The sequence below is a fragment of the Streptomyces sp. NBC_00448 genome (assembly GCF_036014115.1).
Lineage (GTDB): Bacteria > Actinomycetota > Actinomycetes > Streptomycetales > Streptomycetaceae > Actinacidiphila.
In genome coordinates this window covers 4223441-4454126 of the sequence record NZ_CP107913.1, presented here as the reverse complement: position 1 = coordinate 4454126, position 230686 = coordinate 4223441, and the positions used below count along the sequence as shown (strand labels likewise).

Here is a 230686-nt window from a genome sequence, read left to right as displayed (position 1 = left end):
CCATGTACTGGCAGGTGGACCTGGCGCCGGCCGCCGACGGCGGCCCCGACCGGCTGCTGACCTGCCGCAAGCGCCGGGCCGAGGGCGGCCAGGGCGAGGCGGCGAAGGGCCGCACCGCGCTGTGGCGCGACCAGGGCGAGCCGGAGCAGCAGTTGATCGGCGTGCAGTACGCGGGGCGGGTGCCGCAGCCCGCGCCGCTGGTGGTGCGCAACGCCGACCACTGGCTGTGGGAGGCCACCGGCGCGACCGAGGGCACCGAGATCCCCGGACTGGTCGCGGGGGAGGCCGACCGCTACTTCCCGCGCACCCCGCTGCCGGACTCCACCGAGCGCATCCTGCTCGCCCACTCCCCGTACGAGGCGACCGACGGCCGGATGTGCCACCAGGAGACGTCGCTGTACCGCGCGCCCAGCGGGGCGTACGTCTTCGCCTCGGGCACCTTCGCGTGGTCGCCGGCACTCGACCGGCCCGGCCACGTGGACCCGCGCGTGCAGCGGGCGACGGCGAACCTGCTGGACCGGATCTGCAAGCGGGACTGAGCAAGCGGGACCGAGCGAACCGGAACGCGCGGGGCCGGGAGCGGGCCCTTGCGCGCCGCCACCTCCCGGGTAGGCGAGAATCGGAGCCGAGCCACCGACTGGGGAGGACCCACCCATGCCCGGATTCGTCGACAAGCCCGAGCCCGTCCAGGTGCCCGGCCTGACCCACCTGCACACCGGGAAGGTGCGGGATCTGTACCGGAACGACGCCGGCGAGCTGGTGATGGTGGCCAGCGACCGCATCTCCGCGTACGACTGGGTGCTGCCCACCCTCATCCCGGACAAGGGCAGGGTGCTGACCCGGCTGTCGCAGTGGTGGTTCGACCAGCTCGCGGACCTGGTGCCGAACCATGTGGTCTCCACCGAGGTGCCGGCCGGCGCGCCCGCCGACTGGGAGGGGCGCACCATGGTCTGCCGTGCGCTGCGGATGATCCCGGTCGAGGCGGTGGCCCGCGGCTACCTGGCCGGCTCCGGCCTGGTCGAGTACGAGCGCAGCCGTACCGTGTGCGGCGTCGCGCTGCCCGAGGGCCTGGTCGACGGCTCGGAGCTGCCCGCGCCGATCTTCACCCCGGCGACCAAGGCCGCGGTCGGCGACCACGACGAGAACGTGTCGTACGAGGAGGTGGCCCGCCAGGTCGGCGCGGAGACCGCCGCGCTGCTGCGGCAGAACACGCTCGCGGTGTACACCCGGGCCCGTGACGTCGCCGCCGAGCGCGGGCTGATCCTGGCCGACACGAAGTTCGAGTTCGGCTACGACGACGCGGCCGCGGACCAGGAGGGCGGTGCGCCCCTGGTGCTCGCCGACGAGGTGCTCACCCCGGACTCCTCCCGCTTCTGGCCCGCCGACGGGTGGGAGCCCGGGCACGCACAGCCCTCGTATGACAAGCAGTTCATCCGCGACTGGCTCACCTCGTCCGCCTCCGGCTGGGACCGGCACAGCGAGCAGCCCCCGCCCGAGCTGCCCCCGGCCATCGTCGACCACTCCCGCGCCCGCTACATCGAGGTGTACGAACGGCTGACCGGCCTGTCCTGGGCGTAGCCGCGGCGACCCGCGCCGCCAGGGGTCCGCTTCGCCTCCGACCGCGCCACCGGCACCAGTTGCCGGCCCCGGCACCTGCACCGGCGGCGCGGCGGTCCCCCTGGCGTTCGGCTTCTCGTGGGTCCCTGTTTCACCCCGCGGCGGGCAAAGCCGTGGAGAATCAGGCGGCGTAAGGACTCCTGCCACCCAACGTGGAGTGTCACTGTGCGCGCAAAGGTTCTTCTCGCCGGCCCGACCGTCCTGCTGACCGCCATGGCCTGCCTCGCCGGCGGGGGCACCGCCCAGGCCCATGGCGGACCGGCGGACCGGCCCGGAAGACCGGCGGCGGGCAACTGCTCCGCGGACGTCCGGATCAGCGGCTTCTCCGACGCCCTGGACAAGACGACCTTCGACGGCACCTTCGTCGGCAACCTCTCCGCGCTCGCGCCGGACGCGCACGGCACCCTGGACGCGCTCTCCGACCGGTCGTCGCTGTTCACGCTGAGCGGCCGCACGTTGGGCGACCTCGCCCCGGAGAAGGTCGTCCCGCTCGCCGACGAGAAGGGTCAGCCGCTCGACTCCGAGGCCCTGGCCGTCGACCGGGACGGCACCCGGCTGATCACCTCCGAGGTCGAGCCGACGATCCGGCGCTACAGCCGGGACGGATCACAGATCCTCGGCAGCCTGCCGGTGCCCGACGCGCTGAAGGTCGCCCCCGCCGGGCGGGCCACCTCCAACCTCACCTTCGAGGGGCTGGCGTTCCAGCCCGGCGGCCGCACGCTGGTCGCGTCCATGGAGGGCGCGCTGTCCGGCGACAACCACGATCTCGTACGGTTCCAGACCTGGCAGCGCGGCGGAAACGGCCGGGACTTCACGCTCGGGCGGCAGTACGCCTACCACGTGGACACCGACGCCAACGGCACCCTTCTGGGGGTGTCCGACATCGCGGCCACCGGCGACGGCCGGCTGCTGGTGCTGGAGCGCGGGTTCACCGCGGGAGTCGGCAACACCATACGGCTCTACCTGGCCGACCCGGGCCGCGCCGGCGATGTCAGCCGCGTCACCGACCTGACCGGGCAGCGGAACGTCAAGGTCATGCCGAAGACCCTGCTCGCCGACATCGGCGACTGCCCCTCCCTCGGCGCCACCGCCAAGCAGCCCCAGCCGAACCCGCTGCTGGACAACATCGAGGGCATGGCCGTCACCGGGCACGCGCCCGGCGGCGGGCTGCGCCTGATGCTCGTCAGCGACGACAACCAGGGCGCCACGCAGACCACCCGGTTCTACGCGCTGACCGCACGGCTGCCCCGGCGCTGAGGGACACGGCGCGCGCCGCGGACACGGCGAAGGCCCCGGTCGAAGTGACCGGGGCCTTCCTCCTGCTGGAGCGGACGACGAGATTCGAACTCGCGACCCTCACCTTGGCAAGGTGATGCTCTACCAACTGAGCCACGTCCGCAGGGCGTGCCGATACTGTACCCGATACCCGGCGGTGCCGAGGAAAACGGGGTGGGGCGGCGGCGGGAGGGCAACGAAAAGCCCCAGACCGTCGGTCTGGGGCTTCTCTTCTGAGCGGACGACGAGATTCGAACTCGCGACCCTCACCTTGGCAAGGTGATGCTCTACCAACTGAGCCACGTCCGCATGCGCTGCGACCACTGTACCCGATCGGCCGCCAAGGGCCGAACGAGTTGGTGATCAGAGCGGGTGACAGGAATCGCACACTGCGCCTCCCCCCTGGAAGGGGGGCGCTCTACTACTGAGCTACACCCGCGTGACCTCCGCTGACCTGGGCTTTTCGGCCCCGTCCTGCGGTGTGCCCTCAGACTAGCGGACGACCGGGGGTGGCTGTCCAATCGACACCGGCCGGGCAGGGAGCGGGTGTTGGGAGAGCGGCGGCCGGAGCCGCCACCCCGCCCCGGTCCGCCGACGGATCGTGCCCGGCCTGCCGAAGGATCGCGCCCGGATCGCGGCCCACCGGACCGCCGCCCCGAACACCGACCGCCCGCCAACTCCCTGCTCAGTCCGCCTTGTTGAACGCCTCGTAGACCTTCTTCGGGATGCGGCCGCGGGCCGGCACCTCGAAGCCGTTGGACTGCGCCCAGGCGCGGACGGTCGCCGGGGTGGGCGCGATCGGGGTCCGCTTGTAGGCGTGCCCGGAAAGGGTGCGGCGGCGGCCGGCCTCCACGTAGGGAGCGAGTTCCTTGCGCAGCCTGTCCGCGTTCCTCGACGAGAGGTCGATCTCGTACCACTGGCCGTCGACGCCGAATGCGATCGTCTCCTCGGCGTCGCCGCCGTCGAGATCGTCGGCGAGGGTGACCAGTACGCGCTGCGCCATAGGGATCGGTCCTTTCTTGTGCCGGCTGCCTGCGTCGCGACCGGGGCCGGGCCCACGCGGGGTCCGCGACCGGGGCGCCCGAGGGTGAATGAGGCGGTGGAGATACCCGTTGCTGCTGTTAATTCCCGCTGCATCCGCGCCGCAAGCCTCTTCGCTTCGGGGACCTTATGTTTTCCGCCGCGGCTTTACCCAGATATTCTGCCAGCTGATATCCAAACGTGATCGGCGATCTGCGGCGGATGTGGTGGTGCGGTATATCTACTCGCGTAGATTTCCTCACCCGGTAGGCTGAGAGAACCTCACGCACCACACCATCGGGAGTGCCAGTGGCACGCGTCGTAGTCGACGTCATGCTCAAGCCGGAGATCCTCGACCCCCAGGGCCAGGCCGTACAGCGTGCGCTGCCCCGGCTCGGCTTCGACGGGATCTCCGACGTCCGCCAGGGAAAGCGCTTTGAGCTGGAGGTCGACGGCCCCGTCGACGACGCAGCGCTCGCCCGTATTCGGGAGTTGGCGGAAACCTTTCTCGCCAACACCGTGATCGAGGACTTCAATGTAAAGGTGGAGTCGTGACTGCGCGCATCGGCGTCGTCACATTCCCGGGGACTCTTGACGACCGCGACACGCAGCGTGCCGTCCGGGTGGCCGGCGGGGAAGCGGTCCCGCTGTGGCACCGCGACAAGGACCTGAAGCAGGTCGACGCGGTGGTTCTGCCCGGCGGGTTCAGTTACGGCGACTATCTGCGGGCCGGGGCGATCTCCCGTTTCTCGCCGGTGATGGAGTCGATCATCGAGCAGGCGCGGGCCGGAATGCCGGTGCTGGGGATCTGCAACGGTTTCCAGGTGCTCACCGAGGCACATCTGCTGCCCGGGGCGATGCTGCGCAACACCGAGCTGCACTTCGTCTGCCGCGACCAGAAGCTGCGGGTCGAGACCGGCGGCACCGCCTGGACCGCGGACTACGCGGCGGGCCAGGAGATCTCCATCCCGCTGAAGAACATCGACGGCCGCTACACCGCCGACGCGCGCGTGCTGGACGAGCTGGAGGCGGAGGGCCGGGTGGTCTTCCGCTACGCCACCGACGGCCCGGCCGCGGACGGCTACGGCAATCCGAACGGCTCGCTGCGCGACATCGCCGGGATCACCAACGCGGCGGGCAACGTGGTGGGCCTCATGCCGCACCCGGAGCACGCGGTCGAGTCGCTGATCGGCACCGGCCGTACCGACGGGCTCGGCTTCTTCACGTCGGTACTCAAGAAGTTGGTAAGCGCGTGACCCTCGATACGGTGAAGCACGCCGAGCAGACCCCTGACGTGGAGCTGCCGTGGAAGGCGCTCGGCCTCAAGGAGGACGAGTACCAGCGGGTCCGGGAGATCCTGGGCCGCCGCCCGACCGGTGCCGAGCTGGCGATGTACTCGGTGATGTGGTCGGAGCACTGCTCGTACAAGTCGAGCAAGGTGCACCTGAAGCAGTTCGGCGTGAAGGCCCCGAAGACCGACGCGCTGCTCGTCGGCATCGGGGAGAACGCCGGCGTGGTCGACGTCGGCGAGGGCTACGCGGTCACCTTCAAGGTCGAGTCGCACAACCACCCCTCGTACGTGGAGCCCTACCAGGGCGCGGCCACCGGGGTCGGCGGCATCGTGCGCGACATCATCGCGATGGGCGCGCGGCCGGTCGCCGTGGTGGACCCGCTGCGGATGGGCGCGGCCGACCACCCCGACACCAAGCGGGTGCTGCCCGGCGTGGTCGCCGGCATCGGCGGCTACGGCAACTGCCTCGGCCTGCCGAACATCGGCGGCGAGCTGGTCTTCGACGCCTGCTACCAGGGCAACCCGCTGGTCAACGCGGGCGCGATCGGCGTGATGCGGCACGAGGACATCCACCTCGCCAAGGCGTCCGGCGCCGGCAACAAGGTCATCCTCTACGGGGCCAGGACCGGCGGCGACGGCATCGGCGGCGCCTCGATCCTCGCCTCGGAGACGTTCGACGCCACCAAGCCGAGCAAGCGGCCCGCGGTGCAGGTCGGCGACCCGTTCCAGGAGAAGCTGCTGATCGAGTGCACGCTCGAGGCGTTCGCCGAGAAGCTGGTGGTCGGCATCCAGGACCTGGGGGCGGCGGGCCTGTCCTGCGCCACCAGCGAGCTGGCCTCCAACGGCTCCGGCGGCATGCGCGTCGAGCTGGACGACGTACCGCTGCGCGACTCCACGCTCTCGCCCGAGGAGATCCTCATGAGCGAGTCGCAGGAGCGGATGTGCGCGGTGGTGGAGCCCGCGAAGGTGGAGCGGTTCCTGGCCATCTGCGAGAAGTGGGACGTCATCGCCACCGTCGTCGGCGAGGTCACCGACGGGGACCGGCTGGAGATCTTCTGGCACGGCGAGAAGATCGTCGACGTGGACCCGCGCACCGTCGCGCACGAGGGCCCGACGTACGAGCGCCCCTACGCGCGGCCGGCCTGGCAGGACGCCCTGCAGGCCGACGACGCGGGCGCGCTGGCCCGCCCGGCCGGTGGCGACGAGCTGCGCGCGCAGGCGCTGCGGGTGCTCTCCTCGCCGAACGTGGCGTCGAAGGCGTGGGTCACCGACCAGTACGACCGGTTCGTGCAGGGCAACACCGTGCTGGCCCAGCCCGAGGACGCGGGCATGATCCGGGTCAACGAGGAGACCGGGCTCGGTGTCGCCATCGCCACCGACGGCAACGGCCGCTACACGAAGCTCGACCCGTACACCGGCGCGCAGCTCGCGCTCGCGGAGGCGTACCGGAACGTGGCGGCGACCGGCGCGAAGCCGCTGGCGATCTCGGACTGCCTGAACTTCGGGTCGCCCGAGGACCCGGACGTGATGTGGCAGTTCGTGGAGGCGATCCGCGGGCTGGCCGACGGCTGCCTCCAGCTCGGTACGCCGGTGACCGGCGGCAACGTCTCGCTCTACAACCAGACCGGTGAGGCGGCCATCCACCCCACCCCGGTCGTCGCCGTGCTCGGCGTGATCGACGACGTGGCGCGCCGCACCCCGATGGCCTTCACCGACGAGGGCCACCTGCTCTACCTGCTCGGGGAGACCCGGGAGGAGTTCGGTGGGTCGGTCTGGTCGCAGGTCGTGCACGACCACCTCGGCGGGCTGCCGCCGGCGGTGGACCTGGAGCGGGAGCGGCTGCTCGGCGAGATCCTGATCTCCGCGTCGCGCGACGGCATGGTCGACGCCGCGCACGACCTGTCCGACGGCGGGCTGCTCGCCGCGGTCACCGAGTCCTGCCTGCGCGGCGGGCACGGCGCCCGGCTGGTGGTTCCGGACGGGCTGTCCGCGTTCACCTTCCTGCTCTCGGAGTCGGCCGGGCGCGCGCTCGTCGCCGTTCCCCGCTCGGAGGAGCTGCGCTTCACCGACATGTGCGGTGCGCGGGGTCTGCCCGCGACCCGGGTCGGTGTGGTCGACGGTGAATCCCTGGAGGTCCAGGGCGAGTTCACGATCCCGCTGACGGAACTGTCGCAGGCTCACCACTCGGCGATCCCGGGGCTGCTGGCCTGACCGACCGTCACTTGCGGTGCAGGGGCGCCCACGCCGGTACTTCGGCGGGGGCGCCCTTGTCGTGTCGGCGGCTGCCGGCCGGTGGCGGTGGCGCGGTGGCGGCAGTGGTGGTGGCGGCAGTGGTGGCGGTGGTGGGTTCCGCGCGAACCGGAATCAACCGGCGTTCGCCTGAGGGCAGTTCGTCGCGGAGCGTGCGCGCGTACCGACCTTCCGCTGTCACAGAACCGGTACAAGAACGGCGTTGCGGCTTCAACTCCGCCCGGCTTACGGTGAGTAAGGCTCTTGTGGCGTGCGGGTGCACCGTGATGAGGGGGGACACATGAAGTTCGACATGGGTGCCACGACCCTGGCAGACCTGACCAAGAAGACCACCGGTTCCAGTGAGGACCTCGGCGTGCTGATCAAGCAGCTGGTGGCTGCCGCCGATCCGCTGGAGGGCAAGTTCAACGGCGCGGGCAAGGCGGCCTTCGACTCGTTCAAGTCCCGCGCCGACAGCATCACCAGTGACCTGAACGGTTCGCTGCGCGCCATTCTCGGCGGACAGACCGGCATGGACCGTTCGTTCGGAACCGGCGACGAGGAGCAGGCGTCCAACGCGCATCAGAACATGGGCTCCGCGAACTTCGACGCCGCCCGTTTCGGGGCGCGCTGACCGGACCCGCGCGCGAACGCGGGCACGTCGAGGAGGGGGAACACGACGATGGGAAGTTCCAGCGACCGCAGGTCGTACGACACGGACGCGTCCAGCGAGGTGCAGGGCGGCCTTCAGGGGATCATCAGCCGCCTGGAGCAGGTGCTGACCGAGCGCGACCAGGCGGTCAAGGCGGCGATGGCGGACTTCACGGCTGATGGCGTGTCAGCCGAGTACCACGGCAAGGAAGTTCGCTGGAACCGGGCGGCGGGCGAGGTGCGGGACATCATCCGGCTCGTGCGGACCACCCTTGAACAGAACGACGGTACGGCGCAGTCGACGGCCGCGCGGGCGAAGGCAGCGGTGGACGGGATCGGTTGACGGGTTCGGTTGCCGGCGGCGGTAGGCGGGATCGGTTGACGGTGTTCGCTTGTCGGCGGCGGTAGGCGACGCAGGCCGGCCAGGGCAGTTGATCGGGTCGGCGGACGGGGCCGGGAGGCGGGAGCGCCGGCTCGGGCCGGTAGCTGGGGCCGGTCGGCGGGCCGGGCGTGCCGTGCGGCGGCGTCCGGAGGCACAGGGGGGAACTGATGGCGAAGTGGGACATCACGCCTTCGGGCGTCCAGAGCGTGCTGAACAAGGTGATCAAAGCCGCGGACGGGCTGAACGACGCCTCGACCGGCCTGGAGAGCGGTGTCACCGGCGCCGCCGCGGCTGCCGGGACGATCAAAGCGGGTGACTACGAGAACGGGCACGCCGTTCTCAAGCCGGGCCGGTACGGGCCGCCCATGCCGGGCGCGGAGGGGCTGGTGGCCGCGGCGCTCGGCCAGTTCATCCAGGCCCACGAGAAGCAGCTCGCCTACATCGCCCAGCGCACCACCAACTCCCTCACCGGCGCGCGCGACGCGACCAACGAGTACGTCAAGGGCGACCTGGCGATGGCCGCGAAGGCGCAGCAGGAGGCGCTCAAGGAACCGGTGATCCACATGCCGGGAGACGGCGGAGGCAACGGGGGCGCGAAGTGACAGCGGCGCCCATCAACCCTGCGGAGATACCGCAGTTCACCGGCAGCCTCGTCCAACTCGAAGTGGAGATCGAGGACCTCAAGACCAACGCCGGGTTATGGCGCTCCTCGGGCTCCGACGTGGACACCCAGTTCCAGGGTCTGTCCGCGTTCTACAAGGCGCCCGAGGCGGACCAGTTGTTCGCCACCACCGCGCCGGTGGCCGCGAAGTCCGACGACTTCGCCACCCAGTTGGAGTCGGTGACCTCGGCGCTGGACGCGTATTCCACGGAAGTCGGCCCGCTCACGGTCAAGCTGGCGCAGCTGAAGCACCAGGCGACGGAGTTCGCGGCGAGCGTCGCCGGCGACCACCACTGGACCAACGACAGCAAGAAGGTCTCCCACAACAACGACCTGCGGCACGACGTGGACGTGACCGTGGCCGCGTTCTGGGCGGCCGAACGGGCCTGCGCCAACAAGATCACCGCGCTGTTCGGCGGCACCCACTACGTCCAGGACGACGGCAGCCACGCGCAGAACATGTACGGCATCGGGGCCAACGACCTGGACCACGCCTCAGAACTGCCGTGGGGCGACCACGTGGACCGCACGTACCGCTGGTACAACCCCAAGAAGTACGGCCACTGGGTGAAGTCGTTCGTCTGGGACGGCTTCATGGTCGACGGTGTGTGGGGCACGATCAAGGGCCTCGGCACGCTGGTGGGCACCGGCGGCTGGCACTCGATGGCCGAGGCGTGGACGAACCTGGCGAAGCTGGCCACCGGGCTGACCATCATGTCCTTCTCGCCCGTGCTCGCCCCTATCTTCCTCGCCACCCCCGGCAAGTACATGCCCAAGTGGGTGCGCGAGTCGCGCGACGCGGTGAAGAACACCGGCAAGGCGCTGGTCGCGTGGGACGAGTGGAAGAAGAACCCGGCCCGCGCGGCCGGTGCGGTCACCTTCAACGTGCTCACCGTCATCGCCTCCGACGGCGCGGGCAGCGCGGCGAAGACCGGCGCAGCGGCCAAGACACTGTCGGTGGCGGCGAAGGCCGGGCGGATCGTCGACCCGATGACGTACATCGGCAAGGCGGGCACCTACGCGGTGGTCAAGGTCAGCGACCTGTTCAAGGGCGTCGGCGACGTGGACAAGATCACGCTGCCGCCGGACGTGGTCGAACTGCCGGACGGGACCGTGGCGATCCCGGTCAGCCCGGACGGCCTCGCTGACGGGGTGCACGTGCCGGACGGGGTGCATGTTCCCGAGGGGGCGCACGCGCCGGTTGCGGGTGCGCCCGAGCACGCGATAGCCGATCCGACGAACCCGGCCGTGCACCTCCACCCGGACGGTGAACTCACCCGGCCCGACGGGAGTCAGGTTCCTCCGCCGCATGAGCCCAGTGCCGCCGAACGGGCGGCGGGGCACTCCGTGGAGCCGCCGGACGAGCCCCTCGCGTCCGGGGTGCCGCACGGCGCGAGTGGCCCGGACCGGCCGCCCGTCCTCGTGGGCGCCGGCGCCCACCCCGCGGCCGAGGCCGCCGCGCACGCCCCCGAGCCGCCCCCGGTCCGCCTCACCAGCGACGCCCCCGCCCCCCACCTCCCGGGCGGCGGCTCCCTCCCACACTCCGGGGAGCCCCACCTCCCGGGCGACGGGTCGCTCCCACGCGATCCGGCAGCGCCTCATGCCGCACACGACCCGAGCGTGAGCCACGAACCTCCGGGCGGCGCACAGCCCGCCAACCACGAGTCGGGCATGCGGCCACTCGGGCAGGAGCCTGCGGCCGGCCACGGCGGTGGACATGATGCCGGACAGGCTCCGCACCACCCGGGAGGCGGCAGCGATCCGTCAGCCGGAACGCATGACCCGTCCAACGAGCCGGCCGCGGTCAACCATGAGGCCTCGGGGACGGCCCATGGTGACAGCCTGGCAGCGAAGGCGAATGACACGCTCAGCGGGGTAGGTTCGGCAGTTCATCCCCATGTTCCAGAATATGTAAAGGATGGACCAACTCGAGGGATCTTCAACGCCGGGGGTGCCGACGTTCCGCTTCGAAGCGGCGTCAAGGGTCCTGGGCAATGGTTCCACGAAGGGGATAACTTCCCCGGCGGTCCGAAATCCGGCAGGACGTACGCAACGACTCATGTCGAAGGTCATGCGGCTGGAATAATGCGCGACCTCGAAATCGATGACGCCGATCTGTATATAAATCGTGATACCGGACCTTGTTCCGTTGCGGGAGCTTGTCGATTCGTTTTGTACAAGCTCCTGCCCAAGGACGCTACACTGAGAGTCCACTTCCCAGATGGCGCTGGTGGAATAACGACATGGATCTTCAAGGGAGGGCAGCCTCGATGGACGGTGGGGTAATGCGAACTTTCTACCTGAGGTACTGGAATCCGAGTTCTGGGCAGGAAGTGGCCCTCGATGTACAGCAGATCGGCGAAGTCGTGGCGTCGACTGAGAGGGCTGCAGAAATCTACGGCACAGAAGAATCAAATTCTCTGCCTGGTGTTGCGCTATGGCGCGAGGCGGACACTCCTGAGAACAGTCTGAATATTGGCGTCGCATCGGACGGATGGGCCATTGTTCACACCGACGAAGAATTTTTTCAGGTGGTATCCCATCGCCCCATCGGGTCGATGGAGACTCTTCGACGAGTCCGCTTCGATGATTTCATCGAAATTCCGGAGATGTGCTTCATTGATAAAACTGTAGCGCAAGAAGTGATCCATCATTGGATGCTCTCGGGGGAACTCCTTGATGCCGCAGGATTCTCGGGTGAACTCTACTGACGGTGTCTTTTGGAGTTGCTCAACGCACGATGATCCGTCCCATTTTTCATGGGTTGTGACGTGTGGAAGCTTGTTATCGGCAATGGCGAGTGGAGGAGTGGGGAGCGGGGTGAATATTCCAAGGCATCGCAGTCGTGGTTCGCGAAGTGGGAGTTACGCGCGGCTCATGGTGGATTCCGTGCGGGATGAAATCGAATACATGGAGCACTCGCCGATTAATTTTGGTGGGGCGATGAACACCGTTGAGCTGAATTTCAACGCCCAGTGTCTGCTGGACCCGCCTGGAGGCGGCATCGATACGTGGGAGGCTGCCGTTTGGGCGATGCAGGTCCACTCGGCTGTTTTTGAGTCTGCGACCGCTTCGGGTGAGAGCGTGGAGTGCCGGATCGGTGAGAAGGTCCGCCGCCTTCCGGTTTCTGGTCCGAGTTCCGCCGCCAGTGCCGCAGGTTGGGTGAGTGCGTTCTGGTACGCGGTCATCTGCCGTGAGCAGGAGCGGATGACCCGCCTGTGCGAGGTTCCCATCGAACTGCTGCGGGAGTCGGAACGGCTGGGCGGCTTCGAGATCGACGAGTACGCCTACCACTGGGTGGACGCGCTCCAGCGCTACTGGCTGCGTCGGCCTGGCTTCGTGGAAACCCTGACCGAGGCGATCGATTTGTCGCATCCGGACGTCGCGACCGTCGCGGACCCTGAGGCGCTCAACAAGCTTCTCTACCAGCCGATCAACCTGTTCTACCGGTTCGTCACGCACAATGTGGACGGCTTCAACGACGCGTTGGTGGACGCGCTGGAAGCACACAAGTCGTACTGGACCGCCGATGAGGACCGTGCGAAGAGTGCGTCGGGGAACGTGCCGATCGGCGTCCTCGCCGTCGCGTGCCTCGCCTACGACGGCGAGATCCCGATCCGCGTGAGGTCCGACTACCTCCCCATCAAGCTCCTCGACCGCGCCTGGGTGGGGGAGTTCCCGACCGTGTAGGCGAGACGGACGCGGGCGGGACCGATCCCGCGGATGCCCTCGACGGGTGGGTCGGCCATCGATCAGACTTGCTGTAATCGGGTGACTTCGAGGCGTTGGACGGAAGAGGATGGCCGCGCAGGACTATGACAGTCAGTTGCTCGAATCGGTCTCCGTGCGGCGGAGGCGGATGCGGGACGCGCTGCTGTTCGGGGTGCTGCGGGCACGGCGGACGGCGGACGAGCGGGTGGGGAAGGCGGTCGCGGGGCTGGTGATCGCCGCCGTGCTGTGCGCGGGCTGCGTCGGCTGGTCGTTCGTCTCGCACCGTCTGATCGGCCACCTCGGGACCACCACGCCGACACCGACCTCGACGGCGCCGGCGGTGCCGGGCGCGTCCGTCACCCCGTCCGTCGCCCCGTCCGCCACGGTGCCGTCGCCGTGACGGATGTCCGTCCGAGCCACAACTGCCCCCCGAGCCAGGAGAGTTGCGAGCAGACCGATGTCGACGGGACACGCAATGACCGCTGACGGTGCCGACGGCGCCGGGATATCCGTGCGGAAGGCCGCCGGCCCGGGTCCGCGGGGCGGCAGGCTGAGCCGGGTCAGCCTGGTGGGAGCCCGGCGCCGGATGGATCTGGTGCTGCCGTCCGACGAACCGGTGGGCCGGCTGCTGCCGGACATCATCGAGATGTTGGACGACCGGGTCGCCACGCAACCGATGCTCCGTCAACTCGTCACTTCCGACGGCTCGGTGGTGCCCCACGACGGCACCCTGCGCGACGCCGGGGTGCTGGACGGCACGGTGCTGCGGCTGGTCCGGGTGCAGGACGTGCCCTCGGCGCCGGTGGTGCACGACGTGACGGACGAGGTCGCCGAGGACCTCGACGTACGCGCCTGGCGGTGGAGCCCGCAGGCGCGCAGGATCACGGCCGGGGCTGCCCTCGTCGGCTGGCTGCTGGTCGGCGGTCTGCTGGCCCGGGTGTCCTACGCGCCGTCCGCCGTGGCCGCCACGCTGCTGGCCCTCGGCGCCGTACTGGCCGTGGCGGGCGCGGTGGCCGGGCGCACGGGGCGGCGCGGGGCGGCCACGGCGTTGATCACCGCGGCCGGACCGCTGGCGGCGCTCGGCGCATGGACGTTGGGCGACGCGGAGGGCTGGAGCGCGGCCGGCAGCTTCGCCGGGGTCGCGGTCATGGTCTTCGCCGCGCTGCTGCTGCTCGGCGCGTTCACACCGCTCGGCCGCGCGGGAGTGCTCGGCGCGGTGATGGTCGGGGTGGTCGCCGCCGTGGCGGAGGCCGCCGCTGCCGCACAGCACGGCGCGGGCACCGCACCGCGGCAGGCGCACACCGGCGCCGTGCTCGCGGTGGTCTGCGTGGTGCTGCTCGGCGTGCTGCCGCGGCTGGCGCTGACCTCGGCCGGCCTGACCGCGCTGGACGACGAGCGGGCCGACGGTGCCTCGGTCAGCCGGCACCGGGTGGCGTCGGCGCTCGACGCCGCCCATCGCGGGCTGGTGCTGGCCACGGCGGTGGTCGGTGGCGGCGCGGCGGTCGCGGCCGTACTCGCGCTGCGGACGCCCACGGTCTGGACGGTGCCGCTGGCGGTGATCACCGCGCTGGTACTGGCACTGCGCTCGCGGGCCTATCCCCTGGTGATCGAGGTGGTCCTGCTGCTGCTGGCCGCCGCGGCCGTCGCCGTGCGCGGCGCGGTGCTGTGGTCGGACCGGTCCGGCGCCGCGGGCGCGCTCGCGGGGTGCGCGGTACTCGGGGCCTTCCCGCTGGTGCTGCTGGCGGTGGAGCCGCCCGAGCACGTCCGGGTCCGCTTCAGACGGCTGGCGGACACCGCGGAGGCGGCCGGCGTCATCGCGCTGTTCCCCCTGCTGGTCGGGGTGTTCGGGGTGTACGGGCACCTGCTGGACACGTTCGCGTAGGTCTTCGCGCGGTTCACGGAGGAGGTAGTTCGGTGGCGTCGCAGGACGACTGGCAGGCAGGCGTGCTCAACGACCTGGTCGCACAGGGGGTGCCCGACGGGCGGGGCGGTCCCCCCGGCTCCGCCGCGCCCAGCTCACCCGCGCCCGCCTCATCCGCGCCACCGGCAGGACCCGCAGGAGCCGCGCCACCGGCAGGACCCGCAACCCCGTCCGCGCCGCCCTCCGCACCGCCCGCCCCGCGCGCCCCCGTCCCCGGCCCGTCGTCCGCCCGGGCACCCGCGCCGGCCGCCTCGCGCTCGCCCGGCCCCAGCGCACCCATCCCCGCTCCCGAGCCCACACCGGTCCCCGGCGCCGCCACCCGCCCGGCCCGCCGGCCCCTGCACGGCGACCCGCCGCTGCGCAGGGTCCTGCGCACCCTTCGGACCGTGCTCGGCTCGTCGGCGGCCCGCGGGGTCGCCGACGCCACCGCGACCGCCGAGCAGGTCCAGCAGCCGGTGACCACCGGCCGCCAGATCGTCGTCACCAGCATCCGCGGCGGCGCCGGCAAGACCACCGTGGCCGCGCTGCTCAGCCGTACCTTCGTGCACTACCGGCACGACCCGGTGCTCGCCATGGAGGCCGACTCGGCCCTCGGCACCCTCCCGACCCGGCTCGGCGCCACCTCGGTGCGCTGGACCTGCGCCGACGTGGCGGGTCTGGTCACCCCTTCCATGCGGCTGACCGACATCACCGGCTACCTGGTCGCCCTGGACGACCGCGGCTGGCTGCTGCCCGGCAGCCGCGGCGACATCGGCGCCCCCGTGGACATCCCCACCTACCGCACCGTGGTGATGGCGCTGCGCCGCTTCTTCGCGGTGACGGTGGTGGACTGCGAGACGCTGCCCGGCGAGGTGGCGCGTACGGCCCTGGTCACCGCGCACGCGTGCGTACTGGTCGCGCCGGCCACGGTGGAGGGCGTCGCGTCGACCGCCACGGTGCTGGCCTGGATGTCGTCGCTGCCGAAGCAGGTGCTGCGCGGCACCATGGTCGCGCTGACCTGCTCGGCGCCCGACCAGGTGCTCGATGTCCGGCGCGCGGAGCGGGAGTTGCGCGAGGCGGGCGTGGAGGTGGTGGTGATCCCGTACGACCGGCACCTCGCCGCGGGGGGCGTGATTTCCGCGCCCCTGCTCGGCGCGGAGACCCGGGTCGCCGCCACCCGGCTGGCCGGGATCGCGCTCGACCGCGCGGTGGGCCGGGGCGCCGACGGCGAAACGGCGGGCCGCCGGACACCGGTGGACCAGCGCGGGCAGGCCCGGACCGAGGACCGCCGGCCGTGACGCAGCGGATCGTGCACCGGCCCGCACGCACGTCGAGCCCGCTCCTGCGTGACGTCCCCCGGGTCGTGGAGGCGCCGCCGAACCTGCCGGAGGGCAAGGCAGGCAGCCCCGCCACCGCGCTGCTGCCGCTGGCAGGCGTGGTCAGCTCGGTGGTGATGATGACCGTCATCCGAAACAGCCAGTTCGCGGCGATCGGTGCCATCGTCCTGGTGCTCGCCGTGTGTGGCGCGCTGGCGCTGTTCCTGTCCCAGCGCGGCAAGGCACAGCGCACCCGGCGCACCCAGCGCGAGCGGTACCTGGAGTATCTGGAGGAACTGCGCGAGGAGTTGGGCGCGGCGGAACGCCGGGTACGGGACCGGGCGCGGGTGCTCGACCCGCCGCCGGACGCGCTCTACGACATCGTGCGCGACCCGGGGCGCGCCTGGGAACGCCGCCGACTGGACCGCGACTTCCTCCAGGTGCGGATCGGCACCGGCAACGTGCCGGTACGGGAGCTGGTGCTCGGCAAGGGCGGCTCGGGCGTGCTGACGCCGCCCGACCGGTTCATGCTCAACGAGGCCGGGGCGCTGCTCGCCCGGTTCTCCCGGGTGGCCGACTTCCCGCTGACGGTGCCGCTGGACCGGGCCGGGAACGTCAGCATCGTCGGGGGCCGCGAGGACGTGCTGCGGGTGGCGCGGGCCCTGCTCGTCCAGACGGCGGCGCTGCACGCGCCCGACGACGTGGGGATCGCGCTGTCGGTGCCCGGCGGCCGGCTGCCGGAGTGGGAGTGGGCGAAATGGCTGCCGCACGTCCTGGAACCGGACGAGGAGGACGGCCCGGTGCCCGCCCGCCGGATCGCGCCCTCGCCCGAACAGCTCGCCAAGGTGCTCCGGCGCGACCTGGTCCGGCGCGCCTCCTACACCGCCGAGCTGCGCCGCGGCCTGTCCGACCAGGACGCGCTGCGGCGTACCGCCAGGCTGCTGGTGTTCAGCGACGAGTACGGCGGGCCGGCGGTCGAACTGCCGCGCCCCGACATGGCGGTGGCGCTGCGGGACATGGGCGTCACCGTGGTGCACCTGCTGGCGGAGCACCTGCACGAGCCGGACGAGGTGACCGTACGGATCACCGTGGACGGTGACCACCTGTCCGTACGGGACCTGCGCGCGCCGGGCGGCGACGGGCCGGGGGCGGAGAGCGGGGCCGCGGCGGCGCCCTCGGCGGCCGTGCCGGGCGCGGGGAACACGGGCGGTACGAGCGGCGCGGGCGGCTCGGCCGGCGGGCGCGCGGAGGAGGCCGGCGGCGCGGTCGTAGGGACGGCCGACCCGGTGACCGTCGCCGGCGCCGAAGGCATCGCCAGGCTGCTCGCACCGCTGCGGCTGTCGGAGGAGTCCGTCGACGACGGCACGCCGATCTCCGGAGCGGTGGACTTCCCCGCACTGCTCGGCGTGGCCGACCCGGCCGCCCTCGACCTGGCGCGGATGTGGGCGCCACGCGGTGAACGGGACTTCCTGCGGGTGCCGATCGGCCTGGACGACCGGCATCGTCCGGTGCTGCTCGACCTGAAGGAGTCCTCCCAACTCGGCATGGGACCCCACGGGTTGTGCGTGGGCGCCACCGGCTCTGGCAAGAGCGAGCTGCTGCGCACCCTGGTCCTGGCGCTCGCCGCCAACCATCCGCCGCAGGACCTGGCCCTGGTCCTGGTGGACTACAAGGGAGGCGCCACCTTCGCGCCGTTCGCCGAACTCCCGCACGTCGCAGGGGTGATCACCAACCTGGAGAACCAGGCCGGCCTGGTCGAGCGGGTCCACACCAGCCTGGCCGGCGAGGTCAAGCGCCGCCAGCAGGTGCTGAAGGACGCCGGGAACGTGGCGGACATCGGCCGCTACGCCGCGCTGCGCGCCGAACGCCCCGAGCTGGAACTCGAACCGCTGCCCCACCTGTTCGTGGTCATCGACGAGTTCGGCGAACTCCTCACCGAGAAGCCCGACTTCATCGACCTGTTCCTGTCGATAGGCCGGATCGGCCGGTCCATCGGCGTGCACCTGCTGCTGTCCAGCCAGCGCATCGAGGGCGGCAAGCTGCGCGGGCTGGAGACCTACCTGTCCTACCGGCTGGGGCTGCGGACGTTCTCCGCGGACGAGTCGCGCACCGTGCTGGACACCCCGGACGCCTTCCTGCTGCCGTCGCTGCCCGGCTTCGGCTACCTCAAGGTGGACACCTCCACCTACCGCCGGTTCAAGGCGGGTTACGTCTCCGGCGCGCACCGCCGTACGGCCGTCGCCGACGCGGCCGAGGAGCAGCCGGTGGCGTACCGCTACCCGACGTACAACGTCTCCGCGGCACTGGGCGGCCCGCTGCGCGGCGACGACGCGGAAGGGGCACCGGACGAGGAGCAGGACCGTGCGACCGCGACCGCGCTGGACAGCGGCCCGACCGTACTGTCGGTGATGGTGGACCAGTTGCGGGGCGCCGGCACCCCCGGGCGGCGCATATGGCTGCCGCCGCTGCCCGCGGCGGTCGCCCTGGACGCCGTCGCCGGCCCGGTGGAGGTGACCGGGGACGGGATGCGGCTGACCCGGCCGGCCGGAGCGATGCGGGTGCCACTGGGCCTGCTGGACGACCCGGCCCGGCAGCGGCGCGGGCCCTGGGTGCACGACCTGACCGTCGCCGGTGGGCACACCGCGGTGGTGGGCGGCCCGCAGTCCGGCAAGACCACGCTGCTGCGCACCCTGGTGCTCTCCCTTGCGCTCACCCACACCCCCCGCGACGTGGCCGTCTACTGCCTCGACCTGGCCGGCGGCGGCCTGTCGGCGCTGACCGGCCTGCCGCACGTCGGCGGGGTGGCCGGCCGGTCGGACCCCGAGCGCTGCGCCCGCACGGTCGCCGAGGTCCGCGGCATGCTCGCCGCCCGCGAGCAGCTCTTCCGCCGGCAGGGCATCGACTCCGTGGACCAGCTGCGCCACCTGCGCTCGTCCGGCGGGCTGTCCGAACTCCCCAGCACCGAGGTGGTGTTGGTGATCGACGGATACGGCACCCTGCGCGAGGAGTTCGACGCCCTGGACGACGGGGTGGCCGACCTGCTGAAGCGCGGCGGCGGTTACGGCATCCACGTGGTGGCCGGCATGCTCCGCTGGAACGACGTGCGGATCGCCAACCAGTCGCTCTTCGGCAGCCGGGTGGAGCTGCGGCTGGGCGACGCCACGGATTCCGCGATCGACCGCAGGCTCGCGCAGACCCTCGGCGCCGGTGACGCCGGCCGGGCCCTGACCGACGGCCGGCTGTTCGCACAGGTGGCGCTCCCGCGCATCGACGGGCGCGCCACCGCGGAGACCCTGGCAGCCGCCCTCGGTGACGCCACCGCCACCATCCGCGCTACCTGGCACGGCGAACCGGCGCCCGCCGTAAGGGTGTTGCCCGCCAGGTTGCCTGCCGCGAAGCTGCCCTCGGCCGCCTCCGAACCCACGGCGATCCCCCTCGGCGTCGACCAGGACGCCCTCGCCCCGGTGCTGCTCGGCCTGTTCGGGCGCGACCAGCACCTGGTCGTCCTCGGCGACGACGAATGCGGCAAGACCAACCTGCTGGCCCTGGTCGCCGCCCAGTTGATCGAGCGGTACTCCGACGACGAGCTGGTCTTCGCGGTGTTCGACCCGCGCCGCGGCCTGCGCACCGCGGTTCCCGAGCCGTACCGCGGCGGCTACGCGTACAACGTCCGCCTCTCGACGGGCCTGGCGGCCGGCATCGCGACCGAACTCGACAAGCGGCTGCCCGACGAGGCCGCTCAGGACGCGCTGCACCCGCTCGGCGACGGGCCCGGTTTCGACGGTCCGCGCATCGTGTTGCTCGTCGACGACTACGACATCCTCACCGCCGCCGGCCAGCAGCCGCTGGCGCCGTTCCTGCCGTATCTGCCGATCGCGCAGGACATCGGCCTGCACGTGGTGCTCACCCGTCGGGTCGCCGGCGCCTCCCGCGCGCTGTACGACCCGTTCCTGACCGCGCTGCGGGAGACCGGCGCGACCGCGCTGGTGATGGCCGGCGACCGCGCGGAGGGCCAGCTCTTCCCGGGCGTGTACGCCTCCGCGCAGCCGCCCGGCCGCGGTCTGCTGGTGCGCCGCGGACGCGCCCCGCAGCTCGTCCAGACCGCCCTGGCCGAGCAGGAGGCACCGTGACCAAGGACATCGTCGTCCTGACCCCGAAGATGCCGGACGCCTGGCGGCTGCTGGCGAGCCTGTACGCGGGCGGCCCCGACCAGTACATGACCGGTGACGCCGAGGGAGCCGTGATCCAGCTGACCGGGCCGGACGGCCGGCCGCTGGTCTCCGTGGAGGCGCCGGTACTGGTGCAGGTGGCCGGAGAGGTCGAGCGGCTGCTCGGGGCGAAGGCGGCTCGCCGGGCCGGGCTGACCGGTGCGCACCGGGGCCGGCCGGTGTGGTGGACCGAAGTGCGTGCGTCCACCGCCGTGCCGGACGCGGCGGCCCTGGCCGGCTCCGTCGCGGGTCGGCTGGCGCTGCTGCTGGACGGGGTGTGCCATCCGGCCGGGGCCGTAAGGTCGTTGGGCGTGGTGCGGGTCGGCTCGCGGCCACCGGCGCGGGTCGGTCCGGGCGAGGCCGAGGGCGAGGGCGAGAGCAACGGCGACAGCGGCGGCGCTGACGGCGGCGCTGACGGCGGCGCGGAGGTGTCCGCGGCAGCCGCGCCGCCGGGCGCGCTGCCCGCGGTGGACGTGGCCACCGCCACCACCGCCGTCGTCATCGGGGACCGGCCGCTGGTCACCTTGTCGGCGTGGCTGTCCGACGTCCTGCGGGCCTGCGCCGAGACCGACCGCGCCCTGCAGATCGTGACCCCGCCGGGCACCCGGATGAGCATGCTCACCCGGTTCGCGCTCACCGGCGCACCCAACCGCTGGGTGGTGGGCGACTCCTCGGGCTACTACGACGGCCTGTCCGGCGCCGCGCTGCACTGGAAGGACGGCACCTTCGCCGCCATCCCCACCCCGGAGGGCACCGGGCGACTCGCGGACGCGTTCCGTCCCGCCGGGCCTACCGCCGACCGGCAGCTGAGCCTGTCCTTCCACACCGTTCACCCGCCCGAGGAGGACCTGCTGCTCGGCGGCGGCGTGGAAGCCGCCTGGCAGGCGCTGACCGGCGCGCCGCCGACCGGATGGGGCACCGCGGAACCGGTCAACCTGCCATGGTCGCGGCGCCAGTTGACCGATCTGGCCCGCGGCCGAGCGCCCAGGCCCACCTTCCTCGCCGTGGTCGGGCGGCCCGAGCGCCCGGCGGTCGCGTCGGTCCGGGTGACCCGGGTCGGAGGCGGCGTCGAACAGGACGTGACGCTCGTCCTCGGCTACGGTCCCGGCGAAGCCCTCCCGCTGGACCGCATCGCGTCCCTGGCCGGCACCCTCGTGGCCGAGCACGGGCTGGTCACCATGCTGGCCGCCGTCCGCCCGGCCACGCGCGACCTGACGGTGCCGGCGGTCTTCGAGGCCCCGCCGGTACCGGTGTCCTTCACCCTCGGCGCGGCCGGCGTCGGCGACGTCACCCTCACCCGCGCCCGCCGGCCCCCACTGGAGATCGAACCGCTCCAACTGGGCTCCGCCGCGGCCCCCGCCCTGCACTACCCGCTCGGCGACGGCACCGACGCCGAGGCATGGCAGTCCCTGCGCGTCCTCACCGAGCACCTCGCCGTCGCCACGCCGTAGCGGGCCGGTGCGTCGCCGCACGAGCGACGGGGCTTGTCGGAGGCGGCTGTTACGGTCGGCCGTCGGTCGGTGAGGATCGGCCGCCGGTCGGGTGGCGCGGTGGTCGCCGTGTGGACGAGGGAGGTCGGGGCCCATGGGGGAGAGGGACGCCGAGCCGCAGGACGCGGGGCCGGTGGCGTACGGGGCGATGACGCTGCTGGCGGCCGCGGTGGTCGTGCACGACCGGGAGAAGGGGCGGGTGCTGCTGCTGCGGCGGGGGCCGGGGGCGCGCTACGGCGACGGGCTGTGGGACCTGCCGGTGGGCAAGAGCGACCCGGGCGAGCCGATCACGCGCACGGCGGTGCGCGAGCTGTACGAGGAGACCGGGGTGCGGGTGGCGCCCGAGGACCTGGCGGTCGCCCACCTCATCCACGGCGCCCACGGCGTGCAGTCGCCGAACGGCTATCTCACCGTGGTGTTCGCAGCAGACCGCTGGACGGGCACCGCCGAGAACCGCGAGCCCGGCAAGCACCGCGAGGTCCGCTGGTGCGACGTCGACGCGGTCCCGGAGCGGTTCGTCCCCAGCACCGCCCGCGCTTTGCGTGCCTACCTCGGGCGCGGTCCCCTGCTCTCCGAACACGGCTGGCCCGCGGAGTAGTTCCGGCCGCGGGTAGCCGTAGCGTGCGCAACCGGGGCGGGCCGGGGCCGCGTCCTCGAACCCGGGGAGTCGCCGAACCGCTGAGGGTGGGGGACGAAGTGCCGTACGACGTGGCGGTGCTGGCGTGCTGCGCGGTGGTGGGGGCCTTCGGGGTACGCCTGTTGCGCCGGCACCTGGCCTTCCGGGGGCGCGGGATCGTCTACGCCGACGCGACCGTGACGAGCGTGGGCACCCCGCTGGAACACGGCGGGAAGACGGTGGACGGCGTGCCCGCCGAACTCGCCTTCGTGGACCGGCTGTCGGGGCGCGAGGTGGTCGGCCCGGCCCGCGGCGGACGGTACGGCCGGCTGAACGCCGCCTGGGAGGGCCGGACCGTCGAGGTCCGCTACGGTGCGCACGCCCCGGAGGACTTCCGGCTCGGCCCCCACGGGCACCGGCGCCCGGCCACCCGCGAACTGGCCTGCGGCAGCGCGTTGTTGTACCTGGCGCTCGTTCCGGTGGCAGCCCGGTTCCTGCCCGGCCCCGACCTCGGCTGGGTGCTGCTGCTGTACGGGCTCGGGTGGTCGGCGGTCATGTGGGCCGCGCTCAGGCGCGCCGTCCTCCACGACCTGCGCCGGCGGCGGCGGTTGCGGGTGTCGGCCGTCCGCACCACCGCCCGCGTGCTCGCCGTGCGCGAACGCCGCGACCCGAGGTCCGACGACCGCGGGACCCGGACCTACTCCCCGATCGTCGCCTTCACCACCGAGGACGGCCGCACCGTCACCGCCCTCTGCGGCTCCTACACCTCCACCCGCCGCGCCTGGCCCGGCCGCGACATCGCGGTGCGCTACGACCCCGCGGACCCCGCCGTGCTCGCCCTCGACCGCGAACACGACCACGACGGCCTGCTGACCGGCGTCATCGTCCTCGCGGTCCTGGCCCTGGCCGGCGCGGCCGCCGCCGTCATCGGCGCGATCCTCCTCGCGACGTCCTGACCCGACCCGGCGAACGAGCCCCAGGCGGGTAGTACGTTGCCCCTTCGGACGTGTCGCGTGCGGGTGGCGGCGGATCAGGAGGCGGTGGGCGTGGAAGCACTGAGCGGGGTGCTGGCGGGGAACCCGTATCCGGGGCGCGGGGTGGTGTGGGCGCGGACCGGGGACGGGCGTTGCTGCGGGGCGTACTTCCTCACGGGCCGCACTCGTGCCTCCCAGGCGCGCGAACTGCGACGCGGGGACGGTGAGTTGGTGGTCGCGGCGACGGAGGGCCCGGGCGGCGACCCGCTGCGGCACTACGTGGGCGCGCGGGAGCGCGGGGAGTGGCTGGTGTACGGCAACGGGGAGCAGGTCGAGGAGGTCGCCGGGCGGCTGGACGAGGGCGCGGAGCCGCTACGCGCGCTGTCGGGGCTGGCCTACGAGCCCGATCCACCGATCCACACGTCCCGGATCACCGTGGTCGCCCACGGTTCCACCGGGCGGGCCTGGCTCGGCTCGGCCCGGCGCAGTGCGGGCGGCCGGGACGCGGCCGACGTGCTCACGCTGGCGGTCGGCGCGCTCGCCCCGGGCGACGCGGTGCTGATGACCACCTACCGTTCCGACGGCCGTACGGTCGCCACCGCCGAGCCCTACGTCGACACCGCCACCCGGGCGAACACCCCGGCCGAGCTCGCCGCCGAGATCTGGGACGTCCTCGCCCCCGAACTTCGCGTGGCCCTGGCCGTGTTCGAGCCCGGGCATCTGGGCAGCGCCCTCCTGCGACAGCGGCCGCAGCCGCTACGTCACTGAGAGAGGAACACGTGGCGAACAGGCCATTGGTACCCGGCGAACTCGCCGATGACCAAGACGAGGGTGGGTCGGGGGTTTTCGACCGGTATGCCTTGCTTGCTGCGCGGGGGCTGATCAGGCGTGGGGCTGTCACGACGGCCGAACTGGGCCGCCTTCCCAGACGCGCGCCCGTCGACGGCGCGTCCCCCCTGGAGATTCTGTTCGCCGATCGTGAGGGCGGGTAGTGCCTCGCGCTCTCGGACGCCGTGCGCGGTAGCGGCGCACGAGGGGCAGCCCGGCGTGGTCAGGCGTTCGGGTCAGTGCAGGTCCGCGACCCGTACTCCGGGCAACTCGGCGAACGCCGCTTGCCGGTCGAGCGTGACCACCGCTCGGGCCGTGGCGGCCGCCGTGGCTGCGATGAGCAGGTCGTGCGCGCCGCGCGGCTTGCCCTTGCGTCGGACGTACGCGAGCAGGCGGGCGTGGACACGGGCGACGTCGGGACCGTATTCCTCGACGGGTACGACCGCGAGGACCGCGCTGACGAAGTCCTCACGGGGCTGGCGACGGGCGTCGTCGGCGAGTTCGACGCCGAGGAGCAGTTCGGCCGCGGTCACGGCGGCGATGGCGACGTCGTCGTCAAGGGCGAAGGCGACGGGGGTGCCGGTGCGCTTGGTGCCGATCAGCACGCCGGTGTCGAGGATCAGGCGTCGGGCCACGTCGCCGCCGTCTCGTCGGTCAGGAAGTCGCGGGTCGCCGCCACGTCGGCGGCGAAGCCGTCGTCCTGGGGCCTGCTCGCGAGTACGTCGTTGAGGGCGGCGCCGTTCCCCGCGTTGGCGGGCCCGATCTGGGCCAGACGGCGTCCGGCCCTGGTGATCACGATGGTCTCGCCGTGCTCCGCGGCGTCCAGGAGCGCGGCGAAGTTCCGCGATGCCTCGGTGGCGGTCATCAGCTTCATGGAATCAGAGTATCTGATTCCAGGGTTGGACGCGGTGGTCGGCGGGTGCCGCAACCTTGAGGCCGGTCGGGTGCGTCAGCAGGTACGACGTGGCACTTACGCAGCACCGGGAAACCACCGAGAAAGGCCGGACATGTACGAGTACAAGGTCGTCACCTTCCGTGAAGCGCTGATCGGGGACGCGCTCGACAGCGACAAGTTGGAGAAGGTGCTCAACAAGCACGCCGAGGACGGCTGGGCACTGAAGGACATCACGTCCGGCGAGGTGAAGGGCCGGATAGGCCCCGGCGCGGTCGACGGCCTGCTCATCACCTTCGAACGCCCCCGCCAGCGCTGAGCGCCCGCCGGGAGGAGGTCCGCGCGGCTACGCTCGTTGTCCGAGTTGCCTGAGTGCACAGGCATGGGTGAGCGTGGCCGCGTGGTCACGTTCGGTTGCTGACCGTCTGTACGATCAGAATCTGAACGTGAGCATTCGGACACAGGGAGGTACGGGGTGACCGCTGTGGACGACCGGCTGCAGGCGTGGGATGACGCGCAAATGCTGCCGGAGACCTTCGAGGACATCGCCGCACTTGCGGCGCGTGACGAGGAGGGCCTCTGCTTCGAGCTGATCGGCGGAAAGCTGGGGGTCAAGCGCGTGCCGGACGCGATCCATGAGGCAATCACGATGTGGCTGCTCCGTCAGTGCATCCAGCAGAAACCCCAGTGGGATCTCCATACCGGTCAAGGGCTCAAGGTCGAGTCCTACAGAAACGGCCGGGCTCGGCCCGATGGCACGCTCGCTCCTGTCGCGCACTTCGTCGGCCGAACGGTCGGGGAGTGGGCCGACCCCGATGGTGTACTGATGGCGGTCGAGGTGACCTTGCGGGATCGTGACACCAACCAGCGCGACCGGGTCGACAAGCCGCGCGCCTACGCCGAGTCGGGCATCCCCGTGTACCTGCTGATCGACCGGGACCGCCGCGAAGTGAGCATCCACAGCGACCCGCAGGACGGCGCTTACCGCGACCGGCACGTCGTCGCGTTCGGCAAGACCGTCGCCCTGCCCGAACCCGTCGGGATCGAGCTGGATACGCGGCAACTGCTGGAGTGGACCGAAGGGGCCGCGGCACCCGAAAGCTAAGCTCGGGGTATGCCGACCCCTGGGGAGAGCCGCCGCCGTGTCCGTACGTATGAGCCCACGCGGACGTGGGGAGCGTTGCGCGCGCAGGTGCAGCATGTGCGGTTGGCCGCACGGGGGTTGACCGGGGAGCAGTGGAAGTGGCCCTCGGGGCTGCCGGGTTGGGACGTGCGGCTGCTGGTCGTGCACATCGTGCGGCAGGTCGAGGCGATGGGGACGATGCTGGCGGCGGAGCCGCCGGCGGCCGGGGCGAAGACGGTCGGGCTCGACACCTGGGCGCTGTCCACCGCGGGAATCGCGGAGAAGCTGGACGCCGCGACCCGGGCGGAGGAGGCGCGGACCGCCGATCCGCTCGTGGCCCTCGAAGCCGCCGCGGAGCAGCTCGCCGCGCTGGAAGCCGAGGCGACCAGGGCCGACCGGCTGGTGCCGAGCCCGTTCGGTCCGATGCGCGCGAGCGACTTCCTGGTGACGCGGCTGGTCGAGCTGGTCGTCCACAGCGACGACCTCGCCCGCGCCACCGGCATCGAGATCGGCTTCGACCGGCACGCGGTCGCCGGGGCGGTACGGGTCCTCGCGGACGCGCTCGCCGCGAAGGCGCCCGGGAACTCCGTGGAGGTGCGGGTGCCGCCGTATGCCGCCGTGCAGTGTGTGGAAGGGCCGCGGCACACCCGCGGCACCCCGCCGAACGTCGTCGAGACCGACCCCATGACCTGGCTGCGCCTGTCCACCGGGCGCTCCTCGTTCGCGGACGAGGTCGACGCCGCCCGTGTCTCCGCGTCCGGCGAGCGCGCCGACCTCGCGGCGTACCTCCCGGTCCTGGGGTAGCTCCTGCGAAGTGGCTCGGCCACTTCCCCCGGCGTCCGGTTCTGATTCCCCCCGGGCCGCCGCTCTGTCGGTTCCGGGAGCGCCGGACGGGGGTGGGCCGGGTGGCGGCGACGAGGGCTCCCCGACGCGATTGGCCGGAAAACGACCCTGCGCCCGGGCGCGCCCGACTCCGTAAGGCGAACATCACACCGCTTGCCACGTAAGGCATGACGCGCGTAGACCCAGGGAATTGAAGGTTCGCCCGTTCGGATGAGAGGCATTCCTGCCCTAGACTCGACAACGTGCCTCGTGGTGACGGACGACTCAGCCACGACCTGCTCCCCGGTGAGAAGGGCCCCCAAGACGCCTGCGGTGTCTTCGGTGTCTGGGCCCCAGGGGAAGAGGTCGCCAAACTCACCTACTTCGGGCTGTACGCCCTGCAGCACCGCGGACAGGAGTCCGCGGGCATCGCAGTGAGCAACGGCTCCCAGATCCTGGTCTTCAAGGACATGGGCCTGGTTTCCCAGGTCTTCGACGAGACCTCCCTCGGCTCGCTGACCGGCCACATCGCCGTCGGCCACGCCCGCTACTCGACCACCGGCGCGTCCGTGTGGGAGAACGCGCAACCCACCTTCCGGGCCACCGCCCACGGCTCCATCGCGCTGGGCCACAACGGCAACCTGGTGAACACCGCCGAGCTCGCCGAGATGGTCGCCGCGCTGCCGCAGGGCCCCGGACGGGCCACGAAGGTCGCGGCCACCAATGACACGGACCTGATCACGGCGCTGCTGGCCGGCCAGGTCGGGCCGGACGGCACCCCGCTGTCGGTCGAAGAAGCCGCACCACAGGTGCTGCCGAAGATCAAGGGCGCTTTCAGCCTCGTCTACATGGACGAGCACACCCTCTACGCCGCCCGCGACCCGCAGGGCATCCGCCCGCTGGTGCTGGGCCGGCTGGAGCGCGGCTGGGTGGTGGCCTCCGAGTCCGCCGCCCTGGACATCTGCGGCGCCAGCTTCGTCCGGGAGATCGAGCCCGGCGAGCTGATCGCCGTCGACGAGCAGGGCCTGCGCTCCTCCCGCTTCGCCGAGGCCCGCCCCAAGGGCTGCGTCTTCGAGTACGTCTACCTCGCCCGCCCCGACACCGACATCGCGGGCCGCAACGTCTACCTGTCCCGGGTGGAGATGGGCCGCCGGCTGGCCAAGGAGGCCCCGGTCGAGGCCGATCTGGTGATACCGACACCGGAGTCCGGCACGCCGGCCGCGGTCGGCTACGCCGAGGCCAGCGGCATCCCGTACGGCTCGGGCCTGGTGAAGAACTCCTACGTCGGCCGGACCTTCATCCAGCCCTCGCAGACCATCCGGCAGCTCGGCATCCGGCTCAAGCTCAACCCGCTCAAGGAAGTCATCCGCGGCAAGCGGCTGGTGGTGGTGGACGACTCCATCGTCCGCGGCAACACGCAGCGCGCGCTGGTGCGGATGCTCCGCGAGGCCGGAGCGGCCGAGGTGCACATCCGGATCTCCTCGCCGCCGGTGAAGTGGCCGTGCTTCTTCGGCATCGACTTCGCCACCCGCGCCGAGCTGATCGCCAACGGCATGAGCGTGGAGGAGATCGGCAAGTCGCTGGGCGCGGACTCGCTGTCGTACATCTCGATCGACGCGATGGTCGAGGCGACCACGATCGCCAAGCCCAACCTGTGCCGGGCCTGCTTCGACGGCGAGTACCCGATGGACCTGCCCGACCCGGAGCTGCTCGGCAAGCAGCTGCTCGAGGTCGAGCTGGCCGGTGGCGCGGACGCCGCCGACGCACTGCGCCGGCCGTGAGCCCGTACCGACCTGCCCCGCGGGCCGCCGGCCCGCGCCGCAGCCCCCACCCGTGCCCCCGCCCCGGCCACCCCGGCCCGGGCCGGGCACCGCGACCGTACGACCCGTACGACCGACACGAAGGTTTCCCCAGCCATGTCTGAGACAACCGGTGCCAGCTACGCAGCCGCGGGCGTCGACATCGAGGCGGGCGACCGCGCCGTCACCCTGATGAAGGAGTGGGTGCGCAAGGCGTCCCGCCCCGAGGTGGTCGGCGGCCTCGGCGGCTTCGCCGGGCTCTTCGACGCCTCGGCCCTCAAACGCTACGAGCGCCCACTGCTCGCGTCGGCCACCGACGGCGTCGGCACCAAGGTGGACATCGCCCGCCGGATGGGCGTCTACGACACGATCGGCCACGACCTGGTCGGCATGGTCGTGGACGACCTGGTGGTGTGCGGCGCCGAGCCGCTGTTCATGACCGACTACATCTGCGTCGGCAAGGTCTACCCGGAGCGGGTCGCGGCCATCGTCAAGGGCATCGCGGAGGGCTGCGTGCTGGCCGGCTGCGCGCTGGTCGGCGGCGAGACCGCCGAGCACCCCGGGCTGCTGGGCGCCGACGACTTCGACGTGGCGGGCGCGGGCACCGGCGTGGTCGAGGCCGACGGGCTGCTGGGCGCGGACCGGGTCCGGCCGGGCGACGCGGTGATCGCGATCGAGTCGTCCGGACTTCACTCGAACGGGTACAGCCTGGTCCGGCACGTGCTCTTCGACCGGGCCGGCTGGGCGCTGGACCGCGAGGTGCCCGAGTTCGGCCGCACGCTGGGCGAGGAGCTGCTGGAGCCGACCAGGATCTACTCGCTGGACTGCCTGGCGCTGGCCCGCACCACCGAGGTGCACGCCTTCTCGCACATCACCGGCGGCGGTCTTGCCGCCAACCTGGCCCGGGTGATCCCGGACCACCTGCACGCCACCGTGGAGCGCCCCACCTGGACGCCGGGACCGGTCTTCGGAGTGGTCGGCGAGCTGGGCGGGGTGCGGCGCGAGGAGCTGGAGAAGACGCTCAACATGGGCGTCGGCATGATGGCCGTGGTGCCGCAGGAGTCGGTCGACGTCGCGCTCGCGGTGCTCGCGGACCGTGACGTGGACGCCTGGGTGGCCGGCGAGATCCGGGTACGCGAAAGCGGCGCGTCGGCCGTGGAGCTGGTCGGCGACTACGGCGACGACGCCTGACCCGGACGGTTACCCGCGGTGAGGAAACATGCCGACGACGAAACCCGGCCCGGGGCGGACCCCGGGCCGGGCCTCAAGCGTTGGCGGCGTCAAGCGCGACGGCGCTGAGACGACGGTGACGGCTCGGACTGTTCGTCCTGGTCATCGTCCTCGTCGTCGTCGTTGTACAGATCCGCGTACTGAGCGTACGGGTCGTCGTCCAACTCGTCGTCATCGTCCTCGACTGGCTCCGGATTAACCGGCCTCGACGGCGATGCGCCCAGCTCGTCGGCCAGACGTGAGAGATCCGTGCCGCCGCTGTTGTACTTCAGCTGGCGGGCGACCTTCGTCTGCTTGGCCTTGGCCCGGCCGCGCCCCATGGCTCGACCCCCTTAACGGCGGGGCTCGACGGCCCCGAGTCTTGACACGCGTTCATGATCCGGACGGCCTCCTTGGAGAGAGACCGGTCCGTAGGGCCTCAACGGTACCTGCTTCCGACGCCGCACGGTACGTCGCCCGCACGACGCGCGTCGGAACAGGGGATATTTGCGGCCCTGTCGTTCCTGGTCAGACCCGATTTTACCTTCTTCTAGCGCGAACTTGCTATCGGGCCGTGCTATCGGTCACGCCGAGGTCCCCGGACGGGCCCGTTCCGCCCCTGTCCGGGGACCTCGACGACGGCTCAACCCAGGCTCGGCCGCAGCCAGTCGGCGGCCAGGGTGCGCTCGGCGATCCGCTGCTCGGCGAGCCGGTCGGCGGCCACCGCGGGCGGCACTCCGTCGACCTTGGCGCGTTCGAATATGGCCAGCGTGGTGTCGTGGATCTTCGCGGCCTTCGCCTTGGCCCGTTCGAAGTCGAACCCGCGCAGTTCGTCGGCGACCTGGATGACGCCGCCGGCGTTCACCACGTAGTCGGGGGCGTAGAGGATGCCGCGGTCGGCGAGGTCCTTCTCGACACCGGGGCGGGCGAGCTGGTTGTTGGCCGCGCCGCAGACCACGGTGGCGGTCAGTGCGGCGACGGTCGGATCGTCGAGCGCGCCGCCCAGCGCGCAGGGGGCGTAGACGTCCAGCGGGGTGCGCACCAGCGCGTCGGCGTCGGCGACGGCGGTCACGCCCGGGTGGCGGGCGGTGATCCGCGCGACCGCGTCGGCGCGCACGTCGGTGACCACGACCTCGGCGCCGTCGTCGACGAGGTGCTCCACCAGGTGGTGGCCGACCTTGCCGACGCCCGCGACGCCGACCCGGCGGCCGCGCAGCGTCGGCTCGCCCCACTGGGCCTTGGCGGCCGCGCGCATGCCCTGGAAGACACCGAAGGCGGTGAGCACCGAGGAGTCGCCGGCGCCGCCGTTCTCGGGGGAGCGGCCGGTGGTCCAGCGGTTCTCGCGGGCGACCACGTCCATGTCGGCGACGTAGGTGCCGACGTCGCACGCGGTGACGTAGCGGCCGCCGAGCGAGGCCACGAAGCGGCCGTAGGCGAGCAGCAGCTCCTCGGTCTTGAGGGTGTCCGGGTCGCCGATGATGACGGCCTTGCCGCCGCCGTGGTCGAGACCGGCCAGGGCGTTCTTGTACGACATGCCGCGGGAGAGGTTGAGGGCGTCGTCCAGGGCCTGCTCGTCGGAGGAGTAGGCGTGGAAGCGCGTGCCGCCGAGGGCCGGGCCCAGGGCGGTGGAGTGGAGTGCGATCACGGCCCGCAGGCCGGTCGGGCGGTCCTGGCACAGGACGACCTGCTCGTGTCCGCCCTGTTCCGATCGGAACAGCTTGGCGATGACGGCGGCGCCGTTGCCGCCGTCGGTCTGACGTACGTCGGTCACGGTGGTGACTCCCATAGTCCGGTGGTGCTCGCGGTCCCATTGGGTTCGGGTGTCTCGCCCCCCGTACGGGTGGCGGAGGGTTCGATGGCCTCAGCGTAGGCCCTGCACCCAGTGGCCGGGATCACCTCCGGCGGAGGCGGTCCCGTGGGACGATCGGAGGCGTCGGCAGGGCGGGTACGGCGTTGGAGGAGCGGGCGTGGGCGGTTCGGCGGTACTGGTCCCGTACACGTCGTATCTGCGGGTGTACGAGCCGCTGGCGGCCTTTCCCGAGCCCGAACGCACCCACTGGTACCGGTATGCGGCCGCGGGCCGTGAGCGCGGCGCACAGGACGAGCTGAGGCAGTCGCTGGCCGGGCTGGTGCCGGTGCCGCCGATCGCGGTGCCGGTGCACGAGAGCCGGGAGGCGTTCATCGCCGAGGTGGGCGGGGTCACGCACGTCTGCCCGTGGCGGACCCGGCTGCGCGGCTGGATGGCGCTGGAGCAGCTGGAGGGACAGCTGCCGGCCCCGGTGCTCGACGCGATGGTGCCGCCGGTGGTCAGGCGGCAGGCCGCGGCCGACCACGAGGCGTGGCGCGAGCGGAACCCCGACGCGCGGCCCTGGATTCGCTCGGCGACCTGGCACGTGCCGGTGCGCTGGTTCATCCTCGTCGGCGACGACGAGCGGGAGTACGAACCGGTCGGCGCGGAGGACGCCACGGGCGGGTCCAAGCAGCCGATGATGCGCTACCGCACCCCGATGGTGCAGGCGCGGCGCCGGGTGGCACGCGGCCTGCGGGTGCTCAAGGAGGCGCTGGACGAGAGCCCGTTGGTCGACGGGCTGATCGACGTGGGGCGCTGGCTGGAGGAGTTCCACCCTCGCTCGCTGGTCGAACTGGACTACGGCGGGCTGGTGCACGTGATCGGCCCGGAGGCGCTGGCGGCGGACCGCTCGGCGGCGGACGCGGCCGAGGGGCTGGCGGCGCTGCGCGAGGGCGACTCGGCGGCGGCCGGCACGGCGTACGAGCGGCTGACCGATCGGTGGCGGGCGGTGCGCGAGCTCCAGTTCGCGAACTGAGCCGGGCCGTGGCGCACGGCGGGGCGGTCGGGATCTGACGGGTTGTTGTCTCCGGGTGGGCCGGGTGTTGTCTCCGGTCCGGCCCGCGACGTGCTTCTGCCCCTGGTGATGGTGCTATTGGCCCAAGCGTGACGCAGAGCACGTAACCGGACTCTTGCCTGCATCACCATCTGTCATGCCAAAATGGGACATCGGGTCCGCCTCGGGCTCGCATCGAAGGTGGGGATGTGGCGGATGATCGCGCTGTGACTGATCGTCACGTTGGTGTGACTGTCCGCTATGGCCCGGTCCATCGGCTTCCGTCGAGCTTGAACACCTGAGAGGGCAAATCCATCGGTTTGGCCGACGCGGCTGGACGGATGGTGTAGTTGTAGTGCCGAGGACAAGCCGTTCGTCCTATTACCGACTCGGCCCGCGTTCGCCCATATCGGGCAACGCGGGTCAAGGTGCAGAATTTAAGAGGAAAGAACCGCGTTGGTTCGGTTCTCTCGAGGAGGCCGCTCATGACCGCTCGCACCCCTGATGCCGAGCCGTTGCTAACACCCGCTGAGGTCGCCACCATGTTCCGCGTCGACCCGAAGACGGTCACGCGCTGGGCCAAGGCAGGCAAGCTCACGTCGATCCGCACGCTCGGCGGGCACCGCCGTTACCGCGAGGCGGAGGTCCGTGCGCTGCTTGCGGGCATTCCGCAGCAGCGCAGCGAGGCCTGACAGCCCTTTTGGGCGGCTTGTGGGGCCCCTACCCCATACGTCGCCGTCCGAAGGCCACCTGCCCCCATCAGGAGGCCCGAGGGGAGGGCGCACAGCAGGACGCAACACCGTATGACCGTAAGAGGATCGCATCGGACTCCGCCGGGTCCGATGCGATCCTCTTTTTTGTGTGCCCGGTCACACGCGATGCAGGTGGGTACCATTGCACATATTAAATCGAGAGCCTTGCGCAGGGCCTCCAGTTCCTTATGTGTCCCACAAGTTCGCGTGACTCCCGTCACATGTGCGGCACTTGAGGTTGTTGCCTACGATGCGGTAATGAACCGGCTTCGCCCGTTAGGGTCTTCGGCGGTGTCGCGCCTCCGCGGCCGCACCGGTCGCCGGCCCGGCGGGACGGAAGCCCTCAACTCCTCGCAGGCCGACGGGACTTGCCGGGCGCGTGGCCGGTCGCCCCGGCGCGCGGAACGGCCCGCACGCGCGCGCCTGGGGCCGCGGAGCGCGCCCCCGTGTGCCGGCGGGTCCCAGGGGGCGGCGGAAAGCCCGCGTACGGGGGTGTGGTTGGCGGTGTGGGGCCGCGACCTGGGTGGGGACGGCCGACGCTCGCCCGAGCCTGGACGGGACGGCGGATAGCCCGCCTCCCGGGGTTCGGGGGACGGGCTTTCGTTGTCTGGTGGGGTCCTGGCGGGATTTGCTGGGTCTGATTCGCGGCTGGCGCCGCGGGGCGCGGCCTGGGCCGGCCTCGCGGGGGACGGCGGAAAGCCCGTCTCCCGGGGTTCGGGGGACGGGCTTTCGCTGTCTGCTGCGGTCCTGGCGGGGTTTGCTGGGTCTGATCTGCGGCTGGCGTCGCGTGGCGCGGCCTTGGGGGGACGGCGGAAAGCCCGTCTCCCGGGGTTCGGGGGACGGGCTTTCGCTGTCTGCTGCGGTCCTGACGGGATTTGCTGGGTCTGGTCTGCGGCTGGCGCCGCGTGGCGCGGCCTCGCGGGGGACGGCGGAAAGCCCGCCTCCGGGGGTTCGGGGGGCGGGCTTTCGTTGTCTGGTGGGGTCCTGACGGGATTTGCTGGGTCTGATTCGCGGCTGGCGCCGCGTGGCGCGGCCTCGCGGGGGACGACGGAAAGCCCGCCTCCCCAGGTTCGGGTGACGGGCTTTGCCATCTGCTGCGGTCCTGACGGGATTTGAACCCGCGGCCTCCACCTTGACAGGGTGGCGAGCACTCCAAACTGCTCCACAGGACCTCGTTGCGAGTCAGACTGTACAGCAGGTCAGGGGGTGCGGTCGAACTCAGGACCAGGCGGCGTCGAGGGCCTTGAAGACGCGCTTGTCCGAGACCGGGAACGCGGTGCCGAGAGCGTGCGCGAAGTAGCTGACCCGCAGCTCCTCGATCATCCAGCGGATGTCGCGGACGGCGGCGGGGACCGGGCGTCCGGCCGGCTGGGCGGCCAGCAGCTCGGCGTACTCCGCCTGGATCTCGCGGACCTTCTCCATACGGGTGGTGTCGCGCTGGACGCCCGTCGGCATCTGCTGGAGGCGGCGGTCGGCGGCCACCAGGTAGCGCAGCAGGTCCGGGAGGCGTTTCAGGCCCGCACCGGTGACGAACCCGGGGTACACCAGCCCGGCGAGCTGCTCCTTGACGTCCTGGACGTTCGCGACCAGGACGAGGCTCGCGGTGTCCTTCAGCCGGCGCTCGCAGGAGTGCCAGGCCGCGAGGACCTGCTGGACCTGCTGGACAGAGCGCCCGGTCAGCTCGACCAGGTCGGCCCGTACCGCGTCGAACAGCTTGCGGTAGCTCTCCTCGTCCCAGGCGGGCCCGCCGTGCTCGGCGATCAGCCGGTCCGCGGCCGCGGTGGCGCAGTCCTCGAAGAGGCCCTGCACGCTGCCGTGCGGGTTGCGGGACAGCGCGAGCTTCTGCTGGTTGGAGAGCCGGTCTGCGGCGAACTTCGCCGGGTTGACCGGGACGTTCAGCAGGATCAGCCGGCGGGTGCCGCGCCACATCGCCTCGGCCTGCTCCGGCTCGGTGTCGAACAGCCGCACCGCGACCGTGGCACCCTCGTCCACCAGCGCCGGGTACGCCTTGACCGGCTGCCCGGCCCGCCGGGCCTCGAAGGTGCGCGGGAGGGCGCCCACCGTCCAGTCGGTGAGGCCGGTGCGCTGCTCCATGGTGGCCAGCGCCGGGTCCGAGGCCCGCTCGAACGCCTTGGTGATCGCCTCCCGCGTCTTCGGCCGCAGCCGCTGCTTGAGCGCGTCGAGGTCCTTGTCCTCCGCGTGGCCGGCGACCTTGCGGCGCCGCTCGTCCACCACCCGGAAGGTGATCTTGAGGTGGTCGGGCACCTTCGACAGGTCGAAGTCCTCCGCCGAGACCCGTACCCCGACCATCCGCTGGAGCTCCCGCGCCAGCACCACGGGCAGCGGGTCGGGGCCGGCCGCGACCCGGTCGAGGAACGCCTGCGCGTAGTTCGGCGCCGGGACGTAGTGGCGGCGGATCGGCTTGGGCAGTGAGCGGATCAGCTCGGTGACGACCTGCTCGCGCAGGCCGGGGATCTGCCAGTCGAAGCCGTCGGGCACCACCTGGTTGAGCACCTGGAGCGGGATGTGCACGGTCACGCCGTCGGCGTCCCCGCCCGGCTCGAACTGGTAGGTCACCCGGAACTTCAGCGCGCCCTGCCGCCAGGAGTCGGGGTAGTCGGCCTTGGTGACCGCCTCCGCGTTCTCGTTGATCAGCATGGAGTGCTCGAAGTTGAGCAACTCCGGTTCCTCGCGCCGCTTGTGCTTCCACCAGGAGTCGAAGTGGGCTCCGGACACCACGTGTTCGGGCAGCTTGCCGTCGTAGAAGTCGAAGAGCGTCTCGTCGTCGACGAGGATGTCGCGGCGGCGGGCGCGGTGCTCCAACTCCTCGACCTCGCCGAGGAGTTTGCGGTTGTCGTGGAAGAACTGGTGGTGGGTGCGCCAGTCGCCCTCGACCAGGGCGTTGCGGATGAACAGCTCGCGCGAGGTCTCCGGGTCGATCCGCCCGTAGTTGACCTTGCGCTGGGCGACCAGCGGGACGCCGTAGAGCGTCACCTTCTCGTACGCCATCACCGCGGCCTGGTCCTTCTCCCAGTGCGGCTCGCTGTAGCTGCGCTTGACCAGGTGCTCGGCGAGCGGCTCGACCCACTCCGGCTCGATCTTCGCGTTGACCCGCGCCCACAGCCGGGAGGTCTCCACCAGCTCGGCCGACATGATCCAGCGCGGCGGCTTCTTGAACAGCGCGGAGCCGGGGAAGACCGCGAACTTCGCGCTACGGGCGCCCAGGTACTCGTTCTTGTCGGTGTCCTTGAGGCCCAGGTGCGACAACAGCCCCGCGAGCAACGACACATGGACCCGCTGCGGGTCCGCCGCGTCCTGGTCGCCGGTGGGTTCGGGCTCGATGGTGATGCCGAGGGACCGGGCGACCGAGCGGAGCTGGCTGTAGATGTCCTGCCACTCGCGGATGCGCAGGTAGTTGAGGAACTCGGAACGGCACATCCGGCGGAAGGCGGAGGAGGACAACTCCTTCTGCTTGTCGCGCAGATACGCCCACAGGTGCAGGAAGGAGAGGAAGTCGCTGCTCTCGTCCTTGAACCGGGCGTGCTGCTGGTCGGCCTGCGCCTGCTTGTCGGCGGGGCGCTCGCGCGGGTCCTGGATGGACAGCGCGGCCGCGATCACCATCACCTCGCGCACGCAGCCGTTGCGGTCCGCCTCCAGCACCATGCGGGCCAGCCGTGGGTCGACCGGGAGCTGGGCGAGCTTGCGGCCGGTCTGGGTGAGCCGCTTGCGCGGGTCCTTCTGCTGGGGGTCGAGCGCGCCGAGCTCTTCGAGGAGCTGGACGCCGTCCTTGATGTTGCGGCTGTCGGGCGGGTCGATGAACGGGAACTTCGCGATGTCGCCGAGCCCGGCCGCCGTCATCTGCAGGATCACCGAGGCGAGGTTGGTGCGCAGGATCTCCGCGTCGGTGAACTCGGGACGGGACAGGAAGTCGTCCTCGTCGTAGAGCCGGATGCAGATGCCGTCGGAGGTGCGGCCGCAGCGGCCCTTGCGCTGGTTGGCGCTGGCCTGGCTGACCGGCTCGATCGGCAGCCGCTGCACCTTGGTGCGGTGGCTGTAGCGGGAGATGCGGGCGGTGCCGGGGTCGATCACGTAGCGGATGCCCGGGACGGTCAGCGAGGTCTCCGCCACGTTGGTGGCCAGCACGATGCGGCGGCCGGTGTGCTGCTGGAAGACGCGGTGCTGCTCCGCCGACGACAGCCGCGCGTACAGCGGCAGCACCTCGGTGCCGCGCAACTGCCGCTTGGTGAGGGCGTCGGCGGTGTCGCGGATCTCCCGCTCGCCGGAGAGGAAGACCAGGATGTCGCCCGGGCCCTCGGCCTGCAGTTCGTCCACCGCGTCGCTGATCGCGGTGATCTGGTCCCGGTCGGCCTCCGCGGAACCCTCTTCGAGGAGCGGCCGGTAGCGCACCTCGACCGGATACGTGCGCCCGCTCACCTCCACCACCGGGGCGTCGCCGAAGTGCCGGGAGAAGCGCTGCGGGTCGATCGTGGCGGAGGTGATGACGACCTTGAGGTCGGGGCGGCGCGGCAGCAGCTGGGCGAGGTAGCCGAGGATGAAGTCGATGTTGAGGCTGCGCTCGTGGGCCTCGTCGATGATGATCGTGTCGTAGGCGCGCAGCTCGCGGTCGGTCTGGATCTCGGCGAGCATGATGCCGTCGGTCATCAGTTTGACCAGGGTGGAGTCGCCCACCTGGTCGGTGAAGCGGACCTTCCAGCCGACCGCCTCGCCCAGCGGGGTGCGCAGCTCCTCCGCGACGCGCTCGGCGACCGTCCTGGCCGCGATCCGGCGCGGCTGGGTGTGGCCGATCAGGCCGCGCACGCCCCGGCCCAGCTCCAGGCAGATCTTCGGGATCTGGGTGGTCTTGCCGGAGCCGGTCTCGCCGGCGACGATCACCACCTGGTGGTCGCGGATCGCCGCGAGGATGTCGTCCTTCTTCTGGCTGACCGGCAGCGACTCGGGGTACGTGAGCCGCGGCACAGCAGCCTGGCGGGCGGCTATCCGGGCCTCGGCCCTCCCGATCTCCGTGTCGATCTCGGTGAGCGCCGCGGCGCGCGCCTCCGGCTTGCGGATGCGGCGGGCGCCGTCGAGCCGGCGGCCGAGCCGCTGCTCGTCGCGCGAGGAGAGCGCGGGGAGCCGCGCGGCGAGTCCGGAGAACTCGGCGGGGGAGGAGGGTTGCGTAGACATACGCGATCCAGCATCGCACCTGCCGGGGAGGACGGGCGAACCCATTTCGGCGGGGTTTTCGGGGCGTCCGGACGCGGGCGGGGTCCACGGGGCGCCCGCGGGTGGCCGCCGGCTGCCTACCGGGTGCCCACGCCAACGACGCAGGGCCCGTCTCCGATGGAGACGGGCCCTGCGTCGTGCGGTGGCTGGGGCCGGGGTCGAACCGGCGACCTACCGCTTTTCAGGCGGTCGCTCGTACCAACTGAGCTACCCAGCCGCAGCGGTCCTGACGGGATTTGAACCCGCGGCCTCCACCTTGACAGGGTGGCGAGCACTCCAAACTGCTCCACAGGACCTTGCTTGGTGCGGCACAAGTGTGACACATGATGTGCCCCGCTCTCGCACCGGTTTTTCGCGACGCCTGCGCCATGCCTTCCGGGACCCCGGAAACCTCTGGGGATTTCCTGTGACCGTTCGGACATTTCGGCGGGCTGATGTCGCTGGATCAGCGTAGCAGAATCGGGGCGGGGTCCCGTACGCACGAGGTCCGCGCGGGTGTGGGCAGGGCTTGGACAGGGCGCGGGGAGGGCTTTGACGGTGTCATGACGCGCTGGGTAGCGTGCGGCCATGGACGTGCTGAAGTACGTGGCTTTCGCCACCGACGCCTCCGGGGGGAACCCGGCGGGCGTGGTGCTGGACGCGACCGGCGCCGACGAGGCCGCGATGCTGGCCGTCGCCGCCGAAGTCGGCTACTCGGAGACGGCGTTCGCCGTACCGCGCCCCGACGGCGGCCTGGACGTCCGCTACTTCAGCCCGCTGGCCGAGGTGTCGTTCTGCGGGCACGCGACCATCGCCACCGCGGTCGCCCACGCGCGTGAGCACGGCCCCGGCGCACGGGACTTCCACACCCGGGCCGGGCTCGTCCGGGTCGGGACCTCGGTGGGGGCCGACGGCGTGATCACCGCCGAGTTGGTGAGCGTGCCGCCCAGGTCGGTGCCGCTCGCCCCGGACGACCTGGCGGAGTTGCTCGCCGCGCTGCGCTGGTCCGCGGCCGAACTGGACCCGGCACTGCCGCCGCGGATCGCCTACGCCGGCGCCTGGCACCCGGTGATCGCCGCCTCGACCCGGCAGCGGCTGGCCGCGCTCGACTACGACATGGCCGCGCTCGGCGACCTCATGCGCCGCCGCGACTGGACGACGGTCGACCTGGTCTGGCGGGAGTCGGCGACGGTCTTCCACGCCCGCAACCCCTTCCCGCCCGGTGGCGTGGTCGAGGACCCGGCCACGGGTGCGGCGGCCGGCGCGTTCGGCGGCTACCTGCGGGAACTCGGCCTGGTCGCACTGCCGGCCGAGCTCACCGTCCACCAGGGCGACGACATGGGCCGGCCGAGCGTGCTCACGGTCGGCGTCCCCATGGACCCGGCCGAGGGCATCAGCGTGCGCGGCGCGGCCGTACCGATCCCGGACTGACGTCAGGCCCGGCGCCGCGCGTCACCCGTACGGGGGCGGTACGGCCGGCTCGGGACGGGTCCCGGGTCGCACCGGGTAGACCTGGGGGAGCCGCCGGAAGGGGCGGACCCGGGTGGACCGGGGGCGCGAGCGGGGAGTCGAGCGATGGCCGGACACATGCGGTGCGGGTACGTTGCGGGCGCGGTGGTGGCGGCCGCGGTACTGGCGGGATGCGGGTCGGGCGGGCGCGGCGGCGGGCACGGGAGCGGGACCGCCCAGGGGGCCGGGCGCACACCGGCGACCACCGCGGCCTCGACCTCCACCGCGCCGGCGCCCGCGCCGCCCCCGGTCCCGCCGGCCACCGCGACCACTCCCGCCCCCGCGTCCCCGAGCGCCGGCACCACCACTGATCTCCACGCCTGCTACGACGGCACCTGCGAGATCACCGTCTCCCGGCCGGTCACCATCCCGGTGGACAGCCGGTTCGGCTTCTCCGCGTTCAAGGTCACCCGGATCGGCCCCGACGGCGTCACCATCGAGGCGAACGGCGGCGGGACCCACCTGGAGTCCGGGGTCAGCCCCGGCGGCACCGCCGCGCTGAACGGCATCTCGGTACGGGTCGGGTCGGTGCACGGGGGCACCGCGGACCTGTCGATCTCGCACCGCTGATCCGCCGCGCGGGCGGTCAGGTGCTCGGCTTGGCCAGGAGGAGCTCGGTGTTGTGGTCGGCGGAGGTACCGAGCTTGGCGGCGGGGGTGGCGTAGGGGTCGTTGAAGGAGAGCTCGCGGTAGAGGGCGGCGAGGTTGGGCTCGGTGGTGGTGCCGAAGTCGGTCGCGTAGGGGGCGGCGGACTCGACGAGGGTGGTGAAGAGCGACAGGGTGCCGTCGTGGTTGTCGGCGATCTCGATCAGCCGGGCGTGCTGCGGGAAGTCGACGTGGGAGGCGGTGTTGATCTCCCAGAAGGCCCGCTCGGGGACGGCGTGGCCGTGCGGGGTGATGAGGTTGGCGTGCGTGTGGCCGTTCACCCAGGCCACCACGTTGGGGTAGCGCTGCAGCAGGGTGACGAGTCCGGTGCCGGTGTGCCGGCCGTCGAGGAGGTTGTACGGGTCGGGCAGCGTGTTGCCCATGGTGGTGCTGGTGTGGTGGCTGAACAGGACGACGAGCTGGTCCTGCGAGCCGCGCCGGACCACGTTGCCGTCGGTGTCGTACCAGTGGGTGCTGTACGACTGGAGCACCGACTCCAGCCACTTGAGCTGGGCGGAGCCGATGGAGCCGTCCGCCCACCCGGCGCGGTTGGTGGTGTCGAGGCTGACGCCGAGGACGCCGTCGGAGATCGGGAAGGTGTAGTAGAGCTTGCCGCTGTCGGCCGCCGCCGGGGTGAAGCCGTGGCCGTACGGGCCGGGGCCGGTGCGGGCGGTGGCGAGGTGAGCCTGGGCGAACTGCTTCGGGGTGAAGGGGGCGCGGCGGGCGTCGGGGGTGACCGAGCGGACCGGGCCGCCGCCTTCGAGCAGGCCGAGCAGGAGGGCGACCGCGGTCGCCGGGTCGTGCTGGATCGCGTCGGCGAGCTTGGCCGCGGTCGCGTCGTCCACGCCCTCGATCTTGCCGCCGCCGGTGTAGAGCGAGCCCAGCAGGCCCAGGTCGGGCAGGGTGCCCTCGATGCTGTCGTCGTGGTTGCCGACCGTGGTGTACCAGGGGGTGCGCAGCCCGGTCGCGGTGAACGGCTTCCCGGCCGCGGCCAGGAAGCCCGGCACCTGCGGGAAGCCGGCCGCCTTGTAGTGGTCCTGGTAGGACGACTCGGGGTTCCAGTACAGCGCGGAACCGGAGTTCTGCACGCCCTCGTACCGCGAGGTGTCCCCGGTGTTCGGAGTGATCGCGCCGCCGCTCATCACCGTGAGGTACCAGTCGAGTTCGACCTGCTCGTGGTTGTCGGTGTTGTCGCCGGTCGCCATCACCAGCGAGAACGGCAGGCCCGTGTAGGGGCCGCCGGAAAGGGAGTTGACCCGGTCCACCAGTGAGGCCGCGCCGCGCACGGTCAGCGCCTCGTGCGGGCGGTAGGCGGAGTCGATGTACTGCGCCAGGTACTCGAAGCGCACGGGCGACTCGGTGTCGGCCAGGTGCAGGTCGGTGAACTGCACGAAGGAGGCGAGCCCGGTCCGCGTGGTGTCCCGCCCGGAGCCGGCCGCGGCCAGCTCGCCGCGTACCACCAGCGGCCAACCGGGCCCGGCCGCAAGCCTCTTGTACGTGCCGGTGCCGGTCGCCGTCGCGGCCTGGGCGAGCGTGGTGCCCTCGACCGCGACGGCGCGCGCGGCGGTCGTGGCGACCGCGCGGTCGTGGGCCGCGGCCGACGCGAACGGGCTGTCCACCAGGGTCAGGGCGGCGGCCGCCGCCGCGGCGGAGGCACCGGAGAGGAACTGGCGTCTGCTGGCTGCGCGCATGGACAAGTCTCCTGACGGTGGGCGGGGTTGGCGCTCGTGCGGCTGCTGCTCCGGCCCTTCGCCGGCCGGGGTGTCGGGCGTCGCTCGGCCCGTGCCGGTGACGTGCCCGGCGCGCGCTCAGCTCCGTATTACCAGCCGGTAATGGCCAACCGCCAGGGTGCCGCCGCATCTTCACGGCGGGTTGGCCGCCGCGTGAACCGGCCGTGAAGCGAGGGCGGCGGTACGCGGCGGAGGTCCGTACGGGAGGACGTGGCCGGGTTCGGGTTCGCGGGGTGAAGTGCGGCTGTGCTCGGGGGAGTTCAGCTCTGGGCGGTCGGGCGGATCACGATCTCGTTGACGTCCACGTCCGCCGGCTGCTCGATGGCGTAGCCGATGGCCCGGGCGATGGCGTCCGGCGGGATGGCGATCTCGTCGCGCTTGGCGAGGAGTTCGGCGCGCACCTGCGGGTCGGCCGCACCCGCCGCGAAGTCGGTGTGCACGAAACCGGGGGAGACGGAGGTGACGCGGATGTGCGGGCCCGCCTCCTGGCGCAGGCCCTCGCAGATGGTGCGGGCGGCGTTCTTGGTCGCCGCGTAGACCACCTGGCCGGGGACGATCCGCAGGCCCGCGGTGGACAGGGTCGTGACGAAGTGCCCCGAGCCCTGGGCGCGGAAGACCGGCAGGGCCGCGGCGATGCCGTGCAGCAGGCCCTTCACGTTGATGTCGACCATGTCCGCCCAGTCCTCGACCCGCAGGTCGTCGAGCGGGGAGACCGGGCCGATGCCGGCGTTGCCCACCAGGACGTCGAGCCGGCCGAAGCGCTGCCCGGCGAGGGCGACGAGCGCCGCCAGGTCCTCGCTGCGGCGTACGTCGGTCCTGGCGGTGACGGCCTCGCCGCCGGCCGCGGTGATCCGCGCGGCGAGCGCGTCCAGCCGGTCGGTGCGGCGCGCGCCGAGCACCAGCCGGGCGCCGCGCGCGGCGAGCAGCAGTGCGGTGGCCTCGCCGATGCCGCTGCTCGCGCCGGTGAGGGCGACGACCTTGCCGCGCAGCGGGGGCGTGGGGGATGAGGGGGACGCGGCGGAGGCGGGGGTCGCGGGTGCTGCGGTGGACATGGACTGCTCCTTGCCGGGGGTTCGCGGTATCGTCGGAACGGGAAGCGGACACGCGTCCGCTTCCATTCCAACGTAGCGGACAGATGTCCGCTTAGCAAAGGAAGGAAGGGCGCCTCGTGACCGAGCGAGCACCTCGGCGGGCCGACGCGGAGCAGAACCGGGCCCGGATCGTGGACGTGGCCCGGGTCGCGCTGACCGAGTCGGCCGACGCGACGCTGAACTCGATCGCGAAGCGCGCGGGGGTCGGCCAGGGCACGCTCTACCGGCACTTCGCCACCCGTGAGGCGCTGCTGCTGGCCGTCTACCGGCAGGACATCGAGGAACTGCTGCGCGCCGCGCCCGAGTTGCTGCGCGCGCACGAGCAGCGGCCGCTGGAGGCCCTGCGGCTGTGGCTGGACCGGCTGGCGGCGTACGGCCGGATCAAGCACGGCGTCGCGCAGGCCGTGGAGGCCGCGACCCGGGCGGACCTGTCCAACGAGTACTACGGCCGGGTGATCGACACGATCGGCTCGCTGCTGCTGGCCGGGCAGGACGCCGGCGCCGTGCGGGCCGACGTGGACGCGCCGGACGTGCTGCTCCTGGTGGACTTCCTGTGGCGCAGCGACCAGGGGCCGGACTGGGAGCCGCGCACCCGGCACCTGCTCGGCCTCGTGCTCGACGGGCTGCGGGCGCGGCCGGGGGCTTCGGCCGGGGCTTCGGCGGGGTTTTCGGCGGAGGCTTCAGCGGGGGCGTGACCCGGGAACGCGACCCGGGCGTCCCTCAGCCGTCGGTGTCGGTCCCGTGCCCGTTTCCGTTCCCGTGCGCGGTGGCGTCCGCGTGCTCGTCGCCGGAGCCGTCCTCGTCCGGCTCGGTCTCCATCAGGTCCAGGTCCGGCGGCACCAGCGTGGTGGACTCGACCAGGCCCTTGAGGAGGTTGTGCAGGAGGTTGTTGTCCCACGGGGTGCCCGCGTCGCCGTCGTGCATCAGCGGGTACGGGAAGCCGCCTTCGTGCAATCGCCGCCGTACGGAGGCGAGTTTGTACTCGATCCGGCGCACGCTCCAGTTGCCGTCGGGGCGCAGGTACGCGAGTTGCTCGGCGGTCTGCCGGTACGCCAGCGGGCGCGGGCCGTCCTCGTAGAGCAGGTAGTGCTGGCCCATGACGACCAGCAGCAGCCGTTCGTCGTCGTCCAGCGGCCACAGCTTGGGCGGCAGGGTCTCGGCGCGGCGGCGGGGTACGGAGCCGCGCTCGTCGTGGCCGGTGACGTACAGCTCGACCAGGTGCTCGCGGAAGCCGGAGCCCTTGACGAAGACCGGGGTGTAGCCGGGGACGAGCGGGATCGGGTCGGTGGTGGTGTGCATCAGGCGGCCGTGCGGCAGGCGGACGAGCTGCCGGCCGGTGTTGCGCAGCCACCACTGGCGCTTGCGGTAGGTGAGTTCGCCGTGCCGGCGGCTGACCCGCAGGTCGTCCTCGCCGACCGGCAGGTCCACGTCGTCCGGGCGCTCGCCGCGGCCGAACCTGACCACCAGCCCGGCGCGCGGTGCCACCTTGATGCCGCCGGTCACGGTGCGGGCGTGGAGCGTGCCGGGGCTGGCGGGCGCGGCGCCCCGCGCGAGGCTGTCCGGGCTGTTCACTGTCTCCTCCTCATCGGCGGCGGGGGTGGGCCGTGCGCTCCCCTCCGGTGCACGGCCCCGCGGTGTCCCCCGTGCGCCTTCCACTCTCGTCGCGCACCTCTTTGTCCGAGTGTGCCCGGCCGGCGCGGGACCCCTCCGCAGACGGGTCAGCGGGTGGGGAGCCGGGCGGCGGCCGCGGCGGCGAGCTGGGTCGCCATGGAGCGCAGCCTCGCGTCGCCGCCCGAGCCGCTGACCTCCAACTCGAAGGTCTCGGCGAGCCGGTCGCCGTGGTCGTCGGTGTAGGTGCGGTAGACCACCTCGACCACGGCGGTGTGGTCGCCGTCGGAGTCGGGCGGGGCGACGAAGGCGCGGTGGCCGCCGAGGCGGGTGGAGGTGCCGTCGTCGGCGGTGGGCAGATCGCCTCGGTCGAAGGCGAGGTCGACGTCGATGTCGCTGGTGGTGCTCTGCCACGAGCAGTCCCAGTTGCCGTAGGAGACGTCCGGGTCGTTGGCGTCGATGCCGGGGACGACTTCGAGCGCCGTCGCGGTCAGCAGCGTGCAGGCATCCGTGTCGACCAGCGACTCGGCGGGCAACGCGGGTGTGCGGCGCGGGAGTTGGCCGCCGGTCGGCACGGCGTTGAGGGCGGCGACCGCGGCGGTGGTGGCGGTGTCGGCCATGCCGCACAGCACGGTGGAGGAGGGGTCGGAGTCGTCGGCCGGCTTCGCGGTGACGACGGCGTGCACGCTGGTGGAACGGTGCCGCCCGCCGTGATCGTGGCCGCCGTTGGCGCTGTTGCCGCCGCCGGTGTCCGTTGCGCCGTCGAGCAGGAGCGTACGGTCGCACTCGCCGCCGTCCGCGGGCTCGTCCACGACGCGCACCCGGCCCGCGGTGTGCACGGTGCCGGTGGGCTGCGCCGAGCCGTCGACGAACTCCACCTCGATGTCGATCTCCGGCCCGGACCTGGTGTCCACGATGACGTCGCACCGGTCGAAGTTGCCGTACGCCGGGTCGAGTTCGGCGTCGCCGTACTGCGCCAGCGCGGCGGGCTTCGCGAGCGCGCAGGGGTCGGCGGTGCGCTGGTCGCCGACGAGGGCCGCGGAGACGGAGCCGGCGGACGTGGGCGCCTTCGGCGCGGGGCGGCCCGAGGGCGCGGAACCGGGTGCGGCCGACGCCCCGCCCGAGCCGCCGCTCGCCGCCCACACTCCGGCGGCCGCCGCCAGCACGACCACGGCCGCGGAAGCCGCGACGACCGACCGCAGGTGGTCCCGTAGGTATCGGCCGGGACGGAATCGGCCGGGACGGAAGCGGGCAGGGCGGAACGGGCCGGGAGGAAAGCGGGCGGGCTCCGAACCGTCCTCCGCCGTACCGCTGCTGCGTTCCGTCGGCTCCAACAGGTCCGGGAGCGCGGGCAGTTCGGCGACCGGTCCGGCCGCCGTGCGCAGCAGCTCCAGCGCCTCGGCGGCGGTGGGCCGCGCGCCCGGGTCGCGGCGCAGCATCGCGGTCAGGGGCTCCCGCAACGGGCCCACGTCGGCGGTCAGTTCGACGTTCCGCCGGGATTCCGGGCCCGGCCGGTACGATCCCGCGCCCGGCGCACCCGGGGGCCGCGGCGGATCTCCGCTGATCAGGGCGTACACCATGGCGGCGAGCGAGAAGACGTCCGAGGCGGGCTCTGGCTGCCCGCGGACGACTTCGGGGGCGGCGTAGTCGGGGGTGTAGCCGATCGCGCTGTTCGGGGTGATGGTCTCCTTGCCGCCGACCCGGTACGCGGCGCCGAAGTCGGCGAGTTTCACGGTGCGGGGGCCGGCGGCCACGACGTTGCCCGGTTTGATGTCGCCGTGCACGATGCCCTCCGTGTGCAGGGCGATCAGCGCGTCCGCGATCTGCGCGCCGAGGTGGGCGGCGAGGTGCGGGGGCAGGGGCGGGCGGTGGTCCAGGCTGCCGCCGGGGGCGTACTCCATCACGAGGTAGGTGGTGGCGCGGTTGCGCCGGCCGACGCGGACGGCGTCGTGCAGGGTCACCACGTGGGCGTGGCTGAAACGGGCGAGGACGCGGGCTTCGGCGCGGAGCCGGTCGAAGCCGGTGGGGCTTTCGACGCCCAGGACCCTTTTCAGGACGACGTCCCGGCCCAGTTCCTCGTCGTGGGCGAGCCAGACTTCGCCCGAGCCGCCTCGGATCGGGCCTTTCGTCAGGCGGTAGCGCTCGCCGACCTTCGTACCCAGGCGCACTTGCGCCTCCCTCACCCGTCACGCACGACCCATCCGCCGCAGCCAGTATGGCCGCCCCCGACCCTCCGGGGTGGCTGGTTCTGTCGGTTGCGGGGTCACCTGGCGGTGGGGGGTCCTGGTGTGCCCCCGCTGGGGGTTCCCTGGGTGGGCTCGGCCTGGTTGGGGGTGGGCGCAGGCGGCAGGGTGGGGGCGAGGGCGTTCGGCTGGCCGGGGCGCCGGGATCGCGTGACCGTGGATGAGGGGGCGGCCACGGCTCTGAGGGAGTGAGGGCATGACGCACTGGAACGACGCGGACCTGGAGAAGATCGGTACGTCCGGGGAACTCGACCTGCGGTCCAATCGCGCCGACGGCACCCTGCGGGCGCCGGTGACCATGTGGGTGGTACGCGTGGGGGACCGCCTCTACGTGCGCTCGGTGAAGGGCACGGACGGCCCCTGGTACCAGGGCACGCGGTCCCGGCACGAGGGCCTCGTCGAGGCCGGAGGTGTACGGCGGCAGGTGGCGTTCCGCGACGCCGATCCCGAAGAGTACGCGGACGTGGACGCCGCGTATCGCACGAAGTACGGGCGCTACACGGGCATCGTCGAGCACGTCCTGACCGAGGGTGCCCGGACCGCCACGCTCGGGCTCGAACCGCGCTGACGCCCGACCCCGGCCGGCCGCCCCGCCGACCCCCGCACCCGGATCACCCGGATCACCCGGATCACCCGGGACATCCCAGACACCGTGAGGAACACCTGCTCATGCGCGCCACACTGCTGTACGCGGCCGACGACATACGCGTCGAGGACGTCGCCGACCCCGAGATCAAGAACCCGACCGACGCGGTCGTACGGATCGTGCTGTCCTGCGTCTGCGGCAGCGACCTGTGGCCGTACAAGTCGCTGCCGCCCACGGACAACCCTCGCCACATGGGGCACGAGTTCCTCGGGGTCGTGGAGGAGGTCGGCTCCGAGGTGCGCGGGTTGCGGGCCGGCGACGTGGTCGTGGCGCCCTTCGTCTACGCCGACAACACCTGCGTGTACTGCCGGGAGGGGCTGCAGACCTCGTGCCTGCACGGCGGGCAGTGGGGCGTGAACGGTGTGGACGGCGGTCAGGGGCAGGTCGCGCGCGTGCCGTACGCCGACGGGACCCTGGTCAGGCTGCCGGTCGCGGAGGACTCGGAACTGCTGCCGGACCTGCTGACGCTCTCCGACGTCCTCTGCACCGGGTACCACGCGGCGCGCACCGCGGGGGTCGGGCGCGGCGACAGCGTCACCGTCGTCGGCGACGGCGCGGTGGGGCTGGCCGCGGTGATCTCCGCGAAGCTGCTGGGCGCCGAGCAGATCATTCTCATGGGGCGGCACAAGGTCCGCACCGACCTCGGGCGCGACTTCGGTGCCACTGAGGTGGTGGCCGAGCGGGGTGAGGCGGGCGTCGCCCGTGTGCGGGAGCTGACCCGCGGGGAGGGCACCCGCAAGGTGCTCGAATGCGTCGGGCTCAAGGACGCGATCGTGCAGAGTTTCGGGGTGGTGCGGGCCGGCGGCACCATCAGCCGGGTCGGTGCGCCGCAGTTCTCCGAAGTGCCCTTCGGGTTCCCCGACTTCATGCGCAACATCACGCTCACGGGTGGGGTGGCGCCCGCGCGGGCGTACATCGAGGAGCTGATGCCGCACGTGCTGGACGGCTCCATCACGCCGGGGCGGGTCTTCGACCGTACGGTCGGGCTGGAGGAGATCGCCGACGGGTACCGGGCGATGAATGAACGCGAGGCCCTCAAGGTGCTTGTGCGCCCCTGACCCTCCGGGGTGGGTGGTGCTGTCGGTTGAGGGACCACCTGGCGGTGGGGCTGGTCGACGAGGTGATCGGCTGCGGGTGCCTGCTGCTGGTCGTGGCGGCGGTGGTCACGGGGATCGTGCTGCTGGTCTCGCACTGGGACGCGATGTTCGCCGGGTCCGGGTCCGGGTCCGGGTCGGGGCGCGGCTCCCCGGTGCCGTCCGGCACGGCCGCGGGGGCGTCCTCGAAGGCGTCGGCGAAGGCCACCGCGACCGCCAAGGCCACGGCCACGGCCACCGTCTGCCCGGAGGTGCTGCTCGAAGCGCTCCCGTTGAAGTATCGCAAGGGCACCGAACTGCTCGCGGTGTACCGGCGCGCGGACGGGGCGGAGGAGTACGCCTTCTGCCACACCTCCGGCGGCGACTTCTACTTCAACGACCGCCCGCCCGGCCCGTCCGGCACCATCGAGGGCGCCAGCGCGGCGAAGCGGATCACCGGCGGCTTCGACGTGCCCGTCGACGGGACCGGTGCGACGGGCAGCGTCGACTACCGCTTCGTGTCGGGGAAGTTGACCGCGTACGAGGGCGGCAAGGCGACGTGGAGCGCGTCGTACGTCTCGAAGTCGGCGCTGTGAGCGGCCCGGACCTACGGCGGAGAGGGCCGGAGAGCATCGGCCGTACGGCGGCGCGGTGCGGCCCGACCGCCAACGGACGTACGGTCAGCGGGCGTTGGCGGGCGCGGGCGCGGTTTCGGCGTCAGCGCCATCGCCATCAGCATGGGCATCGGCGAGGAACTTGCGGGCCACCGCACCGTTGTACTTGGCGAACATCGCGCCCAGCGTGTGCAGTTCCTCCTCGGTCCAGCCGCCGAGCAGGTCGGCCAGGCTCTCCGCGCGGGCGGTGCGGACCGCGTCCATGCGGCGCAGCCCGGCGGCCGTCGGCGTGATGATGCTGCGCCGGCGGTCGGTGGCGGCCGCCGCGCGCTCGACCAGGCCCTGCCGGCACAGCGCCGAGACCTGCCGTCCCGCGGTGGACGGATCGAGGCCGAGCGAGGCGGCCAGCGTGTTGATGTCCTGCGGCCCGACCTCGGAGAGCGTGCGCAGCAGCAGGTACTCCGCCCGGTCCAGATCGTCGTGGATGTCGGTGCGGCGGTAGAACATCTCGAAATTGCGCACCAGCACCGCGGTCTGGCGTTCGATCACGTCAAGCGCCTCAAGGCTGCCGTCCACGCTCACGGGTCTCGCTCCAATACCGGTACGATGCATGTTAATATCGGCATTATACCGATGATTGTCGGTGGCCCGGGGAGTGCACGGCGGGGAGCTGTGACAGGGCCCGACCAGGGCAGCGTAGGGCAGGACGGACGCCGGAACCGGGGCGTCGCCTGCGCCACCTGCATCACCTGCGCCACCGGGCGAGTACGGCTGGACCGACGGCCGCGGGCACCGCGCGAACCGCGGAACCCGTGCGGTGCCCGCGGTGGGTGCGGGCACCGAGGGCAGCGAGGGCACGGCGAGAGGGGCACTGGACACGTATGGCGGCTACCGGCTGGATATCCGAGACGTGGGACCGTGTGGTCGGCTCCGACCCGGGACTTCAGCGGCTGCGCTCCGCGCTGTCCGCCGCGGTCGCGATGAGCACGACGCTCGGCATCGAGTACGTGTACGGCCGGGTCACCGACCGCGGCCCGCAGGGCACCCTCGTGGTGATGCTGCTCGGCACCATGATGGCGATGATGGGCTCGATGGCGCTGGGCGACGCCGCCGGGGCCCGGCGGAAGATCGCCACCGCCGTGTTCTTCCCGGTCGCGCTCGGCGCCGGCATGACCGTCGGGGTCTGCGTGGCCGGGCACACCGACACCAAGCTCGCGGTCTTCGTGGCCGTGATGTTCGTGGCCGTCTTCATCCGCAGGTTCGGCATGCCGTTCTTCTTCTACGGCTTCATGATCTGGATGGGCTACTTCTTCGCGTCCTTCCTCGGCGCCACCTTCGCCCAACTCCCCTCCCTGCTGATCGCGGTCGCCATCGCCGCCGCCTGGGTGCTGCTGCTGATGACGACGGTGCTGCGTACGCACGCGCAGCGCACCCTGGCCCGGGTCCGGCGGGCGTTCGGCGCCCGGGCCCGCTCGGTCGCCCGGGTCTGCGCCGACCTGCTGGAGGCCGACCCGCGGGACGCGCGCCGGCTGGCCCGGCTGCGCCGCAAGCTGCACTCGCGGCAGCTCCGGCTGGCCGAGACCGCGCTGGTGATAGAGGGCTGGTCGGGCACGCCGGGCGCGATCCCGCAGGGCTTCTCGGCCGCGACCGTACGGCGCCGGGTGCTCGACGCCCATCTCGCGATCGACGCACTGGCCACCGCCGCTGATGCGATGGCCGGGACCGACGCGCGGCACATCGCGGACGCGGCGAGGATCGCCGATCATCTGGCCGGCAGCGACTACGACGCGGCCGAGCGGGCCGCGCGCAGGCTTCTCGACCGGTACGACGAGGCGGGCCGGACCGACCCGGCCCCGGCCTCGGTCCAGGCCCCCGCGTCAGCCCCGTTCCCGGCCTCGGCCCCTGCGCCGGCCCCGGACTCAGCCTCGGCCGCGGCGGCGAACCGGGCCGCGCTGCGGGACGTCGACTGCCTCGCGCACCATCTGGCCACCGCCGCCTGGGAGTTCACCACGCTCACCGGGCAGGCCGGGGTGCCCGACACGGCCGTCGACGGCGAGGAGGTCTTCGAACCCGCGGTCACGCTCGCGATGGGCGCGCTGCCCGGGTCCGCCGCCGTGGCCTTCTCGGTCAGCGCGCGCAGCCGCTGGAACCCGCTCGGGAAACTCTCGCTCACCACCCGGCAGGCGGTCCAGGTCGCGGTCGCGGGCACCCTCGCGATCCTCGTCGGGCGCGAGCTGTCGCAGGCCCGCTACTACTGGGCGGTGATCGCGACGTTCATCGCCTTCACCGGCACCGCGACCCGCTCCGAGACGTTCATCAAGGCGAGCAACCGCGTGGTCGGCACGCTGGTCGGGCTCGGCGCGGGCATCGGCCTGGCCCACCTCACCGCGGGGCACACCTACTGGATCATCACGGTCATCATCCTCAGCATGTCCTGCGGGTTCTACCTGGTGAGCATCTCCTACGCGGCCATGATCTTCTTCGTCACGATCATGGTCTCCCAGCTCTACAGCGAACTGCACGAGTTCACCGCGGGGTTGCTGATGCTGCGGCTGGAGGAGACCGCGATAGGGGCGGCGATCGGGATCGGCGTCGCGCTGGTCGTCCTGCCGACCAGCACCCGGGACACCGTCTACAGCGCACGGGTCGGCTACTACACCGCGCTCGGCGAGCTGTTGCGGGCGTGCGCGGCGCAACTCGCGGGCGAGCCGGCCGCGGAGGCGCCCGGGCTGGACGCGCAGGTGCGGGTGGTCGACCACCGACTTCAGCAACTCGCGCTGGTGGCAAGGCCGTTGACCCGGCCGCTGGTCTGGGGGAACGACCCCCGGGTGATGCGGCACCGGCTCACGCTCTACGCCGCCGTCACCCGGCAGATCAGGGCGCTCGCGGTGGGGCCGCGGCGTGCCCCCGGGTTGCCGCCGGCGCCGCACCTCGCCGCCGCCGCGCGGGCGCTCGCCGATGCCGCGACCGCGCTCGCGCTCGCGCCGAGTCCGCAGAGCCGGCCGGCCGCGGAGGTGGAGCGGGCGCTTCGGGCCGCCGACGCCGCCATGCTCGCGGCTCGGCCCGCACCCGGGACCGTACTTCCCGCGGTGACCCGGCCGTTGCTCCGCCTGCGCCAACTGCTGCGCGAACTCGCGGTCCAAGGGCCCGCCCCCGAAACCCCCGGGTCGTCCGCCCCCACCTCGCGCATCGTCGCCACCAGCGACGGCACCACCCCCTCCCGTTCTGTCGGCCCCCGGACCACGATCCGGTAGGGGGCGCGGCGCATCGCCGCTACGGTGCGGCGCCGGGTGCCCGGGAAGATGGCGCACGGCTCTGTTACGGGTGAGCCGGTGTGGTCATAATGCGAAATATGAGCTCGGTGATCACCGTGGTGTCGGTCGCATTGGTGATCGCGGGCGCCGCGGCGGCGCTGTTCTGGCTGGTGCGGGGGCGAAGGGGGTTCGGCACCCCCGCGGACCGGGCCGCGTTCGCGACGTTGCACCAGGCGTCACTGGCGGCGCCACCCCTGCGGGACGGCCTGAACGCGGACTCCGCGAAGCGGGCGGCGCGCCATCTGAGGGAACTGCTGGGCACGCCGGCGCTGGCGGTGGTGGGGGAGGAGACCCTCCTCGCGTGGGAGGGCCCGGGTCGCAGGCACGCGGCTCAGGCGGTCGCGCACGCGAAGGACGCGATGGACGCCGGCCGGCCGTGGGTGGTGCCCGCGGAGGCGATCGCGTGCGAGGACCTGGACTGCCCGGTGCGCAGCGCCGTGGTGGTGCCGCTGGTGGTGGACGGCCTGGTGGTGGGCGCGCTGTCGGTGTACGCGCGGCAGGTGTCGGCGGGGCTGGTCCGGGCCGCGGGCGAGGTCGCGCACTGGATGATCTCGCAGCTCGAACTCGCCGAGCTGGACCGGTCCAGAACCCGGGTGATCGAGGCGGAGTTGAAGGCGCTGCGCGCGCAGATCTCCCCGCACTTCGTCTACAACTCGCTCACCGCGATCGCGTCGTTCGTCCGCACCGACCCGGACCAGGCCCGCGAACTGCTTCTGGAATTCGCAGAGTTGACCCGATACAGCCTGCGCCGGCACGGCGAGTTCAGCACACTCGCCGAGGAGTTGCACTCGGTGGACCGCTATCTGCGCCTGGAACGGGCCCGGTTCGGCGCGCGGCTGCGGGTGGACCTGCTGATCGCCCCCGAAGTGCTGCCGGTGGCGGTGCCGTTCCTCTGCCTGCAGCCGCTGGTGGAGAACGCGGTGCGGCACGGCCTCGGCCCGAAGGCCAGTTCGGGCCGGATCACGATCCGGGCCGAGGACGCCGGTGCGGAGTGCCGGATCAGTGTGGAGGACGACGGCGTGGGCATGGACCCTGAGCAGGTGCGCGCACAACTCGCCGGGAAGGCCGGCGGGGACTCGCTGGGCCTGGGCAATGTGGACGAACGGCTGCGCGCGGTGTTCGGCGACGAGTACGGGTTGGTGGTGGAGACCGCACGGGGTGCGGGGACGAAGATCAACGTCAGGGTGCCCAAGTACCGGAACGGGGTGCACGCTTCGTGAGACCACTGCAGGTCCTCGCGGTGGACGACGAGCCGCCCGCGCTGGAGGAGTTGACGTATCTGCTGCGCGGCGACCGGCGGGTGGGCCGGGTGCTGGCGGCGGGCGGTAGCGAGGAGGCGCTGCGGCTGCTGGAGGACGGCAGCACCGACGCGGTCTTCCTGGACATCCGCATGCCCGGGCTGGACGGTCTGGACCTGATGCGCGTGCTCGGCCGGTTCGCGCACCCGCCGGCGGTGGTGTTCGTCACCGCCTACGAGGACTTCGCGGTGTCGGCGTTCGCCCTCAACGCCTGCGACTACCTGCTCAAGCCGGTCGGCCCGCAGCGCCTGGCGGAGGCGGTACGACGGGTGGCCGCGCTGATCGAGAGCGGCGGTACGGCCCCGGGCGCCCCGGGTTCACCCGTACCCGACCCGGCACCCGCATCTCCGCCCGACCCCAACGCCCCTCCGGCGCAGGACCGTTCGGCACCGGACCGGCTCATGCAGTCGGGCTGGCCGCCGCCCCCGGACCGACCCGTCCAGCAACCGGACCGGTCCGACGAGCGCATACCCGTCGAAGTGGGCGGCGTCACCCGCTTCGTCTCCCGCGACGAGGTCTCCTACGTCGAGGCCCAGGGCGACTACGTACGCCTGCACACGCGCGGCGGCGCGCCCCTGCTCCGTATCCCGCTGGCCGTGCTGGAGGAGCGCTGGGGCCCGCACGGATTCCTGCGCATACACCGGCGGTTCCTGGTGGCGCTCGGACACGTGGAGGAGCTGCGCTCGGACGCCGGGCACTGGACGGTACGGGTGGCCGGCGGCGAACTCCCGGTCAGCAGGCGGCACTCGCGCGAGCTGCGGGACCTGCTGACCCGGTGGGCGCCGCGGCCCGGGCCGGGCGGTCGGCCGTGATCGGCGGCCACCAGCCGCAACCGCCGCCGCCCCGCCGTACCGCGGTGTCGGGCCCGCGCCGGCACCGCCCCGGCGGCTGGTCGGCGCGCGCCAGACCGGCCGACCTGCACGCGCAGCCCCGGCTCGGCCAGGTCTACGTACGCTCCCTCGTCCGCGACCAACTGCGCCTCGCGCTGGGTGTGTTGACGGTGCTCGCGGTCGTGCTCGGCGGGGTGCCCGCGGCGTTCGCGCTGCTGCCCGGGCTGCGCACCGCGGAGGTCTTCGGCTTCCGGCTGGCCTGGCTGCTGCTCGGGGTGGTGGCGTATCCGGTGCTGCTCGGGATGGCCTGGTTCCACGTCCGGCACGCGGAACGGGTGGAGCGGGACTTCACGGAGTTGCTGCGCGGGCCGGACCCGACGGCGGCTTCGCAGGAGTCGGATGGAGCCCAGAACTCCCCTGCCGGGCAGGCTGGTTCGGACGGAGTGGAGCCGCACGTCACGGAGCCCGGGTCCGCCGTTTCCGGGTCCGCCGCCCCCATCTCCGAGGGGCCCGGCCCGTCCGCTCCCCGCCCCGGTGCCGGGTGAACCCCGCGCTCGGGCTCGCCGCGCTCGCCGCCGTCCTCGTGGCGACCGTCGCCGTCGGCGTCTACGGGCTGCGGCTGTCCCGCGCCACCTCCGACTTCTACGTGGCCTCGCGCGAGGTCTCGCCGCTGTGGAACGCCTCCGCGATCAGCGGGGAGTACCTGTCGGCGGCGTCCTTCCTCGGCGTCGCGGGCCTGGTGATGGCGTACGGCGTGGACATGCTGGCGTACCCGGTCGGCTACGCGGCCGGCTATCTGGTCCTCCTGCTGCTGGTCGCGGCCCCGCTGCGGCGCTCGGGCGCGTACACGCTGCCTGACTTCGCCGAGGAGCGGCTCGGCTCCACCGCGGTGCGCCGGGTGGCGAGCGTGCTGGTCGCGGTGATCGCCTGGCTCTACCTGGCGCCCCAACTCCAGGGCGCGGGGCTTACGTTGCAGACGGTGACCGGGGCGCCCCGGTGGGCGGGTGCGGTCGTGGTCGCGGTCGCGGTGGTCGTCGTGTCGGCGGCGGGCGGCATGCGCAGCGTCACCCTCGTCCAGGGCCTGCACTTCTGGCTGAAGCTGATCGCGATCGCGGTGCCCGCGCTGTTCCTGGTGATGGCCTGGCGGACCGCCGGGTCACCCGCGCTGACCGGGCCCGACGTGCCGCGCTTCCCGCACACCACGGTGGTGCGCATCCAGGACCCGGTGCGCTTCGACGTGCGCGCACCGGTGACGATCGCGGTCAGCGGGGGCCTGGACGGGAGGACGTACAAGGGCGAGGACGCTGACGTGGCTGCGGGCGCCGACGTCGGCGAGGGCACCGGCGTGGCCGGAAACCCTTCCGGCGGCGGTGCCTTGGGGCCCGCCGGCCGTACCCGAACCGTACGGCTCGCGGTCGGGGAGCACTCCGCCGCCGCCGGGGCGCGGCTCACCTTCCCCGCCGGGGTGCCCGTGCCGCACCAGGTGGGCCTCGCGCCCGCGACCGGCTCGCAGTGGGCCCGGCCGCTGTCCGGCGCGGGCGGCCGCGGGCACCCGCTGTACGCGGTGTACTCGATCCTGCTCGCCACCTTCCTCGGCACGATGGGCCTGCCGCACGTCCTCGTGCGCTTCTACACGAACCCGGACGGGCAGGCCGCGCGCCGTACGACGCTGCTGGTCCTGGTGCTGCTGAGCGTCTTCTACCTGCTGCCTCCGGTGTACGGGGCACTCGGCCGGGTGTTCGCGCCCCAACTCCTGCTCACCGGGCGGACCGACACCGCTGTTCTGGTGCTGCCGCAGATCGTGCAGGGCGGGGAGGCCGGTCGGTTGCTGGCCGCGCTGGCCACGGCGGGGGCCTTCGCCGCGTTCGTCTCCACCGCGTCGGGGCTGACGGTGTCGGTGGCCGCCGTGGTCTCCCAGGACCTGCTGCGCGGGTCGGCGCGCGGCTTCCGCTGGGCGTCCCTGGTGGCCGGCGTGCCCCCGCTGGCGATGGCGACGATGACGTCCGGGCTGCCGGTCGCCGACGCGATCGGGCTCGCGTTCGCGGTCGCCGCCTCGTCCTTCTGCCCGCTGCTGGTGCTCGGGATCTGGTGGCGCGGGCTCACCGACCACGGCGCGCTGGCCGGGCTCGTCGCCGGCGGCGGGCTGGCCGCGGTGGCCGTCGTGGTCACCAGCGTCCGCGGCCCCGGGCACGGTTGGGGCGCCGCGCTCCTGGAGGAGCCCGCCGCCTGGACGGTGCCGGTCGCCTTCGCGGTGATGGTGGTGGGATCGCTCCTCACCCGCGGCCGCCTCTCGCCCGCCGCCGTGGACCGGGTGATGCTCCGCATGCATCTGCCCGAGGAGGTCACCGGCCCCGAGCCGCCGCCGGCGGGAAGCCCCAGCCCCGCACGCGCGGGCGAACCGTAGGCCGGAGAACCGTCGTTCCGCCCGGGAAGCGCCGACCGCGGGCCTACGGGTCCAGCGGAAGGCGGTCACGTGGCCCGTGAGGAAGGTGCGCAGATCGCGGGGACCGCTTCCCGTGAGGGCGACGACGCCATCGGAGAGCCGGCGCCCTGATCGACGAAGCCGTGCTGCGCCGCAAAGCCCGCGACCCCCGGACCTGGACCGCACAACTGGAACACCTCATCGAGGTCGCTCCGCAACCCGATGTGTCACTGCACGTCGTGCCGTTCGGCACCGGACCGCACCACATCCGCAGCTGCCTGGAACTCATCTTCTTCCAGGACGGCCACACCGTCGCCTACACGCAGAGCAGTTGGAGCGGCCACCTCGTCGAAGAGCCCGAAGATGTGGAACCGCTGTGCCTCGCCTACGACTTGCTCCGCGACACTGCCCTCACCCCTACCGCATCCCTGACCTTCCTCCGGGCCGCGCTGGAGGAGCACACCGCGAAGGAACGCGTCACCGCGACGTGACGGAAAAGAGCCCGCCGTGACCGTTCGGCGCGTGAGGGGGACCGTCCACCGAGTGGAGGGGACCGCTGGGCGAACGGCTGGGTGTGAGGGAGGTCACGTGGCCGAGAGTCGTCCTAGCGTGGAGCGGGGGCCGGGAACGGCCCCTGGCGGCAGCCGGCCGCAGAGCCGTGCGCTGTCGCCTACCGCTGCCTTCCTCGACGAGGAGGAACCCCGCAGATGAGCATCCCCGCCCCGACCTCCGCAGAAGCCACACCCGCACCCGCACCCGCGTCCGCCGCCGCGGACACGATCGCCGACCCCGGACCGCTCGGCCTGGCCGGATTCGCGTCCACCACGTTCGTGCTCAGCTCCTTCAACGCGCACCTGATCGACCAGAACCTGCTCACCGTGGTGCTACCGCTCGCGCTGTTCTACGGCGGCCTGATACAACTCCTCGCCGGCATGTGGGAGTTCCGCAAGGGCAACACCTTCGGGGCGACCGCGTTCGCGTCGTACGGCGCGTTCTGGCTGTCGTACGCGGCCTACGTGAAGTTCGTGGTCGGTACGCTCCCGCCGGACACCGCGCACCAGGCCACCGGCCTGTACCTGCTGGTCTGGGCCGTGTTCACGGTCTACATGACGGCCGCCGCACTGCGCACCAACGCGGCGCTGCTCGCGGTGTTCGTGGCGCTGTCCGCGACCTTCATAGTGCTGGCCGTCGGGGAGTTCGCGACGAACGTCACCATCACCAAGGTCGGCGGCTGGATCGGCCTGGTCACCGCGGTGTTCGCCTGGTACGCGTCGTTCGCCGTCGTCACCAACTCGACGTGGAAGCGCCCGGTGATCCCGCTCGGCCCGCTCACCGGAGCCGCGCTCGGCCGCCGGGGCGGACCGGTCGAGGAGCCGCACGCATGAGTGGCGAGACCCTCTCCAACCTCATGTCCGAGGACCGCCGGTTCCCTCCGCCGGCGGCCCTCGCCGCTGAGGCCAACGTCACCGCCGAGGCGTACGACCGGGCCGCCGCCGACGGCGAGGCGTTCTGGGCCGAGGCGGCCGGCCGGCTGGACTGGGCCGCGCCCTGGCGGCAGGTGCGCGACTGGAGCGACCCGCCGTTCGCCCGCTGGTTCGTCGGCGGCCGGCTCAACGCGGCCTACAACTGCGTCGATCGGCACGTCGAGGCCGGCAACGGCGGACGGGTGGCGTTCCATTGGGAGGGCGAGCCGGGCGACACCCGCACCCTCACCTACGCCGACCTGAAGGAAGAGGTCTGCCGGGCCGCCAACGCCCTTGAGGCGCTGGGCGTCCAGGCAGGCGACCGGATCGCGATCTACATGCCGATGATCCCCGAGACGGTCGTGGCGATGCTCGCCTGCGCCCGGATCGGCGCCCCGCACACGGTGGTCTTCGGCGGCTTCTCCGCCGACGCGTTGCGCGGCCGCATCCTCGACTGCGACGCCCACGTGGTGATCACCGCCGACGGCGGCTACCGCAAGGGCGCGCCGTCGGCGCTGAAGCCCGCGGTGGACGAGGCCGTGGCGCAGTGCCCGGACGTGCGCAACGTGCTGGTGGTGCGCAGGACCGGGCAGGACGTGGCCTGGACCGAGGGCCGCGACGTGTGGTGGCACGACCTGGTCGACGCGCAGGCCGCGGAGCACACCCCGGAGGCGTTCGACGCCGAGCACCCGCTCTACATCATGTACACCTCCGGCACCACGGCCCGCCCCAAGGGCATCCTGCACACGACCGGCGGCTACCTCACCCAGGCCGCCTGGACGCACTGGGCGGTCTTCGACGTCAAGCCCGAGCGGGACGTCTACTGGACCGCCGCCGACATCGGCTGGGTCACCGGCCACTCGTACATCGTCTACGGCCCGCTCGCCAACGGCGTGACCTCGGTGCTGTACGAGGGGACCCCGGACACCCCGCACCAGGGCCGCTGGTGGGAGATCGTGCAGAAGTACGGCGTGACGATCCTGTACTGCGCGCCCACCGCGATCCGCACCTTCATGAAGTGGGGCGAGGAGATCCCGGCCCGCTTCGACCTGTCCTCGCTGCGGCTGCTCGGGTCGGTCGGCGAGCCGATCAACCCCGAGGCGTGGGTGTGGTATCGGCAGGCGATCGGCGGTGACCGCTGCCCGGTCGTCGACACCTGGTGGCAGACCGAGACCGGCGCGCAGATGATCAGCCCGCTGCCGGGGGTGAGCACCTGCAAGCCCGGCAGCGCGCTGCGGCCGCTGCCCGGGATCTCCGCGGAGGTCGTCGACGACGCGGGCCACCCGGTGCCCAACGGCTCCGGCGGCTACCTGGTGCTCACCCAGCCGTGGCCGTCGATGCTGCGCACCATCTGGGGCGACGAGCAGCGCTACATCGACACGTACTGGTCGCGCTTCCCCGGGTACTACTTCGCGGGCGACGGCGCGAAGAAGGACGAGGACGGCGACATCTGGCTGCTGGGCCGGGTGGACGACGTCATGAACGTCTCCGGGCACCGGATCTCCACCACGGAGGTCGAGTCCGCGCTCGTCTCGCACCCGTACGTTGCCGAGGCGGCCGTGGTCGGCGCCGCCGACGCGACCACCGGGCAGGGCATCGTGGCGTTCGTGATCCTGCGCGGCGCGGGCGAGCGGGCCGCCGCCGAGGCCCAAGGGGACGATCTGGCCAAGGAGTTGCGCTCCCACGTGGCCAAGGAGATCGGGCCGATCGCCCGGCCCCGGCAACTCCTGGTGGTGGCCGAGCTGCCCAAGACCCGCTCGGGCAAGATCATGCGCCGCCTGCTGCGGGACATCGCGGAGAACCGCGCGCTGGGCGACGTCACCACACTCACCGACTCCACCGTGATGGACGCGATCAGGGAGGGCCTGCCGGGCGGGGCCTCCGGCGGGGGAGACGAGGAGTAGCCCGCCCACCCGTCGCGCGGCGCGGTACGACCCGAGGGGGGCCGTACCGCGCCGCCGTCCGTCCCGGCGCCGACGCTACGGTGAGCGGGTGACGGACAGCGAGCGGCGAGCGGCCGAGAACGCGCAACCCGAGCGGCATCTGGAGCAGGGGCTGGAGGAGGGGCCGGAAGGGCGGTACGAACGGCCCCGCCAGGCACCGGAGTTCGCGGACGGCCGCGCGTACGACCGTACGGACGGCTCCCCTTACGACGCGGTGCTCTGCGACTTCGACGGCGTCGTCCACCTGTGGGCGCCCGACGCGATGTCCTCGATCGATCGCGCCCGCGGCCTGCCCGAAGGGACCCTGGCCGAGGCCGCGTTCCGGCCCGCGCTGCTCGAACGCGCGATCACCGGCGCGATCACCGACGAGGAGTGGCGGGTGCGCGTCGCCGCCGACCTGGCCGCCGTCTGCGGTTCCGCCGCGGCCGCCACCGCGATGGTCGCCGAGTGGACCGCCAGTACCGGCCGCCTCGACCCCGAGGTGCTGGCGCTGCTCGCCGCCGTACGCCGCCGGGTCCCGGTGGTGCTGGTCTCCAACGCCACCACCCGGCTCGAGTCGTACCTGGCCGCCATCGGCCTCGCCGACTCCTTCGACGCCGTGCTCAACACCGCCCGGTTCGGCGCCGCCAAGCCCGATCCCCGGGTCTACGCCGCCGCTGCCGCGCTGGCCGGCGCCGACCCGCGCCGCTGCCTGTTCGTCGACGACACCGCCGGAAACGTCGCCGCCGCCGAGGCCGCCGGGATGGCCGGCCTGCACTACGCGGGCGTCGACGGATTGCGCGCGGCGCTGCGCGCCACGGCCGCTCCCCGCTGACCGCCGATGCGACCCTGCCGAGCAGGGGTCGGACGCGGTGCCAACTGCGTTCGGGAGAAAGTGTGTTGATGCTGTGCATATGAGTCGTGGCGAACGCCTGACAAGGATGCACCCTGTGTGAGCACAATGCTCGTATGAGTAGCGAGGAACAGGTCGAGCCGGACGGTCTGGTGATGCGGGTGCGACCGGTCGACCATCCGGTGGCGGCCGCGGAGGAAGCGGACGCGGCGGACGCCGCGCGCCGTTACGCGCACTACATCATCCGCGGCCCGGTGTTCGGGCTGGCCGCGCACACCCCGGGCGAGACCGGCTGGCGGATGGTGGAGCCGGCGGTGGAGGGCTTCCCGCAGGCGTCCCGCGACGCGCTCAACTCGTATTTGTGGCTGAAGGCCAAGGACGACACCGACGACCCCGTGGTGCGCCGCGAACTGCTCGCCGCGGTCGCCAGGTTGGAGCAGGAGCCGCTCGACGAACTGACCGTGTGCGGGGTGCGCTACCGGGTGGTGCGCGCCGAGGAGTACGTCTACAGCAACGAGGACGGCCTGGAACCGCCACGCCCCGCCGACCGGGACGCCCTGGTGCTCGACTGGGACGGTTCGCCCGACGAGCCGGAGGTGGACCAGGACTTCGTGATGGACCACTCCGCGGTCACCGGGGTGGTGGCCGGCTCCGAGCGGCTGGCGCTGCGCGAACTGCACTACCGCAGCGAGCGCTACCCGGCCGACGTCCGCGCCGACTCCCGCCGGGCGCTGGAAACCCACCCCGGCACCGTGGTGTTGCCGGCCGCCTTCCGCGTGGTGGAGCGCACCGAGGACGGCTGGGAGCCCTTCTCCATGATCGTGGCCACCCCGCACGCGGCCCGCCGCACCCTGGTGACGGCGCTCACCGAGATGTGGCCGCGGATGCGCAAGCTCACCCCGCAGGAGAAGGCGGAGTACGACCGGGTCGCCGCGCGGTTCCAAGCCGCCGGCCGCGCCAACGAACTGTCCGTCCACGACCGGCGGTTCTTCGTGGTCCGGGTCGGCCGCATGGTCCGGTTCGGCCTCGACGGCCCCGAACCGCCCCGCCCCTCCGACATCGACCCCTACGGCCCGTCGAAGATCCGCCCGACGATGGACGAGCACGGCACCATCACCTACAGCGAGGAGTAGCCGCTACGGCGGCGAGCAGCCGCCACGGCAGCGGCAGCCGTGGCCCGCGCTGGAGGCGGCTGCGCCCGGCGGGAGGCCACCACGGGCGCAGCCGCCGGTCACAGGGGCAGCACGGCCAGCGGTGCGGAGGTGGGCACGGGGGAGCCGCCGTGCGGTTCCGCGGTCACCCCGACCGCGTCGGCGCCGTCCGTCCGCCCTTTGAGCAGGGCCGACCCGGACGCGGTGGCGGAGTCCACCAGGCCCGCGGGCACCATGGTGCCGTTCCTGCTGAACCACAGTTCGTAGACCCGCGAGTCCGGCAGCTTCGGCAGGTCGCGGTAGACCAGCGCGGCCTGCCCGGCCCGCGCCGAGGACACCACGGTCGCGGTGCCGCCGCCCTTGAGCCCCTGGGTGCGGAAGGAGGCGTCGGGCGCGGTGAGCAGCGTGCTGAGCTGATCCGCATGGTGTTCGGCCAGCGCGGTGCGGTCGCGCTGCCGGTCGGCGGTGTGCTCGGCCTGGATCGCTATGCCCGCGGAGGCGATCGCGCCGGCCAGGCACGCGGCGAGCGCGTAGTACGGCAGCCGGCGGCGCCAGTTGCGCCGGAGGGACCGCTGCGTCGCCGACGGCTCCGGCGGCAGCTGGCGCACCTCGGGCAGCGCGGCCAGTACCCGGCCGCGCATCCCCACCGGCGGCACCTCGGCCACCGCGAGGGCCAACCGGGCCGCGGTCTCGCGCAGTTCGCGCACCTCCTGGTCGCACGCCTCGCACCGGGTCAGGTGCCGGCGGAAGTCCCGCGCCTCCCGGTCCTCCAGCGCGCCGACCGCGTACGCGCCGGTCAGCGTGTGCAGGTCGACTTCGGTCACGACGCCACCCCCAAGCAGTCGCGGAGCCGGATCAGTCCGTCCCGCAGTCGGGTCTTGACCGTGCCCAGGGCCACCCCGAGCACTTCCGCGGTCTCCTGGTAGGTGTAGCCGCGGTAGTAGGCGAGGGTCACCGACTCGTGCTGGAGTTCGGTGAGCCGCTCCAGGCAGCGCCTGACCTGCTCGCGCTCCAGCCGCCGCTCCACCTGCTCGGTGACCTCGTCGAAGGCGCGCACCCGGTCGCGCAGCCCGGCTTTGTGCTCCCGGTCGGCGGCCGCCTGCGCCGACCGCACCCGGTCCACGGCGCGGCGGTGGGCCATCGTCATGATCCACGCCATGGCGCTGCCCTGCTGCGGGTCGAACCTGGCCGCGCACCGCCAGACCTCGATGAGGACCTCCTGCGCGACCTCCTCCGACTGGGCCGAGTCGCGCACCACCCGGCGGACCAGGCCGAGCACGGCGCCGGCGACCGCCGTGTAGAGGTGCTCGAACGCCTCCTGGTCGCCCCGGGAGACCCGGTCGAGCAACGCCTCCAGCACCCCGGAGCGGGGCGCGGGGGACTGGCCGTCACGTGCTGCCACGCGCATGGACACCTCCGGACTGTCATGCGGTCACCGGTCATTCGTCGCCGTCCGGCGCGCGGATTGGTCGCGAACCGACGGGGATACGGGCGCGGAAGCCGTACGGCGGTACGGCCTCGTGCGCCCGGCCGGCCCTCGCGACGCTAACCCACCGCGATCCGGGCCGGGCCGGGTCCGCGGCGGGTCCCGGACGGCTCACCGGGTGTTTTCGGGTCCGCGCCGTCAGCCACCCGGCGGTGTCTTCACCCGTGGGGGTGGACCTGGCGCGGCTTTCGGGCCGCGGACCAATCCGCGCCGGTCGCAGCGGCGAACGTGTCGCAGAGCGCCCGTGGACCGAGCGGGTGCGAGGAGAGATGGGGCGTGATGGGCGTAGAGCGCATCGACACCCGACTGCTCGAAGAGCTGACCGAGCAGTCCCAGGACCTGAACAGCGACGCCGTACGCATCACCCAGGACGCGCTGGCCGACTTCGCGGAGGCCACCGGGCCGCAGCCGCGCCGCTGGTGGCGGCGCGGAAGCGCGGTCGCGGGCGCGGCCGGTGCCGCGGCGCTGCTGACGTCGGTGCGCGCCGCCGCCGCCACGTCGAGCAACGACGTCATGGCGCTGCAGACCGCCGCGTCGATCGAGAACCTGGCGATCAGCGTCTACCAGACCGCCGCGGGCCTGCCGTTCATCAAGGACGGCAACAAGACGATCGTGGCCTTCATCGCGAAGACCACCACCCAGCACCAGGCGCACGTGAAGGCGTTCAACGCCGCGGTCACCCAGGCCGGCGGCAAGCAGCAGACCGGCACGGACCCGAAGTACGCGGCCGTGGTGAAGAAGACGCTGCCCACCATCAAGACCCCCGCCGACGTGGTGAAGCTCGCCATCACGCTGGAGGACGTGGCCGCGCAGACCTACACCAAGAACGTCAGCCAGGTCAGCAGCGCCGAACTGCGCAAGCTGTTCGCCTCGGTGGCGCCGGTGGAGGCCCAGCACCGCGCGACACTGCTCGCCGTGCAGGCGCTGCTCGCCGACAACCTCGGCGACCTGGTCGCCATCCCGACCGACGTCGCCAAGCTCCCCGCGGCCATCGGCAGCGTCGGCTTCCCCAACGCCTTCTACCCGACCAAGAACGCCTCGCCGATCACTGAGGGGGCCGTGAAGTGACCACCGCACGCGACGGCTGGGACATGCCGATCAGCGAGGACCAGCTCGCCCGGCTCACCCGCGACATGGAGACCGCCCACCGCGACACCCTGCCCGCCATGCGGGCCAGCGCGGTGGACCTCGCCGAGGACATCCGCGGCAACCTCGGCAAGCAGGAGGACGGGCCGAGCGACCCCGCCCGCCGCCGTTTCCTCTTCGGCGCCGGCGGTCTCGCGGCCGCGATGGCGCTGGCCGCCTGCTCCAGCAGCGACAAGCACGACTCCGCCGCGGCGCCCTCCGGGTCCGCCTCCGCTTCCGCGTCCGGCTCCTCCAAGAGCCAGTACACCGGTGACCTGAAGGTCGTCGCGCTCGCGGTGGCGCTGGAGAACCAGGCGGTCGGCGCGTACCAGGCCACGCTCAAGGCGGCCAAGGCCGGCAAGCTCGGTACGGTGCCGCCGGCCATCGCCACCTTCGTGACCACCGCGATGGCGCAGCACGCCGACCACGCCAAGGCGTGGAACGCGGTGCTCACCGGCGCCGGCAAGCCGGCGATCACGAACGTGCCGCTGTCCAACCAGCCCGCCACGCTGGCGGCGCTGGGCAAGGCGAAGACGGTGACGGACGTCGCGAACCTGGCGCTCACGCTGGAGGACCAGGCCGCGCAGACGTACCTGTTCGCGACGTACAACGTGAGCGCGGCGGCGGGTATCGCCACCGCGGCGACCATCGCGCCGGTCGAGGCGATGCACGCGGCGATCCTCAACTTCGTGCTCGGCAAGTACCCGGTGCCGGACGACTTCCTGCCGACGGACAAGGCCGCCAGTCCCGCGCTTCTGACGGTCTGACCCGGCCGTTCGGAACGCCACCCGGACGGTGCCCAGGGGCCGGGTGGTCCGCCCACGCGCAAGGGGCGGGCCACCCCTACCGGGCGCCCTTCCGGGGCTGAGACCCGGCCCACCCGCCTTCGCCGTCCCCGCCGTCCCCGCTCCCGTCCCCACCCGAGGCCCGACGTGACCGACTCCCGTATCCCCGCCCGGCGCGGCAAGGCCGCGGCCCTCGCCGTGGCCGCCGCGCTGCTCGTCCTGACCGGCTGCACCTCCTCGTCGTCCGGCTCCGGCGGGTCCTCCGCGAGCCCGTCGCCGGCCGGCGCGACGAAGATCACCATCAAGGACTTCGCGTTCCACCCGGCCACGCTGACCGTCCACCCCGGCGCGAAGGTCACCGTGACCAACGAGGACACCACCGACCACACCGTGACGGCCGACACCGGAAAGCTCTTCGACACCGGCCACGTCGCTCCCGGGAAGACCACGACCTTCACCGCTCCGGGCAAGGCGGGGACGTACGCCTACATGTGCACGATCCACCAGTTCATGACCGGCACCCTCAAGGTGAGCTGAGGGCCGGCTCAAGAAGAGCCGAGGTCCGGCGAGTTGGCCTCCTTAGGGCGCACGCCGATTGCGTCCACCGGGTGAAATCGGCCCGGCCCTCCACGGGTCCTCCACGGACGTCGTGATCATGGAAACGTGCCGTCGCCGCCGCGCTGCTCCGCGGCCGCGCCGGCACCGACCGAAGATCGACGACCGATGTGGAGGACCCCTCATGCAGATCCGCAAGCGCGCCGGCCTGCTCGCACTCGTCATGGGCGCCGCACTGCTGTCCGCCGTACCCGCACAGTCCGCCTCGGCGGTGACCCCACCGCCGTGCAGCGGCGGCTCGGTGTGCTTCTGGAGCGAGGACGGCTTCTCCGGGGCCACCTGGGAGTGGACCGCGGCCAGCGGCTACCGCGACATGCCGCCGCAGTTCCACGACCACGTCGGCTCCTTCGTCGCCGGCGTCAACGCCTGCTTCATCAACTGGCAGCCGGTCCAGAAGCGCCAGGTCTTCAACGGCGACTGGCGGGCCACCTACCTGGAGGACTTCGGCGGCCAGATCGACGGGGTCGGCCCCGGCTCCTGCTGACCGGCAGCCCCCTTCCGGGGTCCTTCGACCGTGCGCGCGGGTGCCTGGCACGGGCACGGGCCCGCGCGCACGGTCGTACGCCATACGTCGTGCTTTCCGCTGGGCCGTCGGGATGACGGGGCGAGGCGTAGCCTGGGCGTATTGCCGAGGTCATCGGAGGGCCGCGATGTTCAACTTCTTCGACGAGTTGTTCGCGCCCGGCCGCAAGCACACCGAGGACGAGCGCAACCGGCTGGAGCTGACCCGGGAGGACGAGGGCAGCAGCGACCCGGCGCGGGGGCCGATAGACCTCGCCTCGGGGACGGTCACCGTGCGGGTCCCGGACAAGGCGGCCGACGACGCCGATGACAGCGATGACACCGATGCCCCGGACGTCCGCGACATCCCGGACGATCCTGCCGCCTGACCGCCGCCTGGCTGCTGCCTGACCGCCGCCGGACGGGCCGATGTGGCCTTGGTCACATCGCACGGGTACGGGGCGGCTGCCGGTGACACGATCGGTCGATGGGTGATGCCGGCGCCGAAACCGAGGGACGGCGCCCGCGGGCGCCGCGCGATCGTGAGTTCCTGCTGCTGTGGGGCGGCCAGACGGTCAGCGAGGTGGGCTCGCAGGTCTCCGTGCTCGCGCTCCCGCTCGTCGCCGTGGTGCTGCTGAAGGCCACCGCGTTCCAGGTCGGCCTGCTGTCGGTCGCGCAGACCAGCGCGTACCTGCTGGTGGCGCTGCCGGCCGGCGCCGTGGTGGACCGGGTCGCCAAACGCCGGCTGATGATCGGCTGCGACCTCGCGCTGTGCGCCGTGATCGCGTCGGTGCCCCTCGGCCACGCCTTCGGGACGCTGACCCTCGCGCAGCTCTACGGGGTCGCGTTCGCCGCCGGCGTGCTGTCGGTGTTCTTCTCCATCGCCTACCAGAGTTACCTGCCGACCCTGCTGGAAGCTGATCAACTCATGGCCGGCAACGGCAAGTTGGCCGCGTCACAGTCGGCCGCGCAGATCGCCGGCCCCGGACTGGGCGCCGGGCTGGTCGCGCTGGTCGGCGCCGCCGGGGCGATGACCGCCGACGCGCTGTCGTTCGCGGTGTCGGCCGCCTCCCTGTCGGCGATCCGCGGCCGCGAGCCGCGCCGGCCGCGCGCGGCGGCGGGGACGCCCCGGCCCACGCTGCGCGCGCAGATCGGCGCCGGCCTCGCCCACGTGGCGCGCGACCCCGTGCTGCGCCACTCCCTGGCGTTCACCGGTACCGCCAACTTCTTCGTGATCATGGTGGAGACGCTCGGCCCGGTCTACCTGATCCGCACCCTGCACCTGGGCTCGTCCCTGGTCGGGCTGCTGCTGGCGCTGGGCGCGGTCGGCGGGGTGGCCGGCGGCGTCGCGGCGAAGGGGCTCGCGCGCAAGGTCGGCTCCGCGCGGGTGAGTTGGCTCGCGATGACCGTGATGTCGCTGCCCGGCCTGCTGATCCCGCTGACCGGGCGCGGCTGGCGGGTGCTGCTGTTCGGCGCCGGTTGGATCTCGTGGACCTTCTCCTCCACCGTTTCGAGCATCTCGCTGACCAGTTACCGCCAGGCCGCCTGCCCGCCCGACCTGCTCGGCCGGGTCAGCGCCGCCGCGCGCTGGATCAACTGGGGCACCCTCCCGCTCGGCGGCCTGGCCGGCGGCGCCCTCGCGACGTCGCTCGGCGTCCGGCCCACTTTGTGGCTCGCCGTGATCGGCGGCTGCTGCGCGGGCCTGTGGCTGTTCTTCTCCCCGCTGCGCGGCATGCGCGACCTCCCGCTGCCCGGCCCCGCCGGCGTGCTCCCCGCCGCCGGCGCGTAGGGCCTGTCGTGTGGATCTCCGCGGCGTCGCGGCATCCGGCACGCACATCTGCCGCGTTCTCGTCGGTCGCCGACTCCCCTACGGCCTGGGGTGTGGGGGCACCCCCACCGCGTCGTCTCCCTCCTCCGCCTTGCAACTTCACTCACCCCCTGCACTCACCGGACGCCGCTCCTTCACCCACGGAGATCCACACGACAGGCCCTCACTCCCGCCCCCCGAAGCGCCCTGGTGCCGGTCGTCCGGCGCTGCGTGCCGGCGGGTGAATCGGAGGTTCCGGACGGGTGCCGAATCCCGTAAGGTCCCAGTCCTCTAACACGTTTGCCATACGAACGGGGTCGCATGGGTGACGGGGGAGCGCAGGCCGAGACGCCCGCGCAGAAGAAGGCACGCGCCGAGAACCTGCGCAGCTGCGCGCAACGGGCGCGGAGCATGGCCGGATCACTCGCCGCACTGCTCGACACGACGGTCACGCAGGCCACCGCGAACCCGCCGATCTGGGCCGGGGCGTACGCGCAGACCACCACCGGCACGCTCGTGGACCGCCGGTCGAGCCTGCGCGCGATGGCGGAGGACCTGCTCAGGGACGCGGCGCGCTGGCAGACCGAGGCGGGCCGGCTGGACGACGAGGCGGCCACCGACACCGCCAAGAAGGCCGCCGGAGACCACAAGTGAGCTTCCACGGCTTCGACACCGCTCAGATACGCTCGATGGCCGCGCACATGAAGTCCGTCGGCCCCTCCGCCCGCACCCTGCACGGCAAGGTGGCGGGTCTGCTGCTGGAGGTCCAGGGGCTGATGGACGGCGAGCCGGCCACCACCAGCCCGCGGCTGGAGCCGCTGCTCGGCCAGGTCTTCCCGCTGTTCTACTCCGGTCTGCCGGCGTCCCTGCAGCCCGAACTCGACGACACCTCCGCGTCGATGGACCGCCGCTGCACGCAACTCGACGCGGTGCGGACCCTGGAGAAGCAGGGCTACACCGTCGATCCGACCCTGTACTTCGACGACGAGCCGCCGCCGGACGAGCAGAAGATCAAGGACGCGCTGAAGTACTTCGACGACCACATCGGCGACTCCGGCGGCTTCCTGTGGTCCGACTCGGCCCAGGGCGGCAAGGAAGTCCTCGACGACTTCGCCAAGTTGTCGCCGGCCGAACTCGACGCCGTGATGTCGCGGATGTCGGACAGCCAACTGAAGAAGCTCAACGGCCAGTTGGGCGAGGGTTCGTCGTGGTGGGGCGCGGGGGACCCGGACGGCGCGGTGAAGGCCCGCTGGGAGAACATGCTGCAGAAGCAGTGCGGCCCGACCACGCTGGCCCGGATCGAGCCCGCGCTGTCGAACCTGAAGTGGCAGCCGGACACCACCGTGGACGGCGCGCACTACCAGGCCGTCGACGACCCGCTGTTCGGCCCGAACGGGCCTGACCTGATGAACGACCTGCGCCAGGGGCAGGACGGCGACTGCTGGTTCCTGTCCTCGCTGGCCGCGATCACCGAGCGGGACCCCAACTGGCCGCAGGAGCACATCAAGCAGAACGCCAACGGCACCTACACGGTGACCTTCTACCAGAAGGGCCCGCTGCCGGGGATGCCGCCCACACCGGTCGAGGTCACCGTCGACAACAAGCTCCCGGTGGACTCGGGCGGCCACCCCGTCTACGCCGACACGCGCAGCGGGGCCACCTGGGTGGCGATCTACGAGAAGGCGTTCGCGCAGTACTCCGGCGGCTACAAGAAGATCGAGGGCGGCTGGGGCGACGTGGGCATGTCCGACCTGACCGGGCAGCCGGCCACCCGGCACAGCCCCGGCGACGTCTCCTTCGCCGACATCGACACCAGGATCGGCAAGGGTGAGGCGGTCACCATCGGCACCAACGGCGACGGCCACGTGCACGACGACCGGCTGGTGTCCGGACACGAGTACTCGGTGGAGCGGGTCGACATGAACGCCCACCCGCCGACCATCACCCTCCTCAACCCCTGGGGCTCCGGCCAGTACGAAGGCACCAGGCAGATGCCCCAGGAGGTCACACTGACCGAGGACCAGTACCGCAAGAACCTGAACGAAGTGTCGTTCACGCCGTCAGGAGTATGAGCCGATGCCCCGCACCTACCGCCTCGGCCGCCGGGCCCAGTTCCGCCGCGGCGACCTCGTCGTCGGCATCGTGCGCACCAGCGTCGATCCCGACGACCCCTGGGCTCGCCTCAACCTCCTCGACGAGGGCGCCAGGACCGGCGACGTCGTGGAGGTGCGGGTCGGCGACGAGGTACCCGTCGGGCGGCACGTGCTGACCCTGGTCGAGGTGGTCCCCGGCACCCGGGACGGCCACGTCGCCTTCACCGTCGCCTGGCCGGAGGGGGAGAACGATGCGTCGGCCGAGTAGGCGGGGCCTGACGGCGGCCGTCGCCGGGCTGGTCGCGGTGTGCGTGGCCGCGGTGGTGGTGGCCGTGGTGCTGCACTCCCGGAAGAACTCCGACGACGACGCCGACCGCACCCCGCCGCCGCTCGGCGGCCACCCGGCCGACGTCCAGCGGCTGCATGTCGTCGCGCGGGGCAACCCGTCCAGCCCGACCGGCTACGGCAAGCGGGCCGACGGCACCGAGGTGGCGCTCGGCGTGCAGAACACCGGCAAGGAGCCCGCGCCCGGCCGGGCGGTCCTCATGATCCGGGACGGGAGCGACACCTCCGTCCCGGCCAAGGTCCAGGTGGTCAGGACCGGCCAGACCGTCACCGCGCTCGGCGTCGAGGTGAAGGTGCTCAAGATCTGGCAGATGCCGAACCCGGACCACAACGCCATCGACATCCAGGTGGACCCGGCGGCGTCCTGACCCGGCCGGCGACGCGCCGGGGTCACTCCACCCGGTGCGCGTCGTAGCGCCAGAACGGCCGCACCGCGAGGGCCGCCACCACGACCAGGGCGATGCACAGCAGCGCGCTGCCCGACCAGGCGACGGTCAGCGTGGTCGTCGCGGCCATGGCGCCCGCGCGCAGGTCCCCCAGCCGCGGGCCGCCGGACACCACGACGGTGAAGACGCCCTGCATCCGGCCGCGCATCTCGTCGGGGGCGTGGGTCTGCAGGATCGTCTGCCGGTAGACGGCGCTGACCAGGTCGGCGGCGCCGGCCAGCGCGAGCAGCAGGACGGCCAGCCACAGGGTGCGGGCGAAACCGGCCAGCGCGATCGCGGCCGCCCAGCCGGCCACCGCGAAGGTGAGCGCCACGCCCTGGCGGCGGACCCGGCCGATCCACCCGCTGCACAGCCCGGCCAGCACCGAGCCGATCGCGACCGAGGAGTAGAGCAGGCCGATCCCGCCGTGGAAGCGGGCCGCGGCGGCCTGCGGGAACAGCGCGCTGGGCATCGCCAGCACCATCGCGGCGATGTCCGCCCCGAACGACATGAGCAGCACCGGGTTGCCGCCGATGAACCGCAGCCCGTCGAGCACGGCGAGCAGCCCGGAGCGGGCCATGGCGCCGGCCGGCTTGATCGGCGGCAGCCGGAACGTCGAGTACAGCGACATGGTGAACAGCACGGTGTCCGCGGCGTAGGCGTAGCCGAACCCGTGCGGGAGCGCGACGAGCACGCCGGCCGCGAGCGGGCCGAGCACCTGGCCGACGTTGCCGACAGTGAAGCTGAGCGTGTTGGCGGCGGGGACCAGGCCGGGCGGCACGATACGGGGGATGATCGCGCCGCGGGTCGAGGAGGAGATCGCGAAACCGGCCCCCTGGACGGCGACCAGGGCGAGGACGAGGCCCACCGAGCCGACCCCCAGCAGCGTCTGGGCCAGCAGCGCGATCGTCACCGCCCACGTCACCACCGACGACCACAGGCACAGCAGGCGGCGGTCGACCCGGTCCGCGACGGCGCCGCCGTACAGGCCGAAGACGACGATCGGCACGAACCCGGCGAGCCCGGCCACGCCGACGTAGAACGACGAGTGCGACATCGCGTAGATCTGCACCGGGATGGCGACCTCGGTGATCATCGTGCCCACCAGCGAGGCGCCCTGCCCGATCAGCACGCGCCGGAAGGCCGGTACGGCGAGCGGGCGGGTGTCGACGGCGGCGCCGCGCAGCCGGTCCGCGATGCCGGTACGGGGTTCGGTCGGCCGATCGAGGACGGCGGTCGGCGGCCCGGCGCCCGAGGCCGGGCCGGCCGTCCCGCCCGCGGTGGCCACACCTCCGGGCCCGTCCCCCGGGCCGCCCTCCGCTATGCAGCCCTCTCCTGTGTCGCCGCTTGTGCCGCCGCCCGCTGGGGCGCCCTCCGCGGTGCGACGGTGCCCGGGCTCGCCGCCGCCGCGCCCCGAGCCGCCTTCTGCTGTGTCCATGACGTCACGCTGTCACGCACACCTGCTGGCATACTTCCCATATTCTGCCTACTTGTGTCGCATAACAGCCGCGGCCCGACCGCCGCCACCCCGCTGCCGCCCGCCTCCACCCTGCCGCCGACCGGCGCCCACGACCACGCCCCCGGCGAGGTGATCGGCCGCCACCGGCACGACTACCACCAGCTCATCTACGTCAGCACCGGGGTGCTCGCGGTGCAGACCGAGGCCGGCGCCTGGGTCGCCTCCGGGGACCGGGCGGTCTGGAACCCCGCGCACATCTGGCACGAGCACCGCGTCTACGGGCACAGCTCGGTGCACACCGTCGGCTTCCCGGTGGCCGACCCGCCGCTGCCGGTCGAGGGGCCGACCATCCTGGCCGTCGACGGCCTGCTCCGCGAACTGCTCATCGCCTGCACCGAACCCGGCCTGCCGGAACCCGAGTCGCGACGGCTGCGGGCGGTGCTCGCCGACCGGCTGCGCCGCGCCCACATCCAGCCCCTCGCGCTGCCCACCGCGCGCGACCCCCGGCTGGCGCACGCCTGCCGGCTGGTACTGGCCGACCTGGGCACGCCCCGCACCATGGCCGCGCTGGGCCGCCGCGTCGGCGTCGGCGAGCGGACCTTGACCCGGCTCTTCCGCGCCGAGTTCGGCATGACCTACCCGCAGTGGCGGACCAACACCCGGGTCTTCCACGCCATGATCCAGCTCGCCGAGGGCGCGTCCGTCACCGCGACCGCCCGCCGCTGTGGCTGGGCCACGACCAGCGCGTTCATCGACACCTTCGCCCGCACGATGGGGCAGACGCCCGGCACCTACCGGTCGGCCGCGCACCTCAGAGCCGGCGCAGCGGCACGTTGAGCGCTTCCGCGGTGAAGCGCGGCTCGCCCGAGGGCAGCGCCCGGGCCGGCCAGGAGACGGTGATGTCGCGGCTCTCGCCAGGCAGCACCCACAGGTAGTTGTCGCTGTAACGGGCGGGCAGGACCCGGGCGTCGCTGTGCGCGTCCCGTACGCCGAGCCGCAGCAGCGCGGCGACGGTGCCGCCGTCGTTGCGCACGGTGACGGTCGCCTCGTCGCGGCCCTTTCGGCGCACGGTGCCGCGCAGCCGGGCGGGGGTGAGGTCGCCCACCGCCCGGACGTCGCCGGCCGCGCGGTAGCGCAGATAGGTGTTGTCGGAGACATGGGCGCCGTGCCGGTCGGTGAGGGTCAGGCGCAGCAGGTGCGCGGCGGGCAGGGCGGCGGTGAACGGCACGGTGAACGCGGCCGCCGCCGAGGACGCAGGCACGTCCAGGGTCTGCTGCCGCGCCGCGCCCAGCGACGTGCCGTGCAGGTCGACGAGCCGGGCGGTCACCGTCGCTCCGGTGAGGCCGGCGGCGGTCTGGTTGACCGCGTGCACCTGCCAGTCGGCCAGGCTCGCCTGGACGTGCAGCGGCTCGCACCCCTTACGGGCGCCGTAGTAGCTGCCGTTGACGTCGAGGTCGTAGTCGTAGGTCTGCCAGACGGTGCTGTGGTGGGCCGGGTGGGACATCCACAGCAGCACGCCGGAGGCGTCGTCCCACATCTTCGCGTTGTACGCCTCGAAGATGGCGCGCATGCTCTCGTAGTTGACGAACTGCGCGCGGGCGCAGAAGTCGTCGAGGGTGTCCGATGCGCCGAACCGGTCGTCGATCGCGGCGCGGTAGGTGTCCGGGTTCTGGCCGCCGCGGGTGCACCAGTCGTGGTGGTACCAGACGTCGCCGATCGGCCAGGACGGCTGGTCGGCGGCGAGGTTCCGCATGCTCTCGGCGACCGGCACGGTGGGGATGCCGATCTCGGAGTGGAAGCCGTAGCTGCCGATGGAGTAGGTGTCGCCGGAGAAGTACGCCGCCGGGTCGATCCAGGAGTACGGGCCGTGGCCGGTGACGATCCCCCCGGCGGAGTTGCCCTGGTAGAGGATGCCCGGGTGCAGCGAGGCGACGGCGGCCCGCAGCCCGGCGTCGACGGCGGCCGGCGGGTCGCTCTCGTTGGTGGCGCACCACACCGCCAGGCACGGGTGGTGGCGGTAGCGCAGGACGGTGTCGCGGGCGATGTCGAGGAAGACCGGCACGCCCGCGTCCGGCGGGAAGATCGCGTCGCCCTCCCAGAAGTCGTTCCAGACCAGGATGCCGTTGCGGTCGCAGGCGGCGAAGAACTCCTCGCGGTTGCTGGAGCCGATCCAGTTGCGGATCATCGTGAAGTTCATGTCGCGGTGCATGCCGACGGCGTCGTCCATCCGGTCCGGCAGGACCCGGCGCAGCAGTTCGTCGAAGCCCCAGTTGCCGCCGCGGCACAGCACCCGCACCCCGTTGACGGAGATCTGCAGCTGGGTGCCGGTGTTGCTGACCGACTGCACGTCGGTCCAGCCGGCCCCGTCGTCGGAGACCTGCACGGTGAAGGTCAGGGCGTAGGCGGTCTCCCAGGTGACGACGACCTGGTCGAAGGCGGTGGACGCGCCCAGGTCGACCTGAATCCACTGGTCGTCGGAGTAGCCGGACGACCAGCGGGTGGTGGCGTCGCCGTCGACCGCGTTGGCCGGCAGGTCATTGTCGTTGTCGCTGGAGGAGGCCGTCGCGGCCTTGTGCAGCGCCAGGTCGCTGCCGGGCGCGGCGCTGTCCAGCACCGACAGGGTCCACATCGAGGAGCCGAAGCCGGTGGCCCGCTTGCCGCACTGGATGCGTACGTAACGGGCCTGCTGCTTCGGCAGGTTGACGGTCTGCGGCGGGGAGTGGCCGTCGGAACCGATCACGATGGGCTGCTCGTAGTGGTAGTCGACCTGCCGCAGGCCGACCGGCACGGTGCGCCGGTCGGAGCCGCGGCCGTCGGCGGTGGCGGTCAGCACCAGGTCGTGCAGGGTGGGCTCGCCGTAGCCGTTCGGCCACCACAACCGCGGTGTGTGGATGCGTAGTTGGGGGTGGTCGGCCGGGCTGAAGGTGAGCTCGCGGCTCTCGCCCGCCGCGAGGGTGACGGAGCCGCTCACCCGCGCGCCGTGCAGCGTCGCGGTGACGGTCGACGTCCGTGACGTGCTGCCGGCGTTGCGGACCGGGACGACCACGGTCACCTCGGCGGTGGCGAGTTCGGGCAGGTCGGGAGAGCCGGCCGGGGCGGGCAGGTCCGGCAGGGCGGTGTCCACCCGCGGGTCGCCGATCACGACGTCGCCGGTGGAGCGCAGCCGCACGTGGTTCCAGATGCCCGCCGCCCGGTCGCGCACCGCCGGCATCCAGTCCCAGCCGCTGATGGACAGGTACGTCGGGGAATCGGCCTGGGCGGCGACCGAGTTGAGGGTCGAGATGCCGGACGGGCCCTTGTCGCCCGGGTTGCCGGGGTGGGGCATCGGGGCGATGCGGACGGCGATCACCTGCTCGGCATCCTTCGCTCCTCCCTTCGCGCTTTCCTCCGCGCTTTCCTTCGCCCCCGCCTGCCGTCCGCCGCCGAGGGCGTCGGTCACGTCGAAGGCGGCGCGGGCGACCGGGTACGTCACCTCGCCCGCCTTGCGGCCGTTCAGCCACACCTCGGCCTGGTGGTTGACGCCGTCGAACTCCAGCCAGACGCGGCGGCCCTGCCCGGTGGCGAGCCCTGACGGCAGCCGGAACGATCGGCGGTACCACCAGTCGTGCCGGGACAGCGCCTCGGGCGCCCGCATGTTGTTGAAGCCGACGGTCGGCTCCGGCAGGTGGCCCTGCTCCACGAGTGCCGCGTGCACGGTGCCGGGTACGGTGGCCGGCAGCCAGCCGCTGACGTCCACGGCGGGGGCGGACAGCGCGGCGCCGTCGGTCGAGCCCGCCCAGTCGTCCATGGTGAGGGTCCAGCCGGACTCCAGCGGGACGGTGCCGTCGCCGGCGACGGTCAGCGCGGGGGGTTGGGCGGTGTGCCGGCCCCAGTCGGTCCAGCCGGTCGCGGACGGCCGGTGCGTGGTGCAACTGCCGTACACCTCGAAGCTGTTCAGGCCGACCGGGTTGGCGTTCGCCCGCTTCGTGGAGGTCATCCGTATCCAGCGGGCCGTCACCGGTTGCGGCAGCGTGATCGTCGTCCTGCCGCCCGTGCCGGTGGACGTCTCGTGCACCGTGCGCCACGAGGTTCCGTCGTCGGACACGTCCAGGGAGAACGCGACGGCGCAGCTCGACAGGGCTTCGAAGCCCGTCGTGTGCAGGAACGGGTTCACGCCCGGGTCGGGGGTGAAGCCGGGGTCGGAGCTGTCCGCTTCGAAGACGAGCACGACCGATTCGATGGTGCTGCGGGCTTGGAGGTCGACGGTGATCCACTGCGGGTCGCCGGCTGCGGCGCGCCAGCCGGAGCCGCGAACTCCGGTTTGCGCGAGGCCGTCCACCGCGAACGATGCGGGTGTGGGTGCCCAGTCGGTGGAGGAGGCGGTCACTGGGCGGTACTGGGCGAGGTTGGTGCTTTTGCCTGTGCCGGTACCGCTTTCGGTGCCTGCCGCGTGGGCGGCTTCCGGCAGTGCCGTGGACAGTGCGAAGCCGGCGAGCAGCGTGGCGTTCGTACGGAGGAAGGTGCGGCGGGACGTGCCGGGATTCTGCTCGGGCATTCGTGGGCTCCGGGGTGCGGGTATGCGGTGCGGGGTGCGCGGGTGGTGCGTGGGGCTGGGTCGGGGGTGTGGGTCGTCCGGCCCTGCGGCGTGGGGGCCCGAAATCGCATATTTACGGGCCTGGCGGCCCACAAATATGCGGCAGCATTTCGGACCCCCACCCCTCCGGGCCGTCCTCCCGCCCGGTTGCCTCACGGAAGGAGGTGCATCTAGGGGGCGCGGGGAACTGCGCGACCAGCCACAGGCGGCCGCATGGTCCGGTGCGGTGCTGATGGGGCTGGGCGGACGGATCGGTCACCGATCAAGTGCGTCCTAGGAGTTCGACCTCCGCGAGGGTTGTTGCCGTGGGGGCGGTGAAGTCGATGCGGTAGTAGGTGTGGGCGCCCGGGGGTGTGGTGGGGGTGAAGGCCTGGGTTTGTTGGCGCCAGGGGAAGGATTGGTGGGTGCGGCGGTCGATGACGGTCCAGTGGGTGCCGTCGTCGGAGGTGCTGAGGGTCCAGGTGGAGGGGTCGCCGTTGGGGGTGGAGCCGCTGGTGAGGGTGTACTGGTCGAGGGTTTGGGGCTGGTCGAAGTGGTAGGTGAGGGAGGTGGGGCCGGGTGGGAGGGTCGTTGAGGTGGCGGAGGTGTTGTCGAAGAGGGCGGCGGGAGCGGGGGCGCCGTTGAGGGTGGCGGTGCCGTGGGTGGGGCCGGTGAGGTCGGCGGGTGGGGTAGCGGGGTGGGGGCCGGTGGTGAGGGAGGGGGGTGCGGAGGTGGGGGAGGTGCCCCAGGTGGAGGGGTGGGGGCCCATCCGGAAGTCGATCCGGCCGCCGTGGGTGAGGTCGGCGTGGGGGAGGTAGGTCTTGTCGTAGGGCTTGCCGTCGACCGTCATGGACTGGACGTAGATGTCGCGGTCGGAGTTGCCGTGGGCGGTGAGGGTGAGGGGGCGGCCGCCGACCGGGTGGAGGGTCACCTGGTCGTACAGGGGGGAGCCGAGGGCGAAGGTCGGGGAGCCGGACTGGAGCGGGTAGAGGCCGAGGGCGTTGTCGATGTAGAAGGCGGACATGGAGCCGTTGTCCTCGTCGCCCGGGTAGCCCTGGCCGATGGTGCTGCCGGTGAAGAGGCGGCTCATCGCGTCGCGGACGTGCTGCGCGGCCTTGGCCGGCTGGCCGACGTAGTCGTACATGTAGGGGACGTGCATGGAGGGTTGGTCGTTGAAGGCCCACTGGCCGACCTGGTCGTCGCGGGACTCGAACATCTCGTGGTACGGCCCGCCCCAGCCGCCGCCGTACTGGGCGGTCTCCGGGGTGGCGAAGAACTGGTCGAGCTTGTCGGCGAGTCCGGTGCGGCCGCCGTACAGGTCGGCGAGGCCGTTGCCGTCCTCGGGGGCGGCGAAGGCGTAGGTCCAGCCGTCGCCCTCGGTGTAGTCGGTGGCGTTCCAGTCCAGCGGGTCGTAGGTGGCGGCGCTGTGCTCGAAGGTGCCGTCGGCGTTCTTCGGCTGGAAGAAGCCGGTGGAGGCGTCGAACAGGTCGACGTAGTGCTGGGCGCGGTCGCGGAAGTAGCGGTAGTTGTCGAGGTATTCGCGGTGGTGCGGGTCGCTCGCCGGGGTGGTCCGGTAGAGCTTCTGGGACATCTGCGAGATGCCGTAGTCGGCGAGGTAGTCCTCCAGGGAGACCGACGCGCTCGACCCGCTGGTCTGCGGGGTGTAGCCGAGGAACGTGGACTCCTGCACGTCCGGCCGGCCGGTCAGCCCCGAGGACGGCACGGTGGCGTCCTTGACGGCCGCTTCGTAGGCGCCCTGGACGTCGAAGTCGGTGACACCGCGCAGGTAGGCGTCGGCGATCGCCACGTCGGAGTTGGTGCCGCTGAAGCCGAGGTAGCCGGGCGCGGTCCACTGGCCGATCCAGCCGGCGTCCCGGTACTGCTGCACGAATCCGTCGATCATCTTGCCGGTGAGCTGCGGGTAGAGCAGCGCGTCCAGCGGCCAGGCGGTGCGGTAGGTGTCCCAGAAGCCCTCGTTGGCGTACGGCTGCCCGGACTTGATCGCGGCTCCGGTCGTCGTGGGGGTGTTGGCGCCGGCCGCGGGCGCGTAGGGGCTGGCGTAGCGGTAGTCCGGCCTCGCGGTGGTGCCGGTGTTCTCGTACAGCTCGTTCGGGTAGAGGTTGAGCCGGTACAGGCTGGAGTACAGCGAGGTGAGCTGGTCCTGGCTCGCGCCGCGGACCGTGATCACGCCGAGTGCCTTGTCCCAGGCGGCCCGTGCGGCGGCGTGCACCGCGTCGAAGCCGCGCCGCCCCACCTCCTGGTCGAGGTTGCGCCGGGCCTGGTCGACGCTGATGAAGGAGGTCGCGATCCGCATGGTGAGCTGCCGGCCGGAGCCGAGTGCGAAGGAGGTGTAGCCGCCGACGTCGGGCCCGCCGCCGCCGGTGAGGGAGCCGGTGCCGGTCATCGGCCGGTCGAAGGTCGCGTAGACGAACATCCGCGGCGCGCCCCAGAATCCGGAGACGTCCGAGTAGCCGGTGACGGTGCCGTGTGCCCGGTCCACGGTCAGCCCGCCGCTGTCGTTGACGTTGTCGAAGATCAGGCTGTCGGCGCCGGAGGGGAAGGTGAACCGCATCACCGCGGCGTGGTCGGTGGGCGTGATCTCGGTACGGATGCCGTTGTCGAACGTCACGCCGTAGTAGTCGGGTTGCGCGGTCTCGTGGTCGTGGCTGAAGGCCAGGCCGCGGGTGGTGCGGTCGGCGGTCGTCGGGGCGCTGGACGCCGACGGCATGACCTGGAACGTCTGGTGGTCCTGCACCCAGATGCTGGGCTCGTGGCTGACCCCGAACGCCTGGATCACCGGCTCGTTGGCCGCGTTGTTGTCCTGCTGGTAGGTGTAGATCGCGCTGGTGGTGCCCGCGTCGGTCTCGGGCGTCCAGAAGTTGAAGCCGTGCGGGACCGCGGTTGCCGGGAAGTCGTTGCCGCGCGAGTAGTCGCCGGAGGAGTCTGTGCCGCGCGTGGTGATCACACAGGTCGACGGGTGCGCGCAGTCGTTCGCCGGCGGCGCGGCCCGCAGCGTGATGTCGTCGAGCCAGCCGCTGAAGTGGGCGGGGCCGCCGGGGTTGTCGTAGTCGACCAGGACACGGGTGATGGTCTTGCCCGCGGCGACGCTGCCGAGGTCGGCGTCGACCGCGTTCCACTGCCCGGCGTGCAGGATCTTCGCCGCGCCCTGGGCGCCGGCCGACAGTCCCTTGCCGTACTGGTCGGTCGCGCCGAGCCCGCTGAGCCGGCTGCCGTCGCTGAACACCAGGTCCACCGAGATGTAAGTGCTCGGGTAGGAGAGGTCGTTGCCGGTGCGCTCGGGGAAGATCGCGTACGACAGGCGGGTGTTGCGCCGGACCGGGATCGACACCTGGTAGATCTTGTCCTCGACGCTTCCGTGGCCGGCGAGTTGCCAGCCGGCGTACTTCAACGCGTGGGTGCCGGTGAAGCCGACGTCCTTCTTGAGGGTGGGGCCGGTGGACGGGCCGTCGCCGACGGACGTGGTCATTCCGGCGGTGCCGCCGTCTCCCGCGGCGAGCGCCAGCTCGGCCAACTGGCTCTTGCCGTCACCGTGGTTGGCGGATATCGCGAGCCGGTAGCGGCTGTACGTCCCCGGGTGCGTGACCGTGAAGAGCCGGGTCTCGCCGCGCTGCGGGAAGTCCTGGCCGCTCTCGCCGTCGACCACCTGCCAGCTCTTCCCGTCGTCCGACCCTTGCAGTTGCCAGGACTTCGGGTCCTGGGCGGGGGAGTCGGACCCCGAGGTCATCGTGTAGCGCGTCACCCGGGACGCGTCGCCGAGGGTGACGGTCAGCGAGGCGGCCGGGCCGCCGGCCTGCCAGGCGGTGGCCGCGTCACCGTCGGTGGCCTTGGCGGCGCCGTGGTCGGGCAGCACTTCCGAACTCGCGGTGACCGAGGCGACCGACGTCATGACCGATCCCGGCAGCGCGCCGCCGTTGTCCGGGACGACTCCGGTTGCCAGTGGTCGGCCGCCGGGGCCGGATTCCGGTGTGCTCAGCCAGTCCGGTGCGGGGTCGGATGCCTCGAACGAGGAGGAGAAGGCGGTGTTGTCGGCGGTGCCGGCCGTGGTGCCGCCAGCCGAGCCGTTGTCGGCTGCCGCGTGGGCGCCTGCGGCGGGCAGTACCGCCAGCAGTATGCCGGCGAGGGCGGCAGCGGTGGCCGGCCGACGAAGTCGCCTTGGTCGAACCGTGGTACGCGAACGGCGGACGGGTAGTGGCATGGCCAGGCTCCTCCGTTGACATCGCGGGTAGTCTCAGCGGCGGTGGCAACGTTGTCAACACTTGTGGCGGGGCGGGTGTGGGGTGCGGTGCGCGCGGGTGGTGCGTGGGGCTGGGTCTCGGGGTGCGGGTCGTCCGGCCCTGCGGCGTGGGGGTCCGAAATCGCATATTTACGGGCCTGGCGGCCCACAAATATGCGGCAGCATTTCGGACCCCCACCCCTCCGGGCCGTCCTCCGGCCCGGGGTGGCTCACGCGAGGGGGCGCTTCTGGTGGGGTGGGGGGTGGGGAAGGTGGTGGTCCTCCGGCCCGGGGTGGCTCACGCGAGGGGGCGCTTGTGGTGGGGAGGGGGTGGTCCTTCGGGCCGGGGTGGCTCACGCGAGGGGGCGCTTCTGGTGATGGGGGGTGGGAATGGTCCTTCGGGCGGGGCGTTCCTGGTGGGGAGTGCCCGGTCGGGAGGTACGGGGCGGGCCCACGGAGGGGCGCTTCTGGGGGGGCCGGGCTCTTCTCCGGTCCGGGGTGGGGCGCTTCTGGGGGTACGCGGGCGGGGGTGTGGGCTGGTGGTGGCTACACGCGGTGGAGTTGGGGGTGGAAGGGGGGTGTGCAGCGCCTGAGGTGGCGGGACTTGGCGGTGAAGAGGACGACTGTGTACACCGCGAGGATCGAGGCGAGCAGGAGGTAGTAGCTGAGGGGGAGGGTGGTCATCCCGAGGATGTGGGCGAGTGGGGGGAGGGGGAGGAGCAGGCCGATCGCCGCGAGGCCGGCCGCGGCGGTGCGGATGGGGAGCGGTGCGCGGGTGCCGGAGCGGAGGAGGACCATGACCAGGGCCTGGGTGATGAGGTTCTCGGTGAACCAGCCGGAGTGGAAGGCGGCTTGGCCGGAGATGTGGGCCGAGGCGGGGACGATCAGCGCGAGGGCCGCGAAGGTGGCGAGGTCGGCCGCGGCGTTGAGCAGGCCGAAGGCGGTGATGAAGCGGAGGAAGTCGTGGGTGCGCAGTGGGGAGGGGTGGCGCAGCGTTTCCGGGCCGGGCTGGTCGTAGGCGAGGGCGAGTTGGGCGGCGTCGAAGCAGAGGTTCTGCAGGAGCACCTGGGCCGGGAGCATCGGCAGGAAGGGCAGCAGCAGGCCGGCCACGAGCATCGCGATGACGTTGCCGAGGTTGGAGGAGAGCGCGATCCGCAGGTAGGTGGCGATGGTGCCGGTGGAGTGCCGGCCGGCGGTGATGGTGTGGTCGATGGCGGTGAGGTCCTTCGCCGCGAGGACGAGGTCGGCCGCCTCCCGGGTGACATCGACGGCGTCGCGCGGGCAGATGCCGACGTCCGCGGCGTGCAGCGCCGGCAGGTCGTTCACGCCGTCGCCGAGGAAGCCGGTGGTGTGCCCGGCCGCCCGTAGTGCCCGCACCACCCGGACCTTGTGCTGCGGGGTGCAGCGGGCGAAGACCGTGGTGCGCTCGGCCTGCCGGGCGAGGTCCGCGTCGTCCATACCGTCGATACGGTCGCCGGTGAGCAGGGTGCCGGGCTCCAGACCGAGGTCGCGGCAGACGCGGGCGGCGGTGCCCGGGTGGTCGCCGGTCAGCACCTTGACCGCGACGCCCCGGTCGGCGAGCGCCGCCAGCGCGTCGGCGGCGGTGTCGGCCGGCGCGTCCCGCAGCACGACGAACCCCGCGAAGGTCAGCGCCTGTTCGTCGGCGGGACCGAAGACGCCCGGCCGGGCGGGGCGTTCGGCGACGGCGACCGCGAGCAGCCGTAGTCCCTGCGCCGCCTGGCCCGCGGCAAGCGCGAGCAGACGTTCCCGCTCGCTGTCGTCGAGGTCTCGTTCGGCGGTGGTGGGGTGGGGTTCCGGTAGGAGGGTGGCGGATCGGACTTCCGCTTCGGCGGTGGTGGGGTCGGGTTCCGGTAGGAGGGTGGTGGTGTTTTTGCGGTCCGGCAGGGAGATGGTGGTGTTGGGGTCCGGTTCTGCGGTGGTGTGGAGTTTCCGTACGGTGCCGGTGTGGTGGAGTGCCGGGACGGCGGTCGTGGTGTTGGGGTCCGGCTGGAGCTTCCGTACGGTGCCGGTGGGCTGCTCCGCGGGGCCCGCGCGCAGCCGCGTGCAGTGCCGTAGTACCTCCTCTACGGAGCCCTTGGTGACCAGGGTGTGCAGGCCGCGGCGGCCCGGGCGGCGGACGACCGCGGTGGCGAGGCGGCGCACCGGGTCGAAGGGCAGTGCGGCTACTCCGTCGTAGGCGTCGTACGCGGTGAGGTTGCCGGCGGGTGGCTCGGCTGACGCGGTGGCGGCGTCCAGGACCGCCTCGTCCAGGGCGTCCGGGGCGGGCAGGTCGGCGAGTTGGAGTGTCCACAGGCTGTTGACGGCCGCCCAGTGCAGGACTTCGGGGTCGGGGCGGCCGAAGGCGTCCAGGGAGCTGTCGAGGACGGGCCGGTCGCAGGTGAGGGTGCCGGTCTTGTCCGTGCAGAGGACGTCGATCGCGCCGACGTTGTGCAGTGCGGGAAGCCAGCGGACGATGACGTCGTGGTCGCGGGCGAGGGCGGCGGCCTTGCGGGCGAGCACGGTGGTGACGACCACCGGCAGCATCTCGGGGGTCAGCCCGACCGCCACCGCCACCGCGAACGGCAGCGTCTCCAGCCCCCGGCCGCGCAGCGCGGCGTCGGCCAGCAGCACCAGCGGCGGGGTCAGCAGCATGAACCGGATGAGAATCCAGGAGATCCCGTTGACCGCGCGGTCGAACGCGGACTCCCGGCGCCGCCCGGGACCGCGGTAGGCGCGGGCGAACTCGGTGGCCGCCCCGGTCGCCGTGACCAGCGCGGTGCCGCTGCCCGAGGCCACGCTGCTGCCCTGGAAGCAGGCGTGCGCGCGCTCGAACATGCCGGCGGCGGCGCGCGGCATGTCGTCGGGCCGCTTGGCCGCGGGGGCGGACTCGCCGGTGAGCGCGGCCTGGTGCAGGGTCAGGTTCTGGGTGCGCAGCAGCCGTACGTCGGCGGGGATCACGTCGCCCGGGCCCAGCCGGATGACGTCGCCCGGCACCAGCAGGGCGACGGGGATCTCGCGGAAGCGGGGGGCCGCGCTGGCGGCGGATCTGCGCTGGACGGTCGCGGTGGCGGCGACCAGGTGCCGCAGCCCGTCCGCCGACCGGTCGGCCTGGTACTCCGTGCGGGACCGCAGCGCGCTGCTGACCAGGACGAGCACGGTGATCACGCAGGCGGTGCCCCACGCCGTGACCAGCGCGGAGACCAGCCCGAGGCCCAGCAGGATCGCGGTGAACGGGTCGCGCAGGGCGCGGGCGTAGCGCCGGGGCCAGGAGGCGGGGCGCCAGCCGGGGATGGTGTTCTCGCCGTAGCGGGCGAGGCGTTCCTCGGCCTCGGTCTCGGTCAGCCCGCGCGGGCCGCTCTCCAGGCCGCGCAGTACTTCGAGGGCCGTGGCGTCCGCGAGGTCGTCGCGCTGCGGGGCGGCCAGGGGGCGGGCGGAGCCGGCGAGCCTGTCAGGCGCCCAGGCCACGGACGCCTCGCGCCGGGGTGGGGCGCTCGGCGAGCTGACCGACCATCAGCCGCACCACGGTCACCACGTCCGGGTCGTCCACCAGGTAGACCTGTCTGCGGCCTTCGCGCCGGGCGTGCACCAGACCGGCGAGCTTCAGCTTGGCCAGGTGCTGGCTGACCGCAGGAAGGGTGGCGCCGACCTGCTCGGCCAGTCCCGTGACGTCGCAGTCGCCCTGCGCCAGAATCCAGACGATGTGCAGCCGCATCGGAGAGGCCAGCAGACCGAAAGCCGCGGCCACGCTCTGCAGCACCTCTGCAGATGGCTCGCCCAGCTGTCCGCCAGACCTTGTCACGTGAACCTCCCTGACCGCGGCAATGTGCAGGCACCAGGGTACGCACCCGCGATTGCCGCTCCTCCCGGGCGAACGGGCGGCGGGCAGGTCCCCGGCCGCTCCCGGGTCCGCGGCCCGGATACGGGTCCCCAAGTCCGGTCTCGCGCAGGGGTCTCGGGCGCGGCTCTCAGGTAACGGCTCCGGGGGCGGTCGTGGGGCCGGCCCTTGAGCGACTCCCGCAACGACATCATTGCACCCTTACGCAATCACGCAAGCCGACTGACTATGCTGGTGGGGGCAGGGCCGGACCGGGCGGCGGGCCGGCTCGTGGTGCGGGGCAACGGGAGGCGGACGATGCGCGGCGACGAGCGGTGGGCGGGCCCGCAACGGGCCGACTTCACACGGGTGCTGGACCAGGCGCTGCGCGGCGAGGAGATCCTCGGGGCGGTGCGCGGTCGGCGGCCCGGCGGCCCCACCGTCGAGCAGCTGCGGGCCCGCGCCCTGAACGCGATGGCCGCGATCGCCGCGACGGCGGCCCCCGAGTACGCCCAATACGCCGCGCTGCGCGACGCCTTCCCCTCGGTGCCGGCCGGGGAAGACGGGGAGGACGGGGAGGGCGGTCACGACTCCCCGTCCGGAACCGGCGCCGGCACCGGCGCCCGCGGGCCCGGCCTGTTCGCGCCCTTCGCCGTCCTGGTGCCGATGCTCAGCGGCACCGCCGCCGTGCTCTTCCTGGTGCTGGGATACGGACTGCGGGCCGCCGGCGACGTCGGCGGCGCGGGCACGCCGCTGATCGACATCGGGTACGCGGTCGCGGGCGTGTTCGGCGTCGCGCTGGTGGTCGGCGGGGTGGGCCTGATGCTCACCGCCCGGCGGGACGCCGCCGAGGCCCGCGCCGCCCAGCGGGTGGCCCGGGCCCGCGCGGCCTGGCGGCAGGCGCTGCTGGTGCGCGGCGTCCTCCCCTGTCTACGGCAGCAACTCGCCCACGGCGCACCGGCGGCGCCCTTCCCCACCGCGGCACCCGGACCGCCGGGCGAAGGTGAGGGCCAGGCCGACGTCGACGGCTCCGGCCTGGTCGTGAGGCGGCCGCGGCTGGGTTTCGGCAGCCCCGGCTTCACCAGCCCGGGCGGCAACGGGCCTGCGGGCGGCCCCGCTTGAGCGGCAACGGCCTTGCCGGCGGCCCCGCTTGAGCGGTGCCCCGGTTCCGATTCATCCGCCGGACGAAGGGCCGCCGTAGGAGAGGTTGTCACAGGGGCTGTCGCTCGCCGAGCGGGGCGGGCTGGTGTCCTCCGGCGGGGCCGCGGAGGCAGAGTGGCCGGCGTAGTCCGGTCCGAGGATCAGGCGGACGCCGTAGCCGGTCGCGACGGGCAGGAGCCGCGCCCCGGGGAACAGCCGGGCGACGGCGGCCGCTTGGGCCTGGTCGCCCTCGCCGTATTCGACGACGGTGGTGGTCGGTGCCTGTCCGGGGGCGTTGCCGGTGCGGGTGACGGTGAAACCGGCGGTGGTCAGGGCCGCGGCCGCCTGCGCGGCGAGGCCGGAGACGGTGGTGCCGTTGTCCACCGCGACGCTGATGCCGGCGCCGGGCGCGCCCGTCGGGGCCGGGGTGGTGGAGGGGTGCGGCGCGGGTGCGGTGCTGGCCGCCGGCAGCGGGCGGTTGGCGCGCAGGTCGGCCCAGAGCCGGTCGACCGCCGGGTGGACGAGGGCGACGCGCGGGCCGTCGTAGCGCCAGGGGGCGGTGACGAACTGGACGTTGTGCAGGTCGATGTCCTTCAGCGACAGTGCGAACTTCAGCAGGTTCGGCACGGAGCCGAGTCCGGAATCGACGGTGAGCGAGCGGACGGCGGCGTTCGCCAGCGGCAACAGCACGGTCGGGTCGAAGCCCTTGGCCTTGACCTTCTTGAAGAGGCTTGCCAGGAACGCCTGTTGGCGCTTCATCCGGCCGATGTCGGAGCCGTCGCCGATGCCGTGCCGGATACGGACGTAGTCCAGCGCCCGCTGCCCGGACACGGTCTGCAGGCCCTGGTGGAAGAGCAGCGCGCCGCGCGTGGCCCGGCCCGGGCTGAGGTCCTTCTGATAGACGTCCTGCGGCAGGCAGACCTGGACGCCGCCGACCGCGGCGGTCATGGCGGCGAACCCGGCGAAGTCCACCACCACGGTGTGGTCGACGCGCAGGCCGGTCAGGTGCTCGACGGTGTTCTGCGTGCACGCCGGATTGCCGTCCGCGGTCAGCCCGGTGGCGAAGGCACCGTTGAACATGGTGCTCTTCTGCGGAGCCGACCACCTGCCGTCCGGCAGGAGGCAGGGCGGGATGTCGACCAGGGTGTCGCGCGGGATCGAGACGCCGACCGCGTGCCGCCGGTCGGCGTAGACATGCAGCAGGAGGGTGGTGTCGGAGCGGCCCACCGTGCCTTTCCCGCCGCCGAGTCGACGGTTCGCCCCGGCGCGCGAGTCCGAGCCGATGAGCAGGATGTTCTGGCCGTCGCCGGAGGCGGGCCGCTCGCCGCTGATGCCGTCCGCGGTGAACGTGTGCGGGTCGGCACTCGCGTGCAGGGCGATCCAGCCGCACCCGGAGACCAGCAGCACCAGCGCGGAGACCACGCTCGCCACGACCGTGCCCCGGCGGCTCCGCCGGCGCCGGGCTGCGGCCTCAAGTTCCTCACGACGTCCAGGACTTCCGCTGTGACGACCCGGCATATGCTCCCTCTTCGACGCCGAATGATCCGGATTCTCCGGTTTTCCCGTTTCCCGATTGCGCAACCTAGCAATCTTTGTCGGGCCGGAAGGGCGTCTGCGCGTGCTGTCACCCGGTGGTGTCAACTCGCTTCGGGGCCGGTACGTATCGGGGGAGATCCGGGTCGGACGGTCGTGCGGGTCGTACTGCTCGTACGGGCGTGCGGCTCGTGCGTCCAGCCGCCGGCCGCCCGCTGACCCGCCGCCGCCCGCCCGTCACTTGGCCGCCGCCCGCCTCAGGGGCTCGCGCCGTCCCAGCCGTAACGCAGGGGCAGCGGGCCGACCTTGCGGCGGTAGACCGACACCGCCACCACGCTCACCTCCGGCGCGCCCTCCTCCACCGGGCAGTCCACGGTGACTTGGAGCACCTTGGGGCGTCCGGTCACCCGTATCCGCGTGCCGTCCGCCGGTCCCCCCTCCAGCTCGGCCGTCTCCCAGGTCACCGGCACCCTCCCGCTTCGCCTCGCCGCCTGCTGCATGGCGAACACTTTAGAGCTTGCGTAATCCGGGAACCATGGCGACCGTGAACACCCTCTACGGGGCGGGGGGTGTCGTGCCGCGTACGGGGTCGGCCGCAGCGTCCGGGCGCCCGGTGTGGCGCGGATCACCTGTGTCACCTACGTCACTCGCTTCACCGGTACCACTCGCGTCACCGCATCGCCCGCGTCATCCGTGCGCCGCCGCATCGCCCACCTCCGACGAGAGCCGTACATGTCGACCTCGACCTCCACCGAAGCCGTGCGGGACCGGCGGATCGCCACCGTCGACCAGGAGCTCGCGTGGCTGCTGATCGCCGCCACCGTCCCGGTCGGCGTCGCCGGGCTCGCGCTGGACCACCTCTTCCGCGGCGTCCCGGGCAAGCCCGTCCCGGCGGAGGTCTTCCTCGCGCTCACCGGCCTGGTGCTGTACGGCGCCGAGCTGCTGCGGCGCGGCGGTACCGGGCGGCGCCGGGTCGGGAGCGCCCCCGCCGCCGGCGGGGAGGACCCGCCCCCCGACGAGCGCTCCGACCGCCGGATCACCAAACTCTCCTTCGGGCACGGCGCGTTGATCGGGGCCGCGCAGATCCCGGCGCTCATGCCGGGCATCAGCCGTTCCGGCGTCACCATCGGCGCCGGCACCTTCCGGTGCCTGCCGTACGAGGACTCCGCGCGCTTCGCGTTCCTGCTCGCCACCCCGGTGATCGGCGCCGCGGCGCTGCTGCAGGTGCCCGACCTGCTGGGTCCGGCCGGGGGCGGCATCCGCGGCCGGGTGGTCGCCGGCGGCGTCGCCGCCTTCGCCGCGGGCTACGTCGCGGTGCGCTTCCTGGCCAGGTGCTTCGCGAACGGCACGCTCACCCCGTTCACCGTCTACCGCGGGCCGGCGGGTCCGGGCGGCCTCGCCTGCCCGGCGCTCGGGTGACCCGGGCGGGCCGGCCCGAACTCGTCGGGTCCGCACAGGGGCATGACTTATCCTTGCCGCATTGCGCAAGCGTGAAAACGGAGTGGAGTCACCGCTTCACTGGTCGTAACCGGCCGCGGGCCTCGCGAGGACTGCTCGGACAAGGGAGTGGGAGATGAGTGATCCCTGGGACAGGCCGGCCGGCGGCCCGCCGGAGGGCCGGGTGCCGTACGACCGCGCACCGCAACCGCCGGGGCCGCGCAGCGGCTCCCACGACGCCGGACCCGGCGGTAGGGGCTCCCGCGCCCGCGGCGGCGACCCCGACCCCGGGGACTCCGGCGGCGGGATATCCGGCGGGCGGGCCGCGGCCCGGGCGGCGGCGCACGGCGGGGGCGGGTCGCGGCGGCGCGGCGGCAGCCGGGCGAAGCGCCGCAGCGGCGGGCGGCGGTTCCTGCGGATCGCGGCGATCACCGTGTCGTTGCTGGTGGTGGTCACCGCCGGCGCCGGCTGGTGGTTCTACCAGCACCTGAACGGCAACATCACCAGCGTCTCGCTCACCGGCGGCGTCGGGAAGAACAGCGCCGGCAAGGAGAAGGCGGACGCCTTCGGTCGGACCCCGATCAACATCCTGGTGATGGGCAGCGACGGCCGTACCTCGACCGAGGACTGCAAGCTGGGCGGCGGCTGCGCCAAGACCGGCGTGCAGAGCGGGGGCAACGCGGACGTGGAGATGGTGCTGCACATATCCGCCGACCGCTCCAACGCCACCGTGATGAGCATCCCGCGCGACACCGAGGTCGACGTGCCGGCCTGCACCGACCCCAAGACGGGTGCGAAGACCGCCGGTTACCACGGCATGATCAACAGCGCCCTGGCGTACGGGCAGGCGTGCCAGGTGGCCACCGTCCACCAACTGACGAACATCCCCATCGACCACTTCATCCAGGTCGACTTCTCCGGCGTGGTCAGCATGTCCGACGCGGTCGGCGGCGTGCCGGTCTGCGTCAGCGGCGACGTGTACGACACGTACTCCCACCTGAAGCTCTCCAAGGGCACCCACACCCTCAAGGGCGTGGGCGCGCTGGAGTTCCTGCGTTCGCGGCACGGCTTCGGGGACGGCAGCGACCTCGGGCGCACCTACGCCCAGCACGCCTTCCTCAGCTCGCTGATCCGCAAGTTCAAGAGCGCGGGCACCCTGACCAACCCCGAGGCCGTCTACAAGCTGGCGAACGCCGCCACCAAGGCCCTCACCGTGGACACCGGGCTGGGCAGCGTCAACAAGCTCATCGGGCTGGCCGACGACGTGAACAAGGTGCCGTCCAAGCGGATCACCTTCACCACCATGCAGACCGCGCCCGACCCGAGCGACTCCAACCGGGTCGTGGTGGGCGCCGGCGCGCAGACGCTGTTCTCCACCATCGCGGGCGACCAGGCGCTGACCACCGCCGGCGGCGGCAAGTCCGCGGCGGCCAAGGCGACCGCGAGCCCGTCGGCCACGGCGGTACCCGCCTCGCAGGTCACGGTCAGTGTGCGGAACGGCACCACCGTCGGCGGCCGGGCCGGCGACATCGCCAGCGCGCTGATCGACAAGGGCTTCAACCCGGCCACCAGCAGCGGCAACGCCGACGCCACGGCGACCACGACCCTGACCTACGGCCCCGGGCAGAAGGGCCAGGCGCAGACCGCGGCCAAGGCGCTCGGGCTGCCGTCGTCGCACCTGAAGCAGGGCACGGCGGCCGGTGTCACGCTGGTGATCGGCTCCGACTGGTCCAGTGGCACCAGCTTCCCCGGCGGCAGCGGCACGGCCTCCGCCGGCGACACGAAGACCGCGCTGGCCGACGCGCACGCCGAGACCGCGGACAAGTCGTCGTCCTGCGCCGAGGTCAGCACGTACAAGACGGTCGAGATCAACGGCGTCCCGATGACGCCGGGGCAGGCGTACGCGGCCTCTCCGGGGAAGAAGGACTCCGACGACTGACGGGCCGGGCCCGGCCGAAAAGCTTAAGCTCTTACGCAAGCCGGGAACCGTGGCACGCCGTACGGCGTCGGTTCCGGCAAGCAGCCGAACACGGAACGACAAGGACAACCGGAGGTAGTTCGTGGGCGTGACTTTGTCCAAGGGCGGCAACGTCTCACTGAGCAAGGAGGCGCCGGGGCTGACCGCGGTCACCGTCGGGCTGGGCTGGGACGTGCGCACCACCACCGGTGCCGACTACGACCTGGACGCCTCTGCCCTGCTGTGCGACACGGCCGGGAAGGTGCTGTCGGACCAGCACTTCGTCTTCTTCAACAACCTCGCCAGCCCGGACCACTCGGTCGAGCACAGCGGCGACAACCTCACCGGCGGCGGCGACGGCGACGACGAGCAGATCAAGGTCAACCTCGCGGGCGTCGCGCCCCAGGTGGACAAGATCGTCTTCCCCGTCTCCATCTACGAGGCGGAGGGGCGCGGCCAGAGCTTCGGCCAGGTCCGCAACGCCTTCATCCGGATCGTCAACCAGGCCGACGGCCGCGAACTGGCGCGCTACGACCTGACCGAGGACGCCTCCACCGAGACCGCCATGGTCTTCGGCGAGCTGTACCGGCACGGCCCGGAGTGGAAGTTCCGCGCCATCGGCCAGGGGTACGCCTCCGGCCTGGCCGGCATCGCGAGCGACTTCGGCGTCAACGTCTGAGCCGGCGGGCCCGGCCGGCCTCGGCTGCCGGGCCCGCCCCGGCCCGCCCGGGTTACCCTCGCAGCGGGTGACCCGACCGATGAGGAGGCGAGCGTGGCCGGCAGACGCAGCATCTGGCCGTGGCTCGCCGTCGCGGGCCTGGTCGTCGCCTTCCTGGCGGTCGGCCACGGGCACGGCGACCACGACGCCGACGCGCAGAGCAGCGCCCCGCACAGCACGGCGGCGCCCACGACATCGGCCCCGACCCGGTCCGCGACACCGGACCCGAACGACCCGGCGCAGTTCGCCGCGCCCGTCGTCATATACGCCCGGCAAGCCGGTGTGCACGCCCAGTTGCTGATGGCGATCCTCTACAACGAGTCGTACAAGCCGCACGACCCCGCCTTCGAGCGCGCCTGGCAGAAGTCGAAGCCCGACGCCGCGTTCGGCATCGCCAACATGCACCGGGCCGCGTTCGACGACACCAAGCGCGGCCGGCCGTTCGCGAACCGCGGCTGGGAGGAGCTCCCGGACCACCCGGACCTGGCGATCCAGGCGGCCGCCTGGTACCTGCACGACCTCCAGGCCCAACTTCCCGCGCACCGCACCGGCGCGTACACCACCGACCAGTTGCTCGCGCTCGGCTACAACACCGGGACCGGCAACATGCGGCTGTTCGCCGAGGGCACCAGCCCCGGCTCGCAGGCCCGTTCCTACCTCGACACCCTCCGCGGCAACTGGTCCAAGGCGGCGCAGGCTCTCAAGTAGCCTCCCCGAAAAGGCGGTCGGCCTTCGCACAACGTTCACAAACGCGCTGGTGCGGGGCGGGACGGCCGCCCGCACCCCGAACCAGTCGGCACGCATCCGGGCAAAGTACCGAGCCCGGACGGGCGTTCGCCGGGGAATTGCGCGGGCATTGTACTGACGTCGCGTCAGGATTTCACGTGCCAGCGGCACTTGCGCGCCCCGTGGCTGATCATGGTGGTACGATCGGCCCGCTTGCCAGGCTAGCCAATGAGCGTGCAGGACAGACGGCGATCGGGTCGAGAGGGTCCACCACACCGAGGAGCACCATGCCGCAGTCGGGCATACGGGCGCTCTTAGTTGTGCCGACCCGTCTGCGCTGCCGCCGGCAAGGCGCGTGCGACGCCCCGGGTCGCGCGGGTGCCGTAGCGGCACCTTCGCACATCAGTACCCCCGGACGCAGAGACGCAGCCCCCCTTAAGTCCCTGGTGGTCGTCTAGTCGCTTGAAGAGAGTCTCATGACGCATTACATACAGGACCCGGCGCTCTGGGCTCTGATCGCCGGCGCGCCGTTCGCCGCAACCGTCATACTCCGCGGGCGGAAAGCGCGGGCCAGACTGCGGACCGAGAACGCCGAGTTGGAGAACCGCTACGCGGAACTCGAGGGCGGCTACTCCGAGTCGGTGCAGGAAGCCCGGGTCCGCGCGGAGGACGCCACCAAGAGCGCGCTCAAGTCCGCCATGCGGACCCTCCAGGGCCTGGCCAACGAGCAGCAGGTGGCCATCTCCAAGGCCCAGGACAAGTTCGGCGAACACCACGTCCTCCAGGACCTCCTGGAGATCGACCACATGAACTCGCAGTTCGGCCGGCGTGCGCAGTCCATCGCCGTGCTCTGCGACGGGTGGCTGGGCCGGCAGCGGGTCGCCGCGTCGGTCTACGACGTGGTGCGCAGCGCGAAGGGCCGTATCCGGCACTACACGCGGGTCGAGATCCGTTCGCAGACCAACTTCGCCCTGATCGGCCGCGCCGTCGAACCCGTGGCGCTGGCCCTCGCCGAGCTGCTGGACAACGCGACCAGCTACTCGGCCCCCGACACCCCGATCGACATCACCACCCGCACTGTGCCCAAGGGTGTCTGCATCATCATCGACGATGCCGGTGTCGGTATGAACGAGGAGGAGAAGGCGCGCGCCGACGAGCTGCTGTCCGGCCAGGGCCCGGCGGGCGTCGCCGGACTGGGCAACCCGCCGCAGTTCGGTTTCGCGGTCATCGGCGTGCTCGCCCAGCGGTACGGCTTCAACGTGTCCGTCGACTCCTCCTCCCCCTACGGCGGCGTACGCGCGGTGGTGCTTCTTCCCGAGGAGCTTCTGACCAACATGCCCGAGCCGAAAGAGCCGCCGGCCTCCCGTACCCCCGCCCCCAACGGGGTCGCCGCCGGGGCTGCCGCGCCGGCGGAGCGGCCGTCCAGCTCGACCCCCGGCGGTCTGCCGAGACGGAGCCGGAAGGGATCGATCTCCATCGTGCCGAGTGCGGACGCCCCCGCGCCCCCCACCCGGACGAACGAGGAAGCCGCTTCGATCATGGGCGCCTTCCAGCTCGGCACACAGTCCGGGCGCTCCGCACAAAGGGAAGGGCATGAACCGCAGTGAACAACGACCTGTCATGGATGCTTGAGAGTGCCCTGGAGGTCCCCGGGGCGCGCCACGCGATCCTGATCTCCGCCGACGGGCTGCTGATGGCCCGCTCGCAGCAGGTCAGGAAGGACGAGGCCGACACCGTCGCCGCGGCCATGAGCGGCATCCAGTCGCTGAGCCGCACGATGGGCGGCTTCTGCGGCGGCCCGGACATGGTCTGGCGCCAGACCCTGGTGGAGTTCGACGGCGGCTGGGTCTTCCTCATCTCCGCCGGCGCGGGCGCCTACCTGGCCGTCTCGTCCGCTCCGGACGTCGACATGGCGGCCATCACCTTCCGGATGCAGCAACTCGTCGGCCAACTCGGCAAGGTCCTGACCGCGCCGCCTCGCGAAAACACGAGTACCCAGGTATGAACGAATCGGATGAGCCCGTAGCGCAGTCCACGGATTTAGTGCGACCGTACGTCATCACGAACGGGCGCGGCCTGCCGGCCGACGACCAGTTCAATCTCATCACCCTGGTCACCGCGTCCGATCAGCCGCGTCCGGTCCATCTCGACCCGGAGAAGCACAGTGTCCTGGACCTGTGTTCGGGCGGCATGCTCTCGGTGGCCGAGATAGCCGGGCACATGAAGCTTCCGATCGGCATCATCAAGGTGCTGCTCTCCGACCTGTCGTCGGAGGGCTACCTGGTGGTCCGGCCCCCGGTGCCTCGTGCCCAACTCGCCGACGTATCGCTCCTTCAGGAGGTGCTGAATGGGCTCCAGGCCCGATTCGGCTGATGGCGTCTATCTCGACGGAGCGGTGAAGACCGCGGCCAAGATCCTGGTCGTGGGGCACTTCGCGGTCGGAAAGACGACGTTCATCGGCACGATGTCCGAGATCCCGCCGCTGCGCACCGAGGAGCGGATGACCCAGGCCGGCGCACTGGTCGACGACCTCAAGGGAGTGCGGGGGAAGACCACCACCACGGTGGCCATGGACTTCGGCCGCATCACGCTGAGCGAGCAACTCGTGCTGTACCTCTTCGGAACGCCCGGGCAGGAACGCTTCGTCCAGGTGTGGGAGGACATGACCCGAGGCGCGCTCGGCGCGTTGATCCTGGTCGACCCGGAGCGGCTCAAGGAGTCCTTCCCCGTCATCGACCTCGTCGAACAATACGGGCTTCCCTACGCGATTTCCGTCAATCACTTCGACGACACGCCGGTCCGCTCCGACGACGAGTTGCGCGACGCCCTCGACCTGCTGCCCGAAACCCCCATCGTCACTTGCGATGCCCGCGACCAGAAATCGTCCGCCGACGCTTTGATCGCCCTGGTCCGGTATCTCCAGACGCGTACCGCTAGGAGCACCACGTGAGTACCGACTCAGGCTTTCCCTCCCCTCCGCCCGGCTGCCCCGCGCACGGCCGAGTGCCCCTGCACGGACCCGAGTTCCAGGCGGACCCCGACTCGTACTACGCCTGGATGCGCAACTTCGGCCCCACCGCGCCGGTGGAGCTGGCGCCCGGGGTGAACGCCACGCTCGTCACGGACTACTCGGCGGCGCTGCAACTGCTCCAGGACCCCGACACCTTCCGGAAGGACTCGCGCCGCTGGCGTGCCTTCAACGAGGGCAAGGTCAACCCGAACAGCCCGGTGGTGCCGCTGCTCGCCTACCGGCCGAACTGCATGTTCACCGACGGCGCGGACCACCTGCGGCTGCGCCAGGCCGTCACGGACACCATGGCCCGGGTGGACAGCCACCTGCTGAAGCGGAACGTGGACCGGGTCTCCCGCTACCTGATCGAGCAGTTCAGCACCCGCGGCTCGGTCGACCTGCTCAACGACTACGCCAAGCTGCTGCCGCTCTTCGTCTTCAGCGAGCTGTTCGGCTGCCCCGCGGACATCGGCGACCGGGTCATCTTCGGCATCAACGGCATCTTCGACGGCATCAACGCCGAGAAGGCCAACGAGGTGCTCGGCCAGTCCGTCGCCGAGCTGGTCGCGCTGCGGCGGGCGCAGCCGGGTGATGACGTGACGTCATGGCTCATGCAGCACCCGGCGAAGCTCACCGACGAGGAGATGGTCCACCAGCTGATCCTGCTGCTGGGCTCCGGTGCGGAGCCGTTGCGCAACCTCATCGGCAACGGACTGTGCCTCATCCTCTCCGACGACCGGTTCTCCGACGGCGGGCTGCTGGTCGAGGACGCCATCGACGAAGTGCTGTGGAACAACCCGCCGATGTCCAACTACGCGCCCCACTACCCGGTGGCCGACATCGAGTTCGCCGGGCGCCGGATCGACGCGGGCGAGCTGGTGCTGGTCAGCTTCGCGGCGGCCAACACCGACCCGGCGCTGTCCGGCTCGCGCCAACTGCTCAGCAAGCGCGCCCACCTGGCGTGGAGCACCGGCCCGCACGGTTGCCCGGCGAAGGACCCGGCCCAGCTCATCACGATCGCGGCCATCGAGAACCTGCTCAACCAGCTCCCGGACATCGAGCTGGCGGTGCCGGTGGACAGCCTGACCTGGCGGCCGGGGCCGTTCAACCGCGCGCTGGCCGCGCTGCCCGCCCGGTTCGCGCCGATACGGGTGGACAAAGGCCCGCAGACCGGGGTGCAGGGGAAGCCTGCGGCGACGGCCGGACATCAGGGCCCATCGCAGGGCAAGGCGCAAAAGGGAGGCTTGTGGAGTTCGTTCCTGGCCTGGTGGAAGGTGTGATCCAGCCGCGGAAGTGGCCAAAAAGCATGCGTGATTCAGGTCACGATGCGCATATGCCTGCAACTCACATGATCATTCGACGGGACGGGTAGTCACCTGGGCGAAAATCGTTGGCCAGGACTAAAGGAGTTGTCACCGTGCCTGCTGCCGCCGATCCGCCCGTACCGCTGCGACCGGCTGTTTTACCCCTACCCCGACCGTCGGATGTTCACTCCGGATCATCGAACATTTGTTCTCATTCCGAGTACCTGTGCGTGCCGGGGGATGCGCCGCCCACCGAACCCGCCCTCCGGGGCGGGTCTCTTTTCGCCCGTTCCGGGCGTGTTCCGGCATATGCCATCGCGAGGGAAGGGCTCCGATGACCGGCGGTCGTTCCCCGATCCGCGACTTCGCCGGCTCCGGCCTCTCCCGGCTGGAGCCGGCTCAACTCGGCGGTCTCGTCACCGGGCAGCTCGCCCGGCTGTGCGAGGTGGCGCGGTTGGGCCGTGCGGACGCGGAGACCTACGTCGAGGTCCTCGCCGACAGCCTCGGCCCGGCGGCCGAAAGGTCGTTGGCGCTGCCCCCGCCCTCGCCCACCCTGCTCTCCGACGACCACACGCCGGTCGAGTATTCGCTGGCCTTCCTGCCCGGCTCCACGCCGGCCCTGCGGGTACTGCTCGAACCCGGCTGCGGCAGCGGGGACTTGGCGGCGAACGGGCGTACCGGGCTGCGGGTGATCCGCGAGATGGCGGACCGCTGGAACTTCTCCACCGACCAACTCGACCGGCTGGAGGACCTGTTCTTCCCGGCCGCGCCCGCCGGGGCGTTCGCCCTGTGGTGCGCGCTGGAACTGCGGCCCGGCGGCGTCCCCGCGGTGAAGGTCTACCTCAGCCCGGCCGCCAACGGCCGGGACCGGCGCGCGGAGACCGTACGGGAGGCGCTCGCCAGGCTCGGCCACCGGCAGGCGTTCGACGCGCTGCCGCCGGCCGACGACTTCCCCTTCGTCGCGCTCGACCTCGGCGCGTGGCAGGCGCCGCGGGTGAAGGTCTACTGCACCCACGAGAGCCTCGCCGCCGAGCAGGCCGGTGCGTACTCCCGCCTCGCGCCCGACGAGGGCCGGGACCAGACGACGGGCTTCTTCCACACGATCGCCGGCACCGGCAACGACGGCGCGGGCGGCGCCGGCGACGGCGCCCAGGGGCCGCTCACCCGGCGCGCACTGACCTGCCACTCCTTCACCGAGACGGCGACCGGACTGCCCAGCGGCTTCACGCTGCACATGCCCGTGCGTACGTACGTCGAGCACGACGGACAGGCGCGCGAGCGGGCGGTGGCGGTGCTGCGCCGCTACGGCATGGACAGCGCCGCACTCGACCGCGCGCTGGCCGCGGTGACCTCCCGCCCGCTGAGCGACGGCGTCGGGCTCGTCGCCTACGTGGCGCTGGTCCACCAGCGCGGCCAGGCCCCGCGGGTCACCGTCTACGTCTCCTCGGAGGCGTACGAGGTGCAACCGCCCCGTTGAACCGCTCCCCACCCGTGCGGGTCACGGGATCGGGCGCTGACACACCCGCAACACCACTTCGCACGACAGAAAGACAGGAGCAGCGGTCTGCATGGAGCCGTACCGGATCAAGGTAGTGGAACCCATCCCCGTCACGACGCGGCAGCAGCGTGAGGAAGCGCTGAAGCGCGTGCACTACAACCTGTTCGACCTGCGGGCGGAGGAGGTGACCATCGACCTGCTGACCGACTCCGGCACCGGCGCGCTGTCGGCCGCGCAGCAGGCCGCCGGCATGGCGGGCGATGAGTCCTACTCGGGCTCGCGCTCCTTCTACCGGTTCCACGACACCATCACCGAGCTGACCGGCTACTCCCACATCCTGCCGGTGCACCAGGGCCGGGCAGCCGAACGCGTGCTGTTCACCACGCTGTTGGAGCCCGGCAAGCTGGCGCTGTCCAACACGCACTTCGACACCACCCGGGCCAACGTCGAGCTGGCCGGTGCCGAGGCGCGCGACCTGCCGTGTCCCGAGGCGCGGAACCTGGACAGCACCCACCCGTTCAAGGGCAACATCGACCTGGACGAGCTGCGCCGCACGCTCGCCGGGCCGGAGGGCTCCCGGGTCGCGATGGTGGTCGTCACCATCACCAACAACGGAGGCGGCGGGCAGCCTGTCTCCATGGAGAACCTCAAGCAGACGTCCGCGCTGTGCCGCGCGCACGGTGTGCCCTTCTTCCTGGACGCCGCCCGGTTCGCCGAGAACGCCTGGCTGGTCACCCGGCACGAGCCCGGCTACGCCGACCGCACCCCCCGGCAGGTCTCCGAGGAGGCGTTCCGGCTGGCGGACGGCTGCGTGATGAGCGCGAAGAAGGACGGCATCGTCCACATCGGCGGGTTCATCGGGCTCAACGACCCGGACCTCGCCCAGCGGTGCGAGCTGCTGCTCATCGCCACCGAGGGCTTCGCGACCTACGGCGGCCTGGCGGGGCGCGACCTGGACATGATCGCCCAGGGGCTCACCGAGGTGACCGAGCCGTCCTACCTCGCCGAGCGGGCCGACATCGCCTCGCACCTCGCCCACCGGGTGCGCTCGGCGGGCGTCGACATCCTCGAACCGCCCGGCCTGCACGCGCTCTACCTCAACGCGGGTCGGCTGTTCCCGCACATACCCGCCCACAACTACCCCGGCCACGCGCTGTCCGTCCAGCTCTACCTCGAAGGGGGCATCCGCTCGGCCGAGTTGGGTTCCCTCTACCTCGGTGAGGAGGACGAGGACGGCAATCCGGTGAAGAGCGCGCCCTACGAGCTGGTCCGGCTCGCCCTGCCGCGCCGCGTCTACACCCGCAGCCACTACGACCACGTCGGCGAGACCCTGGCGAAGATCACCAAGAACGCCGACAGCGTCTACGGGTTCCGGATCGTGGACCAGTCCCCGATCCTGCGCCACTTCCGCGCGACCCTCGCCCCGGTCCCGGTGACCGGCTGACCTGGTTCGACGCAGCACCGTTCGCGGCCCGGGCCTGGGTGACGGCCCGGGCCGCGGGCATGCGCGGGGAGCGCCGACGCGCGCGGGGGAGCGGGGCGGCCGACCGGCCGGGGCCGGCGCGAGGGAGAGGCGGCGGGTAGTCCTCAGGGAGGAGGAGCGCGCACCTTGTCGTGCGTTCTCACCAGGCGGAAGTGACGGCAGCCGCACGACGCGCCGGCGGGGTCTCGAAGGACAGCCTTGGCAGTGCCCGAGACCATGACCCCGGAGAGGCATTCGCTGTGGCTACCCTCCTTCACCGACTGGGCCGTACCGCCTTCCGGCGGCGCCGGCTCGTCGCCCTGCTGTGGGCGGTGGTCCTCGTCGCGGTCGGCGTCGGGGCCGCCAAGGCGCCGGCCGCCGGCGACAGCGGCACCGCCTTCATGCCCGGCATCGAGGCGCAGAAGGCGTTCGACCTGATCGGGCAGCGGTTCCCGGGTGCCGACGCCGACGGCGCCACCGCCTGCGGCATCCCGGTGCTCGTCCGCACCGCGCCCCGCGGGCCGGCCCTGACCCCGCAGCAGTCGCAGATCGCCCGCCTGGCGGCCACCGGCCTGACCAACAAGCAGATCGGGCAGCGGCTCCTGCTGTCCCCCCGGACCGTCTCGACCCACCTCCACCAGCTCTTCCCGAAGTTGGGCGTCACCTCCCGGGCCGCCCTCCGCGATGCCCTGGAGCAGTTGGAGCAGCTTGACCAACCGGAGGGCCGGTAGGAACCCGCCCGGCCCGTCAGTCCGCCCGGCCTGTCAGTCCGCCCGGCCCCGACCCGCCCGCGTGGAACCAGCCCGTACGTGGGCGGCGTCCCCCCTGGGGTCCGCAAGATCGTCTCCGTGGAGGACCCGCCTATGTCCGGAACGGCCGCCCGCTACCTCTATCTCGCCCGGCACGGCGAGGCTTCGGCGGATGAGAGCGAACTGACCGACGCGGGGCGCCGGCAGGCCGCTCTCCTGGGGCAGCGGCTGCGTGGGGTCCCGCTGGCGGCGATCCACCACGGGCCGCTCGCGCGCGCCGAGCAGACCGCCCGCCTGGTCGGGGACCAGCTCGACGGCGTTCCGCTGCGCCGCTCCGACACGGCCGGCGACTACATGCCCTACCTGCCGGCGTGCGAGGAGCTGCCGCCGCAGGCGGCCGACGACTGGGTCGCGTTCCTGGGCCAGTTCACGGCCGAGGAACGCGAACAGGGCCCCGGGCTCGCCGCCGCGGCCCTCGCGGACTTCACCGGACCCGTCGCCGGCGATGAGCCGCGCCACGAGCTGGTCGTCACCCACAACTTCCTCGTCGGCTGGCTGCTCCGCGCGGCCCTCGACGCGCCGAAGTGGCGGTGGCTGGGCATCAACCACGCCAACGCGGCCCTGACGGTCATCCGCTACGCACCCGACCGCCCCCCGGCGGTGCTGCTCTTCAACGACACCGGCCACCTCCCCGTCGAGCTCCGCTGGACCGGCTTCCCCCCGGAGCTGCACGTCTGAGGCCCGTACCGAGCGGCAACGGCTGATGCGCGGGCGGCGGGTGGCCGAGTCCGTACGAGGGGCGGTCACCGCGCCGCGGGTCAGCCGTTGTCGGAGATCTCGTGGCCGGCCTGGGAGGCGGTGTGGTGCTGGGCGGCGGCCGCCGCCGCTTCCGGGTCGCCCTGGCGCAGCGCCGCGATGATGGCTTCGTGCTCCTGGAGGACCGCTCGCCAGTTCTGCGCGTCGCGCGGCATGGTGATGCGGTAGCGGCGGATGGTCATCAGCAACTGCTCGGTGAGTTCCGCGAGGATGCGGTAGCCGCTGGCCTCGGACAGCAGCCGGTGGAAGTCGGAGTTGAGTTCGGGGAGGCGCTCCGTCGCCCCCTGGTCGAGCTCCGCGCGCATCGCGGCCTGGACCTGCGCCAGGCCGGTCAGCAGCTTGTCGTCCACCCGTTCCGCCGCGAGCCGGGTGACCAGGGTCTCGATCGCCTCGCGGGCGAGGAAGACGCCGCGCATCTCGGTCTTGTCGATCTCGGCGACGGTGACGCCCGCGTGCAGTTGGGAGCTGAGCAGGCCGTCGGACTCCAGGCGTTTGACGGCTTCGCGGATGGGGATCTTGCTGACGCCCAGGTTCCGGGCGAGCTCGTCCATGTTGATGCGCTCGCCGGACCGCAGATCCCCGGTGACGATGGCCTGGCGCAGAGTGTCGTAGACCAGGTCCGCCTTGCTCTTCACCGTGGGCAGCCTCGTGGCCCAGCTGTTCTCTGCCATACGTTCATCGTATGCGATATCCGCGGCTCGTCCCCGCGCGGGCGGCCGGCTTCCGGGTGCCGTGAGTCCGACTGCCGTGGGTCCGACTGCCGTGCCGTCGACCGCCGTGGGTCCGACTGCTGCGGGTCTGACCGTCACGGCTCCGCGCGGGTCAGCGCGGCTCGCCGTGCAGCGGGGGAAGCCCCATCCGTTCCCGGTGCCCGTCCCGCAGCAGGCTCGCCGGGCTGACCGCCGACGCGCCACCGTCCAGCACCAGTTCACTGCCCGTCAGCAGCGCCGCGTCGGGCGAGGCGGCGAAGGCCACTGCGGACGCGACCTGCTCGGGCGAGGCCAGCAGGCGCATGGGGTTGCTCTCGCGCAGCCTGCTCAGGTCCTCCGCGCCGCCGAGCCGCGACTCGGTGGCCGGGGTGCGGACCCAGCCGGGGGAGACCGTGACGAAGGAGATCCCGTGCCGGCCGTAGTCCACGGCGAGTTGCCGGGTGAGCGCGGCGAGCGCGCCCTTGGCCGCGGCGTAGGCGGGCAGGCCGGGAGCGGCGGTGCGGTGCAGCACCGAGCCGACGGTCACCACCGCGCCGGAGCCCGCCTCGATCATGGCCGGCAGCACCTCGCGGACGCACAGGAACACCGAGGTGAGGTTGGCGGTCAGCACCGCGTTCCACTCCTGCTCGGTGGTGAGGTGCAGCGGGCGGCCCTCGGTCACGCCCGCGCAGGCGACGAGGACGTCCGGCCCGCCGCCTTCCGCGGCCGCCTCGCGCACGGCGGCGGCGACCTCGTCGGCCCGTGTCACGTCCGCGCGGTGGTAGGAGACGCCGGGCAGCCGCGGATCGGCGAGGTCGACTCCCGCCACCCGCAGTCCGTCCGCGGCGAATCGGGCGGCGACGGCGCGGCCGATGCCGCCCGCCGCCCCGGTGACCAGGACTGTTCGTGTCATCGCGGGCTACCTCGCGCAGGTGGGGTGGGGCGGCCCGAGCCCATGCGGGGCCGGGAGCGGACCGGGGGAGCGGCTGGAAGGAAAGGTATACGATCTACTAAATAACGGCAACGGTTCTCCGGAGGCTCTCATGACGCCCGACGATCTCCTCTCCGCCCTACGCGCCCAACGGCTGCTTGCCATCGTCAGGGGCGCCGACCCGTCGGCGGCGCTCGACACGGTGCTCACCCTCGTCCGGTCCGGCATCGGCCTCGTCGAGGTCTCGCTGACCGGCGCCGGCGCCCTGGGCGTCATCGAACGGGCCCGCGCGGCACTCGGCCCGGACGCGCTGCTCGGCGCCGGGACGGTGCTGACGGCGGGCGACGCCCGCCGGGCCGCCGAAGCGGGCGCCGGATTCGCGGTGACCCCGGGAGCGACCGAAGCCGTGGCCGCCTGCCGGGAGTCGGGCCTGCCGGTGCTGGCGGGCGCGCTGACCCCGACCGAGGTGGCGGCGGTCGTCGCCGGCGGGGCGGCGGCGGTCAAGCTCTTCCCGGCCGGCCTCGGCGGCGTGCCGCACCTGCGCGCGCTGCGCGCCCCCTTCCCCGAGGTGCCCTTCGTGCCGGTGGGCGGCATCGACGCCGACGCGGCCCGCGGCTACCTCGCCGCCGGGGCGGCGGCCGTCGGCGTGGGCGGGCCGCTGGTCGGCGACGCCGCGGACGGCGGCGGAGCGGGCGCGCAGGGCGAACTGGCCGAGCGCGCGGCCCGGTTCCGCGCCCTGACCGCCCGGGAGTCGCGGTGATCGACGTACTGACCTTCGGGGAGACGATGGCCGCGCTGCGGGCCCGGGGGCCACTGCTCCTGGGCGGCTCGCTGGACCTGTCGGTGGCCGGCGCGGAGTCCAACGTCGCCATCGGCCTGGCACGGCTCGGGCACCGGGTCCGCTGGGCGGGCCTCACCGGCGCGGACGAGTTCGGGCGCCTGGTGACCCGCACGCTCAGGGCGGAAGGCGTGGACGTCTCCTGCGCCGGCAGCACCGACGCGGGACCGACCGGCCTCGTGGTTTTCGAGCCGAGGCTCGCCGACCTGACGCGGGTGACCTACCACCGTTCCGGTTCGGCCGGCTCCCGGATCACCGCCGCCCACCTCGCGCCCGCACTCGCCGCCGGGGCGCGGATCGTCCACGTCACCGGAATCACCGCCGCGCTGGGCGAGCGGCCCCGGCGGGCGGTCGAGTCGGCGGTGCGGGCCGCGACCGCGGCGGGATCGCTGGTCTGCCTGGACGTCAACCACCGCGCCCGGCTGTGGTCCCGCGCCCAGGCGGGCCGGACGCTGCGGCCGCTGGTGCGCGACGTCGATGTGCTCGTGGCGTCCGACGACGAACTCGCCCTCGCCGCACCCGAGTCGGCCGGCACGGAGCAGGCCCGGGTGGATGCGCTGCTGGCGGCCGGCGTCCGCGAGGTCGTGGTCAAGCGCGGAGCGGCCGGGGCCGACGTCTTCACGGCGGACGGCTCCACGTCACTGCCGGCCGAGCGCGTGCCCGTACGGGACACGGTCGGTGCGGGCGACGCCTTCGTGGCGGGCTACCTGTCGGCGCTGCTCGACGGCGAGCCCCCGGAGGGCCGGCTGCGCCGCGCGGTGTGCACCGGCGCCTTCGCCGTCGCCTCGTACGGCGACTGGGAAGGGCTGCCCGCCCGGCACGAACTGCCGCTCCTGCGGGCCGAACCGGGCAGCGCGCTGCGGTGACCCCGTACCGCCCGACGGTCACGGAGGGTGTCCGGTGCGGCGCGGCACGAAGTGTTTCGGGAATGTTCCTCCGACCCCTGGTTCTTATTTCGTATATCTCATACGGTTGCCTCGTCCCCGTCCCCCTTCCAAGGTGGTGAACGCGTCCCATGACCAGTGCGACGACGACCGAAGACGGCAACGTGACCACGGCCCAGCACCGCACCGACCGGCGCACGATGCTCGCCAGCACCGTGGGCACGGTCATGGAGTGGTACGACTTCAACCTCTACGGCCTGGCCTCGGCCCTGGTGTTCGGCCCGCTGTTCTTCGGCTCCTCCTCCGTCGGCGGCACGCTCGCCTCCTTCGCCACCTTCGGCGTCGGCTTCGCCGCCCGGCCCATCGGCGGCGTGATCTTCGGTCACCTGGGCGACCGCATCGGCCGCAAGCACGTCCTGCTGATCACGATGCTCGGCATGGGCGTGGCGACCACCCTGGTCGGCGTCCTGCCGACCCACGCGGTGGCGGGCGTCTGGGCCCCGGTCCTGCTGGTGTTCCTGCGGGTGTGCCAGGGCATCGCGGTGGGCGGCGAGTTCGCCGGCGCCACCCTGCTCACCGTGGAGAACGCGCCGCCGGGCAGAAGAGGGCTCTTCGGCGCCATCCCGGCGATGGGCACCGGAGCCGGATTCGTGCTCGCCAGCGGCGTGTTCGCCCTCGCGTCGCAACTGCCCGACGGTTCGTTCGACAGCTGGGGCTGGCGGGTGCCGTTCCTGCTCAGCGCGGTCCTGGTGGTCTTCGGCCTGGTCGTCCGGCGGGGCATCGACGAGACGCCGGTCTTCGCCGAACTGGAGGACCGCGGCGAGACCGTACGCTTCCCGCTGCTGCTCACGCTGCGCAAGCAACCCGGCGCGGTGCTGCGGACGATGGGCATCACCGTCTCGGGCTTCGTCTGGGGCTACCTCATCCAGGCGTTCGCCCTGTCGTACGCGACCGGCACGCTGCACCTGTCGAAGACCACCATGCTGTGGGCGATCGCCCTCGCCTCCGCCCTGGAGATCGGCTCGATCCCCTTCTGGGGCTGGCTGTCCGACCTCATCGGGCGACGCCTGATGATCGCCATCGGCCTGGTCTGCACGGTCGGCTACGCCTTCCCCTTCTTCGCGCTGCTGCACACCCGGAGCACCCCGCTGATCTTCCTCGCCATGGTGCTGGCCATCCCGATCTGCAAGGACATGGTGTTCGGCCCGCAGGCCGCGCTGGTGGCGGAGCAGTTCGACGCGCGCGTGCGCTACAGCGGCGTCAGCGCCGGCCGGGAGATCGGCGGCGCGCTGTTCGGCGGCACGGCACCCTTCATCGGCACCGCCCTGGTCGCCGCCGCCGGCGGTTCGATCACGCCCGTCGCGCTGTACGTCATCGCCGGCTGCGTTGTGACCGCCGTCGCCGTCTTCTCCGGCCGCGAGACCTCCCAGGAGCAGACCGGGACCCTCGGCGCCATCAACGCATGACTCCGGCCGCGCACCACCCGAGCAGGCCACCGACCACGTGGAGAACCCCGTGAGCAACGCCCCCCTTCGTATCGCCAAAGTCGAGACCCTGGCCCTGTCGGCCAGCTTCGACGACCTCTACGACTCGCCCGACGACGTCCCCGACTGGCTGCGCTACCCGGCCTCCAGCCACCTGGTCCTGCCCCGGCGCGGCCAGTACGCCACCCTGGTCAAGGTGCACGCCGAGGACGGCAGCGTCGGGATCGGCGAGTGCTACGGCCTGCCCTCCCCCGAGGTCACCGCCACCGTCGTCTCCACCGTCCTGGCCCCGCTGCTGGTCGGCCAGGACGCCCTGGCCACGACCGCCGTGTGGGAACGGCTCTTCCAGGGGCAGGCGGCCGGCGGCCACAACCGCGGCTTCTACCTCGAAGCCATCGCCGGAGTCGACCTGGCCCTGTGGGACCTGCGCGGCAAGCTCGCCGGCCTGCCCGTCCACCGCCTGCTCGGCGGCCCGATCCGGGAGCGGGTCGAGTGCTACGCCAGCCCCGTCGCGCTGCACGCCGACCCGCAGGACTCCGCGCGCCAGGCGCTCGGCTTCGTCGAGGACGGATTCCGGGCCCTGAAGGTCAAGATCGGCCGCGGTGTCCGGGTCGACCGCGCCCACCTGCGGGCGGTCCGTGCCGCGGTCGGCGAGGACATCGGCATCCTCACCGACGCCAACTGCGCGTACGACCTCGACGAGGCCACCCGCGTGGGCGCGGTCCTGCGCGACCTGGACATCTCCTGGTACGAGGAACCGCTCCAGGTCGACGACCTGGCCAACCTCGCGGAACTGCGGCGCAGGACCGGGCTGACCCTCGTCAACGGGGAGACCCACTTCACCCGGTTCGACCTGCGCGACTCCCTGCTGCACCACGCCATCGACGTCTTCATGCCGAACGTCGCCCGCAGCGGCGGCATCACCGAGGCCACCCGGCTCGCGGCCCTCGCCTCCGCCTTCCACGTCGACATCGCCCCGCACGGCGTCGGCTCGGGCGTCAGCCTGTGCGCCGCGCTCCACCTGTGCGCCGCCACCCCCAACCTGCGCACCTACGAGTACAACCGCCTCCCCAACCCCATCCGCGAGCAGATCCTGCGCAACCCGCCGGAGTTCCGCGACGGGGCCCTCACCGTCCCCACCGGCCCGGGCCTGGGCTTCGAACTCGACGACGCCGCCGTCGACCGCTACACCGTCGCCCGCTTCTGACCCACCGGATTTCCGACCCTCCCGCTTCCGCCCTCCCGCTTCCGACCCACCCACGAGCCGCACCTTCTCCCCGGAGGAGTCACCGTGACCACGCAACCCCCACCCCCCAGCAGCCCATCGCCCGACAGACGCACCCTGCTCGGACTTCTGGCCGTCACCGTGGCGCCGAACACCATCGAGTTCTGGATCGAGGACGTCGCATGAGCCGTACGGAGCGCCCCCTCATCAGCCGCCGCTCGCTGCTCGGCGGCGCCGCGGCCGCAGGCACCGCCGCCGTGCTCGGCCCGCTCGGCGGATGGTCGGCGGCTGCCGCCACCAGCGGCTCGTACACCATCCGCTACGACCAGCCCCGCAAGCAGACCATCCTCGGCCTCGGGTTCGAGATCCAGTCGGACTCGATCGGCTCCGGCAACGACGGGCTGCCGGCGACCGTCAGCGGGGTCCCGTACGACTTGACGGACAGCGAGCGCACCCGCTTCTACCAGCAGATGCTCAAAGTGCGCGACGACCGGGGATTCCGCTACTGCCGGCTCGCGTTGGGCCTGTACTACCGGGGGACGGACGCCACCGGCAAGTACCTGCAAGGCCGTTACCCGGGGCAGACCGCGCTGCTGGCGGACATGATCGGTCAGGCCGGCATCGAGGGCATCTCCGCCGAGTACTGGTCTCCCCCGCCCGGATGGAAGAGCAACGGCTCCTACATCGGCGGCACGCTCGCCTCCTTCGCGGCGGCGGACCTCGACGCGCTCGGCGACGCGATGGTCCACGACCTGGACTACCTCACCTCGCTGGGCGTACCGGTGTCGATGTGGGGGCTGCAGAACGAGCCGGTGTACTCCACGGCGTACTCCTCCTGCGTCTACACCGCCGCCGAGTACCACCAGACCTTCGCCGCGGTCGCCCCGAAGATCCGCGCCAAGTACCCGCGGGTGATGATCCACGCGAACAGCCTCGACGGCTGGAGCGGCTCCTTCGGGCAGGCGATCAAGGCCGATCCGGCCGCGCTGTCCTGCGTGGACGCGTGGACCTATCACCGGATCGGCTCGAACAGCGACGAGCAGATCACCGGTGACTACACCTCCGGCGCCGCGGGGAAGCTCGTCTTCAACAACGAGTTCGAGTACCTGGACAACTCCACGTCGGACGTGCGGACCCTCAACACCGCCCAGTCGATCATGAACTGGATGGTGTTCCAGGACGCGCCCACCTGGTTCTGGCTGCACGCGCTGAAGCCGACCACCAACGCCGAGGCCCCGGGCTACTCGCTCGGCTACTGGCGGCCGCCGGGCGACACCGACTTCAGCCACTTCCCTGACATCCCCGTCGGGCACTGGGACTTCAACCCGCAGAACTGGAACGCGGTCGCCGGCTTCGTCCGCTACCTGCCGTGGGACTCGGTGCGCTACGGCGTCGACGAGTCCGCGGTCCTGCAGGCCCAGCGGATCATGGCCTGGAGGACCGCCCAGGGCAAGGAGGTCTTCGCCGTCACGAACCGCTCCACGACGGACTCCTTCACGTACACCGTCGACACGCAGACCGCGTCCACCTTCCAGGGGCACCGCTTCGGGCCCGCGACCCACGACCGGACGCTCGCGACCCTCGGCGGACCGACCCTCGCCCTGACGGTGCCGCCGCTGTCCGTGGAGTTCTGGGTCCGCACTCCCTGACTCCTGACCCGGACGCGTCCGGGGCCGGCCGACCCACGCGCCGGTCCCGGACGAGGCGCGGCCCCGAGGGCGATCAGGTGAGGCGCAGGAGGCGTTCGGCGTTGCCGTGGGCGATCTTGTGGAGGTCGGTGTCGTGGAGGGGGAGGCCGTGCAGGAAGTCCATGGCCTGGGTGGTGGACTCGTAGGGGTAGTCGATGGCGAACATGATGTTGTCGATGTGGATCGCGAGCACCGCGCCGAGCAGGGCGCTGGTGGCCATGACGCCGCTGGTGGTGATGTGGAAGTTCTCGGTGAAGTACTCGGAGGGCTTCTTCGCGAGCTGCACGTCGGTCTCCAGGTAAGGCAGCCGGGTGTCGACGCGGGAGAGGTGGAAGGGCAGCAGCTCGCCCATGTGGCCGAGACACGGCAGTGAGGGCACGAACGGACATGGCGGATCAGCGGAGCGGAGCAGACCAGGCCGGAGCGGACCGGGTTCTGGAAGAGTTCATCCAGGCGGCGGAGGAGCTCTTCTACGCCATGCGCCGCTCCCGCGCGGCCATCTCCGGGCAGTCCGACCAGGGGCTTTCCCTGTCCCAGCCGGCGATGCTCACGCCGCTGGCCGACGACGAGGAACTGCCGGTGGGCACCCTGGCCGGCGCCGCCGACGTCAGCGTCCCCACGGCCACCCGCATGCTCCAGCAGCTCCAGAACAAGGGCATCGTCACCCGCCGCAGGTCTCCCACCGACGAGCGCCGGGTCCTGATCGGCCTGACCCCCGAAGGCCGGGAGCAGGTCGCCGCCGTCCGCACCCGCCTGCGCGAACGCCGCTCGTCGGCGCTCGACCACTACACCCGTACCGAACTCGTCGGCCACCTCCGCCGGTTGGCGGACACCATCAACAAGACCGGCACCTCGTAGCCACCGGCGCCCTCGCGCGGACCCGCGTCAGGAACCGGCCGCTCCACCCGACCCTCCCCCTTTTCGCCCGGCTGCCGGGGCAACCATCCGGGGTGCTCGGGGGTCGGACGGGGTGTCCTGGAGCTGTACTCCGAGAATCCTGGGGGAGACCGCACGATGTCCTCACGTATATGGCGCAGATGGGCGGCCACTCTGGCCGCGATGGCGGTCACCTTGTTCGGAGGGGCGCTGACCACCGGCTCTGCCCACGCGGACGACGGGTCCGCACCGACCCTGTCCGCCAGGACGCCGGTCGGGCTCGCGGTGCCCGACGACGGCGACGGCCAGGTCAGCTGGGGGCTGGACTCGAAGGGCAGCACCCTTCACGACGTGCGCGTCACCGTCGACATCACCGGCATCAGCTCCTTCGTCACGAGCCCCGACCACTACTGCGTCGACGACGTGTGCACCTTCGACATCGGTGACGTCGGCGCGAACGGCACCGGCGGCATCGTCGACATCAGGACCAAGCCGGGCGCCGCGCTCGGCGACAGCGGCACCGCCGTCATCACCGCGACCGCGTCCGGCGTGACGATCGCCCCCTTCACCGTCAAGGTGAGCGTCGGCGCGGTCGACCTGGTCGTCCACACCCTCGCGCAGACCGAGAACGTCAAGCCCGGCACCACTCTGACCAAGCCGCTCACCGTGTCCAACATCGGCTCGCTGACCGCCGCGACCACGGACTACCGGTTCGCGATCTCCCCGGGCCTGTCCTTCGCGACGCACTTCCCGAACTGCGACTACGCCGATGCCGCCGGGAAATGGGAGGCGACGGTCGCGACGTGCCACTTCTCCACGCCGATCGAGCCCGGCAAGAGGTACCAGCTGTCCACGCCGCTGAAGCTCGACGTGAAGAAGTCCGCGCTCTACGAGATCTTCTCCTACGCGCCGACGGCCACCTCCACCAGCGTGCCGGCGGCGCCCAAGAGCACCAGCGCCGCCGACCTGACGCTCGTGCCGGACGGCAACGCGCAGTCGGGCGACGTCGCCCAGCAGGGACAGCAGAGCATCGACGCGGCCAACACCGCCGACATCGCTCTCACCGGTGACACCGCCACGGCCAAGCCCGGCGACACGGCCACGCTGACCGCCACGGCCACCAACCACGGGCCGGCCACCGTCGACCGCTACACGTACGACGACCAGCTCACGGTGATGGTCGACATCCCCAAGGGCACCACCGCCACGCAGGTGCCCGCCGGGTGCGTCCCGTGGGACAACGGCACGCGCGATCCCGCGCTCGGCGCTCCGCAGTACACGTGCGACCTCGACGGCATCTTCGACAGCGGCCACACGCAGAAGCTGACCTTCAAGGTGAAGGTGGGCGCCGACGCCCCGGCCACGACCAGCGGCACCGTGGTCGCGCAGCTCGCCGACCTGGGCACGCCGCCGTACGACAGCCACCTGGACAACAACAAGGCGGCCTTCACCGTGAACGTGCCGGGAGGCGCCTCGACCGGCACCGGCGCCGGCTCCACCGGCGGCTCGGGCAGCACCGGTGGCGGCAACCAGAACTCCACCCAGACCGGCACGACTTCCGGGACCTCCGGCAGCTCCGGCAGCACGGGCGGCGACGCCCCGTCCGCCACCGGCTCGCTCGCCCACACCGGCAGCGACGGCACGATGACCATCGCGCTCACCTCCGCCGCGGCCCTGGCCCTCGGCGGCGCGGTCTTCGCCCTCGCCCGCAGCCGCAGGACCCGCATCCGCGCCCGCGCCTGACCGCACTCACCCCACCACCGCGGCCCGCGGGACGTTCACTCCAGGAACGCCCCGCGGGCCGCGGCACGCGCAGTCCTGGGGTGGGCGGATCTGAGGGCGGGCCTTCTGAGGTCGGGTAGTCCGAGGGCGCGCGGATCTGCTTGAGCGCTGCCTGATCCGAGGCGCGGCGGTGCCGGCGTGGACCCGGTGGAAGCCGAGGGAAGAATCGAGGCGGCCATGTCCGGCTCATGCCGTCCGGCACGCGGCGGCCCAGCAGGCGGACGCGCGGAATTCTGTGGTACCCCCAACGGGATTCGAACCCGTGCTACCGCCTTGAAAGGGCGGCGTCCTGGGCCACTAGACGATGAGGGCTGGGGCCTGCCGTGGTGGCCTCGCGGCGCACTTCGGGGACCCCGGAAGCATAGGGGATGGGTCGGGGGAACGGCAAAACGGTTAGGCCGTGTTTTGGAAGCCCCTCCCCCCCTGCCTTCGGCGGGGGAGGTGCCCCCATCCCGTGGCGCCTGGCACGCACGCTCTCCCCCTGCCTTCGGCGGGAGGTGCCCCCAGCGTTGTCGGGCTTGTCCGAGTAGGCCCACTACGAGGACAACCCTCCGCCTTGCGATCTGGGGGCACCCCCACGCCGAAGGCTGTGGGGGAGCACCAGACGCCACGGGCCCCGCCCTTTGGGCGGACGGCGCTACTTCCAAAACACGGCCTAGGCGGGGTGGCGCGGTGCGGTTGGCACCGGTGCGGGGGCGGGTTGCGGGGGATGGGCGGGGGCGGGGCGGGAAGAATGGGGGCGTGCTGGAGATGAGCCGGGAGCAGTTCGAGGAACTGGTCGGCGAGGCGCTGGACCGGGTCCCCGCCGAGCTGACCCGTTTGATGGACAACGTGGCGGTCTTCGTCGAGGACGAACCGGAGCCGGGCAGCCCGGAGTTGCTGGGGCTGTACGAGGGGACCCCGCTGACCGAGCGCGGCGAGTGGTACGCGGGGGTGCTGCCGGACCGGATCACGGTCTACCGCGGCCCGACCCTGCGGATGTGCGCCACCCGGGAGGAGGTGGTGGCCGAGACGGAGGTCACCGTCGTGCACGAGATCGCCCACCACTTCGGGATCGACGACGAACGGCTGCACGCGCTGGGCTACGGCTGACCGTACGGTACGGGCGCGGGCCGGTCCGGGCGGGCCCGGGCGGGTGCGGGCGTGTCCTGGCGGGCCGCGTCCGCGTTGGTCAGGGCGACACCCCCGGGCGCGCGCGGCGGAGCGAGAAGCTGCCGGCGCAGCCGCATGACGTGCGCGCGCCCCGCTCCGACCCCCACCCGAGGTGCCGACGTGCTGCCCGATGTGCTGCCAGTCCCCGCCGCCCCCACGGCCCCCGCCCCACCGGCCGGGCCGGCCGAGCCCGCCTCCACCCCCGTACGCCCCCCGCGCCCGCCCCGTGCGGCGGTCCGCGCCGGCGTGCGCGCCGCCGCCCTGGTGACGCTCGTGGCCGCGGGCGTGGCCGCCTGCGTCAGCACGGGCAGCGAGTCGCCCGACTCGAAGGCGTCCACCCGGGCCCCGGCCGGCGCGGCGGGGGGCGCGGCCGCCCGGTCCGGCGGCGGACCGTACGCGCCGCAGCGGGGCGGGGCGTACACCGGGAAGTCGCCGCACTCCGGGCGGGACGGCGCGGCCTCGCCCGGCAGCAGAGCGACCCCGTCGGACGGCGCGACGCGGGTGACCGGCGTCACGCCCGGTACCGGAAAGCCGCGGCCGACCGCCCAGGGCTCGCCGACCGCCGTACCGACCAGCGCCGCGCCCTCGGGCCGCCCGTCGGACCCCGCCCCGCCGAGCATCCCCGCGGCGCCCACCGGACCGGCCGACCCGACGGCGGGCACCGGCGGCGACTCCGCGGGTGCCGGCGGGGTCGGCGGGGCGGGCGATTCCGCCGGTGCCGACGCGGGCGCCGACGCCGCGAAACACCGGCCCGTACGTGCTCTCAGCAGGTGATTCGCGAAAGCGACGCCTGATGCGTATGCTGGTAGATCGTTTGATCCCACCTGCCTGGCGCCTGATTGATACGCGCCCCGTGGCGCGTTCCTTTTCTCCTGTGGCTGACCGCATCGAGGCGGTTGTAAGCAACCTGCGGAGCTGGCGCGTGCCGTAAGTCTCCGAGAGGTTTAGCTTCAGCATGTCCAATGACAGTGCCGACCGTTCCACCCTGCCCGAGAACGCGGCTGACGCCGCCGTCACGGCAAGCACCACCGCGACCGTGACCGTCGCCGACGAGCCGGCCGAGATCGCGGAGTCCGCGGCGCCCGTGCGGTCCGCCGACGCCGTGCGGTCCGCTGACGCCGTGGCGCCCACCGACGCCACCGAGGCCGACGAGCCCACCGACGCCGCCGAGGCCGAGGAACCGGCCGAGCCCACCGTCACCTTCGCCGACCTCGGCCTCCCCGAGGCCATCGTCCGCAAGCTCACCCAGAACCAGGTCGTCAGCCCCTTCCCGATCCAGGCCGCGACCATCCCGGACGCCCTGGCCGGCCAGGACATCCTCGGGCGCGGCCAGACCGGCTCCGGCAAGACCCTCGCCTTCGGCCTGCCGCTGCTCACCCTGCTCTCCGGCGGCCGCACCGAGCGCAAGCACCCCCGCGGTGTGATCCTCACCCCGACCCGCGAGCTGGCGATGCAGGTCGCCGACGCCCTCCAGCCGTACGGCGACGTGCTCGGCCTGAAGATGAAGGTCGTCTGCGGCGGCACCTCCATGCAGAACCAGATCTACGCCCTCGAACGCGGCGTGGACGTGCTGGTCGCCACCCCCGGCCGGCTGCGCGACCTGATCAACCGGGGCGCCGCCTCGCTCGACCAGGTGCAGATCGCCGTCCTCGACGAGGCCGACCAGATGGCCGACATGGGCTTCCTGCCCGAGGTCACCGAGATCCTGGACCTGGTCCCGGCCGGCGGCCAGCGGCTGCTGTTCTCCGCCACCCTGGAGAACGAGATCGACACCCTCGTCCGCCGCTACCTGGTCGACCCGGTCACCCACGAAGTGGACGCCGCCCAGGGCGCGGTGACCACCATGAGCCACCACGTGCTCGTCGTGAAGCCGAAGGACAAGGCGCCGGTCACCGCGGCGATCGCCGCCCGCAAGGGCCGCACCATCATCTTCGTCCGCACCCAGATGGGCGCCGACCGCGTCGCCGAGCAGCTGATCGAGGCCGGCGTGCGCGCCGACGCGCTGCACGGCGGCATGACCCAGGGCGCGCGGACCCGCACCCTGGAGGACTTCAAGGGCGGGCACGTCAACGTGCTGGTCGCCACCGACGTCGCCGCCCGCGGCATCCACGTGGACGGCATCGACCTGGTGCTCAACGTCGACCCGGCCGGCGACCACAAGGACTACCTGCACCGCTCGGGCCGTACCGCCCGCGCCGGCCAGTCCGGCACGGTCGTCTCGTTGGCCCTGCCGCACCAGCGCAAGCAGATCTTCCGGCTGATGGAGGACGCGGGCGTCGACGCCTCGCGCCATGTCATCGGCGGCGCGGGCGTGTTCGACGACGACGTGGCCCGGATCACCGGCGCGCGCTCGCTCACCGATGTGCAGGCCGACGCGGTGCAGAACGCGGCCTCCCAGGCCGAGCGCGAAGTCGCCGAGCTGACCAAGCAGTTGGAGCGGCTGCAGCGCCGGGCGAACGAGCTGCGCGAGGAGGCGGACCGGCTCACCGCGCGTTCCGCCCGCGAGCGTGGCGAGGACCCGGAGGAGGCGGTGGCCGCGAAGGCCGCCGAACTCGCCGCGGAAGCCGCCGCCGCAGCCGCCGCGGCGGCCGTGCCCGAGCCGCGCGAGGAGCGGTCGTCGTACCAGCGGCGCGACGACCGGGGGAACTTCGAGCGCCGCGACGACCGGCGGGACGACCGCCGCGACTCGCGTCCCTCGTACCGCAACGACCGCGACCGCCGGGACGACCGCGGCGGCGACCGTCGTGACGCGCGCCCCGCGTACAACCGCGACGACCGGCGGGACGACCGCCGCGACTCCCGCCCGTCCTCCTCGTCCTCGTCCTCGTCGTCCTACGGTGACCGGAACCGCCGCGACTCCCGTCCGTCGTACGGCGACCGGGACCGCCGTGACGCCCGCCCGGCCTACAACCGCGACGACCGCCGCGACTCCCGTCCGTCCTACGGCGACCGGGACCGCCGCGACGCCCGTCCCGCGTACAACCGCGACGACCGGCGCCCGTCCTACGAGCGGCGCGACGACCGGCCGTTCAACCGCGACCGCCGCGACTCCCGCCCGTCGTACGGCGACCGGGACCGCCGTCCGTCCTTCGGCGGCAGCGGCGAGCGCGACAGCCGCCCGTCGTCGTCGTACAACCGCGACAACGCGCCGACGTCGTACGGTGACCGCAAGCCGCGGTGGAAGCGGAACGGCTGACCGCCGCTTCCGGTAATCCAGTTGGTCCGGGCCCGGGCCCTGCGTGCGAACGCGGGGCCCGGGCCCGCCCGCGTTCCGGGGCCCGGGCGCCCTGGACAGGCGGTGTCCGCGGCTCGCACCATGCTCCGATGAGCGAGGCGGGGGACAGCGGCGGCGGGCGGATACGGGCGCGCACGGGGACGAGGGCGCGCGCCGGGACGAGGGCGCAGGGCGCGGACGGGCTGCGGGCGAACCGTGACTGGCGGGCGCTGTGGCTGGGGCAGGCCGTCTCCGTGGTCGGGGACTACGTCTTCGACGTCACCGTGGTGGTCTGGATCAGCGCGGTCGTCGCCAAGGGCCAGAGCTGGGGGCCGGCGGCGGTCGGCGCCGTGCTCGTCGTGGCCGCCGTGCCGGTCTTCACGGTCGGGCCGCTCGCGGGCGTCTACGCCGACCGGTGGGACCACCGCAGGACCATGCTCGCCGCCGACCTGGTGCGGGTCTTCCTCACGCTCACGCTGCTGGCCGTCCCCGCGGCCGGCGACGCCATGCCGCTGTCTGTACGGCTCGGCTTCATCTACGTGGTGGTGGCGCTCAACGCGACGGCCGCGCAGTTCTTCGGGCCGGCCCGCTTCGCCCTGATCAGCCGTACGGTGCCGCCGGAGGACCGGGCGCGGGCGGCGGGGCTGACGCAGGCGAGTTCGAGCGTGGCCGCGGTGATCGGGCCGCCGTTGGCCGCGCCGCTGTTCTTCTCGTTGGGGGTGGGGTGGGCACTGGCGGCGAACGCGGCGTCGTTCGGGGTGTCGTTCCTGGCGGTGCGGAGGGTGGGGCGGGGCGGGAATTCGGGTGCGGGTGCGGATTCGGGTGCGGGTGGCGCGGGTTCGGGTGCGGATGTCCCGGTGCCGGCTTCCGTGGAGCCGTCTTCGGCCGAGCCGTCTTCGGCGGAACCGTCGTCCGGTGCCGTACGGACCGGCTTCTTCGCCGAGTTCCGCGCGGGCATCAGCGCCTTCGCCGGCAACCGGACCCTGGTCACGCTCTGCCTCGCCGCTGCCGTCGCCATGACCGGCGTCGGCGCCCTCAACGCCCTCGACGCCTTCTTCGTCAGCGACAACCTGCACGCCGACATCAAGTGGCTGGGCTTCCTCAACGCCGCCTTCGGCGCGGGCTCCGTCGCGGGCGCCCTCCTCGCCGGCTATGCGGTACGACTCATCGGCGGCCACCGGGTGTTCTCGCTCGGCCTGCTGATCACCGGCGTGCTCATGGTCGCCTACTCCCGTACCACCGCCCTGCCCTGGGCCATAGCCCTCCTCTTCCTCGCGGGTCTGCCGCTCACCGCGCTCAACACCGTCATCGGACCCCTGATCATGAGCATCACCCCCAAGGAACTCCTCGGCCGGACCATCTCCGTCATCAACCCGGCGATCCAGCTCGCCTCCGTCCTGTCCATGGCCCTGGCCTCCCTCCTGACCAGCACCGTCCTGCTCCACTTCCACGGCACCCTGCTCGGGGTCCACTTCGGCCGGATCGACACCGTCTTCACCGTCGCGGCCCTGTTCGTGACCGCCGCCGGCCTCTTCTCCCTCCTCACCCTCCGCCCGCCCCCGGACTGACCCCCACCGACCCCCCCGCGAATCCCTGCACCCCTCCCACCTCCCACCCCGTTATGCTGTCGGTGCGGGCCGCTAGCTCAATTGGCAGAGCAGTGGACTTTTAATCCATTGGTTGTGGGTTCGAGTCCCACGCGGCCTACCGCGTCCGGGCGCCAGACGGTGGCCCTGACCAGCGGATACGGGTGCCCCGGTCGCCTTCGGGCGGGCGGGGCACTGCTGCGCCGGGCGCCGCGCTGGAGCGATGCGTGGTGCGTGGCGGCCTCCGGCCGGGTTGCAAGCGCAGGCAACGGGCTATTCCTCATCCAGGAGTTCGGCGGCCGCCTTGGGGTCCATCAAGGTCGACCAGGCCTGCTCCGCGGGGAGGAGGGAGCGGCTGGGCAGGGCGTACTCGGGGTACCAGGCGGTGGGCTCGCATCCTGGGACGCAGCGAAGGACGACAGCGGTCAGGTCGTCGGGCACGGAGCCGGTGATGCGAACCGCCACGTAGGTCTCATGGCCGTCCTCGGCGCGCACGAGGACACCGAGACGGAACGTGGCGAAGTCCGTAGCGTGTTCATGCCCGTCGTGCAGTGATCCACGGGTCAGTTGGCGGATCGCCGAGGCCAGGCGGCGTACGAGGCGGGTGCCGGCTTCGAGTTGATAACGGTCGTGATCGTCCTTGGTGGGCAGGAGATGGCCCACGTAGGTCCTGCCGGCCAGGGTTTGGCGGTGGCCGGCGTTGTAGCGAGCTCGTGCTGCTTGTGCGTCGGTCTCCAGCGCTGCGTAGAAGTCGTCTGACGACCCGTCCTCGCGCTGTCCGGCGGCGACGAGCCAGGGCAGGTCCAGATCCTGATCGGTCCACACCGCTCCGCGCCATCTCTGGACCTTGACCTTGAACAGGATCTCGTCGTCGACGGCGCGGATGCGTTCGTGGCCACGCTTCTCGTCGCCGAAGAGTTCCCGGGCTTTCTGGAGGAGGGGATGATCCAACTCGTCGAGCGGTTTCCGCGCCGAGGGCAGCGCCGACTTCAGGTCTTCGCGAAGCGTGCGAAGGGTGGGGCGAGCGGGCTGCACGGTCAGTCGTCCTCGCCTACACCGCCGAGTTCCCTTATCCGCTCGGGTGACAGCCCGGTCAGGAGCGAAACGTTCGATTCGAGAGAGCCGTCGAGCTTGCGCATCTTCTCCACCATGCTGGCGCGGACCTCTTCGCGCCGGATCTCCAGGTAGGTCCGGACCGCTGCGGCGACCAGGTCCTTCTTGGTCATCCCGAGGAAGTGGGCGCCATCCGCGATCAGCTCGTCCACGGCCGCATCCACCTTCAAGGGCGCTGTTGCACGAGCTGCCCTGCCCTGCGCCTTCTTGGCGATCTCCACAGTCAACCTCCTGGTACCACATGGTACTCCTATCCTTAGGCGCCGCGAGTGGTCGGCGTCCGCCGGTCGAGGAAGGCATGCTTCTGAGCGGGGACCTGGTGCTTCCGGGGGCACGGCCTAGCCCGCTGCTCGCCCGGGCGGGCGCTTCGCGGATCGGTGGGTGTCGTTGCGTGCCCAGTCGCTCCGGGCCTCGACGAGCGCCGGTCGTACGTGGTGGTCCAGCACGTCGGCGTGGGCGCGGAAGGTCGTGGCGAGTTCGGTGATGTCGTCGGGGCCCAGGGCTTCGAGGCGGTAGTCGTCGACGAGGTGGAAGTTGAAGACCGGGACGCGCAGGTCGGGCTCGGTCGCGTAAGGGTCGCAGTCGATGCTGCCGCAGAAGACGGGGGCGGCGTCGTCACGGCCCTGGTCGTCCGGCGTCTGCAGGGTGAGCTTGAGGATCTGGCCGCAAATCTCTTGGTGGTGGTTGATGTCGCTGAGCGCGATGCCGAGGCGGTCGACGGGGAGTTGGTGCCCGCTGGGGTCGTCGGTGGCCCAGGGCGGGAGGAGGCCGCTGATGCTGAAGCCGGTGTCCGTGGCGATGGTCCAGGTGCGGGGCTGATCCGTGGCGGGCATGCAGGCTCCTCGGGCGGGGTGTCGGGTCGGGTGGAACAGCCGTCAGGCATTCGGGTCGTTGAGGTCGATCGGGGTGAAGTCGGCGAGGCGCATGATCAGTTGGTGGGCACGGACCCACGGCAGGCAGGCGTCGCTGAAGGCGATGGGGTCGGAGTCCGCGATCCTGGGGCCGGTGCGGGTGGGGACGTAGCGGACGCCGTTGACGCCGCTGGGGAAGAACATCCGGACGCGGACGGCCGTGTGGCTGTCGCGCAGGTGGGGGCAGGCGCGAGTGGAGCGTTGGGCGCAGGGGCGGCAGACCGGCGGGTGGGCGGTGTCCTCCTCGCCGGGGAGGAGTTCCTCGGGGCGGGCGTCGATGAGCCAGAGCACGCCGTCGGAGGTGCGGTCGGCCGGCCCGCCGCAGATCTGGCAGCGCAGCCCGGACATCGCGAGGCGCTGCCGCAGGCTGTGGACCGCCCCGAATCGGGGTTCCCCACGCCCGGGTTGGGACGGCGTGCGCGACCACAGCACGCCACGCTGGTCCCGGTCGTACGCCCGCTCGTCGGCGTACCGGATGCCCCGCCCGTCCCGCCGCGCCACGACGGGCATCGGCCCGTCCCGCTCCCCGCTCCACAGGGTCACGTACGGCACCGAGAGGCCGGGCGGGCGCCGCGACGACTCGTCCTGCCGGCCGGTGGCGCTGGTCTCCACCTGGGATACGGTCTTTGTCCGTGTGTGCATGGTGTGGTCGCCTTTTCCTTTTGGGCGGTGCTGACGAACCCGTGCCGGGCACGGGCGCCGTTGCATCCGGAGAAGCAACGGAGCACGCTCAGTAGATGACTGCGTGCCGCATCCAGGAGACTCCAGCGGGTGACTCCGCTACGGAGTCAGGGGAGGGCACAGACCACCGCGTCGAATCGCTGCCGTGACGGAGGAAGCAACCGTGGGCCGTGCACCGGAGGATCTCCGCGATGTCGTCGCCGGCCTGCTCGCCGACAGTCGGCTCCTTACGGCCTGTGCTGAGCGCGACATGGGGACGTTGTTCCGGCTGCTCAACCACCGAGGCATCAGCACCAGACGCATCGCCGGCGCGGTGGACATCGGGCAGGGCCGACTCTACGAGTACATGAACGGTAAGAGCAGGGTGGAGAAGCTCGTCGTCTTCGAGCAGATCGCCGATGCCTTTCACATCCCGGGGCACCTACTGGGTTTGGCAAGGCGTCCGTGGGAGCCTGCCGCACCTGTGACACCTTCCGTTCCCGGACCAGCCGCATCCGTACCCGACGAAGACGACATGGCAGCCATGGATGCCTTCCGCAACGCGGATCGGCAGGCGGGCGGTGGGCGTCTTTACCAGGCAGTTGTCCGGCACCTGACCGAGACCATCGGTCCTCGTCTGGTCGATGCCGACAGTGGTCCCCAGACCTTGGCGGTGGCCGCCGCCCTCACCGAGATGGCAGGCTGGATGGCCCACGACTCCGGGCACGACGAACTGGCCGGTCGCCACTTCAACCGTGCGCTTCCCCTCGCCCGCGCGGCGGGCGACACCCCACTCGCTGCCGGAATCGCGGCCAGCAACAGCCACCTCGCTTTACAAACCGGCGATCCCTCCGCAGCCGTGCATTGGGCCCGTACGGGGCTGGACACTGTGGCGCGGGGCGCTGCGGTCCCGGCGCTGGCCGCGCGCCTGCACGCCATGTCCGCCCGAGCTTTGGCGGCTGCCGGTCAGCCCACCGCGGCTCTGCGCGCGCTCGACCGGGCGGAGCAACTCCTCGACGGCAAGGCCGAGTCCGACCTTGCCTGGCTGAGCCCCTTCGACGCAGCAGCTCTCGCCACCGAGTCCGCCCTCGTCCTGAGGGACCTCGAACGCTACGACCACGCCCAGGCCAGCGCCGAGCATGCGATCCGCCTCCGCGAGACGGGCCGCGCACGGTCCCTGGCTTTCAACCGCATCACCCTGGCCACTGTTCATGTGCGACAGCGCGACCTGGAATCCGCCATCGCGGTCGGACACGAGTTGCTTGCCGCGGACCCCAACCTCGGCTCCGTCCGCGTCGTCCGCCAACTCGACGGCCTGAGCGAGTTACTTGAACCCCAACGCGCCCACCCACCGGTCCGTGCTTTCCTCGCGCGCTTCGACGACGCCCGACGCGCCAGAGTGCTCCTGCTCGCCGACGTCCTCTTCCCGCCCCGCGGAGGCATCACCCCATGAGGCCCACCCCAGCCGACCCCGAAGCCTGGAATGCCTACCTCGCCGAGGGCAACGCCACTCAAGCCCGCAAACGCGTCTCCGCCGACGTCCTGCTGCGTGACGAGGAAGGCCGGGTGCTCCTGGTCAAGCCGACCTACAAGCCGGGGTGGGACCTGCCGGGAGGCATGGCCGAGGCCAACGAATCGCCGGACGACGCCGCCCGCCGCGAACTCAAGGAGGAACTCGGCCTCGACGTCACCCTTCACGGCCTCCTCGTCGTCGACTGGGTTCCCCCACACGGCCCTTGGGACGACCTGCTCGCCTTCATCTTCGACGGCGGCACCCTCACCTCCGAACAGGCCGCTCGACTTTCTCCTCGCGACGGAGAGCTCTCCGACACGGTATTTCTCGCGCCGACGAGAGCGGTTCGGCAAGTCGGCGACCGCCTGGCCAGAAGGATCGAGACAGCGCTGGCATCCCTTCCCCATCCTCCGGCGGACCTTCTCCACGACGGTACATAGCGCAACTCCGGTCACCCGACTGGATCGTCGGCCTTCTCGCCCACGGTCGGCGGTGCGTCTCCTGGTCTGCTGCGCGGCCCGCGAGAGGCATCGGGGACAACCGGCCGACTCACACAACCAAGCTCCTTAGGAGGAATTCGCGTTGACCGTGTTCGCCGTCACCGGCCACATGGACCTGACGGACACGTCGGTGCTGTTGGTCCGAACTGCCCTCCACGACCTGTTCGCCGAGCATGACGGCTCCGAACTCGTCGGTGTCTCGTGCCTGGCAGCGGGTTCGGACACCCTCTTCGCGGAAGAAGTGCTCGCCGCCGACGGTGAGTTGGTCGCGGTTATTCCGTCCCGGGATTACCGGGCGGCGAAGGTGAAGCCCGACCATGCTCCCGTGTTCGATCGGCTGGTGCGGGCCGCCGCCGAGGTGGTGGTCGCGCCCTTCGACACGGCCGGGCGGGAGGCGTACGAAGCGGCGAACCGTGTTCTCCTGGAACGCGCGGACCGCTTGGTTGCCGTTTGGAACGGCCGGCCGCCGGGCGGCAAGGGCGGCGGCACCGCCGACGTGGTCCTGCAAGCGCGGGCGGAAGGCGTCCCGGTGGACGTCGTGTGGCCGCCGGGAGCCGAGCGCGCAGGGGCGTAGGACCCCTGTACGGTCGGTGCCTACGGGTTCTGGCTCGGCGCGGTGCTGTCCTCCACCCATCGCAGCTACGGGGGCGAACCCGCGGTGATCGGTATGGCGACGACTTCCGGCTCAGTGGCTGCCTGTCGCCGTCCGACCCGCGGATTCCGGACGGTGGCCCACCGTCCTCCACCGCCCGGCATACCCTGGCCAGGACTTCTTCTTGGTTGTGGGTTCGAGTCCCATGCGGCCCACCGCGTCCGGGCGGGGCACTGCTGCTATGGGCCTGTCCGACGGTGAGCATGGCAGAGGGAGAGCATGAGCCGACCGCTACTGTTCCTCGACGTTGACGGGCCCCTCAACCCTTACGCGGCCCAGCCGGAGAGGCGTCCCGCCGGGTACACCACCCTCAGGGTGCCCCGAGAGGACCTGGCCGCCGTGGCACGCCTGGGACTCCCGGCTCCTCGGAAGCCCCTCAGGGTGTGGCTCAACCCGGAGCACGGGAGCGACTTGCTCCGGCTCGGCTACGAGATGTGCTGGGCCACCACGTGGATGGGCGATGCCAATCGGTGGATCGCCCCGGTGCTCGGTCTCCCCGAACTCCCCTTCGTCGACTTCGGTGACGCCTTGCTCCGGGAGCGTCCCGACGGAGTCCACTGGAAGACCGCTCCCCTGGTGGACTACGCCGACGGCCGCCCTTTCGCGTGGGTGGACGACGAGCAGAGCGAGCTGGACCAGGTGTACGTGACGGCTCACCACCACGCGCTCGGCCTCCTCCACCACGTCGACCCCCGGATCGGCCTGCGCGAGGACGACTTCCGAACGCTCGACGACTTCGCCCGTTCGCTGGGTCCTCCACGAGCCACCGGTTGAGCCCACCGCCGGACGGGTCGGTTCGGGGGTTGGCGCTCGGTGGGGTGATGGCGTCGATACGGTTTGTGTCCGCGGGGCGTGAACGCGTGCATGAGGGGATGTTCGACGCGTATGGAAGCAGAATCTCTGAGCAAGGGCGGGAACGCGGCGCTGGAGACGCGGGCCGTGGGTTTACAGGTGGTGACGCGAGAGACGCCCGTGGACGTTTCGGCGCTGCTGCTCGGGCCGAACGGCAAGGTGCGGAGCGACGGCGACCTGGTCTTCTACAACCACCCGGCGCAGAGCGGGGTAAGTCTCGCGGGCGAGACCGTCACCGTCGACCTGCCGCGCATTCCCGCGGATGTCGCGACCGTGGTGGTGGTCGCGAGCGTGGACCCGTCGTCGCCCGGGACGGTGTTCACCGCCGCGCCGGTCCTCACCGCCGGGCAGGGGGACGGCACCCGACTGACCTTCACTCCACCGGACTTCGCGGCAGGGGAGACCGTCGTCGTACTCGCCGAGCTCTATCGGCGTTCAGGGGGCTGGAAGTTGCGGGCCGTGGGTCAGGGGTACGCCACCGGACTGGCCGGTCTGGCCACCGACTACGGCATTGACGTGGACCCCGAACCGCAACTGGCCGTACCGCGGTCACCCGACCCGAGAACGTCTTCGGCGGCCGCGTCGAACGGCGGTTCGCCGAAGGGCGGTTCGCCGAGCGGAGATTCGTCGAACGGCGGTTCGCCGAACGGAGATTCGTCGAGCGGGGGTTCGGCGAGCCTGCCGAAAGTCGAGACGCGGGCCCCGGCTCTGCTGCCCACCACACGCCAGGCAAGTGAGGCGCTGGCTCGCTCCGGAGCAGCCGACAGACGTGCGGCGGTGTATCTCATCCTTGATCACGACTGGGCCATGGAGGAACTGTACGAGTCTTTCGCGGTCCAGGCGTTCGCCGAGCGGGTCCTTGCCCTGGCGGTCAACCTCGACGACGACGGCACTGTGCCGGTGATCTTCTCCAGCGGGAACGAACCGTTCATGGAGGAGATCCGGCTCGACAACTACCATGGCCGGATCGGGCAATTGCACACGCAGGTCGCCTGGGGCTGGGGCAACGTCGGCGCAGCCATGCGCGCTGCGGTCAACCACTACCAGGAGTCCGGCGCCACGGACCCCGCGTTCGTCATCGTCCAGGTCGGGGACGATCCCTGGGACAAGCCGGAGTTCCGCGCCCTGCTCCAAAACACCGCCGGATTGGGCGTGTTCTGGCTGTTCGTGGGCTTCGGGCGCGGAAAGCTGGCGTTCTACAAGAATCTCCACGCCTCAACGTCCGCCGGGTTCACGAACGTTTCCTTCTACGAGGCCGGCAGGAACCCCGGGGCCGTACCGGGTGAGAAGTTCTACGCCGACCTGGTGGAAGCGTTCGGCACGTGGATCAGCCGGTAGGAGCCGTTACCGAAGGAGGAGCCGCATGACCATCACGGCACGGCACGTGCGTGACACGCTCACCGTCTACCTGGACCGGCACCCTGAGGACGAAGAGGCCCTCGCGGGGCTGAACGACGTCCTGGACGCGGCCGGGGACGGGATCACCTCGCGTAAGGAGTTCCGCGGTCACGTCACCGCCGGCGCCGTCCTGCTCCGCCCCGACGGCCGTGTCCTCACCATCGAGCACCGCGCACTCAACCGCTGGCTCCTGCCCGGCGGCCACCTGGAGGCCGAGGACGACACGCTCATGCTGGCGGCACTCCGAGAGCTCACGGAGGAAACCGGAATCGGCGCGGACGCCGTGACCGCCCACTCGCCGGTGCCACTCCACATCGACGCACACCCGATCCCCGCGAACCCCTCGAAGGGTGAACCGGACCACCGGCACTTCGACTTCCGCTTCCTGCTCACCACGACCGTCGATGACGTCGTGCTCCAGGAGGAAGAGGTGACGGGGGCGTCCTGGCAGTCCGCCGACACGCTCCCCGGCGACATCCTGCGCGCCCGCGTCACGGCCGCCGCGTCCGCGTGACACCAGGGCCCCGCCCGCTCGCGTGGCCGGGGCTCGACTCGGCGTCCAGGGCACGGCCGGTACGGGCGCCGGACGACGGGGAGGTCCCCGGACATGTCCGAGGTGGCTGCTGGGACATGTCCGGAGCGGTGTCCGCTCAGTTGGAGGTCGGGGGGACCGCGCGACGCCCGCAGCTTCCGCAGCTTCCGCCGGTGTCGCCGGCCCGGACCCGGACTACCGGACTACTGGTGCGGCGGGTTGTCATCCTTCCTGTCGGTTCCTCCCAGCTGATCCTTGAGCTTGTCCTGGGCTGTGTCGACCTGGCCCTGGTGCTTGCCCTGGGTCTTGTCGTCGACGAAGTCCCCGGCCTTGTCGATGCCCTGGCCGGCCTGGTCCTCGTGGCCCTTCAGCATCTGCTTGAGCTTGTCCAACATGGACATGGGCGACTCTCTCCGTTGGTTCCGTTGATTCGGTCGGTTCGGTTGGTTCCGTCGGCATCGGGATCTCCGATGGCCGCGCATGGCTCCGCCACCCGGTCGGACGGCGGAGCCAGTCCAGCCAACGCCCTGATCCGGCAGGGCCCCCTCGATTGGGCAGGGCGTGGGCGGGGCGCGGGCAGGGCGCGGCAGCCGGTAGCAGCAGCCGGGAGCGTCGCTCGGCCGTACGAGCGTCGCCCTTCACCCACCGCCCGGACGGAGGTGAGCCGATGGGGAGCGGACCTGCGGGAACACCGACACCACCGGCTCGTCCCGACGCTCACCTTCCACGGGCTCTTGACGGTCAGGCCATGCCCAGTCCACCCACCGTTCCCCGGCGGCGAAAAGAGTCGCGGTGGGTCCCTCCGCCGAGGGCTTCCACGTAGCAGCCATCGAATTCGTGAGGACAACCCATGTGCCTTGACGGGCATTGCGAGCACAACGTCGACCCCCTTGTCCCCGGGACCGCGGATGGCGCGGGTGCCGCGGATGCCGATGCCTCGGCCGCTCGGCTCGGACGGCGCCGCGTGCTGGCCGCCGGGATCGCCGGCGCCGCCGCCCTCACCCTGGCCCCGGTCTCGTTCGCGCACGCGGCCGACGCCGACGCCGCGGCGGGCACCTCGGCCGGCGGTACGCCCCCGGCCGGCAGCCAGGAGACCCGCGTCGTCACCGGTTTCCTGGAGACCGGCGTCGCGGACTTCGTCTACCTCCCGGTGGAGATCCCCCGCGGCGTCCAGCGGATCGACGTGTCGTACGCGTACGACAAGCCGACCGTCCCCTCCGGCGTGCCGGCCAACTCCTGCGACATCGGCATCTTCGACGAGCGCGGGATCGAGCTCGGCGGGCGCGGCTTCCGCGGCTGGTCCGGCGGGTTCCGTACGGAGTTCACGATCAGCAACAGCGACGCCACACCGGGGTACCTGCCCGGTCCGGTCGGTCGCGGCACCTGGAACATCGTGCTCGGCCCCTACCAGGTGGCGCCGCAGGGCCTGAACTACAAGGTCCAGATCACCCTCACCTACGGTGCCCCGGGCCCCGCCTTCAAGACGAACTACCCGCCGCAGCGCGCCAAGGGCCGCGGCCGGGACTGGTACCGCGGCGACTGCCACCTGCACACCGTCTACTCCGACGGCAAGCACCTGCCGGTGGACGTCTCCGACGGCGCCCGGGCCGCGGGCCTGGACTTCATCGTCTCCACCGACCACAACACCTCGTCCTCACACGCGGTGTGGGGGGAGTACGCGGGCCCCGATCTGCTGATCATGACCGGTGAGGAGGTCACCACCCGCAACGGGCACTGGCTGGCCCTCGGCCTGCCGGCCGGCGACTGGATCGACTGGCGCTACCGCTCCCGCGACGACGCCTTCGCCCGCTTCTCCCGCCAGGTGCACCGCGCCGGCGGACTGGTGGTGCCCGCGCACATGTACTGCGCGTACATCGCCAGCCAGTGGAAGTTCGGCTTCGACGACGCCGACGCCACCGAGGTGTGGACCGGCCCGTGGACGTACGACGACGAGCACGCGATCAGCACGTGGGACCAGAAGCTGGGCGAGGCGGTGCGCACCGGCACCCGCTGGCTGCCCGCGATGGGCAACAGCGACGCGCACAGCGACCCCAACGTGATCGGCCTGCCGCACAACGTGGTCCACGCCGACGACCTGGCCACCGACTCGGTGCTGGCCGGCATCCGCGCGGGTCGCAGCTGGATCGCGGAGTCCTCCGCCGTCAAGCTGACCTTCACCGCCAGCGGCAACGGCAAGCAGGCCGGCATCGGGGAGAAGCTGAGCGTTCCCGCCGACGCGCCCGTGGACGTCCGGCTGGACGTCGAGGGGGTGCCGGGCGGCACGGTCCGGTTCATCACCGACGAGGGGCAGATGCACCAGGAGTCGCTGAACGCCGCGGGCACCGGCACGGTGGTGTGGCGGACGACCGCCTCACTCGCCGCGTACGTCCGCGCCGAGGTCCGCCACCCGATGGCCGACGGCACCCCGGGCCAGGGCAACACCATGGGCGACGCGCTCCTGTTCGGCCCGATGGCAGCGCTGACCAACCCCGTCTTCCTGGTGGCGAAGGGCCGCCACTGAGCGGCTGCGGCCGCACTCCCGCCGGCCTCGGGACGCGTCGTACGCCGCCGGCGGACACCGGCGGGAGAGCCCGCCGCCTTCGTGGGCGGCGGGCCCTCGCGCACCGGGACGTTCGGCGGCGTACGACGAGTCGCTCGGCGGCGTCGTACCGGGACGTGGGCTACTTCATCCCGGGCGGAACGGCCGCGATCACCTTGGCCCAGGCGGAGTCGGTGGCGATCGCGGCGAGCCGGCTCGTGCTCAGTGGCGGTGCGGGCCGGCTGACGGGAGCGTCCTTCTCGGCCGGGGCGTTCCACTCGGTGACCGAGACCAGCGCGCCGTCCTTGCGATGGAACTCGGCCATCCACTCCCTGGTGTCGGCCCGGTGGTCGGGGTACTCGTAGCCCTTCCACACGGTGAGCGTGCCGCCGGGGACCGCGGTCTGCCGGCAGTAGTCGTCCGCGGCTCGGGCCGCCCCGCAGTCGGCCGGCGCGGCACTCCGCGCCTGGACGACGACGCTGATCTCGGCCGGGCCGTGGCCGTCGTCGAAGACCACCTGGGCGTACGGTGCGGTGTCCTCGGTGCCGCGGCCGTCCCGGCCGGAGATCTTGCCGTGCGGCAGCAGCGAGACCAGGAGATCCTCCACCTGCCGCGCGGTGAACGACCGCGGGGCCCGCGTGGCCGCGGTCAGCTGCGCGTCGCTGGGGAACCTCGGGGCGGCGACCCCGGTCCCGTTCGCCGAGGCGTGGCCGGTGCCGTTGCCGGAGGTGGCCGAGAGCAGGCCGCCGCCTCCGGCGAGGGCCAGCACGGCCACACCCGCGGTGACCGCGGCGGTGCGGCGGCGGCGCAGCGCGCGGCCGCGGGCGTGTCCGGCCGCCGTCAGGGAGTGGCGGTCGGCGGGGGCCAGGCCGTCGGCGATGTGGTGGAGGGCGTCCGCGAAGGCCGCGGCCTCAGCGGAGTCGGGGGTGTCGTCGGCAGGAACGGGCATGGCGGATCACGGTCTCCTTCGGAGAGGTCGGGAACTGGCGGGTTGTGCGGTCGGATTCAGGTGGGTCAGGTGGGTCAGGTGGCTCCACCGCGCGAAGGGGAGCCGCAGGAGGAGCGGTTCAGCCGGTGGTGAGATCGGCGTGACTGTCGCCGAGGTGGCGGCGGAGCTGGGCGAGCGCGCGGGTGGAGCGCGTACGCACCGCGCCGGCGCTCGCCTGCAGAACCGTGGCGGTCTCCTCGACGCTGCGGTCCTCCCAGTAGCGCAGGATGAGCACGGCCCGGTCCTTGGGTCCCAGCGCGGCCAGCGCGGCCAGCAGGACCACCCGAAGCGCGGCGTCGCCCCCGGCGTCCCGGGCGACGCGATCGGGCAGTTCCGCGGCCGGACGTTCCCGGTTGCTCCGCCGCCGCTGGTGGCTGAGGAACAGGCGCACCAACGTGGTCTGGGCGTAGCCGGCCGGATTGTCGACCTCGCTCATCCGGTTCCACGCGACGTACAGGCGCCCCAACGTCTCCTGGACCAGATCCTCGGCGAGGTGCGTGTCGCCGCCGGTGAGCAGGCATGCGGATCGGAACAGGTGACCTGTCCGGGCCGCGGCGAACTCCTGATAGGCCCGTATCGCAGCAGCGCGCATTCCGATTGGCTCCTCCCGTCGGCCACACTTCAATGACGCGATGGGGGCGCGGGTACGTTACAAAGCGTTTCCCGCAGCACCTGACGGAGGGCGCGGCAGCCGGGGCGGAGGGGCCGAGCGGGCAGGAGGGGGATGGCGAAGGGGGGTCCGCCGTGCGGGCGGCCGCACCGGCGGAGGAGGACGGCGGCGCGGGTCCGGCCGTACGGAGGCCGAGGGACCTGCGGCGTTCGTCGAGCGGTCGTCGCGGACGGCAGATTTGACCAACTCAATACCCGACGCTGGGCGGAACGGGACCGGAGCCGCCGGGTACGTTCGATCATATGACGCTGCCGAAGGCGAAGCCCCCGTTGCGCAAATACCGCGATGTGGCCCCTGAGGGCGACGTCCCCACCACGCGGACCACCGGCATCGACCCGGACTTCTGGTACCCCCTGGCCCGGTCCCGGGACCTGAAGCCGGGCAAGACGCTGGCGGTGAAGTTCGCGGGGACGGAACTCGTGCTGGTGCGGCCGCAGAAGGGCGCGCCGTACGCCCTGGAGGACCGCTGCGCCCATCGCCAGGTGCCGTTGAGCATGGGCGTGGTGAAGGACGAGCAGTTGCAGTGCGGTTACCACTGCTGGGCGTACGACCGGACCGGCGCGTGCGTGAGCATCCCGTACCTGGACCGGAAGCGGACGCTGCCCAACGGCGTGCGCGCGTACGCCTGCCGGGAGGAGCACGGCTTCGTGTTCGTCTTCCCCGGCAACCAGGAGCTGGCCGAGGTCACCCCGGTGCCGGAGCTGCCGTACCACGGCGACCGCCGGTACAAGACACGGGTGTTGGACCGGGACATCGCCTGCCACTACTCGTTCATGCACGAGAACCTGATGGACATGAACCACCAGTTCCTGCACCGCAGCCTGATGGGTCGGATTCGGGCGAAGCTGCTGGACGTGCGCGAGGGCGAGGACTGGCTGGAGGCGGACTACTCCTTCTCCCGCACCTCGGGCAAGCAGTCGCTGGGCGAGCGGCTGATCATCGGCAGCGGGAACGACGACAAGTACGCCGACCTGATGACGATACGCACCGGCTACCCGTACCAGACGCTGCGCTACTGGACCGACGGCAAGCGCGAGGAGCCCCCGGCGCTCGACCTGTGGAACGCGTACGTGCCCACCGACCGGGCCCAGCACCACAACCACACCTTCGGCCTGATCATGGTGCAGAAGCCGCCGATCCCCGGGGTGATCCACCTGCTGTGGCCGGTCATCACGCTGTTCACGGAGGGCATCTTCGGCCAGGACCGGGTCATCGTCGAGGCCGAGCAGCGCGCCTACGAGACCCAGGGCGCCGACCTCAACAACGAGGTCTTCCCGATCATCCAGTCGCTGAAGGCCCTGCTCGCCCGCCGTGGCGTGCCGATCCCGCCGGAGGACCTGCGAGCGGCGTCTGAATGATCGAATCCGCGCGGACGATGTGATTTGAATGGCGTAATCGCATGACATCATGGGCTTCCGAACGGCCGGCAGGCGTGAGCGATCGGGGAGCCGTATGGATGCCAAGGGCTTCGGCCACGGGGGCGCACGCGCGGACGTCACGGCGCTGATCCGGGCCGAGTTGCCGCACCTGACGGGCTCGTTGCGGAAGGTGGCGGAGCTGGTGCTCGCCGACCCCGCCTCCGTGATCGGCTGCTCGGCGGCCGAGTTGGGGCGGCGCACCGGCACCTCCCAGCCGACGGTGACGCGGTTCTGTCGTGCGGTGGGCCTGGACTCCTACCAGCACTTGCTGATCGAGCTGGCCCGGGAGGGCGCCCGCGGCGACGAGTCCACCTGGGGCACGTCGGAGATCGGGCCGGACATCTCCCCGGACGACGACCTGCGGCGGGTGGTCACCGTCGTCGGCCAGGCCGATCTCGGCGCGGTGCAGCGAACGTTGGACACCATCGACCTCGCGGCGGTGGAGCGCGCGGCCCAGGCGATCGCGCGGGCCCGGCGGATCGACGTGTACGGCGTCGGCGGCAGCGGCGCGGTGGCGGTGGAGACCGAACTGCGGCTGTTCGGGATCGGATGCGCGGTGCGCGGGTGGAACGAGGTGCACGCCGCCAAGACGTCGGCGGCCCTGCTCACCCCGGCCGATGTCGCGATCGGCATCTCCCACTCCGGGTCGACCCGGGAGACCATCGAGCCGTTCGAACTCGCCCGGGAACGCGGTGCCACCACGGTGGCGATCACCGCCGACCCAAGGTCGCCGCTGGCGCGGGCGGCGGAGGTCCGGCTGATCTCCACGACCGCGGAGACCTCCTTCCGCGCCGGCAGCATCGGCGCCCGGCACTCGGTGCTGGTGCTGATCGACTGCCTGTACGTGCGGGTGGCGCAGCTGTCGTACGGCCGGGCGAGCGCGTCCATGGCGCTCACCGGGCACATCGCGGGCCAGCACGTGGTGAAGGGGCGGCGCGGGCGCTGAACTTCGCGGCGGGAGCTGAACTCCGCCGTGGGCGCCGAACCTTGCCGTGGGCGCCGAACTCCGCCGTGGGCGCCCAGCTCGGGACAGGGCGCCGAACCCCGGGCCGCGCACCGAACCCCGCGCCGTGGAATTCTGCATGGTTCATTCATCAGGTGCGCGCACAATGGTTGATTGAACCATCATGGTCTGCCAGCATGTGTGCGTCCCGATACGGTCGCCGGCGGCCGTCGAACCGATGCGGGCGGGGTCCGGGGCTGTTCCCGGGCGCCCCGCCGGAGCCCCCACCCGCCGAACTCCGCACGCCGGCGCACTGATCGGACCTGAAGCCCCCCTCCTCGTTCACGCGTTCCAACGATCGGAGTAGGCCATGCCAGAGCAGAACCCCTCCATCTCCGGCACTTCGCAGGCGATGCACCGCCGAACGCTGCTGCAGGCCGCGGGCCTTGGCGCCGGGGTGCTCGCCGCGAGCGGGATGGCCGCCGGCCGGGCGGCGGCGGCCGACCCGTCGACGGGCAACTCGTCGGCCGACAACTCGGCTTCCACCACGTCGAGTTCGGCCGCCACCGAACCGGCCGCCGCGACCAGCGCCGACCTTCCGCTCACCGGCGGGCCGGACTTCCCGATCGGGCTGTTCTGGCCGCCGCACCCGTACGAGACCACGCTCGACCGCTACCAGGAGATCAGCGACGCCGGGTTCACCTTCCTGATCACCGGCAACTACCAGTTCGACCCGCAAAGCGGCGGCTACGCCCTGCAGATGGCCGACCAGGTCGGCCTGAAGGTGCTGATAGCCGGCGATCCGCGGGTCCAGGCGATCGCGCAGTACATGGCGGTCACCGACGACCGGACCGTGCCGTCCTCCCTCACCACCGCCGACGCGACCTCATGGGTCCAGTCCGCACTGGGCAGTTACGCGAGCCACCCCTCGCTCGCGGGGTTCAACGTCTTCGACGAGCCCGCCCAGTCCAGGTTCCCCACGGTCGGGGCGCTCACCGGCATCGTGCGGAAGGTCGCGCCGGGCCTGCTGCCGTACTCCAACCTGGTGCCGGGCAACGGCCCGGGCTACGCGGCCTTCGTGCAGGCGTACATCGACACGGTCCAGCCGCCGCTGATCTCGTTCGACCGCTATCCGATCCTCGCCGACGGCATCGACCTCAACTACTTCGACAACTGGTCGATCTACCGCGAGGCGTCCCTGAAGTCCGGTCTTCCGGCCTGGACCTACATCCAGTCGGTGGGCTTCAACAACCACCGGGTGCCCACCGCCTCTCAGTTGGCCTGGCAGACCAACATCAGCCTGGCGTACGGCTGCAAGGGCATCCAGTACTTCACCTACTGGACGCCCGACCCGGCCCGCGGCGAGGGCTTCACCAAGGCGCTGATCACCCCCGACGGCAAGCAGACCCCGCTGTACGGCGCGGCCCGGAAGCTGAACCGCAACTGGCTCCAGCCGGTCGGCCGCCAACTCAAGCCGCTCGTCTCGGAGTCGGTCCAGCACGCCAACGACGATCCGCTGCCGCCCAGCGCGGTGGCCTTCGCCCCGGGCGACCACCTGACGTCGGCGACCGGGGACGCCGCCGTCATCGGGCTGTTCAGGAACGCGCAGGACGACGGCACCCGCTACCTGCTGGTCACCAACCGCAACCCCGACGCCGCCGCCTCGGTGCGGCTCGGCATCAACCGGACGAACGTCGGGGGCGTGGCGGACTTCGTGCCGGCCACCGGCCGGTACAGCGGCGCGGCCCGCCGGGGCACGCTGCACGTTCAGTTGAAGGCGGGGGCGGCCGCGCTCTACCGCTTGTCGCCGGCCTGAGCCGGCGCAGCCGAGGGCACGACGGCCCGCCCGCACACGGTGTGCGGGCGGGCCGTCGGCTCAACGGGCTGGCGGCTCAACGGCAGACGACCGCGAAGGAGTTGTTGCCGGAGCCGGCCGCGGGGCTGGTGGAGACGGTGATGCCGACGTACGGGCGGTCGGGGTCCTTGGCGATGTCCGAGAGCTTGACGGTGTAGGCGAATCCCGATGCGCCCTTGGGGAAATGCGCGGTCTGCGGAGAGACCAGATCGACCGCTCCCCGCGGCGTGCCCGTGGCGCTGCGCCACCAGGTGGCCCGCACGGTACCCGCGCTGCCGTCGTAGCTGACGCGGATCGTGGCGTTCGCCGTGTCCGTACGACCGCCGGCGGAGCAACGGACCCCCGTGATGGCCACGGAGGCGACGTGCGGTACGTGCGACTTCGGCGGAGGGGTCGCGTGGGTGGCCGGCGGGTGGCTCGGCGCGGTGGGCGTGGTGGCCGCGGTCGTCGGCGGGGTGGACGGGGCGGCGGGCGCCGAAGTGGGCGTCGAGGGCGGGGTGGTGGCCGCGGGCGAGGCGGTGGTGGCGCCTGCCGAGGGCGAGGTGGTGGTGGGCGGCGGCGTCGTGGCGGAGGAACGCGAGACCGTGGCGGTCGGCGTCGTGTCCGCGGCGGCGTCGTCGTGCTTGCCGCCGATCGCCACGGCGGTGGCGGTGATGGCACCCGCGACGATCACCGCGGCCACCGCGATGAGGAGCGCCTTGGTGCGGCGGCCGAGGCGGCGGTCGTCGCCGTCGCCGGTGCCGCGGTCGGGGGCCTCGGTACGGCCGATGCCCAGGCCGCCGATACCCGCGCCGGCGGCGGTGGCGTCGGGGTGCGCCGGGCCGCCGGTCGGGGTCGGCGCGGGGGCGGGGAGCGGTACGGGTACGGCTCCCTGCGCCGGCCCCGGCGCGTCCACGGCTTCCACCTGGGACGTCAACGCGCCTACCAGCAAGGCGAGTTCCTGCCTGCCCCGCTCCTCCCACGCCTCGCCGTAGGCCGCGACGGCGACCGCTTCGAGCTCGACTGCGAAGTCGATGGCGCTCTGGGGGCGTTCGGCCGAATCAGTGGCCAACCCCCGTGTGAGCAAGGGCTGTACGGGAGCAGCCGGGGCGTCGGCGTCGGGGTCGGCGCCGGACGCGTACGGGGGCTCGCCGGTGAGGCATGCACGGCAGGCGGCCGTTGCCGCGTGGAGGTCGGCCGCGACGTCGACGGGTGTGCCGGGCGCACCGGGTGCCGCGCTGGGCGTGCCGCCGAGGTCGACGAGGGACGGGGTGCCTGCGGCGGTGACGAGCAGGTGCGCGGGCTCGCAGGCGGCGCCGCCCGCGATTCCCGCCTCATGGGCGGCGGACAACCCGAGCAGCGTGCCCTTGAGGACGGTCAGCGCCGCCTCGGGGGTGGTCGCGCCGTTCTCCCGCAGGAGGGTGGCCAGGACGACGCCCTCGACCGGCTCGCGGACGATCGCGGCGTGCGGGCCGTCCTCGACGTACGCGTACAGCCGCGCGACGTAAGGCGATTCGAGCGTGCCGAGGCGCTCGGCCTCGGCACGCAGAGTGGCGCGGAAGGACTGGTCCTCGGCGAGAGCCGGTGCCAGGTAGGTGATCACGACCGGGACGCCGTCGGCCTCGCGGGTCGCCCGCACCACCTCGCCGGAAGGGCCGGCGACGGGTACCGATTCGTGGGCCAGGCCCGGCACTTGCCAGGGCGCTGTCGCGGGGGCGTCCGTGGGGACGTCCACGGGGACGGGCGGCTGGGCGGGCGGCTGGGCGGTGGTGGCCGCCTCGGGGGTGGCGGCGGGACCCTTGGGCGCCGCGTCGGACTTCGGGGCGGCCGTGGACCGCGGCGAGGCGGTGGCCTTCGCGGCCTTGGTCGCGCACGCTGCGGCCGTCTTCTTCGCCGGGGCCGACTTGCGTCCCCGCGCTGCGGGTTGGGCCGGCGCCGCCTTCGTACCCGATGCACCCGCGTCGGTGGGAGCCGTCCGCGACTCCGCCTCGGCCGGTGCGGTGTCGCCGTCCGCCACTTCGCCCGCGGGGTCGGCCGGTTCGGGAGATGCGGCGCCGTCGGTAGGTGCGCTCGGCGCCGCCGGTGCGCCCTTCGCGGCAGCCGGTGTGGCCGGGGGCTTCCCGGGGGCCTTCCTCGCCGCCGGCTTCGGGGCGGCCTTCCGGGCGGGACGGCGTGCCCCGGCCGGCTTCTGCGGTCCGGCCGGTTCGCCGGCCCCGCCGGGTATGCCCGTACCCGCGTCCGCGCCCGTGCCCTCGTGGTCGTCCACCTGAAACCGCCCCTCGCGCTGCCCCTTGTGGAGGAGTTGCCGCTCGCAACCCCTCGACGCCCTGATCCGTCATCGGATTCCGCCGGCAGCCGGGCCGATCTGCCGGGGCTCACGGCACCCGTGCGGGCGCGTCTCCCGCGAGAGAGGCCGCCATCGGGAAACCGGGCAGGACTCGGGAAGCGCCCAGGGACCGGAGAGGGGGGCCGTGAGGCTCAAGAGGGTACTGCCCCCGGCGACTTGCCGGTGACCGGGTAGGCCGCGCGACCCGTGCGGAGGGAGGAAGCAGAGGCGCGTGGGGTCAGCTGTTCTTGTGGGCCACGCCGCCGTAGATGCCGATCTCGCCGGCACTGCGCGGCGGCTTGGAGTCCGGCCGCCAGAAAGGGACTTGCACGAGACCCGGCTCGACCAGCTCGAAGCCCTCGAAGAGGTGCTCGACCTCGGCGCGGGTGCGGAGGTTCATGCTCGCGGTGGCCGTCCGGTAGGCGCCCTGCGCGTCGCTACGGTCGTTGAAGTCGCTGGTGGCGTGGGACAGCACCAGGTAGCTGCCGGCCGGGAGCGCGTCGCGCAGGGTGGCGACGACCTGCGCGGGCTGCTCGGCGTCGGTGAGGAAGTGCAGGATCGCGACGAGGAGCAGGGCGACCGGCTGATCGAAGTCGATGACCCGGTGGACGTCGGGGTGGTCCAGGATCGCCTGCGGGTCGCGCAGATCCGCGAGCACGATGCTGGTCGTGCCGGCGCCGCTCATCAGCGTGCTGGCATGGGTGTTCACGATCGGGTCGTTGTCCACGTACGCGATGCGCACGTCGGGGGCGACCTCCTGGGCGACCTCGTGGACGTTCGGGGAGGTGGGCAGCCCGGTGCCGATGTCGAGGATCTGCCGGACGCCGGCGCCGACCACGTGCCGGACGGCGCGCTGCAGGAACAGGCGGTTGGACTGGACGCCGATCCGCGCCTCGGGCGCCACGTCGATGAGCTGGTCGCCGGCCTCGCGGTCCACCTCGTAGTTGTCCTTGCCGCCCAGCAGGTAGTCGTAGATCCGCGCGGGATGCGGCCTGCTGGTGTCGATCTCCTCGGCACGGAAGCCGTTCTGCGTCACGCTGCGCTCCTCTCTCCGCGACGGGCCCGTCCGCCTCGCCCCCGAACGCCCGACGGGGGACAGCGTCTCACGTCAACACGCCTGCGTACGAACGGAGTTCCGCATCCTGGCCTGCGTGATTACGCCGTACGGCGGCGGTGGCGGCGCAGCGTCGGCGGTCCGGCGCGGAGCGTAGGGGAGGGCGCGGGACCGGGACCGTACGGGACGGGTCCGCCGCCGAGGGCAACGGCGCCAGCCCGTAGGCACCTTGGGCGCGAGCGCGGCCGACCGGCCCGCGCCGCGGGTGCGTTCAGTCGATCGCGCCGCCCGCGCCGTCGGAGCGCCAGGGCAGCGCGGGGATGGTCGCCTCGGGCACTTCGAACCAGCCCTCGGGCTGCGGCGGACGCGGTATCTCGCCGCCCCGGCGCAGGGTGCGGCCGTCGCGGACGTGGCGGCCGACCAGCGCGCCGCCGAAGACCACGAAGCCGACGCCGACCAGCCAGGTCACCACGGTCAGCACGCTGCCCACCGGGCCGTAGGTCACCGCGTTGGAGACGACGAGCGGGGCGAAGAACAGGTGCGAGAAGATCCGCAAGCCGGCGAGGCCGAGCATGGTGAGCACCGCGCCGGGCAGCGCGGTGCGCACCCGGACGGAGCCGTAGAGCAGGAAGTTCTGGCCCCAGGCGAAGAAGAGCACGCCGAGCACGAAGGTGAGGACGGCGCGCGCGACGCTCGGCATCAGGCCGCTGCCCAGGACCGCCGCGCTCTGCGACTCGCAGAACAGGTAGGCGGTGAGCACCGCGAGCCACACCGCGCGGCGCCAGTCGCGGTGCCACGGTCCGGACGGCAGGTCCCAGATCTTGCGGTAGCCGGTCTCGACGCTCGCCACGAACGACAGCCCGAAGTACGCCGCCGAGGCCAGGCTCCACGCGCCGGTCGCGCTCAGGATGTGGTTGGGCGCCGCGAACATGCTGCGCATGCTCTGCGCGCCATGCGCGTTGAGGCCCATGCCGTCGATGACCCACTGCGCGAAGCCGGGCCGGTTCTCCCAGGGAGTGGCGGCGGCGACCACGACGAGCAGCGGCATCAGCGTGACGAAGCCGAGCGCGGCGAAGCCCATCGAACGGTGCATCAGCTCGATGTGTGCCGCCTGCTTCGACAAGCGTCCGAGCGCGGACCGCTTCCAGGCGTCCGTCAGTCCTGCCATGGCGTCACCTTCCCGCAGCGTTAAGGCTTGTGGATACCTGGCGAAGTGCCTCACGCGCAACTCGGCTCCCGTGACGCACGGTTCCCGGCGACCGGTTCCCGCGCGAGCCTGGTGGCGTGGCGGGCGAAGCGCGTACGTCCGTATGTCCGTGCGTTACGTGTGGCGGTGGCGGTGGCGGTGGTACGGCAACGGGCGCGGGACGGCGCGGGCGGGGATGCGGTCAGGGGCGCGGGCGTTGCCGCTTGCCGGTGGCCGATGGCCGGTTACCTTTCGGCGGTCGGTGGTTACTGGGTCGGCGCGGGCGGTCAGCTCTTGCAGACGGTCAGTTTGAGTGCCGCGTCGATCGCCGCGCCCTGCGCGTCGGTCAGCGGGTGGCCGGGGCTGCCGAACCGCTCGGCGGCCAGGTGGTCGGCGGTCTGCGAGTCGCCGTTGATCTCGGTGCACTGGGTGCGGCCCTGGTCGATCACCTGGTTGGGGTCGGCCGCCAGCGACGGGTCGATCGCCTTCAGGGCGGCCAGGTAGGTCTGCCGGTTCACACCACTCGGCGCCGGGGGGCGGGGCACGGCCGCGCCGGTGCTCGGGCCGGCCGAACCCGTCGTGTTCGGCGCCGCGGTGGTGGCCTTGCCGGACGCCTTCTTGTCGTCGCTGCTGGACGAGCACGCGGTCGCGCAGAACGTGGCGAGTGCGGCGGCGGCCACGGCCGCGGCGGCGATTCGGGTACGCATGCCGTCACCTTGCCGCACCTGGGGGCGCGTGCCCGTCGCTGTGACCGTGCTGTGACAGCTTCTCCGCACCACCTCCCACCGGTGTGGGTCGGCTTGGGCCTGCTGGGCCGGATCGGTCCGGCTTGGTCCGAGGTGGTCCGACGTGGTCCGGCGCGGTTCGGCGGGTCCGGCTTGGGCCGATCGGGGGAGATACCAAAGAAAGCGTTGACAGTAGCGAATGCCAAAGTATCCTTTGGGGTATGAAGCTCAATGATCCCAAGGCGATGCGGGCGCTGGCGCATCCGCTGCGGCTGGATCTGCTGGAAGTGCTGTCGATGGTGGAGTCGGCGACGGCGGCCTGGTGCGGGCGGGCGCTGGGCGTGCCGCAGGCCAACTGCTCGTTCCACCTGCGGCAGCTCGGCAAGTACGGCTTCGTGGAGGAGGCGGAGCCGGGGGAGGACCGGCGGGAGCGGAGGTGGCGGCTGGTCGAGGGGAGCAGGGAAATGCGGGTCGATGTGGCCGGGGCGGACACGGCCGCGGCGGAGGCGATCGGACGACAGCTGGAACGGACCGTGGTGGAGCGGGAGATGGCGGCGATCCTCGGGTACGCGGAGCGCCGGAGCGAGGAGAGCCCGCAGTGGCGGGGGAAGGCCGGCGTGGTGAGCGCGCTCGCGGTCGTCTCCGCGGACGACATGCCGGAGCTAGAGCGGAAGTGGCAGGAACTGCTGCGGCCCTACCTCGCCCGGGCGGAGGCGCGCGGGGAGCCGGGGGTCGAGGTCGGCGACGCGGCGGCGGGCGGCGGGGCGTCGTCGGAGCGACGGCTCGTGCGGTACTTCATGGCCGCGACTCCGGTCGGGGCCTTGGACTGGATGACGGGTGATCCGGTCGAGGGCGTGCCCGCGGGGGCGTCCGAGGGCCGGGGCGGGGATTCGGCCGCCGCTTCCGCGGCGGCACGGGCGGACATGACGGGAGGGGACAGCGATGGCCACGACAGGTGACACCGACATCGACTTCGAGACCGCCGCACCGGTGGCCGGCACGCTCGACGTGGACTGGATACATGGGGTGCGCACCCGATGGCAGCGGGAACCGCATATCCAGGTGCACCGGTACGACGAGCACACGCTGGTGCTGCGCCAGAGCAAGGCGGTGAACTACGAGGCGCCCTTCGTCTTCCTCCTCTTCGGCAACGAGCGGGCGCTGCTGCTGGACTCCGGCGCCACCGCGGACCCGGAGCTGTTCCCGCTGCGCGCGACCGTGGACGGGCTGATCGACGAGTGGCTGGCCGCGCACCCGCGCGAGGGGTACGAACTGGTGGTGGCACACACCCATGCGCACGGCGACCATGTGGCCGGGGACTCCCAGTTCGCCGACCGCCCGGCGACCAGGGTGGTGCCGAAGGAGGCGGACGCGGTACGGGACTTCTTCGGCTTCGGAGAGAGCTGGCCCACCGGGCAGGTCGACTTCGACCTGGGTGGCCGCGTGCTCGACGTGCTGGGCACGCCCGGCCACCACGAGTCGTCCGTCACCTTCCACGACCGCTGGACCGGCATCCTGTTCACCGGTGACACCGTTCTCCCGGGCCGGCTCTATGTCGCCGACTTCCCGGCCTTCCTCGCGACGGTGCGGCGGATGGTGGAGTTCGCCCAGGCGCGTCGGATCAGCCATGTGGTGGGCTGCCACGTCGAGATGAAGCGCCGACCCGGCCGCGACTACCCGCTCGGCGCCACCTTCCAGCCGGACGAGCGGGCTCTCGCGATGACCGTCGGGCAACTCGTCGCGGTGCGCGACGCGGCCGTCTCCGTCGCCGACCGGCCCGGCGTGCACCGGTTCGACGACTTCGTGATCTACCACGAGCCCGGCAAGCGCGAGACCCGCAGGCTGCTCGCTCGCGCTCGGCTCCGCAAGGCGCTGGCCGCACCCCTGCGCGGCTGATCGACGGCGGGACCAGCGGGAGCTGCCGTGCCCGTTATCAGGTCTTGACTGACCGGATGCCTTCCCGGGGCTCCCGGAAACCGGAACGGCGGCGTTACGGTGTGCCCCTCGCGTCCCGATCTGGGGGAAACATGCGCATCCGCACCACCTTCCGCACCACCGGTACCTGCGCTGCCGTGGCGGTGATCGCCGCCTGCGTGCTGCTCACGGGGTGCTCGTCGGGTGGCGGCGGGGGGAGCACGGCGGCGACGTCGCAGCAGCCGGTCGCGGTCGGGCTGACGTCGGCGGAGCAGGTCGCGTCGACGCTGGAGCAGAGCGTGTCCACCATGACGACGACGGTCGTCTACACGGCGGCGACCGACCCGGACCACCTGCTCGGCAAGACACACGGCTACCTGTCCAAGGTGGCGTTCTCCGACTCCCGGGTCCAGCCCGCCGATGTCGAGGGCACCAAGTCCGACGCGATCGTGCGCGGCGGCAGCGTCGAGACGTTCGCGACCTCCGCGCAGGCGCACGCCCGCGCCAAGGCGATCGAGACCGGGGCCCAGGGCTCCGCGAGCGCCGGCGAGTACCACTACTACGTCGGCACCTCGCTGATCCGCGTTTCCCAAGTGCTCACCCCCGCCCAGGCGCAGGACTACGCACTGGCGGCCCAGAGCCTCAAGTGACCTCTGCCGCAGCCGCGTCCACGGAGGCGCGGCGGGGGCGCGGCCGTGGGCAGGGCGCGGTCGCGGACGCGGGTCCCCCCTCGGGTACGGCCGGCCCTCGCATCGTACGAACGGCCCGTTCCGCCGCGGTCGCCCCCGCGCAGCGCGGCCGGTCGCGCCTGCCGGACAGGCGCCGCCGCTCGGGTGTGAGGGGAGGGTCCGCGGGCGCGGTGGTCTTGACATGCCGACGACGGCACGCGCATCGTTTCCACCATTCGATAGGAACCTACCGACTGGTGGAATCCGTGTCGTCAACTCGCTGGACCGTCCACGCCGCCCTCCCGCACCCGGCGGGCGCATCGAGCGCCGCGCGGGCGAGCGGGCTCGCCGGCCGGCTCCGTGCCGCCGTCGGCGCCGCGAAGGTGCTGACCGACCCCGCCCAACTGCGCACCTACGAATGCGACGGGCTGGCCACCGTACGGGTCCGTCCCTCGGTCGTGGTGCTCGCCGAGCGGCGCGAGGACGTCGTCGCGGCGGTACGGCTGTGCGCCGAGGCGGGCGTGCCGTTCGTCGCACGCGGCTCGGGCACCGGGCTGTCCGGGGGCGCGGTGCCGGTGGCCGACGGCGTCCTCATCGTGCTCTCCCGGCTGCGGGCCGTACGCTCCGTCGACCCCGACAACGCCCGGGTGGTGGTCGAACCCGGCGTGATCAACCTGTGGGTGACCCGCGAGGCCGCGCCGTACGGCCAGGCGTACGCGCCCGATCCGTCCTCCCAGCAGGTCTGCTCGATCGGCGGCAACGTCGCGGAGAACGCCGGGGGCGCGCACTGCCTGAAGTACGGCTTCACCGTCAACCACGTCATGGGCGCCGAAGTGGTGCTGCCCGACGGGGAGGTGGTGCACCTCGGCGGCACCGCCCCCGAGCACCCCGGCTTCGATCTGCTGGGCGCCTTCGTCGGCAGTGAGGGCACCCTCGGTATCGCGACCGAGGTCACCGTCCGCACCGTCCAGGCGCCGGAGTCGGTGCAGACCATGCTGGTCGGCTTCCACAGCGTCGCGGACGCGGCCGGCACCGTCAGCGACATCATCGCCGAGGGCATCCTGCCGGCGGCCGTGGAGATGATGGACGCCCTCGCGATCGAGGCCGCCGAGGCGGCGGTGCGCTGCGGTTATCCGCGCGGCGCGGTCGCCGTCCTCGTCATCGAACTCGACGGCCCCCGGGTGGAGGTGGACGAGCAGTTCCGCCAGGTCGAACGGATCGCCACCGCCCGGCACGCCTTCGAGACCCGCATCGCCCGGGACGCGGAGGAACGCGCGCTGATGTGGAAGGGCCGCAAGTCCGCGTTCGCCGCGGTCGGCCGGATCAGTCCCGCGTACTACGTGCAGGACGGCGTGATCCCGCGCACCAAGCTCCCCGAAGTCCTCGACGAGGTGAGGAGGTTGGCGGACGCGGCGGGCATCCGCGTGGCGAACGTCTTCCATGCCGGCGACGGGAACCTGCACCCGCTGATCCTCTTCGACGACAAGGTCGAGGGCGCCGCACACGCCGCCGAGCAGCTAGGGTTCGCCATCCTCGACCTGTGCGTGGCCTCCGGCGGGTCGATCACCGGCGAGCACGGCGTCGGGGTGGAGAAGAAGTCCAAGATGACCACACAGTTCAGCGCGGACGACCTCGACACCATGCACCGGCTGCGCTGCGCCTTCGACCCGGCCGGGCTGGCCAATCCCGGCAAGCAGTTCCCCACCCCGCGGCTGTGCGGGGAACGGCCGGGGGTACGGACGGCGGCCGAGGACGAGGGCCGTGACGCGGCGCTGGGCGAGGTGTTCTGAGGTGAGCGGGGCCAATTCCGCTGCGGGTGAGCCGTTTTCGGGTGAGCCGGGCCCAGGTGGGTCGAGTTCGGGCGGGGGGAGTTCGGGCGGGGGGAGTTCGGGCGAGCCGAGTTCGGACCTGGCGGGCTCGGGTGAGCCGAGTTCGCGTGAGCCGAGTTCGGGTGAGCCGAGTTCGGGTGAGCCGGGGTCGTGGGACCCGGGTTCCGCCGCGCCTGCCTCGACCCAGCCCGGCTCGACCCAGCCCGGCTCGGCCCGGCCTGCCTCGACCCAGCCCGGCTCCGTCGGTGAGCTGGCCGACCTGCTGCGGTCCACCAGCGGCACCCTCGTCCCCGTTGGCGCCGGCACCAAGACCGGATGGGCCGCGCCCGCCACCTCCTGCGACCTGCTGCTGCGCACCAGCGCGCTGGACCGGATCACCGAGTACGCCCCCGGGGACCTGGTGGTCGTCGCGGAGGCGGGCGTGCCGCTGGCCGCCTTGCAACGCCAACTCGCCGCGCACGGGCAGATGCTGGCCCTCGACCCGCCTGAGGAGGGCGCCACGCTGGGCGGCGTCGTGGCCGCCAACGCCTCCGGGCCGCGCCGGCTGCGCTACGGCACCGTGCGCGACCTGCTGATCGGCGTCACCGTGGTGCTCGCCGACGGAACCGTCGCCCGCTCCGGCGGAAAAGTGGTCAAGAACGTCGCCGGCTACGACCTCGGCAAGCTCCACACCGGTGCCCACGGCGGCCTCGGCGTCATCGCCTCCACCACCTGGCGGCTGCACCCGCTGCCGCCGGCCGCCGCGACGGTCACCGCCCGGCTGGACGGCAGCGCGCGGGCCGGCCGGCTCGCCGCCCTCGTGGCCCGCTCCACCCTCACCCCGACCGCCCTCGAACTGTGCTGGCGGCGCGGCGCGTCGGCCACCACCGGCGAACTCGTGGCCCTCTTCGAGAGCATCCCGGCCTCGGTCCACGACCAGGCGACCCGCTGCGCGGAACTGCTGGCCGGCGAAGCCGGCGGCCTGGCCGTGGAGGTCGGCGACGCCCCGCCCGCGTGGTTCGGCGCACGGCCGACCGGACCGCTGGTGCTGCGGCTGGCGTTCGCGCCCGCCGCCCTCCCGCACGTGCTCGACGCGCTGCCACCGGGCGCGTCCGGCACGGCTTCGGCCGCGGTGGGCGTGGCGTACGCGGCTGTGCCCGCCGCAACCGACCTCGCCGCCTTGCGCGCCGCCGTCGCCCCCTACGACGGCTCGGCCGTGGTGCTCGCCGCCGACCCCGCCCTCCGCCCGGCGCTCGACCACTGGGGGCCGCCCGGCGACGCCTTCACCCTGATGACCCGCGTCAAGGACCGCTTCGACCCCGCCCGGCGCCTGTCCCCGGGGCGCCTTCTGGGAGGACTCTGATGACCCCCGCCTCGCGCTCCACCCTCCCGAATCACCCCCACCGGCCAGCGATGCCGCCGACTTCTCCGTGCCCACCACCCGGCGCACGAGATGTCACGGACCGGGTGACGACGGGGCCCGCCGCAGCAGAGCCGGCGTCAGCAGCGCCCGTGAACTCGCCGTGGAACGCGGCGGGGCCGTTGCCGGGAGGACCGCGATGACCGCCGCCTCGCCGCCCGGGAACCCGGACCCCGCGCAGCCCGGTCCGCCGCAGCCGGACGCGCCCCAACCTGAAGCGCCGCGGCCCGCCTCCCCGCCACCCGTCCCTCCGGCACCGCTCGGAGCCACCGTCGCGGCCAGCGCTGACGCGGCGACGGTCGGCCTCGGCATGCCCGGGTTCGGGCTGCCCGGGGGCGCGTTCGACGGGTGCAACCCGCCGGACGCCGCACTCGCCGGCGACTGCGTGCACTGCGGCTTCTGCCTGCCGACCTGCCCCACCTACGTCCTGTGGGGCGAGGAGATGGACAGCCCGCGCGGCCGGATCGACCTCATCAAGGGCGGCCTGGAGGGCGACCTGCTCGACGCGACCGCCGTGCGCCACCTCGACCAGTGCCTGGGCTGCATGGCGTGCATGACCGCGTGCCCGTCGGGGGTGCAGTACGACAAGCTGATCGAGGCCACCCGGGGGCAGCTGGAGCGCCGTACGACCCGCCCGCGCCGGGAGCGGCTGATCCGCGCGCTGGTCTACGGCCTCTTCCCCTACCCCCGCCGGCTGCGCGCCCTGCGCGGCCCCCTGCGCGCCTACCAGTCCTCGGGTCTGCGCGGCCTGCTCGCCCGGGTCGGGCTGCTGCGCCGACTCCCCGCGGTGCTGCGGGCGATGGAGGCGCTGGCACCGAAACTGGGACCGTCGCCCGCGCTGCCCGAGCGGTCGCCGGCGACCGGCACCCGCCGTCGTACGGTCGGCCTGCTCACCGGCTGCGTCCAGGGCACCTTCTTCCCCGACGTGAACGCCGCCACCGTGAGGGTGCTGTCCGCCGAGGGCTGCGATGTGGTGGCGCCGCGCCGGCAGGGCTGCTGCGGGGCGCTGTCCGCGCACGCCGGGCGGCTCCCGGAGGCGGTGCGGTTCGCCCGGCACGTCATCGAGACCTTCGAGGCAGCGGACGTGGACGCCGTGGTGGTCAACGCGGCCGGCTGCGGCTCCCAGCTCAAGGAGTACGGCCACCTGCTGCGCGACGAGGGCGGCGACTGGCCGGCACGGGCCGAGGCGCTGGCGGCCAGGGTCCGCGACATCACCGAACTCCTCGACGAGATCGGCCCGCTCGCCCCGCGCCACCCGCTGCCGCTCACCGTCGCCTACCAGGACGCCTGCCACCTCGCGCACGCCCAGTCCGTCCGCGACCAGCCGCGCCGGCTGCTGCGCGGGGTTCCCGGCGTGCAGCTGCGCGAGCTGCCGGAGCCGGAGATCTGCTGCGGCAGCGCGGGGACATACAACCTGCTGCACCCCGAACCGGCCCGGGAGCTGGGCGAGCGCAAGGCACGCGCGGTGCTGTCCACCGGCGCCCGGCTGATGGTCACCGCCAACCCGGGCTGCTGGATGCAGGTGGCCGGCACCCTCGCCGGGATGGGCGAGCGGATGCCGGTCGCCCACACCGTGCAGGTGCTGGACGCGGCGATCCGCGGCATCCCCGCCGAACGCCTCCTCGCCGACGCCCTGGACGGCCCCGGCACCCCCCTGCCCGTGCCGCGCCGGCCCCGGCCGAGGGCCGAGGCAGAGGCCGAAGCAGAGAGCTGAGTGGCGGTCAGCCGCCGTTGACCAGGCGGATGTAGCGCACCCAGTCCCAGTTCGGGCCCGGGTCGGTGTGGTCGGTGCCCGGCACCTCGACATGGCCGATGATGTGCTGACGGTCCTTCGGGATGCCGTACTTGTCGCAGATCTCGGCGGTGAGGGCGGCGGAGGAGTGGTACATCGCGTCGGTGAACCAGGACGCGTCGTCGACCCAGCCTTCGTGCTCGATGCCGATGCTGCGGGTGTTGTAGTCCCAGTTGCCGGCGTGCCAGGCCACGTCATGCTCGCGGACGCACTGGTCGATGGCGCCGTCGGCCGAGCGCACCACGTAGTGCGCCGTGGCGGCGTGGGCGGGGTCCTGGAAGAGGGTGATGGTGTCGGCGAAGGTCTCCTGGGTGACGTGGATGACGACCATGTCGATCGCGTAGGTGGAAGGGCGGTTGGACGCCGTGTAGTTGGCGGTGCTGGCCGGAGCCCAGGTGGCGCCGGGGTAGTCGACGGTGGCCGCCGCCGCGGCACGGCCGCTGCCGGTCCACAGCTCGCCGGCGAACGCGGCGCCCGCGGCGGCACCCAGCGCGAGGCCGCCGCGCAGCAAGGACCTTCGGGTGTGGGGGAGTCGGGGGCTGCTGGGGCGTTCCATGGCGGGCTCCCTGAGAGGTCGCGAGGTGGTCGAGTCCATGACAAGAACATCGGGCTCGCCCATCGTGGGGCCCGGGTCCTTGGCCTGCCAAGCGGTTCGCGCAATGGCAGAGGTCCACGCCATTGGCGGACCTGCCGCACGGCCCCGCGCAGCCGCCTGCGCGCCGAGTTCGCCCACTCACGCAAAGTAATCACACTGGCCCCCGTTCGGATAACGACTGATGCACGCTCACATCACCGCCCGGCCACATCGCCTGACCGATTTGCCTACTCTCCCTATACCCTGCGCGTTTTGTTCCCATGCCCAACTCTCCGATTCGGCTTGGAAAACGCCTCCGGCTCTATTAACGTTCGATAACGCAGCGCGGTCGTCACCGCCGCCGCCAGGACGGCGGACCGCGCGCTTGCCGAATCCCGTCCGCGGGAACCGGGGACCCGTGAAAATGGGGTGAATCGGGCAGTAGTCAGGCCCGTAGGAGACCTTCTTCCTCCGAACCCGTCAGCTAACCCGGTAGGCGAGAGGGAAGGAAAGGAGAGCGCCCGTCGTGGCGTCCGACCAGCTTGCCTACGCCCCCGCCCGGCCTGACGGCGACATCGCCGGCCAGGAGCGGGAAGATTTCCGACTTCCGCGTCAGCGGGCCAACGCCCTTGCTGCCAGCGGCACTTCCAGCGTCCCGGCTCCCGCGTTCGCCGCGTTCGCCGGTGCCGGAGCGGCGGGCCTGGCCCCCGCGCCGGCCGTCGAGCCCGCCGGGCGCCCCGCGCCGTACCCGCTGCCGGACGCCGGACCGGGTGGCGCCGCGCTCGCCGGCCTGCCGACGTACGACCCGACGGCGCTGACCGTGCCCGCGGCGCCGGCCCCGGCACCCGCACCGGCCCCCGCTCCGGCCGAGCCGATCGCCCCCGCTCCCGCGCAGGCCGAGGCAACGACGCTGCTGCCGCGGCCCGTTGCCGAACCCGAGATCGCCGACACCACCGCGACCGGCCGGACCGGCGACGCCGGGACCGCCCCCGCCGATCCCGGCGAGGCGCTGTGTGCCCGCATCCTCGGCCAGGTCGCCGCCCAGCGCGAGGCCACGGCCCGCGCCGAGCGCGAAGCGGTCGAGAAGGTGGCGGCCGAGCAGGCCGCCCGCGAGGCCGCCGAGCGCAAGGTGCGCGAGCAGGTCGCCGCGGCGAAGGCCGCGGCCGAGGAGAAGGCCCGCGAGGAAGCCGCCGCGGCGGCCCGCGCCGAGGCCGAGCGCCTCGCCCGGCTGGCCGCCTCCTACATCAAGCCGGTCGCCTGCGCCGCGCTCGGCGCGGGTTTCGGCGAGACCGACCCCTGGGCCAACCTGCACAACGGGCAGGACTTCACCGCGCCGACCGGCACCCCCGTGCACGCCGTGCACGGCGGCACCGTCACCTCCGCGGGCTGGGCCGGCAGCGACGGCTACCGGGTCGTCCTCACCCTCGACGACGGCACCGAGTTGAGGTACTGCCACCTGTCGACCATGGTCGTCACCGACGGCCGGGTCACCACCGGCGACACGATCGGCCGGGTCGGCGCGACCGGCAACGTGCCCGCGCCGCACCTCCACTTGGAGGTCCGCCCCGACGGCGGCGCCCCCGTGGACCCGCTGCCCTGGCTGCGCGCGCACGACGTCACCGTCTAGCGAGGCTGCCCGCGTCGAGCGGACGAGCGGAGCCCGGCGACCCCGCGTTCCTTCCGTATGACCGGCCCCACCGCCCCGGCGGCCCTGGCGACCACCCCCCCGGCGCCGGGGCCGTCGGCTTTGGCGGCGCGCCGTGCTCGGACCGTTCCCCGCGCCCCTGACCGGGGACGCGGGGGAGTCCGTCACAGCGCAGGCGACTTGGCGGTCTGCGGGGCCGGTGCCGCGTGGCGGGCGGCGAGGTCGACCAGGGAGATCATGTCGACCGGGGACGTGTCGGCGTCCAGGACGCGGTACTCGAGCGCGGTGAGGATGGCGAGCCGCTCGGTGAGCCCCCAGCGGGGGTTGGTCTCGGCGGCGATCAGCTCGGCCGCGGCCTGGGCGAGCGGATGGCCGGCCGCGTGGGAGGCGTGGATACGGTCGCGGATCCGGAGCAGGTACTCCGCGTTGGCGGCCACGTCCGCGGGCGTCATGACGGGACCGTGCCCGGGCACGATGATGCGCGGTTCGCACGCCAGCACCCGCTGGACCGCCCGGTGGATCTCGTCGAGCGGCCCGGCCCAGTGCACCGGGTGGTCCTCGCAGAAGATGACGTCGCCGGAGCAGACCACGCCCTCGCCGGGCAGGTTGACGATCAGGTCGCCGGCCGTGTGCGCGGGACCGACCTCGATCAACTCGACCGCCACACCGCCGACTGCGAGGTCGAGTCGACCGTTGAAGGTGCGGGTCGGCGGCACGGCCTCGCTCACCCCGAAGTCGCCGTAGCGGCTGAAGTGCCGGTGGAGGTACGCGCCGAGCGGCGTGTCCGGGTCGCTCTCCGCCACCAGGCGGGCGAGTTGGGCCGGGCTCGGCTCCTTGCACAGGTGCTCGCTGTTGGCGTCGGTGCTGACCACCTCCGCCCCGGCCGCCGTGAACACCCCGTTGCCGTACGAATGGTCGCCGTTGCCATGGGTGTTGACGACCGTGGTGATGGCGACGCCCGGCGGGAGTACCTCGGCGGTGAGGTTCAGGAGGTGTCGCGTCAGGTCCGTGGTGTAGGGGGTGTCGACCAGGAGCGCGCTGTCCTGGTCGGTGATCAGGATGCAGTTGGCCAGGCCCCAGGTGTCGTGGCCGTCGGGCAGCCATGCGTGGACCGCGGGCGTCAACGCCCTCAGGCTGCGCGGTGGTTCGATGCTCATGTCGTCCCAGTCTGCTGATGTCGTGGCGGAAGGCAATCGCGGGGATGGTCGTCGCCGGGTACGGAGCCGCGCGCGGGCGCGGGCTCAACCTACGGAACCGGGCTCAACCTACGGAACCGGGACCAGGATCGGAACCAGGACCTGCGTAGGGGCCAGGACCGGAGTCAGGACCTGTGTCGAGGTCCACCGGACCCGTCGTCGCGGGAGCGTGCATCGGCTCCTGCGGCCGCGGCCGCTCGCCCGGGTCGAAGAGTACGAACATCAGCCGTCCGCCCGGCACTCCGAACGGCCCGGCCGCGCACATCGTCGCCCAGCCCGGGCCGAGTTCGGGGTGCAGCAGCGGCCGCGCCCCCTCCGCACGCGGCTGGAGGTACTCCGTGGTCGGGGCGTCGTAGCACGGTCCCACCACCGGGTCGCGCCGGATGTCGGCGATCAGCCGTTGGAGCGTCGTGTCGTTCGGGCGGGCGGTGGCCGCCGCTCGTAACTGCGGTACGAGCAGCGGCAGCCAGCTGTTCGCCCAGTCGGCGAGGGTGACCCGGGCCGCCGGGGCGAGCAGCATCCACCGCATCACGTTGCCCGGCACGCCGTGCGGCGTGAACAGCCGGGCGAACGCGGAGTTGTACGCGACCAGGTCCCATGCCGCGTCGCTGACGTACGCGATGTCCCGGCTGCCGGCCAGCACCCGCCGCCACGGCCGGGGGACGGAACGGCCGACCTGCGGATCGAGCGGGAAGGCGGGCGGGGTGCCGGTGGCGTACAACACCAGCGACTCCCACTCCTGTTCGGTCAGGCACAGTATCCGGGCGATCGGTTCGAGGATCTCGGTGTCGATGACCGCGAGCCGGCCGCGCTCGACATAGCCGTACTTGTGCTCGGGCCAGCCGAGCAGCCGCGTCATGTGCTCGTGGGTCAGGCCCTCGACCTTGCGGCCGCGCGGTTCGGCGCGTGGCGCCAGCCCGAGCGCGGCCGGGTCCTGTCGGGCGCGGGCTCGGGCGAGCAGGTTCCGCATGGCCTGACGGTCGTTCAACGACACTTCTCCCTTGCAGAGTTCGGCCCGCCCGCTGCGGCGCTCGGGCCGTCCCGGTCGGCCCGCGCTCCGGCCGGGCGGCAGGCGGCCGTCATCCGTGTCCGGGCGACAGCTCGGACGGATCGAGCGCGCGGGCCAGCTTGTACCCGACCTCGAAACGGCTGCCGGCGCCCAGGCGTTCCATCAGCGCGGCCATCACATCCTCCACCGCCTGCCGCTCGATGCGGAGTTTGCGGGCGATCCGGTCGTCGCCGTAGCCGCTCGTCATCAGCCGGATCACCGCCCGCTCCAACTCGCCGAGCGCGGCATGCCGCAACCCGGCGCCGGCGAGCGGCAGCGGAGTGGCGCGCTGCCAGTACGACTCGTGGATCGCGGTGAAGGAGCGGACCAGGGCCGAGCCGCGGACGCGGAGCAGCGAAGGGCCGGGCGGTTCGGACCCGTTGGGCCCGTCGGGAGTGTCGGGCGCGTCGGGGGAGCGGGAAGCGCCGGGCGCGCCGTCCAGGGCGTCCGGCCCCGCCGGGCCGTACCCGGCACGCGGCGCGGGCCGGTCGCTCGCCGGCAGGCAGACGGTGTGCCGGTCGAAGATCAGCATGTCGTGCGCGACATGGTCGATCACCCGGACGATGACGCCCGCGTCGGACAACTCCTGCAGGAAACGGGCGCGTACGGGCTCGCCGAGCACCGCGCGCGAGTACACCGCCCGGACCCGGACACCGCGCCGGGCGAGCGCCGCGTCGGCCTCCAACCGCCATTCCAGCTCGGCCCGGTCCAGCGGCGGCAGGTCCTGGTGGAGCGTGTCCGCGGATCGCCGCACCGCGGCCGCCAGTTCGCGCAGCACCAACTCCCCGGCGTGCGGCCCGCTGAACTGGTCCACCGTGACCTGCACCCGCTCCGGCAGCCCACCGGCCCCCTGATCCGTACCTGTGCCCGCACCCGTACCTGTGCCCGTGCCCGTACCTGCTCCGGTTCCCGTTCCCATGCCCATCCCTGCGCCCCCCGCCGTGTAGCCGACATACGGGGGCGCGTGCGGCTCTTGCGTCGCCACGCCCGCCGGTTGTTCGGACTTCATCGCCAGACCGACCTCCCTGGCTCGCCGCGCGCCGCGATCGGCGTCCCCCGACGCGTAGGAGCCCCCCTGGGCCGAGAAACGACCCATCCGGCACAGAGTGTTACAGCAGCATCACTGGATTTCCAGGCCGAATCCGTCCAGGAAATCAATCACCCGAAAGGGTGCATCAGGGGTGAGGTGGGAGGTACGGTGCGCAACGTCATGCGACCGGCGCACCGACCGGTCCCCTGGGCGCCCGCAGCGCCCCTCAAGTACGGCCGGAGGGCCTAGAGATGCTTCGGTACGTGCCGCGCCGGCTGCGTCGGGTCGTACGCCTGCGGAGGGCCGTACGGCGGCGGTGAGTCGTATGGCGGCGGTGAGTCGTACGGCGGCGCCGAACCGTACTGCGGCGCCGAACCGTACGGTTGCGGAGGCTGCGGCGGCCACGTCGGGAACTGCGCGGGCGGGCCCCACTGCCCCGCGCGGGGCGGCGGAATCCGCGGCGGCCACTGCGGGGTCACCGGCTGGTCCAGTGCCACCGCGTGGGCCAGGGCCGGCTGTGCCAGCGCCCGGCGGTGCCACAGGTGGGAGAGGAGTTCGGCCTCGCGTGCGGCGAAGTCGGGCTCGGGGGCGCCGCGTTCGGCGGCCGCGCGCAGGAACGCGAGGTGGGTGGCGAACGCGATGTAGTCGCGGACCGCCCGGGCGGCCTGCTCGCCCACCAGCCGCTTCGCCTCGCGCTTGGCCTCCGCGCGTATCCGCATGGTGCCCAGCGCGTTCGGCTCGCCCACCGCCAGCCAGCCCGCGGCGGCGTACGGCGGCAGGTGCCGGCGGATCGTCCGCAACTCGTTGGACCGCGACCAGAACGCCAGCCACAGCACCAGCCCGAACACCGGCACCATCACCGACACGTACGTCGTCAGGAAGCCGATCGGGGACAGCTCGGAACTGCCGTTCCACGAGCCGTGCAGCACCATCGCCATCAGCCAGCCGCAGACCGGCGGCACCCACCGCCACCGCCAGCGCATCCCCGGCCGCATCGTGGCCGCCAGCGCGAAGCCGATCCCGGTCATCGACGTGAACAGCGGGTGCGCGAACGGCGTCATCAGCACCCGGACGATGAACGTGGCCACGGTGGTGCCGATCCCGTCGCCGCCCAGCGCCTTGTCCTGGTCGAAGGCGGTGCCGAGGTAGAGGATGTTCTCGGTGAAGGCGAAGCCGGTCGCGGTCAGTCCGGCGAGTACGATCCCGTCGAGCAGCGACTCGATGTGGCGGCGCCGGAAGAGGAAGAGCAGCAGCAGCGCGCTGCCCTTGGCGGTCTCCTCGACCAGCGGCGCGACGAACGTGGCCCCCCACTGGTCGGACTGCGTCTGGGTCGCGGAGAACGCCGTGGCGAGCAGCTTCGCGCCGTACTCGTTGGCGAAGATCGCCACCAGCGTGGCCGCGCACGCGCCCCAGGAGAAGGCGAAGACGATGTTCTGCCAGGGGCTGGGCGCCACGTGGTCGAACCACAGGTACGCCCAGACGATCAGCGGCACCGGCAGCAGCGCCAGGGCCATGCCCACCAGGAACGGTTCGGTGCCGATGTGGTGCCGCACCACCGCCAGGATGACCACTCCGCACACCGCGAGCGCGGTGAACAGCGCACCCGTCCGCACCGCCCGGCTCTCCCAGAAGGCGCGCCGCGGCCCGTAGTGCACCGTGGTGGGCTCCCGTGCCGGGTCGTCCCCGGTGGGGGAGTCAGGCGCGGAAGGGTACGAAAACGTCGTCACCATGACGACAGTACGGGGGCGGGACGGCGCCGCGCGAGAGTACGGGACAACCCGGCCCCCGCACGCGCTCAGGTACGGACGAACAGCAGGTCGCGCACCACGTGGCCCTTCGCCAGCCCGGTCCGTTCGAACTTCGTCATCGGCCGGAACTCCGGGCGCGGCGCGAACCCGTCGCCGTGCAGGTTCGCCAGACCTGGTGCGGCGGTCAGCACGTCCAGCATCTGGTCGGCGTACGGCTCCCAGTCGGTGGCGCAGTGCACCACCGCGCCGGGCCGCAGCAGCGGGGTGACCAGGGCCAGGAACTCCGGCTGGATCAGCCGCCGTTTGTGGTGCTTGGCCTTCGGCCACGGGTCGGGGAAGTAGACCCGCAGCCCGTCCAGCGAGGCGGGCGGCAGCATGTCGCGCAGCAGCACGATCGCGTCGCCGTTGGCCACCCGTATGTTCGTCAGCCCGCCGCGGTCGGCGAGGGCGAGGAGGTTGCCCTGGCCGGGGGTGTGCACGTCGACGGCGAGGATGCCGGTCGCGGGATCGGTGGCGGCCATCGCGGCGGTCGCGTCGCCCATGCCGAAGCCGATCTCGACGACGACCGGGAGGCGGGCGCCGCCGACGGCGGGGAACAGCCCGGCCGGGTCCAGCGGGGAGCCGTCCAGTTCCACGCCCCAGCGCGCCCAGTGCCGGTCGATCGCCGCCGCCTGCGCCTTGGTGAGCCGACCGCGCCGCGCGTGGAAGCTGCGGATGCGGTGCTCGCCGCGCGACCCGGCCGGATCGGGCGCGGGCCCGGACGGGAACATCGCGGCGGGGGCGGGTGCGGGGGTGGAGGACGGCGTCGACACAATGCCCTCGATTCTACGGGGGCGGCGCGGGGCGGCGGGGCGACGCGGGGCGGGCGGGACGCGGGAGTAACGCAGGTCACGCGGGTGGAGCGGGTGACGCGGGTCACCGAGCCGCCACCGGTACCCGTACCGCCGGCACCGGCGCCCGTACCCGTACCCGGCGCTCGTACCGGCACCCGTACCCGTGCCGGCATCGCCGCCGCTCCCGCCGCTGCGCGCCGCCCTGACCTCCTACGCCGGGGCCGCCAGCAGGGGGCGGGCCCGCTCGCGCAGATCGAGCACCTGGGGGTCGTCGTTGTACGGCTCCAAGCGGTGCAGGAGGTCGCGGACGTACTCCGTGGTGCGGGCGGAGGAGATCCGGCCCGCCACCTCGACCGCCTTGACGCCGGCGGCGCAGCACGCGTCGAGGTTGCCCGACTCCAGCTCGGCGACCGCGGAGACCACCAGCCGCAGGCCGTGCGAGCGGACGAACTCCTCGGTGGGCTGGGCCAGGGCCTGCTCGGTGAACCGCTGGACCTGGCGCGGCAGGCGCAGGTCGCGGTAGCACTCGGCGGCGTCGGCGGCGAGCCGGTCGTAGGAGTAGAAGCCGAGCCAGCTCGGGTCGGCGTCGCCGGCGCGGGCGCGCTCCAGCAGCGCCTCGGCCGCGGACAGGGCGGCGCCGCACGCGGCTGCCTCGCCGGCCTTGGCGTGCGCGCGGGCCTCGACGAGGTGGAAGAAGCTCATGGTGCGGGCGGTGGCCAGGCCGCGGTTGCGCTCCAGGGCGGCCTGGGCGAGGTCGACGCCCTCGTCGGAGAAGTTGCGGTAGGTGGCCTGGAGGGACATCGACGCCAGGACGTAGCCGCCGAGCGGGACGTCGGCGGCGGCGCGGGCCAGCCGCAACGCCTGGATGTAGTAGCGCTGCGCGGCCTCCTGTTGGCCGGTGTCGAAGGCCATCCAGCCCGCCAGCCGGGTGAGTTCGGCGGTGGCGCCGAACAGCGCGCGGCCGACGTCGTCGCTGTAGGAGCCGAGCAGCAGGGGCGCGGCCTCGACCCGCAGGCACTCCGGCACCATGCCCGAACGCCAATCGCCCCCGCCGTACTTGGAGTCCCAGCGGCGCGCGTCGTCGGCGGCCTCGCGGAGTTTGGTGACGTCGGTGTGGCCGACGTGGGCCATGCCCGGGGCGGGGGCGTCGCGGGCCACGGTGGCGTCGGCCGGGGTGATCAGCCAGCGGGAGGCGGGAGTGACGTAAGCGCTCACTGCGAAAGAACCGGCCAAGCTCTGCCAGATGCCGCTGCCGCCGGGGCCGCGGCGCCCGGCGAGATCCAGTCGCCACAGATCGGTGGCCGATTTCACCGCCTCCCCGACGTCGCGCGGGAAGGCGAGGCCGACTTCGGGCGCGGGGTCGGCGTCGGCCAGACCTATCTCGTGCAACGGCACGGGCCGGCCGAGTTTGCTGCCGATGGCGGCGGCTATCAGATGCGGCGCCGCGCCCTGCGGCACCATGCCCTTGGTGACCCAGCGGGCCACCGATGTCTTGTCATAACGCAGCGTCAGACCGCGTTGCGCGCCGAGGTCGTTGACCCGGCGGGCGAGTCCGGCGTTGCTGATGCCCGCCATGGCGAGAAGGGTGCCGAGCTTCTCGTTCGGCCCGCGGTGTTCTCTGTTCACTGCGGTTCACCTCGTGATGCCGCTGGGGGCAGGCCGGCCCGGCCTGGTGATGTCATGGGGTACGGGGTTCACCCTCCCCTGGAGCCCGATTCGGCCACCGCGGAAGCCGCGGTGCGGCCGGTACGGTGCGTGTGCCGGGCACCCGAGCCGCGCGTACGTGTGCGAACCGGGTACACCCAGCGTAGTTCGCCGCATCCCGACCGTTAAGAGGCTCGTGCCGTATGGCCGGAAACGGACGGGTGCCCTCGGGCGCCCGGCGTGCGATGCGCGCACGATCCGGCGTGTGCTCCCGGTATATGTGGCCGTGCGCCCGGCCGTGCGCTCTGTGCCGTGCTGTGCCGTTGGGCTTGCATGGTGCCATGGGTCGGCCCGTGGACCCCGGCAGGCGGCTATGCCGGGGTGGAGCGGGCCACGGGGTTCCGCTGCCACAATCCCCGCGGGTGGCGGACCGGCCCGGGCGGCGTCCGAACGCCTCCCGGGCCGTTGACCCCGTGGCCGATTCTGTAAAGGTGATTCCCGGGCGCGTGGCCGCTCCGGGACACGTTCCGTGACCGTCGCCGATCACCGCAGGCGGCCTGCCCGGCGCTGTCGAGGCATATCAACTGCGGCATGTGCCGCGGACTTTGGCGCGAACCAGACGTTTCGCCGCCGGCCCGCCGCCGGTTGACGCGCGAGTCGGTTCGGGCGGGTTTCGCCCTCCGGCCGAGCGCGCGACCCGGCCTGCCTTGGTGCACCCATGCGCCTCCTTGCGCGTCTCCACGTGGCAGCATGGTCTTTCGGACGTCAGACGTGGCGGCCCGGCGGGGCGAGCAGCGGGAGCAGCGGAGCCGAGCCGTGCCGGCTGTCCACAGCCTGTGGAGGCGGCGATGCGGTGGTTGGTGGGGTGGAGCAGTGCCACTGCGGGTCCGTTGCCCGGCGCGCGGTCCCGCGCACTCCAGCCCGTCGGCGCGCAACTCCTGTGGGGTGACCCCGATCCGCTGTGGGCGGTGGGGGATTGGCGCCCCGACGAGGTGCGGGTGGTGCACGCCGACGCCAACGCCCGTGCCAGGTCGAACGGTTCGGCGGGATACGGCGCCGGCGCCGCCGCGTACGGCGGCTACGGGGACGCGAACGGCCACGGCGGCGCCGACACCTACGGCGGCGCGGGCGCGTACGGCGCGGCCTCGTACGGGAGTTCGCAGGGCGTGGCCCGGCTGGCCGTGCTCGGGCGGTGCGGGGCCACCGACGCGCAGCTGCGGCTCGGCCTGGTCGCGGCCCGCGGCGGCGCGCTGCGGCATGTCACCGCGTGGCCCGGCAGCTACACCGCGGTGCTCCAACTCGGCCGCCGGATCACGGTGCTGGGCGATCTGGCCGGCGCGCTGCCGGTCTTCCACACCCGCTGGCGGCACGGCACCGCGTACGCCACCGCGGCACTCCCGCTCGCCGACCTGATCGAGGCGGGGCTCGACGTCACCCACCTCGCGGCCACCCTCGCCTGCCCGGACGCGCCCGAGGCCCTGCTCGACGGCACGCCGTACCTGGGGGTGCGCCGGGTGCCCCCGGGCCACGCGCTGATCCTTCGCGACGGCGCACCCGAGATCACCGGTTACGAGCCCACCGCGTCGCTGGCCGTCGGCCACCAACCGGCCAGCACAGCAGACGGGTTGGCCGCCGTGGAGGGCGTACGCGACGCGCTGCTCGACGCGGTACGGGTCCGGCTGGCGCAGCCGCGCTTCGTGCCCGACGGTGCGTTGGACGGGGCCGGGCCGGCGCCCGGGATCGGCGCGGACCTTTCCGGTGGCATCGCCTCCTCCACGCTGGCGCTGCTCGCGGCCGGGCTGCCCGGCATGCCCGGCACGCTGCCCGGCGCGCCCGGGTCGCTCGCCGGGGAGCGGCTGCTCGCGGTCACCTTCAACGACCTCGTCGGCGGGCTCGGCGGGCTCGGCGGTGCGGACGGCGCGCACGGCTCGGCGGCCGAACTCTCCGAACTCGAACGGGCCCGGGAGATGGCCGCCGACCCCCGGCTGCGGCACATCGTGGTGCCCGGCGGCCCCGAGGCGCTGCCCTACGCCGACCTCGTCTCCGGCTGGTCCGAGGGCTCCGGCGGGCTCGGCGCGCTCACCGACGAGCCCGGGCCCGCGCTGGTCAGCGCCGAACGCCACCGGCGACGGCTGGCGGCGGGCGGCGCCGACCACCTGATCGGCTACGGCGCCCGGCAGGTGCTCGACGCCCATCCGGCGCGGCTGGCCGACCTGTTGATGGACCGGCGGCGCCGCCACCTGCTGCGCCCGGTGGCCGCGCTCACCCGGGCGGACGGCGGCGGCACCCTCACCGGGTCGCTCACCTCCGTGACCGTGCCGCTCACCGTCTACCGCGCCGCGCGCCGGCTGGCCCGCACGCCGTACCGGCAGGGCGTCGAGGACGTCGCGTCCGCGCTGCTGCGGCGGGACTTCGGGCTCGGCGGACCGGACGGCCCGGGCGGCGGCGCGCTCACCGCGTCGCTGGCCGCGATGGTGTGGGTGCGCTCCGGCCCGGCGGCGCGCTGGCTGACCGGGGAAGCACTGGCCGAAGTATCGGTTCGCCTGCAGGACGCGGCACACCGGCCCTGGCCGCTGGAAAGGCCCGGCGAACGGCGTGCCCGCGCCGCCCTGGCCCGGCACGCCGCGGACTACCGGGTGTTGGAGCAGGCCGCGGCCGTACCGAGCCAGCGGCTGCACGCGCCGTTCCTCGACAACCAGGTGGTGCGCGCCTGCCAGGCCCTGCCGAGCGCGTTGCGGGTCCGGCCGGGGGCGCGCGCGGAGGTGCTGCGGGTGGCGCTGTCCGGCGCCGGCGTGCACGGGCTGCCGCCGGGCTGGGGCAGCGGGTCACCGGCGGCCGCGGGGTCGTCCGCCGCCCGGATCGGGCTGCGCAGCGCGCTCGACCCGCTGCTGGACCTCTTCGAGGCGCCGCTGCTCGCGGACGCGGGGCTGGTCGACGCGCGGGTGCTGCGCGGGGCGTTCCGCGCGGCGGCCTCGGCGGCAGCGGGCTCCGGCGGGGCTTCCGGCGGCGCCGCGGGCAGCGGTGAGGTGCTCGCGCTGGAAGGGCTCGGCGAGATCGTGGCCACCGAGCTGTGGCTGCGCCGGCTGCTCGGGCGCCGCGGCTCGTGCTGGACGGGGACGGACGCGCCAGAACAGCGCGCGCTGGCCGGGGGAGTGCAGCGGCTCACCCTGTGAGGAGGGCGCCGGGGGCGGTGCGTCGCGGTGGGCGGTCGCCTGGGGCGCGGGGGCGAGCGGGGTGCCCGGGCGGGCGCTAACGGGACGACCGGTGCCGGGGACGGGACGGCCGGGGGACGGACGGGGTGACCGGGACGTAGCCCTGGCGGAAGCCCGGCGAGGGCCCGGCGGAAGCCCGGCGAGGTGGCCCGACTGTCCTGGGTGTCCCGCAGAATGGGGGAGCGGGTGCGCCGGGTACGGCAGCGGCTCGCGGCAGAGGTACCGCGGAGGTACCCGGAAGACCAGGACACGAGCAGACGCCGGCCGGGCGGATGCCGGACGTGAGGCGAGGTGCGGGCGCGATGGCCGTGTGGGACGACGTGGTGGGGCAGCCGGCCGTGGTGGCCGAACTGGCCTCGGCCGCCCAGGCCGCGGACGCGCTCGTGACGCCTGACCACGGCGCCGAACAGCCTCCCGGCGCCCCCGCGGCCAACGCCTCCCGGATGACGCACGCCTGGCTCTTCACCGGCCCGCCCGGGTCGGGCCGCGCCACCGCGGCGAAGGCGTTCGCGGCGGCGCTCCAGTGCGTCAGCCCGGACCGGAAACTGGGGGCGCCCCCCGGCTGCGGCTTCTGCGACGGCTGCCACACCGCCTTGATCGGCACCCACGCCGACGTGGAGACCGTCCGCACCGACCTGCTCAGCATCGGCGTCAAGGACACCCGCGACCTGGTCCGCCGCGCCTCGCTCTCCCCGGCCGGCGGCCGCTGGCAGGTGATCGTCCTGGAGGACGCCGACCGGCTCACCGAGGGCGCGGCCAACGTGCTGCTCAAGGCGATCGAGGAGCCCGCCCCCCGTACGGTGTGGCTGCTGTGCGCGCCGTCCGTGGAGGACGCGCTGCCCACGATCCGCTCCCGCTGCCGGCTGCTGACGCTGCGCACCCCCTCCCCGGAGGCGGTCGCCGACGTCCTCACCCGCAGGGACGGCATCGACCCCGACCTGGCCGCCCGCGTCGCCCGCTCCACCCAGGGCCACATCGACCGGGCCCGCCGGCTGGCCACCGACGAGTCCGCCCGCGCCCGCCGCGCGAACGTCCTGCGCCTGCCGCTGCGCGTCGCCGACATCGGCGGCTGCCTGCGCGCCGCCCAGGAACTCGTGGACGCCGCCGGCGAGGACGCCAAGGCCGTCGCGGAAGAGGTCGACGCCAAGGAGACCGAGGAACTGCGCGCCGCCCTGGGCGCCGCGTCCGGCACCGGTGGGCGGATGCCGCGCGGCACCGCCGGAGTGATGAAGGACCTCGCCGACCGCCAGAAGCGCCGTGCCACCCGCACCCAGCGCGACACCCTCGACCTCGCGCTGACCGACCTCGCCGGCTTCTACCGCGACGTCCTCAACCTCCAACTCGGCGGCTCCCCCGACCGCGTCGCCAACATCGATCTCCTCGACGGCATCGAGCAGATCGCCGCCTCCTCCCGGCCCGAGCACAGCCTGCGCCGCATCGACGCGGTGCTCGCCTGCCGCGAGGCCCTCGACCGCAACGTGGCGCCGTTGCTTGCCGTCGAGGCCATGACCCTGGCTCTCCGCGCCGGCTGACCCGCGCACCCGTTCGCGCCCGGGTACGGCGTCGGGTGCGGGTGCGGAGTCGGGCGCGGGTATGGCGTCGGCGGTGGGCGCCGTGCGTGCCGTGCGCACCGTGGAAGTCGCCCGGGCGCCGCCGCCACGCATGCCCGGGTCCCACGGGGCGGCGCGGTCCAGCGGTGCCCGGACGTCACGGGGTCCCGCCTTCCACGCCCCTGCCCGTACGGCGAACCCGGGCCCCGAACCCCGAGCCATGAGCCCGAGCCGGCGCCTGGGGCACCCGGGCGCCATCAGTCCAGGTCCCGCTCCCGCCCCCGTACGAGCCCGGACCCCACCCGTCGCACCCCACCCCTGTGCTGCCTTCGGGTGATCACGAGGCCCGGGCGCAGCCGGGTCCCGCCCGCCGGGCGCCCGCGGATGCAAGGTGCAGGCAGCGTCCCCGCCGCTCGCCGTGTCCCCGCGGGGCCGCAGCCGTCCCGAAGGGGCTCCGCCGTGGCCGACGCCGTACTCGTCCTCCTCCTGCTGCCGGCCCTCGGCGCGACCGCACTGCTGGCGGTACGGGCCCTGCGGCACTGGTACGGCGAGCGCGCCGGGCGGGTGTACGAACTGCCCGTCGACCATCGCGGCACCCTGCTGCGCGCGGGCGCCTCGGGCGTGGCCGCGCTGTTCGCCGTGACCGTCGCCGTGCCGCTCGTGCACGATGCCGCGGCCGGCCCGGTCCGTACCCGCGCCGTGGCCGCGCGCGAGCCCGACGTCATGCCGTCGCCGCCCGCCCGCACTCCCGAGCCCGCTCCGCCGCCGCCGGAACTGCGCGTCCTCGGCCACCCCGCGGGCGGCACCCTGCAGGAACTGCGCGACGGCACCCGCGTATGGCTGCCGCGCCACTACACGACCCCGTCCGCGTCCGGCGTCGCCTATCCCGTCGTCATCGTCCACACCTCCTCCGCCGGCTCCTCCGCCGCTTCTGGCCTGTATTCCGCGTTCGCCGGACAGGCGAACCGCGGCCGCGCCAACTCCTTCCTGCTCGTCGCTCCTCCCCGGTGCGCCGCCGACTCCGCTGCCGTGCTCACCGAGGTGGCCGCCCGCTACCGGACCCTGACCGCCCGCACCGCGCACGGTGTGATCGGGATCGGCTCGCAGGCACCCTGCGCCGTCCGCGAGGCGCTGTCCCACCCGGACCGCTACGCGGCTGCCGTCGGCATCTCCGGCGACTACCCGGCCATGACCCGCCCGGCAGGCCGCTATCCCTCCCTCCTGCTCGCCTCCACCACCGCGCAGGCCGGCCAACGGGCCTCCGCGGTACGGCTGCGGACCTCGCTCCGGCCGACCGGCGACCAGGTCAGGCTGCTCGACGGGGTGCCCCGTGCGAAGGACCTGCCGGCCCAGGTCGCCGCGTATCTCACCGAGAAGCTGGACGGCCCGGCCCGCACCCCGACGGCGAGCCTCACCCCGACGCCCGGGTCGCCGTTCGCACCGACCGTCACCGCCACGCCGACCGGTACGTCAACCGCCACGCCGACCGGCACCGCGCACCCGGGCGCACCCCACTCCGCGTCCGCACCGACCTCCAGGGCACCCGCAGCCCACACACCGGCACCCGCGCGCAAACCCACCACCGCCACCACCGCACCCGTATCCACATCCGCGCCGGTCACCGCACCCAGACCCGCGCCCGCACCCACCTCCGCGGCCCGGCGAACCCCGCCGACACCACCGCGAACCCCCTCACCCCGCGCCCACACCTCCACGATGCCCAGCCACCCCCACGTCACACCCTGAAACCGCCCGTAAAACCCGGAATCACTCAAAAGGCGACAGGGTTGGCGAACCTCGACGGCTTCCGCCGGATACGCTCGCCTCACCCAACGGGAGGACCTGAGCCGCTGATGCCCGCCGCCACGCACCCCACGCGCCTGCTCCGCATCCCCGCCACCGTGATCGCGGTGACCGGACTGCTGCTGACCGCATGCTCGGGAGGGAGCGGCCACAAGGCCGCCGCGGCCTCCTCGCCGGCGCCCTCCGCGTCGTCGTCGGTGGCCGGCTCGTCCGCGCCCTCCGCGTCGAGCACCTCCTCCGCGGACCTGTCGTCGTACTACAAGCAGAAGATCAGCTGGCACAGTTGCGGCGTGCCCGGGTTCGACTGCGGCACCCTGAAGGTCCCGCTGGACTACGCCCACCCCGTGGCGGCCGACGACCTCAAGCTCGCCGTCGCCCGGAAGAAGGCCACCGGCAAGGGCAAGAAGCTCGGCTCCCTCCTGGTCAACCCCGGCGGCCCCGGCGGCTCCGCGATCGACTACCTCCAGTACGCGGCCCTCGGCTACCCCTCCGCCGTCACCTCGCGGTACGACATGGTCGGCGTCGACCCGCGCGGCGTCGCCCGCAGCGAGCCCGTGGAGTGCCTGAGCGACAAGCAGATGGACGCCTTCACCGCCGTCGACACCACCCCCGACGACCGCGCCGAGATCAACGCCCTCACCACCGCCGACCGCGGCTTCGACTCCGCCTGCAACCGCCGCTCCGGCAAGCTGCTCGGCCACGTCTCCACCGTCGACTCCGCCCGCGACATGGACGTCCTGCGCGCCGTCCTCGGCGACCCGAAGCTCAACTACGTCGGCAAGTCGTACGGCACCTTCCTCGGCGCCACCTACGCCGGGCTGTTCCCCAAGAACGTGGGCCACGTCGTGCTCGACGGCGCGATGGACCCCTCCATCAGCGCGCTGGACAGCAGCCGTACCCAGGCCGGCGGCTTCGAGGTCGCCTTCGACGCCTTCGCCAAGGACTGCGTCGCCCGCGCCGGCTGCGCGCTCGGTACCACCTCCGTCGCCGACGCCGGCAAGCGCCTCACCGCCCTCTTCAAGTCCCTCGACGCCCACCCGTTGAAGACCAGCGACGCGGCCCGCCCGCTCACCGAGGCCCTGGGCACCACCGGTGTGATCTCCGCGATGTACGACCAGTCCGCCTGGCCGAGCCTGCGCAGCGCCCTCGCCGACGCGACCAAGGGCCAGGGCGAGGCCCTCCTCCAGCTCTCCGACAGCTACTACGAGCGCGACGACTCCGGCAAGTACAGCAACCTCATGTACGCCAACGCCGCGGTCAACTGCCTCGACCTGCCCCCGGCGTTCAAGTCCCCCGCCGACGTCGAGAAGGCCCTGCCCTCCTTCCGCAAGGCGTCGCCCCTCTTCGGCACCACCCTCGCCTGGTCCTCCCTCGGCTGCGCCTACTGGCCGGTCCCCGCGACCGGGCACGCCGCGAAGATCACCGCGGACGGGGCCGGCCCGATCCTCGTCGTCGGCACCACCCGCGACCCCGCCACTCCCTACGCCTGGGCCCAGTCGCTGGCCGCCCAGCTCAGCTCCGGCCATCTCCTCACCTACAACGGCGACGGCCACACCGCCTACGCCCGCGGGTCCTCCTGTATCGACTCCGCCGTCAACGCCTACCTGCTGGCGGGCACCGTCCCCCCCGCCCACAAGAAGTGCTCCTGACCAGCCCCTCCCCATGATCCCCCCACGGTCCCGAGCACCCTCCTCAACCCTGTAGACTTTCCCCCGCTGCTGCTGACACCCTTGTGCCCAGCAGCACACCCCGCACCAAGCCGCCTTAGCTCAGTTGGCCAGAGCAACGCACTCGTAATGCGTAGGTCTCGGGTTCGAATCCCGAAGGCGGCTCCACCGAAACTCCAGGTCGCACAGCCCGTGACCTGGGTTTTTTTCATCTCGACCTGGAGATCGGGGTCAACCGGCATCTGCGGTCTGTGCATCGTATTGCGTAGGTCGTGGGTTCGCCCCCTACGGACAGCGGTGCTCGTCCAAGGCGTTGACCTGCTGTTTTCGTGCCCCAGATGCTGGGGCGATCAGGTAGGCGAGGCCTCGTTGGGCAACGATGCGTGATGCTTGTCAGAACTGCTTGGCGGGGCCGGGATTAATCGAGGTTCGTCTTATGCCTTTCTGACAAGAGCGAGGCCTGCGGCGGCGCTCCGAGCAGGGTGCAGGTACGGAACCGGTGTGCACATATTCAGCTGCGGGTCGAGGCCCCGAGGACGACGAGCCGAGGTCGGCGGCTCGCAGCGCGTGTCACCGGCGTCCGCCTGGACTTCCGGGGAGGGGAGAGCGGGGGCAGGGTGGCGGCCTCCGGCTCGGTGATCCGGCTGTGGGCTGTGCGATCACCTTCCCTATCGGCGAGGAGACCAGCACCCTGCTCCTGCTGCTCGACAACCCGGCCTGCAGCTGCGGCACGGCCGTCTTTTCACACGGGCTGCGACCGGCTGGCGACAGTGCGCTTGCGGGCATCTGCCGCTGAACCGGGCCGGGTGGGTCCCTTGCGAAAGCCGCTGCCCAGTCGTCCTGTCCTGCAGCTGTCGGCAGCAGCGAAGAGTGGGGGAGAAGCTACTACTAGGGTGGGGCTCGCAGCGCACGAGGGCCTCTTTGGCGGCACGGTCGGCGAAAGTCGGGACGGAGCAGACGGTACATATGGCGGACGAGCAGTTGGACCTCGGAATTCCGATGCCGGAAGGGTCGGGGGGCAAGGGCGGGTCCAAAGAAGGTTCCGACCAGGCCGGCCCCCCACGCAGGCTCGGCGACGACGAGACGATCGACTACATCAGCAACAAGGATGTCGTCAAACTGACTGAGGCCGAAGTCGTCCGTCAGCGCATCGCCAAGGTGCTCGTCCACCAGTACGGCATCAACCCCGACGACATGGTCCGTGACTATGTGCTACAGGTCGCCAACGTCGAGACGGGGCGGACGAGCCGCAGGCGCGGCAGTATCGCGATTTTCGAGCACGGCAAGCCGAAGAGCCTGGAAACCCTGAAGCGCATCGTTGTGACCAAGGCCCGCCCCAAGGGCAGCCGTACCGTCACCAAGATCCGCACCTACGCCCAGGCGGACGCTCAGCTGGCGGAGCTTCGCGAGCTGATGCTCGCCGCCGGGCCGTCGTGCACGCTGGGCATGTGGACCGATGACAAGGACCTGTACTTCGTCGAGCGCCAGGACACCCGCTTCGAGCCGGAGTTCCACCCGCTGCCGAACTGGCCGAGCGGCGACGCCGAGGAGTTCGACGCCACGCGGGACGCCTCCTCGCTGGCGGAGATGCGCCATGCCGACGAGTACATGCTCCGCTTCGCCTTCCGGCGCTGTCACAACTTCATCCACGGCAATGAGGGCCTGCCCAAGGACGCCGCCTTCTGGCAGTTCCTGTATGTGCTGTTCGCCAAGATCCATGACGAGCGGCTGGTCCGGGAGAACGGCCGGACGCCGCGCTTCCGGGTGGGTATCGAAGACCTGGATCCCGAGGGCCACACGGGCAGCCCCGCGGTCGCCGCACGCATAAAGGAACTGTTCGAAGAGGTCAGGAAGTTCTACGCGGACCAGCTCCTGTTCGATCACCGCGACGAGCTGACCCTGTCGCCCGCGGCCCTCACCTTCATCACCGGCGAGCTGGCTCCGTTCAACCTGTATGCCACGCCGATCGACGCGAAGGGCGTGGCGTACCAGGAACTCGTGGGTGACAACCTGCGTGGTGACCGCGGCCAGTACTTCACCCCCACCGGCGCCGTGCGACTGATGGTGGACATCCTCGACCCCAAGGAGCACGAGACCGTCTTCGACCCCTGCTGCGGCACGGGCGGTTTCCTCCGCGAGACCCTGAACCACCTGCTGGACCAGTGGAAGCCCAAGAACGGCACCTTCACCAGCCAGCAGTACGCACAGATCCTGCCCCCGCTGCGCAGGAAGCTGGCGGACTACGCGCGCGGGCACATCTTCGGCGCCGACTTCGACCCGTTCCTGCGCCGGGCCACCGCGATGAGCGTCATGATGCTCACCGATGTCGCCGGCAACGCCTTCCAGATGGACTCGATCGCTTTCCCCGACGGCCATCTGCCGGGCAACGAGGAAGCGCGGAAGGTCGCGGAGATCCAGCTGGGCAATGTGGACGTCCTGATGACGAATCCGCCGTTCGGCGCTGACATCCCCTTCTCCGAAGCCGCCGTCCTGGGCAAGTACCGCGCGCGTGCCCGCAAGTGGGGCGTCGCCTGGTCCTATTCCCGGGAGAAGGACGGCACGCTGAAGCCGTCGACCGTTCCCGCCTCGGCCGTCGCCCCGGAGCAGCTCTTCGTCCAGCGCGCCATCGAGTGGGTGAAGCCCGGCGGACGTATCGGCATCGTCCTGCCCAACGGCATCCTGTCCAACCCGGGCCCGTCGGACGAGGCGGCACGCAGGCTGATCCTTCAGGAGTGCTGGGTCATGGGCAGCATCGAACTGCCGGTGGAGACCTTCATCGTCGAGGCCAACGTCAACATCCTCACCACCCTGCTCTTCCTGCGCCGCAAGACCGAGCAGGAGAAGCAGGAAGAGGGCATGTACGGGGCCGCGGACTACCCGGTGTTCATGGCCGTCGCCGAGAAGGTGGGAGTCGACCGCCGGGGGAACCCGGTCCTGGTCCGCTCTCCCGAAGGGGACGTGATCACCGAGGAGTACGAGGAGACGGAGGTCCTCCGCATCGGGCAGCGCGAGGTGTTGCGTACCTTCAAGCGCCAGCGCCCCATCGTCGACAACGACCTTCCCAAGATCGCGGAGGAGTACCACGAGTTCGTGAAGCGGCACGCGCACGAGTTCCCCTGGAAGGCCCGTACGTGATCACTCGCATCGAGGCCTACAACTACCGCTGCTTCGAGAACCTCGCAATCGATCTGTCCCGCTTCCATGTCCTCGCCGGGGCCAACGGCTCGGGCAAAAGCACACTGCTGGACATCCCCGTCCTGCTCCGTGACCTCCTCACCGTCCGACAGATCGCGGACGCCTTCCTGGCTCCCTCCCCGTCCACCGGCCGGCCGCCGCGTGCGCTGTCCCTCGCCGAGTCGGCGCACCGGGGCCAGGGGGGTGGCTTCGGCTTCGCCGTCGAGGCCGTCCTCCCGGGGGAGATCGCCGACGCGATCGCCGAATCCTCACGCGACCCGCGGTTCCCGGTTCCCACGCACTTGCGGTACGAACTCCATCTCGCGCCTGTCGACAGCGGTCTGGGTATGGAGATCGCGGGTGAATACCTGGTGCTCTTCCACGAGGAGAACCCCGTACGCCCCGTCCCGCGTCAGAAAATGTTCGACGACCCCGACGAAACCGTGGTCATCCCGGGCAGCGGCCGTCGCCCGCGCCGGGTCGAATACCCCTGGCAGGAGTCCTGGCGTCCGGTGTTCGCCCGCACCGGCGGCACGGTGGTCCGCTTCACCGACGAGACCGGCCGCGCGCCCCAGCTCTCCCTCCAGAGCCAGCACAGCAGTCTGGCCCTGGCCAACGTTCCCTTCGACGACACCCAGTTCCCGGCCGCGCTGTGGTTCCAGAACCTTCTCCGAGACGGCGCCGTCCTCTACGACCCCGAGTGGTCCGCGCTCCGTCAGGCCGCCCCGCCCGCCGGCCGCGGACCGGCACTCGACACCCAGGGCCGCAACACCCCCTGGCTCGCGCTTCAGCTCAGCCGTGAGGACCCGGAGTTGTACGGCGCCTGGGTCGATCTCGTCCAGCTCGCCCTGCCCCAGGTGGAACAGGTGGAGGTCGTCGAGCGGGAGGAGGACCGCCACGCCTACTTCCGCGTGACCTACTCCGGCGGCTACCAGGTCACCTCCTCCGGGCTGTCCGACGGCACCCTGCGCGTACTGGCACTCACCCTGCTCCCGTACCTGCCCCGCACTCCCGCCCTGCTGCTGACCGAAGAGCCGGAGAACGGCATCTATCCGCAGGCCATCGAGATCGTCATGCAGGCCCTGCGGAACGTACGCGGCAGCCAGGTACTCGTGGCCACCCAGTCGCCGCTGGTGCTGGCCAACGTCGGCCTCGCGGACGTACTCGCCACCCGCATGGATCCGGCCACCGGCGCGGTCACCGTCGTACGCGGCGACCAGCACCCCCGGATGGCCGACTGGCGGGCCGGCCTCGACGACCTCGACCTCGGCACCCTCTTCGCCACGGGGGTGTTCGAGTGAGCCGCGCCAACGCCAAGCGGAACCGCGCCGCCGGGCGGGGGAGTCCCGCGACGCCCGCCGTGCCCCGCCAGGCCGCCTCGGTGGCCGAGGAGAGCAAGCGGGAACTGGTCTTCCTGGTCGCGGACAAGGGCATGGAAGCCATGATCGGCGCCTTCTTCGGACGACCGGACTTCCATCACAAGCTGAGCTGTGCCCCCTTCGACTTCAATCCCAAGACCGACATCGTGCGCGCCGGCGGCCACGATCCCGGACTGGTGAAGAAGGAAGCCGGGCTTATCCTCAACCGGCGCAGGCATGAGTTCCGCCGCGCGATCGTCGTCGTCGACCACGCGTACGACAACCCGCTCGACCCGGACAAGATCCGCGAGCGGATCTCCGCCCAACTCGACGGCACCTGGGGGCAGTTCGCGGTCATCGTCATCGAGCCCGAGCTGGAGAACTGGTTCTGGGTGGACTACCCCGACCTGGTCAAGAAGGTCCTGCTGTGGACGGCGAAGGGCGGCGACCGCACCCCCAGGGAAGTGCTGGCGGAGGCGGGTCTGTGGCAGGCCGGAGCCGACAAGCCGCTCGACCCGAAGAAGGCGGTGGAGTACCTGTACGAGAACGGGTACAGCCGTGACATGCTCAACGGCATCTTCAAGCGGCTGGCGCTGGCCCTGCCGTCGGTGCGGGGGTGCACGGACGAGTCGTTCCGGCTGCTGATGGCCACGCTCGCCGAGTGGTTCCCGGCCACGGACGGACGAGCCGTGACGGCTTACACATCGGCTTACGCGGTGGACAACACGGAACAGACGGAGCACACGCAGTGAAGATCGCGTCCCACGACAACCCGGTACGGATCGGCTGGCTCGCGGAGCAGGGGGTCAGGCTGGACGCGGCGCCCTATCTGTCGGGGGCGTTCGCCGCTAGGCAGTTGCTGAAGCGGCTGCCCGGCACAGTGGAGCTGCGCGCACTCACTTTTCACGGTGAGGGGATCTTCCATGCAGGACGGCCGTTGCGCCGCTGGGTCACCTCGCCGGAACACGGTGTTCGGTTCTTCTCCAGTACCGACATCATGGAAGCAGACTTCTCCAATCTGCCGCTGATCTCCAAGACGTCCGTCGCGCTCAATCCCCGCCTGACAATCCACGCGGGTTGGAGTCTGATCACGCGGTCCGGCAGTGTCGGCCGGATCGCCTATGCCCGGCCTGACATCGATGGCTACGCCTGCAGCGAGCATGTCATGCGGGTCCAACCGGATCCGGGCAGGATTCCTCCCGGCTATCTCAACACGTTCCTGCGCAGCCGCTTCGGCGTTCCCATGATCACAAGCCAGGCCTATGGCGCGATCATCCAGCACATCGAGCCGCACCACATCGCGGGTCTGCCCGTGCCGCGTTTCGCTCCGGAGGTCGAGCAGAGTATTCACGAGCTCGTGGAGGATGCGGCGAGGCTCCGGGCGGAGTTCCAGGCCGGGCTGGAGACGGCGACCACGGACCTGTTCACCACGGCGGGACTGGAGGAGTTGCTCGACCTGCGGTGGCATGAGCAGCGTCGGGATCTGGGGTTCGCACAGCGGGGAATCACGTCGACGACTCTGAGGGCGCTCAATTACCAGCCGAGGGCAGGTCGGATCCTGCGCAAGTTGCGGGATGCGGATCATGTGCTTCTTCGCAAAATCTGCGCGGGAGGGCAGCTGAGTCGGGGGTTGCGGTTTACACGGGTGGATGGTGCTCCTGATCCGCAGCTTAGCTACCAACTTGTTGGCCAGCGACAGGCATTCTGGATGCGCCCAGAGGGGCGTTGGATCAGCAAAGCGAAGACGTCCTCTGGGGTGTTGGCGCAAGACGAGACCATTCTCGTTGCTTCGCAGGGAACGTTGGGCGAAAATGAGGTCTTCGCTCGCCCCGTCTTCGCTACTGGCTCCTGGCTGAGACATGCCTTCTCGGAGCATTTCTTGCGCATCCGTCCTGGAGACTCGGAAATCTCCGGAGCCTATCTATTCGCCTTTTTCCGTTCTGAAGTGATTTTCAGACTCCTGCGTTCTATGTCTACAGGTGGCAAGCAGCAGGACATCCACACTGGCTTGTGCGGCGACATCGCGGTGCCAGTTCTCACCGTGATGGACCGGGAACGCATTGAGCAAACGATCCGTACCGCATACCGGAAGCGCGACGAGGCCGACGTCTACGAAGACTGGGCATTGGCGCTCCTGGAACAGGCGGTATTGGAGCGCAGCGCGACCGCGTGAGTTCGAGTCTGCTCGACGTGGACACGGGGGTGCCGTTCCGTGCGAGATCCTGGAACGGCCTTGGATGTGTCCGACGCCGCGGCCCACTGCGGACCGGGGCGTGACCGGAGGCGTCAGGCGGCGGGTGTCGTGCCGTTCTTGAGCGCGGCGACGAACGCGCCCCAGACGTCCGGCGCGAAGGCCAACACGGGAGTGAGAGGTGTCTTGCTGTTGCGGACGGGGACGAGGGCCGGGACGCCGTCCGCTACCTCGACGCAGACGTCGCCTTGTTGCCCGCCGCTATAGCTGGACTTGCGCCACAGGGCGGCGCTCAGGTCTGGGGTGGCTCGCATGGCTTGAAGTTCTCCATTGCCGCTTCGATCAACGCTGCGGACCCTTTCGGCGGCAGGGCGCAGGATTTCATGCGATCGTAGTCTCGCAGTTGCCGCAGGACGGTCTCCCTATCGTCGAAGACTTCTCCGCTCCCAGCGCCTTCCTGATAGACGGTTGTGGAGTTGTCAGGGAGCGTGAGCAGGATGAGTGCGCCGTTCATCAATGCGCATGCCCCGGCCTCGAACGGGACGACCTGAATCGTTGTACGCCCGGTTTGCACCAGAGGCAGGAGCGCTTCGAGTTGCTCGTACATCACAGTTGGACTGCCGACTGCCTGCCGGACGGCCGCCTCGTTGAGGATCCACCAGGAATCCGGTGGATTGTCTCCGCGTAGCACCTCCTGGCGGCTCAGGCGAGCTGCTACGAGGCTGTCGATCTCCTCTACACCAGCTCCAGGGTTGCACTCGCGGAACAGCGCCCGCATATACGCCTCCGTTTGAAGCAGCCCAGGAACGATGCTGGACCCGAACTCCTGAATCCGCGCAGCCTTCGCCTCCAGCTCCAGGCAGTGATCGAACCGCCGAGGCGTGTGCTCCCGCTTGACGACCCTTCACAACCCCTGGAACAACTCCCCTGTTCCAAAGGCCGCGTCCAGCTTCTCGGAGATCGGCGGCAGCGGCAGCCGTTCTCCCGTCTCCACGCCGTGCAGGTGCGTCTTGCTGTAGTTGACGATGCCCGACAGGCGGTCCAGGGACATCCGGGCCAGCTGCCGGTGCCGGTGCCGGTGCAGTTCAGTCCCGTACAACTCCAGTGCCGAGCACGCGAATTCGAGGCCCTGTGTGCCAACCGTCATCCGTGCGGCCCTCCTTGGTGCCGTGGTCCTCGCTGTTCCAGGTCCCCGGAGGGGACGGATCACCCCTGTCGGGGGTAGTGACGGAAGGTGACGATGGGGGGACGAGCAGTGATTCCCGCCGCTTACATGCACCCTCGTTCTCGGAGATCCCTGATGGACGCTGCCCAGCCGCCCGACACTCCTACCCCACCACCGGCCTTGCCCCCAGCCCCAGCCCCAGCCCCATCCCCGGTCCGGACCGGGCCCCCGCCCAACCCGCCCCCGACTACGGCGGCTTCTGGATCGGCTCTCGCGACATCAGCCCGGCCTACGTCCCGGGCGCACCCTCCGCCGGAGCCGTACCGCCGCCACCACCGGCCGTCGGCGACCTGGCGTACGACACCAGGAGGGATCGCTACGGCGTGGTGATGGAACGTGCGGGCGGGCAGGTGCACTTCCGCCCCAAGGGCGGCGGCCTGGAGTGGGCGGCGCGGCCGTTGGATGTCGAACCGGTTGGCGCGGGCGAGGCGTTGGCCCGCGCCAATGCCCGTAGCCGGGGCGAGATCTCGTGAGCCGCCAGAACCCACCGGACCCGCAGAACCCACTGGACCCGTCGCCGAAAGTGAACGAGGAAGTGAACGCGAGCGCCTACACCCCCGCCGCCGGACTGCCCGGCATCCCCGTAGGCACCCTGGTCCGGGACACGGCGACCGGTCGCCAGGGCACCCTGCGGGACGTGCTTCCGTACCAGCCCCCGGACAGCCGGCCGGTCCCGGGTCCCGTCGTCCGGCCGCCCCGGGTGCTCGCTTTCATCCGCCCAGTGGGCGGCGGCCGTGAGTGGACCACCGACCCGGGAGACGTCGTACCGCTGCCGTGAGGATGGACATGGGCTCAAGACGCCCGGGGATCAGATGAGTTGGTCGTCGGCCACGTCCAACTCGTCCTCGGCTCGCAGCTCCGCCGCCAGATCCACGAGTGAACCCTCACCGACCACGTGCCAGTAGAGCGTGCCCTGGACCTGCTGGTTGTTGTTCATCGCTTCCTTCCGCATCTTGCGGACCAGTGTGCTGGGCGCGTACGACTCGCCGTCCCCGGCCCAGACCAGCGGCTTGGACGTGTTGTTCTGCCATTCCGCCCGGCCCCGGGCCGGATCGGCCGCCAGCCAGGCGGACAGGCCCTGCCGGTCCGGCCGGGTAACGGGACGGAACTCCACGGGGGTGCCGTCGGTGATCCGAGCCGACTTGACGATGAGGCTCACGGCATTGGTCGAGCGGGCGCGCTTGCCCTGGACCCGCTCCTCCACCCGGTAATCGGCATTATCGGGGGCGGGTTCACCGGAGCGCATGCCGTCCACGACACGTCGTACGACCAGGCGGACCCGCTCAAACGTGCGCATCGCGGTCAGCATCTGGCTGTTGCGGCCGTACGCCACGTCGACCGTGGCCACCAGCCAGCCGAGGGCCCGCTCGACGAGGTCCGGCACCAGGGCGAGCCGGGAGTCCCAGTCCGCGCCTTCCTTCTCGATGTCGGTGGTGTCCAGGACCTGGAAGATCACGTGGGTGATCAACAGATCGCCGTTGCTGGCGGCGCTGGCCGCACGGCCGAAGAGGTTGTCGCTCTGGACGGACAGCGCGGACTGCACCGCGCGCAGCAGTTGTACGCAGCGCCATACTCTCAGCGCGCCGAGCGAGTTGCCCGCGCCCGAGCCGAACAGCGCGCGGTAGTTCTCCTTCTCCCAGAGCAGCGAGACGTCCCTCTTGGCTCGCGCCGCCATCTCGGCGGCACGGTGGGTTGCCGCGAGGGCGATCGCCGCCTCGGTCATGGTGGTGCCGCTGTCGGGCTCGGGCGCGGGCTCACCGCGCTTGACGACGTACGTACTTCTGAGCGTCAGGGCGAAGTCGTCCCGCAGGGCGATCTGGATCGGGTCCCTGGATTTCCAGTCCCGCTCCTCGATGGGGTTCTGCGTGTTGGTGTTGATCGTGACCTCGTCCCCGAAGCCGTCCGGGCACTCTTCGAGGGAGATGAGCCGGACGAGCACCCGGCCCCGGCGGGCGGACGAGGCGTTTCGCAGCATCGCGCGGGACATCGCGCCCACCGTCTGGGCACCGTTGACCACGCTGGCGCCTTCCAGCACGAACCCGGCACCGGCACCGGGCCGGACCTCACCCCTGCCCTTCTTCACGATGCGATCGCAGACCAGGGTGATGCCGTTGCTGAAGTACCAGAAGTCCTCGGGTCGCTCCAGAAGCGTGCTGTGGATCTTCTCGTTGACATCGCTGGAGTCGAGCGAGTCACGGATGTTGCGGGCGAACAGGTGGCGTTCGTGCTCGTCGTACCAGGCGGCGATGTCCTCGGCGGACATGGTGCCGTAGAAGGCCCGGTAGGGGACCTCTTCCATACCGACGCTGTCGAGCCACGCCTCCAAGGTGATCTTCCGCTCGGCGTGCTCACCGAGGATCTCGCGGTACAGGCCGCGCAGGTCGATGACCTTGTAGTCCACCATCTCCTCTCCGGTGTGGCCCCAATTGCGCTTGGCCAGTTCGGTCTTGAGCAGATGCCGGGTGTCGGGGTGCAGGTCGGTGTCCGTCACCAGGGCGAGGATGAGCGTCACTCTGGGGGAACCGCTCTCCAACGCCCTTTCCAGGGCTTCCGTATGTGGCTCGATACGTCTGTTGAACTTGCCGAATTCCAGGTTGAGCAGGTAGTCGAGCCCCCGCAGGAGGTGATCCACCTCGTTCTGCCCGAAGCCCGCTGTCGCCTTGTCGCTCCACTTGGCCTGGACCAGGGTGACATGGTGGCGGTTGCCGCGCTGCTCGACGGCCACGGCGTCGATACCCCAGTCGTCCCGGCCGTCGATCACCGAGAGCGCCGCATCCCGGTCGCCGCCTCCCGTTTCGCTCTTGACCGCCAGCGCGGCGACGGCCCGGCTGAGGAATTTCTTGTCCTTCTCGTGCTCCGAGACGTCCGTCATGCTGATCAGCGGCAGGAAGCGTTCGTTGAGCTGCTTGCGCAGATTGCGGACGTGAACCGGATTCGACATGTGCCCTCCCCGTTGCCAGCCTGGCCGACAATCACCCTATCGAGGTGGGAGCACCTGAATTTGCCCTTGGCCTGGGACTAAAGTGACTCGCGGACATGGTGGTGCGGTGCACATCACACCCGCACCCGCCTGACGAGCAGGGACGGGGGCCGGGGGCGGCTCATGGCAAGGATCATCAGGGTCGGCGAGCCCGTCAACGACGCCGAGAGCATGGTGCTGCGGCACCTGCGGGACAAGGCTCCGGCCGACTGGACCGTGATCCACAACTTCGAGATCATCCGGCATCGGCAGACCTTCGAGATCGATCTCGCGATTCTGACCGACCGTGCCTGCTACATCGCTGACACCAAAGGCACCCACGGCCGTATCGAGGTGCACGGGCCCCGGTGGTTCCCGGAGGGGCGCCAGCCGTACCCGAGTCCTGTGCGCAAGGTGCGCGAGCACGCCAAGACGGTGGCGAGCCTGCTCCGCCAGTCGCGCGCATCGTCGCAGATGGGCTCGGTGTGGTGCGAGGAGCTGGTAATCCTCCCGTACGACGACTCGCAGTTGGTCGACGCGGACGGCAAGGACGAGAAGAGTACGGTCCTGCTGAGGGACCTGGTGCCCTTCCTCCAGGGACATCAGCCGTCCAACGGTCGGCCTGTACTGCCCATCACCCCTCTGCACGAGGACATCGCGCGGACCCTGGGCGCGGTGTACCGGCCCCCGTCCGGGCCGCGGCGGTTCGGGATCTACGAGGCCAGGGAGACACTCGCCGAGACGGGCGGCGAGGCGGCGGACGACGCGGACCGGGTGTCGGTGTACCGGGCCGTGCGGTCCGACCAGCCGAACACGGGGACGTACCTGGTCCAGGTGCACACCGTGGACCCGCTGCTGCCGGAGGAGGAGCACACCCGGGCGCGGGAGAAGATCGGCAATCCGCTGCAGGCGCTCAACAAACTGCCGCCCAGCCGCAATATCGTGCCGTGCGTCGACGTCGTCCAGCTGGAGGACGAGAGCGGGTACGCGGTCGTCCTCAAGGACGTGCACGCGGAGGCGCTGCGCGTGCGGATGGGCGCGGGCGGGGCCGCCTCCGGCCGCGCCGTGCTCGGCGCGGACGCCAAGCGCCGGGTGGTGTCCGGGGTGTTGTCGGGGCTCGCGACGGCGCACAGCTACCGGGTGGTGCACCGCAATCTCACCCCGGACACGGTGCTGGTGGATCGCAACGGCACCGCCATGATCACCGGCTTCGACTACGCCCACACCGGGCAGCGCCGGGCGGGCACGGTGGTGATGGACGCGTACGCGCGCCATGACGCCGCCTACCTGGCGCCGGAATGCCTGCAGGGGCCGCAGGGTTTCGGGACGGCGTCGGACGTCTTTGCCGCCGGAGTCCTTTTCCACGAGCTGTACACCGGTGAACTGCCGGCGGCGACCGGCGGAAACCGGCTCGTCGACAGTCTCGGTGAAACGGATGGGGTCGACTCCGGGATCCGGGACCTGATCCGACGCCTGCTCGACGCCGACCCGGCGCGGCGGCCGGACGCTCGGACGGCCGTCGCCGAGCTGGAGCAGTTGTTGCGGGCGGGCTCAGGCGGGGCCGGACGCGGCCGGGGGACGGGGCGTCAGGCGCCTCCCGGGGAGCCCGACGAACCCTTCGACTGGAACAGCCCGACCAGTTACTACAACCTGCCGGAAGGCTTCCGGCTCACCGAGAAGTTCCACGTCCGCAAGGAGCTCGGCCGGGGCAGCTTTGGTGTGGTCTACCAGGTGTTCAACACCCTGGACGACACCGACGAGGTCCTGAAGATCATCACCAAGGACCGGGAGTCGGTCGAGACCCGGCTGAAACTCGAGTACCGCATCCTGCGCCAGCTGCCACCGCACCCGAACCTGGTCAAGGTCATCGACGCCGACTGGCTGCCCAAGGGCGGATTTCCCTATCTGCGCCTGGAGTTCGCCGAAGGACATGACCTCCAGGCCGCGTCCGGCCGGGAGCGCCGGCTCGGCGCCGCCGATGTGAAACGGCTGCTGGAGGACTGCCTCAGCGGGCTCGGACACCTCCACGAGCACGGCGTCTACCACTGCGACATCAAGCCCAGCAACCTGCTGTGGACGCCCGAGGGCACCAGGTTGCTGGACTTCAACGCCGCGGTCTCGGTGGACTCCACCCTCACCCCCACTCTCGGCTCACCGCGCTACTACGCCCCGGACGCCGTCCACCGGCAGCGTCCCACCCGCGCGGAACTCGCCGACCTCGACCTGTACGCCCTGGGAATCTCCGCCCACATGGCACTGACCGGGGACTACCCCTGGCCCGGCAAACGGCAGCCGCCCCGCGACGAGCGCGGCCTCGACCCCCGGAAGATTGCCGGCCTCGGTGATCTGAGCCAGGCCTTCGCCGACGTGCTGCTGCGGTCGATCGCACCACGCAGGGCCGACCGCTTCGCTGACGCCGAGGCGTTCCTGACCGCCGTACGAGCCATGGGCGAGGTGAGGATCGCACCGGTCGACCCGCACAGTGGCCTCGCGTATGGGCTGCCAGCCGTGTCGCACGTGCCACAGACCGCCAACACCAACTCCTTCGTCAGCCACCTCCAGACGCTATACAGCCAGAGCACCCGCACCAACGCGGGCACGCGCGGGCTCGACCCCGCGGAGTTCCCGCTCTATGTGGCCACGGCCCTCGACACCCGGCTGCGCGCCGCCGTCCTGGCCGGGGAACACCGGCTGGTCGTCATCACCGGCAACGCGGGGGACGGCAAGACGGCGTTCCTCGAACAGCTCGTCGTCGAGGCGGTCAAGCGAGGAGCGACACGAGGGGAGAAACGGGTCAACGGCGACGACTTCGTCTTCCAGGGCCGGACCTTCCGTACCAACCACGACGGCAGCCAGGACGAGGGCGAGCAGGACAACGACGCCGTGCTCGACGCCTTCCTCGCCCCTTACAGGGGTGCGGACCCGGACGCCTGGCCGGATGAAGAGACCCGCCTGATCGCCATCAACGAAGGGCGCCTGGTCGACTTCGTCACCGAGCACGACGACACCTACCCGCTGCTGGCCGGGACCATCCGCGCGGGCCTGGGATCCGGAGCGGACGCACACGGTGTCGCGGTGGTCAATCTCAACGCCCGGGACGTGGTCGCCGATCCCGGGGGCGCCGGAGAGTCGATCCTGCACCACATGATCGGCGTGATGACGGATGCCAAGCACTGGGCCGCGTGTTCCTCCTGCGACCTCGCGCCCCGCTGCTACGCCCGGCACAACGCGCAGACCTTCGCCCACCCGGCAGCCGGACCCCAGGTCACCGAGCGACTGGCGTCGCTGTACCGCATGACCCATCTGCGCGGGCGGCTGCACATCACCCTGCGCGACCTGCGGTCTGCTCTTGCCTACACGCTCACCTCGGGCCGGGACTGTGCGCAGATCCACGAGCTCTACGAGCGGCCGGACAGCGTCCAGGAACGCCTGGACGGCTTCTACTTCACCAGCTGGGCGGGCCTGCACACGGACGGCGGCGGCGAACCGGACCGGCTGCTCGGCCAGTTGCGCGAGCTGGACATCGCCACGGTCCCGGACCCGCAACTGGACCGCAAGCTGGACTATGTGGGGCCGGAAGGCGGCCACAGCCTGATCGCCGTCGATCAGCGCGGCGACCACGACGCCGAGCTGCTGAGAGACCGCTTCGCCGCGCTGCCGCGCACCCCGTCGGCTGACGTACGGGTGGCCTCCGCGCACCGGGCCTACCTCGCTGCCGCCCGGCGGCGCTTCTACTTCGAAAGCCTCGACGACGGTCGCTGGAAGAGCATGCTCAGCTATCACGCGGGCGGCCGGTTCCTGGACCTGCTCACCGGCGGCGAGCCGGGCCCCGCCGAGCTGGAGCGGATCATCGAGGCCGTCAACCGGGGCGAGGGGCTGCCAGGCGCGGCCCTGGACGGCCGGCCCGCCCTCGCGCTCCAGGTCAGAGCGGTCCCCGGCGGGAGCGTCCGCAGCTACCGGCTGTTCCCCGCCGACCGGTTCACGCTGGCCATCGGGGTTCCGGCGGCCTCGCGGTATGTGGAGACCAGCTCCCGTGAGCTGATCGTGCGCTACGAGGACCCCGACGAGGCGCGGCGGCACAGCGCCGAGCTCGTGGTCAGGCTCGACCTGTACGAGCTGCTGATCAGGCTCCACACCGGCTACCAACCGGGCGTCGAGGACCGGCAGGGACAGAATCTGGCGCTCACGGTGTTCAAGAACGCGCTGTCGGCCACCCCGTACCAGGAGGTACTGCTGACCGCACCGGGCAGTGTGCCGCATCGGATCAGCCGCCTGGCGGACGGGGCGCTGCGGCTCGCGCCGGTGGAGTCCGGGCACGGCACGGGGACGGGGAGAGACTGATGGCACTGCGGAAGCGGGACAGCGAATTCCGGCACCTGGGCGTGTCGTACCTGGAGTTCAAGCGGGTCGAGATGGACCGGGTGCTCACCGGGTTTCTGATGCGGGTCAACCACAACGGCCAGCCCGGCAAACTCACCGGGCGGTTCGCCCTCACGAGCGACAAGTTCGTCCAGGAGTTCCTGGACGAGAAGTACGCCGACCGGTTCCAGGGTTTCGGCGATTCCCCGGAGATGGCCCGCCGCTGGATCGAGACACAGCTCCTGGACATGGTCAACCGGGGCAAACCCAGCCAGGCGGTCGCGGGACTGCGCCCGCTGCACGGCCTGACGTACAAATTCCGCAACTACTACCATTCCCGGGCCTACGGGGCCGACGCGCAGCTGTACGAGATGCTGAGGCACGCCCGGGGTGGCCGGGGCAGCCTCGCCCTGGACGGGATCCGGGGCTTCTTCTTCAACGGCCTGGACCCCGCGCTCGGGACGGCGCTGCCCGGCGGCAGCCTCGACGTCGAGACCCAGGCCGTACTGCACCTCAACAGCCAGGTGAAGCCGGACACTCCACAGACAGTGAAGGGCTGGTACTCCGCCCCGCCGCTGTGCGTGGGACAGTCCGACCTGCTCGCCGACGACGTGCTGCGGCTGCTGTCCCTCCGTGACCTGCTGCCCCGCATCGTGATGGTCGAGTATCTGAAGATCCTCTTCGCCTTCCACCTGGCCCTGGGGCAGCTGAAGACGATGAAGCTGCTGCCGTCCTTCGTGGAGCGGTCCGGCCCCGAGCCCGGCTGCGGGCCGGAGAACTGCCCCGCCGGTCCTGACCAGGGGCATGACTCCTTCGGAACCTGCCCGTTCCAGGTCGGACTGTTCGCGGACGCGGCCGGGGTGCCCGGCTCACCGGCCGCCGCCCTCGCCGAGCGGAGCGCGGAGGTGTGGCTGCGGCGCATCCCCGGCTTCGTCCGCGCCGGGTACGTGGTGCGCAAACTCGGTGAGTTCGCCGAGCACATGGCTGGTCGTGGCGAGATCGCCAAGCCGTCAGGAGGCTACTTCACGGTTGCCGAGGTGCTGCGGTACGGGGGCAAGGACTACAAGGAGCGACGTGAGCAGTTCTTCGCCGCCCGGATGGACGCTCTCCTCGACGAGACACCCGTCGACGAACAGCCCGAAGAGGTACGGCCGCTGCTCGACGCCGCGATGGGACTCGGCTTCTTCGAGCAGTACATCGAACTACTGATGGCCTACCGGGGTAAATACCACAACGACTACATCATCGACACCATCGACTCGCTGCTGCTCAAGAACCGGCAAGGTGCGGTCATCGCCCAGCCCTACCGGGGCCGCCGCCGCTTCGTCCTGGACAGCGCTCTGCTGGAAGTGCTCGTGCAGATCGCACTGCTGAGGCCCAACCCGCGTGGCACCAGGTCCCGTTTCATGTACCACACCGTGTCCCTCCGGCTGGACGAGTTCATGGACATCCTGCGGACCCGCTACGGCTTGTACGTCAACCAACTGCCTGGAGCCGACGGCTTCGCGTCCCCGGGCTTCGAGGAGCAGACGGCGCTGCGGTCCAACGCCGAGGCGTTCACCACCCGGATGCGGGAGATCGGCTTCTACAACGACCTGTCCGACGCCTACCTCACCCAGGTGATCACGCCCAGATTCGTGATCACCAAGGACGGCACAGTGACGGCGGGCGGAAGGTAACGGCATGGCACGCGGACTGAACGAGATCAGCGAGGCCCAGTGGCGCGACGCCCTGGAGCACGCTCTGCTGCCGAGGCTCGCCGCCGTACTGCGGGGCCGGGAGGCCGGGCACTGCATGCGGCTCGGTGACCTCGGCGCCGAGCTCGCCGCACGGCTGGTGCGTGGGCTGCGCACGACCGTTCCCCACTCCCAGGTGTTCGTGCTGGGCAACGCGGAGTCGCATCTTCCCGCGGACATCGCGGTGACCAGCACCAAACTCGTGGAGCTGCGCAATCCCGACGAGGAGGGCGCACTGCGGCCGCCGCTGCTGGTCTTCGTACCGCCCGGGATGCGTGCCAGCGCGGAGGACTCCTTCGGCGTCGCCACCTTCGAGCAGCTGTCCCTGAGTGACGTCCACACGCAGTTGAAGGCGTCCCTCCTGCGCGAGGTACCCGACGCGTTGCGCCCGGCCGTCACCGAACTCCTGGAGCGGCTCCGTGCCGAGGACTGGCCCGCCGCGAACGGTCAGGCGGTCGTCCGCTACCTGCTGACACTGCGGGAGAACGACTTCGACCTTCAGGCGGCGGGAGCAGCGGTCTTCCTGCTCGGGCTGATCCCCGATTTCGAGCTGTTCAACGACATGACGCTGGTCGCCCGTAAGGCGGACCGCAACCGCCGCAGCGTGGCACGGCTCACGGAATCTGCGGCCACCGACCGTCAGCGGATCCTTGCTCTCGGCCTGCCCCAGAACTCCCGGGCGCACCAGGCGTTCGTGCGCCGCCTGGTCGAGTTCGCCGCGGACGCGGGCCTGGACGAGCCGTCGCGCTGGTGCAGGGCCATCGCCGTAGATGAGGAGAACTGGCCGCTCGCCTTCCACCTGTGGCCGCAGGAGAACGCGCCCGGCGACGAAACGGTGGGCATCGAGGTCCAGGACCTCTCCGTGCTACCCAAGGCTGGCCAGAACCAGGACGATCTGCGTAACCACCCTGCCCTGGAACGGCTCTTCGGGGCGCAGTATCTGCTGCCCGGCGGGCTCAGCTCGCTGCCTGTGGCTTTTACCGTCGAGCCGGACGCTCGTCACATCGCCGGGCTCGACCGATTCGCCGTACAGATCTATGCCGAGTCCGAGACCGACGGCGACAACGGGACCACCACCGCCAGTCCCACCGGCTTCACCGCGACCGTGTCCGTGACCAGGACCGCCAAGACGCTCTACAAATCGAGTGTGAAACTGAAGAAGGGGCGCAAGGCCGACTGGGAGGAAGGCTGGCACTTCGTCAGGGTCACCCCGTTGGACACCAACGGTGACCCCATGCCGGTCGTGGGTGCGGAGGGCACGCAACGGCCGCACGAGAGCGACCGCTTCTACGTCGTCCCCGAGGGCGAGTTCGATGACCCTCCGGTCCGTCGGTCCCAGCACGCGCCCGGCCTGGCTCAGGCACTCAACAAGCTGCGCTTCACGGCCCGGGCCGAGGGCCGCGACCCCTCACGGGTCACCTGCCGCGACATCGGCTGGGGTGCCAAGACGGCGAAGACCTGGCCCCTGAAAGCGTCGTTCGGCGCGGCCGGGTCCATCACCATCGACCTGCTCATTCCCCTGGCCGAGGCCGAAGAGCGCATGCTGGCCAGGCCGTACGCTCTCGAAGGGCCTCGCCTCACGGTCGACGCCACCGGAGTCGCACTCCTGGGTGACGACGAGACGCCCGCCGTCACGGCAGAGCCCGACAGTGATTTCGACCACTACCTCCAGGCCCGGGGGATGCTGTTCGCAGCCGTGCGGGACGACACCGAGGACACGGCGCCCCTCGTTGTGGAGGCGACCGACCTGCGGACCGTGCGCAAGGAGACCGAGGCGTACGCCGAGACATACCTCCGGGCAGTGAACAGGTGTGTTCGTTCCCTGGAGAACGCGCACTCGGGTGGCGCCGACCGAGACCGTGCCGAACTGGCCCTGCTCCTGCGCACCGACACGCTCCAGGTGGACCTGACCGACGTACGGGGCGGCCGGCGCCGGGTCGTCCTCGTCGCCCCGACCCATCCGCTGCGGATGCTCTGGTGGAGCGGGCAGGCCGCCCTGGCCGACCACTGGCTTGACCGGCTCGCCGATGAGGACCGGGCCACCGTCCTGGAGCGCCTGCACAGCCTGAGTACGTCGCTGGTGCCGCTGGGCTTCCCCTTGGTCGTTCCCCTGGCCACCGGCGAACTGACCTTCGCGGGAGGGCAACTCACCGACTACTGGCAGGTGTGCCTGCCGAGCGAGACCGCCGACCCACGCGGGACGGTGTCCCTGCTCGCCGCGTCGGTCGGCGCCGCTGACGACGCGGCGGCCTCCGGCATGGTGACGGGTGGTGACCTCGCGGACCGGATCGAACGCTATGTCAGGCTCCATCCGTACGTCGACAGCCTCGTCATTAACGCTCTGGGAGCCGGCCGCGGGGACCTGCTCGCCGCGATGCTGACCGAACTGCAAAGCCGCAAGCACCTGGCCCACCTCCGTTTCACCATCAGGCTGTTCTCGGACAGCCCGACCGAGCCCTGGGTCGGCGAAGCACTGACCGACCTGTTCTCGCCCGGGTCAGGGCCCCGGTCCGTAGCCGCCGAGGCATTTGCTACGCCGGGCGACCCGCTCCGGCCCAAACTCGCTGTCGTCGTACGTCACGCGGCCGACCTGCGCCGGCGCGCCGGGGAGTTCCCGGCTCACCTCAGCATCCTGTTCGATCCGTTCGGAGGGGAGCAGTACGACATCGCGCCGGGTGTCACCACCACGGGCCGTGTCGCCGCCCATGGCCTCGTGCAGGAACTCTCCAGCGCCTACGCCGAGGAAGAGGAGTACGTGGCGTGGAGCCGTCAGCCGCGTCACGGCGCGACCGACCCGCTGGAGGGGGCCGAGGAGACCGGTGATCTGCTGGCGGCACTTCCTCAGGCGCTCTCGGCCGCCGTTGTCGCCGCCACGTCCGGCGAGCCGCGCCCCGGATACTTGCCGCAGATCACCCTTCGGCTGTCGCCCGACGACCGGGCACTGCTCCACGACGTTCACCACGCCAGTGACTGGGTCGTCACCGTGGACCGGACTCTCGGCGTCGAGTACTTCGACCACGGGCGGGCCGACCGGCCCGAATACGTCATCGACTACTCGGCCACGTCCCAGACCGGTATGGGACACCACATCGTGGTCTCCTCCCGCTCGGTCGACGAGCTGCGGGCCCTGATCGGCCCTGTTCTGGCGGACCGGAATCTGGACATCGAGGAGCGCCATGTGGCGACCTTCTTCGACCAGTTGCGGGAGTTGTCCGGCAGCTTTGCCTTCAAGCTCGCCGCCCTCGGTGAGAGCAGCCACAGCGAAGTCCTCGGCCTAGCTCTGGCACGGTTGTATCTCGGGTACCAGGGCGCTCTGGAGAATCAGATCCTGATCCCGCTCGACGCGCACACCGACCTGTACGGTGAAGACCGGCGCCGCGCCGCCTCCGGTGACGCGATGGTCGGGCTGCACCGGACAGACCTGGCGCTGTTTGACCTCGACGCGGCGCGCGGGACCGTGGTGTGCAGGCTGGTCGAAGTGAAATGCTTCGCCGGGGTCGGTGGTCTCGGGGCCTACGAGACGAAGAAGAAGCAGATCGCTCAGCAGGTCGAAGGAAGCCAGCGGGTCCTGACCGCGCATTTCGACCCCGCCGTCGAGCGCACCGACCGCCCGTTGCAGAACCTCACGCTGCGCTCCCTGCTCGGCTACTACCTCGCCCGTGCCAATCGGTACGGACTCTTCGATGACAAGGGGTACACCGAAGCGCACTGGCTGCTGGACCACCTCGATCACGGCTACTCGCTGGAGTTCGCCAGGACAGGGCTGATCTTCGATCTGGGCCAGGCCGGTACGGACGTCGAGACAGACGGTGGTGTCACCTTCCACCGGGTCGGCAAGGATGGGGTGAAGCGGCTGCTGGAGGCCATCGAGACCGAATACCTCGGTGGCGGGGTGCACAGCTTGCCGAAGCAGCTCTCGATCGCCGACCTCGGTATCGAGCGCAGCCAAGCCACGCGGAGTCTGTGTCCCCAGGAACGGGCCCGCGAGGTACCCGACGAGCCCGCCCCGCTGCAGGCCGTGGTCGACTACACGCCAGGGCCGCAATCGTTGTCGGCGCCGGCGGACGCCCAGCCCGGAGTCGTTGACGAGCTTCCCCAGCTGCCTCCGGAGGAGCCCGCCCGGCCCGAGATGGCAGCGGACGCGCCACCGGCGTCCGCGCCGAACCAACTGCCGCATGACGACCGCGCGTGGGCTGAGTCGCGTGCCGCTGAGCAGACGACGGACACCAGGGACGGCTCTCTCGGTGCGGATGTATTCCTTGGCGCGTCCCACCAGACGCAGCAGTACGGCCTGCTCGGTATGACCGCGGGACGGCAGGTGGCTCTGGACCTCAATGAGACCCACACCATCAGCCTGTTCGGTGTCCAGGGAGGAGGTAAGAGCTACACCCTCGGCTCGATCCTGGAGATGGCCAGCCTTCCCTCGCCGGGCGTCAACCAGCTCTCCCATCCGCTGGCCAGCATCGTCTTCCACTACAGCGACACCCAGGACTATGCACCGGAGTTCACCAGCATGACCAGGGCCAACAGCGAGGCGGAACAGGTTGCCGCACTCCGCGCGCGCTACGGCGCGGAGCCTGCCGCGCTGTCAGACGTCCTACTGCTGGCCCCCGCCGACAAAGTGGAGGAACGGAAGGCGGAGTATCCGGACCTGGAGGTGCGGCCTCTCGCGTTCGGGTCTTCGGAGCTTCAGGCAGCGCACTGGCGGTTCCTGATGGGGGCCATCGGCAACCAGGCCATCTACATCCGCCAACTCGGGCGGATCATGAAGGCTCACCGCAACGACCTCACTCTGGAGGCTATCCGCCAGGGTGTGGACGAGTCCTCGCTGTCCGATTCGCTCAAGCATCTGGCATTCCAGCGATTGGACCTGGCCGCCGACTACATCGACGACAATGTACGTCTCAAAGACCTGGTCCGGCCAGGTCGGCTGATCATTGTGGACCTGCGCGACGAGTACATCGACAAGGACGAGGCACTGGGCCTTTTCGTCGTCCTGATGCAGCTCTTCGCCGACGCCAGGCAGGATGGCGAGCCCTTCAACAAGCTGGTCGTCTTTGACGAAGCCCATAAATACATTCACAGTCCGGATCTAGTTGACGGCCTTGTGGCGAGCGTCCGGGAAATGCGCCACAAGGGGATGTCCATCCTGGTGGCCAGCCAGGACCCCCCCTCCGTGCCTATCTCCTTGATCGAGTTGTCCAACCATATGGTGCTCCATAAATTCACGTCTCCGGCGTGGCTGAAGCACTTGCAGAAGGCAAATGCGGCGCTCGCCGGCCTCACGCCGGAGAAGATGGCCGCGCTGAAGCCAGGCGAAGCATTCGTCTGGTCCAGTAAGGCAACGGACGATGCTTTCACTCGTGGCGCGGTGAGGATCCAGTGTCGTCCTCGGGTCACCCAACATGGAGGCGCGACGAAAATGGCGGTTACATAGACTTGCACGCTCGTTCGCGCGCCCAGCGGACCCGGACGCGCTCCGGCGGCGGGCAGCTCTAGGCGATTAGACCGAAGTTAGGGTTCGCAAAAGCAGACGCTGAAGGTCGGCGGTCACTACCGGTAGGCGTTACCCGGCTTCAGCACCTTGTACGGCGCTCGATGAGGCGGCAGAAGGGCCCGCGCCGCGATGTCACAGGTGCACGGGAGCCCCTACACCCGTGAGGAAGTGACTCGCGACTGCCGCTGTCACTGTCGATGCCGCCCCCTGCCGGACTCGTAGGGGGAGCGTTGGACGCTGGGTTCTCTGTGTGTGGTAGCCACAATGGGTGCGATGGGTAGGCGGTGTTGGAAGTCTCCGTAGCCGTGGCGTGCGTGTTGGCCGCTCGGTGGCCGGACGCCTTTGGACGAAGCAATATGAGTGATCACAGACCAACCAGCCGCCCATACTCTGATCAGGTAGAACGTCACCCAGCAGCACGACCGGGCACCACGTAGCACGAACGCTCACGGTTTCGTAATGCGTAGGTCTCGGGTTCGAATCCCGAAGGCGGCTCCACCGCAAACCCCAGGTCGCATAGCTTGTGACCTGGGGTTTTGCTTTTTTCTTGTGCCTCCTCGGTCCGCGGGTCCGGCCGGTGGTGCTCGCAGAGGCCCAGGGGAGCGCGCGGGGAGCGCGGCGGAAGCTCGGCGCGCTCGGGGGTGACCGTGGTGATTGCCGACAGGAGCGTGCGGCGCGGTTCGTGCCGGTTCGGGACCGGGGTGACGGGGCCGGCTGTCGGCGGTACGCGGACGGAGTGGGGTCCACCGGTACATCGTGGGCGCGGGCCGCGTCGCGGAAAGCGCCCGGAGACCGCGGAGTTCAACGCCCCGAAGGCCCTCGTCCACCTCTACCCGGCTATCGTGGGCTGCACGGCCCCCTGTTCCTGACCGTCGTCACATACGTTCATGATCACGGTCGCCGTCCGATCCCCCCCCCAGCAACTCACCCGACCTGCGTAGACACCCCAACGATCAAGACTTCGCAGCTGCCGTAGGGCGCTTCCCTCCCACATGATCGTCCGCTATAACACAAACGGCGATGCTCGGGCCTGTGAGGTTCACGATCGGTTGCCTAGGCTTTCCCTGAACGGGGCAGGGGGCGGCGACGGACGGTTTGGAAGGGTGCGGAGCGGTTGAGGACAGCAGACCAGGAGGCAGCGTGAGCAGCGATCGGGACTACAACCGCGCGGGCGGGGCCGGTCCTGGCGACGACCTGTCAGAGTCCGACCGCACCAGTGAGTTGACGATCAGATCGCGGCTGCCCACCTGGTACATGGTGAGCGCGCCGGACGCCGCCGAGCCGGACAGCGCGGAGCCCGAGGACGCGGTGCCCGGGCCGGCAGCCGCGTCCGGGACGTCCGGAGCGGCGGCGTCGGTGCCCGCGGCCGCACCGCAGGAGCAGCAGTCGCAGGAGGAAGAGGAAGAGGAAGAGCCGCGCACGCAGATTCTGCGCCGGCCCCTCCTCCAGGGCGGTGCCGGTTTACCGCAGAACCAGCAGCCGCAGCCCGGGACCGCGGGAGCGCCGCAACGGCTGCCCGCGCGGAGCGGATACGGGTTCCCGCAGTCGGACCAGCCCGCGGCGCCCGGCCAGCCCGCGGCGCCCGCGCCCGTGACCGCGATACCCGCTGTTCCGGCGGCACCTGCTGTTCCGGCGGCACCCGCTGCGCCCACGCCCGCGACCCCCGCCGTGCCGGCGGCACCCGCGACTTTCGGCCCGCCGGAACCACCGACGGGCACCCCGCAGCCGGGTGCCACGCCCGGCGACCCACGGACCGAGCAGCCCGGAGTGCCGCAGGGATTCGGCCCTCCCATGGACCCGCGGGCCGGTGGCTGGCCGACCGTGACGCCCGATCAGCGCCAGCGCACCACGCAGGGCGGCGCGCCGCTCGGCTACACCGCGGCGGTCGAGCTGAGTTCGGAGCGGCTGCTGCGCAATCAGCCGAGGCCGAAGAAGCCCGGTGCCAACGCGCAGCCGTCCCGGTTCAAGCTCGGCGGCAAGAAGGAGGAGGCGGAGCGGAAGCGGAAGCTGGAGCTGATCCGTACGCCGGTGCTGGCGTGTTATCGGATCGCGGTCATCAGCCTCAAGGGTGGGGTCGGCAAGACCACGACCACCACCGCGCTCGGCTCCACCCTCGCCAGTGAGCGGCAGGACAAGATCCTGGCGATCGACGCCAACCCTGACGCGGGCACGCTGGGCCGCCGGGTGCGCCGGGAGACCGGCGCCACCATTCGCGACCTGGTGCAGACGATCCCCTACATCAACAGTTACATGGACATCCGCCGCTTCACCTCGCAGGCGCCCTCCGGTCTGGAGATCATCGCCAACGACGTGGACCCGGCGGTCTCCACGGCGTTCAACGACGAGGACTACCGCCGCGCCATCGACGTCCTGGGCCGCCAGTACCCGGTCATCCTCACCGACTCCGGCACCGGCCTGCTCTACAGCGCCATGCGCGGGGTGCTGGACCTGGCCGACCAGCTGATCATCGTCTCGACACCGTCCGTGGACGGCGCCTCCAGCGCCAGCACCACCCTCGACTGGCTGTCCGCCCACGGCTACGCCGAACTCGTCGCCCGCAGCATCACCGTCATCTCCGGCGTCCGCGAAACCGGCAAGATGATCAAGGTCGACGACATCGTGGCGCACTTCCAGACCCGCTGCCGCGGAGTCCAGGTCGTCCCCTTCGACGAACACCTGGCAGCCGGCGCCGAGGTCGACCTCGACATGATGCGGCCCAAGACCCGCGAGGCGTACTTCAACCTCTCCGCGATGGTCGCCGAGGACTTCGTACGGGCACAGCAGGTACAGGGCCTGTGGACACAGGACGGCAGCAACTCACCGCCCGTACAGGCGCCGTCGATGCCGGGGCAGCCCGGCTACCAGGGCCAGCAGCCAGGCCAGCCCGGTCAACCCGGTCAACCCGGTCAACCCGGGCAGTATCCACCCCCCAACCCGCAACAGGGCTACGGCTACCCGCCACCTCAGCAGTAGCCGCCAGCCGCCCAACCCGGTGAAAGGCCGTCCCCGTGCCGTCTGCACGGGGGCGGCCTTTCACGTGTTCGGAGATCGTCCACCCTCTGGGCCGGCGGCGGGCAGAGCCGGCGCTCCCCGCCGCCATCGCCAGAAACGATCATCATGTGATCAAATCAAGGAGATTTTGAGAAGTTCTGGAGTGCATGACGATGGGGCGGCCGGACCGTTCACGAAGACAACTTATGGTGAGGGACCGGCCTGACAGCCGTGCAGGCCACCCGCTTCAGCTCGTCGAACTCGTCCGTGACCACTGGAAGATCGAGACCCTGCACCATGTTCGCGACCTCGCTTTCGCTGTCGACGCCCCTCTCCTGTGGACCGGCAACACCCTCCGCATGAAGGCGACATGGCGCGAGTTCCCCGTCGCAGCCCGCTGTACTGCCGGAGCGAAGAACATCGCGGCCGGTCCCCGCATCGCATGCGGAGCAACAGGGGTTGGGGTGAGGAGGCTCCGTGCAGCCTGAACGCGTGTCGGAACTCTCCGACCTTCTGACCCGTGCGCGCAGCGCCAGGGCAGGCAAGGGCAACACCGTTCTGGTCCGGTCCGTCTCGGGCATGCGATGTTCCACCTTCCTCGGTGAAGTAGCCGAACGGGTACGGCGCTTGGGCAGCATGGTGCTGAGCACGTCCTGTTCCCCTTCGGACGCACAGAGCCAACTCGGGGTTGTCCGACAGCTCGTGGCCGCCGCACTCGAGGTCGCCAACAGGGACCGGGCCACCGAGGACGAGGAATTTCTGCACGGCGTGCTCGAAGGCGCCGGCCCGTTCGACCATCGGCTCTTCGAAGCCCTGCGGGAGGTCTTCGCGCGAGGCGCACGCCGGCAGCCCCTGGTCGTCGTCGTCGATCACATCCAGTGGATGGACGAGACCTCACTGCGCTGGTTCGGCTATCTGGTACGCCACTTGAACAATCTGCCGGTCCTGCTGGTCCTGGCCTACCGGACCGACGAGACCGCGGTCGACCGCAAGCTGACCGACGACATATCCAAGCGGGACCAGTGTTTCACCCTCACCCTCAGCCCGCTCTCGTCGCACAGCGTGCGCGAAGTGGTGGAGGCCGCCTACTCCGGGCAGGGGTGCGACGACGAGTTCGTGCAGGTCTGCGCCGAGACATCCCGCGGGCGCCCCTCCCGCCTGGACAAGCTGCTGGCGTCCCTGACCGCCGACTTCGTGCCCCCTCGGGCGTCGCAGATCGAGCAGATACGGCGCTGCGGTGCACGAATAGAGGCCGAGGCCGCCGCCGACCGGCTGCTGCGCCAGCCCGTCCACCTCCGGGAGGTCGCCGAGGTCGCGACGGTGCTCGGCGAAGAAGGCGACTGCGCGGTGATCGCGGACATGCTCAACCTCTACGGGGACGCGATCAGCGGACTCATAGCGGAGCTCACCCCGGTGGGGATCTTTCGCGAGACGGGCGCCCCCGGCCGGTACCGCTTCAGCAGTGCGGAGCTGCGGAGCCTGATCCACCGTGACATGTCCGCCGATGCGCGGCGCTCTCTGCACATGCGGACCGCCCGGCGGCTGAACGATCTGGGGGCCCCGCTGGCGCAGGTTGCCGAGCACCTGCTCCAGGCCGACATGTCCGACGACGCGTGGGCGTGCAGCGTCCTGAAGGAAGCCGCGGACGACGCCCTGAAGACCGGCGACCCCAAGACCTGTGCCAAGTACGCGCGGCGCGTCCTCCGGGACAGGATTCCGGACGAGGAGCGCGCGGAGGTGCTCTGGCTGCTGGGCCGCGCCGAGGCGCTCTTCGCGCCCGCGGCCGCCGACCGCCATCTCGACGAGGCCGTCCGGCTGTTCTCCGACCCCGCGCTCCAGGCGGGGGCGATCGTGGAACGTGCCCACGCGCGAGTCCTGCGGCAGGGCAGCGCCGAGTCGGCTCTGCGTCCGTCCCGGACCGTACTCGCCCATGTCGACCACAAGGCGTTCGCCGAGCTCGGCGACTCCGAACTACGTCTGAGCGTGCAGTCCCTGACCCACACGGTTCCTTCCGAGGGCAGGGCGGCGGCCCTGGAGGCGCTCGGCGGTCCCACCCTGAGCATCAACCTCGGAGTCACCCCCGGCGAGCGGGAGTTACTCGCCTCCATCGCGGGCGATCTCGCGTGCAGATCCGAACCCTGCGATGTCCCGTTGGAGCTGGTGCACCGGGCGCTGGCGGGCGAGCGGCCGTCCGGAAGCGCTTCGATGGTGCTGCTGCTGCGATGCATCACCATACTGACGTGGGCAGGCCATCTGCGGGAAGCACAGCGCTGGGCCGATCACATGCTGACCGGAGCGCTGGCCACGGACGCGCTCTTCCCGCGGGTGATCGCCCTTTGCCAGCGCGCCAAGATCGCGGTGCGGATGGGCGACCTTCCGGTGGCGCTCGCCGAGGCGGAGCAGGCGCTGGCGCTCACCACCGAACATCACGAGGTGAAGAGCTGCCGTGCGGTCGCGGTGACCGAGGTCGCCAGGGCGCGCGGGGCGATCGGCCACTACGAGGGGGCCGTCGGCCTCCTGCAAGGACTCCACGACCTGCCCGCGAGCACCCTGGGCGTGCGGGGGATGTTCCGCCTGCACCTGGGTGACCTGCGGGGCGCACTCGCCGACCTGATGGAGTGCGGGCACCGGCTGGAGGCGCTGGGGATCGTCAACCCCGCCCTGAGCGACTGGCGCAGCCTCGCCGCGCGGGCGTGGAAACAGCTCGGCAACGACAAGGAGGCTCGCGAGCTCGCGGAGGCGGAGGTCGAACTGGCCCGCCGCTGGGGCGATCTCGCGGTGACGGGCCGGTCGTTGCGCTCGCTGGGGGAGGTGAGTTCGGGGGCGGCGGCGGAGCGCGCGTTCGCCGAGTCCGTGGCCCTGCTCGAACAGACCGACGCCCGGCTCCAGTTGGCGCTCTCGCTTGTCGCGGCCGGCCAGGCGCACGGGCGCAACGGCTCTCTCGCACAGGCCAGGCGGGCACTGCACCGGGGGATGCTGCTCGCCGAGGAGTCGGGGGCGCGTTCGCTCACCACCGAGGCGCGCAAATCGCTGCTCGCCGCGGGGGGACGGCTTCGGCGCACCCCGGCGTCCGGAGTGCCGGCCCTCACGCCGACCGAGCATCGCGTCGCCATGCACGCCGCCCGGGGGCGGACCAACAGGAGCATCGCCGACCTGCTGCACATCACCCCGCGCACCGTCGAGGTCCATCTCACCCGCGTCTACGGCAAATTGTCCATACCGGGACGGACCGCCCTCGCCGACGCCCTCGGCGTCAACTGCGCCGGGAGCGGGAACAAGCGCGTCAAGTCCTGACGGAACGCGGTTCGTGGCATGGCCGGGCCGCACCTTCCGGTCCGGGCCCGACCGGCTCGTGCCCGCCGCCGGCCGGGCCCTTCCCGACAGCCGGCGGGCGCGAGGACCCCTGGATCGTGGGAGAGTGCGCACCCCATGGACGCCGGTCTGCGGCCGCCCCGGGACTACCGCTGTCCCACCACGGCGAACCCCAGCAGCAGGACGAAGCCGTCCCGCGCCACGAAGTTCTGCCAGGCGGTCATCGCCCGGAGGTACGCGGTCAGGCTGAGCGCGCCCCGCTCGACCAGCGGCAGCAGCCGCTCGGGGGAAAGCTGCGGCGCCAGGGCGGCAAGCCCCACTTCGTCGCTGGTGTAGGCGAACGGCTGCACGGTCACGTCCGTGAATCCGGCGTCCCTGAGGATGCGGGGCAGCCGCCGGGCGATCAGCCGGTCCCCGCCGTCCGCGGACTGCGCCGCGCCGAGGGCGCGGTACGCCTCTTCCGAGAAGCCGGACAGATCGGGCTCCGCCGTCCCCCACAGTCCGGCATCGACGTCGATCACGGCAAGGTGCCCGCCGGGCCGCAGGACCCGGCGCAGTTCCCGTGCGACGCCGATCGGCTCCGGCAGGTGCTGGAAGACGTACCGGGAGAGCACCAGGTCGAACGTCTCGTCCGCGAACGGGGTGTCGCCGACGTCGCCCAGGAACAGCTCCGGCTCCGGTCCGCCCGCCCCGCGGGCACCCGCCCGCTCCAGGAGTCCGGGGTGCGCGTCCAGGCCGACCACCCGGGTCCCCGGCAGCGCGGCACTCAACTCCGCGGTCACCGCGCCGTTTCCGCAGCCCGCGTCCAGCACCGCCCCACCGCCGGAAGGCGCCAGCGGCCGCAGGATGCGCCACTCATGGGCCCAGGTCAGCGCGGCCTGGTGGTCCAGTCGCGTGACCTCCTGCTCGAAGCCGCCCAGTTCCTCCTCGGGGCGGTAGCTACGAGCGGCCGGTCCCACCTGCTGTGCCGCGTCATCCATGGCGCCGCTCCACCTGCATCAGCAGACCGTCACGCGGCCGCAGGGTCACCAGCGCTTCGGGGACGACCGTGGTGCCGGGCGCCTGGGTCAGCCGGAGCCGTTGCAGGACGACCGTCAGCACGAGCATCGCCTCGGTCGTGGCGAACGCCTGCCCGATGCAGACCCGGGGACCACCGCCGAACGGCAGGTACGCGTGGCCCGCGCGGGCATGCTGCTGCTCGGGCTCGAACCGCTCCGGCCGGTACTCCTCCGGCGCCTCCCAGTGGTCCGGATGCCGGTGCAGCGTCCAGGGGCTGACGCACACCAGCGTGCCGGCGGGGATACGGAGCCCGCCGAGCATGTCGTCCTCCACCGCGAGCCGGGAGATCAGCCACACCGGCGGGAACAGACGGATGGCCTCGTCGAGGCACTGCCTGGTGTAGACCAGTCCGGCCAGGTCCGCGGCGGTCGGCAGCCGCGTACCCACCACCCGGTCGATCTCCTCCCGGACCCGCGCCGCGTGCTCGGGGTGCCGGTCGAGCAGGTGGAGCGTCCAGCTGAGGGCCTTGGCGGTCGTCTCGTGACCGGCCATCACCATGGTCAGGACCTGGTCGTGCAGCTCCTGGTCGGAGAAGGCGTTGGCGTGCTCGTCCCGGGCGCCCAGCATCGCGTCCAGCAGGTCCCTGGGGTGCCCGTCGGGGCCGGTCAGCCGCCGGGCCCCGATCATGGTGCCGACCACCCGGTCCAGGAAGTCCTTCGCGCCCGTGTACGCCCGGAGCCGGGCCCGGAAGTCCGCGTCCTGGGGCGGGGTCCCGTCGAAGTGGCCGATGAACCGGTTGATGTCGTCGACGGCCTGCCCGAACCCGCGGCCGGCCGCGGTCAGTTCCGAGCCGAGCAGCGCGGAGGCGACCACCCGCAGCGTCAGTGCCGTGAAGTCGTGGTCCACGCGAACGGCATCGCCCCGGTCGGCCGCCTCGCCCCAGGCGGTGGCCAGATCGACGGCCGCCTCGACCATCAGGCCGTCGAACGACTCGACCGCCACGCGGCGGAAGGACGGCGCGGACAGCCGGCGCTGGCGTTCCCACTGCGCGCCGTTGCTGGTGAGCAGCCCCTTGCCGAGCAGAGGGGTCAGCATGAAGTCGTCCGGCGTGCCGGCCTTGGTGTAGTTGGTGTAGTTGTCCTTGAGAATGTGCTGGACGAGTTCGGGCGAATTGGCGAACCACACGTTCTGGCCGCGAGTGCGATGGCTGCACAGGTCGCCGTATTCGCCGGCCAGGTCCTGCAGGAAGGCGAGCGGGTCCGCACGGATGCCGGCCAGCTCCAGGTCCTCTGCCGGTCCTGGCGGACGATCGTCGGAGCCGGCTGCCGGGATGACGCCGGACGTGGAGGGGCGGGGCATGACAAGTCTCCTTCGGAACGGGCAGGTCGGGGATCACGCGCCCGGCACGACCGGCCACGGCACCGGCGGTGCCGGGCGCCGGGATGACGGCTCGGGGGCCGCATGCCGGCGCCCGGCGCCACGGGCCGGGCCGGCGGGGCCGGGCAGGCCGCAGGTGGCAGCGGGTCAGGACATCTGTCGCTGGACGAGGCGGTAGAACATGCCGTCCTTGTCCTGCAGCAGTTCGTCCGGGCTGCCGGACTGCACGAGCCGGCCGGCGTCCAGGACCAGCACCCGGTCGGCCCGCATCACCGTCGAGAGCCGGTGGGCGATCACGATGCGGCTCGCGTTCAGCCGCCGCATGCTCTGGGTGACGATCTCCTGGGTGCGGTTGTCCAGCGCGCTGGTGGCCTCGTCGAAGAAGAGGATGCGGGGCCGGCCGATCAGCGCACGGGCGATCATGAGTCGCTGTCGCTGGCCGGCCGACAGCGTCGTCGCCCCTTCGGACAGGACGGTGTGCATGCCCATCGGCATCCGTCCGAGATCCTCGTCGAGGCCGGCCATCTCGGCGGCCTCCCACGCTTCGTCGAGCGAGTAGTTGCCCATGCCGCAGATGTTGGACAGGATGCTGCCGGCGAAGAGCTGCCCGTTCTGCAGCACGACACCGCACTGCCGGCGGACGGCCGTCACGTCGAGCGAGGACAGGTCCATGCCGTCGTAGAGGACCGCTCCGGTGGTGGGCTCGTCGAAACCGATCAGCAGCCGTAGCAGCGTCGACTTCCCGCACCCCGTCGGACCGACGATGGCGACGAACTCCCCGGGCCGGGCCTGGAAGCTGACATCGTGCAGCACCGGCGGCGTGTCGTCGTGGTAGCGGAAACTGACGTTGCTGACCTCGATCTCGCCGTAGAGGTCGCCGGGCGACTCCTTCGCCGCCGACACCTCCGGCACCTCGGAGATCACCGGTTGCAGGCCGTCGAAGAGCGGTCCCACGGCCGATGCCATGGTGACGCTTCCGGTGATCTGGATGCAGGCCGCCAGCATCATGCCGTAGGCGCTGTTGAAGGTCAGGAACCCGCTGGTGGACAGCTGGTGGCTGGCCGGGCCGCCGACAAGCGCGAACAGCAGCAACGAGCACACCAGCAGATAGCCGGAGTTGAAGATCGTGACCACGTTCTGCAGGCGGCGGGCACGGGAGGACAGCCGCCTCGATCCGGCGAATCCCAGCGCCCAGTGGGAGAACGCCCGGTCCTCCGCCACGGCGACGCGCAGCTTGGACAGGCCGCCGAGCATCTGGAAGAGGATGCCGGCCAGCTTGTGGTCGTGCTCGGTCAGCAGCTTCTGCCACTTGGTCTGCTTGATCCCCACGATCAGGCAGATCAGGCCGCCGCCGAGTGCCAGGGCCAGCGCCATCAGGGCCAGCGGGACGCTGTAGAAGAACAGCAGGCTCATGTTGGTGATGAACATCAGGCAGCCCAGCACCACTTGGGTGGTGATGCCGGACAGCACGTCCCGGATGGTGCTGATGCCCATCGCGGAGTTGCTCAACTCGCCGGTGGAGGTCTTGTTGAAGAAGGAGGTGGGAAGCCGCAACAGCCGGTCCCACACCGCGGCTTGGGCCCGCGCCTCGAAGCGCCCCTCCAGCCGGAGCAGCGACAGGTTCTGTACCGCCGACAAGACCGCCGAGAGCAGGGCCGCGGCGAACAGCACCACGCACACCTGCGTCAGGGGCCCCCGGTCCGCGTGGGGCACCAGGACGCCGAGCACCTTACCGGTGAGCACCGGGACCAGCAGGCCGAGCAGTGCCGCGGCCAGCCCGAGCCCGATCATCAGCGCCCCGTCCCGGGCGCTGCCACGCAGCCCGAAACGGATCAACGCGTTCCGATCCAGGGGTTCGTCCGGCAGCGGCGGGTAGAACATCCACGCGATCGGCTCCAACCGGGCGGCGTAGGAGCGGCCGACCCTCGTGGTCCTGCCGCCCGGCTCGCGGACCTGGTACCGGCCACGGTGCCAGATCAGTGCCACCGGGGTGCGCTTGCTGACGTTGATGTCCGACGGGCCACCCGGCCCTTCGGTGGCATCCGAACCGAGGTGGGCGAAGAGCGGCCCCAGGTCGGTCTTCCACCAGTCGCCGTCCAGGCGGACCTCGCGGGTGCGGAAGCGCGAGGACACCGCGATCCGCTCCACGGGGCCCAGTCGGGAGTCCGATGCCTCCGACGTGGAGGTGCGGGTGACCTCGACGCCCGAGGCGTGCCCGACGACGCGGGCCACCGCCAGATAGGCGTCCTGGTCGGCCGGGTCGAAGTCGCCGCTCCCCGACAGGCGGAACGGGTCGAGCACCGATGCCAGAGCCTGCGAGGAACGCTGAAGCGTCTCGGCGTCCAGCCTCCGCCGCTGGTTCATCTCCCGGCGGGCCGTGGACCGCCGGCTGTGCATCCGGTCGGTCAACCGGCGCATGAGAAGGCGCTGCTGGGACAGCACCTCGTCGGCGAAGCCCGGGTCTGCCATGACCTCCGGGGTGCGCAGTACGCCCACCGTCGCGCCGTCCGCGGAGCGCACCCAGTCCGACTCGGTGACCAGGAACCGCTTGGTGACGCCCCGGCCGGGCCAGCCCATGGTGGCGAACGGGTCATGGGCGGGCGGTGCGGGCTGCGCGGGGGGCTGTGCGGGGGCGGGGGCGGGCGCAGGGGCAGGGGCGGGCCGGGTGGACCCGCCGGACTCGTCGAAGTCGGTCAGCGCCAGTGCGACGGAACCGCGGATCACCTCGATCCACACCACACCGTCGACCGAGCGTGCCATGGCACCGGGCGGCAGCAGGGCGCGGCGCGACCCGTCGGCGTTGTCCGTCTCCAGCGGGACGAACTCCCGCGGCGGCAGTTCGGTCCGCACGGCGTCGGCCAGTGCCACGAACCCCGCGTCCAGTCCGTCCGCCAGTAGCTTCGCCAGCCCGCTCGCCGGCGCGCCGGCACCGTATCCGACCCGCGGAAGCGCGACGTTGAGCGCCTCGCCCAGCGTGCAGGACTGCACGGCGCCCCCGGGCAGCGGTTTGCCGACCAGGGTCGGCCCGTCCAGCCGGGCGCCGCACAGCACGCTGCCGGTCCCGACCCGGCACAGGAAGGTCCAGCGCCCGCCCTCCTCCTCGCTGGCGGCGAAGAGGTCGAGCATGCCCTCGGTGACGAACCAGATGCGCCCGGGGTCGGCCAGCGCGAAGACGCCGTCGGTCCGCGGGCTGAGGACCGTTGCGAGCTCGGACAGATCCATCGCGTCCGGGCCGTAGTTGATCGAGAAGTGGGATGTGCTCACGGCTTCACTGCTCCCGGATCAGGTCGGCGTACAGTCCCTCTGCCTTGGCAAGGGCGTGGTGCGTGCCGCGCTGCACGACCCGGCCGTGATCGAGCACGAGGATCTCGTCGCTGTCCCGGATCGTCGACAGCCGGTGGGCGATGATCACGCAAGCGCAGCCGAGCCGGCGGAGGTTGTCGTCGATGCGTTTCTCGGTCTCCGCGTCGAGGGCGCTCGTGGCCTCGTCGAGCACCATGACGCTGGGCCCGCGCACCAGTGCGCGGGCGATCTCCAGACGTTGCCGCTGACCGCCCGAGAAGTTGGTGCCGCCCTCGGAGACAAGGCTGTTGAGGGTGCCCGGCCGGGAGGCCACGACGTCGTAGACGGCCGCGTCGCGCAGCGCCGCGACGATCCTCTCGTCGGGGATGGAGGTGTCCCACAAGGTGACGTTCTCCCGGACGGTTCCCTCGAAGAGGAAGATGTCCTGGTCGACGAAGGCCACCGAGTTGCCGAGGGTGTCGCGGGTGTAGGTCCGGCGTTCCCGGCCGTCGAAGAGGATCTGACCGGACCGCGGCTCGTACAGGCCGGCGATGAGCCGGCTCACCGTGGACTTTCCGCTGCCCGAGCCGCCCACCAGCGCCACCCGCTGGCCGGGCAGCACGGTCAGGTCGAAGTCGCGCAGCAGCGGTTCGCCCAACGGGCTGTAGCCGAAGGTGACATCGATCATCTTCACGCTGGCCACGCTGGTGGGCCGACGGGAGGACTTCCGGGAGGCGGGCCGGCCCGTGCCGGGCTGCCCGTGCGGGTCCTGCGGCACCGGTGGCCGGCCGGGTGCGCCGGCCGGCGCGGCGGCCGAGCCGGTGTCGATCACCTTGTTGGTGAAGTCGGAGGCCAGCGGGAACCGTTCGATGTCCTTGAGCCGGTTGATGTCGGCGGCCACGTCCTGCACCCGCGGCCCCAGGTTGCTCAACTGGGAGACAGGGCGGGTGAAGTTCGTCACCAGCGTCTGGAAGGCGACCAGCAGACCGATGGAGATGTGCCCGTCGATCGCCTTGGTCCCGCCGATCAACAGGATGCAACCGCTGTCCACCGCCGCCAGGAACGGTGGTACGACGGCGAGCAGCGCGGTGGGAGTGCCCAGGACCTGCGATCCTGAGGCCACCTTGGCCTGGAAGCCGGCCCAGCGGCCGAAGTAGTCGTTCTCCGAGCCCGACGCCTTCATCGTCTCGATGAGTTGCAGGCCGTTGAACGACGCCGCGGTCAACCGCGCGCGGTCCGCCCGGAGTTTGGACACCGCGTCGCTGCGGAGCCTGGCCACCAGGCGCAGCACCACGATGTTCAGCAGGGCCACCCCGACGCCGATCAGGGTCAGTTGGACGTCGTAGGTCCACAACAGGATCGCGTAGAAGACCACGAGAAGCGCGCTGACCGCCGCGGTCGCCACGTCCCGGGACAGGATCTCGGCGATCCGGTCGTTGGAGGCGACCCGTTGGGAGATCTCCGCCGGGTTGCGCTGGGTGAAGAAGACCACGGGTAGTCGTAGCAGGTGCCGGACGACGCGGGCGGAACTTCGGATCGCCGTCGACGACTCCACCCGCAGCAGATGCGTCTGTTGGAGCAAAGTCAGCACCACTGTCAGCACCGAGGCCGCGGCCATCGCGCCGATCAGCGGGGTGATGAAGGAGTGGTCGCCGTTGCTCAGCACCCGGTCGATGAAGGCCCGGGTGAACGCGGGAACCGCCACGCCGGGGATGATCAGCAGGATGCTGGCCAGGAGCGCGAGCATCAGCGCCCCGCCGTTGCGGCGGTAGCGGGAGTACAGGTCCGTGGAGATGCGCGGGGGGCGTCCGCCGCGCCTGAAGTCGGGCCCGCGCTCGAAGGTGAGGACGACGCCGGTGAAGCTCTTGTCGAACTCCTCCATGCTGACCGTGCGCTTGCCGGAGGCCGGGTCGTTGAGGTGGACCACCGGGCGCCCGAGCCGCGTGCCCATGCCCTCGTAGACCACGAAGTGGTTGAAGTTCCAGAACAGGATCGTCGGCGGCCGCAGCTTCTTGAGCTTCTCCACCTCCATCTGCCGGCCGCTGGCCAGCAGGCCGTAACTCCTGGCCGCTCGCAGCAGGTTGACGGCCTTGGCGCCGTCACGGGAGACGCCGCAGGCGGTCCGCAGCTCCTCCAGCTGGACGAAGCGCCCGAAGAAGCCCAGCACCATGCTCAGCGAGGCCGCGCCGCATTCGACGGCCTCCAGCTGGATCACGGTGGGGGTCTTGACGCGCATCCGGTTCCTGGCGCGTTCGCTGCGATCGCGCCGGCGTCCGCGGCCACGGGACGGTCCGCCCGGCGCCTTCGAGTCGGCCCTCCGGCCGGGTGCGGGCAGTGGGGGCGTGGATTGAGTCGTCATTTCGGCAACAGCCAATCGATGGGACGCTCACCGGGCAGCCGGCCGTAACCGGTCACCTGGGTCCACGAGTTGATCCGGAACGGAGGGCCCGAAGCCGAGGTCCAGCGGTAGCCGCTGGAGACCTTGGAGTCGGTTTCCAGGTCGACGGTGATGCGGACCGGACCGCCCTTTTTCAGGAGTTGGTTGGACAGCAGCTGGTTCCCGCCCAGGAAGTCCAGCACCTGCTGCTCGGTCTGCGGGAACGCGTCCACGGCGGTGACATGGCCGCGCATCAGGCCGAACGCCTGGGCGGGAGCCGACGACACGTCCATGTCCACGTCGTCGCCGATCTGCAGCTGGCCCGCCTTGTCCGCGGGGGCGAACAGGACGGCCACCAGCCGGTCGTTCTTGCTGTCGGTGCGCTCCACCGTCATGAACGTCGCGCCCGCGTTGACGTACTGCCCGTTGTCGACCAGCAGGGCGATCGTCCGGCCGGAGAAGGGGGCCCGGACGATCTGGGTGGCACCGTGCGCGTCGACCAGCGACAGCACCGGAGCCCCCTTGGTCACCGGGTTCCCGGTCTGGGCGAAGACGTCGGAGACCAGTCCGCTCTGCGGACTCTCGACCTTGGAGACCCCCAGCGGGTGCGTGAGGATGCCCGGTATGTTCACGTTGCGGGCCAGGGAGCCGTTGAAGGACCACACCAGGCCGCCCGCGATGAGCACCGCCACGAGTGCCAGCACCGCCCAGGCCCGCGGCCGGGCCAGGCGCACGGGGCTGTCCAGGTCGTCGGGTGCGCGCAGGTTCTCCAGTGCCTTACGCCGGAACTCCACTGCCGCCCTCCTCTCCACGGCTGCCGAGCAGGAACTCGCCGACGGTCGACTCGCTCTCCCAGGCCACCCCGGAAGCGGCGGCGAACGCGTCGGAGTCGCCGCCGCCGAGCCCGCAGCCCGCGAGCCCCATCGCGGTGGCGACGCTGTACAACACCTGGTACAGCACCCCCACGTGCTTGAGCACCAGGGCGTAGCCCATCGTGGAGTACTTCCACATCACCCGCCCGAAGCGCGCCGTGATCAGCAGCGTCACCTGCGGGGCGGCGGACATCTGCGCGGTCGCGCGGGACATCTCGGTGAGGCGGGTCAGCGCCGGCCCGGGCTCGGCGACGAGTTCCAGCCGGTGCCCCTCGGGGTCGTAGTGGTACAGGCCCGGTGCCACACCGTCCACCTGGTCGATCAGCGGATAGATCTCCAGCTCGTACGCCCGGCCGCCGGACGGATAGGGCCGGTCGCCGAGTTGCTGGGAACCGTCGTCGTACTGGGCCCGGTTGCGTGCGCTCCGGTACAGGAACTCGCCCAACTGCGCGGCGGTGAGCGGCGAGGAGCTGTCGTGCAGCCGCAGCGAGTGCCGGTCCTCCAGTACCTCGGTGAGGGTCCGGTCGCTCGCGCGCAACGCCTCCAGGTCCACCCGGGGCAGCTCCACCGAGACGCCCTCGAAGGACGGCCGGACCGCGGGCAGCGGCTCGGCGGTGCCCTTGGCCCAGTACGTGCCGCCGTACGGCATGTCGTGGCGTCCGACGCGGGTACGGCTGTGGAACCACAGCTCGTGCGGCGACCACTGGGCGAAGCGGAAGTCCTCCTCGGCGGCGCCGCTGCGCGGCACCAGGAAGCCGTGCCGGGCCAGGGCGCTCAGCAGCGCGGAGACCACTTCCGGCTGGGCCGGCAGATGGGTCCGCGCGCCCTCGGTGTCCTGGGGAGCCTGCCCCGGGGCCTGCTGCGCGGGCAGCGAGGCCAGCAGCCCGGCGAGCGCGGGATCGTGCAGTTCGACGGCGACGTGTGCCAGCGGCGACTCCAGCACCATGCCGGTGCCCTCGGCGCGCAGGACGGCGAAGCGCGACATCCGCAGCTCGGCCGGGTCACCGTCGTGCTTGAGGACGGGCGGAACGGCAGGGCCGAGCGGCCGGAACGTCAGCAGCGGCTTCCCCGCGGCCTCCAGGGTGACCGCGAGCCAGCCGCCCGCGCGCAGCCGCTGCAGCAGCTTGGGCGTCTTGAGCATGCCGAGCTCGCCCTCGTGGCTCCGGACGACCTCCAGCAGCTCGTCGTTGTCGACCGGCTTGGTGCCGAGCAGTTCGACGGCCGCCGCCAGTCCCGGTGACAGGGCACCCAGCGAGGTGCCGCGCTGCCCGATGAAGATCTGGGTCGCGCCGCTGGGGACGGGGACGACCCGAGCGCCCGGGTGGAGCCGCAGGAGTTCACCGACCCGCACCGGACCGGGTGCGGGTGGGTGGTTGCTGATGACGCCGGAAGCGTCGGGACCAGTCATGTCATCTCCAGGGAGACTGCGGTGGGGAAAGCCCTGTCACTGGGCAAGGCCATGACGTTCAGGCCGCCGCCCCGGCGGGGGTCCGCTCGGGACGACGGCATGAGAGACGGATCAACGGATCAACGGACCGGCAGAGCGGCGGACCGGCGGACCGGGAGACCGACGGATCAACGGATCAACGGACCGGCTGATCGACGGACCGGCCGATCAGAAGAAGACGCTGCGCGGGTTCATCTGGTCCTCGGCGGTCGGCTCGGACAGCCAGCCCAGCTTCACCGGCACGTCGTAGAGTCGGCCCGGAGCCAGCCGGCGCCAGAAGTGGCGCATGCCCGGGACCATGACCTTGGCGACCTTCAACTCCAGGTCGGGCAGGCTCTGGTCGAGGACGATCACTTCGAGGCCGGCCTTCTCGACCCGCTCGACACCGTTGCGGATGTCCTTGGCCAGGTCGCCGGAGAACAGGCCGGCGTAGGTACTGGCCGACGTGGGGGTGAGGTTCGCGGCCGGAGCGACCCACGGGTCCTGGGCGACCGTCACCTCCTTCAGCCACGCGAGGGTGTCCGGGTCGTCCTCCCAGTAGTCGGTGGAACCGTCCGCGTTGCGGTTGATCACCGCCGGAAGGAACTGGTTGACCTCGGTCAGGGCCCGCAGGACGGCGATCCGCACGTCGAGGTGTGCCCCGAAGCCCAGGAGCACGTCCTCCACCGGGTGGTCGGTCCGGCGCGAGACCGCGGCGAAGGTGGGGATGCCGAGGTCGGTGGTGATGTCCACCACCTCGAGGCTGCGGTTCATGCCGGTGTAGAAGTCGCGCAGGGTGTCGATGTACGGCTCGCCCAGGCTGTCGAGATCGAAGCCGGGTCGCAGCACCCGGTTGTACCACCACAGGGCGACCGCGTCGCGCTCGGAGATCTCGTAGAACGCCTGCAGGATCGCCTCCTCCAGGGTGTTCCCGGCGGCGTTGCCGTTGCCGTCGCTGAAGCAGTAGAAGTTGTCCACCAGGTCGGGGTGGCCGAACCAGGCGTATCCCGCCGGCACCAGGCGCTCCCGGTCGTGCGTCAGCGACCAGGCCGACGTCCACTCGATCTCGCGGCTGGTGTCGAACGGGTCCGGCACGATGTGCAGCCGGCCCGCGCCGGTGTGGTTCCACACCTCCCGGCCGGCGTACTGCGCCTCGGAGTACTGCAGCAGGTCGTTGGCGTGCACCGCCAGGTCGGGACCGAGCGCGTCGAAGCTGGCCCGGCGGGTGCGGCGGTCACCGCGCCACACGCCCGAGTACCGCTCGATGGCCTCGCACACTCCGCTGACGCGCGCCTGGATGTCGCTGCGGCCCTTGCCGCCGCTCTGGCCGCGCAGGTTGCGGCGCAGCATGGCCAGGTTGTCGCCGGGCATCGCGAAGTTGTGGCCGGCCGAGTAGCTGTAGGTGACGCCGTTGTCGACGTCGTTGAGCAGCCGCAGCGAGCTGACCGCGCCGGTCAGCCGGCTGATGTGCTTCTCCAGCCGCTTGTAGGTGTCGTCGGGGCGCATCGTCCGGTGCCCGCCGTCCGCGCTGAACTGCACGGTCTGCTCGACCGGTTCGATCCGGGGGTCGATGTGCAGGACCGCGGGGTCACCGCAGCCGGGACACTGCGGCTGCCGGATCAGCTGGTGGCGCTCGGTGCGCATGGTCGGGACGTGCACCGAGACCAGGACGCCCTGGTGGTCGGACGCCTCGGCCCCGATGATGTTGGCCACGGCGCTGGCGACCAGCTGCGCGGAAAGCCCCACCGACCAGGGGGAGGCCGCAAGCGAGGTGAGGAGCGGAGCGTCGTCGCCCCGCTTGCGCTTGAGGTACGCCTCCACCTGCCGGTTGCCGTCGAGGCGTTGGGCCAGGCAGCGCCAGCATCCGGTGACCTCCGGCACCATGTACGGGCCGGTCCAGACATCGGCGCCGTTGGGCTTGGCCAGCAGCCAGGGGACGCCGGCTTCGCGCAGTCGGGCGTCCACGGCCTCGAGTTCGGGGTTGCAGTAGTCGTCGGCGAGCACGACGACCATGGTGGGAGCGGCGGCACCGGCCTTGGCGGCGGTGACCGGCCGCACCTTGATGCCGGTGGTCCGCAGCGCGGACACCACCTCCGCCTCGTCCACCGCGCCCACCGAGGTGATCTCCACCTGGGCCTCGTCCAGTCGCCGGGCGGCCTCGGCGGCGTCCACCCCCCGGGACTCCCAGACGGCCACCGCGGCGCGGTCGGTCCCGACCGGACCCTCCGCGAGGTGGTTGAACCGCTGGAACTTGCTGATGGCGAAGACGACTTCACCCAGCGTGAATCGGTCGGAGAGCTTCTGGGCTATCTCGGCGATCGTGTGGGTTCCGTCCAGGAAAGGCACTACCTCGGCCACGGCCTTTCCCTGGACCAGGTAGTGGCCTTCCTCCGAAACGAGAAAGACCCGGTCCGAGCCGACGGCCTGCGGGACAAGGTGTGCCTTGAAGCGGGGCAGATCCACCGCGACCTCCAAAAATTATTCGACTTGGTCGAACACTTTAATACCCGCCGGGATGGGTAGAGCAAGGAAGTCGAGACGACCGTCGGCTATCTTTTCGGTGCTCTCGACTTCCCCCCGCCGGGGGTGCCTTCTTATCTGTAGGGGGGTCCCCTACTAGTCCTACGGGTCCCCTACTTCAGACCACTCTGAGCTGCGGCAACCGTACGAGGTGGCAGGTTCTGCGGGTGCGGGGAAGGCCACAAAAAGAATCGGGTCGAAATGCAGAAGAGCGCAGTTGACTTGCGGGGGGTCAGCTCTGGATGATTTCTGCATCAACCCGAAGCTGGTTTGATACCGAAATCGACAAGTAAGGGGTGCTCATGGAGCCCAGGGAAAGGTCGGCATTTGTCAGTGCCTACACCAAGGTGCTGACAGCTGCCTGGTCGAACGAGGACTACGTGTCGCGGCTGCAGGCGGACCCGCGTACCGCGCTGGCCGAACAGGGTCTGGAACTGCCCGCGAATGCCACGGTGCACGTGGTCCGGGATGTCGGCGGCGATCCCGACCTGGAGGCTCAGGTCTCGCTCTGGGGCGCCGGCAAGGCGACCGGTGTGTACGAGCTGAGGGTGCCCGCCTCGCCCCAGATCGAGGACCGCGAACTGTCGGAGGCCGACCTGGAAGCGGTCTCCGGCGGCGACAACACCTACTGCTGCTGCTGCTGCCCCTGCTGCACCTGCACCTGACCGGTAGGGCGTCGCGGCGACCGGTGGAGCCGCGGCGCTCTCCACCTTCGGCCTTCGATCGCGCACCGCACCAGCCAGCGCAGACCCGCGGAACCTCGAGGTGATACCCATGCCCGGACCGGAAGTGATCGGGGTGTCCGGACTACGCAAGTCCTACGGAGCCGTACCCGTGCTGCACGGGGTCGACCTCCACGTGGGACGCGGCGAGATCTTCGGTCTGCTCGGCCCGAACGGCGCGGGGAAGACCACCACGCAGGAGATCCTCACGGGCTTCAGCAGCCGCAGCGCGGGGTCGGTCAGCGTCCTCGGCCAGGACCCCGCAGGCGCGGGGGCGCAGTGGCGCGCCCGGATCGGCATCGTCCCCCAGGACATGGGCTCGTTCGACCAGCTCACCGTCAAGGAGGTCGTCTCCCACTTCGCCTCCCTGTACCCCGACCCCTTGCCCGTCGGCAGCGTGATCGAGCGGACGGGACTCGGCGAGAAGGCGAACGAACGCACCGGCCGGCTCTCCGGCGGCCAGCAGCGCCGCCTGGACATCGCGCTCGGCATCGTCGGACGCCCCGAACTGGTCTTCCTCGACGAACCCACCACGGGCCTGGACCCGCAGGCCCGGCGCGTCACCTGGGACCTGATCCGGGCGCTGGCGGCGGACGGCACCACGCTGATGCTCACCACCCACTACCTCGACGAGGTCGAGGTGCTCTGCGACCGGGTCGCCATCCTGCTGCGCGGAAAGGTCGCCGAAGAGGGCGCACCTGCGGACATCGGCGGGCGCGCCGACGGCGAGGCCGTCATCGAGTTCCACGCGGCGGGCGCCCTGCACGGAGCCGAACTGCCGGCCGTCGCACCGGCCGGCGCGGCACCGCTCGGACGGGCGGAGGGCCAGGTCCGGATCGGCACGGCCGCACCGGCCGCCACCTTGCGGGTCCTGCTCGACTGGGCGGTCCGGCTGGGGAGCGACGACCTGCCGGGACTGACCGTCACCAGGCCCACGCTGGAGGACGTCTATCTCCGGATGATCGCGGCCGACACCGCGACCCCGGCGCCCGAACCCGAACTGGAGCACGTCGCATGACCGGTGGAACGGAAACCACGGCCCTGGAGTACCGATCCGAGCCCCGCCAGCGCGAGCGGCGGACGCCTTCGATCGGCAGGGTGGCGGCGGCCCGCGCCGGCATCGAGCTGAGGAGCTACTTCCGCAACCGGCAAGCGGTGGTCTTCACCTTCGCCCTGCCGCTCGTGCTGCTGCTGATCTTCGGCGCCATCTACTCCGGCAACGCCCCCGGTACCCACACCCCCATGAAGCAGGTGCTGATCGCCGGAATCATCGCCTCCGGCATCATGAGCACCACCTTCTCCAGCCTCGCCGTCGCCATCGCGGTCGAGCGCGACGACGGCACCCTGCGCCGGCTGGCCGCGACGCCGATGTCGCCGGTGTCGTACTTCCTGGGCAAGGTCGTCCAGGCGTTCGTCATCGGGGTGCTCGAGACCGTGGTGCTGCTGGCCGTCGGCGTGGGCCTGTTCGGCCTGCACCTTCCGGACACCGGGGCACGCTGGTTCACCTTCGTGTGGGTGGTCGTCCTCGGCATCGTCGCCTGCTCCTTCCTCGGCATCGCCTACAGCCGGGTGGCCCCCAACGCGCGTGCCGCGGCACCGGTGGTGCAACTGCCCTATCTCGGGCTGCAGCTCATCTCGGGCGTGTTCTTCGTGTTCACCTCCCTCCCCGGCTTCATGCAGGTGATCGCGGGATGCTTCCCGCTCAAATGGATGGCCCAGGGACTGCGGTCGGCGTTCCTGTCCGACTCCTTCCAGCAATCCGAGGCGGCCGGCAGCTGGGAGCACGGGCGTACGGCCCTGGTTCTCGGCGGGTGGTGCCTGGCCGGGCTCCTGCTGAGCCTGGCGACCTTCAAGTGGGGGCGGGCCAGAAAGTGAACGCACTCGGCAGGATAAGAACGTGGACGGCCGTGGCAGGTCTCGCGGTGCTCGTCGCCGGATGCGGCAGCGGATCGTCCACGCCCAAGGCAACCGCTTCTCCCGCGGCCCCCCCGCCGGTCGGAGTGCCCCTGGCGACCAAGTTGCTGGAGCAGTACTCATCGACCAGCAACGCGATCACCCTGAAGAACGTCAAGACGCTGTCCGCCATCGAGGAGCCGCCGGCTTCCGTGGCGAGCAAGGCCGGTCTGACGGTCGCGAAGGCGCAGAAGATCCAGGTGACGGACCGGAGCTTCGTCACGCCCAGGTTCGTCTTCCCGCGCGTCACCAGCTACCCGCACTACTTCCTGGCGATCGCCCCGATGCTCCAGTCCGACCGGGTCACCCCGGAGCCGGTGTACACGCTGTTCGTCCAGGACCAGCCGTCGGCGAAGTACAAGGTCGCCTACTACCCCTTGGCCACCGACACCACCACCGGGCCGCCGACGCTGGAAGAGGACAGCGCCGACGGCGCGCCGGAAGTCACCAGCAGCAGCGGCCTGCTGGCGCCGCCCGGCGCACTGGCCAAGGCGTACAACGACTTCGCGCAGGGCCACAAGGACGCCGACGTGCCGCTGGCTCCGAGTCAGGCGCTCACCGTCGATCTCGCCGGCAACTTCACCGCCAACGCACAGGAGTTGAAGTCCCGGGGCGGCGTGCTGAACCGCGTCCTGCTGTCGCACGACTACCCGTCCTACATGCTGCGCACCCGGGACGGAGGGGTACTGGCGTTCAGCGCGGTCAAAGTGCAGGACACCATGACCTCCTCCTCCGGCTACGGGACGGTCGCCCTCGACCCCGGCAGCCCGGAGGCGGCCATGGCGGGCAGCCCCCAGGGCGCGCACTCCTCGCAGTACGTGATCGACCGGCTCGAGGTGTACCTCAGCGTCATCCCGCCCGCCTCCACACCGGGCCCCGGGGTCCAACTCCTCGGCTTCAGCGACTATCTGCTGTCAGTCGACGGATAGGTTCCCCGCCCTTGCGGCCCGCACCCCAGAATTCCCGGCCTTCCCGGCAGGGATCGTCCCGGCCTCACCGGCAGGGATGTCCCGGACGTCGACTGTGACGCCCGGTAGTTGATCAAGAAGGAGATCCATGGAACCGCGAGAGAGGTCAGCGTTCGTCAGCGCCTACACCAAGGTGCTGACGGTTGCATGGTCGGACGAGGACTACGTGAACCGGCTGGAGGCGAACCCGCGTACGGCGCTGGCCGAGCAGGGCCTGGAGCTGCCGGCGGACGCCACCGTGCGCATCGTCCGGGACATCGGGGGCGACCCCGACCTGGAGGCTCAGGTGGACCTCTGGGGCGCCGGCAAGGCGACCGGTGTGTACGAGCTGCGGGTGCCGACCTCGCCCCAGATCGAGGACCGCGAGCTGTCCGAGGCCGACCTTGAGGCCGTGGCCGGCGGCGACAGCTACTGCTGCTGCTGCTCGCCCTGCTGCACCTGCACCTGATCCGACAGTGCTTGCCGGAATCAGTCGGCCGTGACGGACGAGTTCCTCGTCGGTCCGGCCGGCTGATTCCGGCGGTGCCGGACAACGCAACCGAACGTCGAGAAGGGTTCGAGAAATGACGTCAGCCGACCTGTCTGCCGGTCCCAGCGCGCCCTCTGCCGCCGCTGCACGGCGCCAAGTGCACCTGGTCGAGCTGACCGTGATGCCCGGTGTCCGCTACAGCGCCGTACTGGGCTACCTGCAGGCCGCCGCCGAGGCGGCCCCGGACCTCGCCGAAGCCTGTTCCTTCGCCAAACACGTGTACATGCAGGGCGGGGACGCCTTCGAGACCGCCTGCGCCAAGGTGCTGGACGCGCTGGACAATCCCCTGGCGGTCGCGTTCACCGTCTACTTCTGGAACCGGCCCGGCACGCTCGAACTGGCCCGCCGGATCAAGGAGCGCTGGCCGCGCTGCCGCATCGTGGTGGGCGGCAACGACGTGACGCACCAGCCGGTGGTGTTCGACGAGGCGCCCTGGGTGGACGTCCTCGTCCACGGCGAGGGCGAGATGCGGTTCCGCGACCTGCTGCGCGTCTTCCTGCGCCACGAGGAACCGGCCGCCGCGGACAGCGAGTTGGGTGCCCTGCCCGGCATCAGCTACCGCTCCGCCGACGGCGAGGTGGTCACCACCGCCGCGGCCCCCCGGATCGAGGACCTCGCCGAGCTGCCCTCGCCGCTGCTCGGGAACACCTGGGCCGACGAGGACATCGCGCAGTCCCGGATGCTGGTGTACGAGACCAACCGGGGCTGCCCCTACTCCTGCGCCTTCTGCTACTGGGGCGGGGCCACCAACTCCAAGATCCGCCAGTTCCCCATGGACCGCATCCTGAGCGAGCTGGAGCGCATCGTCCGGGTCGCCGCCAACGGCACGCAACTGTTCATCGCCGACGCCAACTTCGGCATCGTCGCGCGCGACGTCGACATCGCACGCCACATCGTGGAGCTGTGCCGGCGCCACAACAAGCGTCTGCTGGTGATGACGAACTGGGCGAAGAACACCAACGGCCGGGTGGTGGAGATCGCGGGAATCCTGTACCGGGCCGGGCTGACCGGGGCGATCACCCTGTCGGCACAGTCCTTCGACCCCGATGTCCTGCAGATCGCCAACCGCCGCAACATCCGCGTCGACAACTACCGTCGTATGCAGACCCAGTTCCGGGCGCAGAACATCCCCACCTACACCGACCTCATCTGGGGTCTGCCCGGCGAGTCCCGCGCCACCCACATGACCGGGATCGAGGAGGCGATCACCTCGGGCGGCTCACCGGTCATCTACCCGCTGCTGCTGCTCAACAACACCGACTACACGCATGACCGCTTCCGGGACGATCACGGCCTGCGCACCAGGCACCTGCCCTGCGACCCCGGCAACACGGACCTGATGGCCGACGTCGTCACCGAGCACTCCCGGGTGACGTTCGAGGACTGGCTGAGCGGGATGGCCTTCCGGATTCCGCTGACGCTCTTCCACAAGTGCCTGCTCCGCTCGACGATCCGCGTCCTCGCCGAGACCTCGGGTGCGCGCACGGTGGACCTGATCGAACTGCTCGGCTCGTTCCTGCGCGAGGGGGCGGTGGAAGACCCGCTGATCTCCTTCCTGATGGCCGACTACGACCGTGTCTGGCGGGAGCCGGAGAGCTTCGACCGTGACCTGCTGTACCGGAACATCGGGCGTCCGGTGATCCACGAGGAGCTCCACTACCAGGCAATTCTGCGGCGCATGGTCGGCGATGCGGACCGAGCCGCCCGCTATGCTCGAACTGCCGTGGACTTCCTGTACGAAGAGCTCACCTCCCAAGGGCGCCCGTTGCCGGACCGCAGTGACCTCGACATGGTCACCGGCCTGGATCTGGCGGCGGCAGCGGTGTTCCGCGCGGGAATCCACGGGAAGGCGGAGCAACACGACTTCGCCCTGCCGGAAGGGCTGTTCGACCTGCTGAGGTCGTACGGCGACGTGCCGGGCGGCGCCCCCGCCGCCGTCTCCGGCGAGAGTCTGGTGCACGGCCGGATCGAGGTACCCGAGTCGAGAACCCGCTACCCCTTCAGCGCGTACTCGCTCTCGGTCTGGCACGGCAGCGGACGCCCCCTCCACGACGTCGGCATGCGCCTCGACGTTCAACGCCTGCCGCAACGGGAGACCGTTCAGCCGATCGCGGTTCCCCACACTGCCTAGCCACCCCCGTCGACTCGGCCCGCCGAGCCCACCCCCCAGAAGGACCCCTGCCGTGAACCGAAACGTCCGCAACGCCACCCCGCCGATCTACGCCTTGCTCATCCTCGGGGGCTTCCTCATCAACACCACCGTCGGGATCGCCGTGATCATCGTCGGTGGCGTGCTCACCAGCATGGTGTACACCATGGCCAGGGGTGGTGGCGCCGAGGGCACGCCGCGCCGGGCTCCCCGGCAGCGCAACCGCCGCTGAGACCGCGGGGGCGGTGCGGTCGGCAGCCGGTGCGGGCGGGTTCGGGGGGCCCTGTCCGGCTGCCCCCGTTCGCTATCCTGCCGCCATGCGAGGGGGGACCGGGGACGAGGTGCGCCGTGGGGCGGCGGGCCCGTACACGTACCGACCGGGACGATGACCGCCGTGCCGCTCGGTGCGGCCGGGGGTGTCCTCAGCTACGGCCCCGACAGCACCGACGGTCCGCACGGCCCCGGCTGGACCGTCCGGGCCGAACTCCCCTTCCCACCGGACCCGCCCGGCAGGACACCGGGCGGGACACCCGGTCCCCGTCGCCGTGCGCTGTGGCGGGGGCCCACCGCGCTCGACTGGGCGCTGGTGGTCCTCGCCGTCGCGCTGTCGCTCGGCGCGAGTCTGCTGTCGGACGACGTGCCCGACTCGTTTCGCGGGGTGCTGCCGAGCGTGCCGGTGGTGGTGCTGTCCGGGCTGCACGCGGTGCCGTTGGGGTGACGGTCGCGGGCGCCCGGCGCGGGGCTGGTGGCGGTGCTGTCGGCGCTGGTGCTGTGGTGGGGCTGCGACCGGGCGGGGTGGACGAGGCCGCCGGTCAGTGACATCTTCCTGGTCTACTGGTGGGTCGAGCTGACGTTCCTCTACAGCGCGGGCGCGTATCTCGCGGTGCGGCGCGGTCTGGCGGCTCCTGTGGCGGTGGCCGCGACCGGGGGTCTCGCCTCGTGCGCGGACGCGGCGCCCACCGAGGCGCACGCCAACCCCCAGGGCTTCTACAGCAACCAGATGACCGTCAAGGACTTCGAGAGGCTCCCCGACCCGCGCCCCCGGCTGCGCGCGGTCCACGTCCCCTCCCTGATCATGCGAGGGGACTGCGACTTCATCAGGCCCGCCGTGACCCAGGAATACCGGCAGACCCTCCCGGACTCCCGCATCGTCCACATCAAGGACGCCGGCCACGCCATCTCCCACAGCCGACCCGCCCTCTACACCGCCCTCCTGCGGTCCTTCCTGCTCGACCGCCCCCTGCCGGCACCCGCGTCGTGAACCTGCTGCCCGGCCGGCCGCCGCGCGTGCGCCCGAACGGTCGTGCCGGACGACGGCACCGACGCGAGCGAAGCCCGAACCGAGGACGCCGCGGCGTTGTCCTTCAGAGCGGCGTCTTTCGGATCGGCCGCGTGGCGTGGACCTGGATGAGGCCGTACGTGCCGCTGGTGCGCCATTGCTCTCCCGTGGCGTCCAACTGGGCGACCACCGGTCCGTCGAGGCCGACGACGACGTCCGACTTCAACGTACGCAGGGCCGCCACGGGGGACGGAAAGTGGCCGACCCTCTCGGCGAACGATGACGTGGCGGCCCAGAGCCGGTCGCCCACGAGGCGGCGGTAGTTGAGGTCGCCCTTGACGATCGTCATCGTGGCGCCGGAGAACCCGGCCGCGAGGTCGGCCGGCATGTCGTGGAAGGGCAGCGGCGCGCAGAGGAACGGGTGCGTGCGGATCGCGAGGGTGCCGCTGTTCATCGCCCGCCAGAGCCGGCCGCCGATCCGTTCCGCCTCCTGGCCCGCCCGGTTACGGAGGCGGTCGAGCGTCGCGAGGACGTCGGCGGTGGTCGCGTCCGAGACGTAGTACGGGGCGGGCTTGGCGTACAGGACCACTTCGGCGGCCAACCCGCTGGTCAGCAGGTGGTCGATCAGGACGAGGTCGGGCAGCAGTTCCCGTCCGGCGTTGTCCGCGAGGACGCAGACCCTCGGGCTGCTCGAAGCGGCGAGCGTCGACCACAGGAGCGGGCTGTCGTCCGCGACCAGGGCGGCGGGTCGGGCGTCCCCGGCCGAGCCGGTGATCTGGAAGCCGAGGTCCGCCCGGTTGCCCCAGAGCGCTGACGAGAGCAGTACCTCGGCCCGCTTCTCGGCGGGCAGGGACGGCAGATCGTCGAGAGCCGCCAGCTCGTCGGTGACTGCCGGGCCGGCCAGTTCGGCGTTCTTGAACGGCGCGAACGGGTCGATGCCCTGCCAGGTCCCGGGCCGGAAGTAGCCGGTGGCCTCGAGCAGCCTGCGGTAGAAGTAGCTCTCGGCCCACAGGAACGGCGCCTCGTCCCACGGCCGCCCGAACAGGCCCTCGCCCCACTCCCGCCACTGCCGCTGATCGTGGGCGCTCGTGCCGAGTGGCTCCAGCACGCCGTCGGTGCTCTCGACGAGGAGTTCCTCGACCGCCGCCCGCTCGACCGGCCCGTACGGCAGAGCGTCGAGCACCTGCCGGACGAGCTTCGGGTGCCGCTCGTGGAAGACACCCCAGGCGAAGGAACCGGGGGTATTGCTCAAGATCGTGGGTGCGGTGGGCATGTTCAGGCTCGTCCCTCTCCTCGGCGTACCCCCACGACAGTGTGGCGCCGGTGCCGTCGTGCCCGCATGCTCACCGATCGGCGTTGCCGGGCGGGACGACCCATTCGGTGGGCTGGCCGGTGAGCGAGGCGATCATGTCGAAGTCGCCGTCGTAATGGAGGACGGTTCGCCGGTTGACTTCGGCGGTGGCGGCGATCAGCAGGTCCGGGAGGGACAGGGCCCGATGGAAGCCGGCGTTGAGCGCGTGGCGCTGGATCTCCAGAGCGAGGCTGAAGGCGTCGTCGTCGGTGGGCAGGTAGTCGAAGGCATGGAGCCACGTGCTGATGCGGAGAGCCTCGGCGTTGTCGCGTGCCGAGTGGATCATCTCGTACTCGGTGGGTCGGCACACCGCGAGCAGGTACCGCTCGTGCAGCGGCCTGAGGACTTCCTTCACGCCCGGTTTCGTCCAGCGGGCCAGGGCGGACTTGTCGATCAGGTAGCGGTCCTGCATCAGGCGGCGCGGCCTCCGTCGTGACCGTTGTCGCGCTTGAGGGAGCCGTCGGCGTTGCGCGGGCCGGTGGTCTCGACGATCTCGCTGAAGTCCAGCTCGCCGGCGTCCATGGCGTCGAAGAACTCCTGGCGCAGGTGCCGCTTCACGGCATCCTCCATGGCGAGGCGAACGGCCTTCGCCTTCGTCTTGGTGCCGAAGATGCGCATGGCTTCGGTGACCATGTCCTCGTCGAGGTCGATGACTGTCCTGGCCATGTGGGCGGCTCCCTTCGTGACGACCTGGCTACAAACGATATCATTATCTTGGGGTTGGAGATATCGTTACAGCTGCAACCGTCATGAAGACGGGGTCGCGAAGGGGCGTGGCGCCTGCCGGCCGCAAGGCTTGCGTCGGGGGATGTGGGCGTCGGTGGATAGGTCGGATGTCTTTGTAGCGCGCGGGTGTCTCCGTGTCCAGATGTGGCGCAGGAGTCTGGTCGGCTGGAAAATGAGGGAAGATTCGTAGGATCTATCACCGCAGCCCGCCGACCTGGGAACGCTCTCTTGCGGTGAGTGTTTTTGTTTTTTCTTGTGCAAAGTCGAACCTTGCGATCAGGTATCCGGCTCTGTACGGTCGGTGCGATTCGCGCTCGCGTCATGTATGCGTCAACCCGCATGCCGGCCCCCACACGGAGCGCCGAACACACCCCCCACGTCCCAGGAGCATTCGATGCACGGGTTCCCCAGAGGCTCACGGCACCCAGGGGCGACGGCGGTTGCCGCCGTCGCCACGATCGGCGCCGACTTCGCCGACCACTTCCCCGACCGCGCCGAGCGCCGCATCGGCGGCCGGCTCTGCGCGCCGCCGGCGCGCTCGCGCTGAACGCCGAGCGCCGAGCGCCGAACGAGGACAGCACCGCCTGAAATCAGGGTCATGTTGGCCCGGCCGAGGAGGTCTTGTGTCGTCACGTCCGATCATCCTGAGGTGGACGCCGCTCGTCGCGGTGCTCTCCCTGATCTCGCTGTTCCTGTCCGTGCTCGTCGATCCGCCGAGCGCCTCGGCGGCCACCACCACGACGGCATGGCAGAACGGCAACTTCAACCTGGACCCCGGCGGGGTCGTCAGCCGCTCCGACATCGTGCTCGGCACGCCGAACACGCAGGCCGCGCAGTCGCTCGGCCTGGGCAACGGTTCGCTGGGGGTGGCCGCTTGGGCGGCGGGCGGGTTCACCGCCCAGCTGAACCGCACCGACACCATGCCGGACCGCAAGTCGCCCGGGCAGGTGCAGATCCCGGGGTTGAGCACGATGACCTCGGCGTCCGACTTCACCGGCCGGCTGGACCTCTACAACGGGGTGCTCACGGAGTCCGGCGGCGGCCAGACCCTGAAGGCGTGGGTGCCTTCGGGCAAGGACGAGCTGATCGTGGACGTGACGGGCGCGAACCCGAACACCACGCAGACCGCCAATGTGCGCCTGTGGTCGGGCCGCAACCCGACCGCCGCCACGTCCGGCACGATCGGCACCCTGGCGGAGACCTGGGTGGACAACGCCGAGCAGGAGCCGTCGGGTCGGACCTTCGGCTCGCTGGCCGCGATCACCGCCGGCGGGCAGGGAGTCAGCACCTCGGTGGTGAACTCCACGACGGTGCAGGTCAGTTTCAAGCCCAACGCGGACGGGTCGTACCGGATCGTGGTCGGCGCGCCCAGCTGGACCGGGGGCAACGCCGCCACGACGGCGGCCGATCTGCTGGGCGGCGACGCGACCGTGGCCGAGTCGACCCTGCTGAGCAGCCAGTCCACTTGGTGGAACGGCTTCTGGGCCAGGAGCGGCCTGATCGAGCTGAACTCCTCTGACGGCTCAGCCCAGTACATGGAGGCGCTGCGGACGATCTACCTCTACACCGAGGCGGCCTCGATGCGGGGCACCTACCCGGGCAGCCAGGCCGGCGTCACGGACATGTTCAACTTCGGCCAGGACCAGCAGAACTGGACACCGTCGTCGACCTGGTTGTGGAACCTGCGCACCCAGATATCGGCCAACATGACGTCGGGCAACTACGCCCTCAACACCCCGATCTTCGACCTCTACCTGAACAACCTCGCGGCGATCGAGAGCTGGACGAAGGCGCAGATGAGCGGGCACGCCGGTGCCTGCGTGCCGGAGGTCATGCGCTTCAACGGCAACGGCGGGGACCCGTCCGCGGGAGCCAACGCCGCCTGCAGCGAGCCGGGCAGCCCGAACTGGAACGCCCTGGACATCACCAGCGGGGCGGAGATCTCGCTGTACGTGTGGCAGCAGTACCAGGCGACCGGTGACACCGCGTTCCTCACCAAGTACTACCCGCTGATGCAGCAGTCGGCGATCTTCCTGCTCGGCTACCAGACCAAGGGCTCCGACGGTCTGCTGCACGCCACCGCGAACGCGCACGAGACGCAGTGGGCGGTCACCGACCCGACCACCGACATCGTCGCGGACCAGGCGCTCTTCCCGGCGGTGATCAGCGCGGCGCAGAAGCTGGGCACCGACACCTCGCTGGTGTCCCAACTGCAGACCGCCCTCGGCGAACTGCCGCCCTACGCCCGCACCGACGAGGCGACCAGGACCCAACTGCTCACCCCCGCGGACGACGCGGCCGGCGCGGACGTGATCGCCGACTCGTACCAGCCGGCGGCGACGATCAGGAACTCGGAGAACATCGGGCTGGAGCCGGTCTGGCCCTGGAACGTGATCAGCGACACCTCCAGCATGCTGGCGCTGGCCAAGCGGACGTACACGTACCGGCCGGTCACCGGCGGGAACGACTGGAGCCTGGACGCCATCCAGGCGGCCCGACTCGGCATGGCCGGCGAGGTGCAGAACCGGCTAGTCGGGATCACCGAGTCGCACCAGGTGTACATCTCCGGAATGGCCGACCTCGGCAGCACCGTCGGCACCGAGTCGTACATCGAGCAGGCGGCCGGGGTGGCGGCCGGGGTCGACGAGGCCCTGGTGCAGGACTACGACGGCCTGCTCCGGTTCGCTCCCGCCTGGCCGAGCGGCTGGGACGCCGCCGGCACCGTGTTCATCCAGGACGGCGGCAAGGTCGACGTCCAGATGGAGGGCGGCACGCTCGCCACGGCCGCGATCCACGCCGGCACCACCGAGACCATGAAGGTGCGCAATCCGTGGTCCGGGAAGTCGGCCGAGGTCGTCAACGGGTCGACCGGCGCCGTGGTGGTGGCCGCCACGACGGCCGGCACCCTCAGCGTCCCGGTCACCGCCGGCCAGAGCTACCTGGTCGAGCAGCCTTCGGCACTCACCACGTCGTTGCCCTACGCCCAGGTGACCGGAACCGCCGCGACCACCGCCAAGCACCTGGGCGGGGTGAAGATCGGACTGGACGGCGCCGGCGGCGTGGCCGGGCCGACGTTCTACCCCGACAGCAACTACGGCGGAGCCGGCGTGAAGTTGGGCGACGGCAGCTACACGATCTCCCAGATGGAGGCCGCGGGCATCACCAACGACGCGATCTCCTCGATCCGGGTGCCGGCCGGATTCACGGTGGTGGCCTACGCCGACGGCGACTTCACGGGCGCGTCGTGGACGTTCACGGCGGACAACGCGGACCTGACGGGCCTCGGTGCCAACGACACGATCTCCTCGTTCAAGATCACCGGAAGCGCGGCGGGGTGATCGTCCCGGGGCGAGCCCGGCGAACGGCCGAAGGTCGGTCAGCGCTGTAGGGGTTGCGTGCTTCTCCTGCTCCACGTGCCGTGTGGAGCAGGAGGGCCGCCTGGTGGAGGTGGTGCGACGGGGGCGGCGCGGCGGGTCGGTCACACCTTTGCCACGGGCGCGGAAGGACCCGTATCGGGGGGCCGCGGGGCTGGGATGATGCGGGTATGGCAACCAACGGGGGCACGGGCGGGCAGCCCGAAGACGAGGCCACACGGACAGTGACGAGCTACGAACTCAGCCCGCCGGCAGCGTCGGAGGCCGCGGCCACGCCACCCTTGGGAGCCCCGTCCGCCCCCGCCCCAACTGGTCCCGGTGGTACGGGCGGTGGGCGGTTGGTCGGTGAGCGCTACCGCCTCGTCGAGCGGCTCGGCTTCGGCGGCATGGGCACCGTGTGGCGGGCGCACGACGAGGTCGTGGACCGCGACGTGGCCGTGAAGGAGCCGCGGGTCCCCGAGCACATGACCGACGCCCAGCGGCAGACCGCGTATCTGCGGATGCAGCGCGAGGCGCGTGCCGCCGCCCGGATCGACCATCCCTCCGTGGTCACCGTGCACGACGTGGTCGTCGAGGACGACCGGCCCTGGATCGTCATGGAGTTGGTGCGCGGCCGGTCGCTGGCGGAGGTGCTCGCCGAGGGGACGGTCCCGGCGCGGGAGGCGGCCAGGATCGGGCTCGCGGTCCTCGGCGCTCTCGTCGCCGCGCACGAGGCCGGAGTGCTGCACCGCGACGTGAAGCCCGCGAACATCCTGCTCGGCCGGCACGGCCGGGTGGTGCTCACCGATTTCGGCATCGCCCATGTCGAGGGCGAGGAGCCGCTGACGGAGACCGGGGCCTTCATCGGGTCGCCGGAGTACATCGCCCCCGAGCGGGTGCTGGGGCAGCGGCCGGGGCCCGAGTCCGACCTGTGGTCGCTCGGGGTCGTGCTCTACCAGGCGGTGGAGGGCGTGTCGCCGTTCCGCCGGCAGGCCACACCGTCGACCTTCCAGGCCGTCCTGCTCGCGGAGTTGCCGCCGCCGCGCGAGGCGGGGCCGCTCGCCGGGCCGATCCTGGGGGTGCTGCGCAAGGAGTCGTCGGCGCGCACGACCGCGGCGCGGTTCGGCGACGAGTTGAGGTCCGTCCTCGACCCGCCGCGCGTTCCGTCCCAGGCCGGGGGTACGGCCGTGGCCACCGCGGTCGGCGGGATCGGCGCAGCCGGCGCGGTGGTCGGGGCCGGTTCGGTCGGCGGGGGCGGCGCCGTCGGGCCCTCCGCCGCCGGCCGGGCGATACGGGCGCTGCGCCGCAGCCGCCGCGCGCAGACGGTCACCGCGGTGGTGGTCGCGGCCGCGGTGGCGGGGGCGGTGATCGCGATCGTCTACCCGTTCGGCGGTGGCCTGCCCAAGGGCTGGAAGTCGTACCAGGAGCGGGGCGTCGACGCCACGGTCGCGGTGCCCGGCGACTACGTGCGCAGCATCGCCGACAAGAAGGTGACGTACACCGACCCGCACGGGGTCTTCACGGTGACGCTGTACAAGAAGCAGGGCGAGAAGGACAGCGCGGCGGGCGTCGCCAACGCCAACCTGCAGTGGTACAAGGGCGGTGGCCAGATCAAGTACTCCGACACGGTGCAGGACGCCGACGGCCGGGTCGTCGAGGCGACGCAGCAGGGCCAGACCGCGGCCCGGCTCGAGGTCCACTACACCGACCTCACGGTCGACGCGCACACGGCCGCGCGCGAACTCGAACTGGACGTGGTCAGCGGGGACGGCGACCTGTACACGCTGGATGTGGTGATGCCGGCGGCCGCCACCCAGTCCGCGCAGGGCCAGCGCATCTTCGACCAGGTCAAGAAGCATCTGACGATCCACACCTTGTGAGTGCGCCCGCCGCCCGTGGCGGCTGCGCACCGAAGGATCGTCCCGGCAGGCGAGAAGGAGAGTCATGACCACACCTCCCGGAGGTCCGGGCCCCTACGGCAACCCCGGCGGCGCCGGAGCCGACCCCCGAGTCGCCGGCGGCTACGGGCCTCAACCCGGCGGGTACGGTTCCCCACCCGGCGGCTACGGTCCGCCGCCCGCCACCGGATACCCGCCCCAGGGACCGCCGCCCCAGGGACCGGGGCAGAGGCCGGGCCAAGGCGGGGCACTCCCGCGGGACGACGGCCGTACACCCGGGAGCGGCGGCTGGCAGCCGCGGGGCGCCGAGGCGTACCGCAAGCAAGAGCCGCCCGCCATACGGCAGTTCGACGCCGCGCCGCGCCGCTCGCGGTTCGGGCTGGTGGCCCAGTTCGTGTTCCAGTTCCTCTACATACCGGTGTGGGCGCTGATCGCGCTCGCCCTGCTTGCCCTGGTGATCTGGCTCGACACCGGCTCCAGCGCCAACGTCGGCCTGTCGGAAGGGGTGTTCGGCTTCACGAAGACCGGGATCTCCTGGCGGCGGCTGCGCGCGGAGTGGAGCGGACGGGCCGAGAGCTGGGCGCCGTTCACCGACTCCCGCCTCGCGGAGCGCTTCACGAAGGCGGAGAAGAGCAGCGGTTGGGCTGTCTCCGAACTCCCGCCCAGCGGCGTACGGCGCGCGAAGTGCGAACTGCCGGTGGAGCACTACCGCGGCCTGGACTCGGCCGCGCTCGACCAACTCGCCCGGCGACGCGGCTGGTCGATGGACTGGGACGCCACCAGGAAGCCGGCCGAGGCGGTGCACTTCTTCCGGTTGATCCCGCCACCGCAGCACACCGGTGTGCCGGACCCGTACGGGCCCGCGCCGTACCCGGGGACGCCGTGGGGGCCGCTGCCGCGCCGGTTCGCGATGCCGCTGCTCACCTTCGTCTTCCTGCCGCGGCTGCGCGCCCTGGAACTGCGTGGCAGCGCCGACGCCTACCTCGCCCACCTGCGGGCGTACCTGCCCGAGCAGATCCGCACCGAGACCGAGAGGAACCCCGCCAAGGGCTACCAGGCCGACGAGTCAGGCCGCGTCCTGCGCCGGATCGCGGTACGGCCCTGGCACTTCCGCGGCGCGGGCGCGCACGCCGTCCTGCGCGTGGCGGCGGAGCAGGGATGGCGGCTCGACCATTCCTTCCCGGCCCGCCCCGACGGCACGGTCCACCTCTGCTGCCCGGAACTCGCCACGCCCATCGTCCCCGGATGACCCGCGGGACGCGGGAGTGCCGCTTCGGAGGTGCCGAGTTGGGGGCGGGTTGGTCAACTCGGTTACGGACGAGGAGATTTCGGGTGGACGGGGACGGAGACGCCGTGCGGCGGATCTTGGTGGTGGGGGTCACCGGTGCCGGGAAGACGACGCTCGCGCGGGCTCTGGGCGGCCGACTCGGAGTGCCCTGCCACGAGATGGACGCCCTGTACTTCAACGGACCCGGCTGGGCGGTCAACGGCAGGTTGGCCGAGGACGTGTCGAGCCTTGTCGCCGAGCCGGGCTGGGTCTTCGACTCGCTCGGCTGTCCGGAGGTCCGCGATCTGCTGTGGGACCGGGCCGGCACCGTGGTGTGGCTGGACTATCCCCGGCGGGTCGTCATGCCCCGCGTCCTGTGGCGTTCGTTGCGGCGTACGGTCACGCGCGAGGTGCTCTTCGGCGGCAACAGGGAGACGTGGGCGGGCTGGTTGAGCCGGGAGCACCCGGCGTGGTGGGCGTGGTCCCAACACGCGCCCCGGCGGCGCGAGATCGGGCGCCGTGCCAGCGATCCCCGCTTCGCGCCTCTCGACGTCATTCGCCTCGGCCACCCCAAGGACACCGCGGCCTGGCTGGCGTCGCTCTGACCGGGCGGCCCCTCACGCGTCGGCCGAGCGGAAGGCAACGGGCGCGTGCCGCAGGCGGATTGAGGTGCCCACCCCGATCGTCTTCTCGACCGTCTTCTCGATCGACCGTCGAGGCGGTCGTCCGAACGGAGCCGGCCGCTGCCCGCTGCCCGCTCAGCCGGTTGACGGGCGCTGCGGCGGCGGGTCCACCGCGGCGGCCACGGTCGCCATCGCGGCCAGGGCCCGAGCGGCGGACCCGAGCCGGCGGGTGTCGGAGACGGCCAGCGACACCGGCCAGCGCAGGTCGGCGTCCGTGACCGCCAACTGCCGTATGTCGTCGCGTGCGGGGATGACGAACCGCGGCAGCAGGGCGATGCCCAGGCCCTGCCGGACGAAGGCCGCGCCGGTGGAGATGTCGGTGATCTCGATGGCCACCTGCCGGTTCAGCCCGGCGGTGGCGAACGCCCGGTCGGTGACACTGCGGTTGCCGTAGCCGAGGGGGAAGTCCACGAACCGCTCGTCGGCCAGTTCGGCCATGGCCACCGACGCCCGCTCGGCGAGCCGGTGCCCGGCCGGCACGACCAGGTCCAGCGGGGCGAAGGTCAGTTCGTGCAGGCGCACGCCCGCCGGGGGCGGCCCGGGCAGGGAGACGAAGGCGAGGTCGAGGGCTCCTTCGGCGAGCGAGGTGACCAGGCCGCCCGAGCCGGTCGGGGCCGCCGTCAGCCGCAGTGCCACGTCCGGGTGGCGGCGGTGGAACCGCCCGAGCAGGCCGGGCAGGTCGATCAGCGCGACGGATGTCAGCGTGCCGATCCGCACAGTGCCGCGCAGGCCCCCGGTCACCTCGCCCACGGTGTCGCGGGCGTCCTCGACGGCGTCGAGCGCGGCCCGGGCCTTGGGCAGGAGCGCGGTCCCGGCGTCGGTCAGCTCCACCCGGCGCGAGGTGCGGTCGAGCAGCGGGACGCCGAGCTCCCTCTCCAGCGCCTTCACGGTCGCGGACACCCCGGACTGCACCACGTGCAGGCGCTCGGCGGCCCGGGTGAAGTTGAGCTCCTCCGCGACGGCCACGAAGTACTCCAGATGCCTGAGCTCCATGTCCGAGATCCTCTCATATTCATCATCGGACGTGCTGATTGCCAGCAGAAACGATTGTTGGACGTGATGGGCCTGCGAGGCGCACCGTGGTGTCGTCGAGCCACGGAGGACAGACATGACGACCGAGACGGCACCCGAGTCGACGACCGGCACGACCGGCACGACCGGCAACGCGCCCGGGCCCGCACCCTCACCGGACACGTACCCCGAAGCCGATCCGGCCGGCCGCGGCTCCCGCCGGCACTCCGTCGGCTTCTGGCTCATCGCCGCCGTGTTCCTGACCTCGATGGCCTTCTCGACGGTGCCGACCCCGCTCTACCCGCTCTACCAGCGGCGCGACGGCTTCTCGACCTTCACGATCACCGTCGTGTTCGCGGTCTACGCGGTCGGCGTGGTCGCGAGCCTGATGCTGGCCGGGCACATCTCGGACTGGGTGGGCCGCAAGAGGGTGCTGATCCCGGCGCTGGCCCTCGAAGCCGTCGCCGCCGTGCTGTTCCTGTCCTGGCCGGCGCTGCCCGGCCTGGTCGTGGCGCGGTTCGTCACCGGACTGGGCGTCGGCATGATCACCGCCACGGCCACCGCCCACCTGCACGAACTGCACACGGCCGGCCGTCCCGGCGCCGGCCGCGGGCGCTTCGAGGTGATCTCGACGGCCGCGAACATCGGCGGTCTCGGGGTCGGCCCGCTGGTGGCCGGCTTCCTCGCCCAGTTCGTCACCGAGCCGCTCCGCACCCCGTACCTGGTCTTCGCGATCCTGCTGCTCCTGGGCATCGCCGCCGTGGCCGCCGCCCCCGAGACCGTCGAGGAGTTGCCGCGGCGGCCGGCCTGGCGGCCGCAGACCGTCTCGGTCCCGTCCGGCGGCCGGACCGGCTATCTCGCCTCCGTCGTCTCCGCGTTCAGCGCCTTCGCGGCGTTCGGCATGCTCTCCTCGCTCGCCCCGGCCTTCGTCGCCGGCCCGCTGCATCACCCGAGCCGCCTGCTCGCCGGGGTCGTCGTCTTCATGGTCTTCGGCACCGCGGCGCTCGCCCAGTCCGCCACCACCCGTATGACAGCGGGCACACGGCTGGCCGTAGGCCTCCTCGGCGAGGCCGCCGGGCTGGTCGTCCTGGCCGCCGGCATGGAGCGGGCCGACCTCGCCGCGTTCCTGGTCGGCGGCGCGCTGGCCGGCGCGGGCGCGGGCGTGCTGTTCAAGTCCGCGATCGGGACCGTGATCGCCGAGGCCGCTCCCGCGCAGCGCGGTTCCGCCCTGGCCGGGCTCTTCCTGATCGCCTACCTCGGGCTGATCGTCCCCGTCGTCGGCCTCGGCGTCGCGACCCGCTCCCTGCCGGTCACCACGGCGATGCTCTGGTTCACCGGTGCGCTCCTGGCCGTCATGACCGGGGCCGCCGCCCTGGCCGGTACGGCCCGCCGTTCCGCCGCGGGCGCCCGACTCGCCGCCTGACCCGCCGCCGTACGGAGAACCCGGGAGTCCCGATCAGGTCCGTCCCGGGGCGGCCCGAAGCACGGCGAACGCGCCCGGGCCGTAAGGGACATGGGGCCGCCGCGCCGTCGGCTCCGGCATGACACGGCGTGCAGGCGTTGACTAGCCTGCTGCGCATGACTGCGTACGGGGGAGACGGAAGTGGTCCGAGTGGGATGGGAGCCGAGCCACTCACGGAGAACGACCCGAGCCGGATCGGCCCCTTCACGCTGCTGGGCCGGCTCGGGTCGGGCGGGATGGGGCGGGTCTACCTGGGCCTGGCCGGCGGGCGGTTCGCCGCGGTCAAGCAGGTGCACCCGCATCTGACCGACGACGAGGGGTTCCGGCGGCGCTTCGGCCACGAACTCGACAACCTGGCCCGCCTGCCCGCAGGGGTCAGCGCCGAACTCCTGGACAGCGACCGGGAGTCGCGGCCACCATGGCTCGCCACCGCGCACATTCCCGGTATCACCCTGGACGCGGCGCTGCGGGTGAACGGCGGGCCGATGCCCGTCGCGGACGTCTGGCTGCTGCTGCGGGAGGCCGCGGCGGGCCTCGCCGTGGTGAACGAGGTCGGCATCGTGCACCGGGATCTCAAGCCGTCGAACGTGATGCTGCGCGCGGACGGGCTCACCCTGATCGACTTCGGGGTGGCGATGGCGCTGGAACAGAGCCGGTTGACCCAGTCCGGGATGGTGATCGGCACCCCCGCGTACATGTCGCCGGAACAGGCTTCCAGCCAAAGGGACTTGACGGGTGCCACGGACGTGTTCGCCCTGGGCTGCCTGCTGGGGTACGCGGCGACCGGGCAGCCGCCGTACGGGGACGGCGGCGGCGTGCAGATGCTCTACCGCATCATCCACCAGGAGCCGGACCTCGCGCCGCTTCGTGCGGTCGACGGGGAACTGGCGTCGGTGGTCGCCGACTGCCTCGCGCGCGATCCTCAAGACCGTCCCACCGCAGCCGAGTTGGCGGCGCGGGCCGCGTCGCACGTCGCCGCGGGGGTGCCGCCCTGGCCGCCGCGCGTACGTGAACTCCTCGCCACGCGAAGCGAGTCGGCGAAGCGGGTACCCGAACCGGAGGCGCGGGAGCGAGCGACGGAGGCCGGCGCCGAGCTGCCCCCGGGTTCCGAGCCCGGAGCCGGCCCCTCGGGCCCGAAGCCCGGAGCCCGGCCTGAACCGGAGCCCGCGCCGGAAATCGCGCCCGTGCCCGCGCCCCAGCCCGAGCGGCGCAGGCTGCGGCTGCCGCGCGTCCTGGTGATACCCCTGGTGGTCGTCGCGACCGGCGGAGCGGTGGCGCTCACCCCGTACCTGCTCACGCCGAAGGACCACGACGGGCACGCGTCGTCCGGTGGCGGAGGCACGGCGGCCGCCACGTCCAGCGCCGGGACGTCGGCCGGCTCCGCGACGCCCTCCGCGTCCAACTCCGCCACCAAGAAGGGCACGTCACCCTCCAAGGGCGCGACTGCCGGCTCGGGCGGCAAGCACCCCGGCACCAGGGCCCCGGGCACGCGGGCCACCTCGGGATCGACCGGCCGTACCGGCGGGTCCTCGTCGAGTTCGGGCGGGTCCGGCGGATCGAAGGCCTCGGGCAGCTCCGGCAGTTCCGGCGGCTCGGCCGGCGGTTCCTCGGGTTCCACCGGCTCGTCCGGCTCGGGCTCGACCATCACCGCGAGCGGCACCCACCGGCTGGTGTCCGCCCTGGACGGGCACTGCCTCGCCTACGACGTCAACCACAGCACCTCCGCCTACCTGGCGAGCTGCGGCTCCAGCGGCCCCTTCAAGTGGACCTACGCCGCGGTGTCCGGCGGCACCTTCGAACTGCGGAACGCCGGCAGCGGCAACTGCCTGGCCGGCAGCGGGGACAACTTCACCTACGTGGTCTCCTGCGGCAGTTCCGACGCCGACCGGTGGAAGCTCGGCCGCTCGACCTCCTCCGGCACCACCCTCCAGAACGTCTCGGCCGGCCAGTGCCTGCAGAACGACACCACCGTCGGCGCCTACGCGACCACCACCGCCTGCGGCAGCTCCGCCGACCTCCTCTGGTCCAACGACTGACCGTCCGCCCCCGTGCCACCGCCCCACCAGAGCCCGCCGCCACCGGCGCCCGACCTCGCGGCGGGCGGCGGTGGCGACGGGAACGCGAACGGAACGGCGGGCGGGCGTTCCGCGCCGCCGAGCTGGGGCCTACGCGGGTGACAGCAGCCACTGCTGCGAGGCGCTCCCGGTGTTGCCCTGCTGCTGGAGGGTGGCGCTCTGGCTGGTGGAGGCGCCGGTGACGCCGAGGACGAGGCCGCTTCTGACGCTGGTGAGGGTGACGTAGCCGTCGCCCACGGGGGCCGTGGTCCACTGCTCGTTGGTGCTGCCCTGGAGCGGGTACTGGATGATCCCGGCACCGGGCGACCTGCTGCCACCGGCGACGTTCATGCCGAGGCCGGAGGACACGTTGACGAGGTTGTAGGCGCCGCCGGGCAGCGGGACGAACCGCCAGCTCTGGTTCGCGCCGCCGTCGACCGGCCACTGGATGAGCGCGGTGCCGGCGGCCTTGGAGGCGGAGGGGTCGTCGATGGCCAGGCCGCTGTTGCGGTTGACCAGCACATGGGTGGCGGCGGGGGCGGGTGATCCCGAGGTCGCGTAGAGGCGGCCGGCGAAGCGGCGGGCGAAGCCGTCGCCGGTGGAGGCGGTGACGGTGTAGTCGTAACGGCGGGCCGAGGTGGCCTTCAGCGTGGTCCGGGAGCTGCCGCCGGCCGCCACGGTGAGGGTGGTGGCGGTGCCGCCGGCAGGGGCGAGGTAGGCGGCGTTGGGCTGGACGGTGAAGACGGTGGAGACCGGACCGGCGTTGCTGACGGTCAGGGTCAGCGTGGCGCCGTCCCGGTTGTCGACGACGCGGGCCTCGGGGTGGGCCTTGGTGGTGTCCGTCCAGGTCAGGACGTTGCCCTGGAAGCCGCGGAGGTAGCCGTCGGGGCCGTGCAGGTCGATGTCGTAGGGGCCGCCGCCGTAGGTCTTCGCGGAGAAGTAGTCGGTGAGGCTCCCGCCGACCGGGCAGTTCAGGTTCCACGCCTGGAAGGTGCGGTGGTTGACCGTGTAGGCCGTGAAACTCCCGGCCAGGGTGCCCGCGTTGTCCGTCTCGAACCAGATGCGGTTCGTCGAGGTGTCGGTCCAGGACGCGGTGTC

Annotated in this window: 184 protein-coding genes, 9 tRNA genes and 1 riboswitch (2 of these 194 cut by a window edge); of the genes, 129 read left to right on the top strand and 64 right to left on the bottom strand. The window is 71.9% G+C overall.

Features of this window, described 5'->3' with window-relative positions:
* The 3 genes from OG370_RS18820 to OG370_RS18810 form a co-directional block, all read left to right on the top strand.
* On the top strand, nt 1-539 hold the final stretch of the coding sequence (locus OG370_RS18820) for a N,N-dimethylformamidase beta subunit family domain-containing protein (RefSeq protein WP_443060700.1). It extends 961 nt beyond the left edge of the window; the window shows 539 of its 1500 coding nt (coding positions 962-1500); its start codon lies beyond the left edge, outside the window; it ends in the stop codon at nt 537-539.
* A 115-nt stretch (nt 540-654) separates the two neighbouring features.
* Nucleotides 655-1578: a phosphoribosylaminoimidazolesuccinocarboxamide synthase gene (locus OG370_RS18815; RefSeq protein WP_328465774.1), complete on the top strand. Its 924-nt coding sequence runs from the start codon at nt 655-657 to the stop codon at nt 1576-1578.
* A gap of 204 nt (nt 1579-1782) precedes the next feature.
* Entirely contained in the window at nt 1783-2874 is a 1092-nt protein-coding gene (locus OG370_RS18810; RefSeq protein WP_328465772.1) for an esterase-like activity of phytase family protein, read from the top strand.
* A gap of 66 nt (nt 2875-2940) precedes the next feature.
* Here OG370_RS18810 and OG370_RS18805 read toward each other — a convergent pair.
* From OG370_RS18805 to OG370_RS18790, 4 genes are all read right to left on the bottom strand, one after another.
* Nucleotides 2941-3016, bottom strand: a tRNA-Gly gene (locus OG370_RS18805).
* Nucleotides 3017-3128: 112 nt separating this feature from the next.
* Nucleotides 3129-3201: transfer RNA gene (locus tag OG370_RS18800), tRNA-Gly, on the bottom strand.
* 58 nt (nt 3202-3259) lie between these two features.
* Nucleotides 3260-3331, bottom strand: a tRNA-Gly gene (locus tag OG370_RS18795).
* Between the two features lie 246 nt (nt 3332-3577).
* Entirely contained in the window at nt 3578-3895 is a 318-nt protein-coding gene (locus OG370_RS18790) for a histone-like nucleoid-structuring protein Lsr2 (protein WP_328465770.1), read from the bottom strand.
* Between the two features lie 320 nt (nt 3896-4215).
* On the opposite strand from OG370_RS18790, the gene purS reads away from it, so the two are divergent.
* The 17 genes from purS (at nt 4216) to OG370_RS18705 (ending at nt 24109) form a co-directional block, all read left to right on the top strand.
* Complete coding sequence (purS, locus tag OG370_RS18785; protein ID WP_328465768.1) at nt 4216-4467, top strand: phosphoribosylformylglycinamidine synthase subunit PurS; 252 nt, start codon at nt 4216-4218, stop codon at nt 4465-4467.
* Nucleotides 4464-5168, top strand: coding sequence for a phosphoribosylformylglycinamidine synthase subunit PurQ (gene purQ, locus OG370_RS18780; RefSeq protein ID WP_328465766.1), 705 nt, complete (start codon nt 4464-4466; stop codon nt 5166-5168). The genes purS and purQ overlap by 4 nt, the downstream gene beginning before the upstream one ends.
* A complete protein-coding gene (purL, locus tag OG370_RS18775; protein ID WP_328465764.1) occupies nt 5165-7414 on the top strand; it encodes a phosphoribosylformylglycinamidine synthase subunit PurL in 2250 nt (749 codons plus the stop codon). Before purQ ends, purL begins: the two co-directional genes overlap by 4 nt.
* Before the next feature lie 319 nt (nt 7415-7733).
* Nucleotides 7734-8066, top strand: a complete 333-nt coding sequence (locus OG370_RS18770; protein ID WP_328465762.1) for a hypothetical protein — start codon at nt 7734-7736, stop codon at nt 8064-8066.
* Between the two features lie 48 nt (nt 8067-8114).
* A complete protein-coding gene (locus OG370_RS18765; RefSeq protein WP_328465760.1) occupies nt 8115-8426 on the top strand; it encodes a pore-forming ESAT-6 family protein in 312 nt (103 codons plus the stop codon).
* Between the two features lie 206 nt (nt 8427-8632).
* A complete protein-coding gene (locus OG370_RS18760; protein WP_328465758.1) occupies nt 8633-9067 on the top strand; it encodes a DUF6507 family protein in 435 nt (144 codons plus the stop codon).
* A complete protein-coding gene (locus OG370_RS18755) occupies nt 9064-11412 on the top strand; it encodes a DddA-like double-stranded DNA deaminase toxin (protein ID WP_328465756.1) in 2349 nt (782 codons plus the stop codon). The genes OG370_RS18760 and OG370_RS18755 overlap by 4 nt, the downstream gene beginning before the upstream one ends.
* Nucleotides 11412-11837 (top strand): hypothetical protein, encoded by a 426-nt coding sequence (locus OG370_RS18750; protein ID WP_328465755.1) that lies wholly within the window; start codon nt 11412-11414, stop codon nt 11835-11837. The genes OG370_RS18755 and OG370_RS18750 overlap by 1 nt, the downstream gene beginning before the upstream one ends.
* Before the next feature lie 166 nt (nt 11838-12003).
* Nucleotides 12004-12816: an immunity 49 family protein gene (locus tag OG370_RS18745; protein WP_328465753.1), complete on the top strand. Its 813-nt coding sequence runs from the start codon at nt 12004-12006 to the stop codon at nt 12814-12816.
* 109 nt (nt 12817-12925) lie between these two features.
* Nucleotides 12926-13237, top strand: coding sequence for a hypothetical protein (locus OG370_RS18740; protein WP_328465751.1), 312 nt, complete (start codon nt 12926-12928; stop codon nt 13235-13237).
* Between the two features lie 75 nt (nt 13238-13312).
* The gene (gene eccD, locus OG370_RS18735; protein ID WP_328465749.1) at nt 13313-14719 is read left to right on the top strand and encodes a type VII secretion integral membrane protein EccD; all 1407 of its coding nucleotides are present in this window, start codon (nt 13313-13315) and stop codon (nt 14717-14719) included.
* Between the two features lie 32 nt (nt 14720-14751).
* The gene (locus tag OG370_RS18730) at nt 14752-16035 is read left to right on the top strand and encodes a hypothetical protein (RefSeq protein ID WP_328465747.1); all 1284 of its coding nucleotides are present in this window, start codon (nt 14752-14754) and stop codon (nt 16033-16035) included.
* On the top strand, nt 16032-20183 hold the full coding sequence (gene eccCb, locus OG370_RS18725) for a type VII secretion protein EccCb (RefSeq protein WP_328465745.1): 4152 nt from the start codon (nt 16032-16034) through the stop codon (nt 20181-20183). Before OG370_RS18730 ends, eccCb begins: the two co-directional genes overlap by 4 nt.
* On the top strand, nt 20180-21712 hold the full coding sequence (locus OG370_RS18720) for a DUF6177 family protein (protein WP_328465743.1): 1533 nt from the start codon (nt 20180-20182) through the stop codon (nt 21710-21712). Before eccCb ends, OG370_RS18720 begins: the two co-directional genes overlap by 4 nt.
* Before the next feature lie 133 nt (nt 21713-21845).
* Nucleotides 21846-22349, top strand: a complete 504-nt coding sequence (locus OG370_RS18715) for an NUDIX domain-containing protein (protein ID WP_328465741.1) — start codon at nt 21846-21848, stop codon at nt 22347-22349.
* A gap of 98 nt (nt 22350-22447) precedes the next feature.
* The gene (locus OG370_RS18710) at nt 22448-23323 is read left to right on the top strand and encodes a DUF3592 domain-containing protein (RefSeq protein WP_328465739.1); all 876 of its coding nucleotides are present in this window, start codon (nt 22448-22450) and stop codon (nt 23321-23323) included.
* Between the two features lie 90 nt (nt 23324-23413).
* Nucleotides 23414-24109, top strand: a complete 696-nt coding sequence (locus OG370_RS18705; protein WP_328465737.1) for an IMP cyclohydrolase — start codon at nt 23414-23416, stop codon at nt 24107-24109.
* Between the two features lie 296 nt (nt 24110-24405).
* Here the strand turns inward: OG370_RS18705 and OG370_RS18700 are convergent, their stop codons facing one another.
* Both OG370_RS18700 and OG370_RS18695 read right to left on the bottom strand, forming a co-directional pair.
* Nucleotides 24406-24804, bottom strand: a complete 399-nt coding sequence (locus tag OG370_RS18700; RefSeq protein WP_328465735.1) for a PIN domain-containing protein — start codon at nt 24802-24804, stop codon at nt 24406-24408.
* Nucleotides 24789-25043 carry a type II toxin-antitoxin system Phd/YefM family antitoxin gene (locus OG370_RS18695; RefSeq protein ID WP_328465733.1) on the bottom strand — a complete coding sequence of 85 codons (255 nt, stop codon included), beginning with the start codon at nt 25041-25043 and terminating at the stop codon, nt 24789-24791. The genes OG370_RS18700 and OG370_RS18695 overlap by 16 nt, the downstream gene beginning before the upstream one ends.
* A gap of 133 nt (nt 25044-25176) precedes the next feature.
* Between OG370_RS18695 and OG370_RS18690 the strand changes: the two genes are divergently transcribed.
* The 5 genes from OG370_RS18690 (at nt 25177) to purM (ending at nt 29996) form a co-directional block, all read left to right on the top strand.
* Entirely contained in the window at nt 25177-25380 is a 204-nt protein-coding gene (locus OG370_RS18690) for a DUF4177 domain-containing protein (protein WP_328465731.1), read from the top strand.
* A 156-nt stretch (nt 25381-25536) separates the two neighbouring features.
* Entirely contained in the window at nt 25537-26166 is a 630-nt protein-coding gene (locus OG370_RS18685; RefSeq protein WP_328465729.1) for a Uma2 family endonuclease, read from the top strand.
* Between the two features lie 9 nt (nt 26167-26175).
* Entirely contained in the window at nt 26176-26988 is an 813-nt protein-coding gene (locus tag OG370_RS18680; protein ID WP_328465727.1) for a maleylpyruvate isomerase family mycothiol-dependent enzyme, read from the top strand.
* Between the two features lie 281 nt (nt 26989-27269).
* Nucleotides 27270-28787 (top strand): amidophosphoribosyltransferase, encoded by a 1518-nt coding sequence (gene purF, locus OG370_RS18675; RefSeq protein ID WP_328465725.1) that lies wholly within the window; start codon nt 27270-27272, stop codon nt 28785-28787.
* A gap of 135 nt (nt 28788-28922) precedes the next feature.
* Entirely contained in the window at nt 28923-29996 is a 1074-nt protein-coding gene (gene purM / locus OG370_RS18670) for a phosphoribosylformylglycinamidine cyclo-ligase (protein WP_328465723.1), read from the top strand.
* A gap of 89 nt (nt 29997-30085) precedes the next feature.
* Here purM and OG370_RS18665 read toward each other — a convergent pair whose 3' ends face one another.
* Nucleotides 30086-30355, bottom strand: a complete 270-nt coding sequence (locus OG370_RS18665; protein WP_328465721.1) for a DUF3073 domain-containing protein — start codon at nt 30353-30355, stop codon at nt 30086-30088.
* A 302-nt stretch (nt 30356-30657) separates the two neighbouring features.
* On the bottom strand, nt 30658-31800 hold the full coding sequence (locus OG370_RS18660; RefSeq protein WP_328465719.1) for a Leu/Phe/Val dehydrogenase: 1143 nt from the start codon (nt 31798-31800) through the stop codon (nt 30658-30660).
* A 181-nt stretch (nt 31801-31981) separates the two neighbouring features.
* Here OG370_RS18660 and OG370_RS18655 point away from each other — a divergent pair, with 181 nt between their 5' ends.
* Together OG370_RS18655 and bldC are read left to right on the top strand one after the other, a co-directional pair.
* Complete coding sequence (locus OG370_RS18655) at nt 31982-32839, top strand: hypothetical protein (RefSeq protein ID WP_328465717.1); 858 nt, start codon at nt 31982-31984, stop codon at nt 32837-32839.
* A gap of 503 nt (nt 32840-33342) precedes the next feature.
* Complete coding sequence (bldC, locus tag OG370_RS18650) at nt 33343-33549, top strand: developmental transcriptional regulator BldC (protein WP_003949541.1); 207 nt, start codon at nt 33343-33345, stop codon at nt 33547-33549.
* A gap of 1157 nt (nt 33550-34706) precedes the next feature.
* Here bldC and OG370_RS18645 read toward each other — a convergent pair.
* The 4 genes from OG370_RS18645 to OG370_RS18630 form a co-directional block, all read right to left on the bottom strand.
* Nucleotides 34707-34781 (bottom strand) — tRNA-Asp (locus OG370_RS18645).
* Between the two features lie 46 nt (nt 34782-34827).
* On the bottom strand, nt 34828-38793 hold the full coding sequence (gene hrpA / locus OG370_RS18640; protein ID WP_328465715.1) for an ATP-dependent RNA helicase HrpA: 3966 nt from the start codon (nt 38791-38793) through the stop codon (nt 34828-34830).
* A 182-nt stretch (nt 38794-38975) separates the two neighbouring features.
* Nucleotides 38976-39049: transfer RNA gene (locus tag OG370_RS18635), tRNA-Phe, on the bottom strand.
* A gap of 4 nt (nt 39050-39053) precedes the next feature.
* Nucleotides 39054-39128: transfer RNA gene (locus tag OG370_RS18630), tRNA-Asp, on the bottom strand.
* Between the two features lie 271 nt (nt 39129-39399).
* On the opposite strand from OG370_RS18630, the gene OG370_RS18625 reads away from it, so the two are divergent.
* Nucleotides 39400-40242, top strand: a complete 843-nt coding sequence (locus OG370_RS18625) for a PhzF family phenazine biosynthesis protein (RefSeq protein WP_328465713.1) — start codon at nt 39400-39402, stop codon at nt 40240-40242.
* Between the two features lie 144 nt (nt 40243-40386).
* Nucleotides 40387-40890 carry a hypothetical protein gene (locus tag OG370_RS18620; protein ID WP_328465711.1) on the top strand — a complete coding sequence of 168 codons (504 nt, stop codon included), beginning with the start codon at nt 40387-40389 and terminating at the stop codon, nt 40888-40890.
* 16 nt (nt 40891-40906) lie between these two features.
* Here the strand turns inward: OG370_RS18620 and OG370_RS18615 are convergent, their stop codons facing one another.
* On the bottom strand, nt 40907-42655 hold the full coding sequence (locus tag OG370_RS18615) for a TIGR03767 family metallophosphoesterase (RefSeq protein WP_328465709.1): 1749 nt from the start codon (nt 42653-42655) through the stop codon (nt 40907-40909).
* A 299-nt stretch (nt 42656-42954) separates the two neighbouring features.
* Nucleotides 42955-43746, bottom strand: a complete 792-nt coding sequence (locus OG370_RS18610) for an SDR family oxidoreductase (protein WP_328465707.1) — start codon at nt 43744-43746, stop codon at nt 42955-42957.
* Between the two features lie 116 nt (nt 43747-43862).
* On the opposite strand from OG370_RS18610, the gene OG370_RS18605 reads away from it, so the two are divergent.
* Nucleotides 43863-44480: a TetR/AcrR family transcriptional regulator gene (locus tag OG370_RS18605; protein WP_328465705.1), complete on the top strand. Its 618-nt coding sequence runs from the start codon at nt 43863-43865 to the stop codon at nt 44478-44480.
* Nucleotides 44481-44505: 25 nt separating this feature from the next.
* Here the strand turns inward: OG370_RS18605 and OG370_RS18600 are convergent, their stop codons facing one another.
* Complete coding sequence (locus tag OG370_RS18600) at nt 44506-45357, bottom strand: FHA domain-containing protein (RefSeq protein ID WP_328465703.1); 852 nt, start codon at nt 45355-45357, stop codon at nt 44506-44508.
* 146 nt (nt 45358-45503) lie between these two features.
* A complete protein-coding gene (locus OG370_RS18595) occupies nt 45504-47561 on the bottom strand; it encodes a serine/threonine-protein kinase (RefSeq protein WP_328465701.1) in 2058 nt (685 codons plus the stop codon).
* Nucleotides 47562-47832: 271 nt separating this feature from the next.
* On the opposite strand from OG370_RS18595, the gene OG370_RS18590 reads away from it, so the two are divergent.
* The 3 genes from OG370_RS18590 to OG370_RS18580 all read left to right on the top strand — a co-directional run bounded on the left by OG370_RS18590 (nt 47833) and on the right by OG370_RS18580 (nt 49951).
* Nucleotides 47833-48204 carry a DUF2255 family protein gene (locus tag OG370_RS18590; protein ID WP_328465699.1) on the top strand — a complete coding sequence of 124 codons (372 nt, stop codon included), beginning with the start codon at nt 47833-47835 and terminating at the stop codon, nt 48202-48204.
* A gap of 101 nt (nt 48205-48305) precedes the next feature.
* Nucleotides 48306-49340 (top strand): zinc-binding dehydrogenase, encoded by a 1035-nt coding sequence (locus OG370_RS18585; RefSeq protein ID WP_328465697.1) that lies wholly within the window; start codon nt 48306-48308, stop codon nt 49338-49340.
* A 26-nt stretch (nt 49341-49366) separates the two neighbouring features.
* Nucleotides 49367-49951, top strand: a complete 585-nt coding sequence (locus OG370_RS18580) for a hypothetical protein (protein ID WP_328465695.1) — start codon at nt 49367-49369, stop codon at nt 49949-49951.
* Nucleotides 49952-50035: 84 nt separating this feature from the next.
* On the opposite strand, the gene OG370_RS18575 is transcribed toward OG370_RS18580, so the two are convergent.
* Nucleotides 50036-50551: a MarR family winged helix-turn-helix transcriptional regulator gene (locus OG370_RS18575; protein ID WP_328465693.1), complete on the bottom strand. Its 516-nt coding sequence runs from the start codon at nt 50549-50551 to the stop codon at nt 50036-50038.
* Between the two features lie 299 nt (nt 50552-50850).
* Between OG370_RS18575 and OG370_RS18570 the strand changes: the two genes are divergently transcribed.
* The 10 genes from OG370_RS18570 (at nt 50851) to OG370_RS18525 (ending at nt 63204) form a co-directional block, all read left to right on the top strand.
* Nucleotides 50851-53223: an FUSC family protein gene (locus OG370_RS18570; protein ID WP_328465691.1), complete on the top strand. Its 2373-nt coding sequence runs from the start codon at nt 50851-50853 to the stop codon at nt 53221-53223.
* Between the two features lie 89 nt (nt 53224-53312).
* Nucleotides 53313-54503, top strand: a complete 1191-nt coding sequence (locus tag OG370_RS18565) for a sensor histidine kinase (protein ID WP_402448997.1) — start codon at nt 53313-53315, stop codon at nt 54501-54503.
* Nucleotides 54504-54508: 5 nt separating this feature from the next.
* The gene (locus tag OG370_RS18560) at nt 54509-55393 is read left to right on the top strand and encodes a LytR/AlgR family response regulator transcription factor (protein ID WP_443060874.1); all 885 of its coding nucleotides are present in this window, start codon (nt 54509-54511) and stop codon (nt 55391-55393) included.
* On the top strand, nt 55357-55956 hold the full coding sequence (locus OG370_RS18555; protein ID WP_328465685.1) for a hypothetical protein: 600 nt from the start codon (nt 55357-55359) through the stop codon (nt 55954-55956). Before OG370_RS18560 ends, OG370_RS18555 begins: the two co-directional genes overlap by 37 nt.
* Nucleotides 55953-57815, top strand: a complete 1863-nt coding sequence (locus OG370_RS18550) for a sodium/solute symporter (protein ID WP_328465683.1) — start codon at nt 55953-55955, stop codon at nt 57813-57815. Before OG370_RS18555 ends, OG370_RS18550 begins: the two co-directional genes overlap by 4 nt.
* A gap of 161 nt (nt 57816-57976) precedes the next feature.
* The gene (locus tag OG370_RS18545) at nt 57977-58324 is read left to right on the top strand and encodes a Scr1 family TA system antitoxin-like transcriptional regulator (RefSeq protein WP_443060699.1); all 348 of its coding nucleotides are present in this window, start codon (nt 57977-57979) and stop codon (nt 58322-58324) included.
* 216 nt (nt 58325-58540) lie between these two features.
* On the top strand, nt 58541-59218 hold the full coding sequence (locus tag OG370_RS18540) for an acetate uptake transporter (RefSeq protein ID WP_328465681.1): 678 nt from the start codon (nt 58541-58543) through the stop codon (nt 59216-59218).
* Complete coding sequence (gene acs, locus OG370_RS18535; protein WP_328465679.1) at nt 59215-61200, top strand: acetate--CoA ligase; 1986 nt, start codon at nt 59215-59217, stop codon at nt 61198-61200. The genes OG370_RS18540 and acs overlap by 4 nt, the downstream gene beginning before the upstream one ends.
* Nucleotides 61201-61288: 88 nt before the next feature.
* A complete protein-coding gene (locus OG370_RS18530; protein ID WP_328465677.1) occupies nt 61289-62053 on the top strand; it encodes an HAD family hydrolase in 765 nt (254 codons plus the stop codon).
* Nucleotides 62054-62187: 134 nt separating this feature from the next.
* On the top strand, nt 62188-63204 hold the full coding sequence (locus OG370_RS18525; protein ID WP_328465675.1) for a DUF5954 family protein: 1017 nt from the start codon (nt 62188-62190) through the stop codon (nt 63202-63204).
* 98 nt (nt 63205-63302) lie between these two features.
* On the opposite strand, the gene OG370_RS18520 is transcribed toward OG370_RS18525, so the two are convergent.
* Both OG370_RS18520 and sigK read right to left on the bottom strand, forming a co-directional pair.
* Nucleotides 63303-64046: an anti-sigma factor gene (locus tag OG370_RS18520; protein ID WP_328465673.1), complete on the bottom strand. Its 744-nt coding sequence runs from the start codon at nt 64044-64046 to the stop codon at nt 63303-63305.
* On the bottom strand, nt 64043-64630 hold the full coding sequence (sigK, locus tag OG370_RS18515; RefSeq protein WP_328465671.1) for an ECF RNA polymerase sigma factor SigK: 588 nt from the start codon (nt 64628-64630) through the stop codon (nt 64043-64045). Before sigK ends, OG370_RS18520 begins: the two co-directional genes overlap by 4 nt.
* Before the next feature lie 357 nt (nt 64631-64987).
* On the opposite strand from sigK, the gene OG370_RS18510 reads away from it, so the two are divergent.
* The 10 genes from OG370_RS18510 to OG370_RS18465 all read left to right on the top strand — a co-directional run bounded on the left by OG370_RS18510 (nt 64988) and on the right by OG370_RS18465 (nt 72347).
* Complete coding sequence (locus OG370_RS18510) at nt 64988-65776, top strand: ferritin-like domain-containing protein (protein ID WP_328474220.1); 789 nt, start codon at nt 64988-64990, stop codon at nt 65774-65776.
* Nucleotides 65773-66600, top strand: a complete 828-nt coding sequence (locus OG370_RS18505) for a ferritin-like domain-containing protein (RefSeq protein ID WP_328465669.1) — start codon at nt 65773-65775, stop codon at nt 66598-66600. The genes OG370_RS18510 and OG370_RS18505 overlap by 4 nt, the downstream gene beginning before the upstream one ends.
* 165 nt (nt 66601-66765) lie before the next feature.
* Nucleotides 66766-67155, top strand: coding sequence for a cupredoxin domain-containing protein (locus tag OG370_RS18500; RefSeq protein WP_328465667.1), 390 nt, complete (start codon nt 66766-66768; stop codon nt 67153-67155).
* Nucleotides 67156-67357: 202 nt separating this feature from the next.
* Nucleotides 67358-67717 carry a peptidase inhibitor family I36 protein gene (locus OG370_RS18495; protein WP_328465665.1) on the top strand — a complete coding sequence of 120 codons (360 nt, stop codon included), beginning with the start codon at nt 67358-67360 and terminating at the stop codon, nt 67715-67717.
* Between the two features lie 166 nt (nt 67718-67883).
* Nucleotides 67884-68123, top strand: a complete 240-nt coding sequence (locus tag OG370_RS18490) for a DUF6191 domain-containing protein (protein WP_328465663.1) — start codon at nt 67884-67886, stop codon at nt 68121-68123.
* Nucleotides 68124-68221: 98 nt separating this feature from the next.
* Nucleotides 68222-69523, top strand: coding sequence for an MFS transporter (locus tag OG370_RS18485; protein WP_328465661.1), 1302 nt, complete (start codon nt 68222-68224; stop codon nt 69521-69523).
* Nucleotides 69524-69862: 339 nt separating this feature from the next.
* Nucleotides 69863-70195: a hypothetical protein gene (locus tag OG370_RS18480; RefSeq protein WP_328465659.1), complete on the top strand. Its 333-nt coding sequence runs from the start codon at nt 69863-69865 to the stop codon at nt 70193-70195.
* Nucleotides 70192-71613: a C2 family cysteine protease gene (locus OG370_RS18475; protein WP_328465657.1), complete on the top strand. Its 1422-nt coding sequence runs from the start codon at nt 70192-70194 to the stop codon at nt 71611-71613. Before OG370_RS18480 ends, OG370_RS18475 begins: the two co-directional genes overlap by 4 nt.
* Nucleotides 71614-71617: 4 nt before the next feature.
* A complete protein-coding gene (locus tag OG370_RS18470) occupies nt 71618-71902 on the top strand; it encodes a hypothetical protein (protein WP_328465655.1) in 285 nt (94 codons plus the stop codon).
* Nucleotides 71886-72347 (top strand): hypothetical protein, encoded by a 462-nt coding sequence (locus OG370_RS18465; RefSeq protein ID WP_328465653.1) that lies wholly within the window; start codon nt 71886-71888, stop codon nt 72345-72347. The genes OG370_RS18470 and OG370_RS18465 overlap by 17 nt, the downstream gene beginning before the upstream one ends.
* A gap of 22 nt (nt 72348-72369) precedes the next feature.
* On the opposite strand, the gene OG370_RS18460 is transcribed toward OG370_RS18465, so the two are convergent.
* A complete protein-coding gene (locus OG370_RS18460) occupies nt 72370-73842 on the bottom strand; it encodes an MFS transporter (protein ID WP_328465651.1) in 1473 nt (490 codons plus the stop codon).
* 54 nt (nt 73843-73896) lie between these two features.
* Between OG370_RS18460 and OG370_RS18455 the strand changes: the two genes are divergently transcribed.
* The gene (locus OG370_RS18455) at nt 73897-74700 is read left to right on the top strand and encodes an AraC family transcriptional regulator (protein WP_328465649.1); all 804 of its coding nucleotides are present in this window, start codon (nt 73897-73899) and stop codon (nt 74698-74700) included.
* Here the strand turns inward: OG370_RS18455 and OG370_RS18450 are convergent.
* From OG370_RS18450 to OG370_RS18435, 4 genes are all read right to left on the bottom strand, one after another.
* Complete coding sequence (locus OG370_RS18450) at nt 74675-78397, bottom strand: discoidin domain-containing protein (protein WP_328465647.1); 3723 nt, start codon at nt 78395-78397, stop codon at nt 74675-74677. The genes OG370_RS18455 and OG370_RS18450 overlap by 26 nt on opposite strands.
* A 301-nt stretch (nt 78398-78698) precedes the next feature.
* A complete protein-coding gene (locus OG370_RS18445) occupies nt 78699-82631 on the bottom strand; it encodes a GH92 family glycosyl hydrolase (protein WP_328465645.1) in 3933 nt (1310 codons plus the stop codon).
* Nucleotides 82632-83195: 564 nt separating this feature from the next.
* Nucleotides 83196-86114 (bottom strand): HAD-IC family P-type ATPase, encoded by a 2919-nt coding sequence (locus OG370_RS18440; RefSeq protein WP_443060698.1) that lies wholly within the window; start codon nt 86112-86114, stop codon nt 83196-83198.
* Nucleotides 86098-86448 carry an ArsR/SmtB family transcription factor gene (locus OG370_RS18435; RefSeq protein WP_328465643.1) on the bottom strand — a complete coding sequence of 117 codons (351 nt, stop codon included), beginning with the start codon at nt 86446-86448 and terminating at the stop codon, nt 86098-86100. Before OG370_RS18435 ends, OG370_RS18440 begins: the two co-directional genes overlap by 17 nt.
* Before the next feature lie 333 nt (nt 86449-86781).
* Here OG370_RS18435 and OG370_RS18430 point away from each other — a divergent pair, with 333 nt between their 5' ends.
* On the top strand, nt 86782-87585 hold the full coding sequence (locus OG370_RS18430) for a hypothetical protein (RefSeq protein WP_328465641.1): 804 nt from the start codon (nt 86782-86784) through the stop codon (nt 87583-87585).
* Between the two features lie 51 nt (nt 87586-87636).
* Here OG370_RS18430 and OG370_RS18425 read toward each other — a convergent pair whose 3' ends face one another.
* Nucleotides 87637-89121 (bottom strand): LCP family protein, encoded by a 1485-nt coding sequence (locus OG370_RS18425; RefSeq protein ID WP_328465639.1) that lies wholly within the window; start codon nt 89119-89121, stop codon nt 87637-87639.
* 272 nt (nt 89122-89393) lie between these two features.
* Complete coding sequence (locus tag OG370_RS18420) at nt 89394-89600, bottom strand: hypothetical protein (protein ID WP_328465637.1); 207 nt, start codon at nt 89598-89600, stop codon at nt 89394-89396.
* A gap of 268 nt (nt 89601-89868) precedes the next feature.
* On the opposite strand from OG370_RS18420, the gene OG370_RS18415 reads away from it, so the two are divergent.
* The 13 genes from OG370_RS18415 to OG370_RS18355 all read left to right on the top strand — a co-directional run bounded on the left by OG370_RS18415 (nt 89869) and on the right by OG370_RS18355 (nt 102735).
* Nucleotides 89869-90555: an undecaprenyl-diphosphate phosphatase gene (locus OG370_RS18415; protein ID WP_328465635.1), complete on the top strand. Its 687-nt coding sequence runs from the start codon at nt 89869-89871 to the stop codon at nt 90553-90555.
* Nucleotides 90556-90709: 154 nt separating this feature from the next.
* Complete coding sequence (locus OG370_RS18410) at nt 90710-92512, top strand: LCP family protein (protein WP_328465633.1); 1803 nt, start codon at nt 90710-90712, stop codon at nt 92510-92512.
* 121 nt (nt 92513-92633) lie between these two features.
* Entirely contained in the window at nt 92634-93209 is a 576-nt protein-coding gene (locus OG370_RS18405) for a TerD family protein (protein WP_328465631.1), read from the top strand.
* A gap of 93 nt (nt 93210-93302) precedes the next feature.
* Complete coding sequence (locus OG370_RS18400; RefSeq protein ID WP_328465629.1) at nt 93303-93956, top strand: transglycosylase SLT domain-containing protein; 654 nt, start codon at nt 93303-93305, stop codon at nt 93954-93956.
* A 494-nt stretch (nt 93957-94450) separates the two neighbouring features.
* Complete coding sequence (locus tag OG370_RS18395) at nt 94451-95581, top strand: ATP-binding protein (protein WP_328465627.1); 1131 nt, start codon at nt 94451-94453, stop codon at nt 95579-95581.
* Nucleotides 95578-95979: a roadblock/LC7 domain-containing protein gene (locus OG370_RS18390; RefSeq protein WP_328465625.1), complete on the top strand. Its 402-nt coding sequence runs from the start codon at nt 95578-95580 to the stop codon at nt 95977-95979. The genes OG370_RS18395 and OG370_RS18390 overlap by 4 nt, the downstream gene beginning before the upstream one ends.
* The gene (locus OG370_RS18385; protein WP_328465623.1) at nt 95976-96347 is read left to right on the top strand and encodes a DUF742 domain-containing protein; all 372 of its coding nucleotides are present in this window, start codon (nt 95976-95978) and stop codon (nt 96345-96347) included. The genes OG370_RS18390 and OG370_RS18385 overlap by 4 nt, the downstream gene beginning before the upstream one ends.
* Entirely contained in the window at nt 96322-96924 is a 603-nt protein-coding gene (locus tag OG370_RS18380; protein WP_328465621.1) for a GTP-binding protein, read from the top strand. The genes OG370_RS18385 and OG370_RS18380 overlap by 26 nt, the downstream gene beginning before the upstream one ends.
* Nucleotides 96921-98264 (top strand): cytochrome P450, encoded by a 1344-nt coding sequence (locus OG370_RS18375; RefSeq protein WP_328465619.1) that lies wholly within the window; start codon nt 96921-96923, stop codon nt 98262-98264. Before OG370_RS18380 ends, OG370_RS18375 begins: the two co-directional genes overlap by 4 nt.
* 358 nt (nt 98265-98622) lie before the next feature.
* On the top strand, nt 98623-99765 hold the full coding sequence (locus OG370_RS18370; protein ID WP_328465617.1) for a tryptophan dimethylallyltransferase family protein: 1143 nt from the start codon (nt 98623-98625) through the stop codon (nt 99763-99765).
* Between the two features lie 115 nt (nt 99766-99880).
* Nucleotides 99881-101230 (top strand): tryptophanase, encoded by a 1350-nt coding sequence (locus OG370_RS18365; RefSeq protein WP_328465615.1) that lies wholly within the window; start codon nt 99881-99883, stop codon nt 101228-101230.
* A 278-nt stretch (nt 101231-101508) separates the two neighbouring features.
* On the top strand, nt 101509-101979 hold the full coding sequence (locus OG370_RS18360) for a helix-turn-helix transcriptional regulator (RefSeq protein WP_328465613.1): 471 nt from the start codon (nt 101509-101511) through the stop codon (nt 101977-101979).
* Between the two features lie 132 nt (nt 101980-102111).
* Complete coding sequence (locus OG370_RS18355; RefSeq protein WP_328465612.1) at nt 102112-102735, top strand: histidine phosphatase family protein; 624 nt, start codon at nt 102112-102114, stop codon at nt 102733-102735.
* Between the two features lie 80 nt (nt 102736-102815).
* On the opposite strand, the gene OG370_RS18350 is transcribed toward OG370_RS18355, so the two are convergent.
* Nucleotides 102816-103484 (bottom strand): GntR family transcriptional regulator, encoded by a 669-nt coding sequence (locus tag OG370_RS18350; protein ID WP_328465610.1) that lies wholly within the window; start codon nt 103482-103484, stop codon nt 102816-102818.
* Between the two features lie 151 nt (nt 103485-103635).
* Nucleotides 103636-104415, bottom strand: coding sequence for an SDR family NAD(P)-dependent oxidoreductase (locus OG370_RS18345; protein WP_328465608.1), 780 nt, complete (start codon nt 104413-104415; stop codon nt 103636-103638).
* 130 nt (nt 104416-104545) lie between these two features.
* On the opposite strand from OG370_RS18345, the gene OG370_RS18340 reads away from it, so the two are divergent.
* The 5 genes from OG370_RS18340 to OG370_RS18320 all read left to right on the top strand — a co-directional run bounded on the left by OG370_RS18340 (nt 104546) and on the right by OG370_RS18320 (nt 110513).
* Nucleotides 104546-105193 carry a bifunctional 4-hydroxy-2-oxoglutarate aldolase/2-dehydro-3-deoxy-phosphogluconate aldolase gene (locus OG370_RS18340; RefSeq protein ID WP_328465606.1) on the top strand — a complete coding sequence of 216 codons (648 nt, stop codon included), beginning with the start codon at nt 104546-104548 and terminating at the stop codon, nt 105191-105193.
* A complete protein-coding gene (locus tag OG370_RS18335; RefSeq protein ID WP_328474216.1) occupies nt 105193-106137 on the top strand; it encodes a sugar kinase in 945 nt (314 codons plus the stop codon). The genes OG370_RS18340 and OG370_RS18335 overlap by 1 nt, the downstream gene beginning before the upstream one ends.
* A gap of 149 nt (nt 106138-106286) precedes the next feature.
* Entirely contained in the window at nt 106287-107621 is a 1335-nt protein-coding gene (locus tag OG370_RS18330; protein WP_328465604.1) for an MFS transporter, read from the top strand.
* Between the two features lie 49 nt (nt 107622-107670).
* Complete coding sequence (locus OG370_RS18325; RefSeq protein WP_328465603.1) at nt 107671-108846, top strand: mandelate racemase/muconate lactonizing enzyme family protein; 1176 nt, start codon at nt 107671-107673, stop codon at nt 108844-108846.
* Between the two features lie 200 nt (nt 108847-109046).
* Entirely contained in the window at nt 109047-110513 is a 1467-nt protein-coding gene (locus tag OG370_RS18320; protein WP_328465602.1) for a hypothetical protein, read from the top strand.
* Nucleotides 110514-110586: 73 nt separating this feature from the next.
* Here OG370_RS18320 and OG370_RS18315 read toward each other — a convergent pair whose 3' ends face one another.
* Complete coding sequence (locus tag OG370_RS18315; RefSeq protein ID WP_328465601.1) at nt 110587-110931, bottom strand: amidohydrolase family protein; 345 nt, start codon at nt 110929-110931, stop codon at nt 110587-110589.
* Between the two features lie 8 nt (nt 110932-110939).
* Here OG370_RS18315 and OG370_RS18310 point away from each other — a divergent pair, with 8 nt between their 5' ends.
* Both OG370_RS18310 and OG370_RS18305 read left to right on the top strand, forming a co-directional pair.
* The gene (locus OG370_RS18310) at nt 110940-111410 is read left to right on the top strand and encodes a MarR family winged helix-turn-helix transcriptional regulator (RefSeq protein WP_328465599.1); all 471 of its coding nucleotides are present in this window, start codon (nt 110940-110942) and stop codon (nt 111408-111410) included.
* A gap of 156 nt (nt 111411-111566) precedes the next feature.
* The gene (locus tag OG370_RS18305) at nt 111567-113171 is read left to right on the top strand and encodes a hypothetical protein (RefSeq protein ID WP_328465597.1); all 1605 of its coding nucleotides are present in this window, start codon (nt 111567-111569) and stop codon (nt 113169-113171) included.
* Between the two features lie 275 nt (nt 113172-113446).
* Here the strand turns inward: OG370_RS18305 and OG370_RS18300 are convergent.
* Nucleotides 113447-113522, bottom strand: a tRNA-Glu gene (locus OG370_RS18300).
* A 429-nt stretch (nt 113523-113951) separates the two neighbouring features.
* On the opposite strand from OG370_RS18300, the gene OG370_RS18295 reads away from it, so the two are divergent.
* From OG370_RS18295 to OG370_RS18275, 5 genes are all read left to right on the top strand, one after another.
* Nucleotides 113952-114302 (top strand): metallopeptidase family protein, encoded by a 351-nt coding sequence (locus OG370_RS18295; protein WP_328465595.1) that lies wholly within the window; start codon nt 113952-113954, stop codon nt 114300-114302.
* Between the two features lie 180 nt (nt 114303-114482).
* Nucleotides 114483-115136, top strand: a complete 654-nt coding sequence (locus OG370_RS18290; RefSeq protein ID WP_328465593.1) for a hypothetical protein — start codon at nt 114483-114485, stop codon at nt 115134-115136.
* Nucleotides 115137-115317: 181 nt separating this feature from the next.
* Nucleotides 115318-117558: a DEAD/DEAH box helicase gene (locus OG370_RS18285; protein ID WP_328465591.1), complete on the top strand. Its 2241-nt coding sequence runs from the start codon at nt 115318-115320 to the stop codon at nt 117556-117558.
* Nucleotides 117559-117686: 128 nt separating this feature from the next.
* Nucleotides 117687-119144: an MFS transporter gene (locus OG370_RS18280; RefSeq protein WP_328465589.1), complete on the top strand. Its 1458-nt coding sequence runs from the start codon at nt 117687-117689 to the stop codon at nt 119142-119144.
* A 66-nt stretch (nt 119145-119210) separates the two neighbouring features.
* Nucleotides 119211-119283: transfer RNA gene (locus OG370_RS18275), tRNA-Lys, on the top strand.
* Nucleotides 119284-119435: 152 nt separating this feature from the next.
* On the opposite strand, the gene OG370_RS18270 is transcribed toward OG370_RS18275, so the two are convergent.
* From OG370_RS18270 to OG370_RS18255, 4 genes are all read right to left on the bottom strand, one after another.
* Nucleotides 119436-120197 carry a hypothetical protein gene (locus OG370_RS18270; protein WP_328465587.1) on the bottom strand — a complete coding sequence of 254 codons (762 nt, stop codon included), beginning with the start codon at nt 120195-120197 and terminating at the stop codon, nt 119436-119438.
* Nucleotides 120198-120199: 2 nt separating this feature from the next.
* On the bottom strand, nt 120200-120496 hold the full coding sequence (locus OG370_RS18265; protein WP_328465585.1) for a hypothetical protein: 297 nt from the start codon (nt 120494-120496) through the stop codon (nt 120200-120202).
* Nucleotides 120497-120613: 117 nt separating this feature from the next.
* On the bottom strand, nt 120614-121108 hold the full coding sequence (locus tag OG370_RS18260) for a DUF6907 domain-containing protein (RefSeq protein WP_328465583.1): 495 nt from the start codon (nt 121106-121108) through the stop codon (nt 120614-120616).
* Nucleotides 121109-121150: 42 nt separating this feature from the next.
* Nucleotides 121151-121828 (bottom strand): hypothetical protein, encoded by a 678-nt coding sequence (locus tag OG370_RS18255; protein WP_328465581.1) that lies wholly within the window; start codon nt 121826-121828, stop codon nt 121151-121153.
* Between the two features lie 184 nt (nt 121829-122012).
* On the opposite strand from OG370_RS18255, the gene OG370_RS18250 reads away from it, so the two are divergent.
* The 6 genes from OG370_RS18250 (at nt 122013) to OG370_RS18225 (ending at nt 127275) form a co-directional block, all read left to right on the top strand.
* Complete coding sequence (locus OG370_RS18250; RefSeq protein WP_328465579.1) at nt 122013-123299, top strand: XRE family transcriptional regulator; 1287 nt, start codon at nt 122013-122015, stop codon at nt 123297-123299.
* Complete coding sequence (locus OG370_RS18245) at nt 123296-123799, top strand: NUDIX hydrolase (protein WP_328465577.1); 504 nt, start codon at nt 123296-123298, stop codon at nt 123797-123799. The genes OG370_RS18250 and OG370_RS18245 overlap by 4 nt, the downstream gene beginning before the upstream one ends.
* 142 nt (nt 123800-123941) lie before the next feature.
* The gene (locus OG370_RS18240) at nt 123942-124433 is read left to right on the top strand and encodes a hypothetical protein (RefSeq protein WP_328465575.1); all 492 of its coding nucleotides are present in this window, start codon (nt 123942-123944) and stop codon (nt 124431-124433) included.
* A 297-nt stretch (nt 124434-124730) separates the two neighbouring features.
* Entirely contained in the window at nt 124731-125285 is a 555-nt protein-coding gene (locus OG370_RS18235; RefSeq protein WP_328465573.1) for a hypothetical protein, read from the top strand.
* A 111-nt stretch (nt 125286-125396) separates the two neighbouring features.
* Entirely contained in the window at nt 125397-126701 is a 1305-nt protein-coding gene (locus tag OG370_RS18230) for a VWA domain-containing protein (protein ID WP_443060873.1), read from the top strand.
* Between the two features lie 25 nt (nt 126702-126726).
* Nucleotides 126727-127275, top strand: a complete 549-nt coding sequence (locus OG370_RS18225) for an NUDIX domain-containing protein (protein ID WP_328465569.1) — start codon at nt 126727-126729, stop codon at nt 127273-127275.
* Between the two features lie 221 nt (nt 127276-127496).
* On the opposite strand, the gene OG370_RS18220 is transcribed toward OG370_RS18225, so the two are convergent.
* Nucleotides 127497-127694: an antitoxin gene (locus tag OG370_RS18220; RefSeq protein WP_328465567.1), complete on the bottom strand. Its 198-nt coding sequence runs from the start codon at nt 127692-127694 to the stop codon at nt 127497-127499.
* A 449-nt stretch (nt 127695-128143) separates the two neighbouring features.
* Between OG370_RS18220 and OG370_RS18215 the strand changes: the two genes are divergently transcribed.
* Nucleotides 128144-129814: a CehA/McbA family metallohydrolase gene (locus OG370_RS18215; protein ID WP_328465565.1), complete on the top strand. Its 1671-nt coding sequence runs from the start codon at nt 128144-128146 to the stop codon at nt 129812-129814.
* 160 nt (nt 129815-129974) lie between these two features.
* On the opposite strand, the gene OG370_RS18210 is transcribed toward OG370_RS18215, so the two are convergent.
* Together OG370_RS18210 and OG370_RS18205 are read right to left on the bottom strand one after the other, a co-directional pair.
* Nucleotides 129975-130781: a hypothetical protein gene (locus OG370_RS18210; protein ID WP_328465563.1), complete on the bottom strand. Its 807-nt coding sequence runs from the start codon at nt 130779-130781 to the stop codon at nt 129975-129977.
* Nucleotides 130782-130899: 118 nt separating this feature from the next.
* On the bottom strand, nt 130900-131412 hold the full coding sequence (locus OG370_RS18205) for a SigE family RNA polymerase sigma factor (RefSeq protein ID WP_328465561.1): 513 nt from the start codon (nt 131410-131412) through the stop codon (nt 130900-130902).
* 320 nt (nt 131413-131732) lie between these two features.
* On the opposite strand from OG370_RS18205, the gene OG370_RS18200 reads away from it, so the two are divergent.
* The 3 genes from OG370_RS18200 (at nt 131733) to OG370_RS18190 (ending at nt 135667) form a co-directional block, all read left to right on the top strand.
* Nucleotides 131733-132848, top strand: coding sequence for an aromatic ring-hydroxylating dioxygenase subunit alpha (locus OG370_RS18200; RefSeq protein WP_328465559.1), 1116 nt, complete (start codon nt 131733-131735; stop codon nt 132846-132848).
* 94 nt (nt 132849-132942) lie between these two features.
* On the top strand, nt 132943-133854 hold the full coding sequence (locus OG370_RS18195) for a MurR/RpiR family transcriptional regulator (protein ID WP_328465557.1): 912 nt from the start codon (nt 132943-132945) through the stop codon (nt 133852-133854).
* A 367-nt stretch (nt 133855-134221) separates the two neighbouring features.
* On the top strand, nt 134222-135667 hold the full coding sequence (locus OG370_RS18190; protein ID WP_328465555.1) for a hypothetical protein: 1446 nt from the start codon (nt 134222-134224) through the stop codon (nt 135665-135667).
* Between the two features lie 76 nt (nt 135668-135743).
* Here the strand turns inward: OG370_RS18190 and OG370_RS18185 are convergent, their stop codons facing one another.
* The 4 genes from OG370_RS18185 to OG370_RS18170 all read right to left on the bottom strand — a co-directional run bounded on the left by OG370_RS18185 (nt 135744) and on the right by OG370_RS18170 (nt 140958).
* Nucleotides 135744-137951 carry a protein kinase domain-containing protein gene (locus OG370_RS18185; protein ID WP_328465553.1) on the bottom strand — a complete coding sequence of 736 codons (2208 nt, stop codon included), beginning with the start codon at nt 137949-137951 and terminating at the stop codon, nt 135744-135746.
* A gap of 298 nt (nt 137952-138249) precedes the next feature.
* Nucleotides 138250-139047, bottom strand: coding sequence for an SAM-dependent methyltransferase (locus tag OG370_RS18180; protein ID WP_328465551.1), 798 nt, complete (start codon nt 139045-139047; stop codon nt 138250-138252).
* Nucleotides 139048-139336: 289 nt separating this feature from the next.
* Entirely contained in the window at nt 139337-140233 is an 897-nt protein-coding gene (locus tag OG370_RS18175) for a YhjD/YihY/BrkB family envelope integrity protein (protein ID WP_328465549.1), read from the bottom strand.
* Nucleotides 140234-140538: 305 nt separating this feature from the next.
* A complete protein-coding gene (locus OG370_RS18170) occupies nt 140539-140958 on the bottom strand; it encodes a hypothetical protein (protein ID WP_328465547.1) in 420 nt (139 codons plus the stop codon).
* A gap of 239 nt (nt 140959-141197) precedes the next feature.
* Here OG370_RS18170 and OG370_RS18165 point away from each other — a divergent pair, with 239 nt between their 5' ends.
* The 6 genes from OG370_RS18165 (at nt 141198) to OG370_RS18140 (ending at nt 148500) form a co-directional block, all read left to right on the top strand.
* A complete protein-coding gene (locus OG370_RS18165; RefSeq protein WP_328465545.1) occupies nt 141198-141935 on the top strand; it encodes an ArsR/SmtB family transcription factor in 738 nt (245 codons plus the stop codon).
* The gene (locus OG370_RS18160) at nt 141919-142872 is read left to right on the top strand and encodes an MBL fold metallo-hydrolase (protein ID WP_328465543.1); all 954 of its coding nucleotides are present in this window, start codon (nt 141919-141921) and stop codon (nt 142870-142872) included. Before OG370_RS18165 ends, OG370_RS18160 begins: the two co-directional genes overlap by 17 nt.
* A 131-nt stretch (nt 142873-143003) precedes the next feature.
* A complete protein-coding gene (locus tag OG370_RS18155; RefSeq protein WP_328465540.1) occupies nt 143004-143540 on the top strand; it encodes a hypothetical protein in 537 nt (178 codons plus the stop codon).
* A gap of 284 nt (nt 143541-143824) precedes the next feature.
* Complete coding sequence (locus tag OG370_RS18150; RefSeq protein ID WP_328465538.1) at nt 143825-145348, top strand: FAD-linked oxidase C-terminal domain-containing protein; 1524 nt, start codon at nt 143825-143827, stop codon at nt 145346-145348.
* Between the two features lies 1 nt (nt 145349).
* Nucleotides 145350-146729 carry an FAD-binding oxidoreductase gene (locus tag OG370_RS18145; protein WP_328465537.1) on the top strand — a complete coding sequence of 460 codons (1380 nt, stop codon included), beginning with the start codon at nt 145350-145352 and terminating at the stop codon, nt 146727-146729.
* A 196-nt stretch (nt 146730-146925) separates the two neighbouring features.
* Nucleotides 146926-148500: a (Fe-S)-binding protein gene (locus OG370_RS18140; RefSeq protein ID WP_328465535.1), complete on the top strand. Its 1575-nt coding sequence runs from the start codon at nt 146926-146928 to the stop codon at nt 148498-148500.
* Between the two features lie 7 nt (nt 148501-148507).
* Here the strand turns inward: OG370_RS18140 and OG370_RS18135 are convergent, their stop codons facing one another.
* The gene (locus OG370_RS18135; RefSeq protein ID WP_328465533.1) at nt 148508-149134 is read right to left on the bottom strand and encodes an N-acetylmuramoyl-L-alanine amidase; all 627 of its coding nucleotides are present in this window, start codon (nt 149132-149134) and stop codon (nt 148508-148510) included.
* Between the two features lie 394 nt (nt 149135-149528).
* A riboswitch (cyclic di-AMP (ydaO/yuaA leader) is annotated at nt 149529-149666 on the top strand.
* 12 nt (nt 149667-149678) lie between these two features.
* On the opposite strand from OG370_RS18135, the gene OG370_RS18130 reads away from it, so the two are divergent.
* Nucleotides 149679-150779, top strand: coding sequence for a M23 family metallopeptidase (locus OG370_RS18130; protein ID WP_328465531.1), 1101 nt, complete (start codon nt 149679-149681; stop codon nt 150777-150779).
* 182 nt (nt 150780-150961) lie between these two features.
* Here the strand turns inward: OG370_RS18130 and OG370_RS18125 are convergent, their stop codons facing one another.
* The 6 genes from OG370_RS18125 to OG370_RS18100 all read right to left on the bottom strand — a co-directional run bounded on the left by OG370_RS18125 (nt 150962) and on the right by OG370_RS18100 (nt 158278).
* Nucleotides 150962-151954, bottom strand: a complete 993-nt coding sequence (locus tag OG370_RS18125; protein ID WP_328465529.1) for an MBL fold metallo-hydrolase — start codon at nt 151952-151954, stop codon at nt 150962-150964.
* Between the two features lie 103 nt (nt 151955-152057).
* Nucleotides 152058-152981 carry a helix-turn-helix transcriptional regulator gene (locus OG370_RS18120; protein WP_328465527.1) on the bottom strand — a complete coding sequence of 308 codons (924 nt, stop codon included), beginning with the start codon at nt 152979-152981 and terminating at the stop codon, nt 152058-152060.
* Nucleotides 152982-153072: 91 nt separating this feature from the next.
* Nucleotides 153073-153960: a hypothetical protein gene (locus tag OG370_RS18115; protein WP_328465525.1), complete on the bottom strand. Its 888-nt coding sequence runs from the start codon at nt 153958-153960 to the stop codon at nt 153073-153075.
* A 356-nt stretch (nt 153961-154316) separates the two neighbouring features.
* A complete protein-coding gene (locus OG370_RS18110) occupies nt 154317-155801 on the bottom strand; it encodes a PrsW family intramembrane metalloprotease (RefSeq protein WP_328465523.1) in 1485 nt (494 codons plus the stop codon).
* Between the two features lie 65 nt (nt 155802-155866).
* Nucleotides 155867-156589: a tRNA (guanosine(46)-N7)-methyltransferase TrmB gene (gene trmB / locus OG370_RS18105; protein WP_328474213.1), complete on the bottom strand. Its 723-nt coding sequence runs from the start codon at nt 156587-156589 to the stop codon at nt 155867-155869.
* Between the two features lie 273 nt (nt 156590-156862).
* Entirely contained in the window at nt 156863-158278 is a 1416-nt protein-coding gene (locus OG370_RS18100) for an MFS transporter (protein WP_328465521.1), read from the bottom strand.
* A gap of 866 nt (nt 158279-159144) precedes the next feature.
* Between OG370_RS18100 and OG370_RS18095 the strand changes: the two genes are divergently transcribed.
* From OG370_RS18095 to mads5, 9 genes are all read left to right on the top strand, one after another.
* Complete coding sequence (locus OG370_RS18095; protein ID WP_328465519.1) at nt 159145-161469, top strand: asparagine synthase-related protein; 2325 nt, start codon at nt 159145-159147, stop codon at nt 161467-161469.
* A 341-nt stretch (nt 161470-161810) separates the two neighbouring features.
* A complete protein-coding gene (locus OG370_RS18090; protein ID WP_328465516.1) occupies nt 161811-163040 on the top strand; it encodes a DNA polymerase III subunit delta' in 1230 nt (409 codons plus the stop codon).
* A gap of 477 nt (nt 163041-163517) precedes the next feature.
* Nucleotides 163518-164804 (top strand): hypothetical protein, encoded by a 1287-nt coding sequence (locus tag OG370_RS18085; RefSeq protein WP_328465514.1) that lies wholly within the window; start codon nt 163518-163520, stop codon nt 164802-164804.
* Between the two features lie 107 nt (nt 164805-164911).
* Nucleotides 164912-166510: an alpha/beta hydrolase gene (locus OG370_RS18080; protein ID WP_328465512.1), complete on the top strand. Its 1599-nt coding sequence runs from the start codon at nt 164912-164914 to the stop codon at nt 166508-166510.
* Nucleotides 166511-166619: 109 nt separating this feature from the next.
* Nucleotides 166620-166696, top strand: a tRNA-Thr gene (locus OG370_RS18075).
* A 753-nt stretch (nt 166697-167449) separates the two neighbouring features.
* A complete protein-coding gene (mads2, locus tag OG370_RS18070) occupies nt 167450-169663 on the top strand; it encodes a methylation-associated defense system DNA methyltransferase MAD2 (RefSeq protein WP_328465510.1) in 2214 nt (737 codons plus the stop codon).
* Nucleotides 169660-171003 (top strand): methylation-associated defense system AAA family ATPase MAD3, encoded by a 1344-nt coding sequence (mads3, locus tag OG370_RS18065; protein ID WP_328465508.1) that lies wholly within the window; start codon nt 169660-169662, stop codon nt 171001-171003. Before mads2 ends, mads3 begins: the two co-directional genes overlap by 4 nt.
* Entirely contained in the window at nt 171000-171812 is an 813-nt protein-coding gene (gene mads4 / locus OG370_RS18060) for a methylation-associated defense system protein MAD4 (RefSeq protein ID WP_328465506.1), read from the top strand. The genes mads3 and mads4 overlap by 4 nt, the downstream gene beginning before the upstream one ends.
* Nucleotides 171809-173233, top strand: coding sequence for a methylation-associated defense system restriction endonuclease subunit S MAD5 (gene mads5 / locus OG370_RS18055; RefSeq protein ID WP_328465504.1), 1425 nt, complete (start codon nt 171809-171811; stop codon nt 173231-173233). Before mads4 ends, mads5 begins: the two co-directional genes overlap by 4 nt.
* Nucleotides 173234-173346: 113 nt before the next feature.
* Here mads5 and OG370_RS18050 read toward each other — a convergent pair whose 3' ends face one another.
* The 3 genes from OG370_RS18050 to OG370_RS18040 are packed head-to-tail and all read right to left on the bottom strand — an operon-like array spanning nt 173347 to nt 174398.
* Nucleotides 173347-173565, bottom strand: a complete 219-nt coding sequence (locus OG370_RS18050) for a DUF397 domain-containing protein (RefSeq protein ID WP_328465502.1) — start codon at nt 173563-173565, stop codon at nt 173347-173349.
* Nucleotides 173544-174104 (bottom strand): DUF5753 domain-containing protein, encoded by a 561-nt coding sequence (locus OG370_RS18045; RefSeq protein WP_328474211.1) that lies wholly within the window; start codon nt 174102-174104, stop codon nt 173544-173546. The genes OG370_RS18050 and OG370_RS18045 overlap by 22 nt, the downstream gene beginning before the upstream one ends.
* A gap of 51 nt (nt 174105-174155) precedes the next feature.
* Nucleotides 174156-174398, bottom strand: a complete 243-nt coding sequence (locus OG370_RS18040; protein ID WP_328465500.1) for a helix-turn-helix domain-containing protein — start codon at nt 174396-174398, stop codon at nt 174156-174158.
* A 401-nt stretch (nt 174399-174799) separates the two neighbouring features.
* On the opposite strand from OG370_RS18040, the gene OG370_RS18035 reads away from it, so the two are divergent.
* Together OG370_RS18035 and OG370_RS18030 are read left to right on the top strand one after the other, a co-directional pair.
* Complete coding sequence (locus OG370_RS18035; protein WP_328465498.1) at nt 174800-174949, top strand: hypothetical protein; 150 nt, start codon at nt 174800-174802, stop codon at nt 174947-174949.
* Nucleotides 174950-174999: 50 nt separating this feature from the next.
* Nucleotides 175000-175254 (top strand): hypothetical protein, encoded by a 255-nt coding sequence (locus tag OG370_RS18030; protein ID WP_328465496.1) that lies wholly within the window; start codon nt 175000-175002, stop codon nt 175252-175254.
* Nucleotides 175255-175284: 30 nt separating this feature from the next.
* On the opposite strand, the gene OG370_RS18025 is transcribed toward OG370_RS18030, so the two are convergent.
* Nucleotides 175285-177417 carry an AIPR family protein gene (locus tag OG370_RS18025; protein WP_328465494.1) on the bottom strand — a complete coding sequence of 711 codons (2133 nt, stop codon included), beginning with the start codon at nt 177415-177417 and terminating at the stop codon, nt 175285-175287.
* A 162-nt stretch (nt 177418-177579) separates the two neighbouring features.
* On the opposite strand from OG370_RS18025, the gene mads6 reads away from it, so the two are divergent.
* The 5 genes from mads6 (at nt 177580) to OG370_RS18000 (ending at nt 195312) form a co-directional block, all read left to right on the top strand.
* Nucleotides 177580-181776 carry a methylation-associated defense system protein kinase MAD6 gene (mads6, locus tag OG370_RS18020; RefSeq protein WP_328465492.1) on the top strand — a complete coding sequence of 1399 codons (4197 nt, stop codon included), beginning with the start codon at nt 177580-177582 and terminating at the stop codon, nt 181774-181776.
* The gene (gene mads7, locus OG370_RS18015; RefSeq protein WP_328465490.1) at nt 181776-183473 is read left to right on the top strand and encodes a methylation-associated defense system protein MAD7; all 1698 of its coding nucleotides are present in this window, start codon (nt 181776-181778) and stop codon (nt 183471-183473) included. Before mads6 ends, mads7 begins: the two co-directional genes overlap by 1 nt.
* A gap of 4 nt (nt 183474-183477) precedes the next feature.
* Nucleotides 183478-188967 (top strand): methylation-associated defense system ATP-binding protein MAD8, encoded by a 5490-nt coding sequence (gene mads8, locus OG370_RS18010; RefSeq protein WP_328465488.1) that lies wholly within the window; start codon nt 183478-183480, stop codon nt 188965-188967.
* 1200 nt (nt 188968-190167) lie between these two features.
* On the top strand, nt 190168-192000 hold the full coding sequence (locus tag OG370_RS18005) for a MinD/ParA family ATP-binding protein (RefSeq protein ID WP_328465486.1): 1833 nt from the start codon (nt 190168-190170) through the stop codon (nt 191998-192000).
* 495 nt (nt 192001-192495) lie between these two features.
* Entirely contained in the window at nt 192496-195312 is a 2817-nt protein-coding gene (locus OG370_RS18000) for an AAA family ATPase (RefSeq protein WP_328465484.1), read from the top strand.
* Nucleotides 195313-195476: 164 nt separating this feature from the next.
* On the opposite strand, the gene OG370_RS17995 is transcribed toward OG370_RS18000, so the two are convergent.
* The 7 genes from OG370_RS17995 to OG370_RS17965 form a co-directional block, all read right to left on the bottom strand.
* Complete coding sequence (locus OG370_RS17995; protein ID WP_328465482.1) at nt 195477-196310, bottom strand: methyltransferase domain-containing protein; 834 nt, start codon at nt 196308-196310, stop codon at nt 195477-195479.
* Nucleotides 196303-197688, bottom strand: a complete 1386-nt coding sequence (locus OG370_RS17990) for a cytochrome P450 (RefSeq protein WP_328465480.1) — start codon at nt 197686-197688, stop codon at nt 196303-196305. The genes OG370_RS17995 and OG370_RS17990 overlap by 8 nt, the downstream gene beginning before the upstream one ends.
* A 165-nt stretch (nt 197689-197853) precedes the next feature.
* Complete coding sequence (locus OG370_RS17985) at nt 197854-200970, bottom strand: NHLP bacteriocin export ABC transporter permease/ATPase subunit (protein ID WP_328465478.1); 3117 nt, start codon at nt 200968-200970, stop codon at nt 197854-197856.
* A gap of 4 nt (nt 200971-200974) precedes the next feature.
* A complete protein-coding gene (locus OG370_RS17980) occupies nt 200975-203347 on the bottom strand; it encodes an NHLP family bacteriocin export ABC transporter peptidase/permease/ATPase subunit (protein ID WP_443060697.1) in 2373 nt (790 codons plus the stop codon).
* A complete protein-coding gene (locus tag OG370_RS17975; protein WP_328465473.1) occupies nt 203344-204159 on the bottom strand; it encodes an HlyD family efflux transporter periplasmic adaptor subunit in 816 nt (271 codons plus the stop codon). Before OG370_RS17975 ends, OG370_RS17980 begins: the two co-directional genes overlap by 4 nt.
* Nucleotides 204143-205645: a SagB family peptide dehydrogenase gene (locus OG370_RS17970; RefSeq protein ID WP_328465471.1), complete on the bottom strand. Its 1503-nt coding sequence runs from the start codon at nt 205643-205645 to the stop codon at nt 204143-204145. The genes OG370_RS17975 and OG370_RS17970 overlap by 17 nt, the downstream gene beginning before the upstream one ends.
* Before the next feature lie 207 nt (nt 205646-205852).
* Nucleotides 205853-208126 (bottom strand): TOMM precursor leader peptide-binding protein, encoded by a 2274-nt coding sequence (locus OG370_RS17965; RefSeq protein WP_328465469.1) that lies wholly within the window; start codon nt 208124-208126, stop codon nt 205853-205855.
* 359 nt (nt 208127-208485) lie between these two features.
* On the opposite strand from OG370_RS17965, the gene OG370_RS17960 reads away from it, so the two are divergent.
* From OG370_RS17960 to OG370_RS17920, 9 genes are all read left to right on the top strand, one after another.
* Entirely contained in the window at nt 208486-208848 is a 363-nt protein-coding gene (locus OG370_RS17960) for a hypothetical protein (protein WP_328465467.1), read from the top strand.
* Nucleotides 208849-208957: 109 nt separating this feature from the next.
* Complete coding sequence (locus tag OG370_RS17955; RefSeq protein WP_328465465.1) at nt 208958-209923, top strand: ABC transporter ATP-binding protein; 966 nt, start codon at nt 208958-208960, stop codon at nt 209921-209923.
* On the top strand, nt 209920-210780 hold the full coding sequence (locus OG370_RS17950; RefSeq protein WP_328465463.1) for an ABC transporter permease: 861 nt from the start codon (nt 209920-209922) through the stop codon (nt 210778-210780). Before OG370_RS17955 ends, OG370_RS17950 begins: the two co-directional genes overlap by 4 nt.
* 32 nt (nt 210781-210812) lie before the next feature.
* Nucleotides 210813-211787, top strand: a complete 975-nt coding sequence (locus OG370_RS17945) for a hypothetical protein (protein WP_328465461.1) — start codon at nt 210813-210815, stop codon at nt 211785-211787.
* Nucleotides 211788-211914: 127 nt separating this feature from the next.
* Nucleotides 211915-212274 carry a hypothetical protein gene (locus tag OG370_RS17940; RefSeq protein WP_328465459.1) on the top strand — a complete coding sequence of 120 codons (360 nt, stop codon included), beginning with the start codon at nt 211915-211917 and terminating at the stop codon, nt 212272-212274.
* Between the two features lie 115 nt (nt 212275-212389).
* Nucleotides 212390-214486: a radical SAM protein gene (locus OG370_RS17935; RefSeq protein WP_328465457.1), complete on the top strand. Its 2097-nt coding sequence runs from the start codon at nt 212390-212392 to the stop codon at nt 214484-214486.
* Between the two features lie 52 nt (nt 214487-214538).
* A complete protein-coding gene (locus tag OG370_RS17930) occupies nt 214539-214736 on the top strand; it encodes a hypothetical protein (RefSeq protein ID WP_328465455.1) in 198 nt (65 codons plus the stop codon).
* 153 nt (nt 214737-214889) lie between these two features.
* A complete protein-coding gene (locus OG370_RS17925) occupies nt 214890-215222 on the top strand; it encodes a hypothetical protein (protein ID WP_328465453.1) in 333 nt (110 codons plus the stop codon).
* A gap of 27 nt (nt 215223-215249) precedes the next feature.
* Nucleotides 215250-215765, top strand: coding sequence for an alpha/beta fold hydrolase (locus OG370_RS17920; RefSeq protein WP_328465451.1), 516 nt, complete (start codon nt 215250-215252; stop codon nt 215763-215765).
* A 103-nt stretch (nt 215766-215868) separates the two neighbouring features.
* On the opposite strand, the gene OG370_RS17915 is transcribed toward OG370_RS17920, so the two are convergent.
* The 3 genes from OG370_RS17915 to OG370_RS17905 form a co-directional block, all read right to left on the bottom strand.
* Complete coding sequence (locus OG370_RS17915) at nt 215869-217056, bottom strand: damage-control phosphatase ARMT1 family protein (protein ID WP_328465449.1); 1188 nt, start codon at nt 217054-217056, stop codon at nt 215869-215871.
* Nucleotides 217057-217126: 70 nt separating this feature from the next.
* Entirely contained in the window at nt 217127-217546 is a 420-nt protein-coding gene (locus tag OG370_RS17910) for a PIN domain nuclease (protein ID WP_328465447.1), read from the bottom strand.
* On the bottom strand, nt 217546-217800 hold the full coding sequence (locus tag OG370_RS17905) for a type II toxin-antitoxin system VapB family antitoxin (RefSeq protein WP_328465445.1): 255 nt from the start codon (nt 217798-217800) through the stop codon (nt 217546-217548). Before OG370_RS17905 ends, OG370_RS17910 begins: the two co-directional genes overlap by 1 nt.
* Nucleotides 217801-218254: 454 nt before the next feature.
* Between OG370_RS17905 and OG370_RS17900 the strand changes: the two genes are divergently transcribed.
* The 5 genes from OG370_RS17900 (at nt 218255) to OG370_RS17880 (ending at nt 224983) form a co-directional block, all read left to right on the top strand.
* Nucleotides 218255-218407: a hypothetical protein gene (locus OG370_RS17900; protein ID WP_328465443.1), complete on the top strand. Its 153-nt coding sequence runs from the start codon at nt 218255-218257 to the stop codon at nt 218405-218407.
* A gap of 76 nt (nt 218408-218483) precedes the next feature.
* Nucleotides 218484-221198: a glycosyl hydrolase family 95 catalytic domain-containing protein gene (locus OG370_RS17895; protein WP_328465441.1), complete on the top strand. Its 2715-nt coding sequence runs from the start codon at nt 218484-218486 to the stop codon at nt 221196-221198.
* 374 nt (nt 221199-221572) lie between these two features.
* Nucleotides 221573-223093 carry a serine/threonine-protein kinase gene (locus tag OG370_RS17890; RefSeq protein WP_328465439.1) on the top strand — a complete coding sequence of 507 codons (1521 nt, stop codon included), beginning with the start codon at nt 221573-221575 and terminating at the stop codon, nt 223091-223093.
* A gap of 64 nt (nt 223094-223157) precedes the next feature.
* Nucleotides 223158-224360 (top strand): hypothetical protein, encoded by a 1203-nt coding sequence (locus tag OG370_RS17885; protein ID WP_328465437.1) that lies wholly within the window; start codon nt 223158-223160, stop codon nt 224358-224360.
* 104 nt (nt 224361-224464) lie between these two features.
* Nucleotides 224465-224983: an adenylate kinase gene (locus OG370_RS17880; protein ID WP_328474209.1), complete on the top strand. Its 519-nt coding sequence runs from the start codon at nt 224465-224467 to the stop codon at nt 224981-224983.
* A 153-nt stretch (nt 224984-225136) separates the two neighbouring features.
* Here OG370_RS17880 and OG370_RS17875 read toward each other — a convergent pair whose 3' ends face one another.
* Nucleotides 225137-226054, bottom strand: coding sequence for a LysR family transcriptional regulator (locus tag OG370_RS17875; protein ID WP_328465435.1), 918 nt, complete (start codon nt 226052-226054; stop codon nt 225137-225139).
* A 115-nt stretch (nt 226055-226169) separates the two neighbouring features.
* Here OG370_RS17875 and OG370_RS17870 point away from each other — a divergent pair, with 115 nt between their 5' ends.
* Together OG370_RS17870 and OG370_RS17865 are read left to right on the top strand one after the other, a co-directional pair.
* A complete protein-coding gene (locus OG370_RS17870) occupies nt 226170-227495 on the top strand; it encodes an MFS transporter (RefSeq protein WP_328465433.1) in 1326 nt (441 codons plus the stop codon).
* Nucleotides 227496-227689: 194 nt separating this feature from the next.
* Entirely contained in the window at nt 227690-229570 is a 1881-nt protein-coding gene (locus OG370_RS17865; RefSeq protein ID WP_328465432.1) for a protein kinase domain-containing protein, read from the top strand.
* 129 nt (nt 229571-229699) lie between these two features.
* On the opposite strand, the gene OG370_RS17860 is transcribed toward OG370_RS17865, so the two are convergent.
* Nucleotides 229700-230686, bottom strand: partial view of a phosphocholine-specific phospholipase C gene (locus OG370_RS17860; protein ID WP_328465430.1) — the end only. The gene runs 1419 nt beyond the window's last position; the window shows 987 of its 2406 coding nt (coding positions 1420-2406); the start codon falls outside the window, past its right edge; it ends in the stop codon at nt 229700-229702.

Bases quoted from the DNA above. Each gene is read 5' to 3' on its own strand.
- OG370_RS18345 (WP_328465608.1), bottom strand. From the start codon at position 104,415: ATGACACGAACAGTCCTGGTCACCGGGGCGGCGGGCGGCATCGGCCGC.
- OG370_RS18175 (WP_328465549.1), bottom strand. From the start codon at position 140,233: ATGGCAGGACTGACGGACGCCTGGAAGCGGTCCGCGCTCGGACGCTTG.
- OG370_RS17905 (WP_328465445.1), bottom strand. From the start codon at position 217,800: ATGGCCAGGACAGTCATCGACCTCGACGAGGACATGGTCACCGAAGCC.
- OG370_RS18125 (WP_328465529.1), bottom strand. From the start codon at position 151,954: ATGAGCATCGAACCACCGCGCAGCCTGAGGGCGTTGACGCCCGCGGTC.
- OG370_RS17875 (WP_328465435.1), bottom strand. From the start codon at position 226,054: ATGGAGCTCAGGCATCTGGAGTACTTCGTGGCCGTCGCGGAGGAGCTC.
- OG370_RS18280 (WP_328465589.1), top strand. From the start codon at position 117,687: ATGAGCGAGGCGGGGGACAGCGGCGGCGGGCGGATACGGGCGCGCACG.
- OG370_RS18470 (WP_328465655.1), top strand. From the start codon at position 71,618: ATGCCCCGCACCTACCGCCTCGGCCGCCGGGCCCAGTTCCGCCGCGGC.
- OG370_RS18340 (WP_328465606.1), top strand. From the start codon at position 104,546: ATGACGCCCGACGATCTCCTCTCCGCCCTACGCGCCCAACGGCTGCTT.
- OG370_RS18330 (WP_328465604.1), top strand. From the start codon at position 106,287: ATGACCAGTGCGACGACGACCGAAGACGGCAACGTGACCACGGCCCAG.
- OG370_RS18585 (WP_328465697.1), top strand. From the start codon at position 48,306: ATGCGCGCCACACTGCTGTACGCGGCCGACGACATACGCGTCGAGGAC.
- OG370_RS18195 (WP_328465557.1), top strand. From the start codon at position 132,943: ATGGATGCCAAGGGCTTCGGCCACGGGGGCGCACGCGCGGACGTCACG.
- OG370_RS17910 (WP_328465447.1), bottom strand. From the start codon at position 217,546: ATGCAGGACCGCTACCTGATCGACAAGTCCGCCCTGGCCCGCTGGACG.
- purM (WP_328465723.1), top strand. From the start codon at position 28,923: ATGTCTGAGACAACCGGTGCCAGCTACGCAGCCGCGGGCGTCGACATC.
- OG370_RS18565 (WP_402448997.1), top strand. From the start codon at position 53,313: ATGCGAAATATGAGCTCGGTGATCACCGTGGTGTCGGTCGCATTGGTG.
- sigK (WP_328465671.1), bottom strand. From the start codon at position 64,630: ATGCGCGTGGCAGCACGTGACGGCCAGTCCCCCGCGCCCCGCTCCGGG.
- OG370_RS18165 (WP_328465545.1), top strand. From the start codon at position 141,198: ATGAAGCTCAATGATCCCAAGGCGATGCGGGCGCTGGCGCATCCGCTG.
- OG370_RS18230 (WP_443060873.1), top strand. From the start codon at position 125,397: ATGGAAGCAGAATCTCTGAGCAAGGGCGGGAACGCGGCGCTGGAGACG.
- OG370_RS18485 (WP_328465661.1), top strand. From the start codon at position 68,222: ATGGGTGATGCCGGCGCCGAAACCGAGGGACGGCGCCCGCGGGCGCCG.
- OG370_RS18490 (WP_328465663.1), top strand. From the start codon at position 67,884: ATGTTCAACTTCTTCGACGAGTTGTTCGCGCCCGGCCGCAAGCACACC.
- OG370_RS18190 (WP_328465555.1), top strand. From the start codon at position 134,222: ATGCCAGAGCAGAACCCCTCCATCTCCGGCACTTCGCAGGCGATGCAC.
- OG370_RS17990 (WP_328465480.1), bottom strand. From the start codon at position 197,688: ATGCCCCGCCCCTCCACGTCCGGCGTCATCCCGGCAGCCGGCTCCGAC.
- OG370_RS18665 (WP_328465721.1), bottom strand. From the start codon at position 30,355: ATGGGGCGCGGCCGGGCCAAGGCCAAGCAGACGAAGGTCGCCCGCCAG.
- OG370_RS18245 (WP_328465577.1), top strand. From the start codon at position 123,296: ATGAGGCCCACCCCAGCCGACCCCGAAGCCTGGAATGCCTACCTCGCC.
- OG370_RS17935 (WP_328465457.1), top strand. From the start codon at position 212,390: ATGACGTCAGCCGACCTGTCTGCCGGTCCCAGCGCGCCCTCTGCCGCC.
- OG370_RS18380 (WP_328465621.1), top strand. From the start codon at position 96,322: ATGGGCTCCAGGCCCGATTCGGCTGATGGCGTCTATCTCGACGGAGCG.
- OG370_RS17925 (WP_328465453.1), top strand. From the start codon at position 214,890: ATGACCGCCGTGCCGCTCGGTGCGGCCGGGGGTGTCCTCAGCTACGGC.
- mads8 (WP_328465488.1), top strand. From the start codon at position 183,478: ATGGCACGCGGACTGAACGAGATCAGCGAGGCCCAGTGGCGCGACGCC.
- OG370_RS17970 (WP_328465471.1), bottom strand. From the start codon at position 205,645: ATGACTGGTCCCGACGCTTCCGGCGTCATCAGCAACCACCCACCCGCA.
- bldC (WP_003949541.1), top strand. From the start codon at position 33,343: ATGACCGCTCGCACCCCTGATGCCGAGCCGTTGCTAACACCCGCTGAG.
- OG370_RS18310 (WP_328465599.1), top strand. From the start codon at position 110,940: ATGGCGGATCAGCGGAGCGGAGCAGACCAGGCCGGAGCGGACCGGGTT.
- OG370_RS18570 (WP_328465691.1), top strand. From the start codon at position 50,851: ATGGCGGCTACCGGCTGGATATCCGAGACGTGGGACCGTGTGGTCGGC.
- OG370_RS18160 (WP_328465543.1), top strand. From the start codon at position 141,919: ATGGCCACGACAGGTGACACCGACATCGACTTCGAGACCGCCGCACCG.
- OG370_RS18200 (WP_328465559.1), top strand. From the start codon at position 131,733: ATGACGCTGCCGAAGGCGAAGCCCCCGTTGCGCAAATACCGCGATGTG.
- OG370_RS18095 (WP_328465519.1), top strand. From the start codon at position 159,145: ATGCGGTGGTTGGTGGGGTGGAGCAGTGCCACTGCGGGTCCGTTGCCC.
- OG370_RS18615 (WP_328465709.1), bottom strand. From the start codon at position 42,655: ATGCGCGCAGCCAGCAGACGCCAGTTCCTCTCCGGTGCCTCCGCCGCG.
- OG370_RS18410 (WP_328465633.1), top strand. From the start codon at position 90,710: ATGAGTGATCCCTGGGACAGGCCGGCCGGCGGCCCGCCGGAGGGCCGG.
- trmB (WP_328474213.1), bottom strand. From the start codon at position 156,589: ATGTTCCCGTCCGGGCCCGCGCCCGATCCGGCCGGGTCGCGCGGCGAG.
- OG370_RS18115 (WP_328465525.1), bottom strand. From the start codon at position 153,960: ATGGGAACGGGAACCGGAGCAGGTACGGGCACGGGCACAGGTACGGGT.
- OG370_RS17980 (WP_443060697.1), bottom strand. From the start codon at position 203,347: ATGACGACTCAATCCACGCCCCCACTGCCCGCACCCGGCCGGAGGGCC.
- OG370_RS18480 (WP_328465659.1), top strand. From the start codon at position 69,863: ATGGGTGACGGGGGAGCGCAGGCCGAGACGCCCGCGCAGAAGAAGGCA.
- OG370_RS17900 (WP_328465443.1), top strand. From the start codon at position 218,255: ATGCACGGGTTCCCCAGAGGCTCACGGCACCCAGGGGCGACGGCGGTT.
- OG370_RS18260 (WP_328465583.1), bottom strand. From the start codon at position 121,108: ATGCCCGCCACGGATCAGCCCCGCACCTGGACCATCGCCACGGACACC.
- OG370_RS18415 (WP_328465635.1), top strand. From the start codon at position 89,869: ATGTCGACCTCGACCTCCACCGAAGCCGTGCGGGACCGGCGGATCGCC.
- OG370_RS17865 (WP_328465432.1), top strand. From the start codon at position 227,690: ATGGGAGCCGAGCCACTCACGGAGAACGACCCGAGCCGGATCGGCCCC.
- OG370_RS18080 (WP_328465512.1), top strand. From the start codon at position 164,912: ATGCCCGCCGCCACGCACCCCACGCGCCTGCTCCGCATCCCCGCCACC.
- OG370_RS18750 (WP_328465755.1), top strand. From the start codon at position 11,412: ATGCGAACTTTCTACCTGAGGTACTGGAATCCGAGTTCTGGGCAGGAA.
- OG370_RS18495 (WP_328465665.1), top strand. From the start codon at position 67,358: ATGCAGATCCGCAAGCGCGCCGGCCTGCTCGCACTCGTCATGGGCGCC.
- mads6 (WP_328465492.1), top strand. From the start codon at position 177,580: ATGGCAAGGATCATCAGGGTCGGCGAGCCCGTCAACGACGCCGAGAGC.
- OG370_RS18305 (WP_328465597.1), top strand. From the start codon at position 111,567: ATGTCCTCACGTATATGGCGCAGATGGGCGGCCACTCTGGCCGCGATG.
- OG370_RS18285 (WP_328465591.1), top strand. From the start codon at position 115,318: ATGTCCAATGACAGTGCCGACCGTTCCACCCTGCCCGAGAACGCGGCT.
- OG370_RS18355 (WP_328465612.1), top strand. From the start codon at position 102,112: ATGTCCGGAACGGCCGCCCGCTACCTCTATCTCGCCCGGCACGGCGAG.
- hrpA (WP_328465715.1), bottom strand. From the start codon at position 38,793: ATGTCTACGCAACCCTCCTCCCCCGCCGAGTTCTCCGGACTCGCCGCG.
- OG370_RS18660 (WP_328465719.1), bottom strand. From the start codon at position 31,800: ATGGGAGTCACCACCGTGACCGACGTACGTCAGACCGACGGCGGCAAC.
- OG370_RS18465 (WP_328465653.1), top strand. From the start codon at position 71,886: ATGCGTCGGCCGAGTAGGCGGGGCCTGACGGCGGCCGTCGCCGGGCTG.
- OG370_RS18610 (WP_328465707.1), bottom strand. From the start codon at position 43,746: ATGTCCACCGCAGCACCCGCGACCCCCGCCTCCGCCGCGTCCCCCTCA.
- OG370_RS18140 (WP_328465535.1), top strand. From the start codon at position 146,926: ATGACCGCCGCCTCGCCGCCCGGGAACCCGGACCCCGCGCAGCCCGGT.
- OG370_RS18205 (WP_328465561.1), bottom strand. From the start codon at position 131,412: ATGCGCGCTGCTGCGATACGGGCCTATCAGGAGTTCGCCGCGGCCCGG.
- OG370_RS17885 (WP_328465437.1), top strand. From the start codon at position 223,158: ATGACCACACCTCCCGGAGGTCCGGGCCCCTACGGCAACCCCGGCGGC.
- OG370_RS18320 (WP_328465602.1), top strand. From the start codon at position 109,047: ATGAGCCGTACGGAGCGCCCCCTCATCAGCCGCCGCTCGCTGCTCGGC.
- OG370_RS18235 (WP_328465573.1), top strand. From the start codon at position 124,731: ATGAGCCGACCGCTACTGTTCCTCGACGTTGACGGGCCCCTCAACCCT.
- OG370_RS18510 (WP_328474220.1), top strand. From the start codon at position 64,988: ATGGGCGTAGAGCGCATCGACACCCGACTGCTCGAAGAGCTGACCGAG.
- OG370_RS18460 (WP_328465651.1), bottom strand. From the start codon at position 73,842: ATGGACACAGCAGAAGGCGGCTCGGGGCGCGGCGGCGGCGAGCCCGGG.
- OG370_RS18425 (WP_328465639.1), bottom strand. From the start codon at position 89,121: ATGCCGGGTCGTCACAGCGGAAGTCCTGGACGTCGTGAGGAACTTGAG.
- OG370_RS18690 (WP_328465731.1), top strand. From the start codon at position 25,177: ATGTACGAGTACAAGGTCGTCACCTTCCGTGAAGCGCTGATCGGGGAC.
- OG370_RS18090 (WP_328465516.1), top strand. From the start codon at position 161,811: ATGGCCGTGTGGGACGACGTGGTGGGGCAGCCGGCCGTGGTGGCCGAA.
- OG370_RS17870 (WP_328465433.1), top strand. From the start codon at position 226,170: ATGACGACCGAGACGGCACCCGAGTCGACGACCGGCACGACCGGCACG.
- OG370_RS18790 (WP_328465770.1), bottom strand. From the start codon at position 3,895: ATGGCGCAGCGCGTACTGGTCACCCTCGCCGACGATCTCGACGGCGGC.
- OG370_RS18715 (WP_328465741.1), top strand. From the start codon at position 21,846: ATGGGGGAGAGGGACGCCGAGCCGCAGGACGCGGGGCCGGTGGCGTAC.
- OG370_RS18370 (WP_328465617.1), top strand. From the start codon at position 98,623: ATGACCGGCGGTCGTTCCCCGATCCGCGACTTCGCCGGCTCCGGCCTC.
- OG370_RS18740 (WP_328465751.1), top strand. From the start codon at position 12,926: ATGGCCGCGCAGGACTATGACAGTCAGTTGCTCGAATCGGTCTCCGTG.
- OG370_RS18760 (WP_328465758.1), top strand. From the start codon at position 8,633: ATGGCGAAGTGGGACATCACGCCTTCGGGCGTCCAGAGCGTGCTGAAC.
- OG370_RS17960 (WP_328465467.1), top strand. From the start codon at position 208,486: ATGGAGCCCAGGGAAAGGTCGGCATTTGTCAGTGCCTACACCAAGGTG.
- OG370_RS18620 (WP_328465711.1), top strand. From the start codon at position 40,387: ATGGCCGGACACATGCGGTGCGGGTACGTTGCGGGCGCGGTGGTGGCG.
- OG370_RS18385 (WP_328465623.1), top strand. From the start codon at position 95,976: ATGAACGAATCGGATGAGCCCGTAGCGCAGTCCACGGATTTAGTGCGA.
- OG370_RS18040 (WP_328465500.1), bottom strand. From the start codon at position 174,398: ATGACGGTTGGCACACAGGGCCTCGAATTCGCGTGCTCGGCACTGGAG.
- OG370_RS18770 (WP_328465762.1), top strand. From the start codon at position 7,734: ATGAAGTTCGACATGGGTGCCACGACCCTGGCAGACCTGACCAAGAAG.
- OG370_RS18695 (WP_328465733.1), bottom strand. From the start codon at position 25,043: ATGAAGCTGATGACCGCCACCGAGGCATCGCGGAACTTCGCCGCGCTC.
- OG370_RS18745 (WP_328465753.1), top strand. From the start codon at position 12,004: ATGGTGGATTCCGTGCGGGATGAAATCGAATACATGGAGCACTCGCCG.
- OG370_RS18050 (WP_328465502.1), bottom strand. From the start codon at position 173,565: ATGCGAGCCACCCCAGACCTGAGCGCCGCCCTGTGGCGCAAGTCCAGC.
- OG370_RS18680 (WP_328465727.1), top strand. From the start codon at position 26,176: ATGCCGACCCCTGGGGAGAGCCGCCGCCGTGTCCGTACGTATGAGCCC.
- OG370_RS18170 (WP_328465547.1), bottom strand. From the start codon at position 140,958: ATGCGTACCCGAATCGCCGCCGCGGCCGTGGCCGCCGCCGCACTCGCC.
- OG370_RS18815 (WP_328465774.1), top strand. From the start codon at position 655: ATGCCCGGATTCGTCGACAAGCCCGAGCCCGTCCAGGTGCCCGGCCTG.
- OG370_RS18430 (WP_328465641.1), top strand. From the start codon at position 86,782: ATGCGCGGCGACGAGCGGTGGGCGGGCCCGCAACGGGCCGACTTCACA.
- OG370_RS18395 (WP_328465627.1), top strand. From the start codon at position 94,451: ATGACGCATTACATACAGGACCCGGCGCTCTGGGCTCTGATCGCCGGC.
- OG370_RS17995 (WP_328465482.1), bottom strand. From the start codon at position 196,310: ATGGATGACGCGGCACAGCAGGTGGGACCGGCCGCTCGTAGCTACCGC.
- OG370_RS18450 (WP_328465647.1), bottom strand. From the start codon at position 78,397: ATGCCCGAGCAGAATCCCGGCACGTCCCGCCGCACCTTCCTCCGTACG.
- OG370_RS18445 (WP_328465645.1), bottom strand. From the start codon at position 82,631: ATGCCACTACCCGTCCGCCGTTCGCGTACCACGGTTCGACCAAGGCGA.
- OG370_RS18255 (WP_328465581.1), bottom strand. From the start codon at position 121,828: ATGCACACACGGACAAAGACCGTATCCCAGGTGGAGACCAGCGCCACC.
- OG370_RS17940 (WP_328465459.1), top strand. From the start codon at position 211,915: ATGGAACCGCGAGAGAGGTCAGCGTTCGTCAGCGCCTACACCAAGGTG.
- OG370_RS17915 (WP_328465449.1), bottom strand. From the start codon at position 217,056: ATGCCCACCGCACCCACGATCTTGAGCAATACCCCCGGTTCCTTCGCC.
- OG370_RS18525 (WP_328465675.1), top strand. From the start codon at position 62,188: ATGAGTAGCGAGGAACAGGTCGAGCCGGACGGTCTGGTGATGCGGGTG.
- OG370_RS18540 (WP_328465681.1), top strand. From the start codon at position 58,541: ATGAGCATCCCCGCCCCGACCTCCGCAGAAGCCACACCCGCACCCGCA.
- eccD (WP_328465749.1), top strand. From the start codon at position 13,313: ATGACCGCTGACGGTGCCGACGGCGCCGGGATATCCGTGCGGAAGGCC.
- OG370_RS18625 (WP_328465713.1), top strand. From the start codon at position 39,400: ATGGACGTGCTGAAGTACGTGGCTTTCGCCACCGACGCCTCCGGGGGG.
- OG370_RS18590 (WP_328465699.1), top strand. From the start codon at position 47,833: ATGACGCACTGGAACGACGCGGACCTGGAGAAGATCGGTACGTCCGGG.
- OG370_RS17950 (WP_328465463.1), top strand. From the start codon at position 209,920: ATGACCGGTGGAACGGAAACCACGGCCCTGGAGTACCGATCCGAGCCC.
- OG370_RS18110 (WP_328465523.1), bottom strand. From the start codon at position 155,801: ATGGTGACGACGTTTTCGTACCCTTCCGCGCCTGACTCCCCCACCGGG.
- OG370_RS18135 (WP_328465533.1), bottom strand. From the start codon at position 149,134: ATGGAACGCCCCAGCAGCCCCCGACTCCCCCACACCCGAAGGTCCTTG.
- OG370_RS18350 (WP_328465610.1), bottom strand. From the start codon at position 103,484: ATGGCAGAGAACAGCTGGGCCACGAGGCTGCCCACGGTGAAGAGCAAG.
- acs (WP_328465679.1), top strand. From the start codon at position 59,215: ATGAGTGGCGAGACCCTCTCCAACCTCATGTCCGAGGACCGCCGGTTC.
- OG370_RS18025 (WP_328465494.1), bottom strand. From the start codon at position 177,417: ATGTCGAATCCGGTTCACGTCCGCAATCTGCGCAAGCAGCTCAACGAA.
- OG370_RS18765 (WP_328465760.1), top strand. From the start codon at position 8,115: ATGGGAAGTTCCAGCGACCGCAGGTCGTACGACACGGACGCGTCCAGC.
- mads7 (WP_328465490.1), top strand. From the start codon at position 181,776: ATGGCACTGCGGAAGCGGGACAGCGAATTCCGGCACCTGGGCGTGTCG.
- OG370_RS18220 (WP_328465567.1), bottom strand. From the start codon at position 127,694: ATGTCCATGTTGGACAAGCTCAAGCAGATGCTGAAGGGCCACGAGGAC.
- OG370_RS18215 (WP_328465565.1), top strand. From the start codon at position 128,144: ATGTGCCTTGACGGGCATTGCGAGCACAACGTCGACCCCCTTGTCCCC.
- OG370_RS17955 (WP_328465465.1), top strand. From the start codon at position 208,958: ATGCCCGGACCGGAAGTGATCGGGGTGTCCGGACTACGCAAGTCCTAC.
- OG370_RS18210 (WP_328465563.1), bottom strand. From the start codon at position 130,781: ATGCCCGTTCCTGCCGACGACACCCCCGACTCCGCTGAGGCCGCGGCC.
- OG370_RS18225 (WP_328465569.1), top strand. From the start codon at position 126,727: ATGACCATCACGGCACGGCACGTGCGTGACACGCTCACCGTCTACCTG.
- OG370_RS18155 (WP_328465540.1), top strand. From the start codon at position 143,004: ATGCGCATCCGCACCACCTTCCGCACCACCGGTACCTGCGCTGCCGTG.